Raw genomic sequence first — 230,686 nt, 5'->3', positions numbered from 1 at the left:
ACATTTTTAGTTAGTGTAAAAATACTGAATTTTCTGTATAAAAAAACCACCTCGTGTGAGGTGGTTTTTGAAAATTTAATTTCTAAATATTAGAAGTTGTATCTAACAGAGAAGTTCCAAGTTCTTCCAAAACCGAAGAACACTTTGTTATCAGTATTAACCCCTCTATAAGTATCATCTCCTGGTTCAGCCATATAGTTTGTAGCAGATTCAGCAATATACTCTTCATTCCATAAGTTATTAACATTGAACCTAAATTTTAAAGATTGATTAGATTCTTTTCCTAAGTTAAGCTTATAAGACAAACCTAAATCAGTTAATGAATAACCAGGTAATTGCAAAGACCCACTGTGATCAGCTGAATCAAAATCATCTGCATTAATTCTAGCATATAACCTATCAATAAAACGCTGACTGAAATCAATCTTAAAATTTTTCCATGGCTTAACCTCAATACCTATTCTTGCTGTAGTTTGAGCAGCATTCCCTACTTTTACGTCATCTAAATATAAAGTTGCTGTTTCTGGTTGTCCAGTAGTAGGGTTAAGAATAGCATCTCCACTATCATTACGATATCTAGCAGTTACATCAGAAGCATATCTCCAGTCACCATAAGAAACCATACCAATTAATCTCACATCTTCTATAATATCATATGTGAAATCTAATTCAGCCCCCATGTGAACTTGCTCAACTCCTTGTAAATCTGCTCTTCCTGGAACATCATCATTATCATTATTTGGTGTTTCATTAACGTCAAAAGAAGATGTTACAGAGATAAATCTATCCTTCCATTGAGTTCTATATAAATTAAGATTAGCTCTGAAACGCTCTGTTCTATAACCATATCCCAATTCGGCACCAATTACTTTTTCGTTTCTTGGATCTGGGTTAATATCATTTTTAAAGTTTAAGAAAACGGCATCAAAGAAAGGTTGCTTAGAATAGTAACCTCCATTAGCAAAAATGTTATGGTTTTCATTAATGTTCCAGTTAATACCTCCTTTTATGTTTCCTCCGAAAATATTTTGCCAATCAGTTTCTTGCTTTGGATCAGAGTCTAAATAGTTGAAGTAATCAATTCTCTTAAATCCTTGGTTAGATACAGAACCTTGTAAGAAAGCTGAAATATCATCATTCTTGTACTCTAATTGAGCAAACGCTCCTAACCAGCGTACTTTACCGTCATTATGGTAATCTATTTTTTCTTCATCATCAGTACTTCTGAAAACGTTCCACAAGCTACCGATATCTGAACTATATTCAGTAGTTAATACATTAAATGGCTTATTTACGTTATCATTATCTCTATATCCATCAGCTCCTAATAAGTTATCAATTCTTCTGTAGTGAATACCTGTATATGAACGTACATCAATACCTAAATCTAATGTTAAATTCTCATTTAACTCAGTATTAAAATTAGATAATAATCCATACCAATTATGAGAGTTAATAGAAGCTCTTCTAATAGCTCCATTTCTACGATTCACACCATCTAACCTATCAGCTGGGTTTTCCGAAGGAAAAGGCTCTCTATTTCCAAATAAACTATCATCATTTACAATAAAAGTTCCTGTTTGGAAATCAGGTGTATTTGTATAAGAATATCCGCTTGTAAAGTTTCCTCCTTGACCAGAATTAGCCGCAACGATTTGATCATATTCTACTAAACCGTTTCCAGGATTTCTAAATCTACTTGAATTAGCAAAATTCCCTCCTAAACGACCAATATCTCCAGTTCCACCTCCACGTCCGAAAGACACATAGGCAGAAGTAGATAAAGAAGAAACTTCATTAATATCCCAATTCCAGTTTAAAGAGATTACTGGCTTGTGATAAAAGTTCTTTGTCCAAAGAAATTCTTCACCATTTAAAGTACCATCATTAAAATTATACTTAGTACCATATTTTAAATAATCTGCTAAAGTAGCCCTGTTAAAGAAACTACCCGTTCTTTGGTTGTGAGTTTGAGGTGCACCCGTTAACATAAACTGGAAATCATGAGAGTCATTAGGCTCCCAACCTAATCCAACGAAATAGTTGTAACCTTCAAATTCAGTTCCGTTGGCATAACCGTCTCCTGCAGTTCTACTAAATAAGAAAGATGCAGCAAAACCATTTTCACTCTTACCAGTAGAGTAAGTCGCTAACGTTTTTAAATAGTTATCATTACCATAAGAAACTAAAGCAGAACCACCTTCTTTTTTATCAGTAGCTTTTGCTAAAATGTTAACAGTACCACCAACTGAAGATATTGCTAATTTAGAAGAACCTAAGCCTCTTTGTACTTGCATAGCTGTAGTCACATCAGACAAACCCGCCCAGTTAGACCAATAAACAGAGCCATTTTCCATATCATTAACAGGTACTCCATTAATTAGAACTGCTACATTTTCTTGAGAAAAACCACGAATATTAATTCTAGCATCTCCAAATCCTCCTCCAGATTTAGTAGCATATACAGATGGAGTATTGTTTAAAATTTCAGGAAATTCTTGTGACCCTAACTTTTCTTGAATTTCTGCAGCTTTAATAGTCGAAACTGCTACTGGAGTTTCTCTATCTTTAGCGATATCAATTAACCCTGTAATTACAACTTCACTTAAAACATTAGAAGGCTCTAAAGCAATTGTTCCTAAATCAGATACTCCTGAAAAAGATACTTCTTTGTTAGTATACCCAACAAACGATACTACTACTACCCCTGAATTAGAACTAGCGTTTAGCATAAATTTTCCATCAAAATCAGTAGCTGATCCGTTTGTAGTCCCTTTTACTACAACGTTAGCTCCTGGTAATGGTTCCCCCATTTCGTCAACTACTGTACCAGTAATTTTTGTTTGACCTAAAACTGTAGCCGTTACAAAGAACAAAGCTACAAGTAATACATTTTTAAATGTTTTCATTTTTTAATCTAATTGTTATTAAATGCAGGTGCAAATATCCTGCTTTTCATTAGTGCTAATATTAACTTAATGTTAAGTTTTAACAATACTTTAAGACGCTAATATACATACAAAACGATTTCAAACACTGAATTACAATATTTTACCTCCTAACAGCATTGTTAACAAAACCTATATATAAGTTAAAAAACATAAAAGAAATACGATTAACTAAAATTTAATCGTTAGTGAGTTTTTTTTGGCTAATTCTTTTCCTAATTCTACACCAAATTGGTCGTATGAAAATATGTTCCATATAACACCTTGAGTAAAAATTTTATGCTCAAATATTGCCAAGAGCATTCCTAAAGAAAAAGGAGTTAGTTTTTTAAAGAATATTAAATTACTGGGATGATTCCCTTTAAACACCTTATATGGTAAAAGCTTATTAATCTGATTTAACTGATTATTTGTTTTTAAGTCTAAATGTGCTTCTTCTTTAGTTTTACCATAAGCTAACGCATCTTGTTGAGCAAAGTAATTTGCAAGCAATTCTTCATGATGATTTTCTAAATCATGTAATGGCTCTTTAAAACCTATAAAATCGACAGGTATTAATTTAGTCCCGTGATGTAACAATTGCATAAAGGCATGTTGTGAATTAACACCTGTTCCTCCCCAAACAATAGTCCCTGTTTGATAATTAACTTCTTTTCCGTTTCTATCAACATCTTTACCATTACTTTCCATCACAGCTTGTTGTAAATATGCTGGAAGTTTTTCTAAGTATTCACTATAAGGAAGTATCATTTCAGTTTCGGCATCAAAGAAATTATTATACCAAATACTTAAAAGAGCTAAGATAACTGGTATATTTTTATCAAAATCTACAGCTTTAAAATGGTCATCAATTTTTTCAGCTCCTCTTAGTAATTCTTTAAAATTATCAAAACCTATGGAAAGAGAGATGGACAAACCTACAGTTGACCAAAGTGAAAAGCGACCACCAACCCAGTCCCACATTGGAAATATATTTTTCTTATCAATTCCAAAATTATCAACTGCTTTGTTATTACACGAGACTGCAACAAAATGTTTAGGTACATCAAAGACTGTTGCTGATTTCAAAAACCAATCTCGTATCGTGTTCGCATTATTAATTGTTTCTTGAGTTGTAAAGCTTTTGGAAACTACGATAAAAAGTGTTGTTTCTGGATTTATTTTTTTTAAAACTTCAGAAACATGGTCTCCATCAATGTTTGACACAAAATGTGTATTCAATTTATTTTTATAAAACTGTAATGCTTCTACAACCATTTTTGGTCCTAAATCTGACCCTCCTACACCTATGTTAACAATATCTGTTATTGATTTCCCTGTATAACCTTTCCATTTTCCTGAAATAACTTTATTACTAAAGGCTTTCATCTTTCGTAAAGCTGTATTTATTTTAGGCTTTATATCTTTTCCTTCAACAAAAATAGGCGTATCAGAACTACTTCTTAAAGCTGTATGTAATACTGCTCTATTTTCTGTAACATTAATTTTATCTCCTGAAAAGTATTTTTCTATAGCATCTTTTAATTTAACTTCTTCTGCTAAAGAGATTAATAAATCGATTGTTTCTTGAGTTATTCTATTTTTTGAATAATCAACACATAATTCGTCTAACAAAATAGAAAACTCATTTTCTCTATTTTTATTCTTAAGAAACAATTCTTTTAGCTCATAATCTTTCGCTTCATTAAAATGTTCTGTTAACTTTTCCCAAGCTGCAGTTTCTGTTGGGTTAATATTTTGTAAGGGCATAATTAATTTGTAGCTAAAATTTCTTTTTCTTTAAATGAAAGTGGTTCAGGTTGTGGCAATTTTATACTATCTAATTGTCTTTTTAATGGTTTTATATACTCTAAATACGTTGGTTTAATTTTGGGGTCTAAAGGTTCAGCCGAAGGTAGCTTTTCACGAAACGGATCTACTTGTCGTCCATTTTTCCAAAAACGATAGCAAACGTGCGGACCACTAGTATTACCTGTCATACCTACCCAGCCTATAACGTCTCCTTGTTTTACATACTCCCCAACTCTAACTTTTCTTCTTTTCATGTGTAAATACTGAGTCGTATAGGTACTATTGTGTTTTACTTTTACATAATTCCCATTACCACCTCTTCTTGCAGACTCTACAACTGTTCCACTTGCAGTTGTCATGATTGGAGTTCCGTATCGAGCTGCAAAATCAGTTCCTTTATGAGCTCTTACCCTATTACCATATAACTTAATCCTTCTTCTTAAATTATATCGTGAAGAAATTCGATACTGGAATTTAATTGGTGATTTTAAAAATGCTCTTCGTAGCATGTTCCCTTCTTGATCGTAATATTCAGGAATTTTTTTTATCGAATCGGCAACAAATCTATAAGCATACAAATCTTCCCCATTGTGCTTGAATATAGCTGCTTTAACCTTACCGTATCCAACAAAAGTAGTATCGTTGATAAACCTTTCTTCAAAAATCAACTTAAATGTATCTCCTTTTTGCAAACGATAAAAATCTAAGGTCCATGCATAAATATCTGCAACTGTATTCGTTAATGTTGGTTTTAATTGTAAGCTATCCATTGTTATGGATAAATTAGAATAAATCTCACCTGCTATTTCTTTTTCAACAGTTTTTATCTTTTTTCTATGTTTATATGCAGATATTATTGAGTCTTTAAAATCGATAACTGTAGCTTCTACTTTGTTATGCTTATAAATAAAAACCTTTGCTTGATCTAAACTATCTTTTGAAGCTAAGATTGTATACGCTTTTCCTGATCGTATTCTCCTTACATCGAAAGTGTCTTTAATTTTAGTTGCTATTTCATTAATCTTTGGATACATAACATGGTGTCTATCCATAATAACCCCAAAACTTTCTCCACTCTTAATAGTATCGTTAATAACCTTATAGTTATCTAAATTAAAACCATAAACTATAACAGGTTTCGGTTTTTCAACTTTAACTGGTTCTTGTACGACGACTTTCTTTTCTTCTTTACATGAAAAGAAAAGACATAAAATAATGAATGTAAGAATGAATTTTTTCAAAAAAAAGCTGCTTTAAATTTGAGTTTATGGGCAAAAGTACAAATAAATACTATTTTTTCTCCCACTTTAACAATTCTTAAACAGCTTATATCATTTTTTTAATCAACTATTACTTCAAAAGGATTTGCTAATCCTTTATAAGCATCTAATTCTGCACGTAGAGAACCTACTGCTAAGGAAGCTTTCATTTTTATTGGTACTTTATTATCATCAGCTGAAATCCAAAGGGTAACACTTTCTTTTGCTTTAAAAACTCTACCTGCTTGTACCAATGGTCTAAATTTTTGTGTCTTAACCTTTCCAAATTTTGTTTTTATTGTTTCATAACCTAAAAATCGTAATTTAAACGGGTAGCTTTTATTATCAAAAAACATATCAAGTTTAATTTCATCTCCTTTTCTTAAGTTTTTAGTATTCTGACTTCTTAAAAAATAGAAGGTAGAAATCATATCTTGAGGTGACCTAACAGAAATTAATGTATCTTTTTGCTTACGGAAGTCTTGAACGTACGCTGTGTTTTTTTTGTGATTGAAAGTTATATGACGGTTCTTTTTATGTCCACCTTCATCTATTTTTCTTTTGAATAAATAAGGTTCTACTTTATCAATTCCAAAGTAACTTTCATACCTGTCTTCAACCTTAAAGAACCAACTGATAACTCCTGTTGTTTTTCCTGTACCTACAGCATGCAGCACTTTTTTATTATTTAAACTCTTTTCTTTTAGTTGTAAAACAGCTGTTCCTGCTTTTAAAAACCCACTATAACTCATATCAAACCGAAGCCATTCTCCGCTTTTATAAGCTCTTGGATTACTTTGCGCAAAAAAACTTTGTGCAATAACTAAAAATGTAAAAAACAATATTCTTTTTCTCATAATGTTCAAACTTATGAAAATTGTTAGACAATTACCGTTCCAAAAATTAAAAAAAGCTGTTTAACAGAACATTAAACAGCTTTTATTTTATTGTTACTAGAGTTTAAAAAGTTCCCCAGTTTTTCAATTCTTCTTCACTCCATAAGTATGGAAAGAAAATTCTTCTTTGATATTTTGGGTGTAAATATTTTCGCCAATTACTACCTCCTGTAGCTTCCAAATCTCCATCACTTCCACCTAGATATTTTCCAGCTGCATTGTAATGAGCCATTACCCATTTTACATTAACTGTATAATCGTAATGACGCATTGCTTTGATTAATTCTTCGTTTTCTTGAACTTCTTTAGGTAATTGTTTGAATTTTTTTGAAAGGTTACAATCATTATAATCTTCCATAAAATCAATAAAATCCCCCATATATTTTTTCTCAAACAACGTTAATAAAGTTGTTTTTTGACCTGTGCTATAGTTTTTACCAGCTGCTTGCCAGTATAAATGATCGTAGGCATTTTTAAACGATGAATTCCTATCAATTGTATCTCGGTAACGAGCATCTATTAAATTGATAAGATCAGTAGACGCAAATTCAATTTTACGATATTGCGCACTTTGGAAACCGCTTGCTGGTGTTAGTGTATTTCGGAATTTTAAGTACTGCTCTACATCCATTCCGTCACCCATAACCGTAAATGAACTACATAGCATATCAAAATAACGACTAATACGCATTAAGTGCTTTGAAAATTTTTCTGGTGAAATTTCAGAGGATTTTGCTACTTGTTCAATTTCCCACAATATCATTTTAAATAGCAATTCATTTACTTGATGATACATGATAAAAACCATTTCATCTGGTAAAGTAGTTCTAGGAATTTGCAACCCTAAAAGTGCATCGGTTTGTATATAATCCCAATAAGTTATAGGTTCACTCCAAAGCAACCCTTCTAGCATTGCTTCAACAGGAACACCTAGCTTGTCATATTTTTCTTCTATTGCCTTTAATATTTCTTCTTTACTCATTTGTATATTCTTTTATAATTACTCTAAATCTTTACTCTTAACATAAAGTAAATTTTATGAGAAAGGAGATTTTATATTTAAATACCGATTCTGATTCATTATATAAATAATAAAAACCAAGAAACAAGCCACTTATACAGTCTTGAATCTCGGTTTTCAATTTGCTTTATCTTATAAAATAAGTTTTTACAGAGTTCCTCTTAACTGCTGCTCTCTTTCAATTGATTCGAACAATGCTTTGAAATTCCCAGCTCCAAATCCACGAGCCCCCATACGTTGAATAATTTCGAAAAATAAAGTTGGACGATCTTCTACTGGTTTTGTAAAAATTTGTAATAAATATCCTTCTTCATCAGCATCAATCATAATTCCTAAAGATTTTAGCTTTTCAATGTCTTCTCTCAATTCATGACTAAATTCTTCTAACCTTCCAGGAACTGCTTTATAATATGCTTCTGGTGGAGTTGATAAAAATTCTACTCCTTGAGATCTTAATTGACTTACTGTCTTTATAATATCATCAGTAGCCACAGCAATATGTTGTACTCCTGCACCTTCATAAAAATCTAAATACTCTTCAATTTGTGAGCGTTTTTTTCCTTTGGCCGGCTCGTTAATTGGGAATTTAATTCTTCCGTTTCCGTTAGACATTACTTTACTCATTAAAGCTGAGTATTCTGTATGAATTTGTTTATCATCAAACGATAAGAAGTTTTCAAACCCCATTACATCTTCGTACCATTTTACCCAAACATCCATCTGATTCCAACCAACATTACCAACCATATGATCGATGTATTTTAATCCTGCTACAGGTGGATTGTAGTCTGATTTCCACTCTTGGAAACCTGGTAAAAATGTTCCGTTATAATTTTTACGTTCAACAAACATATGAACTGTTTCTCCGTAAGTGTAAATCCCTGCTCTTACAACTTCTCCTTTCTCGTCTGTTTCAACAGTTGGTTCCATATATGATTTTGCTCCACGAGAAGTTGTTTCTTCATACGCTTTTCTTGCATCCTCAACCCAAAGTGCAACAACTTTAACTCCATCACCATGTTTTACAATATGGTCGTTAATTGGAGATTTACTGTTTAATGGTGTTGTTAAAACTAATTTAATTTTATCTTGCTTTAACACATAACTCACTTCTTCTTTCGATCCAGTTTCTAAACCTTTATATGCATATGATTGAAATCCGAATGCTGTTTTATAAAAGTGAGCAGCTTGTTTTGCATTACCTACATAAAACTCTACATAATCTGTTCCTAAAAGTGGCAAGAAGTCTTGTGCTCCTTCAAATATTTTTTCTAAACCGTAGTTTACTGATTTTATTTCTTTTGACATGTTTGTTCGTTTTTAGATATGAGAAAAGAGAAACGAGAATTTAGACTTTTAGAGTTTGTTTTGAAAACCCATCGTCATTTTTTGAAACTCTGCTATCTTTTCTTCAATCAATGTTAATTCTTGTTGTGTTATATAATTCCTTTTATAGGCTATAATCAGTTGTGTTTCTAATTCAAATGAAGAGCCTAAAGCTATATCAATAAAATGAGAAAAAGACTTATCTGTTCTTGATGAACCTTCTGCAATATTACTAGGTATCGAAACTGAACATCTATTTATTTGGGAAACTAACCCAAACTTTTCTTCCTTAGGAAACTTGTCCGTAAGCTTAAAAACATCTTCAACTATATCTATCCCAATATTCCAAATTTTAAGGTTTATATAGTTATGCCTTTTCATAGTTAGGAATTGTCTCTTCTCTTTACTCTTTTTTCTCTATTCTATTCCTCTAGCCAAGATTTATAATAATCTTCATCTGCTATTTTCATAGCCTCTTCGGTTACTTTTAAAGGCTTAAAAGTGTCTACCATCACCGCTAATTCTTCGGTTACTGTTTCTCCAATACTTCTTTCTACAGCCCCTGGGTGTGGTCCATGTGGAATTCCTGCTGGATGTAATGAAATATGACCTGCATCTATATCGTTTCTACTCATAAAGTCTCCATCAACATAATACAATACTTCATCAGAATCAATATTACTGTGATTATAAGGTGCTGGAATTGACTCTGGATGATAATCATATAACCTCGGAACAAAACTACAGATTACAAATGCATCCGTTTCAAATGTTTGGTGTACTGGTGGCGGTTGGTGAATACGTCCTGTTATTGGTTCAAAATCGTGAATTGAAAAAGCATATGGGTAGTTATACCCGTCATATCCAACAACATCAAAAGGATGTGTTGCATATACCATTTCAATAATTTCGTTTTGCTTTTTTACATTGATAACGAAATCTCCTTTTTCGTTATGTGTTTCCAACTCTTCTGGTCTTCGAATATCACGTTCACAAAATGGTGAATGCTCTAATAATTGACCAAACCAGTTACGGTATCTCTTTGGAGTGTACACTGGACGATACGACTCTACGATAAACAACCTGTTATCTTCCGTATCAAAATCCAATTTATAAATAACTCCGCGAGGGATTACTAAGTAGTCTCCATACTTGAAATCTAAGTTCCCAAGCATGGTACGTAATTTCCCTGTTCCTTTATGAATAAAAATTACCTCATCTGCATCCGTGTTTTTATAAAAATAATCTTTAGTAGATTCTTTTGGAGCCGATAAAATGATATTACAATCAGAATTTGTAAGTACTACTTTTCTACTTTGTAAATAATCATTTTCTGGTGGTACTTGAAATCCTCTAAAACGATATGATTGTATATTATTTTCTTTCGCTACTTTCGGAGCAATAGAGTATTGCTTACGAATTTCTTTAACCATCGTTGGTCTATATTCATGATAACTATTAGTTGACATTCCGTCAAAACCAATTGTACCAAATAATTGTTCGTAATATAAACTTCCGTCTTCTTTACGAAACTGAATATGTCGCTTGTGTGGAATTTTTCCTAATTTATGATAAAAAGGCATATTTAATTAATTTGATGATTCAACAATCTGTTAATTTTACAATTAACTCTTTTCTTCTTTAATCAATTCATTCTACTTTTTATTTAAGTAGTGACTAAATCTAAAAATCAATCAATAATAGTTACTCCGGATTCCGTTTTATCATGAATTTTAAATGCGCTAAAAGATCTTTCCAATGCATTTTAATAGGTTTTAGTTGTGTTTTACAAATATACCAAATTTAAAAAGATGTTGATATCTCATTAAATTTCAAAAAATTAGATTTTTTTATTTAAAATTAATCTAAATAAATTTTGATACTTAATCCTCCTAGAATACATTTGCGTCTCAAAAATAATTTTTATTCAATCTAAATAAATAAATAATGAAAAGAATAATTACAACTTTTCTAATTCTATTCACAATAAATTTAGTCGCTCAAAAAAAGCTGTTAACTGGTATTGTTCAAGACAACAATGGTGTTCCCTTAGTTGGAGTTACTGTTCTGTTTAAAGACTCAAATAGTGGAGCACAAACTAATATAGATGGTTACTTTGAGATTAACAAACCTTTAAATCCAGCTCAACAATCCTTAGTGTTTTCTTATGTTGGTTATAAAACCAAAACAATAACTGTTAATGAAACTTCAAACAATTTAAAAATTATCCTTTTTGAAGGGAATGAACTTCTTAGTGAAGTGATTATAGACACACATAGGAAAAATAAATTTTCTAGAAAAGAAAGTGCTTATGTTGCAAAGCTTCCTTTAAAAAACATTGAAAACTCACAAGTTTATAGTACTGTAACTAATCAGTTATTAGTTTCACAATCTGTTACAAATTTTGAAGAAGCATTAAAAAACACAACAGGTGTTGAAAAGCTATGGGCTTCTACAGGTAGAAGTGGTGATGGTGCAGGTTATTATTCTATTCGTGGTTTTTCTATTCAACCACAATTAGTAAATGGTGTTCCTGGTATTACTAATGGATTTATTAATCCAGATAATGTTGAAAGAATTGAAGTTGTAAAAGGACCATCAGCTACTTTATTTGGAAGCACCATAACATCTTATGGAGGTTTAATTAACATTGTTACTAAAAAGCCTTACAAAGGAACTGGAGGGAACATTACCGTTGGAGGAGGATCTTTTGGATTTAAAAAACTAACAGTAGATCTTAACACAAACCTTGAAGATAACGAAAACATATCATTACGATTAAACGCAGGGTATCAAACGCAAGATAGCTTTCAAGACGTAGGCTTTAGAAAAGCATTATTTTTAGCTCCATCCATTTCTTACAAAGTAAATAATAGGCTGACGTTAAACTTTAATTATGAGCTATCTTCAACAGATCAAACAAATCAGGCTTTTTTATTCTTAAATAGATCAGCTCCTCTTACATTTAAAAATTTAGCAGAATTAAATTATAATAGAAACAAATCGTTAACTAACAACGATATTTCTATTAAAAATCCAACGCAAAACTATAGAGGAGAAATTGCTTATAAAATTACTGATAACTGGTCTTCACAAACAATTATAGCTGGCGGTAATACTAAATCTAAAGGATACTATACCTATTTATATAATGTTCAAAATGATTTATTTGGAACCTATGCAATAAAATCAGATGCAGAAACAAATACACTTACATTACAACAAAATTTTACTGGGGATTTCAAACTAGGAGCTTTAAGAAACAGAATAGTTATTGGCGTTGATTATCTAGATTCTCAAATTTTAGATAATAGCACTAATCAAAGAGGGATTAATGTTGTGAACCCTCAAGGTCAATTAATCCCTGTGCCACCTGCTTTTGGTTTTCCTAATTTACCAACTACAAGAGCAAACCTTGATGCCGTTTTTGTTAGCTCTCCAAGAGCTGATTCTGATATCAATCAAAATATTCTTAGCGGTTATATTTCTGATGTGGTAAACATTTTACCAGAACTATCAGTAATGGCTGGTGTTCGTTATGATAAATTTAATTACAAAGGTGATGCAAACGACCCAAGTGACGACGAAAAAGAATATACTAAATCTACTTTTTCTCCTAAATTCGGAATAGTTTACCAACCAATTTTAGATCAATTATCAGTTTTTGCTAATTATCAAAATGGATTTTCTTATGTGAACCCAGAAAGAGTTCCTGTGGATATTTCAAACCCTGATGGAGAAACAAAGTTACAATCTTACGACTTAGAACAAGCCAATCAATTAGAGTTTGGTGTAAAAACAAACTTATTTAATAACAAAGTAGAAACCACTTTAAGTTATTACAATATAACAGTTAAAGACAAGGTTATGGGCTTTGGGGCTAAAAAACAACAAGATGCAACTGTTAAAAGTAAAGGCTTTGAACTAGAAGTAAACGCGAATCCTATTGACGGATTAAACTTACGTGGTGGTATTAGTTATAATGACGCTAAAGTAACACAATCAAAATCTAGACCTGATTTGGTTAATAAACGTTTAGCTGAATCTGGTCCTGAAACTTCTTATAATTTTTGGGCTGATTATAAATTTCAAGAAGGTATCATTAAAAACGTAGGTTTAGGTTTTGGATTAAATGGTGCTAGTAAATACAATACTATGGTAGGATATCCTATAGCAGGAGATTTTTACCTACCTGCCTATACTATTTTTAATGCTTCAATTTATTATGAAGTTGATAAGTTCAGAATTAGTGTAAAAGGAAATAACTTAACAGATAAAGAATACTATACAGGCTGGAGCACTGTAACACCCCAAGCTCCTAGAGCCTTTTTAGGAACTGTTAGTTATAAGTTTTAACAAATATGAATATCTATTTGAATTATTAAATGTTGCAAACACAAAACTCTGAACTTTTATGTTCAGGGTTTTGTTATTTCATTAAATCACTATGAAAACAGTTACTTTTCTTTTTATTTTCATCGGATGTTATGCTTTGTATAACACTTCTGAAAAAGCAATTTTAACTAAGAATACCTTCTTACAAAAATGGCTTCAGAATAATAAACGCGATGCCAACATAATTGGAGTAATCACCTTATTGGTAGGCTTACTCCTGTCAATAAACTTTTTTGGGCTTTCGGCTGGAATTATTACTTGGATTGTAACTGCCTCTGTATTTTTAAGTCTTATCATTCTCATTACCCCATTAAGAGTGATAAACTATGCCTTTTTATCTGCCTTATTTACGTTAACTTTTTTAATAGAACTCTTATTTTAATATGCCTGCTAACTCTAAATATTTAAACCAATCACCTTGGCAGCAGTTTGCAAAAATCTCTGCAGGTCTCATTGGTGGATATATCATAAGTGCCCTACTACATATGTGTTTAGTTTTATGGCTACCCAACCCGAAAGAAGTACTAATCACATCTATCTACACCATTTTTATTGCTTGGGGAGCTCTGTTAATTGTTCCTTTCTTGTTTAAAAATGGATGGAAAGCTTGGGTTTTATATTTCATAATTTCAATAATCCTATATGTAATTTATTACTTAGGAAACCAACAAAATCCGTTTGTATAATGAGTAACAGAAATTACAATGTATTTTTCAATACACATACAATTAGCGGTATTGTTATAAGTGTAGCCTTATATGTTATCTTTTTTACGGGTGCTTTTGCTCTTTTTAAAGATGAAATTGAAGCTTGGGAAGATGGTAAACATTCACAAAACATAGCCAGAGAGAATATTGATTATGATTTTTTATTAAAAAAACTCTCAGAAAATCATCATCTAACGAGTAGAGATATTCGTTTTTACTTGGGCCATGAAAGTGATAATATCTATGTGTTAACCTCAGCTGCAAAAGACACAGTAAACATTCCTGATGAGGCAAAATACCAAAACTATCAAGCTATAAATATACATACTGGCGAAACAGCAAGCTATGTAGAAAAATATGGTTTAGGAGAGTTCTTATACCGCTTACATTTCTTTACGCAAATACCTACTATCGGAATTTACCTCGCTGGTTTTGTATCCTTATTCTTTTTATTTGCCATTGTTACTGGAGTGATTGTTCATTGGAAAAAAATTATTTCAAACTTTTATCAGTTCAATCCTAAAATAGCTTTAAAAAGAGTGTGGACAGATGCACACACCGCATTAGGTATTATTGGACTTCCTTTTCAGTTTATGTACGCTGTTACTGCGGCTTATTTCTGTTTAAGCTTATTTGTTTTGCTTCCTGCAAACTTTTTATACGGTGGTGATCAAGATAAACTAATGGAAGATTTGCGCCCCGACCGCACATCGTATGAATGGATTGCTAAAACAGATAAAGAAATTCCTAGTGTCAACAAATTTGTAAAAGAAAATGCTAATCGCTGGTCTCATTTTAATTCAAACTATGTTTTAATTAAAAATTATGGCGGTACCAACATGAAATACTGCTTGATTGGTGAACTAGATTATAAAGAACGCTTTTTAAGTTCTGGAATGGTGTTTTATGATTTTGAAACTGATAAAACCTCTATTGTTAGAAACCCTAATGAAAGTAAGTATACTGATGACATTCAGCTTTCAGTAAGCCGCTTACATTATGGTAATTTTGGAGGTATTACTGTAAAAATTATCTACTTTATTCTTGCATTTATTACTTGCTTTGTAATTATAACTGGTGTATTAATTTGGATTGAAGCTCGTAACAAAAAAAGCATGAGTTTAAAACAACGCCTATACACTGCCAAGGTAGGGCATATTTATCTTGCTATCTGCTTGTCTTTGTTTCCTGTTACCGTCTTATTTTTCTTGGTAGTAAAACTCTTACCAGAAACTTATCAAACCCAAAAAATGAGTATTTTATATACTTGTTTTTTTGTTGTTTGGTTATTAGCAACCCTCTATTTTAGATTTAAAAGAAATAATTATTTCACAAACAAAGCTACTTTGTTAGCAGGAGCTGTTCTTGGCTTTTTAGTTCCAATTGCTAGTGGTATTGTTTCCAATAACTGGGTTTGGAACACGTATAAAGCTAAACAATTTGACATTCTTACAGTTGATTTACTATGGATATGTATTTCTGTTACTGCACTATTTATCTATCTAAAAATAAAACCAGAAGCAAAAGCTAAAAGTACCTTCACAAAACACCCTATAGATTATAAAAATCGTAAACGGTTATTAGCTGAAGAAGCACAAAAAACAACTAAAGATTTAACTAACGAAAATAAACAACTATTAAACGATAAAAACCACATACCTATGAGAACAAAAATTAGTATCCTTTGGATGTTTTTAGCAATCGGTTGGATAGTTCACCATATATACGGGCTATTTAATATATACTACAATGAAACTTTAGTAATGGAGGGTGCAACAGGTGAAGCTCCTTTTGCACATCACATATATCGTATTTTATTTGAAGGAATGTGCTTACTGTTTGGTTTGCTAACTATTGAACTTTCTAAAAAATGGTTTAAGATAGCTTCACTTGTTTGGTCAAGTATTGCCGGTTTATACAATGTATACCACTTCTTTGAAGCTATTCTTCATGAAGCTAATAATATATCTGAGATATTCATGCTTCTTTTGGTAGCTATAGCTAGTATATTTTTAATTATTAACATTTACAAGTGGATTAAAGACTAATAAAAAACCTAGTATAGGCTCATTCCCCATTTCCTATATCCCCCGTATTTATGGAAATAGTTACTGCCAACAACAAAAAGTCACAGTTAAAAAAAATTCTGTGCCTTAAAACAAAGAGTATGGACTGTGGTATAAAAACTTCAGTCTATACAATTAATTCTCTTTATGGTAAAGGAGTTATAACAAGTTATTACTTTGATGGCTTACTAATCAATTTAATTAACGCTAAATTCAAAGAAGGTTTTCTTTTTATCTCAAGCAATAATTTTAATGCTTTAGAACTTTCTGTTTTAATAGGTGGAGAAAAAATTATTCGTTTTTCTAGCCTAAAAAATGATCTTATTATTGAAAAAAATGAAAGTTATCTCTTACATGATAATGGTGATGATGATAAAGTTGTTTTTTACAGAAATAAACACATAAATGAAGTTAAAATTAAGATGCATGATTCTTTTATTGAAAAACATCAAATGCAAACTCTTTTTTCTAGTGATGAGGCTCTTGATTTAAACGCTACACAACAGTTAACTTCTAACATGGAAAAAATAGTTAATGAGATACTCACTAACTCACAAAAGGGCTTGCTAAAACGTCTTTTTTTAGAATCAAAAGCTTTAGAATTACTCCACCTAAAGTTAAATATTCATTCTAAAAAAGGAAATAATTCTAATGAAAATATTCTTAAAAAAGTATATAAAGTAGAAGCTATACTCCAAACCAATATTCATGAACAAATATCAATACAACAACTTGCTCGTAAAGTACTATTGAATCAAAATGTTTTAAAAAATGAGTTTAAAAAACTGTTTGGTGAAACTATTTTTAATTACACCAAACAATTGAGAATGAATAAGGCTAAAAGCTTATTAACCCATACTCAAAAACCTATTTATGAGATAGCTGATATAGTAGGATATAAAAACCCCACTCATTTTACTGCTGCTTTTAAAAAATTTGAAAAAACAACTCCAAAAGAGTTTAGAAAGAATTATTCTTATGAACCTTAAAACTAGAATCTCAATTTATACTCTTTTATTTCTCAAGTTTATTTAACCAAGCTTCATTTCTGTACTCTCTTGCTTTTTTTCCTCCATCAATATGATTCCAACCTGGAGGCATAAAAACATATTTTACTTTGTCTATTAATCTTGGTGCTTTTTTAACGTCTAACCATAATTCTTTCCATAGTAGAAACTGTACATCCCATAGGCTTTCACTATTCAATTTGTCATGCATAATTCCGTATTCAATTTTTTCATTATCTAATTCTTTTTGAAAAGTTTTAAATAAGCGATCCCAAAGACTAAAGGTTTCGCCATAATTTCTATCTAAATAAATATGATTTTTAGCATGATGTACCCTATGAACTGAAGGCGTAATTAATATCTTATCCAACTGTTTCTGCTTTCCAATAACTTTTTCGTTTATATGCGTTAACGTAGCATATAGTCTTGCTATCGGTTCAATTACAAAAATCATCAATGGATGAAATCCTACTATTGGAAGCCATATAAAATTAAACGGAGTAAAAAACACATCAAAGATTGATCCTCGTGCAACTACAGTTAAATTCATTTCTTCTGCTGTATGATGTACACCATGAATACACCATAAAACTCGAACTTTATGTCCTAATAAATGAATAAAAAACACTGTAAAATCGTACAATAAGTAAGCTGCAACCCAGACATACCATTGAAATCCTAAGGTAAACAATCTGTTTTCATACAACCAAAACATCGTACCTACAATTAGCACTTTTGATAATAGAAAATACGGAATACTTTGTACTAAATAAGACACAATACTAACGACTCCTTCTTTGTTTTTTTCTACATAACTCGTTACTATAAGAATTCCCCATTCAACTAGCATTAAAACAAGTACTATTATACTCATATGTTCTAATTGACCTACAAGTACTTTTATAGATGATAAATCCATTCTTTAATTATTCTTATAAAAATTATTCTTTAAAAAAGCACACACTTGTGCTACTGCTGCTTTTGAAGCTTCGGTTTCTCTAAGAGCATTTAGTACTATAAAATCGTGTATTGTTCCTCCATATCTTGTTGAAACAACTGGTACTTTAGCTTCTCTTAACTTTTTAGCGTACGCCTCACCTTCATCTCTTAATACATCATATTCCGCTGTTATTAAAAGTGTTGTAGGTAAATTTTGAAGTTCTTCTAAACTTGCTTTTAAAGGAGCTACAGTTGCTAATGATTGCGTGCTTTTATCAGGAGCGTATACTTCCCAAAACCATTTCATGGTAGCTCTAGTTAAATAATGCCCTTTAGAAAATTGTTCATATGATTTCGTGTTTAAATTAGTATCGGTTACAGGATACAACAATACTTGTCCAAGAATTTTAGGAGTTCCTTTTTCTTTTGCCTTCATTGCTACAACAGTTGCCATGTTTCCTCCTACACTGTCACCACCAACTATAATTCTGCTTGGATCTAATCCATAGTTTTTCCCATATTTTGACATAAATAAAGCTGCTGCATACCCTTCTTCATTTGCTACAGGATACTTTACTTCTGGTGCTCTTGAATATTCTACAAAAACAACCCCTACATTTGCTTTTAAAACAATATCTCGCATTAACCGTTTGTGTGTTTCAAAGCTATTAAACACCCATCCTCCTCCATGAAAATATATTAATATTGGAAGCAATTTTTCAGCCTTTTTAGGCTTTATGATTACTGAATTAACTTTCCTATCTCCTTCTTTAAAGGAAACTTTTGTAAAAGTTACTTTATCATAGGCTAAAGTTGACTCTTTTTGCATGTTTTCCATTGCTAGCCTTCCCACATCCAAAGGCAAATCCTGTAATGGTGGACCTTGATAAGAATGAATAGCTTCTAAAAATTCTTGAACAGTAGGGTCTAATCCATAACTCCCAGCTAATGTTGCTTGCGCTGCAGATTTAAGCTGTAATAAAACAACAATAATAACTAATAACTTCCTCATACCTATGCCATTTGTTGTGTTACCCTTGTTTTTTTACTTCTCTTAGCAACCTTGTATTTGTTAAACAGGTACAATAAGCTGAAAGTTCCTAAGTTTATAACTAACATAATGGCTAAGACCATTGGTTCACTATAAAATGAGAATTCTGTAAACGCTAACAACCAATAAATTAACACCCACTGTATCATGTAAAAAGGGGTAACATTCTTGCTACAGTAAAAAAACAATCTACTTACATAATTGTTCTTAGGCAGATTTCGTTCTATTAAATAATACATCCAGAAAAGAACTAAGATACACCCCATTAATCCCATACTTCCTCCTGGACCTAAATGATAATAATCTCCAAAATGGTATTCATAATTATAATCACACAGTAACTTTCCTATTACAAGAAAAACGACACCTATATACAACATTGGTCTGAATAAAGATTTATCAGCATTTTCAGGTGCTTCCTGGTATCTTAATCCTAAATACAGTCCCATCAGAATAAATGAAATCCACGGAAATAAAGGAAAATATACATCAAAGTTATTACCCCAAATAAGGTTTAAAACATAATCTACTCCAGGAATTCCTAGTTGAATACCACTTACAATTTTTGAAAGCCACATAACGACCAATGTTATAAGTATGAGTATGTTTTTATTCTTAATTAAGAACTTAAACGACAGCCCTATTAAAAATAATGATATACCTATCAATTGAAACATATCACCTTTTAAGAAGTAGTTTAACATACTATATCGATTACTTACCTGAAGGCTACTCACCTTTACAAAACTTTCTGGAAAACCTCCAAAAAACAAAAGCGGTACTATAAATCTTAAGAAGTTTAAAATATACCCTAAAGCAATAATGAATAAAGCTTTTTTAAGGATTCCTTTTTTATTTGAGTTTCTTGAAAATGCAAATGATATCCCCATTACAATAAGGAAAACCGGTGATCCTCTTTCTAATATCTGAGCCATATTTCCAGTTATCGAGTTTTCCCAAGTATCCATACTTGAAAAAATCATCATCACATGCACTGGAATCATAATAAGAACACTAAACCCTCTTACAAAATCTACAGCTCTTACTCTATTTTGTTTTTCCATTTAATTCTTTTTAAATTCTATATTTTTTGAGCTATTGTTTTTACTGCTGTCTCTTCTTTTTTAAATTTTGCTAGTGGATTCTCTAGAGTTCCTTCCAATTTTAAGCTTTCAATAGGATCGGCTAAACTCAACATTTGTTTTGTATTACTCAATTGTAATCTGTTTAAGCAGCAACGATCAAACTCATTAACAAACAAATCGTATCGCTCGTATTTCTCTGAAAACTCTGGATGCTCTTCCTGATACTCATACACACATTCTGCTACCAACTTCCAGAAGTTTTCTTCTGAAAAGTTTGCGTAACTGTCTAATTGTTGTGCCATAAAACGGAAAAAGCAATCGAAAACATCTGTAAAAATTGAAAGTACTTTCATTGTATCAGAGGTTTTAGTAAACAATCTTTTAGCGTGCTCAAGCAGGTGCATTGCTTCATTAAAAACAATCACTTCTTCAGTAATATCTTTCATTAACACATGCACTGGTGTGTTTTCTTCTAGCACTAGAATAAGGTTTTCTCCATGTGGCATAAATACAAACTCGTACTTATAAAAACAGTGTAACAATGGTGCTAAATAGGCTTTTAAATAACGCTGAACCCAAGTAGTAGTGTTGTAAAGTGATGCTTCTATTAATGCTGCCAACAATGATTTGTCTTGATAATCTACATGCAATAAAGCAGCCATCGTAAGCACGCGTTGATTGGAGCTTATTTTCACAAATGGGCTCTCACGCCACAAGGCTGATAACATCTTGTTATGCGGATTCGTTTTGCCTAATACTTCGTAATAATGATTATGATATCCTACCGTTGCCACTTCTCCTAACATGGTAAATCCATTGTTTAGTAAGTAGGTGTCGTCTACCAACAAATCTGTTATCCATTGGGTAATGTGCGGCGTACTTTGCATGTAATACGGAGAAAGTCCGCGCATAAAGCCCATATTTAAAATCGACAACGCTGTTTTCGTATATAACTTTTCTGGATGTGAAGCATTAAAAAGTGTTCTGATAGATTGTTGAGCTGAAAAGTCATCATCACTTTCACCTACCAAAATGATATTTTTTTGAGCAATATCTGCTCCAAAAACAGCTACAATTTTGTTTTTCCATTGCCATGGGTGTACAGGCATAAAAATGTAGTTCTCAACAGCTGCATTTTGCTTCTTTACAACTTCTTTAAATGACGTTAATTTTTCTTTTCCTAATTCATTTTCTAAAAGTTTTTCATACTCATAACCTTCAACAGCTGTGTAGGTCGCATATTCTTTATGAGCTGCAATCCATATGAGTTTAAACGGTTGATTACTTTCTGGTGCGTATATATGATAATCATCTATGTTGAATCCTATTCTCCCATTATTTGCCACAAAACAAGGATGCCCCTCAGTCATAGCATACTCAATTTCTTGAAAAGTTTTTTCGGCTAATTCACTTGCTGAAAATTTTTCATTCGTGTATTTATATGCTGCGCCAGAAAGCGTACTAGTTATTTCTTCTAAATAGGTTGCTAAAAATTCGTTGGGAATGCCTAATGTGTTTTGGAATTCCGTAATAAAATGCAGTGCATCTAGGTAAATTTCTTCTGATGAATTATTCTTTTTGACAATGCTCTTTGCATCCACCATCCAATGGTCTAGCAAATATTTTTTCGCTTTAAAACAATACTTAAATTCTTTATTATCAGAAGTAATTTGATACACATTTCCATCATTTTCTTCTGAAATAAATTCAGGAGTTAAAATAAGTTCATGTGAAAACTCGCTGATTGCTTTTTTTATTAATTGACGATTTACAAAACTCCATACTTCGGGTTGTAAATGTGCTATATTATTTGTCATGTTATTCTAATTTGGTTAAAGCTGATTGGTACATCTCTCTTGTACAAAAAGCTAAGGCCGCTTTTTTATGAGGTAACTCAACTTCTTTTTGGTATTCAAAACCTGCCTTTTTATTTAGCGTATGAATTTTTTCGTTATTCACATCGGGTTCTACAACAATTCTTTCCACTTGTGGTAAGCTGAAAAAATAATCGATAATGGTTAAAAACACATGCCATGTAAACTGTGGTATTCTTCTTTCTACTGGTGCTACCAAAACATGCATTCCGTAATCGTTTTCTTGTGTATCGTAATAGTTTGCTATGATGTCTTCTGATACTTTGTACAACTCCATTAAAAACACAGGAGTATCGTTTAACATTCCTATATAGCTATGATGATATGGATTGTTTTCTATTTCTTGATACTCGGCATGTACTTCTTCTAAAGACTTGTTTAACATCCCCCAATATTTTGCATAGGATTGTGTTACCCAACCATGCAACATTGGTGTATCTGCTTCCAATTGAAATGGTCGAATACTGATTACCCCCAACCCCCTAATTTCTTTACTGAATACTTTTTGATGCGTTTGAACCATAATTATACTTCTTGGGTTTTAAATACTGCTATCGGATTTTTTAACTTTCCTGCAAATTGGAGTAGGGCAACAGGGTCGTCTAAATCAATCATTTGTTTATGATTATTTAATTGCAACCTGTTTAAACATGAGAGCTTAAAGTCTTCAGCAAACAAATCATACTGTTTAAACTTGTTTGATAATTCAGGAAACTGCTCTTGATATTCTTGAATATTTTCTGCTACCAACTCCCAAAAACGGTATTCGCTGTAATTAGCATGTTCCTCTAAAATTGGTGCTAAAAAACGGAAGAAACCATCAAACATATCTGTAAAAATTGATAGTAGTTTTACGTCTTCTGGAACTGGAGCATACATTCTCTTCAAGTCTTCTGGTAAAGCAACTTCTGGATTTAAAATACAGGCTTCTTCAGTAATATCTTTTAGTAAAGCATATGCTGGAATATTGTTTTCTAATACCAAAATAATGTTTTCTCCATGTGGCATAAACACCAAATCGTACTTATAAAAACAGTGTAACATTGGGCTTAAATACGCCTTTAAATAGCTACGTAACCAGTTGTCTATTGAAATACCAGAGTCTTTAATAATTTCTGGTAATAATGCTTTTCCATGATGGTCTATATGTAATAATGCAGCCATCGTTAGTGGTTTTTGGTTTTGTTTAACTACTGAATATGGGCTTTCTCTCCATAACGACGCTAACATTTTATTGTAATCGTTGTGCGGCCCAAATTCTTCAAAATATGGATTCACATAGCTAACCGAACCTATTTCACTTAACATTCTAAATCCGTTTGCCTTTATATAAGCATCGTTATATAGCAAGTTTTCTAGCCAAACTGCCATTTTAGGAGCAGTTCCTAAATAATACAATGGTAACCCTCTCATAAACCCCATGTTTAGAATAGACAATGCCGATTTCGTATAAAATTTCTGTGGATTGGTTATGTTAAACAACGTTCTTATCGATTGTTGTGCTAAGTATTGATCTGGTCCGTAACCTAGGCAGATTAAATCTCCTTTGGCTACTTCTGAAGCAAAAATTGTAGCTAATTTGTTAAACCATTGCCATGGATGAACAGGAATAAATAAGTAATCCTTTGGACTAAAGCCTTTTTCTTCAATTATTTTATTGAATTGTGTTATGGTATCAGCATCTAACTCTTGATGTATTAAGGTTTCATAAGGCAATGCCTCTATCGCTGAATACACTGCTTTTGATGCATGTCCTGCCAACCATAATAACGAAAAAGAGTTTCCTGCTTCAGGTGCATACGAACGATAATCGCTACTATCAAAACCTATTCTACCATTATTTGCTACAAACCCTGGGTGCCCTTCAGTCATAGATTGTTCTATCGTTTGAAAATCAGCTGTTGCTAATTCTTCTGCTGTAGGGTTTCCTTTTGTAATCTTAAACGCACTCCCGTAGAGCGTACTTATGATTTCTTCTAAATACACTGGCATTTTTTCATCAGCAATTCCCAGCGCTTTTCTAAACTCTTTTATAAAAGTGATTGCATCAACCTCTTCTTCAACATCTTTTACATACCTTCTTATAGAACTTTCATCAATCATCAAATGATTCAAAGCCATTGGTTTTGCTTTAAACTCATACTGAATTTCTGTATTATCTGCATGAACTTTATACAATTTGTATCCGTTGTTTAGCTCTTGAATTATCACTGGTTGTATTAGTAGTTCATGTGAAAACTCACACAATGCTTTTTTTACTAATAATAGATTGGCTTTTTTCCACACTTTAGGTTGTATATGTTGTGTTGATTGTTGTGGAGAAACCACATTATCTAAGGTATTCATGGCGCTTCTTTTTGATGGTGAAAAGGATTGAATTTTTTGTTGGTAATTGGTTTTGGTTAAAAATGCTAATTGAGCTGTTTTGTTAGGAAGTTCTATTACATTTCCTAGTTGGAACCCTATGCGTTGGCACAGTGCAAACATTTTTTTGTTTCGTATATCTGGTTCTACAACAATTCTATTAATAGTTGGATTTGTAAAAACAAAATCCATGATTGATCGAAACATAAACCATGTAAAATTTGGTATTTTAGTGATTTTTGGAGGTGCTATAATGATGTGTACACCACAATCAGCCGTTTTCGCTTTGAAAAAACCATTAATAATGTCTAGTTGCGGATCGTAACGTTCTACTATAAATGCAGGTTTATTATTAAACATTCCTACAAAAACATTGTAATGTTCTGGTGCTATTAGTTGGCTATATTCTTCTTCTACTTCTTTTACCGTTGCATTTTGCATCCCCCAAAAAACAGCATACTCTTGAGTTACCCATTTTTGTAAAAAGGCACTATCTTTTTTTACTTGAAAAGGACGGATGGTAATCGTTCCAAAATCTTTGTATTCTTTTGAAAAAACTATGGTATCTGTTGTTATCATAATTTAGGCTTTAGCAAGTTGTTTATGTACTTTCCGTACCGATTTAAAAACTATAAAGTATAAGATCAGTGTGAGTGTAAAACCTCCTAATGCAATGATGAAAGGTACTCGTAAACCGAAACCATCAACTATAATCCCTACATTTAAAGACGCTAGTAGCACTCCTAAGTTTTGGAAGAAATGGATTTTACTATAATCTACTGAGTATGATTCTGGCGTGCTTAACTCGAATAATAAAATGTCGAATTTTACTACTCCTTGAAAAATTGCCCATCCGTAAATAATTCGCCCTAAAACAACTGCTGCTTCATTAGGTATTCCTTGTAGCATAAGTCCAATTAATCCTATACACAAAGCATTTATAATTCCTTCGTGTCCTTTTGATTTTCGCTTGTTATTAATCCACAATGCTACTAAGGCTACAAAACCTGGAATAGCATAAATAGTACCTGAAATAAGTTTGCTTTTATACATTGAAAAACTTTCCCAATACAATGAAAAGAAAGGTCTGATTAAAAAATCGCTGAAGTATAGTATTAATGTGATTAGACCTAGCTTTAAAATAAATCCTTTCGGAATAAGCTTTTTATCGGTAACAGCTGGTTCTTCTGAAATAATTAAATCGGTAGCGTATTTTTTACTTTTTAATAAATAACCGCTCATAGCCATTTGAATAAAGTCTCCTGCTGCCATAATTAAAAAAATACTACTCGGATTTATATAGTCCACCGTTATCCCTCCTAATACAGCTCCTAAAATTCCACCTAAATGCACCACTACAGAAAGTAACCCAATTGTACTTGGGTGTTCTTCTTTAGTAATAATCTTTAAAATGTAAGGGTAAACTAACAAGTAACTTCCTTTAAATAACACCATGACAAGTGATATTATCCAAAAATTAATGTATGATGTAGTGTAATAGCAATACAATGCTAATACACCTGCAATTGCTTGGGTGTATACTAAAATATTTAATTCTGATACTTTTTTAGAAACATATGCCCAAAATGGAAATGCAATCATTACCATAAAACAGATGGCTGCAAAGTAGTATCCTACATTTTTAGGATTCGTGATTCCGAAGCGAAGCTCAAAAAACTGCGGATAAAATGGATGCAGTAGGTAATCACTTACTACTGCAACCAACGTCATTACAATTAAAAATGTTTTTAGCTTCATATTCTTAAGCAAAAACATTGAGTTCTATTTCTTCCTCTTGCGTTACTTCAAACTGTTGAAACGCTATTTTTTGCTCAATAGGATAATGCTCTACTCCTGTTATCTCTTTAATGATATATGAGTTTTTATAAGCAGCCATACCTAAATCGGGTGTTACAAAACCGTGAGTGTGCAGCTCCACATTCTGAACAAAGATTTCGTTGTGATTTTTATCTATGCTGTAATTGCGTTGTACATCGAATCGATCTTGATAGTCCCATAAAATCCTGTTTGAAATTCCCTCTATAAAATCAGGTAATTGATATTCATAACCTGTAGCAAGAACTAATCCGTCAGTTTCATGTTCAAAATATTTATCTTGTTCTACTTGATGAAGTTCAAGCTTGATACCTTCATCTGACACCTTGGTGGTTTTCAATTCAGAATTAGTGCGTAGTGAGACTTTTAATGGCTCTTTTGACACTACTCGTTTTGCGTATAACGTGTCGTGAATAGATCCTATTAAATCTTGATTGATTCCTTTGTATAAATGCTTTTGATTTTTAATGAGCGTATCTCTTTTTGATGCTGGTAAGTTGAAAAAGTAGTCTACATACTCTGGAGAAGTCATTTCTAATGTTAGCTTAGCATACTCTAACGGAAAGAAACGAGGTGAGCGGGTTATCCAATTTAGCTCATATCCTTTGATATCTATTTCTTGTAATAAATCAGAAAATATTTCTGCAGCACTTTGCCCGCTTCCTAATACTGTTATCCTTTTTTTATTTTGTAGCTGTTCTTTATTAGGTAAGTATTGTGATGAATGAACGGCAGTGTCTTTCAACTTTTTACAACAAGCAGGAATGTGAGGTTGTGTTCCTGTTCCTAAAACCAGTTTTTTTGCTTTATAGATTTTAATTTCCTGTGTTTTTGTACATACGCTTGTAACCACATAAATTTCGTCTTTTTGATCATAGTCCACATTAGCAACTTCTGTATTAAAATATACATTAGAAAGCTTGCTAATTACCCATTGACAGTAATGGTTGTACTCATTTCTAAGTAACAAGAAGTTTTCTCGTATATAAAAAGAATAAATTCTTCCTTGTTCTTTTATATAGTTAAGAAAACTGAAAGGGCTTGTTGGATCAGCAAGTGTTACCAAATCTGCCATAAAAGGTACTTGTAAAGTAGTGTCCTCTAACAACATTCCTGGATGCCAATTAAATTTTTCTTTTTTATCAAGAAACACTCCATTCAAGCCTTCAATAGGTTCTGATAAACATGCCAACCCTAGGTTAAAAGGCCCTACACCTATGGCTATAAAATCTACTATATTATTCTTCATCTTTTTTAGTTTGTAGTTTTGTATTCTTCTCCTGTAGTTTTAATCATTTCTATAATATTTAGGAGGTTGTTAATTGTATTTTTAGGATTTAGCAGCGTAAATTTCAGGTAGATGTTACCTTGTAGTTTTGTACTCGCAATTGATGCTTTCCCTGCCTTGTACAAGGTGTTTTTGATATATAAATTAATCGAGTTATGAATTACATCTTCAGTTATACCTTTTGTCTTGTATCGAAATACTATGGTACTTAGTGCTGGTTCGTGAACGGTTTCAAAACACTCTTGATCTTTTATGCTATCATATACTGCTTTTGTTAAAGAGTGTACCTCTTCTAAGTAATTAGCAATTGTTTTTGTTCCTAATGTTTTTAAAGTCAGCCAAACTTTTAAAGCATCGAATCGGCGTGTTGTTTGAATTGATTTTTCTATAAGATTAGGTCGTTGTGGGTCTTTATCTTCAATAGGGTTTAAATAATCTGCGTAATAAGACACATACTGAAAATGTTGCTTATTATTAACTAAAAATGCGCTACAACTCACTGGCTGAAACAATGTTTTATGAAAATCTATAGTTATAGAATCAACTAACTCAATGCCCTTAAAGTAATCTTTATGAGTATTTGTAAGTGCGTAACACCCTCCATAAGCACCATCAGCATGCAACCACATATTGTGTTCTTTTGCTACTTTACCTATGGTTTGTATCGGATCGAAACTTCCATAATCGGTAGTTCCTAATGTTGCTACAACTGCTATTGGAATATTACCTTCTTGTTTTGTTTTTTCAATAGCTAACACAAGCTCATTTACATCCATTCGCATTTTTTTATCAGAATTTACAGGTATAACTGCATCATAACCCATCCCTAACAAAGCAGCACTTTTTTGGATACTGAAATGTGCCTTTTCTGAGCAAAAAATTCTAAACCTACTTATTTCATCTCTCCAACCATGTTGTTTAATATTGATTCCGAAATACTTGAAAGCATAATTGTCTCGAGCCATTAATAATGCCATAAAGTTAGACTGTGTACCACCGCTTGTAAAAACTCCATCTGATTTATTTGAAAGATTAAATACGCTGGTTATCCAATGAATAACTTCTTGTTCTATAAAAGTTGCAGATGTACTTTGATCCCATGTTTCAACTGCAGTATTGATTGTGGTTGTAATCATTTCTGCGATGATTGATGGTAGTGTAATTGGGCAGTTTAAATGTGCTACGTATGTCGGGTTATGAAACGCGATTGCATTTTTTATATACAAATCATTTAACTCTTCTAAAACATTATCAATAGTCTGTATTTCTTCAATGTTTACCAGTTTAGCTTGTTCTTTATTTGCTAGAATTTCTTCAAGGTTATCTCCTTGATAAAAAGTTCTGTTTGATAAAAATTGTTGAATATAGGAGGATGTTTTCTGAATATACTCTTCGTATAAATTCACCGATTCATCACTAAACAAATAGCTGTTTAATGACAATTCCTGTAAAGAAGGGTGGGGTTTGAGAATCATTTATTTTTATTTAGTCTTAATAATCGAAAGCAAAAATATATTCAGACCAAACAAACTAAATGACGCAAATGGAAATTAAAATGACGTAACTGGTATTTTTTATAAAAAAGAAAGCGCCGTATTTTAAGTTGAACTTAAAATACGGCACTTTGAAAAATCTAATTTTTTATTCTTTAACTCTCTGGAGCTAGCTCTACTTCTAAACCTTCTAAATCTGGTGTCATCTGTATTTGACAACCTAATCGGCTATTGTCTTCTACATAAAAAGCTTCCGCTAACATCGCTTCTTCATCATCACCCTTTTCAGGTAACTCATGATCTGATTTTACATAGCATTGACACGATGCACACATTGCCATTCCTCCACAGATACCAATAGTTCCTTCAGGAGCTAATTCGTACGAACGAACTACTTCCATTAGGTTCATAGCCATGTCGGTAGGGGCTTGTACTTCATGAAGTACTCCTTCACGATCTGTTATTTTAATAGTAATATCTTGTTCCATCTTACAAATTCATTTTTTTTCGAAGCGTTTTTGCTCTTTTGTCTTCCCCATCATGAGTCCAACCTGGTGAATTGAAAATATAATTGAGTTTATCACTCCATTTTCTTGCGCGTTTCACATCACTCCAAATAGCTGTATACTCATGTGTAGCTACTTTTACAGGATTAAACGTTTCAATGTTTACGGTTAACCCATACACAGGTTTATCTATCTCTTTTAATTCTTTAGAGAATGTACCAAACATGCGATCCCAAATAATTAAGATTCCTGCATGATTACAATCTAAGTAACGAATATTAGATGCGTGGTGAACTCTATGATGCGATGGTGTATTGAAAATCAATTCGATTGGTTTCGGTAGTTTATCAACCAATTCTGTGTGCACAAAGAACTGATAGATTAAACTGATTCCCATCATCGTAAACATCATTAATGGGTCAAATCCTAATAGAGGAATTAACATCCAAAAGAAAAATTTATGAATACGCTCTCCTACTCCTTGACGTAGTGCCGTTCCTAAATTCATATGCACCGATGAATGATGTGGTACATGGCCTGCCCAAAACAGTCGTACTTCATGATTTAAACGATGAAACCAATAGTAAGCAAAATCATCAGCAAGTAATAACAAAATCCACGCCCACCATTGGCGTTGTACAATACCTTTTAACGGGCTGATTTCATATAAATAGAAAAAAGCTACAAAAGCTACAATTTTTGGAATAAATTCAATAATAGCTGAAAAAACCATCATTAACAAAGATACTACAGTGTCTTTACTATGGTATTTTTCTTTTGCTATTAGGTACTCAATGAACATCAAAACAAAAAACACCGGCAAAGCTACGTAAAGTAGCTTGTCATCTGATAATTGTTGTATGTATTCCGCTAAACTCACGTTTAATTAATCGCTTTTACCACTGCTTTTGGTGCTTCTTTTCTAGTTCCATCAAATCCATCTACACCTCCAACAGTTGTATACTTCATTACGTATTTTTTATCTGGATGAATGCGTTGAAAAGCGCTTTGACACATTAAAGTTGCTTCATGAAAACCACATAAAATTAACTTTAATTTTCCTGGATAAGTATTAACATCACCTATGGCATAAATCCCAGGAATATTGGTTTGATAATCTAGTGCGTTATTAACTTTAATCGCGTTTTTCTCTATTTCTAATCCCCAGTTTGCTATTGGACCTAATTTTGGAGATAGTCCAAACAATGGAATAAAATGCTCACAAGGCAAAGTAAACGGGTCTTTATCTTTTTGTTCTACCAATACACCTTCTACTTTCCCTTCACCAACAATTCCTTTAACTTCTGCTGGTGTAATTAGCATTAGTTTTCCTTCATTCTTTAATTCTTGTACTTTATCAACAGAGTCTAAAGCTCCACGGAACTCATTTCTTCGGTGAATTAAAGTTACCGATTTTGCTACATCTGTTAAGAAGATAGACCAATCTAAAGCAGAGTCTCCACCTCCAGCAATTACTACATCTTTATCACGATACAGTTCAGGTTCTTTAATCATGTATTCCACCCCTTTATCTTCAAAGTTAGCAATATTCTGAATCGGTGGTTTACGTGGTTCAAAACTTCCTAAACCTCCCGCAATTGCTACTACTGGTGCTTGGTGTTTTGTTCCTTTATTAGTGGTTACAATAAACGTTCCGTCATCTTGCTTTTCAATAGTATCAGCACGTTCACCTAAGGTAAATCCTGGTTCAAATTGTTTAATTTGCTCTAGTAATTTATCGGTTAAATCACCCGCTAAAATCTCTGGGTAAGCAGGGATATCGTAAATTGGTTTTTTAGGATAAATTTCTGAACATTGCCCTCCTGGTTGTGGTAAGGCATCAATTAAATGACAACGTAATTTTAATAATCCTGCTTCAAAAACCGTAAATAATCCTGTAGGTCCTGCTCCAATAATTAATATGTCTGTTTGTATCATTTTGTAACAAAATTCTCTTATTTATACTGAGATTCCTGCCTTTTAAAGTAAGGCAGGAATATTTATGCGTTAGTGATTGAGTGGCTTGTTTGGGCTCTCCCGATATTTTTATCGGGAAGCGAGTAACGAAAGCGCGCTCGAACGCCCAAAATTAAAGCGTAAACTTTTCTTAAAAGCTATTTTTTGTCAGCTTATGCTACATTAATTACTTCTGTAATTTCTGGCGCGTATTTTTTTATAGTTGCTTCTACTCCGTTTTTCAATGTCATTTGATTGACAGAACAACCACTGCAAGCTCCTTCTAATTGTACTTTTACCGTACTGTCTTCTATAGATAATAATTTAATATTACCTCCATCACTTACTAAAAAAGGTCGGATTTCTTCCAACGCTTTTTCTACGTTATTTCTTATGTCTTCTATTGCCATAACTGCTTATTTTGAGCTACAACCACTCATGGTAGTAATTCGTACTACTTCTGTTGGTGGTAAGTTTGCATTTCTTTTTAATAGTTGCGAAACCATTTCTTTGGTTACTTCTGTAAAAGCTTCTGCTAGTGGTGTATTTTCTTGTAAAGCTACTGGATGTCCAGCATCTCCTGCCTCACGTATGCTTTGTACTAATGGTATTTCTCCTAAGAAACTTGTTTCAATATCTTCTGCTAAATTTTTAGCTCCTCCTTGTCCAAAAATATAATATTTATTGTTAGGAAGTTCTGCCGGTGTAAAATACGCCATATTTTCAACGATACCTAATACTGGCACGTTAATACTTTCTTGTTTAAACATTGCTACTCCTTTTTTAGCATCTGCTAAGGCAATGTTTTGTGGTGTACTTACTACTACTGCTCCGTTAATTGGTACTGCTTGTACTATTGATAAATGTACATCTCCTGTTCCTGGAGGTAAGTCGATTAGTAAGAAGTCTAACTCTCCCCAATCTGCATCAAAGATTAATTGATTTAATGCTTTTGAAGCCATTGGCCCACGCCAAATTACTGCCTGACTTGGATCGGTAAAGAAACCTAGTGATAATAATTTTACTCCGTAACTTTCAATAGGTTTCATTTTTGAACGGCCATTTACGTTTACTGCTAATGGTTTTTCTTTTTCCACATCAAACATTAAGTGTTGTGATGGTCCGTACACATCAGCATCTAACACACCTACTTTAAAGCCCATTTTTGCTAATGAAACTGCCATATTTGAGGTAATTGTAGATTTTCCTACTCCTCCTTTACCTGAGGCAATAGCAATAATGTTTTGAATATTAGGGATTTCTTTTCCTCTAATTTGATTCGGATTTTCTTTTTGTTGAACTTCCACCTTCACATTCACTTTTACATCAATCTTCTGATCAACATGTTGGTGAATTGCTTTCATTATCTCAACTTCAACTTTCTTTTTGGCCTGTAACGATGGGTTAGCAATAGTAACATCAACGATTACTTCATCTCCAAACGCAACTACGTTGGTTATGTTCTCGTTTTCAACCAAACTTTTACCTTCGCCTGGTGCAGTTATCGTTTCTAATGCTTTGTATATATCTTGTTTTTTAAAACTCATGTTTTATGCTATATGCTTTAAGCAGCAAGCGATAAGCTCGTTGCTTATTTTTATTTAATCTTAACCGCAAAGATACATTTTAGACCTCAGAAAATAAAGTCTTTAGATTGGTAATATTTATGGGTTGATAAGTTGGTTTTATAGATAAGTTTTAGATACAGTTCCCTTATAGAAAATCACTTATACCAACAATTGCAATTTGGTGTTTTCTGTGCATTCTTTAAAAGTTAAGAAATGTAACCTTTTTGAAGTCCGTAGCTTAACAATTCTTCATACGGGTTTCCTTCTAAATTTAAAAGCTTAGCAAAGGCAGGTTCTGTTTTAAGCCCTTGTTCTTTTAAGTCTATGATTTTTAGTCTAAACGCTTCTTTTTCTTTTAATAAAATCTGATGTTCAATAAGCATGTGCAAGTAAGAATCTTGTTCTTCTGGCAGTTTATTTTGTACAAAAATTTCTACTGGAAATGTTTTATACTTAAACGTAACAATTGTTGTTTTTAGGTTTTTGTATAACGGAATTATTTTTGCTTCAAACCCTGAAAGCTCTTCATACTTTTCACTTACAACTTTGATAAATTCTTCATGATTTTCACTCTGACATATGATATCTAAATCACTTGAATCTACATCGATATTAATCGGTATGGTACCTACTAAAATTGGGTTAAAGTTTTTTAATAGTTCAAAAATAGTAAGCTCTAATAGTACTTTATGGGCTTCTTTTTGTCGAGCAGTTCCGTCTTTTAAATACAATATGTTTTTAAAATTTATCACAATTCTTCACTCGGGTTCCAAAATACCTTTTCAAAATTTTGAATTTGATTATCAATGACTTCTATCCCTTCACTTTCTAACAATTGTTGCATAAGGTTTGTACCATCAAAATGATGTTTTCCTGTTAACAATCCTTTTCTGTTTACTACTCGATGTGCTGGCACTTCTTTTGTTGAAGAATTATTCATTGCCCAACCAACCATTCTTGCTGAACGTGCTGCCCCTAAATAGGTAGCTATAGCACCATAACTTGTAACTCTTCCGTGTGGTATTAAACGAGCTACTTCGTACACTTTTTCGAAGAAATTCTTACCTGTCATATAATGTAAATATAAGAATTTACCAACACTAAAAGAGGTTTAAGAGTGTGAGACTTCTCGTTTCACTCGAAGTGACAAATACGCGTTAGCAATTGCAGAAAGTGCAACCCGAAGGGAAATGCCCAAAACAAAAAACCCTGCTTATTTGCAGGATTAATAGTTTAGTTTGAATTTTATATAGGTAATAGGTTTTCCTACTTCTAAGTATTGTTTTTCGTAGAATGTTTGTGTACCCGTAACTTCTTTTGGACTATACACATTTTTATATACATCGTGATTTGCGTGTAAAATTTCGTGACCTTCTCCATGCAATAAACCTAAAGTGTAACCATGCATGAATTCGCTATCGGTTTTTAAGTTAACTGTTCCTTCTGAATTTAAAATACCATGGTATTTTTTTAAGAATTCGGTGTTAGTCATACGGTGCTTGGTACGCTTATATTTAATTTGCGGATCTGGAAAGGTTATCCAAATTTCAGAAACCTCATTTTCATCAAAAATATAATCTACTAATTCTATTTGAGTTCTGATAAATGCAACATTGTTCATGTTATTTTCTAGTGCTGTTTTAGCTCCTCGCCAAAATCGCGCACCTTTAATATCAATTCCAATAAAGTTTTTATCAGGATTTTTTTCTGCTAAAGCAATTGTATACTCACCCTTACCACATCCTAACTCTAAAACAATAGGTTTGTCGTTTTTAAAAAAAGTATTCCATTTTCCTTTGTAAGAAAAATTAGAAGTTACTTCTTCTCTAGTTGGTTGAATAACGTTAGCAAACGTTTCATTTTCTTTGAAACGTTTTAGTTTGTTTTTGCTTCCCAAAGTATATAGAAATTAAGCTCTATCTTCTGTTCCTTCTCTTTGAAAACGAGCAGCTTCTTTCATCCAATAAGCAAATAATACTAATAGGACTAATAAAAAGAACCAGTTTACAGCGTTTGAGGTCCACCAACCTGCATCTGATTTAGCTACTGTTAAACGTAACCAATTAAATGGTGCAAATAAAAAGTCGGTAAATAAACTACCAATCCATCTAAAAATATTGCCTGCTATCATATCTTAAGTATCTTTACAGCTGCAAAAATATAAAAAGAAACAATGTTAGCCAATTTTTTCGGTAAATCTAAACCTATAAATTTTATTGTACTGTTTGTACTATTCTTAGGGTATTTTGTTTTAAGTATTTTTTCTAAGGAATTATCTTTCAACCTTGCCAAAGAACTTGGTTGGTTTTTGGTTGTTTTTTCAGTGTACAATTTCATCATTGCAAAAAACCTACTGACTTATGATAATTCTTTTGCTTTTTTATTTTTTGTAATATTAATTGGTTTTTTTCCTGATACGATACAGGTAAATAAAACTTTTTATGCCAACTTAACTATACTTCTTTTCCTACGAAAAGTATACAGCTTACAATCTTCAAAAAACATTTTTCATAAGTTGTTTGACGGTGGTTTGTGGCTTGGAATTTCATTTTTAATAGAGCCTTATGCTCCTCTATTACTTGTATTACTTTACTTTTCTATATTTTTACACCAACGATTCACCTATCAAACACTTCTAACGCCTGTAATTGGTTTTTTAGCTCCTGTTTTTTTGTACTTTACATACTATTATTGGCATGATGAAATTGATAAATTCTGGTTACTTTTTGATTGGAATTTTTATCCTGATTTAAGCTTTTATTCTCATGAAAAGTATTTATTCCCTATTCTTTTTATAAGCTTTTTTTTGGTAGCTTCTATTCTTTTAAAAAGCCCCAAAGCACTCTCTGTTAAAAATAAGTTTAGAAAAAACTGGATATTGATTCTTACTCATCTCGTAATTACTACAGCTATTTTACTTTTAGTTGAAGATGGTTCTGGTAGCGAGTTTTTATATGTATTCTTTCCCCTTTCAGTTGTTCTAGCCAACGGAATCGAGTTTTTTCAAAAAAAATGGTATGCTGATGCTATTATTATTTTATTCTTAATAACTTCTTTTACTGTAAGTGCTATGATGTAAATTATAACTTTACACCATAAGCTAAATCTCCAGCATCTCCTAAACCTGGTACTATATAGCCTTTATCATTTAGTTTTTCATCAATGTCACCAATCCATAAAGTAGTACTTTCTGGCAAGTGTTTTGAGACGTATTCAACACCTTCAACTGAACCAATAACTGAAGCTATTATTATTTCTTTTGGTGTTCCATATTTTTTTATTCCTTCATAAACCTCAACCATTGAGCGACCAGTTGCTAACATCGGGTCTACTAACAATAATATTTTTCCATCAATAGAAGGTGATGCAAAATACTCTACTACTATTTCAAATTCTTCATCATTATTAGGATGATGACGATATGCTGAAATAAACGCATTTTCTACATCGTCAAAATAGTTTAACATTCCATTATGTAGCGGTAATCCTGCTCTAAGAATAGAACATAATACTATATCGTTTGCTGGTAACTCTACCTTTTTTGTTCCTAATGGTGTTGTTATTTCTTTGACATTATAGTTTAACTCTTTACTTAATTCGTAGCCTAAAACTTCACCTATTCGTTCAATATTTCTACGAAAACGCATTGAATCCTTTTGAATTGAGATATCTCTGAGTTCAGCTAAGAATTTATTAAGAATAGAGTTTTGTTTGGCTAAGTGATGAGTTTTCATGAAATATATTCTTTTTGTATCCTACAAAAGTAACAGATTTTTATCAAGCTCTTATAAAGTTGGTTAATGCTTTTAGTAGTTCTTCTTTAGCTTCTACATGACTCATGTGCCCGTTTGACGACGTAATTAGCGGTGTGTTTGTTCTTTTTGCTTCTTCAACAACTGTATTATAATTCAATATTGGATCTTGCTTTCCTGCAATTATTAACCGCTTCTCTATTGTTTGTAAAATAGCTTCTTTGTTTGTTCGTGAGCGCATTCCTTCTGTTCCTGCAATATACCCTCTAACTGGAGTTTTCAAAGCTTCGTCTCTTATTTTCTCTATCTCTTTAGATAATTGTAAGCGCATATTTTCTGCAAATAAATTACTTATTGACATTTTTACTAATGTTTCATAATTTTCTTTTGCCATTTCATTTGCTCTAATTCTTAGTTTTTTTCGCTCTTCACTATCTGCTTGAGCAGTAGAGTTCATCAAACATATTCCTTTTATATTTTTTAAATATTTTTCTCCAAATGCTAGTGCAACGTAACCTCCCATTGAATGTCCTACAAAAATAGCTCGACGGATTTTTAATTCTTTTAATACAGATTTGACCGCTTCAGCCATCTCTTCCATAGTATGAATATATCCAACACATCCTGTTTTCCCATGCCCCAATAGGTCTATGCAAACCACACGATTTTTTTTAGACAATTCTTCAACCACGGCATTCCACATCGTACTATTTTCTAGAAATCCATGTAATAAAACAACACAGTTTCCTTTACCGATATCTGTATAAAAAACAGTTGTTTCCTTAAATTTTGCAATCATTTTTTAATGTATATTCGTCGCTTACTAATTTGTTAGGCAATGCACAAAACTAAGGAGATATTTATAAACGGATTTGCTTTATTTTCAATGTTTTTTGGGGCTGGTAATTTAATCTTACCTCCTTTTTTAGGGAAAAATGCTGGGGGTTTATGGTTTTGGGTAACTATTGGTTTTTTTATCACTGCCGTTTTTATTCCTATGCTAGGTATTTTAGCACATGCTAAATTACAAGGTACTATGTACGATTTTGGCAAAAAAGTATCACCTACTTTTAGTTTTATTTATTGCTTTGTGGTATACACTATCTGTATTGCGTTACCTGCTCCTAGAACTGCTTCAGTTACCCATGAAATGGCTATTGCGCCTTACTTTGGTAACAGTAGTTCTTTAATTACTAGCACAATTTATTTCGGGCTTGTTTTTCTTTTTACCATGAACCGATCAAAAGTACTAAACATTTTAGGCAAGTTTTTAACCCCTCTTATTATATGTATTTTATTAGCTATTATTTTTGTTGGAGTTTTTACAGCCCCTGATACAATAACTCCAACTACCCTTAAAGCTCCTTTTGTTGATGGTTTATTAGAAGGATACCAAACCTTTGATGCAATTGCATCTATAGTTGTTGGTGGTGTTCTAGTTATTTCTATGAATTTTAATACTAACACAACTTTTGAAGAGAAAAAAGAGTTAATTACCAAAGCTGGTTTTATTGCTGGTTTAGGATTGTTAATTATTTATGCAGGCCTTATTTACAACGGTGTTTTATTTAGCTCTACCTTTTCTGAAAGTGCTAACAGAACAGAAATTTTAAACTCTCTGAGTAATCAAACTCTAGGAAATATAGGAAGTGTTTTTCTTAGTGTTTTAGTTGCTTTAGCATGCTTTACAACTGCTGTTGGAATTATTACTGGTACTGCCGATTATTTTAAAGGAATTAACAATAATTCTCAAAAAGTTTTTACAGCCACTGCTATTATTAGTTGTTTATTAGGAATTACTGTTGGTCAATTTGATGTGAAATATATCATCAATATTGCACTACCTGCTTTAATGTTTATTTACCCTATTACTATCATATTAATTATCTTAAATGTACTTCCAGAAAAGTATACCTCAACTTTAGTTTTTAAAATTGTAGTAGGGATAACCTTTTTATTTAGTGTTCCTGATTTTCTAGGTTATGTTATTAATCCAAGTTATTTAACTGAAATAAAAAACATTATTCCTTTTGCTAATCATAATTTAGGATGGGTGTTGCCTGCTATATTGAGCTTTATATTTGCTAATTTAATTAAAAGGGGAAAGCAAATTCTGACTGAATAAGTTACTTAATAAACTATATATTAGATATAAACTAAAAAAGCTCGCTATTGCGAGCTTTATATTTTTATTTGAGTGAATATCTTAAAAACGATACCCTAAATTTATCCCTACTCTAGGTACTATAGAACGAGCTTCAGAAGTAAATAGATTTCTTCCTAAACCTCCATATACATCAAGAACAAAACCACCTGAAGACACATATTTTGAACCAAAAGCTAAACCTAAAGCTCCGTCTGTATACTCCTTATATTGTTTTGTTGTACTTCCTTGAACTTCAATTTCTCTTTCTCCTGTATTAATCCCCATAAAAACTTCTCCAAAATAATTCCAATTGCTATTATTGGTAAAATAATGACGGAAAAACGGAGTAAACATTCGTTCTTCGTTGTATCTAAAATCTGCTGATTTTTTTTCAAAGTTGAATAACGCTGAAATACCGATTGAAGAACGATCAGTTGTATAGTATTCGTAAGATACTTCCAACGTTTTAAAAGCTAATGCATCTAGTAAATCTACTTTCACTTCTTGCTGTGCATACGTAAAAGAGCTAACAAAAACCACAGCTACTAATAATATTTTTTTCATTTTAATTTTTACTAATTATAAATTATCTGTTACCTACAAGTATAATACCGCAAACATACATTTTTTTGCAAAAAACAGTAGTAATATCTACTTTCTCTTTTACGAGCAGTTACAGCTTGTATCACAACCACTACTTTTTTTAGATTTGAAAAAGAATTTTTTCACTAAAAAAATAACGGCTCCACAAACAATTGTATATGTTATAATTTCTTGCATTATCTTAAGATTTGATAGGCTATAAATGCTGATAAATATGCCAAAGCTCCCATACTTACTAGTTGAACTATTGGCCACTTCCAACTTCTTGTTTCTCGTTTTACAATTGCCAATGTTGCCATACATTGCATTGCAAATGCATAAAATAGTAATAAAGAAATCCCTGTAGCAAAGTTAAATCTCTTCTCTCCTGTGCCAAGGTTTACCTCTGATGCCATTTTTTGTTTTATAGTAGTAGTATCTTCTCCATCATCTTCAACACTGTAAATAGTCGCTAACGTACCAATAAACACTTCTCTTGCTGCAAAAGAACTAATTAACCCAATACCTATTTTCCAATCATAACCCAATGGCTCAACAACTGGTTCTATTGTTTTTCCTGCAATACCTATGTATGAGTTTGCTAGCTTAGCAGAAGCTACTTTTTTAGCCAAATCTTCTTCTGATAATTCTTTATTTGCTATACTTTCTACCACATTTTTTTCGGCATTTTCATAAGATGATGGTCCATGAGATGCTAAAAACCATAATACTATTGAAATTGCTAAAATGATTTTTCCTGCTCCAAAAACAAATGCTTTTGTTTTATCCAACACATCAAAAAACACATTCTTTACTGATGGTATTTTGTAGTTAGGCATTTCAACTACAAAAAGTGAATTATTTTTAATCTTCAATGTTTTATGCAATACATATGCTGCAATAATTGCTGCTGCAAATCCTAAAATATATAAAGCTAATAAAGTAAATCCTCGTAAGCTTAAAAAACCAAACAACTTAGTATTAGGAATAATTAATGCTATTAAAATTGCATACACAGGTAATCGTGCCGAACAGGTTGTAAATGGTGTGACCAAAATGGTAATTAAACGTTCTTTCCAACTAGCAATGGTTCGAGTTGCCATAATTGCTGGAATAGCACAGGCTGTTCCTGAAATTAACGGAATTACACTTTTACCACTCATCCCAAAGCGACGCATAATTTTATCCATTAAAAACACTACTCGACTCATATAGCCTGTTTCTTCAAGAATGGATATAAATAGGAAAAGAATAGCTATTTGAGGTATAAAAATTACCACTCCACCAACCCCAGGGATAATTCCGTCGGTTAATAAATCGGTGAACATTCCTGCTGGTAATTGAGCCTTTGTAAATTCTGCTATGTTAGCAAATAAACCATCGATAAGATCCATTGGCGTAGATGCCCAATCGAAAATAGATTGAAATATCAATAATAACAATCCAAAGAAAATAACGTAACCAAATATTTTATGGGTAAAAACTTTATCTAATCTACTACGTACATCTGTCGCTTTAGAGGCATCTACTTTATATGTTTTATTTAAAACAGTATTTATTTGCTGGTATCTATATATAGTTTCTTTATGTTGATACTTTTTTTGCTTTGTAATTTCTCCTTCAAACTCTCTTATTGCTTCTTTTTCAGAAGAAGAAAGTAACGGAGTATGGTTTTTCGTTAGCATCATCCACATCTCATACGAAGTAAACTCTTTACTTATCATGGCTAACTTTTCAAAATAAGTAGTATCTATTTTTTTAGATAGTTCGTTAAAGTTTGAATGTACTTTTAACGATTCATAATTGGCTACTACTTCTTTTAAGTCGCCAACTCCTTCGTTTGTTCTTGCCGACATTAACACCACTTTAGTCTGTAACTCTTTTTCTAAAGCAGGTATATCTATAGAGATTCCTTTTCTCTGTAATTGATCCGCCATATTTAAAGCTAAAACCGTCGGAACTTCTAAATCTTGAATTTGCGAAAACAGTAATAAGTTTCGTTTTAAGTTTTCAATATCCGCAACAACAACAATTACATCAGACTTTTCCTCTTGATGAGTTGTCATCAAAGCTTTTAAAACAATACTTTCATCTATAGAAGTTGGATTGATACTATATGTACCCGGTAAATCGGTAATCGTTGCACTTTTACCATTAGGCAACTTGCAAACACCTTGCTTTTTATCAACAGTAACTCCTGGGTAATTTCCTACTTTTTGATTTAAACCTGTTAACTGATTAAACAGCGATGTTTTCCCTGTGTTCGGATTTCCAATTAACGCAACATTAATACGATTACTCATCAGCTATAGTTTAATGATTGAAATTTGACAAGCTGTTTCTTTTCGAATCGCTAGATGACTTCCATTTACGCATATATACATCGGGTCTTTTAACGGAGCTATTTGAAGTAATTCTACTTCACTTCCAGGTAAACACCCCATTTCTAATAACTTCAACGGAATCTTATCTAAACATTCCTCAGATATAATTCCTTTTTCCCCTAAATGTAACGATGCGATAGTACTCAAAAGATATATTTTAGCTTGCAAATATACTAAAATAGAATCATTCTAAACAGCATATCAACACAATATATGATTTATTTACAATAGGTTGTTCTCTTTGTTTGATGTCTTATATTTGTGGTATGACTTTCGACGATATTATTGGGCAAGAACATATAAAAAAACACTTACAGCAATCAGCTGAAAACAATAGAATTCCACATGCACAACTCTTTGTTGGCAAGGAAGGAAGTGGTACTTTACCTATGGCAATTGCTTATGCTCAATTCTTGTTATGTAATTTTTCTAATAACGTAGAAGCCTGCAATATAAAATGCAGCAAACTACAACACCCTGATTTACATTTTGCTTTTCCAGTAACTACGAATGATTCGGTAAAAAAACACCCTGTTAGTAATTTATTTTTGGACGACTGGCGCTCTTTTATTGAAGAACAACCTTATGGAAGTTTGTTTAATTGGTTACAGCATATTGGTGTTGAAAACAAACAAGGTCAAATTGGTGTTGATGAAGCCCAAGACATTGTAAAGAAACTACAATTAAAATCGTACGAAGGTGGTTTTAAAGTAACCGTTATTTGGATGGCTGAAAAAATGAATATTGCTGCCTCCAACAAATTATTAAAACTGATTGAAGAACCACCAAGTAAGACTATTTTTATTCTTATCACTGAAGATGAAGAGCAAATTATAAACACTATAAAATCTAGGTGTCAAGCTTTACATTTTCCTGTATTAGGTGAAACTGATATAGCCAACGCTCTTGTGCAAGAAAAAAATGTATCGGAAAACGAAGCCATTAAAATTGCCCATCAATCAGAAGGAAATTACAACAAAGCACTACATATTTTAAACAATAATTCGAATGATTTAGTTTTTGAACAATGGTTTATTACCTGGATTCGTGCTGCCTTTAGAGCTAAAGGAAACGCTGCTGTTATTCAAGATTTAATTGGTTGGTCAGAAGAAATTGCTAAATCTGGTCGAGAAACTCAAAAACAATTTTTACAATACTGTTTGCAGTTTTTCAGACAAGCTTTACTACTTAACTACGGAACTCCAGACTTGGTGTTTTTAGAAACTCAATCTGCAAACTTTGACCTTGCTAAATTTGCTCCGTTTGTTCATAGCGCCAACATCTTAATCATTGAAAAGGAAGTAAGTGACGCGCAATATCATATTGAAAGAAACGGAAACGCTAAAATTATTTTGTTAGATTTATCTATCAAACTAACACGCCTTCTTCATACAAAAGAAGAAAAAAATCAATCTTAACCATGAAAACAAAACATATAATTACCGCACTGATTTTCGGAATACTTTTTGTTGCTTGTAAACAAGAAAAAAAAGAATCATTGTTAAAAGAATATTTGATTGGAAGTTGGGAAACTACGTATTTAAAAATTGAATATTTAACCGCTAATGAAACTGATAGCACTTCTGTTTTTGAAGATGATTTTAGCAAGCCTAGTTCTGGAAAAGCTCAATCTACCTACAAAAACGACGGTACTTTCACTGCATGGTTTGTGCAAGCGGATGGAAAAAAAGTTAGTGAAACAGGAGGAAAGTGGAAAACTAGTGGTGATAGCTTATTTGTTGATTATTCGTATTTAGGAAAACAAGTACAAGCTTGGTATACTATTACACAAACCAACGGTGGTTTTAATGCTACTTCTACCTACGACTGGGATAATGATGGAGAAAATGATGATACTTTGCTTATGAAAACTAAAAAAATAGAATTATAAATTGCGTATTTTCAACAACATATCACTACGGATTAGAATTTTCTTGTCAATGATACTTTTGGTACTATTGGCATCTATTTTAATTGTATTAGTAACTATTTACCAGTACGATGAGCAAACAAAAGATTATAATATTTCACGTTTTGAACGTAAAGAATTCTCTACAAAACAAGATATTGAAATAGAATTAAAACGTAGAACCACCTATCCAGTAACTACTGAAAATTTAGCTAAAATTTTTCAAGATAGAATTTACGACATTGCGTACGTTCATAAACTTACTATTTCCTTATACGACATGGATGGGAAGTTATTAAAATCATCAATTCCATATAATTTTGACAAAAAAGAAGGTCAAGATCTAGCCAACGAAACCGTTAGAGATTTAGCCAACAATTCAAACCATAAAATTTTAAAAAGCAGAACTGAAAAAGGTATCACTTATCAGTCTTCATACACCTATTTAAACGATCCTCGTTTTAAGCGGATAGGGATTTTAGAGTTACAAATTGCACAAAACAATGAAGAACAAGAACATGAACTACGAGAGTTTATCTCACGTTTATCGTTAGTCTATTTACTAATGCTTATTATTGCAATTGTTTTAGCATACTTCTTATCAACTTATATTACTCGATCAATTCAAACTATCTCACAAAAAATAAACGAAACTCGTTTAAATAAACGTAATGAAAAAATCACATTAAACTCTGCAAGTTCAGAAATCAACTCACTTGTTGCCGCATATAACAATATGATTGATCAACTAGAAGAAAGTGCTGTAAAACTAGCTCAAAGCGAACGTGAACAAGCTTGGAGAGAAATGGCTAAGCAAGTAGCCCACGAGATTAAAAACCCGTTAACTCCTATGCGTCTGTCAGTACAAAGTTTTGATAGAAAATTCAACCCAGAAGATCCTAACATCAAAGAAAAGATGTCTGAATACAGCGAAACACTTATTCAACAAATTGATGTAATGAGCTCTATTGCATCTGCTTTTTCTGACTTTGCTAAAATGCCTACACAACGCCGTGAAAAATTAAATGTTGTTGATATAGTTAAACACTCTTTAGATATTTTTACTGAAGACTACATACATTATTTTCCTCAAGAACAAGAACTATACGCTAGTTTAGATAAAACTCAGTTGATACGAATTGTTACCAACTTAGTTAAAAACTCAATTCAAGCAATAAAAGACACTGATAAAAACCCTAAAATAGAGGTTAAAGTAGCTTCTGAAGGGAACAGCGTTAAAATTACAGTTTCAGACAACGGAAAAGGTATTAGTGATGAAAATAAAGAGTTAATTTTCGAACCTAAGTTTACCACTAAAACAAGTGGAATGGGCTTAGGTTTATCCATTATAAAAAATATAATTGAAGCATATGACGGTACAATTTCCTTTACTTCAACCAAAGGAGTTGGAACTGTTTTTACTGTAATATTACCTAAAACATAAACATAGTATGAATTTTGAAAATATTTTAGTTGAACAAGCTAACGCATTGGCAACTATTACAATTAACCGACCAAAAAAATTAAACGCTTTAAACAAAGCTACTATCGAGAAGCTACACGATGCTTTTAAAACTTTAGAAGAAGACACTGCTGTCAAAGTAATTATCATAACAGGAAGTGGAGAAAAAGCATTTGTTGCTGGCGCTGACATTTCAGAGTTTGCACATTTCTCTGTTGAAGAAGGAGGTAGATTAGCTAAAAAAGGACAAGAAATTTTATTTGATTTCGTTGAAAACCTATCTACTCCAGTCATTGCTGCTGTAAATGGTTTTGCTTTAGGTGGTGGATTAGAGTTGGCGATGGCTTGTCACTTTAGATTAGCTTCAGACAATGCTAAAATGGGTTTACCAGAGGTTTCCTTAGGAGTTATTCCTGGATATGGCGGTACGCAACGTTTACCTCAATTAGTTGGTAAAGGTAAAGCTATGGAGTTAATTATGACAGCGGGTATGATTTCTGCTGAAGAAGCCAAAGAAGCTGGATTAGTAAACCATGTTACCTCACAAGAAGAGCTGCTACCTTTAGCTCAAAAGATAGCTTCAAAAATTATGCGTAATTCTTCTGTAGCAATTAGCGCTGCAATTAAATCTGTAAACGATAATTTTAAAGATGGTGTAAATGGATTTGAAAGCGAAATTACAGAGTTTGGGAATTGCTTTGGTACTGAAGACTTTAAAGAGGGAACTACTGCCTTTTTAGAAAAGCGAAAACCTGAATTTCCAGGAAAGTAGTTTTTCACAAAATAATCTCTATAAAAAAATAGCATCTAAATAAAATTTAGATGCTATTTTTACAATAAGGGGATTACATTAATAAATTGGGGGTTATTAACTGAAGCAAATATATACTAAATTCAATAATATCCAAATTTTAAGGCAGAGTTTTTACTAAAACAATAATAAACTTACATTTTTAACAAAAAAAACACTAAATAACTCCATTCCATTCATTGTGAAATTGATTTAAAAATCCTTCCATATAAGCATGTCTTTGTTCTGCAATTGCTTTTCCTGTTATAGTATTCATTTTATCTTTTAACAACAGTAGTTTTTCATAGAAGTGATTAATTGTTGGTGCTGTGGACTTCTTATATTCTTCTTTAGTCATGTTTAAATTTGGAGCAATCTCTGGATTATACAATTCTCTATTTTTAAACCCTCCATAATTAAAGCAGCGTGCTATTCCGATAGCTCCAATGGCATCTAATCGATCAGCATCTTGAATTACGTCTAACTCAGCAGATTTAAAGTTTTGTTCAAAATTCCCTCCTTTAAAAGAAATATTGGTGATAATATTTTCAACATGAATAATAACCTCTTCGGAAACCTGTTGATTTTCAAGAAAAACCCTAGCTTTTTGAGGCCCTATGGTTTCATCGCCGTTGTGGAATTTACTATCGGCTATATCATGTAATAAAGCTCCTAACGAAACCACAAATTCATCAACATTTTCATTTTTTGTTATGAGTAAAGCATTCTTATATACTCTTTCAATATGAAAAAAATCGTGCCCTCCTTCAGCTCCTTGAAGGGTTTCTTTTACAAACTCTATTGTATCCTGTATTATCTGCTCTTTGTTCATATTTCAAAAATAAAAATCCTGCACTTACAAGCACAGGATTTTAAAAAGTATTATTATAATTTCTTTTATGCAGTAACCGATGGTTCAACCAAATTGTTAGCTACTAAATATTCTGCTATTTGAATAGTGTTGGTTGCTGCTCCTTTACGTAAGTTATCAGCAACAATCCACATATTTAATGTATTTGGTTGAGATTCATCTCGTCTAATTCTACCTACAAAAACTTCATCTTTATTATTTGCTAAAACAGGCATAGGGTATACATTATTTTGCACATCATCTTGCACAATAATTCCATCAGTTTTACCTAACAGTTCACGAACCTTTTCCAATTCAAAATCATTTTCAAATTGTACATTAACAGCTTCAGAATGCCCTCCAGCAGTAGGTATTCTAACCGCTGTTGCCGTTACTGAAAAAGAATCGTCTCGTAAAATCTTTTTAGGTTCTTTTACTAACTTCATTTCTTCTTTAGTGTATCCATTCTCTAAAAACACATCACAATGAGGTAATGCATTTCTTCCTATTGGATGTGGGTACGCCATTTCTCCTTCAATTCCTGCTTCTTCATTATCTAATTGTTGAACAGCTTTTACACCTGTTCCTGAAACTGACTGATATGTTGAAATTACCACTCGTTTCATTTTATATTCCTTGTGTAAAGGCGCTAAAGCCATTACTAATTGAATTGTAGAGCAGTTTGGATTTGCGATAATTTTATCTTCACTAGTTAACACATCTCCATTAATTTCTGGAACCACTAGTTTTTTTGTTGGATCCATTCTCCATGCTGACGAGTTATCAATTACCGTTGTACCAACTGCTGCAAATTTCGGTGCCCATTCTATCGAAGTAGTACCACCTGCCGAAAACAATGCAATATCTGGTTGCATTGCTACTGCAGTTTCTAAACCAACTACCGTATAATTTGTTCCTTTAAATTCTATTTGATTACCTACCGAACGTTCCGATGCAACAGGGATTAATTCTGTTATCGGAAAATTACGTTCTGCTAATACTTGTAACATTACATTACCTACCATACCGGTAGCGCCTACTACTGCTACTCTCATCTTTTTACTATTTGAGTATAAAATTATTATTAACGAGTTACAAAGGTTTAAAAAAAACGAATTGGTTGTATTTATTTTCTATGAAAAAATACGTTAAAGTTTAAAATATATCGTTTTCAGCTAAAAAGTATTGTTTTAAACAGTAAAACGCAAAAAATCAGTACATTTGCATCGATTTTTTGTTGAAATCACAACATATTTGTTTAACTTAAAAAAGTATAGCATGCAACTGTACAACAAGTTAAGCGCTGAAGAACGCGCTAAATTAATAGATGAAGCGGGAAAAGACCGCATTACTATCTCATTCTATCAATATCATAAGATAGAAAACCCAACCTTATTTAGAAATAAATTATTCCTAGAGTGGAATGAACTAGAAGTTTTAGGAAGAACCTATGTTTCTTCTGAAGGAATCAATGCTCAAATATCAGTTCCTTCCGAAAACTTTTTAGCTTTAAAAGATCAATTAGATAGCATCGCTTTTTTAAATGGAATTCGTTTAAACGTAGCTATTGAACATGATAATAAATCTTTTTTAAAACTAAAAGTGAAAGTTCGTAACAAAATTGTTGCTGACGGATTAAATGACGATACTTTTGACGTAACTGACAAAGGTGTTCATTTAAACGCTAAAGAGTTTAATGAGATGTTAGCCAATCCTGATACGGTTTGTGTAGACATGCGAAACCACTATGAAAGTGAAATAGGTCATTTCGATGGTGCAGTCACTCCAGATGTTGATACGTTTAGAGATTCTTTAGATATTATTGAAGAAGATTTAAAAAACCATAAAGAAGATAAAAACTTATTGATGTATTGTACGGGCGGTATTCGATGTGAAAAAGCATCTGCCTACTACAAACACAAAGGTTTTAAAAATGTTTTTCAATTAGAAGGAGGAATTATTGAATATACACGCCAAGTAAACGAAGAAGGCTTAGAAAACAAGTTTTTAGGTAAGAACTTCGTGTTCGATCACCGAAGAGCTGAAAAAATATCTGATGATGTAATTGCCAATTGCCACCAATGTGGAAACCCTTGTGACACACATACCAACTGTGCTAACGAAGGGTGTCACTTATTATTCATTCAATGTGATGAATGTGCTGAAAAGATGGAAAACACTTGTTCTCCTGAATGTCAAGAAATCATTCATTTACCATTCGAAGAACAAAAAGAATTACGCAAAGGGAAACACGCAAGTAATAAAATATTTAAAAAAGGACGTTCAGAAGCTTTAAAATTTAAAAAGTAATGCAACAAATTGAGTTAATGGCTCCTGCTGGTAATTTCGAATATCTAAAAAAGCATGTCCTGTTAAAATCATTGAAGTAAAACAAGTATAATTTTACACAAAATATTTAATACTAAAGCTCTCGTAAGGGAGCTTTAGTTGTTTTAAAAAAAGCTGTAATTTTATCTAAATTAGATATCATGTCTGGAGAAAAGAATTTATCAGTCCTCATTAGAGAAATGGAGCCCTTTGTTAATGAAGGAGAATATGTTTTTACCACCGTAAAAGACAGTGTCAATATTAATAGAGAAGATATAATTGGTGAGTTCAAAGAAGTAGAAGGCACTACATTAATCCTAGACAAAACAGTTGCTGACAACTTGGGGTTGACCTACAGCTTTATTGCATCGTGGATTACTTTAAAAATTCATTCTGCTTTAGATGCGGTAGGCTTAACCGCTGCTTTTTCTTCAGAATTAGCAAAACATAATATAAGTTGTAATGTTGTTGCTGGTTTTTATCATGATCATATTTTTGTGGATAAGAAAAATGAAGCAAAAACTATTGATGTTTTAACAAATCTATCTAAATCGATTTAGTTTTAGTTCATGGAATTACAACCTCCTTTTCGTAAAATTATTCATGTTGATATGGATGCTTTTTATGCATCTGTAGAGCAATTGGATAATCCTGAGTTACGAGGAAAACCCGTTGCTGTTGGAGGAAGTGAAATACGTGGTGTAGTTTCTGCAGCAAGCTATGAAGCTCGAAAATTTGGAGTACGCTCTGCAATGAGTGGTGTGTTAGCAAAACAAAAGTGTCCGCATTTAATCTTTGTTCCTCCTCGTTTTGATCGTTACAAAGAGATTTCTTCAAAAATCAGAAAAATATTTTACGATTATACCGATTTGGTAGAACCTTTGTCTTTAGATGAAGCCTATTTAGATGTTACTGAAAACAAAAAAGGAAACCCGTCAGCTAGCATGATTGCTCAAGAAATTCGTCAACGTATTTGGGACGAATTAGAATTACGAGCATCTGCAGGAATATCTATCAATAAATTCATTGCTAAAGTAGCTTCTGATATTAATAAGCCTAACGGACAGAAAACTATCAATCCTGAAGAAGTAATCTCGTTTTTAGAAAAACTTTCTGTAAATAAATTTTATGGTGTAGGAAGAGTTACCGCTGCTAAAATGCACAATTTAGGGATTTTTACAGGTTTAGATTTAAAACAAAAATCGTTAGAAGAACTCACAAAGCTATTTGGAAAATCAGGGGTACATTATTACAATATTGTTCGAGGTATCCATAATTCAGTAGTAAAACCCAATCGTATTCGAAAGTCAATTGCTGCCGAAACTACTTTTAGAGAAAACCTATCTTCAGAGATTTTTATGCTAGAACGTCTTGACAAAATTGCTGATGAGTTAGAGCGTCGTATGAAAAAATCAAATACTAAAGGAAAAACAGTAACATTAAAGATAAAATACAGCGATTTTACGCAACAAACTCGTAGTAAGACCACCAATCATTACCTACAGTTAAAAAAAGAGTTCTATCCTGTTGTAAAAGATCTATTATATCAAGATACACTTAATAATTCAGTTCGATTGTTGGGGATTTCTTTCAGTAATTTAAATACTGAGAAAAAAGAACCTGTTTGGGTACAATTACGGTTTGATTTTTAAAGTACCGGTATTTTTAACGATACTTTGGTTCCTTTTGGGTTTCCCTTCTCATCAATTATATCTGTATAAATTAATGAATAGTTATTTGCATACTCATTTGCAAAGTTTCGTAATCGTTCTTTGGTCAAGTCTATACCTATCGACTTACGGTTTAGTGATTTATTTTTTCTAATTTCCATAGCAGCACCTCTACCAATTCCATTATCTGTAATATCAATTTGTATAAATTCATCCGATATTTTTGTGACTGACAATGAAACTTCTTTTTTTCCTTTCTTACATGAAAGCCCATGCCAAATTGAGTTTTCTAAAAAAGGCTGAAGTATTAATGGCGGAACTTTTATCCTTTCTATGTTTACATTTGGCTCTACCTTTTCTACATAATTAACTTCATTAGATAATCGAATATTTTCGATACTCATGTATAAGTTCATTGTTTTTAGTTCTTCACACAACGTTACTTCTTTTACAGATGAAGACTCTAAAATACTTCGAATTAGTTTTGAAAATTTATTTAAGTAATATACCGCATTTTTCTGTTCATTGTTTATAACATAGAGTTTAATAGAGTTTAATGCGTTGAACACAAAGTGCGGATTCATTTGAATTCTCAAAGCTTCCTGTTCTAACATCAATATTTTTTTATCGTTGTTTAACAAACGTTGTCTATACATCGAATACAATAACACCCCTAACAATGCTATGGAAACTAACGCTATAATTAAAACATTCCTATTTCGTAATAGTTTTAATGTTGCTATTTCATTCTCTTTTGCTAAACTTTTTATTTTATTTCTACTAACCTCATTATCGTACTTATTAATAAGGTTATTTACGTATAATATATTTTTGTCATTAAACGTTTTACGTTCTCCTTCAATAGCCTTCTTATAAAAACCATATGCTTTTTCGTAATCCTTTTTTTTCTCATATAACTCAGATAAATACAAATTAGACTGGTTAACTCCTGAGGGAATTTTATGCTTACTAGCAATTGCTAAACCTTTTTCTAAATATATTTTTGCTTTATCTAAACTGTCTAGTTTTAGCTGTGCATTTCCTAAAGTAACGTATACATCAGAGGTGTAATATTGATTACCGATTTTTTCTGAAAGAGACACTACTTCACTTATATATTTATAAGCTTCTTCGTACTTTCCTTGCAACAATAAAACATTACTAATGCTATTGTGACAAATGACCTTTCCTATACTTGAGTTATTTTCAATATTGTATTGTAAAGATATATTGTAATGTTCTAATGCAGCATCAATATCTCCTAAGTTTTGAAAAGCCAGCCCCATGTTTTGATGATTGATTGCCAACCCTCTTTTATCATCCGTTTTCTCTTGAATTAAGATTGCTTTTTTAAACTTTTCTAACGCTAATTGATATTGTTTAAGAGCTAAGTATATGTTACCAATACTGTTGTTTGATATACTTATGCTTATTTTAGTATCAATATCTGGAATTTCAATTTTATCAGCTAACTCAAGTGCCATTTGATGGTAATTTAAAGCACTTCTAATTTTGTCTTGTCTCCTATATACTACTCCTATTTGATTTAGCGTGACTACTTCTGCATTAACATCCTCTATCTCTCTTGATAATTTCAGTGCTTTCAGATGGTTTTCTATTGAAGTATCAAAAAATGAGTTATTTCTGTGATGCCTTCCAAGTAAGTTATAAGCATACACTTCTCCCAATCTATACTCTTTTAGTTCACTCTCTTTTAAAAGAAAATCTATATCTTCTTTCTTAAATCGCTCACCTTTAAAAAAATGATATAAGTCATAATAATCATCTATTTTCTTTTCTATCGCTAGCTGTATTAAACTATCTATATTTTTCTTTTCTTCTTGCGAGAAACAAGAAAACACAACAGAAAACAAAAAAGTGGTTATTATTAGTTTCTTCATTTAAAATTTTTCTAAGAAATCCGACTTTCTTTGTCTAGAAACGGGGATTTTATGGTTGTTTTCTAATACGACATAACCATCTGATTTTAAAAACTCTTTTATTTTATTCAAGTTGATTATATATGAATTATGTATTCTAAAAAAATGATCTTCAGGAAGCAGCAAGTTAATTTCTTTTAGTTTTTTAGTCACTACTATTTTTTTATTAACTCCTGTGGTATATATTGTTGAGTAATTACCATCTGACTCTACAAACAATATCTCATCTTGAGATAAAAAAACTAGTTTTCCATCTGTATTAATAGTTATTTTTCTTCTATTAAACTTCTTATTAAAACTTGATAATATTTTTTCAACTTTTTCAGTATTGTTATTCTTCTTGTAATGCAACTTAACTCTTCCTATTGTTTCCTCTAAATCATCAGAATCTATAGGTTTGAGAAGATAGTCTATTGCTTGGTTTTTTAATGCTTTTATTGCATATTCATTGTATGCAGTTGTAATAATTATAGCAAAATCTTTATTGTCTAATTTCTCTAACAACTGAAAACCATCCATAGTAGGCATTTCAATATCTAAAAAAAGGCAATCAATACTATTATCGTTTATAAATTTAATTGCTTTTTCTGCTACCGTAAATGTTTCTATAATTTCTATATCATTTTCAAAGGTTGATAGCTCCCAAGAAAGTCCTTGTATTGCTTTAGGTTCGTCATCAACTATAACTGCTCTTAACATTTTATATACATTTATATCAAATGTAACAGATAATATTTTAAAAATAAAATGTAACCAATACGATTTTAGCAAAAAAACAGACTAAAACTATGTTATACATATAAGTTTATTACCATTTACACAAAAAAACAAACCATTTATACATCCCTTACTGTAAAAAATGTTTTTTCATCTGATATTTGCAGTGTAATACACAAGGGGAATCATATTGATAAATTGGGGGATTAATCAATAATGATATTAAGTTATAAAACACCACTCTAGAGTGGTGTTTTTTTTATATATAAATTTAAATGTTCGGTTTATATACACAAAAAAGCTCAACTAAAAATAGTTGAGCTTTTGTCTTATTCTAATCAGTTAGTTTCTTAAGCCTCGAATGGAGTTATAGAAACGTATGATTTGTTATCTCTTTTCTTTTGGAATTTTACAACACCATCAACTTTAGCATGTAAAGTATGATCTTTACCCATGTAAACATTTTCACCTGGATTGTGTTGAGTTCCTCTTTGACGAACAATAATGTTACCTGCAATTGCAGCTTGTCCTCCAAAAATCTTTACTCCTAATCGTTTCGATTCTGATTCACGACCATTCTTCGAACTACCGACACCTTTCTTATGAGCCATCTTTGTAAGTTTTTAAAGTTAATTATTTACTTAATGCTTCAATTAATTCTGCTTTCTTTAAAGAAGTGTATCCTGAAATACCTTGTTCTTTAGCTAAAGCTTTTAATTCTGCTACAGTCATTGAACTTAAATCCTTCGATTCTTCTTTTACTTCAGCTTTAGGAGCTTCTTTTTTAGCGGCTGCTTTTTTTACTCCTGACGCAGAAATTCCTTCGATTTGGATTTCAGTTAAATACTGTCTGTGTCCATTTTTCTTTTTGTAACCTTTTCTTCTTTTCTTCTTGAAAACGATTACTTTATCACCTTTTAAGTGACCTAAAATTTTTGCAGTTACTCCTGCACCTTCTATAGCTGGGGCGCCAATAGTTACGTTTCCTTTATCTTCAATAAGCATTACATTATCAAAAGTTACTTTTGATCCTTCTGCCTCTTGTAAACGGTGTACGTATACTTTTTGGTCTTTTGCTACTTTAAATTGCTGCCCTGCTATCTCTACGATTGCGTACATACTATTTGTTTTGCGTTTATACTTTAAATTCACACTTTCTCAATAAAAATGCGGGTGCAAATATACATTTTTTACTTCAAAAAAAAATGTATTCCTCAGAAAATTACTCTTTTAGCATAAAAAAGACTAGTTTTTATTATTCTAACTGTAACAATTAGTATAATTTCACGTCAAATACACGAAAATTATTAAAAATTAAATTTCAATCAATGAGAAAAAGAGTTATCACTCTAGCTTCAGCTTTGTTGTTAGGCTTATCCGCTAACGCACAAAAAGTTGAGTTTGAAGAGTACGATTTAAGCAACGGAATGCATGTTATCTTACATCAAGACAAATCTGCTCCTGTGGTTACCGTTGGAGTAATGTACCATGTAGGATCCAAAGATGAAGAGGATGGAAAAACAGGAATGGCACATTTTTATGAGCACTTGTTATTTACTGGAACTAAAAACATTGGTCGTGGTGAATGGAATAAAATTGAAGCTGCCAATGGTGGAACTGGGAATGCAAACACTAACTGGGATAGAACCTACTATTACGAAACATTTCCTTCGAACAACTTACAGCTAGGTTTATGGATGGAGTCAGAACGATTATTACACCCAATTATCGACCAGAAAGCTGTTGACACTCAAAATGAAGTAGTTAAAGAAGAGAAACGTCAACGTATGGATAATGCTCCTTATGGGAAAATTATATATGGAGACGTGTATAGTCATATTTTTGACAAGCACAATTATGGTAGACCTATGATTGGTTACATTAAAGATTTAGATGCCGCTAAACTGAGTGAATTTCAAGATTTTTACAACAAGTGGTATATGCCAAACAATGCTGTGTTAGTAGTAGCTGGTGATTTTGAAAAAGCTTCTACTAAAAAGTTAATTAAAGATTATTTTGAGCCAATTCCTGCAAGAACACTTCCAAAAAGAGACAAAGTGATTGAGCCTGAAAGAGCTAAAGAAAAGCGTGTAAAAGAATATGATTCAAACATTCAATTGCCAGCTATTTTATTAGCACACAAAACTCCTTCAATGAAAGAAAGAGACTCTAAAGTATTGGATGTAATTTCTACTATTTTAAGTAACGGAAAAAGCTCTAGATTGTATAAAAAACTAGTTGACGATAAGAAAAAAGCATTACAAGTATTTTCTTTTGCTCGTAACCTAGAAGATTACAGTGTTTACAACATTGGAGCTATTCCTTTAGGAAAAACTTCTTTAGATGATTTAATTAAAGAAATGGATGAAGAAATTGAAAAACTTCAAACAGAGTTAATTTCTGATAGAGATTTACAAAAGGTTCGTAATAAGTTTGAAAATCAGTTTGTTGCTTCAAATTCTAGTGTACAAGGTATCGCTAACTCTTTAGCAAGAAATTATATGTTAGTTGGAAACACTAACCAAATTAACAAGGAGTTAGAAGTTATCAACTCTATTACTAAAGAAGAAATTAGAGACGTAGCTAAAAAATACTTAGCTAAAGACCGTCGTGTTATTATCGAATATTTACCAAAAAAGAAATAATCATCTAAACTGAATTTTAATGAAAACGAAAATATTTTCAATTGTCACAATATTATTTCTATCATTAACTGTTTCAGCGCAGATTGATAGAACCCAACAACCAAAACCAGGTCCAGCTCCTAAAATTAACTTAGGAACTCCTAAAAAATTTGCTTTACCTAACGGATTGCAAGTTTTAGTGGTTGAAAACCATAAATTACCAAGAGTATCTGCTACATTAACCATTGATAATCCACCAATGTCTTATGGAAATAAAAAAGGAGTTGAGGGCTTATTAAGCGGAATGCTTGGAACAGGATCAACAAACACTCCAAAAGCAAAGTTTGATGAAGAAGTTGACTTTTTAGGAGCAAATATCTCTTTTTGGGATGAAGGAGCAAGAGCAAGTTCTTTATCAAAATACTTTCCAAAAGTATTAGGTTTAATGGCTGATGCTGCTTTTAACCCTGTATTTACCCAAGAAGAATTTGATAAACAAATGACGCAATCTCTTGACGGAATTAAAAACAGCGCTAAAAGTGTTAAAGCTATTGCTAGTAGAGTTGAAAATGCATTGACGTATGGTAAAAACCATCCTTTTGGAGAGTTTACCACTGAAGAAACATTAAAGAACGTTACGTTGCAAGATGTTAAAGATTTATACAACAAAACGTATAAACCAAACAATGCCTACTTAATTATAATTGGCGATGTAAACTTTGACCAAATTAAGTCACAAGTTAAAGACCAATTCGGAGCTTGGAAAAAAGGTGATTTAGTTACTCAAAAATTACCAAAAGTTGAAAATCCTTCAACTGCTGAGATCAACTTTATTGATATGCCAAATGCTGTTCAGTCTGAATTATCTATCATTAGCGCAGTAGATTTAAAGATGAACGACAAAGACTACTATGCTGCTTTATTAGCGAACCAAATTCTTGGCGGAGGTGGTACTGGTAGATTATACAAAAACCTTCGTGAAGATAAAGGGTACACTTATGGAGCTTATTCAGGAATCGGATCAAGTAGATATGCTTCTCGTTTTAAAACAACTGCATCTGTAAGAAATATGGTTACTGATAGCGCTATGGTTGAAGCGATGAAAGAGATCAACAAAATCCGTTACCAAAAAGCAACTCAAGAAGAGTTAAATATTGCAAAGGCTAAATACATTGGAAACTTTGTTCGTAACGTTGAGAAACCTCAAACAGTAGCTTCATATGCTTTAAATATTTTAACCAATGATTTACCTGCTGATTACTACAAAAACTACTTAAAAAACATTAATGCCGTAACATTAAATGATGTTCAAAATGCAGCGATTAAGTATTTTAAAGGAGATAAAGCTCGTATTGTAATAACTGGTAAAGGAATTGATGTTTTAAAGAACTTAGAAAAAACCGCTGATTATAAAATCAACTATTTTGATAAGAACGGGAAACCTACAGGGAAACCTGCAATGAGTTTACCTATCCCTAACGGTGTTACAGCATCTAGTGTAGTGGATGATTATTTTAAAGCAATTGGAGGAAAAGACAAAGTAGCAAACGTAAAATCTGTAATGATTTCTTCTGAGGCAAAAGTTCAAGGAATGCAATTAAATCTAGTTCAAAAAAATGCAACTCCTAACAAATCCTCTGTAATCGTTTCTATGATGGGTAATGTGATGCAAAAAGTAGTTTTTGATGGAACCAAAGGATATCAAGAAGTTCAAGGTCAGAAAAAAGAAATGACAGGAGAAGAGTTAGAAAAAGTAAAAAATGAATCAGCTCCTTTTACCGATAAAGCTTATAAAACTGGAACTTTAGATAGAGTTGAACCTATAGATGGAAACAGTGCTTATGTTATTAAACATGGTAAAAAAGAAATCTTTTATGATGTAAAATCTGGATTAAAGGTTAAAGAGGTCAAAACCGCTAAAGGACCACAAGGAGACATGAAAGTACCTGTTGTTTTTTCAGATTACAAAGAGGTAAATGGAATTAAATTCCCTCATAAAATGATCCAAAAAAATGGACCAATGAATTTAGAGTTTATTGTAAAAGAAATTAAAATCAACGAAGGTGTTTCTGACGCTGATTTTAAATAAGAATTAGATTTAAGTCTATAAAAACTCAAAGAGCCAAAATGCAATATTTTGGCTCTTTTTATTTTAAGTAATTTTAAAACTATCTAGCTTTATTTACCAACCAAACTCCAAACAAAATAATCCCTCCTGCCAGTAACTGTATTAAGCTTAGCTTTTCTCCATCAACAATTCCCCAAATTACAGCAACCGCTGGAATTAAATACGTAACTGAGGCTGCAAAAACAGGAGAAGATAAGTGTACCATTTTGTTAAACAACACTTTTGCTATTCCTGTTCCCACTACAGCTAAAACAGTAATATAACCTAACGCTGAAGTAGTTTCTGTTGTTACTTCAAAAGTTGAAAAGAATCCAGAAAATGCCAAAACTATGAATGCTGGTATTATCAATAACAAAAAGTTCCCTGTAGTGATAGCCAACGCATCTAAATCATTTAAATATTTCTTAATCATATTTACATTAAATGCATAACCTATTGAAGCTATTAATATTAAAATAGCATACCAATAATTTTGATTCGGATTCAACTCAGCTCCCTTTAAAATAAGCATCAAAGTTCCTACTAAACCTATTAAAATACCATAAAACTGCTTTCTTTTAAAAGTGAATCCAAACACCAGCGCTCCAAAAATAAATGTATTAAAAGGCGTTAACGAGTTTAAAATAGCGGGTATAGAACTATCTATTTTACTTACAGCGAAAGCGAATAAAAACGAAGGAAAAAAAGTACCTAAAGCAGCTGTATAAGCCACATACTTCCAGTGCCTTTTTTCAATTCTTTTCAAGCTATTAAATCCAACTAACAATAAAAAAACTGCTGTAATTAGCATTCGTAAAGCGCCTACTTGAATTGGACTTAACCCAATTAGTGCCTTTTTCATTAAAATAAAAGAGCTTCCCCAAACTAGTGAAAGCACTATTAAGAACAACCATTTTTGTTGTTGACTATTCATTTTCAATTAATTTAAGCACAAAAATCGCTTATTTCTGTTTTTAATTTTGATTTTATTGATAAATTTGCCGAATAACTCAATAAATAAAAATGATGAAAATTCAGAAAATACTATTTGCTTTAGCTATCGTAAGCTTTTTAGCTGTTGGATGTAAAAATGAGGCTAAAAAAGATGAAGCTAGTCAAGGGCAAAAAACTGAAGTTGCTGCTGATGCTAAAGACCTTTCGTTAAGTATTTCAGGAATGACTTGTGAAATAGGTTGTGCTAGAAAAATAGCTTCTGACTTAAGTAAGAAAGAAGGTGTTTTAGAAGCAAACGTTGTTTTTAACGATAGTATTGCAACTATAAAATATGATGCTAACAAAACAAACAAAGCTGATTTAATTGCTTTTGTAGAAGGAATTGGTAGCGGTGACATGTATAAAGCTTCTGAAACTACTAAAAAAGCTGATGAGAAATCTTGTGATGCTGATTGTAAAAAAGAATGCTGTACAAAAACTGAAGCTGAAAAAAAGGCATGCAAAGAAGATTGTACTATGGCATGTTGTGCTGAAGCAAAAAAAGCATAATTGTTAATTTAAACAATACCGAAAGCTCCTAATTTAGGAGCTTTTTTTATGCCTTTTAAGTATCTTTGCTAAAATTTTCTTCTGATGAAAAAACACTTTCCTCTCATTGTAAAAATCTCGTTAATTGCGGTATATGTTATATTTTTAGCTGGTTCTGTTGTTCGTATGACAGGTTCAGGAATGGGGTGTCCTGATTGGCCAAAGTGTTTTGGATATTACATTCCCCCGACCTCTGAAGAACAAATTACATGGCAACCTGATTCTGAATATAAAGAAGGGATGATTATCGTGAAAGATGAAGCTCTTTTTGTAGCTGGTCACGATATAAAAACTACTCAAGAATTTAACGCAAGTAACTGGGAAAAATACACAAAGCACGACTACGCAAAATTCAACAAATTTCACACCTGGACAGAATATATTAACCGGCTAAGTTCTGCTTTGGCAGGAATTCCTTTTTTGTTTTTAATTTTTGTTTCTGTTAAATTCTGGAAAGAAAACAAACAAATTACCCTTTTATCATTCGGAGCTTTCTTTTTAATGTTATTTGAAGCTTGGTTAGGAAAAACTGTGGTAGATTCTAACTTAAAACCAACAATAATCACCATTCATATGGTTGGTGGTTTAGTAATTGTAGCCTTACTTTTATGGTTACTATATATCGTTTCTGACCGTAAAAAAACATCCTACAAGTACAACTCAATATTTAGTAAGCTAGTAATTCTTTCTGCTATATTTTCATTAATTCAAATTGCTTTAGGAACACAGGTACGCCAATTTATTGATGAACAAGTGAAACTACATGGATTTGAAAACAAACATTATAGTTTAATGGATCCTAATATTAAGTTTTATGTTCACCGTTCATTTACCATAGCTATCGTATTGGTAAATCTTGGCTTATTTTACTTAAACCAAATAAAAAATTTAGGTTACAAGTTAGTAAACTGGATAGTATTCTTAATCTTTTTAGAAACCATAACTGGCATTTTAATGTACTATGCTGAATTCCCACTAGGAACACAAGCTGTACACTTATTATCAGGTGCTATTTTATTCGGGTTACAGTTTTATTTGTGGTTGCAGTCGAGAAAAAGTTAAATAATATTTATTCGGTAAAAAATATATTTAATGCTGACGTAACAACTATAAAAAAACAAAAAAAGAGTATATTCCTTTCCTTATTTTTTTCTGACATTTCATTAGATAATTCAGTTTTACATAGTTTTACAAAAAACCACAAAAGGAAACCTCCTATCCTTACCAAAAGCATATACCTACTACTACCTAACATAAAATTTAACCCATTAATCTTTCCATTCCAACGTTTCCATCATGTGAATCATATCATTTTTGATGTATTCAACTGCTGGTAAAATAGAATCGTAATTTGGTTTGGTATAAAAAAACAAAGAACCTTTTAAAAAGTGTTTAGAGCTATCTGTTGCATGAAACTGAACTTGTGAGGCTGCATTCCCTAGAATTTGATATAAACTTCCGTAAACCTTCTTATTTGGGTTTGCGTATTCCACCGGGGCAGTAATTTGATCTGCTTTTATTGCATGTTCAAATACTAATTTTTCAGACTCAATTAACAATTCTCTTAAATTCCCTTCAATAGGACGATACGTAATATCTACCGATGCTTTTAAACTTGGATATTCAACTTTCATCCATTTTTTTGGTAAGTCTGTAGCTTTAGTAATTTGAGTAACTTCAAACGAATATGGTTTGTTAAAATCTGTTTTTTTATAGATTTTATCAGGATATTCTAAACTTAAATATCCTTTAGGTTTGGGCAATGTTTCTTCACCACAACTTATTAAAAATATTGCTGATATCAGCAAAAATAGTTTACGCATTTCGGGTAACTTTTACTTGTTTTATACGTTTTTTAGCCAACGCTTCAATAGTAAACGTATAATTACTGAAGTTTATTTTTTCGCCTTTTTTAGGAAATTTTCCTGAGACTTCTAAAATAAAACCTGCTATGGTTTCACTTTCTCCTTTAGCCTCTTCAAACTTTTCTTCATCTTCGTCTTCTAAGACTCTGCAAAAATCTTTAATGGTTATTTTTCCTTCAAAAATATAATTATTTTCGTCAAGTTTTGAATAAGTTAGGTCTTCATCATCAAACTCATCATTAATATCTCCTACAATTTCTTCTATTACATCTTCTAATGTTACAATTCCACTAGTTCCGCCATATTCATCAACCACAATAGCTAAGTGCTTTTTCATTTCTTGAAATTCAACCAATAAATCATCTAACTTTTTATTTTCTGGAACAAAAAATGGTTCTCGTAACAACTTCTGCCATTTAAATGTTTTCTTATTTAAATGCTCTAACAAATCTTTAGCATATAAAACACCAATAATATTGTCTACATTTTCATGATATACTGGGTTTCGAGAATACCCATTCTTTAAAATAGTCTTTAACACCTCTTCGTAACTAGTGTCATCAGCAATAGCACATACATCTGTTCGAGGTTTCATAATTTGTACAGTTTCAGTATTTCCAAAACTTACAATTCCTTCTAAAATTTTTTGTTCTTCTTTCGTTGTTGCATCATCAGAAGTTAATTCTAATGCTTGTGACAAACGCTCTACAGAAAGATTGTTGTTCTTATTCCCTAGCTTATTTTCAACAACGCTTGTTATTTTGATTAATGGCAAACTTAATGGAGTTAATAACGTATTTAATACCTGAATAGGCTTAGCCATGAACTCAGCAAACTGTAATGATTTTCTACTAGCATATACTTTCGGCAACACTTCTCCAAACAATAAAATTAAAAAAGTAATAAGTACTATTTCAACCAAAAAAAGTACTGATACGTTAAAAAAGTAAAAGTTTAATTCATAATTTAATCCAGCAAACAACACTTTACCAATACTTGCAAAAAGCAACACGATAAGAATATTAATGAAGTTATTAGTTATTAAAATAGTACCTAATAATTTTTTAGGATCACCAAGTAATTTTACTACGGTATTTTCTTCTTTTGAATTTGTTGATAGCTCATCTAATTCGGTTTGAGAAATAGAAAAAAAAGCAACTTCAGTTCCTGAAACTAACGCTGAGCAAACCAATAATAAAAGTAATAATAAACAGTTGATAGTAGTCAACCAGTCAAAACTTGATAATAATAAAAGTAAAGGTTCGGGTTCTGGGTCCAATTTTTAAAATTTAATTAAACTAAAATGGTAAATCATCATCTTCTTCACTAGCTACACTTGGTGGTGTAGGATTAGGGTTCCCTTGAGTTGGTGCTGTGTTTGGTTGCGTATTATTTGGGTCTTTTTTTGTTGATAAGAACGTCATATCTTGTACATGAATTTCAGTTGTATACCTTTTTTGTCCATCAACTTCATACTGACGTGTTTTTATACGCCCTTCACAATACACACGATCTCCTTTTGTTAAATATTTTTCACAGATTTCTGCCAACTTATTACGCACTACTATATTATGCCATTCAACATTTGTTATTCTCTCTCCTGTTTGACGATTAGTGTAGGTTTCATTAGTTGCTAAAGGAAAGCGACCTATTGAGTTTCCTCCCTCAAAATAATGCATTTTTACCTCATCACCTAAATGTCCTATTAAAATAACTTTGTTTATTGTTCCTGCCATAGCATTATAGTTTTGTGTAAAATCAAATATACAAATTTTAAGATTCTTTGCTCAAATATTCCTCTAAAAACTTATCAATTAACACTGGTACTGGGCATTTTTTAACTGTAGTCCAATCCATCGTTTTTGTGTTTACATCCGTAGTTTTTACTACCCAAAACTTGGTGATTAAATGTTGGTGCGACAGTTTATGAATAATATCTTCATTATTAAAAAGAGAAATCGTTGTTTCTTTAGGAAAAAGCTTTGTAAACTGTTCATTCTCCATTAACTCTTCTTCGTTTGTTTTCTTTTGCGTTTCTACTAAAGGAAATTGATAAAGTCCTTGCCAAATCCCTTTCCCTTTTCTTTCTTCTAAAACAGTTTCGTTATTTCCTGTAACTGGCACTAAATAATTAAAGTATCGTTTTTTTACTTTTATTTTTTTCTCTTTTACTGGAAGCTCTTTTATTTGATTTTTTGCTAAAGCCACACAACTGTCAGCTAACGGACACTCATTACACAACGGATTTTGAGGTTTACAATGTAACGCTCCAAAATCCATTATAGCTTGATTATATACTCCTGGTTGTGTTTCGTCTATTAACGTTTGCGCTAACTCTTTAAATTCTTTAATTCCTTTTGTTGAATTAATTGGAGTATTTACACCAAAATAACGCGATAAAACCCTATAAACATTACCATCAACCACAGCTACTGGTTCATTATAACAAATAGAAGCTATTGCAGAAGCAGTATAATCTCCCACTCCTTTTAATTTGAGTAACTCTTTATATATTTTAGGAAACACACCGTTCAACTCTTCTGTTATAAACTTAGCTGTAAAATGTAAATTTCTAGCTCGCGAATAATATCCTAGTCCTTGCCATAACTTTAACACTTTACTTTCATCTGCTTTTGCTAAATCAAACACCGTTGGAAACGCTTCTGTAAACTTTAAAAAATAGGGTAAACCTTGTGCTACACGTGTTTGCTGTAACATAATTTCACTTAACCAAACACGATACGGATCCTTAGTTTTTCTCCAAGGAAGCTCTCTTTTGTTTTGTAAATACCAGTATACTAATTGCTTAGCTAAAATCATTTATGTAAATTGTGGCTGCAAAATTAGTATATTTAATTTAGATATTTTTATTCTTATTTTTTTCGGAATAGATTAATTATCATATATTTGCACCCTCAATTTTTTAAAGAAAACAAACAAAAATATATTTATAATGACAAAAGCAGATATCGTATCTAAGATTTCAGATAAGAGCGGAATTGAAAAAGCAGATGTTTTAGCCACTGTTGAAGCATTTATGGAAGAGGTAAAAGATGCATTAGAGAATGGTGATAATGTATATTTACGAGGTTTTGGTAGCTTCATTATTAAAACTAGAGCAGAAAAAACTGGTAGAAATATTTCTAAAAATACAACTATCAAAATTCCTGCACATAACATACCTGCTTTTAAGCCTTCAAAGGTGTTTACTGAAGGGGTAAAAACAAAAGTAGCTGTAAAGTAATTAAAAAAGTATTAATCCAAAACCTTTACTTTTAAGGTTTTACAAAACATTTTAACTATGCCTAGTGGTAAAAAAAGAAAGAGAGCTAAGATCTCTACACACAAAAGAAAGAAAAGAGCAAGAGCAAATCGTCATAAGAAAAAGTAAGCAGTAGCTTACTTTTTCGTTGCTTTTATAAGCTACGTTCATTGACATTGAGGTTTTAACACCTTAAAATGGTATAAACAATATACCTGTTTACAAATTTTAATCCGTCTTCGTAATATTTTACGTCGGCACAAAACCATATTCAGAATGAAAACAGAATTAATAATTCGTTCAAATTCTTCTGATATTGATTTCGCCTTACTAAGAGATGGTAAACTTATTGAGTTAAACAAAGAAACAAGCGACAATAATTTTTCAGTCGGTGATATTTTTCTTGCTAAAATAGGAAAAGTAATGACTGGTTTAAACGCCGCTTTTGTAAATGTTGGATATCCTAAAGATGGTTTTTTACACTATCACGATTTAGGGCCACAAGTACAATCTTTAAACAAATTCATTAAGAAAGTAAGCACGGGTAATTACAAAGAATTCACTTTAAAAAACTTTCGCTTTGAAGAAGACATCAACAAAGATGGAAGTATTAATGATGTACTAAAATCAGGTCAAAATTTATTAGTACAAATTGTAAAAGAACCTATATCTACCAAAGGTCCGCGTATTAGTTCGGAGCTTTCTATTGCAGGTAGGTTTTTAGTTTTAGTTCCTTTTTCTAACCGTATATCGGTATCACAGAAAATAGCAGATCCGAAAGAAAAGGAACGTTTAAAAAAATTAGCAAAAAGTATCAGACCAAAAGGGTTTGGACTTATTCTACGTACTGTTGCCGAAGGTAAAAAGGTAGCAGAACTTGACAAAGATTTACAGAACTCACTTGACCGTTGGAAAACTATGTGTAAACGCATAGCCAATAACAATACTCCAACAAAAATATTAAGTGAGTTAAACAGAGCATCTTCGATCTTAAGAGATGTTATGAACGATTCTTTTACAAGTATAGTAACCAACGATGAAACTCTTAAGGTTGAAATTAAAGAGTACTTACAAGAAATATATCCTGAAAAGGAAAACATCGTAAGACTCCATCGTTCTGATGTACCTATTTTTGAAAAATATGGTATTGAGCGACAAATAAAAACATCGTTTGGTAAAACAGTTTCAATGAGCAAAGGAGCTTATTTAGTTATTGAACATACCGAAGCTTTACATGTTATAGATGTAAATAGTGGTAACCGTTCTAACAAGTCCTTAAACCAAGAAGAAACTGCTTTAGAAGTCAATTTAATTGCAGCCAGTGAAATAGCTCGTCAGTTACAGTTACGAGATATGGGCGGAATTATTGTTGTTGACTTTATAGATATGAAATCTGCTGAAAATAGACAGAAATTATATCAGCATTTAAAAGATGCAATGTCTTTAGATCGTACTAAACATAAAATTTTACCTCCAAGTAAGTTTGGTTTAGTGCAAATTACAAGACAACGTGTACGACCTGAATTAGAGATAAAAACACGTGAACCAAACCCAAATAAAAATGGAGAAGTTGAAGCTCCTATTGTGTTGTTAGACAAAATAGAAGCTGAATTAGAACGCATACTTAATAGCGGTAAAAAATATAAAGAAATCACATTAAATGTGCATCCGTTTATAGCTGCTTATTTAACAAAAGGCGTTAATTCAATCCGTTTTAAATGGTTTGTTCAACACAAAAAGTGGATTAAAATATTACCTAGAGACGCTTACCAATACTTACAATATAAATTCTATTTAAAAAAGAATAAAAACAGTAAGTAAGGCAATCTTATTATGAAATAAAAATCCCGTATCAGACGATACGGGATTTTTTTATCTCTAAAACCAAAAACCAAGGTTAAACAACCAATAATGGTCTGAGTGATCTGGTGACCATGTATATTTTAACTCTATGGGGCCTAAAAATGTTTCTACACTATACCCTACTGCATATCCAGACTTCGTATTCTTAAATAAATCTCCATCTTCAAATATATCTTCCTCTACACGTGCATAATTAGCTATGAACATCGCATAATGCTTTTTATAAACTTCATAACGAAAGTTAAACTCTGATCTTAAATAAGACTGATTATTCAATCCTCCAGTATCATATCCATACATTGGAATAAAGTTATTGATGTAATTTTGATTATAACCTCCTAAGTGGTAATCAAATATTTCAAACGATTTTTTCCCTAGTGTGTATCCTCCTTGCGAAGTGTATTGAAATGTTAACTTATCATAAAAAGTTGTTGCAAACCCTAATGTTCCTCCTAATTGAGAAAATTGATGAAAGGGCTCACTATTTTCTATTAATTTATCTAACCGATTATCTCTATCTGACCATAAAAACCACTTAAATCCTACATCTGCATAAAACCCTTTTGTAGGAAACATTTCTTTGTTGTAAGTGTCTAATTTTAAAAATGCGAAGGTGTTTACATAGTTGCTTTTATCAAAAAAATCTTCTTTTCCTTCTGTTGAAATATTTTGTGTGCTTGCATTAATATTTTTATGCTCTGCTCCTATACCTATTGCAAATTTTTTATCAAATGTTGTTTGTAGGTATAATGAAGTAGAAAAATCTCTATACCTTCCATTTATAAGGCCTGTACCATATATAAAATCACTATTAAACACGTTATACCTTGTCCTGAAACCATAACTTGGCAACAAACCATTATCAACAAAATACTCAAGATTATATCTAATTTTATCTCCTACTCCGACATCTAACGAAAATTCGTCATTTTGAAAAAGCATTTTTTTATGATTATAATTTAGTAATACTGCTGATTTATAGAGTAAATCATAATGCAAACCTAGTCGTAAATACGATTGTATTTTTTCTTCTTTAACAGTTAGCTCTAGTTTTTTTCCTTGAAAAGACTTTTCAAAATGATAGTCAATTCTTTTAAAGTTTTTGGATGCTGTTAACGTATTAATTTTTTTAGAAATCTCTTTATATGAGACACTATCTCCTTCCCGTAATTGCAGCTTCCCTAAAATGTAATTATTCGTGTAGTTTTTGTTCCCTTTTATAATAATTCTATCAACCAAAAACCTTTTCTCTTCATGTGCTATTTTAGGAAACTGCTTTTTTTTAGGTTGCATTTTTGCTATGCTATCAAAAACGACTCTATACGACTTCGCTATTTTTTCTCCCTCTGCTAGAATTTCATTCTTTACATCAAATGAAATCACGCTGTAGTCTATTACATTTGGTCTAATATAAACGTCTAGTAACTCAACCTGATCATCAGATTTCTTATACATTTGAAAGTTAATAATCTGTAACAGTAGTGATGCTATTGACACTAATTCTTCTCTTTTTAACAGCTCTCCCTGTACGCTAACACCAATAACAATATCTACACCTTTATTTTTCATAACATCAACAGGAAAGTTGTTTACAACTCCTCCATCTACTAATAACTTCCCATCAATATCTACTGGATTTAATAACGAAGGAAATGCAGCACTTGCTCTTAAAGCAAGAGGTAGTGATCCATTTTCTAAAACTTCTTCTTTTCCTGTTTCAATATTTGTCCCTATACAATAAAAAGGTATTGGGAGTTTTGAAAAATCAGTAACTTCATCAACTGGAGCTAATAATTCTGTTAAAAAGTTAAGTACATTTTGTCCTTTAGATAGACCTAAAGGTAACCCTAAATTGCCTTTTTTAATTGGTAAAGAAATAGCGTATTTCTCACCATGTTCTTTACTGAAGAAAGGTTTTTCTCTTCTAGAAACTTTATCTTGTAATAAATCGATAAAGTCAGTTTTAAGAACAGCTTCTTCAATTTGATCCGCAGTATACCCAGAAGCATACAGTCCACCAACAATGGCTCCCATACTTGTACCTCCAATATAATCTACCTGAACTCCTGCTTTTTCGAGTTCTTTTAATATACCAATATGCGCAATTCCTTTTGCTCCCCCTCCACTAAGTACCAACCCTACCTTGGGTTGATCTTGTGCCAACATAAATGCTGGTAGTAATAATAAAATTAGCAACTTTTTCATTCCCCTTTTTTTTGATAGTGTTTGTATATTTTTTGAGCCCTCGCATTTCCAACCACTTCTTTCAATTCTTCAAAAGTAGCTGCTTTTACTCTTTTGGCTGATTTAAACTTACGTAATAAATTAGTAATAGTTTGTTTTCCTATGTCAGGAATTTGTTCTAATTCAGATTGTATCGCGCTTTTACTTCGTTTATTTCTATGGAAAGTAATTCCGAAACGGTGTGCTTCATTACGCAAATACTGAATTATTTTAAGTGTTTCTGATTTTTTATCCAAATACAACGGAACTGGGTCTCCAGGATAAAAAATCTCCTCCAATCTTTTTGCAATACCTATAATAGCTATTTTACCCCTTAACTCTAAAGCATCTAAACTTTTTAACGCTGATGATAACTGTCCTTTTCCACCATCAATAACTATTAACTGTGGTAACGACTGTTCTTCTTCTAATAACCTCTTATATCTTCTATATACCACTTCTTCCATCGAAGCAAAATCATCAGGACCTTCAACTGTTTTAATATTAAAATGGCGGTAGTCTTTTTTACTTGGTTTTCCGTCTTTAAAAACCACACACGCAGCAACTGGATTTGTTCCTTGAATATTTGAGTTATCGAAACATTCAATATGGCGTGGTTCTTTTCCTAATCGTAAATCTTTTTGCATTTGCGCCATAATTCTTTTTACATGACGGTCTGGATCTACAATTTTTATTTGTTTAAACTGTTCTTGACGGTAAAACTTTGCGTTACGTTCAGACAATTCAACAATACGTTTTTTGTCTCCTAATTTTGGTATAGTAACTTTAATATCTTTACCTACATTTACTTTAAACGGAACGAAAATTTCTCTTGATAATGAATTAAAACGTTGTCGAGTTTCAATAATAAACAACTCAAGAAGCTCCTTATCTGTTTCTTCTAGTTTTTTCTTAATCTCCGTGGTATACGATTGCACAATTGAGCCATTCATTATTTTGAAAAAGTTTGCATACCCATGAGATTCATCAGAAATGATAGAAAATACGTCTACATTATTTATAGACGGGTTCACAATCGTTGATTTCGCTTGGTAATTCTGTAAAGACGCTAATTTTTCTTTGATCTTTTGCGCTTCTTCAAATCGCATATCCGCAGCAAAGTCAAGCATTATTTTTTCAAACTGTTGTAAACTCTCTTTAAAGTTCCCTTTAATTATGTTTCTGATTGCTCTAATATCCTCTAAATAACTCTCCTCCGTTTGATATCCTTCACAAGGTCCTTTACAATTTCCTAAATGATACTCTAAACAAACTTTGTATTTATCAGTATCAATTTTTTCCTGACTTAAATCGTAATTACACGTTCGTAACGGATACAACTCTTTAATCAAATCCAACAACGCATGCACCGTTCGCATATTAGTGTAAGGCCCAAAATACTCCGATCCATCTTTTACAACTCGTCGCGTAGAAAATATACGTGGAAAGCGTTCTTTTTTAATACAAATCCACGGATATGACTTATCATCTTTCAATAGCACATTGTATCGTGGTTTATATTTTTTAATCAGATTATTTTCAAGCAGCAATGCATCTGTTTCTGTATCAACCACCACATGCTCTATTCTAACAATTTTTTTTACTAAAACTCGTGTTTTTCCATTCTCATGATTCTTAGTAAAATAAGACGAAACTCGCTTCTTTAAATTCTTTGCTTTTCCAACATAAATAATCACATCCTCTTTATCAAAATATTGATAAACTCCTGGTGAATTTGGTAGCGTTTTTATTTGAAGTTCGAGTGATGTTGGCATACAACGAAAATACGATTTTATTAAAAGATATTTGTTGTAATACTGTACATTTATCCTTTTCAATTAAAAATGCAACAACCACAAGATTTTTACAATAGAGAGCTGAAAGATTTAGCTGTTCAACTTTCAAAAATAAATAGTAAAATAACCTTTATAAGAATACTCAGACTATTTATTTTTTTAGGCTTTTCTTTTGGAGTTTATTTAACCTTCTATCAACCTTATATACCTTTTATAATCGGTTCAATTGGTGTTTTACTATTTGTTTTTTTAGTTATACAGCATCATCACGTAAAAGAGAAACGCACTATACTTCAGCTTAAAAAAGATAATAATCAACTAGAAATTGATGTTCTTAATGGTCATTTTGAATTACTTCCTGAAGGAACAGAATTTACAAGTTCCACGCACTATTATAGTAATGATATTGACTTATTCGGAAATGGTTCATTTTTTCAATATATCAATAGAACTGCAACAACCAATGGTAAAAAGTTACTAGCTTCCATATTAACAAGTAATTCAATTACTTTTATTGAAGAAAAACAAAAAGCACTTAAAGAACTATCTGAAAAGATTCATTGGCGACAACATTTTACTTCTTTAGCGCATTTGGTTTCGTCAACCACTCAAGAATCCTCAGTGATTACAAAATGGTTAACCAACTATGAATCAAAACTAGCTTCTTCTTTAAAATGGGTTTCTGTGTTTTTTTCAACTATTTCAATAATTTTAATAACCTTATTGGTTTTTAATACGATTCCTTTTTCAGTTGTTTTAACTTGGTTTTTTATAGGTTTAACAATCTCAGCATTCCATATCAAAAAAACACAACATATCTACATCTCGTCGAGTAAAGCTAAAAATACTTTTAAACAGTATTATTTGCTTCTGGAACAAATTGAAGAAGAAACTTTCAATTCTGTTCTTCTAAAAGAAAAACAACAAAAAATTGCTACCAAGACGAAAAAAGCTTCTGTCATTTTTAAAGAGTTTTCTAAAATCTTAGATACTTTCGATCAACGCAATAATATTGTTATTTCTATTATTGGAAATGGTTTGTTTTTATGGGATATTACCCTTGCAATAAGAGTAGAAAAATGGATTCATTCCTATAAAGAAACTACCGATGAGTGGTTTAACGTTGTAAATTTTTTCGATGCCTATAACTCTTTTGCTAACTTCGTTTTTAATCATCCTACTTTTACCTTTCCCTCTCTTCAAAAAAAAAACAACGGTATTTTTGCTCAAAATCTTGGGCATCCACTTTTGAAATCTTCAAAAAGAGTTGACAATGATTTTACGATTTCTAAAGGACAATTTTTTATTATAACTGGTGCTAATATGGCAGGAAAAAGTACATTTTTGCGTACCGTTTCCTTATCCATAGTTATGGCAAATTGTGGGCTACCTGTATGTGCTACTAATTATAAATACACACCTATAAAATTAATTACAAGTATGCGTACATCCGACTCATTAACCGAGGATGAGTCTTATTTTTATTCAGAACTAAAACGGTTAAAATTTATTGTTGACACTATTGAAACCGATCGCTATTTTATTATTCTTGATGAAATTTTAAAAGGGACTAACAGTAAAGATAAAGCATCGGGTTCTAGAAAATTTGTTGAAAAACTTACACGTTCAAAATCTACTGGAATTATAGCTACTCATGATGTAAGTTTATGCGAATTGGCTAAAGAGTATTCTCAAATACTTAATTATTATTTTGATGCTGAAATTGTAAATAATGAATTGTTTTTCGATTATACGATAAAATCTGGAACTTGTAAAAACATGAATGCTTCTTTTCTCCTTAAGAAAATGGAAATTGTGTAACCCTTAGTTTTGAGAACGTCTGTATTATCTTTCAACAAAACCATGACAAATGACAGGAAAAATTGATTGATTAATCCTTACCTTTACGCTATGAGTACACTCATCGATAATTTTGGTAGACAAATTAGTTACGTAAGGCTAGCAGTAACTGATCGTTGTAATTTACGTTGTCAGTATTGTATGCCAGCTCAAGGAATTGATATTGTCCCTAGAAAAGAACTACTCACCTATAAAGAAATGTACCGAATAATTCGAGTACTTACTGAGTTAGGTGTAAACAAAATTCGCTTAACGGGAGGAGAGCCTTTTGTAAGAAAAGGTTTTGTCTCTTTTTTAGAAATGTTGTCTTATAATGACTTGTTAGATGATATAAATATCACAACCAACGGAGCTCTTATTTCTAAACATATCAAAACAATAGAAAACCTTAAAAAGGTAAAAACCATTAATTTAAGCATTGATAGTTTACACCCTGAAAAGTTTGCTAAAATTACTCGTAGAGATGTTTTCCCAGAAGTATATAAAACGTTTGAGTTATTAGAAAAAAGTTCGTTGAATTTGAAGTTGAATGTAGTTGTACAATCTGGATTTAATACTGATGAAATTAACGATTTTGTTCGGCTTACTAAAAATAAAAACATTGCTGTTCGTTTTATTGAAGAAATGCCTTTTAATGGAAAAGGACAACGAAACACACAAGAGATTTGGAGCTACAATAAAATTTTAAACCAGATACAATCTGAGTTTACTCCTAGCGAGCTTCCTTCGAAAAAATCATCTACTTCTAGAAACTTTTCTATAGAAAACCATAAAGGAACGATAGGAATTATTCCTGCATTCACTCGTACTATATGCAACGATTGCAATCGAATTAGAATTACCTCAACTGGAACTTTTAAGAACTGTTTGTTTGATGATGGCGTTTTTAACCTACGTGACTTTATTAGAAATGGTGCAAGCAATGAAGACTTAAAAGCCTTATTTTTATCATTAATAAAAGAAAAACCTGAAAATGGTTTTGTGGCTGAAGCAAATAGAAAAGGCAACGTAACCGAAAGTATGAGTACAATTGGAGGGTAGGCTGATGAAACAGTGGTTTAATGAGTTAATCTAGTAATAGAAGTTTCGGTATTTAATTATTAAACTATAATGCAAACTAAAGACTAAGCATTAAAAATTTAAAACTAATTAATGATTACAGTAGCAAAAGCCAAACATATAATTTTAGAAAACACTCAAGATTTCGGAATTGAAGAAATTCCTTTTTTAGAAGCTGTCGGGAGAGTTTTAAAGGAAGATATTGTTGCCGATAGAGATTTCCCTCCCTTCAACCGAGTAGCCATGGACGGAATTGCAATTAACTATCGTTTTTTTGAACACGGTATTCGTGATTTTAAAATAGAAGGAATCCAAGCTGCTGGAAGTCCACAAAAAACACTGGATAATGCAGCCAACTGTTATGAAGTAATGACAGGTGCGGTATTACCTAACAATTGTGACACGGTAATTCGGTACGAAGATGTTGAAATTAACACTCAAGTAGCAACTATTACTGTTGATGAAATTAAAGAAGGACAAAACATCCACAGAGAAGGTTCTGATAAAAGTAAAGGTACAGTTCTAATAAAAAAGAACACTATAATTTCCGCTGCTGAAATTGGAGTGTTAGCTACTGTAGGTAAAGCAACCATAAAAGTTGCCAAACAACCTAAAGTGATGATTGTTTCAACAGGTGATGAGCTAGTTGATGTAAACGAAACTCCGTTAGACCACCAAATTCGTAGAAGTAATGTATATACGTTAGTTTCCTTATTGAACAATTTAAAAATTCCAGCAGAAACAGCCCATATTACTGATGAAAAATCAATTTTAAAAGAAAAAATTGAATCGTATTTAAAACAATACGATGTACTTCTATTTAGCGGTGCTGTAAGCAAAGGAAAGTTTGATTTTCTACCTGAAGTTTTAGATGAATTGGGCGTTCAAAAATTATTCCACAGAGTTTCGCAACGACCTGGTAAACCTTTTTGGTTTGGCACCACAGACAACTGCAATGTGTTTGCTTTTCCAGGAAACCCAGTTTCAACTTTTGTGAATTGTTTGGTCTATTTTTACCCGTGGTATTTAAAATCGACAGGATTACATTCTGAAGAAAAAACAGCTGTTTTAGCTAAAAACATTACTTTTAAACCTAACTTAAGCTGTTTTATGCAAGTAAAATTAACTTCTGAAAATGGACAAGTATACGCAACACCAATACAAGGAAATGGTTCAGGCGATTTAGCTAGTTTAGTAGAAGCAGATGGCTTTATCGAACTCTCAAAAACCGAAGAAATAGAATTTAAAAAAGGAAGTGTTTTTCCGATATTAACATATCGGAGTTTTTAATTATTAATGTTTAGTTTTGAGTTAAAAATTTAAAATGAAAGAAAGTATAGTTCAAGGCAAGAGTTTTCAATTCTCTTTAAAAATAATTTCTCTGTACAAAAAACTACAACAAGAAAAAGAGTTTATAATTTCAAAACAGCTTTTAAGAAGCGGAACTTCAATAGGGGCAAATATAGAAGAAGCTTTAGCTGGTCAAAGTAAGAGAGATTTTATTTCTAAAATGTCTATTTCTTCAAAAGAAGCTAGAGAAACTAAATATTGGTTACGTTTATTAAAAGAAAGTAATTTAACAAATATTGATGTTACAGATATACTTTCGGACATTCACGAGCTAATTAGGCTATTAACAGCAATTGTAAAAACATCACAACAGAGTTTAACTAAAAATTAAAAACTCAACATTTAAAACTTATATAAAGTGAGTAATTTTTCCCACATAAACGAACAAAACCAACCTAAAATGGTGAATGTTTCTGATAAAAAAATCACGAAACGAACCGCTATTTCCAAAGCTACCATGTTTTTAGGTTCAGAAATTGTGAGTCATTTTTCTAATGATGAACTCATCACTAAAAAAGGACCTGTTTTTCAAACCGCTATCATTGCTGGAATTCAAGCAGTGAAAAAAACTTCTGATATCATCCCAATGTGCCATCCTTTGTTAATCAATGGAGTGGATATTGACATCAATATTATAGACGATGAGCATGCGGAGGTTTTTTGTAAAGTAACCATCGAAGGTAAAACAGGAGTAGAAATGGAAGCTCTTACTGGAGCTTCAGCAACTTGTTTAACTATTTATGATATGTGTAAGGCTATCAGTCAAAAAATGGTGATTCAAGAAATAAAATTAGTAGAAAAAACAGGTGGAAAATCAGATATTAAAAATGGATAAGAAACACACCAAACATACAAACCTAGTTAAAAAACATAATGATAATTTTGCTCCTAACGAAGTAGCTATTTTAGGAACTAAGTGTGGGGTTATCGCTGATTTAGTTCATAATGTTTCAAAAAGATTGTCAAACTATAACTTAGGGTATTTTGATGCTTCACATGCCAAAGATGTTAAACAAGGTGCCGTGTCTGAATACACCTTTCATCATGAAGGAAGTTTACAAATAAATACTTCTTCACCTGTAAACAAGTACGAACAACGTTTACAGTTTTATAATCATGATTTTATCTTTATTAACGGAAATCATTACCAAGGAGCGAAACAAATCTTGATTTTAGATGATGAAAAAGAGGCCTCTGTAAAAAAACGACTAGATCAATTAACAAACATCCAGTTTATAATTAAGTTAAATGAAGACTCAAGGTATTTTGATTGTTTACTAGAGCGTTTACCACATATAAAAAACATCACCAGTTACACAATTGATGAGATTGATAAAATCACTAATCACATTCACAACCTCATTAAAGAAAATATTCCTCCTGTAAAAGGCCTAGTATTAACTGGTGGAAAAAGTACCCGAATGGGTCGCGACAAATCGGAATTAGTGTATTATAAAAAACCTCAAAAAGAACACGTAAAAGAATTACTAGAAAACAACAATTTAGAGACTTTTTATTCAGTAAGAGAAGCATCAGAAAGTTTATCAGAAATTCAGGATACCTTTTTAAACTTGGGGCCTTTTGGAGGTATTTGCTCTGCTTTTCAAAAAGATCCAAACTCAGCATGGTTAGTTATGGCTACAGACGTTCCGTTTGTAAATAATGACCTTATTCAATTATTATTACAAAAAAGAAATCCTTCTAAAGTAGCCACCACAGTAAAAGGAAAAAACAAAGACTTTCCTGAGCCTTTAATCACCATTTACGAACCAAAAGCTTATGGAAAATTATTAGCTTATTTAGCGCAAGGCTATTCTTGTCCTCGTAAAATGTTAATCAATTCCGAAGTTGAAGTTATTGAAGTTGATGATAACCTTATTAGAAACATCAATACTCCTGAAGAGTTTGAACAGGCAAAAAAGGAAATCAACTCATAACTAAAAAAGCACTTAAATTCAGTTTAAGTGCTTTTTGTACCAAAGGTGGGACTCGAACCCACACGCCCTTGCGAGCATCGGATTTTGAATCCGACGTGTCTACCAATTCCACCACTTTGGCTTTTGGAGAGTGCAAATCTATAAAATATTTCATTTAAAATATCTTTTAAACTCTTAAAATAGTTTTATTTTTGCCTCGACAACAACACTAACTAAAAATATCTTTTTGTAAATGGCTACAAATCAATTAAGCCCAAAAGTCTTTGCTTGTTCACAAAGTGTTGAACTTGCAGAAGAAATCGCTAACGCATATGGAACTGAGTTAGGAAATTTAACGACAACACATTTTAGCGATGGTGAATTTCAACCAGCTTTTGAAGAATCAGTTAGAGGACGCAGAGTTTTTCTTATAGGATCTACTTTTCCTTCAACAGATAATTTAATGGAAATGTTATTAATGTGTGATGCCGCTAAGCGTGCATCAGCAAGACATATTACAGCTGTAATGCCATATTTTGGATGGGCGCGTCAAGATAGAAAAGATAAACCTCGTGTAGCCATAGGGGCCAAATTAGTTGCAAAATTATTAGAAGCAGCTGGAGCAACTAGAATCATGACCATGGATTTACATGCTGATCAAATTCAAGGATTCTTTGAAAAACCAGTAGATCATTTATTCGCTTCTACTATCTTTTTACCATACGTAGAAAGCTTAGGCTTAGATAATTTAACAATCGCATCTCCAGATATGGGAGGTTCAAAAAGAGCCTATGCATATTCTAAGTATTTAGAGAGTGATGTAGTAATTTGTTATAAACAACGCCAAAAAGCCAATGTAATTTCTCATATGGAGCTTATTGGTGAGGTAACAGGGAAGAATGTTATTCTTGTAGACGACATGATTGATACTGGAGGAACTCTTACTAAAGCTGCTGATTTAATGATGGAAAGAGGAGCAAAAAGCGTGCGTGCCATTTGTACCCACCCTATTCTTTCTGGTAATGCTTACGAAAGAATTCAAAACTCTCAATTAACTGAGCTAATTGTTTCTGATACAATTCCTTTAAAGAAGAACGTATCTAAAATAAAAGTTGTATCTTGCGCCACTTTATTCGCTGATGTGATGCATAAAGTCCAAGACAATACATCTATTAGCGATCAATTTTTAATGTAAATAAATTTAATAAACAAAGTAATGAAATCAATTACAATCAAAGGATCTCAAAGAGAAAGCGTAGGCAAAAAGGCAACTAAAGCCTTACGTAATGCTGGGCAGGTTCCTTGCGTATTATACGGAGGAGACAAACCAGTGCACTTTTCAGCTGACGAAAAATCGTTCAAGCCATTAGTATATACTCCAGACGTATTTACTGCTACGATTGAATTAGATGGTGTATCATACAATGCTGTATTACAAGATATACAGTTCCACCCAGTACATGATAGCATTTTACACGTAGACTTCTACCAATTATTTGAAGATAAAGCTGTAACAATGGATATTCCTGTTCGTTTAGTAGGAGTTTCTAAAGGAGTTATGGTAGGTGGTGCTTTACGTCACAACTTACGTAAGTTAAAAGTAAAAGCTTTACCAGCTAATTTACCAGATTATATCGAAGCTGATATTACTGAATTAGAAATTGGTAATAAATTATATGTTACTGAATTAAAGAATGATGAATATACATTCTTACACCCAGACAACACAGTAGTTGCTCAAGTTCGTATGTCTCGTAATGCCGCTAAAGCAGCATCTGAAACTGAAGAAGCTTAGAAAGCTAAACTATTATCATACAAAAGCGTTACCATGTGTAGCGCTTTTTTTATTTTTGGTGTATGGTTTTTACAACTTTTTTGAAAAGATTATTTGGTTTTTCTACAAAACAATTAACAGAGAAAGAAGACAATTCAATGAAGAAATTTTTAATTGTAGGTTTAGGTAATATTGGTGAAAAATATGCCAACACACGCCATAATATTGGCTTTAAAATCGCAGATGCTTTCGTAAAAGAACACGAAGGTTCTTTTGAAACTGAAAAATTAGGAGATATTGCTAAACTTAAAATAAAAGGTAAGACTGTTATTGTATTAAAACCAAATACCTATATGAATTTAAGTGGTAAAGCGGTAAAGTATTGGATGCAGAAAGAAAATATTCAAGTTGAAAACTTATTAGTGATTACCGATGATTTAAACATCGATTTCGGAAAGCTACGTATTAAAGGCAAAGGAAGCTCTGGTGGTCATAACGGATTAAAAGACATTCAAGATAAATTTAACACTGGCGCATATCCTCGTTTTCGCTTTGGTGTTGGTTCTGAATACAGAAAGGGTCGTCAAGTAGACTATGTTTTAGGAGAATGGGATTCTGATGAAGAAAGTGCTATGATTGAGCGTATACCAACATCTGTAAACGCTGTTACCTCGTTTATTTCTGCCGGTTTAGCTAATACCATGAATGAATTTAACGGAAAGTAATTAACTAGCCTTAAAACTCCTTGAAAGCGGCAAAGTTTTCCTTTTAAACTATTGCATTGGCTCTTTTAGCTATTATCCGAAGCAAACCATTCTGCAAAACTTGTTTCGGTTTCTTGCAGTTTAATCGCGTGTAATTTGATATTTTCTGGCAAACGGCTTTTAATTTTTTTAGCAAAATCAATCACCATCATTTCACTTGTTGGTTGATAATCTACTAAAATCACATGGTGTCCTCGATCTTTAAGTTCTTTTGCCAACTCAATATGTGGGGTGTTTTTATTAAATACAGTAGCGTGGTCGAACACATCGACAATTTCTTCTTTTACGATCTTCTTTAAATCGCCAAAATCAATCACCATACCGTACTTTACATTTGATGCATCAGTAATTGGTTGTCCAATTACAGTAACAGAAAGCTTGTAACTATGTCCGTGAACATTTTTACACTTTCCGTCATAACCATACAGCGCATGGCCAGTTTCAAAAGTGAACTGTTTGGTAATTCGAATCTTACTCATAAATTTTCTATTTATAAAGAAGCGATAAAATAACCTTTATAAAGGTTATTTCTCTACGTTTGTTGTGGTGACTCTTATTTTCTTTTAAACCTTTTGTTTGCTCTATATTTATTAAAGAAATAAATAACTGCAACACCTGCTGCTAAAATAGCGAAGAAAGAATTTCCCATTTTAATGCTTGTTTTATTCGCCAAAAGTACGAATTTGATTTCAATTTATTGCTTTTTCATTAAACTCGTAATCACAATTATTATAAAAAGTACATTCTATAATTTAACATAATTTTTGTCTTAAACTAACAAACATTAAAATAAGATTATATTTAACTTTAATGTATGAAAAACACAACACAAGTAGAGCGATTTAATAAGTTGTTAGATTTTTTAGAAGAGCGTTTTAAAACATCAATTGATATACATGAAATAGAAGATATTTCCTTTTATTCCTATCGAAATATTAATAGAATATTTTTAGCGTTACAGCATGAAACTATTGGTCAGTTTCTTAAAAGAAGAAAACTAGAAAAAGCGGCAGAGTATTTAAAGTTTTCAGATAATGAAATTTCAGATATTGCCTTAGAAATTGGATATAGTGATGTAGCTGCTTTTAGTAAAGCTTTTAAAAAGTACTTTCACTGCACACCATCTAGATTTAGAAGCTCTTATACGCTGCAACAAAAAATCACAAATCAAATTTTAGAAAAATCTAATGAAAAAAATGAATCTTTATTAAAGTTTGAAATTGAAACTCTACCTACATTTCAAATGCTTTATTTACAATATCAAGGAACTTATGAAAATGTAAAAGGTATTGAGAAAACCTGGAAACAACTTTTAAAATATGCTGATAAACATAATTTATTAACTGATAAAACTATTGTTCTTGGTGAAGTTTTGGATGACGATGAAATAACGGAATCTATTAATTGTAGGTATAATGCAGGAATTATACTTACAGAAGCACAAAAAATTGAAGTTGAAGGTACGTTTAAAGTTAAAGAAGTTACTTCTCAAAAATATGCCAAATTTATTCATAAAGGAAGTCATAAAAGCTGTTTTGAAACATACAATACAATTTACGCACATTGGATATATGAAGTTCAATTAGAGTTTGCTGACGCACCAACCTTAGAATTTTATTTAAACGATGAGGAAAATACTTCTCAAGAAGAATTAATTACAGAAATCTACATTCCTGTAATTTAATCGAACACCTATAAACAGAAATTAATGTTCTTTCTTTGACCCTTATACTAAGGTCATTTTTGTCCTAAATAGACAAACACTCCTACATTACCCAGACTATTTTTGTGTTGTGAATTAAACAAATATGAACACATGAAAGATTACAAATTACACAAATATTGGTATTTAGGTTTTTTTGGTTTTGTCGGTATATATTACATTCCTTATATAATTGACTTTTTTCAAGGAAACAATTCTCCTTGGGTATTAACAAACCTATTGTGGTTTTTATGGTTCTCTTATTTTATTCCTGAATATATAACTAAAAAAGAAAGATAAAAATGAGTTTTGCCAAATTAATATCATTATTTGAAGAGTCTAATATTATGTTGTATATAGGTTATTTTTTCCTATTTAATACAAGCTTAATTATCATTGAATTGTTAGTCGATTTTATTATTAGAAAAAAAAGACATTGGAAAGACACCTTTGCAAATATTAGTATCTTTTTCTTGAATCAACTTATTGAAAAAACAATTATAGGATCTATTGGTGTAATCTTTTTAATGCCTTTTCATTGGATAACACCTTTATCAATACCTATGAATACTTTTACTTGGATATTCGCTTTTTTCGTTGCTGATTTTACCTATTATTGGATGCATCGTTTAGAGCATGAACATCGAATATTATGGGCTAGTCATAGTGTTCATCATTCATCTGAAGATTATAATCTTACCATTTCAATGCGTTTAAGTATTGTAGAGGGTTTATTTGAATGGATTTTCTTAATTCCAATGGTTTTAGTTGGTTTTTCTCCATTTCAAGCTGTTGTCGGATTGGTTCTAGTAGCTCAATTTCAAACATGGATTCATACAGAATATATTGGCAAATTAGGCTGGTTAGATGAAGTGTTTAATACTCCTTCAGTACATAGAGTTCATCATGGTTCTAACAACAAGTATTTAGATAAAAATTATGGTGGTTTTTTAATTATTTGGGATAAGATTTTCGGTACATTTCAAAGGGAGGAAGAAAAAGTAATTTATGGACTAACCAAAAACATTAAAACCAACAACCCTATTAAAATAAATTTTATTGAATATAAAAACATATGGCAAGATGTTAAAAAGTGTAAAACCTTAAAACATAAACTGAAAATTACTTTTGGTAATCTAATATGGAAGCCAGATTATTTTTATGAAAAAAAGAGTTAATTTCTTAGCTCTTGAATTTTTCTAATGCTTTTTTTGTAAAATCTGATAACACAAGCTTACCAGAAGTTTCAGCTCGTTCAATTAATAACTCTTCCCAATGTTCAGTACCTTTCCACAAAGCTTTTTTCATTTCAGCTAACGCTTCTGGATTATATGAAGCTAGTTTTTCTGATAAAATCTCAACTTCTTTATCTAATTCATTTTGCGTTTCAAAAACACGGGCGTACAAACCTTTTTCTTTTGCCCAGTATGCATTTTTCCAGCTGGTAGCATCTAAGGTTAATTCTGCTAATCCACTAACGCTTATTTTGCGTTCTACGGCAGGTGCAATTACAAACGGACCAATACCTATCGTAAATTCAGAAAGTTTAATAGAGGCATGTTCTGTAGCTAATACATAGTCGCAAGCAGCAGCTAATCCAACTCCGCCTCCAACTGTTTTTCCTTGTACACGACCTACAATTAGTTTCGAACAACGACGCATAGCGTTAATAACATTGGCAAATCCTGAGAAAAAAGCTTTTCCATCTTCTAAATTGTCAATCGCTACCAATTCATCAAAAGAAGCTCCGGCACAAAAAGCACGATCTCCTTCCGATTTTAATACAATTACTGAAACCTCATCATTTGCAGATAATTTATCAAACTCATTGGTTAAACGCTCTAATAATACGCTTGGAAAAGAATTACTTGCTGGATGCCCAAACTCAACCGTTGCTATATTATATTCAATGTTTGTATATAAACTTCCGCTTTCTCTAGTTGTTGTAGTCATTTGTTTTTCGTTTGTTCAAAATTACATTTTTTGAGCAAGCGGTAAAAACTTTCTTCTAAACTTTATAATTAAAGGAGTTCCTCTAGCTATCATCCATAAGAAAAAAGCAATCCAAATGGCATACAGTTTATAATCTAACGAATCAAAAAATAACAAGGTAGGTATAAACACAAATCCTGTTGCTAGTAATAAGACATTTCGCAGGTATTTCATTTCTCCCATTCCTTTAAACATTCCGTCATAAATAAAGGCAACAGAACATACGGGCTGCATCAATAAGATTATCCAAAACACATCATAAAACTGCTGTAAAACCTCAGGTTCTTTCGTGAATACTTTTCCTATAAATTGATACAAAACAAATCCGACAACGGCTAGCAATAACCCAAAAAGAAAACCATACGTAATTAATCTATTTCCCAACCTAACTAGCGTTTTATATGCTTTTGCTCCTAATAATTTTCCTGACAACATATTTCCTGCGGAAGAATAGCCGTCAATCATAAAAGCGCCCATAAGCCATAAATTGAATCCGATGGTATAAGCTGCAATGTAAGCATCTCCATAGTCAGTAGCATAAGAAGTTCCAAAGTACAATGCAACATTTAGTGCTATCGTTCTTACGAAAAGATTCAACACCATTACTATGAATTTTGGAATTTCAGTATTAAATGGCAAGCTGAATTTTAACGAAATATCCGTCTTTTTTAATAATAATATTGCAGAAATTATTGCCATCGTAACTTGTGCAACAACACTTGCATAGGCAGCCCCTTGAATATGCATAGCTGGAACAAAACCTTCTACTCCGTAAACCAAAACGACATCTAGTGCGATATTAATAAGCGTTCCGATGAGTGCAATTACCATCGGATAATAGGTGTTTTGTAAACCTCTAAATGTACCAAAAACAGCGATGGTAAAAAGCGTAAACGGAAACCCAAAAACACGGATTTTATAATACTCAACAGAATAGTCTAAAATGGTTCCTGAAGCATTATATAATTCAAAAATTTCTTTAGCAAAAGGATAACTGATTCCTAAAATAAGAGCACTTACGCCTAATACAATAACAATAGCTTGTGCGGGTAAGTTTTTAATTTCATCAAGTTTATTGGCACCTAAATATTGTGAAACGATAGAAGAAATTCCGCTACGTGTTTGTCCAAACACCCAAATTAGCATCGATAAAAAAGCCCCTACAATACCAATTGCTGCAATACTTTCAGTAGCGTTGTACTCTATATTGCCTACAATAGCTAAATCTGTAGTAGAAAGTAAAGGTTCTGCCACTCCTGCAATTAGTGCAGGCATTGCTAGTTTGTTTATATGTTTAAAACTAATATCATGATTCATCATACAAAGATCAAAAATAATACTATTCAGTATTGATTTTATAACTTTGATAATACTTATTTTTGATTAATGAATAGTATTTTATGATTGACCTAATTGGCTGTGTTTCTGAAATTATTTTAGACATTCAGGAATTTTTATTTCGAAAGAAAAAGAGAAAACAACGCGCTTATGAAAAAAAGCATAGTCTTCCTAAAAAGAGAATGATTTCTCCTTACCAAAGGCTAGGTATAGTTCTTTTAATAACCGTAGTTATAGCTTCAGGTTTACTTATTCTTTTTATAAATAGTTTTTCTTTAAAAAATAAAGACTTAGAAAAAATACAACAAATTTCCCTCCTACTCGAACAAGAAAAATCTACTTTAGGAACTTATCCTGACAAATTACAAGGAATCACAAGAAATAATCCTTTGTACCAAAACTTATTAGTTGACTTTTGGGATACTCCTTTTTATTATAAAAAAGTTGACGAAAACACTTTTATATTAATCTCTTTAGGAAAAGATAAAACACTACATACCAAAGACGATGTTAAGTAACCTTACTTCTTCGTCAACATTCGTTTAATTTCATTCAGCTTCATTAAGGCTTCAATAGGTGTTAACGTATCGATATTTGTGGTTAAAATTTCTTCTCGAATATCTTCTAGCAACGGATCATCTAACTGAAAAAAGCTCATTTGCATATCTTCATGCTGTGCTTCTTTCAAGGTTTCTTTAACCTCTTTGTGCGAATGTGAGTTCTCTAATTCTTTTAGAATTTTGTTTGCTCTATGTATCACCATACTTGGCATTCCTGCCAATTTTGCTACATGAATACCAAAACTATGATCACTTCCACCTTTTACCAATTTACGCAAGAAAATAATGCTATTATCTAACTCTTTAACCGATACATTAAAATTCTTAATACGCTCAAACGTCGAAGTCATTTCATTCAGCTCATGATAGTGTGTTGCAAACAACGTTTTTGCTTTCGAAGGATGTTCGTGTAAATACTCCGAAATCGCCCAAGCAATTGAAATTCCGTCATAGGTAGACGTTCCTCTTCCAATTTCATCTAACAATACCAAACTACGCTCAGAAATGTTATTTAAAATCGATGCCGTTTCGTTCATTTCTACCATAAACGTAGATTCCCCCATCGAAATATTATCGCTAGCTCCTACTCTGGTAAAAATCTTATCCACCATTCCAATACGAGCATTTTGAGCAGGAACATAACTTCCCATTTGTGCTAACAACACAATCAAGGCTGTTTGACGTAAAATTGCTGATTTACCAGACATATTCGGACCTGTAATCATAATAATTTGTTGCTGATTACGGTTCAAGACAACATCATTAGCTATGTATTCTTCACCTATAGGTAATTGCTTTTCAATAACAGAGTGGCGACCGTTTTTAATTTCAATTTCGGTGCTATCATCCATTAACGGACGTACATAATTATTCTCGGTAGCCAAGGTTGCAAAAGATTGTAAAACATCAATCTTCGCCACGTTCTGTGCATTTTGTTGTACAGGTTGTACAAACCCGATGATATACTGCACTAATTTGGCAAAAATCTCAGTTTCTAACTGCTGAATTTTCTCTTCTGCTCCTAAAATTTTTGCTTCGTATTCTTTTAATTCTTCAGTAATATAACGCTCTGCATTCACCAAGGTTTGCTTACGAATCCACTCTTCTGGGACTTTGTCTTTATGGGTATTTCTAACTTCAATATAGTATCCAAATACGTTATTAAAGGCTATTTTTAAACTCGGAATTCCAGTACGCTCTGTTTCTCTAGCTAACATGGTATCTAAATACTCCTTTCCAGAATTTGAAATACTACGTAATTCATCCAACTCTTCAGAAACTCCGCTGGCAATAGCATTTCCTTTGTTTATATTTACAGGAGCTTCTTCTAATACCGTTTCCGTAATTTTATCAATTAATTCATCACACTTATTAATTTTTTCTCCTAATAACCTAACGGCAGCGTTTTCGCTGCTTTCTGCGGAAATCTTTATCGGAAGAATTGCTTTTAACGAGTTTTTCAACAAAATCACTTCTCTAGGAGATACTTTACCTGTTGCAACCTTTGAAATGAGTCGTTCGATATCAGAAATTTGTTTTAGTTGATAGGTTACTATTTCAGAAAAGGCATCGTCATCAATTAAAAACTTTACTAATTCATGTCGCTGTTGAATTTGGACTAAATCTTTTAACGGAAGCGCTAACCAACGTTTTAATAAACGTCCTCCCATGGGAGAAATCGTTTTATCAATTACATCCAATAACGAGACAGAATTCACCGAGTTTCCTCCGTATAATTCTAAGTTTTTAACCGTAAAACGATCCATCCATACATACTTATCTTCCGCAATTCTGCTAATAGATTGTATGTGTTCTATTTTGTTATGTTGTGTTTCAGATAAATAGTACATCGCTGCACCTCCAGCTACAATTCCGTATTCTAACTCTTCAACACCAAATCCTTTTAACGTTTTTACCTTAAAGTGATTTCGTAATAGTTCATCACCATAATCTTTTTGAAACACCCAATCATCTAAATAAAAAGCATGGAACCGATTGGTAAATACTTCTAAAAATCGTTGTTTGTATTTCTTTTCAACCAAAACTTCACTCGGTGTAAAGTTTTGTAAGAGCTTATCTATATATTCTTCATTTCCTTGTGCGATAAGAAACTCTCCTGTTGATACATCTAAAAATGAAACTCCCAATAGTTTTTTCCCAAAATGAACTGCCGCTAAAAAGTTGTTTGATTTTGATTGTAGCACTTCATCATTCAACGCAACACCAGGAGTTACCAACTCCGTAACCCCACGTTTCACAATCTTTTTGGTCATTTTTGGATCTTCTAACTGATCACAAATAGCAACACGCAGCCCTGATTTTACTAACTTGGGCAAATAAGTATTTAAAGAATGGTGCGGAAAACCTGCCAATGCGGTTTCACTCTCACTACCACTTCCTCTTTTGGTTAAAATAATTCCTAAAACTTTGGATGCTTTTATAGCATCTTCTCCAAAGGTTTCATAAAAATCGCCTACTCTAAATAACAACATAGCGTCCGGATATTTTGCTTTAATTCCGTTATACTGTTGCATTAATGGAGTTACCTTTTTTGCCTTTGTTTTTGCCAAGTTTCTAGATTTTTTGGGTTAGTTTTGCGAAGATAGAAAAAAGTCTTTAGTCATTAGCAAAGTACCAAAATCTACAAGGTAAAAATGAGAAAATTAAAAAACAGCGAACTAGGCAGGAAAACAGTTGAGGAATTTAAGCAAACGAATAAAACCCCCATTATTGTAGTCTTGGATAATATTCGTAGTTTAAACAATGTTGGTTCGGTATTTAGAACTTCAGATGCTTTTTTAATTGAAAAAATTTACCTGTGTGGTATTACCGCTACACCTCCTAATAAAGAAATTCATAAAACCGCTTTAGGAGCCACCGAGTCGGTAGATTGGGAGTATGTAGAAAATACTATTGATTTAGTTAAAAAACTGCAAGCAGAAAACATAAAAGTATTATCCATTGAACAAGCAGAAAATAGTACGATGTTAAATACTTTTACTCCTAAAACCAGTCAGAAATACGCAGTAGTATTTGGTAATGAAGTAAAAGGTGTACAACAAGAAGTGGTGTCTGCTTCTGATATTTGTATTGAAATTCCGCAATTAGGAACCAAACATTCGTTGAATATTTCTGTAAGCTGTGGTGTGGTTTTATGGGATTTGTTTACTAAGATAAGAAACTAATAACTTGTTATTAGGAATGAAGCACGAACGAAATAATCTTAACGTTTAGAACTCAAAAGTAAATTTCTTACCGGCTAACTAACAGATTGCTTCACTTTAGCCTGTCTTGAACGACAGCCGAAAGGTTTGTAATGGCACTTATACAGTGTTATCTCTTTTCAAAAACAAACAAAAAATATTAGAAAATCTATTACTTTCTTGTTCCTTCTCAAAAAACCTGTTATTTTAGGGACTTGATTACCCCCACCCCCAAGTATTATTTTTTTAATTAAAAACCCTATTTAACATGGAAAACAAGTACTTAAAAGAAACAGCAATGAGTTTAAACCCTGGTGGAGATACAGGCGGAGAAAATGACTTAACTGAAGGAGGCAATGACACTGGTGGAGCAACAGGAAGTGACGGAGGTGATTAGAGCCAAAAAATTACATTTGGTACACAACATAAGTCTAAAAACCATTACTTTTGAAAAAGTAATGGTTTTATCTTATAACTATATTATCAAAAACTTCTTTTACATTATTCTATTTTGTTCTTCCTTTGTGTTTTCTCAGGAAAATAAGGGTTATTTTTCTAGAAGAGATACATTAATAGAATCAGGAAGGAAGGCATTTTTTGATAAAAACCTTACATTATTAAATACAATCACCTTACAAGTTGATTCTTTGTACAAAGAATCAAATGATTCTATTTTATTAGCAAAGTTTTATCATTTTAAGGCCTTACAAAGTAAACTTACTTATACTAACGATAGTGCCTTTTACTATTACCATCTTTCTAAAGATGTTTCAAAACAATTAAATGATTCTTTAGCTGTCGGAAGGCGTTTATTAAGTTTAGCTATTTTACAAAAAGAAGCTAAAGATTTTTTAGGAAGTGAAATAAGTTTAATTGAAGCTTTACAATACTTAGAACCTATCAATTCTGTTATTTATTTAGAAAGTGTTTATAATAATTTAGGAATTGTTTCAGAAGAATTAAAACAACAAAATGAAGCTTTATCATATTATAACAAAGCATTAACTTATAATAAAATAAACAGAAAAAACACTGGTTATTTATACATTATTAATAATTTGGGTTTTTTTTATCAAAGTAAAGGACAGTATAAAAAAGCTATTTCTCTTTTTAAAAAAGGATTATCAAAAGATAGTATTAAAGAAAAGTATCCAATACAATACGCTTTGTTATTAGAAAATTTAGCTGCTAGTAATTTTTTATTAGGTAAAAAAGAAAATGTACTGAAGCAATATAATGAAGTTCTGAGCATACGGGAAGGAGAAAAAGATTTTTCGCAATTAAGCACAACCCATATAAACTTGGCAGATTATTACAAAAACATTAACCAAACTAATAAAGCTCTATTTCATGCTAATGAAGCTTTAAAATATGCCAAACAAACTCAGAATAATAAACGTTGGTTAGAGTCTTTAGTAAAACTTTCAGGCTTAACAACAGGTGAACAATCAAAACAATATTTAGATGAATATATAGCCCTTAGTGACAGCTTGTTTCAAAACGAACGTACATTAAAAAATCAATTTGCTAAAATCAGATACGAAACTGGTAAAAAAGAGAAAGAAAACACCGTTTTAAAAACCGAAAACGAAAAAAAACAAGCTGAAATAGTATATCATAAACAACAAAAAACTATTGGTTGGTTATTGTTTGTACTTAGCTTTTTATTATTTGGGGTAAGTATCTTGTTTTATTTTAACAGAAAAAGAAAGTTGTTATATCAAGCCCAGTTAGAAAGAATACAGGCAAGAGAACATGAACGTAAACAAATAGCCAAATCCTTGCATGATGAAGTTGCAGGTGACTTGCGTTTACTACATCGTAAATTAGAAAAATCTAATTTAGTTGACGAAGCCAAAAGACTAGATGCAGTTAAGGAAAATGTTCGCAACCTATCACACCAATTAAGTAGTATCAGCTTTAAAAAAGTTTCGTTTAGGGATCAAATTATCAATTTAGTAAGCGATTATTATGATCTTAATTTTAAAATTAAGGTCAACGGATTACAAAATCACGATTGGTTAGCGGTTGATAATTCCATAAAGCGTTTATTATACCTAAGTGCTAGGGAAAGTATACAAAACTGCAAAAAACACGCAAAAGCAAGTAAGGTTACTATCAATTTTTCTGTACATAAAAAATACGTACATTTGGGTATTATTGATGATGGTATTGGTTTTGATACCACCACTAGTAAAAAAGGAATTGGTTTACAAAACCTACAAGAACGCATTGAAGAGTTAAACGGAATGTTAACTATTAATAGCGAAGTAGGTAAAGGAACCCAAACCAGTATTCAAATACCCTTAAATGGCTGGACAAACAAAAATACTTTTAGTTGATGACCATCAGTTGATTCTTGAAGGAATTCTTTCGTATTTGAAAGGTATAGATGGTTTAGAAATTGAAACGGCAAATTCGTGTGACGAAGCATTTTCTTTAATAAAATCAAGTTTAAGCAAAAACCCTTTTCATATTGTTTTTACCGATTTGAGTTTTGACAATCAAAACCAAAACGTTGTTTTAGATGGAGGCGAGTCTTTTATAAAGTCTATCCTTAAAGAAAAAATTCCTATTAAAGTAGGGGTAATTACAGGACACTCTGAAACAAACAGAATTTTTAATGTAATACACAATTTAAATCCTTCTGCTTATATTTTAAAAGGAAAGTGTAGCACCGACGAATTAACCTTTGCTATTCAAAAAATGTTAAAAGGAGAGGTATACTACACGCATGAAATTCATCAAAAACTCTTAAAAAGAGCCTTAGTTGAAATACAAATGGATGACATTGCTATTCAAATTTTAAAAGAGCTTCCTAGACATGCTAAAATTTCTAATTTAGAAGGCTTAATTAAAAAAGGCGATGGTTCGTTAATAAAAGTCCGTTCCATAGAAAGCAAACTATCTAAGCTAAGAACTGACTTACAAGCCAATAACAATACAGATCTGGTATTAAAAGCAAAAGAATTAGGAATTATAGATTAGTTTCTTTTGCGGAAATACGCATTTATTTTTACGGTTATCCCTTTTCACACATTAGAGGTAAAGAATACTTTTGCAAAAGAATTCAAAACCATTGTTGGGAAGAATCTTGAAAAGAGAGAGAAATATAAAAAAGCCTTTAGATATCTAAAGGCTTTTTTGTTGGAAAACAATTTCTTTTTGGGTGGTTTGCGGAAAACCACACTTTTTTTTGCGGAAATACCCTTTTTTAACCTTTAATCTCTCCATACATTTGTAACATCTTCTTTTCAAGATTAATTGAAAAAAGACATTTAAGGGGAATAATAAACCTTCTAGAAATTCTAGAAGGTTTTTTTATGCTCTTTCGGAAAATTACACTTTTAACTTCGGAAATCCCATTTTACACCTCTGATTATCAGCGTATATTTGAAATGTTCATTCTTTAATGACAATTAATTTAAGGGGAATTAAATTATTTTAAAATGGGAAAATTACTATTACGCAAGACGAGCAAAGGCTTAAACACTTTACTTTCAGTTTTAGCTGAATTTGGTAAAGGAGCTGGATATGCTTTGAGACACTAAAAGTTAACTAACCAAACTTAAACGTGTAAACCTTCTAGAATTTCTAGAAGGTTTTTTTTATTACCATAACTAAAATTGTAAATTAGGCGTCCAATCATTTTATACCTAAATGACTCAAAAATATATTATTGCTTTAGACCAAGGAACAACTAGTTGTCGTACAGTAATTCTGAATAAAGAAGAAGAAATAATTGCAAAAACTCAAGAAGAGTTTCAACAAATATTCCCTCAATCTGGTTGGGTAGAACACGATGCCAATGAAATTTTACAAACTCAGTTAAATACCTTGCAACAAGCCATTAAAAAAGCTAAAATTTCATCTTCAGAAATTGCAGGAATAGGCATTACCAATCAACGTGAAACCACCGTTGTTTGGAATAAAAATACCGGAACCCCCATATATAATGCTATTGTTTGGCAAGACAAAAGAACAGCTGATACTTGTGAGTTACTCAAAGAAACAGGACTTGAAAACTATGTTCGTAAAACTACCGGATTGGTAATTGATAGTTATTTTTCTGCTACCAAAATTCATTGGATATTAAATAATGTAGAAGGAGCTCAAGATGAAGCTGAAAAAGGAAACTTGTTGTTTGGTACAATTGATACATGGCTCTTATGGAACTTAACTAACGGTAAAGTTCACGCTACCGATTACAGCAATGCATCACGTACTATGTTGTACGATATAAAAAACTTGTGTTGGGATAAAACTTTAGCAAAAGAGTTAAACATTCCAACCTCAATGTTACCTGAAGTAAAACCTTCTTCTTATCATTTTGGGAATTATGAATTAAACGGGGTTCAAATTCCAATTGCAGGTATTGCAGGAGATCAACAATCTGCCTTATTTGGACAAGCTTGCTTTAAAAAAGGGGAAGCTAAAAACACTTATGGAACAGGATGCTTTATGTTGATGAACACAGGTGAAAACTTAGAATACTCTGAAAACGGTTTAATTTCTACTATTGCTTGGGGAATTAACAACAAAGTGTATTATGCTCTCGAAGGAAGTGTTTTCGTTGCTGGTTCTGCAATTCAATGGTTACGTGATGGACTACAAATTATCAATAACGCAGAAGAAAGTGAGCTTTTTGCTGAAAAAGTTACTGAAGAAAACCCTGTGTATGTAGTTCCTGCCTTTGCTGGCTTAGGCGCTCCATATTGGGACATGTATGCCAGAGGTGCTGTTTTTGGTTTGACACGTGATACTGGAAAAAACCACTTAATAAAAGCTACTTTGCAATCATTAGCTTATCAAACCAAAGATATTTTAGATGTGATGCAAAAAGACAGCATGTTACAGCTCTCATCTTTAAAAGTAGATGGTGGAGCCTGTGTTAATAATTTACTCATGCAGTTTCAAGCAGATATCTTAAATGTGAATGTAGAACGTCCTGAAGAAATTGAAACTACCGTAATGGGAGCAGCTTACTTAGCTGGGTTTTGTGTTGGGTTTTGGCAACAAAATGAAATTATAAACAAAAGAAAAATAGATAAAACGTTTACACCTTCCTTCTCTAAAGAAAAAAGAGAAAAACTATACCGTACTTGGCAAAAAGCTGTTGAACGTACTAAAGATTGGATTGACTAAAAATAAAGAATTATGGCAAAATTTTACGACAAAATAACAACTCGAATTCAAAAATTTATTGAAGCCCAAAAAATGTTTTTTGTTGCTACAGCAGCAAAAGAAGGAAGAATTAATCTTTCACCAAAAGGAATGGATAGTTTTAGGGTACTTAATGAAAATACAGTTGCTTGGTTAAGCGTAACAGGTAGTGGAAACGAAACCTCAGCGCATTTATTAGCTAACAACCGAATAACCATTATGTTTTGTGCTTTTGAAGGTGCCCCAAACATACTTCGATTATACGGTAAAGCCGAAGAAGTTCTTCCAAATCATGATAAATGGAATAATTATGCTGATTTGTTCCCTAAACTTCCTGGTACTCGTCAAATATTTATTGTTTCTATAGAAAGTGTACAAACCTCTTGCGGAATGTCAATTCCTTTTTATGAATACCAAGGAGAACGAAATCAATTAAACGATTGGGCTACTGAAAAAGGTGAAGAAGGCATTGAACAATATTGGAACGACAGAAATCAAACCAATATTGATGGATTGGATACTTTATTAAAAGAATAAATAATTTGATCGTTTTAAAACTAATACATTAATTATATACACTACAAAACAATTATTACACTATGAAAAAAAAAAGCCACTTATATTCCGTAATTTTCCTTACTCTATTTTTCATGTCTTGTACAAAAGAGAGTCCAAAAATAGTTGAAGAACCTTCAGGGGATATATTATTTTTTGATGATTTTGAAAAAGGTGACTTATCTCAAACGGAAAACAATGTTAGCTATGGTAGTAGTACCTATTCATCTGTTTCTAATGAAGTAAAAAAGGATGGAGAGTACTCTCTTGAGTTTTACTATAAAGGCGGATTACCAGGAGAAGACGCTTTTTCTGAGCAAAGAATATCCTATCCAAATACTGGAGAGTTATGGATAAAGTATGACCTTTACATCCCTAATAATTATACTCATCGTAAAGAAAACTCAGCTAGCAACAATAAATTTTTAGCTGTTTATAAAAATGATTATCGATCTCCAGGTTTTCAGGTGAATTGGTCATTATCTCCAAATAATACAGGAGGTTCCAATCTAACCCTACATAGATATAGAAATGGAACCGAGCAACCGAGCATATCACCTTCAGGAGACTTAGGAACTAATTTTATTACCGAAAACGATCATGGAAAGTGGATTCATATTATGGCTAGGGTTAAAGCTCCTAGCAGTGAAAAAGCTACTGATGGAGTGATGCAACTATGGAAAAATAATGTTCTGGTTTGTGATGAAACAGCACTTAACATGTATGGTGGTATTGATGAAAACTTTATGAACGAAATGTATTTAATGGGCTGGTCAAACTCTGGATACTTAGAGGATACTGTTTTTTATATTGATAATCTATCTTTAAATTACTCTGCATTTTAATATTAGGATACTTATAACATTCGCAAATTGAATAATACTAGAGTGATAGAGTAGAAACCAAACTAGTATTGACGGTTTCGACACTGCATTAAAAGAGGTAACATCTTCCTAATCTATTTTATAAAATCTCATCATTTTTTCAAAACCCTGATAAAAATCATGTTTTAACTTAAACTATGCTTGTATTTTTGAGACAATAAAGTATAAGAAGAAATGGTACAATTAATGAACATCCCAATGGTATCTTGGACAAACGGAACCATTATGATGGTTATTTTCGGTTTGGTTTGTATAGGTTTAGTAGCCGCTCTCTTGATTCTTGTTAATGGTGGCAAGAAGAAAGAGTAGTTAAATTTTAGTTTTAATAGTTGATGGAAGAAGTACTCTTTAATAATGTGTTAGTGGTTTAACGTTTGAGTGCTTCTTCTTCTTTTTATTTGAATGCGTTTAATCCTGTGATATCTAATCCTGTGATTAATAAATGAACATCGTGTGTTCCTTCATAGGTTATTACACTTTCTAAGTTCATTGCATGCCTCATAATTGAGTATTCTCCAGAAATTCCCATTGCCCCTAGTACCTGTCTTGCTTCACGTGCTATTTTTAATGCCATGTCCACATTATTTCGCTTCGCCATAGATATTTGAGCAGATGTTGCGCGTCCTTCATTTTTTAAAACACCTAAACGCCATGTTAATAACTGAGCTTTAGTAATTTCAGTAATCATTTCAGCTAACTTTTTTTGTTGTAACTGAAATTGCCCTATTGGTTTACCAAACTGTGTACGTTCTTTTGCATAGCGTAGTGCCGTATCGTAACAATCCATCGCAGCGCCAATAGCGCCCCAAGCAATACCGTATCGAGCAGCATCAAGGCACAGTAACGGTGCTCCTAATCCTGATTTGTTTGGTAATATATTTTCTTTAGGAACTTTTACATTGTCAAAAATTAATTCACCTGTAATTGATGCTCTTAACGACCATTTGTTGTGAGTTTCTGGAGTAGAAAAACCTTCCATACCACGCTCAACTAGTAAACCATGAATACGCCCCTCTTCATTCTTTGCCCACACAACTGCTACATCACAAATTGGCGCATTTGAAATCCACATTTTAGCTCCATTCAACAAATAATGGTCTCCCATATCTTTAAACTTCGTTTCCATTCCACTAGGATTACTACCGTGATTTGGTTCTGTTAATCCGAAACTTCCCATCCATTCACCAGAAGCTAATTTTGGTAAATATTTTTGTCGTTGTACTTCGGTTCCGTAGTTATAAATAGGCCCCATAACAAGAGAGGATTGTACTGAAGCAGTAGATCGAATTCCACTATCACCTCGCTCTAATTCTTGCATTATTAATCCATAAGAGATTTGATCTAATCCAGCACCTCCATACTCTTGAGGAATGTAACATCCAAAAGCTCCTACTTCTGCCAATCCATTAATTAATTCCTTCGGAAATTCAGCTCGTTGTGCATATTCTTCAATAATTGGAGATAAATTCTTCTTAACCCATTCACGGGTAGTGTTGCGAACAAGCTTATGCTCCTCGGTTAATAAATCATCTACTTGATAATAATCTGGGGCTTGAAATAAATCAGACTTCATAAATATGTTTTAAAATTAATTTTACTAATTGTATAAGAGAAACGTAAAATTAATCGCGATTTGTTTTATGTGGTTTCTTAAAAGAATTGATTCAAAAATACTTAAAAAAATGGTTATTCGTGCAGGTTTGCGTATGTTTGTACTAATGAGATTTACATTAGGAAAAGAAGAGCGTTTAAAAAGCAAAAAGCTTATAGGAAGACTATATGAAGAGGGAAAGGTGATAAAAGTTTTTCCGCTAAGAATGGTGTATATACAAACCGAACACACCTCTAAATACCCAGCACAAGTTGGAGTTTCTGTACCTAAACGGAATTTTAAAAAAGCAGTAGATAGAAACCGTATAAAACGGTTACTTCGCGAAACCTACCGTAAAGAAAAGCATACTATTTATGAGACTGTAGATAAACCGTATGTGTTTATGATTTCTTATCTTGCAAGAGATGAATGGAAATATGCCGACATAGAGCATAAAATGAAGAAATTATTAACACAGTTTATTACAGAAGTTACTCAAGATGAAAAATAGAAAATTCCTTTTTTTTGGTTCCCTCATTATCATCTCTCTTTTCTTTTCTTTTCAATCTCGTTTTTTTGAGATTGCTAAACAAATTGAAATTTACAATAACCTTTTTAAAGAGTTGAACATTAATTATATTGATGAAATCAACCCTGGCGATTTAACTGACGAGGCAATAAAAAACACCCTTAAGAATTTAGACCCTTATACCAACTTTTATAACGAACAAGATGTTGAAGATGCTCGTATTCGTCGTGAAGGTGAATATGGAGGTATTGGTATTTCTACTTTTTACACTAAAAAAGGAATTGTAGTTGCTGAAATTTACAAAGGTTTTTCCGCCGATAAAGCTGGTTTAAAAACTGGTGATATTATCACCAATGTAAACGGACAAGAATTAGTAACCTTAGAAAGAAGTCAATTTTCGCAGATGCTAAAAGGGGTTCCAGGAAAAGAGCTTTCTTTAAAAATTGAAAGAAACGGTCAAACAAAAAACATCTCTGTAAAGCTTGATAGAGTTATTTTAAACCCAGTGCCTTTTTACGATATGATTGATACTGAAACAGGGTATATTGTTTTAACACGATTTATCAGTCAAAAAGCTACCGAAAGCGTTGTAAATGCGTTTAGTGATCTAAAGAAAAGAGGAATGAAAAAATTGGTTTTTGATTTGAGATACAATCCTGGTGGTTCTTTATTTGATGCTATAAACATCACCAATTTATTTATTCCTAAAGGATTAAAAGTTGTTGATACTCGTGGAAAAACTAAAAAAAATAGTAGAACTTATAAAACAAGTAGAGAACCTTTAGACGCTGAAATCCCTATCGTAGTTTTAATAAATGGTCGATCGGCTTCTGCCTCTGAAATTGTCTCTGGTGCCTTACAAGATTATGACCGAGCTGTTATTATGGGAGAACGTTCTTTTGGAAAAGGGCTAGTACAACGTTACTTTGATTTGAATTATGGAACTCAAATGAAAATTACGATTTCTAAATATTATACTCCCAGCGGACGATGCATTCAGGAATTAGACTATGCCAACAGAGATTCTAAAACAGGAAAAGTACCTAAGTTTTCTGATACTACTCTTAATGAATTCACAACTCAAAATGGACGAAAAGTATACGATGGCGGAGGTGTCTCTCCAGATGTAACAAGTGAGTTTTCTAAAAAAACAGCGGAAACTGATGAGTTATTAAAATCAAGAGCAATTTTTAATTTTGTAACTGATTTTACACTCCAAAACCCTAATTTACCTACTGAAAACTACACCTTTTCTTCTTCAGGTTTCAATCAATTTAAAGATTATTTACTTCGTAAAGACACTGCTTTTGTGTCTAAAGAAGAAAAAATGTTTCAAGAAGCATATGAATCAGTAGAAAACAACAAAAATATTACCTCAGAATATAACGCAATTATTCAACAACTAAAGGCTACTAAAATTTCTAAAATTTCAATAAACAAAGATCTTTTATCAAAAGAAATTGAAAATGAAATTGTTGAACGTTATGCATACAAAGAAGGAATGTATAAGCATTTATTTAAAAATGATGTCGTTATAAAAAATGCTGTTAACTTGTTAAATGACCCTAAAAAATATAACGGTATTTTAAAAAATTAGCTTCTTTAACATAATTTGTATATTTGTACTTTAAAAACATATGTCAAAACCTATCCTAAAAGAACGTACAAGAGCCCAAGAATCTACAAATGCTATTGAGCGTTTATACATTTCAATGCGACACTTATTTAGTCGCGGTTTTTACAAACCAATGGGTGTTTCTGGTGAAACTTTACGTACATCACTCTTGTCTTTACGTCCAGAAATTTATGGTTCAATTGCAGAAAACAAAACGGAATTAAACGGATTGGTATACGTTATTGAACGTTTACCTGAAGGAATTGAAGAATGTCAGTTTATTTATTTGACTGCCGATGAAGGCTATCGAAATTCAAAATTCAAAGCAATTATTCCTCCTAAAAGAAGAAGAAACTGCTATCGTATTGACAAGAACCAAATGAATATTGAAATTACCAGAGGACGATCTGAGATTTACGATATTCTTACACACTTGACATTTTTATTTATTGAATCTCATAAAATTAAAGACCGTGTTGTTTTTAATAATGGAGAAAGTTTTATTCGTGAATGGTTACAACTGGAAGATATTGTAATACATAACAAAACACTTACCGATGAAGAAAAAGATGTAATTGTTGTACACCTTGGTAATATTTTAGGAAGAACTTATGATGAAGTGTACGACGCTTACAATACGTTTGCTTCAGAAGAGAACCCGAACAGGTTTTTCCATCTAATTTATTGGTTAGGTAAATTAGCAATTAATGAAGCTTTATACGACCAAAAACGCTCTATTAAGTTCAGTTCTGTTTTAATTGAGGAAATTGGACATCATATTTACGGTGAAATTTGGGCAAACAATATTAAAAAGGTTTTATTAGAAAACGACCTATTAGAACGTCCCATTCATATCATCAGTGCAAATATGCACAGTGTAATGAATAGTATTTATGCCCAAAATGCTTTACCAAAAGAAGCTAAAAAACACAAAGATTTTCAACTTTTTGAAGTATTGAGTAATGTTAATAGCAGTACTTTACAATCTGCTGTTAAAAATTATGCTTCTGAAAATGGACTGATATACATCAAAGATACTTCAGGAACCAATATCAATGTTCAGGTAATTGATACAGGGAAAATTGATTTTGAAACGAATTCTTTTAACAAAGTTAATTCTGTTGGAAAAGATCCTGTTATTATTGTAATGGATTATGCTTTTGGTGAGCAGGCTTTTGAAACCATGGACGAGCTTTTAAAACCCTATAAAACAAAAGGAGAAAAAATCCATTTAGATGTTCAATCTGTTTCAATTATGGGGAAAGCTGGTATTTTAGAAGGTGGTAAAGGAGATATTATGATTCCTTCTTCACATATCTTTGAAGGAACTGCTGATAACTACCCATTTAAAAACGAACTATCAAAAGAAGATTTAGAAGGTTTTGGGGTTGAAGTTTTTGACGGAGCAATGATTTCTGTATTAGGAACTTCGTTACAAAACAAAGATTTACTACGATTCTTCCACGATTCAACTTGGAATGTAATCGGACTAGAAATGGAAGGTGCACACTACCAAAAAGCCATTCAATCTGCCTCTAAAATTAGAGGAAATATTTCAGAAAACGTGCAAGTACGTTATGCATATTACGCCTCAGATAACCCGCTAGAAACAGGTGCTACGCTTGCCTCTGGAGGACTTGGAATGAGCGGGGTAACACCAACTTATGCTATTACGCAAAAAATACTAGAACAAATATTTTAGTCGCAAGGTGACTGAAATAGCAAATCATAAAAAAGGCTTCTTTTAAGTTTAAAAGAAGCCTTTTTAGCTTTTTATACAATTTTAAAGACTGGTTTTGCTCATAGCTTTTTTTCTTATTTTATATTTGCACTCACAATACAACAACACACAACAATGAATATTCTAATTTTAGGGTCGGGCGGTAGAGAGCATGCCTTTGCTAAAAAACTTTCTGAAAGTACCAAAATCAACAATTTATTTGTTGCACCAGGTAATGCAGGTACTCACACTATTGCAACGAATATTGCCATCAATCCAACCGATTTTTCGCAGGTAAAAAAAACCGTTTTGAAACACAATATCAACATGGTGGTAGTAGGTCCTGAAGCTCCTTTAGTAGAAGGTGTTCACGACTTTTTTCTTGCCGATAGCGACTTGAAAAACATTCCTGTAATTGGCCCTAAGAAAGATGGAGCTTTGCTAGAAGGAAGTAAAGATTTTTCGAAGCAGTTTATGGAAAAACACAATATTCCAACAGCTCGCTACCAATCTTTTACTACTGATACTTTAGCTGAAGGGAAAAAATTCTTAGAAACATTAGATGCTCCTTATGTATTGAAAGCTGACGGATTAGCTGCTGGAAAAGGAGTTTTAATTTTAAATGACTTAGAGGAGGCAAAAGCTGAGTTAGAAGAAATGCTTTCTAATCAAAAGTTTGGAAGTGCTTCATCAACTGTAGTTATTGAAGAATTTTTAAAAGGAATAGAATTATCTGTTTTTGTATTAACAGATGGAAAGAATTATAAAATTTTACCTTCTGCTAAAGATTACAAACGTATTGGAGAAGGTGATACAGGGTTAAATACAGGCGGTATGGGAGCTATTTCTCCTGTTCCTTTTGCAACGGATGATTTTTTAACGAAAGTGGAAGAATTGGTCGTTAAACCAACAATAGACGGTTTACAAAAAGACGGAATAGATTATAGAGGGTTTATTTTTATCGGATTGATGAACGATAACGGAAATCCATCAGTAGTTGAATATAATGTTCGTATGGGAGACCCTGAAACAGAAGTGGTGTTACCACGTATTCAATCAGACTTACTAGATTTATTTGAAGGTGTTGCTACGCAAACTTTAGATAAAAAATCATACGAAGTTACTCATCAAACAGCAACTACAGTAATGTTAGTTTCTGGCGGATACCCTGAAGCTTATGAGAAAGGAAAAGAGATTACAGGTTTTGATTCTGTAAAAGATTCAATTGTTTTTCATGCAGGAACCACTTTAAAAGACGGTAAAGTAGCTACAAACGGTGGACGTGTTATGGCGATTACTTCTTTTGGAAATTCAATTGAAGAAGCCTTAGAAAAATCTTATAATAGCATCGATAAAATAGCTTTTGATAAAATGAATTATCGAAAAGATATCGGTTTCGATTTAAAATAATTATAACAAAAAAGGAGTTGAAAATTCAACTCCTTTTTTATTTCATTGCCTTTTCTAGCGTAAACGAAAACTCGGAACCTTCTCCGTGCACACTCTTTAAAAGAATGGTTTCATTATGCGCTTCAATAATATGTTTCACAATAGAAAGCCCTAAACCTGAACCTCCTTGTTCACGTGAACGACTTTGATCTACACGATAAAAACGTTCAAATAAACGAGAAATATGTTCTTGCTTTATTCCTTCACCATTATCATTTATTTTAATAATAAGCTTATTCTGATTGTACGGTTCAACACTCACTGTAGTTATACCTCCAACTCTACCATATTTAATAGAGTTTACAACAAGATTAATAAGTACCTGTTCAATTCTTTCAACATCTCCTTTTACCAAATGAGGAAAATCATACACACGATCAAACCGAAGTGTAATATTTCGTTTTTTCGCCTTCATTTCAAACAAGTCGAACACGTTTTGAATAAGCTCTATGATATTAAAGGTTTGCATGTTCATTTTCATTCCCTCAGTTTCTAACTTAGCAATCATATCTAAGTCTTTTACAATTGAGGTTAATCGTTCTACTCCTTTATTAGCTCTTTCTAAGTATTTTTCAAGAATTTCTTTGTCATCTGCAGCTCCTTCAATAAGCGTTAATATATATCCTTGTACTGTAAAAAGTGGTGTTTTTAGCTCATGAGCTACGTTTCCTAAGAAATCACGACGAAATGAATCTCGTTGCGTTAAATGAGCTATCTCTTCACTCTTTCCTTCAACATATTCTTGTACACTTTTAGTTAATGATTCTACATCAGTCGTTACTTTGTTTCTTTTTAAGTCATTCACATCTAAAATAGAAATGTCTTCATACATCTTTTTTACTCGTTGGTAAATAAAGTGTTCTGCTCTGTATTGAATTACAAAAAAGGAGATAATAAACATTACAAGACCAAAAATTACAATGGTTACAACCCCTAAGCTATTTAATAAAAACAAATACGATAATACTGCTATAACAATAGATAATAGTGTTGAGTATAATGCCGACCAAAGCGCGTAGTTATACGTTTTTTTTATTTTTTTCATCTGTTTTTTTCTATTATTTTTAAATGTCAGATGTAATTCGCTAATAATTATCCCAAAAAGTATCAAAATTATTATAGCTCATTTCATGATAAAAAAATAGATTGCTAGCTAGCAATCTACTTATTAATTTTTGAGTTTAAAAATTATTTGTCTGTTTCGTCTAATACAAATTTGTACCCAACTCCTTTTACTGTTTTAAAATAGTGATCTCCTATTTTTTCACGAAGTTTACGTATGTGTACGTCTATCGTTCTTCCGCCCACAACTACTTCATTTCCCCAAACGCTATCTAAAATAACTTCTCTTTTAAATACTTTTCCTGGTTTTGATGTTAGTAAAGAGAATAGTTCAAACTCTTTTCTTGGTAAAGATATTTTTTCTTCTCCTTTAAAAACTACATACTCGTCTCTGTTGATTACGATATCTCCAATTTTTGTGGTGGTATCCGCTTTTTCTTCAGTTTTTAAACGACGTAATAAAGATTTTACCTTACTTATTAGCACTTTTGGTTTTACTGGTTTAGTTATATAGTCATCTGCTCCAGCGTCAAAACCTGCTACTTGTGAGTAATCTTCTCCTCTAGCGGTTAAAAAAGAAATTATCACATCTTCAAGAGATTTAACATTTCTAATTTTTTCACATGCTTCGATACCATCCATTTCAGGCATCATAATGTCTAATAAAATTAAATGTGGAGTTACTTTTTTTGCTGTTTTTACAGCTTCTGCTCCATTGTTTGCAGTGAAAACCTGATACCCTTCTGATTTTAAATTGTAACCTACAATTTCTAAAATATCTGGCTCATCGTCAACTAGTAAAATTTTAATATCGCTAGTGTTCATTATTCATTTATATTGTGTTACCCAAAAGTAATCATAAAATAATAAACCCTTTATATACATGCTTAACTTAACGTTCATTTAATATTTACCAAACTTTTGCTTAAAGGAAACGAAGAGAAATCTTTTGTTTTTGATTTTTTTGTAGTTTTTGTACCTTTATACAAATTGTTTCCTATGAAAATTATTTCTTCCCTTGGAGAAATTACTTCCAATGCTAAAGATGCTTTTAAACGATTTCCTATAACTCTTTGTTGGGCAATCACTGGTACATTGTTTACTTTATTTACAATTGAGACTGATACTTTTGATAATGCTTTTTACGGTAGGGTTATTTTAACCTTTACTTTAGGAATTAGCTGGTTAATTGCTACTCATTTTTTTGAAGAACAGTTTAAAAGAGATAAAACATGGGTATTCTTGCTAACTCTTGGCTTTTTACTCTTATTTTATTTTTGTGTTGAAGTTAATGGTTCAAAGATTCATCAAAATTCTATTATTCGATTTATACTTTACTTTGTGTCAGGTCATTTACTAGTAATGGTAACCCCTTTTATATTTAAATGGAATAAATCTGCTTATTTTAATTACTTAAAATCTGTTTTTATAGCGATTGTTAGAAGTTTATTTTTCTCACTAATTTTATATTTGGGAATTGTTTTGGCTCTCTTAGCCATTAAATATTTATTTAATATAGATGTTAAAGGGGAACGTTTTTTTCAGGTTTTTGTACTCTGTATAGGGATTGTAAATACTTGGATTTATCTTTCTGATTTCCCTAAAGATGTTCATAATCAACTTGCTATTAACTACACAAAAGCTTTAGAGGTATTAGTTAAATACATCTTAATTCCGTTAGTAATTTTATATCTCATCATTTTATATGCTTATAGTTTAAAAATTGTAATAAGTTGGAGCTTACCTAAAGGATGGGTTTCTTATTTGGTTATTGCACTTTCATTTTTAGGTTTTATTGTGCAAATACTTATCAACCCTATTCAAAAAACTATTAACTCTCGTACAATTAGAAAGTTTTATCCATGGTTTTATTATCTTTTATTACCGTTAATAGCTTTACTTTTTGTTGCCATTTTTAGGCGTATTAACGAATATGGGATTACCGAAAACCGTTATTTCGTCCTTCTTTTAGCTTGTTGGGTTTTAGCTATGATCTTGTACATACTTTTTAGTAAACGTAAAAAAATTAAAGTTTTTCCGTTCAGTTTAGCTGTTGTTGCGTTACTAGTTTCTTTTGGTTTTTGGGGTGTTTTTTCGGTATCCACTAAAAGTCAAGTAAAACAATTTGAAAAGGTGTATACCGATATTAAAACCGACAATTTTACAACCACTTTTGAAAAGAAAAATCAGCTACGTTCTATAGTTAGGTATTTAAACAACAAACATGAATTACATAAAATAGAAAATGTTTTAGGATATAATCCAAAAATAGCTTTTAAAACCAACAGTCATTGGCAATTACAAAACAGGTTAATGGATAGTTTGAATATAAAAGTAATTGATAATACCAATAATGTTTACAGAAACAATTATTATAGTATCGACGATTCTAAAATGATTATCAATACTAAAAATTATGATGTCTTAAAAATACTATATTTTAATTCTTATGAAAATCGCAACTCCATTAACAACTATCGTTTTTCTTTAAATGAAAAAACCAACATTATCAAAGTTTCGAAAGGAGATACTCATATTGGAGATATAGACTGCTCAGAAATGATTCAAAAACTTAAAAAGCAGGAAAAAAATTATGCTATAGCACCTAATTTAATGACTATTGAACATAGTTTTAAAACTCTAAATATAAAGTTCGTTTTTCAAAATATAAATCTATCAAAAATTGATGATGCTGCCGAAAAACACTTATCTAATGCTAGTGCTTACGTGTTAATTAAAGAAAATGTTGAATAAAACTAACTTACAAAACATCTTATTTTTAGATATTGAAACAGTTCCTGAAGTGGAATTATTTGCTGATTTATCACCTGAAATGCAAGAATTATATGCTCTAAAAACTCAATATCAACGTAAAGATGAATTTACTCCTGAAGAGTTTTATCATCGAGCAGGTATTTGGGCTGAATTTGGAAAAATCATCTGTATTTCAGTAGGCTACTTTGTAGAGCGCGATGGTAAAAATCAACTGCGAGTTACCTCTTTTTATGGAGATGATGAAGCTAAATTGTTAACCGATTTCAAAAACTTATTAGATACACATTTTAACCAAAACAAACATTTATTGTGTGCTCATAACGGTAAAGAATTTGACTTTCCGTACATTGCGCGAAGAATGATTATCAATCGAATTGACTTACCTAACAAACTAAATTTATTTGGTAAAAAGCCTTGGGAAGTTCCGCATTTGGACACCTTGGATTTATGGAAGTTTGGAGATTACAAACACTACACCTCTTTAAAACTACTCACTGCTATTTTAGGAATACCTTCACCCAAACAAGATATTGATGGAAGTGAAGTTGCAAACGTGTACTATCAAGAAAAAAACCTTCCTCGTATTGTTGAGTATTGCGAACGCGATACCGTTGCTGTTGCACAATTATTATTACGCTTTTTGAACAAGCCTTTAGTTGAAGAAGATAATATTGTTAGCGTTTAACTATTCGCCCTCTAATTTCATAGAAAGCTCAAACCAACGTTCTTCTTTTTCTTCCAAACTATCAATAATTTGCTGTAGTTCTAACGATTTTTTATTAATTTCTTCAGGTGAAACTTCATTATTAGCAAACTGAGCTTCAATTACTCCTTTTTTCTTTTGAAGTTTTTCAATATCTTTTTCAAGTAATCCGTATTCTCTGTTTTCGTTATAACTTAATTTTCCTTTTTGAGGTGTTTTTTCTTGCTTTTCAGTTACTTTCTTTTCTTCTTTAGGTTCTGATGGCTGCGAGCTTTCATACGCTCTGTAATCAGAGTAATTTCCAGGGAAATTCTCCACTACTCCATTTCCTCTAAACACAAATAAACCATCCACAATTTTATCCATAAAATAACGATCATGCGATACTACCATTAAATTCCCTGGATAATCGAGTAAAAAACTTTCTAACACGTTTAAAGTTACCACATCTAAATCGTTCGTGGGCTCATCTAAAATTAAGAAGTTAGGGTTTTGAATTAAAACAGCACATAAGTACAAACGCTTCTGCTCTCCTCCACTTAATTTTTCAACAAAATCGTATTGCTTTTTTCTATCAAATAAAAAGCGTTCTAATAACTGTGCTGCAGAAATTCTTCTTCCTTTAGTTAACGGAATTTCTTCTCCAAATTCTTTAATGACTTCTATTACTTTCTGTCCTTCTTTTATTTGGATTCCCTTTTGGGTATAGTAGCCAAATTTTACGGTTTCTCCAACAATTACTTTACCTCCATCAACAGGTAATTTACCCGTTAGTATATTTAAAAAAGAGGATTTTCCTGTTCCGTTTTTTCCAATGATTCCTATACGTTCACCTCGCTTAAAAACGTAGTCAAATCCATCTAAAATAACTTTATCACCAAAGTCCTTTTTTAGCTTATGAAGCTCTACAATTTTGCTTCCTAAACGCTCCATATTTATTTCTAACTGAACTTCATGCTCTTTTCTTCGTTGATGTGCTTTTTCTTTAATTTGAAAAAAGTCATCAATACGTGATTTTGATTTGGTTGTACGTGCTTTAGGTTGACGACGCATCCAATCTAATTCTTTTTTAAATAAACTTTTCGCTTTGCTTAAGTTAGTAGCTTCTAAAGCCATTCGTTCTTCTTTGTTTTGAAGATAATACGAATAGTTTCCTTTGTATTTGTATAATTTTCCGTTATCTAACTCAATAATCTCATTACACACTCGCTCTAAAAAGTAACGATCGTGTGTAACCATAAATAAGGTAATTTTTTCCTTAGTAAAAAAAGCTTCTAACCACTCAATCATTTCCAAATCTAAATGGTTGGTTGGCTCATCAAGTATTAATAAGTCAGGTTTATTAATTAGAATAATAGCCAATGATAATCGCTTTTTTTGCCCTCCAGAAAGCTTTCCTACTGTTTGCGATAAATCATCAAGTTTTAATTTAAATAAAATTTGTTTGTATTGTGTTTCAAAATCCCATGCATTGTGCTGCTCCATCTGCTCAAATGCTTTTTGATACGCTTCTGTATCATCAGGATTTTGTAAGGCTTTTTCGTATTGTTGAATAATTGGAAGAATGGTACTTTCAGCAGAAAAAATAGTTTCTTCAATAGTTAAATCGGGATTCAAACTATCATCTTGTGCCAAATAAGCAATATTGATTCCTTTTCTACTAATAACTTGACCTTCATCTGGTGTGTCTTTTCCAGCAATAATATTTAAAATAGAGGTTTTTCCGCTACCATTTTTAGCAACAAAGGCTATCTTTTGGTCTTTGTTTATTCCAAAAGAAATATCTTCAAATAAGACCTTTTCGCCATACGATTTTGCTATATTTTCTACTGATAGGTAATTCATTCTCTAAAATTTTATGCAAAGAAACAAAAAACCCGAGCAATAGCTCGGGTTTTGTTATAATTAAAAGAAATGCTTTTATTTCTTCATTAATTTAATGGTTTGTGATTTTTTACCATCGTTTGCTTCTAATAAATAAATTCCTGTTTTTAAATTAGAAACATTTACAGCACCATTAACTGTTTTACCTGTTAACACAACTCTACCAATTGTATTTGTTATTTTATAACTTACGTTTTCGTTGCTTCCAAATTTTACAGTAATATTACTTATTGCTGGGTTTGGAAATGCTATTAAGCTTGATTTTGCTTCTTTATCTAAAGGTTCAGCAAACTCATCGCTTGTACCTGATACTGCTACTGAAGATGATGAGTTAACAATATTAACTGTATAATCTTCTACTTCTCCATCTGCAAAAGTTTCACAAGCTGTTGATGCTCCGTTGTACTTCATAGATACACGCATTCTTGTTTGTCCTAATAACGCGCTTGATGGAATAGATATGTTTGCTGATCTATTTGCTGCTGTACTAGAAGAACCTAAAGATGTTTGTTCACTACTTTCAAATGTTCCGTTATGGTTATAGTCAATCCAAACTGTAAAATATTCTGTATATGAAGATCCACTAAATCCTGCACTCACAATAATTTGGTTTGTTGTTCCTTGGGTAACCGTTGCTATTTTACTTGTAAAATCACCATACCCTCCATTTGCAGAAGTCGTATTAGTCATTCCTCCAAAAGACACATAATCTATCCATTCATAACTAACTCTATTTCCTTTTGAATCACAATAGGTAACAACGTTATTTAATGTAGTTACGTTTACAACATTACTAGCTGCAGAAATATTTCCTGCTTCATCTTTTGCTTTTACTGAAAATGTATAGGCTGTATTTGCAGTTAACCCAGTTACATTGTATGAAGTAGTTGTTACAGTTGCTATTTTAGTAGCTCCTTGATATACATCATATCCTGTTACTCCTACATTATCTGTTGACGCTGTCCATCCTAAAGATAAACTAGTTTGAGCTACACTTGATGTTGCTAAACTACTAGGTGCTGTTGGAGCTTGTGTATCAGCTACCGCTGCTGTAATATTTACTGTATAATCCTCAACTTCTCCATATTGAAAAGACGCTTCACAAGCTGTTGGTGTAGCATTGTATTTCATTACAATTCTCATTCTTGTTGCTCCGTCTGTAGCTGAACTTGGTACAGTGAATGATGTACTTACAGGCGTATCTTTTGATTTAGCCTTGGTCCAAACAGTTTCTCCTGCATCAGAAAAATCTCCATCTTGGTTGTAATCAATCCAAACACCATATCCTTCATCATAACTACTTCCTGTCCATTTCGGAGTAATCATAATTGTATTTGACACACCTTTTTCTAAATTTGTTGAAATTGCTGTATGGTCAGAATATCCATTTCCTCCTGTAGAAGTATTATCTATACTTGCTAACTGTACTCTTTGAATGTACTCATCAGAAACACTGTTTCCTTTAGATGTACAATATGTTATTGTCACTTCAGTAGTAGTTGCATTTACGGTATTACTAGCTGCTGAAACATTGCCTGCTGCATCTTTTGCTTTTACAGTAAAAATATACGCTGTACTTGCTGTTAATCCAGTTACATTATATGAAGTAGTTGTTGAACTTCCTATTTTAGTAGCTCCTTGATATATGTCATACCCTGTTACTGCAACATTATCTGTTGAAGCTGTCCAATTTAAAGTTAAACTAGTTGCTGTTATAGAGCTTGCTGCTAAACTTGTTGGAGCAGTTGGTGCTTCATTATCGGCAGCAGCATTGCTTGTAAACGAACCTGTAAACACTCCTCTACCATAGGTAGAAGCGATTACTTTGTTCGTTACATGATCTCCACTTACATTCCAATAATCTAATGAAGTAACACTCACATCACTCATTCCGTTATATGCTTGATTCCAGTTAGGATTTGCATCATTAAAGTTAGATGTAGACCAAACTCCTAATTGAGTTGCTAAAACAGCTTCTGTTCTATCTAATGGGTTTTGTAAGATATCTCTCACAGGAATATTTGGTAAGTTTCCTTCTTTATTTACCCAGTTTGTTCCTCCATCTGAAGTAGCCCAAACACTTGTTACTCCGTAGTTATGTATCGTTACAAAAATATCATTTTCTGTAGCTCCGAATCTTACTGAAGATACTGAACCAACAAAAGGTGTGTTTATGTTTGACCAAGTTGCACTTGAATTTGTAACACTTGTTAACTTTAATAATTTACCATTCGCTAACCCTACATACCAAGCATTGTTAGTAAACGGAGAGGCTTGAAAAGCTGTTGGGCTTGCATCTAATAATGCGTTTGTTATATTTCCTTTTGAATTTGATGCTACATTAATACTCAAAATTGAGTTAGCGGAACTTGTTGATGCATTCGATAATAAACGATTTGCATCATTATCATATCCCATAGGGTTTACGAAATCTCCCGTACCTTGGTCATTTGATAATGTTGTTGCGCCTCCTTGTTGTCTACCTAATCCATTCCAAGGTAAGTTAAACCTATATATTACGTTATTTACGTAGGTAGCAATCATATAGTCTCCGTCTTTATCAACAAAAGTATAGAACCCATCACCATCACTTAAGTCAGTTGAACTATTAATTCCAGCCACTGCATTTCTAAATGCTTGTGTACCGTTATCTTGAGCACCAGCACTGAATATTCCGTTAACATCTCCTGCTCCGTCAGGTCCTATCCCTGCTTTTACAAACTGTGTTACATTGTATCCTTTGTTTCTTGCGCCAATTGTACTTCCAGAGTTTCCTGAATAATAGATTCCTCCATCGTTACCGAATAATATTTTTGATGAGTCATTATTTCCAAAAGCCATCGAGTGCTGATCTGCATGAACATTTTGATGACCAAAGCCTCCATACCAATGCGATAATTGTGACCAAGAAGAACCTCCGTTTGTGGTTTTAAATAAATCGATACCTCCAACATATACTATATTATCATTAGTTGGATCTGCTTCAATTACTAAATCATAAAATGCTTGCCCACGACAAAAATCGTTTGCTGAAATATTTGTATCTGCATCATTTGGTAATGATATTGCACTTGCCGTTGAAAAAGCATTTGTTGTTTTATAGATATGAACAGGTGCTGTACTTGTTGTTCCTTGCGTTAATGCATAAATCTTATTTGCATCGGTAGCAGAAGTTTCAATTTCAACTCTATTAGATTCAGTTAATGGAGATGCAGCTGCTTCTGTCCAAGTACCTCCATTTGTAGAGCTAAATACTCTACCTCCACCTTCTCCTAAGGCAGAAGCAATAGTACCCATCCATAAAGTATTGTTAGCACTTACCTCTAAATCATTAGCTATATAATAATAGTCTTTTCCTCCAAAAGCATACTTCATATTAGCAGATTCTATTCTGTTCCATGTAACCCCATTATCTGTAGAACGGTACAACCCTGCAGACTGTAGTCCTAACCAGTTTCTAGGACTAGAAGAATCTCCATATACGTGAGCTCCAACAGCAACAAATAATTCTGTTGATGCTCCATTATCCCATGCCAATACATCATTTACGAAATGAACTCCTGATAAAAAAATGTTACTTGCATTGTAATTAATAATTGCGTCTCCAGCAGCTGGTATATTGACTGCGTTCCATGTGGTACCTCCATCGGTAGTTACATATACTCCATTTCCTACTACATCACCTGCTGTATATTGTTCACCTGTACCTACGTACCATCTGTTAGAGTTTCTTGGATCTACTGTAATAGAAGTTACAGATAGGTTTCCTGGTACATTTTGTATTCTTGTCCATTGAGAGTTGGCGTTACTAATGTCAGTGTTTTTCCATAAACCTCCACTTACTCCACCAGCATATACGGTATTATTTGTTCCGTCATTTGGATCAAATAAAACAACTCTTGTACGTCCTCCTACATTATTAGGACCTCTTTCTATCCAAGAGTTTCCATTGTCTCCAGGACTTTTTTGTTGTGCTCTTTTTTTCAACAGATCTTCTCTCAATCCTGCTAAACTCCCATCTTCCATTTTTCCTGTAGCTGGATTCATGGTAAGTAACTGCATTTGATCAAAATACCTGTTAGGTGGTAACCCTTTAAGTTTTCTTTCTTTTTTCCCCCATTTTAACGATTCATTTAAAGGACTTTCCTTTAAAAAAGTACTGTGTACTTTACGTTGTTCAGCCAGTTTATCAGCAACATTTTGCTTTTTAAGATAATCTGAACCAATAATTGAAACCGCTGCAACAGACAGCCCTCCAATTAGAAATTTAAACTTTTTGTTCATTTGAATTAATTTAATTAAATAATTAAGTTTTTATTCCTAGCTCTTTTTGTTACTCTACCTTTTCTTTGCCTTTTACACCCTTTTGAAAAGACTCTTAATTTAACCCTTTGTAAACCACGTTTTAATAGTTCAGCCGCCCCAAGCTAAGTCAAGGATATTATTTCATTGAGGTATTTTACAATTTAAAACAAGCAAAAGCCTGAGTAAAAAAACTCAGACTCTTGTTTGTTATATTTTTATAATTTTTATTTTTTAAATAGCTTAGTTGTAAGTAGTTTTTGTCCATCGTTTACCTCTAAAATGTACATTCCAGTATTCAACTTTGAAACGTCTAGATTAGAAGATTTTAAATGACCTTCTTTTACTACTTTACCAACAGTATTTATAAGTTTATAACTTATCTTTTCTGCTTTTGAAGCAAGTTTTACTTGTATAAAGTCTGCTGCTGGATTAGGGTATGCTAATAAATCTAAGCTTTCTTCATTTCCTATTGCTTCTCCACTTATATTCGCTGAAAAACCTGTTATTGCAGCCACTGAAGAACCAGAAGAAATATTAACTGTATAATCTTCTACCTCACCATAAGTAAATGTTTCACATGCTGTTTGAGCACTATTATACTTCATAGAAACTCTAAGTCTTGTCGTTCCTGAAACATTTGATGGAATTGTAAAATCTTCATAAAGCTCTCCTGCGCTTGAAGATGAACCACTTAACACTACTTCAGTGTCTTCAAAAACACCATCTTTATCATAATCAATCCAAGCTTTCCAGTACTCAGTATAAGAAGAGCTACTAAATCCAGCACTTACATATAGTCTATTAGCACCTTGAGTTACATTCATTGTAAGGTTCGTATAATCTTTATAACCACCATCATTTCCTGTATTATTGTCAACTCCTCCCATAGAAACTCTATCAATCCATTCGTAAGAAGAATTATTTCCTTGAGAAGTACAATACTCTACTGCTGATACTTCTTTTGTTGTAAATGTTGCTGTATTACTCGATGCCGAAACATTTCCTGCAGCGTCTTTAGCTTTTACTGTAAAACTATACGTTGTATTTGCAGTTAACCCAGTTAAGTTCATTGATGTAACACTAACAGTTCCTGCACTTGTAGCTCCATTAAATACCTCGTAACTAGTTACTCCAACATTATCTGTAGACGCTGTCCAACTTAATGTTGCTGTAGTTTCTTCAACATTAGATGCAGTTACTGAAGAAGGCGCCGTTGGTGCTTCTGTATCTGGTGTAGCATTTGTAATATTAACTGTATAATCTTCTACTTCACCATAAGAGAATGTTGCTTCACAAGCTGTTGGTGTAGCATTATATTTTAATACAATTCTCATTCTAGTAGTTCCTTGAGTTGCTGAAGCTGGTACTGTAAATGATGTACTTACAGGAGTATCTTTCGATGCTGCTTTCGTCCAAACTGTTTCTCCAGAATCAGAAAAATCTCCATCTTGATTATAATCAATCCATACTCCATAACCTTCACTGTAAACAGTACCTGTCCATTTAGGAGTAATAGTTATTGTATTAGAATCACCAATAGATAAATCAGTTGAAATTGTAGTGAAATCAGAATATCCTCCACCTCCATCAGAAGTATTATCTATACTTCCTAATTGGACTCTTTCAATATATTCATCAGCAACGCTATTTCCTTTTGAATCACAATAGTTAAGCGGTGGCGTACCTGTTGTTGTTACATTTAATGTCGCTGGTGTTCCTGTTCCACCTTCTGTACATTTCGCAGCTACAGATACCGTATATTCTGTTCCACTTAATAGTCCTGTAGCATTAAATGATGTTCCTGCTACGTTTGTTGTGTTTGCTCCAATGGTTACATCGTAAGAAGCTGCTCCTGAAACTGCTGTCCAAGTTACTGTAAATCCGTTATCTCCAATGTTTGATGAATTTAAGTTTGTTGGTGCTGCTAAAGCACAGTTTTGTACAAATTCTTCTCCTACATTAACTGCATAAAAAGCATTTGTTGTAGAAATTACTTCTTGAGAGTTTGCTCCGTATAAGTCTGTTGCAGCTTGTATTGCCGCTGTTCTAGCGTCGGCATATGTTGAACTGGCTGATAAGTAATTTGCTTCGGTACGATACGCTATTTTTGCGGCTTTTGTCATTCCAATTCCGGTAACGTTGTATGTATCAGATGCATCATTTGTTCCTGACCCTCCAACAGTTAGTAAATAGAACCATTTATTTAAAACTCCTGAATTTGTATGAACTCCACAGTAGTCATTAAATCTCGTCGGTACTCCACAATTTGGGTTTTTCCAATTAGTTCCTCCATAAGTATCTGGTTGACCTTGTGATTTTGGGTCATTCATTGAGCGTAAAGCAGCAGAACCACTACGCCTATCTATTTCATCTCCTATTAACCATACTGAAAGGTCTGGGTTTAAATCATTTCCGTTTCCTTTAGCAAAATGTTCAACTGCCGCTCCCCAAATATCTGAAAAAGCTTCATTTAAAGCTCCTGATTCTCTTTGGTAAGCTAAGTTCGCTGTATGAGTACAAACTGCATGTCCTATTTCATGTGCTGCAACATCAATAGAGGTTAATGCATCAAAACTACCGTTTCCTTCTTGTCCGTTAGAAGAACCGTCTCCATAAGACATTACAGAACCATTCCAAAAGGCATTATCGTAATTCGTATCTACATGTACATAACTTCTAATTTGAGCACCATTATCATCATAACTATTTCTATTATGTTTTTGCAAGAAATACTCATATGTTTGTATTGCACCCCAATGAGCATCTAATGCTGCATCATCTTTGTTTGCACTATGTTCAGCTGTAGTCCAATTATTATCACTATCAGTAAACTGGTCATAATTTGTAACATATGGGTATGTGGAACCTGGAGCTTGGTTTTTTGCATCTCTTGTGTGGATTTTTCTTCCAGTATCACTCAAAATATAGTTTCCTCCACTTAGTGATGTTTCTATTGTTCTAGTTCCACTATAACGTGTTTGTGCAGTTCCTGCTGCAAATGCAGCCGAAATAGCGTTCGCCGCTTTTTTACTTTTTTTTGCGTGAGTAGTTAACTCTCCTACATGACCAAACTTATCTGCATGTTTTATAATTGCATTGTAAAATAATGCTTCTCCTGTATGAGCATCTATGTATAAATACCCTCTGCTTAGCGGTTTTGTAGCAAAAATATCGAACTTATAAGCTAGTCTTGCTTCTTTTTTTCCTATAACTTCTCTAGGAAGAATTAATAACTCTCCATCAGGCTTTTTATAATTATCCATTTCATTGGCTGCCTCAGGATATTCCCATAAATACTTCTCTGCTCCTGTATGCGATAAAGCTTTTCGAAATGCTTGAGCTTTGGATAGCTTTGGGCTTATATTAACCTTTCCAACATCATAAAACTCACCATTCATACTCATTAAAGCACCATTTTTTGCGTGTGCTGTATAAGTGGCAAATTCTACTTTTACTCCTTTAAATTTTTGTTGAAATTTTTCATGTGTAAAACCTAGATCATCTCTATTGGATTTAACTTTTTGCAAGCCATCATGTTTAAATAGCTTTAATTTTTGTCTAATTAAATCTGGTGCTTTTTGTAAAGACACCTTTGAAGATTTGTTGAACTTAACGTGTTTTAACTCTCTATTTTCTTGGGCGTTTATCGTATAAACTCCTGCGAATAAAAAAGCAGATAAAAACACAGTTCTTGCATAATTGTGTTTCATTTTTGAAGGGTTTAGTTAATTGATTTTAATTAAAAAGCCTGAGTTATTCCTCAGGCCTTTTTGTAAGAATTATTTTTTAAATACTTTAGTTGTCAATAGTTTTTGACCATCATTAACTTCTAAAATATACATACCTGTATTTAGTTTTGAAACATCAATATTTGAAGTATTTAAGCGACCTGCTTTCATTACTCTACCAATTGTGTTTACAATTTTATAAGTCATATTATCAGCTCTAGAGGCTAATTTTACTTGTATAAAGTCTACTGCTGGATTAGGGTATGCTAATAAGTCTAAACTACTTTCATTACCTAACCTTTCTGCATTTACACTAGCAAAAGGTTCTTGTCTTGTACTAGAAACAATATTTACAGTATAATCTTCTACTTCTCCGTAAGTAAATGTTTCACAAGCAGTTTGAGCAGAATTATATTTCATAGAAACACGCATTCTTGTTGTTCCTAAAGTTGCTCCTGCAGGAACATCAACTGTATCTGTTAAGTTATTAGCACTTGATGAAGATCCTGTTACAACCTTTTCACTACTCTCAAATGTTCCGTTTTGATTAAAATCAATCCAAACAGCCCAGTACTCTGTATATGAAGAACTACTAAACCCTGCACTAATAGTCATTTGATTTGAGCTTCCTAACGCTAAGGTTGCTGTTTTTGAAGTAAAATCAGCATATCCTCCATTATCTCCAGTTGCATTAGTCATTCCACCTAACTCTACATTATCAATCCATTCATAAGAAGAATTGTTTCCTTTTGAGTCACAGTATGAAACTGAGTTTGATAAAGTTGTTACGTTTATTGTACTACTAGAGGCAGAAACATTTCCTGCAGCATCTTTTGCTCTTACAGAAAAAGTATAAGTAGTTGCTGCTGTTAATCCTGTTACATTCATTGTAGTTCCTGTTACAGATCCAATATTTGTAGTTCCTTGGTAAACATCATAACCAGTTACCCCAACGTTATCAGTAGATGCTGACCAGTTTAACGTTAACGAAGTTTGTGTTACGCTAGATGCAGCTAAACTTGTTGGCGCTGTTGGCGCTGTTGTATCTGCTGTTCCTGCTCCTATTACTACTGTATAATCTTCTACTTCTCCATAAGAAAATGAAGCTTCACATGCTGTTGGTGTTGCATTGTATTTTAAAACTACACGCATTCTTGTTGCTCCATCTATTGCAGAAGCTGGTACTGTGAAAGATGTACTAACCGGTGTATCTTTAGATGCCGCCTTTGTCCAAACTGTTTCACCAGCATCTGAAAAGTCTCCATCTTGATTATAATCTATCCACACACCATAACCTTCACTATATACAGTTCCTGTCCAAGTTGGTGTAATAGTAATCGTATGAGAAGTTCCTTTTGCTAAATTTGTTGAAATTCCTGTATGGTCAGAATAACCATTTCCTCCTCCTGAACTGTTGTCAATCGTTCCTAGCTGTACTCTTCCAATATACTCATCAGAAACACTATTTCCTTTTGATGAACAATAAGAAATTGTTACTTCAGGTGTGGTAAAAGTTGAAGAAGCACTATATGCTGAATTTGAACCATCAGAACACTTACTACGTACTTGTACTTCATACTGAGTTAAAGCTGATAATCCGCTTAAAGATGTTGAAATTCCAGAAACCGCATTAGTTGTCCATGAAGATGTTCCTGTTTGACGATATCTTACATCATAGGTAGCTCCTGAAACTGCCGACCAAGATACTGAAGCACCAGAAGCTGTAATTCCTGAAACTGAAACTCCAGTTGGCACTGTTGCTGTACATGAAGTAGAACCTCCTGTTTTATCAGATAATGCTAAGCTTCTACGCACTCCACCAGCTTCTAAAACAGCACGCATTCTATTTTTTTGTCCTAAAGTAAATAGGTTCATACAAGTATCATCTGAGTAATCCATGTAGTTTTCAACCATATCTGCTGATCCACAAGAAGAATGGCTTGAAGCACACCCATAGTTTGCAGCATCTGACTCTGGAGTATCAGAAACAAAATCGTCAACACCACAACCACCATCACCCCAGATGTGTCTAAGGTTTAAAAAGTGACCTATTTCGTGTGTTGTTGTTCTTCCTTTATCGAATGGAGATGATAAATAGAAACCTGAACCTTTGTCTGAGCTTCCAAAATATTGAGGCCCCATCACTACTCCGTCAGTAGCAGCACTACCTCCAGGAAACTGAGCGTATCCTAAGATTCCACCACCAATATTACATACCCACATGTTAAGGTACTCAGAAGTATCCCAAGGGTCTACTCCTCCTTGAGATGACTTTTTCATTGCGTCATTAGTTCCCCATGAAGTTTTGGATGATGATTTTCTTGTAATTCCGTTTGTTGGATTACCATTTGGATCAACTTGAGCTAAATAAAACTCTATCTGTGTATCTGCTGCTTGTGACCATTTGTTAGTTGCATCAGAATTTGTTCTACGGTAATCTTCATTCAAAACATCAAGTTGAGACTGGATTTGTGCCACACTGATATTTTCTTGTGAACTACTATAAATAACGTGTACAACAACTGGAATTTGGATAATGTCTCCAACTATTTTTCCTTGATAGTTCTTTTTTTCTGCAAGCCTTTTTTGAGTAAAGGACTCAATTTCTTGCATTTTACTTTTTAAAGAAGGATTGAGGGATTGTCTGTACTCAAGATTTTCCATTGAGTGACAGTTTCTTTTTTCTTGGGCATACAAAGCACCAACAAAAAATAAGCACATAAGTGCTAGGGTAATTTTGTTTTTCATTTTTGAAGGGTTTTTTAAGTTAATTAAAAACTCTTTTTTTCACTGAAAAAAAAGCGTTCTTAATTTTTTGTTAAAACATTAGCAAATATATATTTTTTTTACTAAAAACCTATAGAAACGAAAAATAAATTCATTATAACATACTAATAACCAGCAAAAAGCCTTAGAGGAATCTCTAAGGCTTTTACTTTTTTTATTCTTTTTTTTAAACTTATTTCTTCAAGATTTTAGTTTTTAATAGCTTTTGACCATCATTAACTTCAATAATATACAATCCTGTTTTTAATTTTGAAACATTAATGTTAGTAGCTCCTAAAACTCCTGATTTAACTACTCTTCCTCTTAAATCTACAATTTTGTATGTTGTATCTTCTGCCAAAGATCTTAATTTAATATTTACAAAATCAACAGTAGGATTTGGATACGCCACTAAGTTTTGAGTTACTTCGTTTCCTAACCTTTCTGCACTTACAACGTTATCTTGTCTTGCGCTTGAAACAATATTTACCCTATAATCTTCTACTTCACCATAACTAAATGTTTCACAAACTGTTTGAGCAGCATCATACTTCATTGAAACACGCATTCTTGTTGACCCTAACATAGCTCCTGAAGGTACATCAATCGTTGATGTTAAGTTATTTGCACTTGATGAAGATCCTGTTACAACTTTTTCACTGTTTTCAAATGTTCCATTTTGATTAAAATCAATCCATACTGCCCAATGTTCTGTATATGCTGTACTCTTAAACCCAGCGCTAACAATCATTTGGTTTGAACTTCCTCTTGCCAATGTAGCTACTTTTGAAGTGAAATCAGCATATCCTCCATTATCACCAGTTGCATTCTTCATTCCTCCTAATTCAACATTGTCTATCCACTCATAAGACGAGTCGTTTCCTTTAGAAGCACAGTACGATACTGAATTAGACAATGTAGTTACATTTACTGTATTACTTGATGCTGAAACATTTCCTGCTGCATCCTTAGCTTTTACTGAAAATGCATACGCTGTTCCTGCTGTTAACCCTGTTACATTTACTGTAGCACCTGTTACTGAACTTATTTTAGAAGCTCCTTGATATACATCATAACCTGTAACACCAACATTATCAGTTGATGCTGACCAATTTAAGGTTAACGAAGTTTGTGCTATACCAGATGCAGTTAAGTTTGTTGGCACAGTTGGTGCTTGAGTATCTGCTTGTGCTGTACCAACTACTACTGTATAATCTTCTACCTCTCCGTCAAAACTTGTTGCACAAGAAGTAGGGTCCGAATTATATTTTCCTGAAATTCTTATTCTTGTGCTTCCTGATTTTGCACTTGCAGGAACAGCAATCGCTTTTGTAGGTAAAGCTCCGTTAGAAACATTACTAATATTACCTAAATCATATGCTTCTCCACTATCAGTAAAGTCTCCATCTTGATTCCAATCAATCCAAGCAAAAACATCAATTCTATAGTTTCCATCAGTATTCACTGATACTGTAAGGTTTGTTGATGAAGATTGAGAAACTGTTGTTCTCAAGTTTGTAAAGTTTTCATATCCCTTATCTTTTGTAGTACCGTCTGCATTATTTATACTACCAAACACCACTTTTGTTATTCCTGTTTCATAAGTAGTGTTTCCACTTGAAGCACAATATGAAATAGTTACTGCTGGTGTTGTAAAGTTTACTGAAGTGCTATAGTTTGAGTTTGTTGAAGAACATTTACTACGCACTTGAACTTCGTATTGAGTAGAAGCTGATAATCCGCTTAACACTATAGAATTTGATGAAGATGCAACTGTTGTCCATGAAGAACTAGTTGTTGCTTTATATCTTACATCGTATGTTGCTCCTGAAACTGTTGCCCAAGAAACTGTTGCTCCTGTAGCAGTAACTGAAGAAGTAACTGCTCCTGTTGGCACTGTAGCGTTACAAACTGCTGGTGCGTCTGCCTTATTAGACAGCGCCAATGAACGTCTTGATCCTCCTGCTTCTAAAACAGCACGCATCCTGTTTTTTTGACCTAATGTAAATACGTTCATACATGCATCATCTGAGTAATCCATGTAGTTTTGAACCATATCTTCTGTACCACAAGAAACATGTCCTGTTTTACAGCCATAATTGGCTGCATCCGATTCTGGGGTATCAGCTACAAAGTCATCAACACCACAACCGCCATCACCCCAAATGTGACGCAAATTAAAAAAATGTCCTATTTCATGGGTTGTAGTTCTACCAAGATTAAACGAAGGGTCAAGCGTTCCTACAGAACCAAAAGCATTGTGAATCATTACTAAACCATCAGTAGAAGCAGATCCTCCAGGAAACTGTGCAAACCCTAAAATATTTCTATCTCCAGCTGGACTAGTATTAGTCATTTTTGGAACGATCCACATATTCAAGTATTCATCAGTATCCCATGCATCAACACCACCAGATGCAGAACTTTTCATTGCATTGTATGCTTTATACTTTGTTCCCCAATCTGAACTACCTACTTGTTTTCTAGTAATTGCTGTAGTTGAGTTACCATTAGGGTCTATTTTAGCCATAGCAAACTCTATTTGAGTATCGGCTGCTTGTGCCCATTTATTTGTTTTATCCGTATTTTGTCTACGAAAATCTTTATTTAGTACATCAATTTGTGAAAGAATTTGAGCATCACTAATGTTGTTTGTAGAGTTTGTGTATAAAACGTGTACTACTACCGGTATGGTAATAATATCAACTTCTATTTTTCCTTGACGGCTTTGTATTTCTTTAATTTTACTCTGAGTAAATTTTTCGATTTGATCCATACGATTTTGAAGATCTGGATCTTGAGATTTTCTATACTCTAAATCTTCCATTACTCCACAAGTTCTTTTTACTTGCGGCGAATTTTGTTGAGAAAAGGTAGTAACTACCATAAACAAGCACATAAGTGCTAGGGTAATTTTTTGTTTCATTTTGAAGGGTTTTTAATTATTATTTTTTGCTTTTTTTAATTAAAAGCGACGGCAAATATATGTTTTTATTAAGAAATTCATAAAAAAAATAAAAAAACAATACATTATTACCAACAATAACCATTTTTCTGTAACAAAAAACACGCTTTTAAACCGAGTTTTTCTATTGTTTTTTATTTCACTTACCGACTGTTTTATTATCATACATTTATATTCTAAATCAATTTTTAAGTATGAAATGGAAATATTAATTGTATTTTTATTAAAATTTATGATTGATGCTTGAAGTTAAAAATTTAGAAATAAGTTTTAAAAATTCTCCACCTGTTGTTCATAACATTTCTTTTGACTTAAAAAAAAATAAAATTTTAGGTATAGTAGGGGAAAGTGGTAGTGGGAAATCGGTAAGTTCTTTAGCTATTTTAGGATTGCTACCTAAAACAGCCTCTATAAAAGGAGAGCTTTTTTTCAACCAACAAAATTTATTAAATTTTAATGAAAATGATTTTCGAAAAATACGAGGAAGTCAAATAGCCATGATTTTTCAAGAACCTATGAGTTCTTTAAATCCCACGTTAACATGTGGTGTTCAAGTTGCTGAAATTTTACAGCAGCATACACTGTTATCTGACAAAGAAATTAAAGAAGAAGTTATTTCCTTATTTACAAAAGTAAAGCTACCACGGCCAGAAAACATATATAACTCATATCCTCACCAAATAAGTGGCGGACAAAAACAACGGGTAATGATTGCCATGGCAATTGCCTGTAAACCTCTACTTTTAATTGCTGACGAACCCACCACAGCACTAGACGTGACTGTTCAAAAAGAAATTATACTATTACTAAAAGAATTACAACAAGAATATGAAATGGGAATTATTTTCATTTCTCATGATTTGGCCTTGGTTTCTGAAATTGCAGACACCGTAGTAGTAATGCATAAAGGTAATATTGTTGAAAAAGGAACAGCAAATCAGGTTTTTCTCAATCCGAAAGAAAGTTATACCAAAGCGCTAATCAATTCAAAACCAAATACTAAAAAACGACTCAAAACTTTACCTACTGTTAACGATTTTATTAATAACACTATTGACTCTACAGTTTATACAGATGAAGAGCGTACTGCTTTTCATCAAAAAATATATAGCCAACCTCCGCTGTTAGAAATCGTTAATTTACATAAAGATTTTATTAGTAATTCTTCATGGTTTTCAAAACCAGCTGTTGTGAAAGCAGTTAACGATGTGTCTTTTAAAATTCACGAAGGTGAAACTTTAGGGTTAGTAGGAGAGAGTGGCTGTGGAAAAACTACTTTAAGTAGAACAATTTTAGGCTTAGAAAAAGTAACTGCTGGAAGTATTTTATACAAAGGAACAGACCTTACTAAACTACCAAAAGCCGCTTTTAAAAAATTACGAAAAGAAATTCAAATTATATTTCAAGACCCTTTTTCTTCCTTAAATCCAAGAATTTCTGTTGGAGACGCCATTTTAGAACCCATGAAAATTCATAAAGTGTTAAGTTCTAACAAAGAAAGAAGAGAATATGTATACAGTTTGTTAAAAAAAGTTGGACTACAACCCGAACATTTTAATCGCTATCCACATGAGTTTTCTGGTGGACAACGCCAACGAATCGGAATTGCCCGTGCTATTGCGTTGCGACCAAAACTAATTATTTGTGATGAATCAGTTTCAGCTCTTGATGTATCGGTACAAGCGCAAGTTTTAAATTTATTAAACGAATTAAAAACAGAATTTAATTTCACCTATATTTTTATTTCGCATGATTTATCTGTAGTAAAATACATGGCTGATCAACTCGTGGTAATGAACAAAGGTCGGGTAGAAGAAATAGCTGATGCTGACGAAATTTACCAACTCCCAAAGACAAAATATACACAAACTTTGATAGAAGCTATCCCAAAAGGGCTGTAACTTTTTTCACTGCGTTATTAATGGTATATTGCACCGTTAAAACGAAAAGAAAGAATATGAAGATTATAGTACCAATGGCAGGAATTGGGTCTCGTTTAAGACCTCATACATTAACAACTCCTAAGCCATTAACAGTTATTGCTGGCAAGTCAATTGTACAGCGATTAGTGGAAGATATTACTTCGGTTGTAGACCAACCTATAGAAGAAATTGCTTTTATAATTGGGCCTGCAGCAAAAGGGTTTCCTGCAGATACAAAAGATAAACTGCTAAAAATAGCAGAAAGTTTAGGAGCCAAAGGTTCTGTATATGTTCAAGAAGAAGCTTTAGGAACAGCACACGCTATTTATTGTGCTAAAGAATCGTTAGGCGGTTCGTGCGTAGTAGCTTTTGCTGACACGTTATTTAAAGCTGATTTTACGTTAGATGCAAATGCAGATGGAGCTATTTGGGTAAAACAAGTTGAAGATCCTAGTGCTTTTGGTGTTGTAAAACTTAACGATGGAGTTATTACTGACTTTGTTGAAAAACCAAAAGAATTTGTCTCAGATTTGGCTATTATCGGTATTTACTATTTTAAAGATGCTGACAAATTACTCGAAGAAATAAAGTATTTAATAGATAATGATATTAGACCTTCTGGTGAGTATCAATTAACTGAAGCTTTAGAAGCTTTAAAAGTAAAAGGAGCTAAGTTTATTCCTGGAAAAGTAAATACTTGGATGGATTGTGGTAAAAAAGATCCAACTGTAGATACTAACAAGCAAGTTTTAGGTTTTGAACAAGCTGATGGCAACAATTTAGTGTCTGAAGACGTTGTATTAGAGAACGCTGAAATTATTCAGCCGTGTTATGTTGGAAAAAATGTAGTGTTGAAAAACACTAAAATAGGTCCTTTTGTTTCAATTGGTGAAAATAGTATCATTGAAAACTCTACTATTACAAACTCTTTAATTCAAACAAATGTTCGTATTTCAAATGCCAATTTAGGTAATGCTATGATTGGTAATCATGCAAAATACAATGCTAATTATACATCGGTAAGTATAGGTGATTATACAGAGCTTACATAAAATCTCAATAGAAAAGAGAAGAGAAAAAAGAGAGAAAATTATTTTTTCTAAAGTGATACTGTCTTTTTTCTTTCTTCTTTTTTCTTTCTTTCTAAACGCTCAAGATAGCATTCCTGCCGCGGTTAACATTGCTGAAAAAAATAATATTGAGTTTCAACAGTATTTTTTTAAAGCACTTTCTGACAAAGCTATTTTTAACTATCAAAAGGCTATACAAAGTCTAGAAAAGTGTAACAGAATACTTCCAAATAACAAAGCTGTTTTATTTGAACTTTCTAAAAACTATGAAAAATTAGGCAGAAACCCTGAAGCTTTAACCTATATTGATTTAGCATTAAAAGAAGAGCCTAATAATGTATGGCTGCTTGAACATAAAGTTTTTATCTTAAGAAAGTTAGCAAATTTTAATGATGCTATTATTGCACAACAAAAAATAGCTGCAGCATATCCAAAGAAAAAACAGTTACTTGTTTTTTTACATCTTCAAAACAAAGATGTTACATCTGCAAAAAAAGTATTAGCTGAATTAAAAGAAGCTAAATTATTAAATGCCAGACTTCGTTCTATCGAAAGAAAAATAAATATTCAAAAAACAACCGAAACACAACCCAAAAAAGTTATAGAAAGCCTTGATGCTAAGTCACTTTTTGAAAAAGAAAAGTCTTTTATCAACTTAAAAACTCTACTAGATAAGTTAGCTGATGATAATGATAGTGATTTATTAAAATACAGTGAACAAGGTTTAACTCTTTTTCCTGCACAACCTTTTGTATATTTAATGAGTGGAAGGGCATTTAACAACAACAAAGATTATAAAAAAGCATTAGAAACCTTACAAAACGGCATTGATTTTGTTATTGATAATAATAAAATAGAAGCCAAATTTTACTTAGAAATGTCAAAAGCTTATCAAGGATTGAATAATGTTAAAAAAGCCAATTCTTACAAAAACAAAGCTGAAAAGATTTTAAAATAAGTTTCGTTAGTACAAATTTTATGAAATATACCACTTTATTACTTATATTATTTTTAGGTTTAACGTCATGTAAATCTACCAAAAACGTTACTGGTGATGCCGCCATTAAAGAATTGTCGGCACGTAAAGTAGCTAAAAAACATATTGCCACTAATTTTGATAAAAAAACGGTAGACGCTCGTTTAAAAGTTAATTATAAGAACAATAAAGAAAGTTTAGGGTTTTCGGTACGAATGAAAATTAAAAAAGATGAAGTTATTTGGCTAAAGGGAACTAAAATTATTTCTCTTTTTAAAGCCAAAATTACTCCAACAAAAGTGCAATTTTATTCTCCGTATGAAAAGAGTTATTTTGATGGAGACTTTTTAATGCTAAAAAAATTATTAGGAACTGATATTAATTTTCAACAGTTACAAAGCATGTTGTTAGGTGAAGCCTTAATGGACGTAAAATCTGAACGACAAGAAGTTCAAATTCAAGAAAAGTCGTATCAATTATCACCTAAAAAACAGCCCATTTTATTCGACTTGTTTTTTTATGTAAATCCTCTGCATTTTAAACTAAACAAGCAATTAATTGTTAACTCATTAAAAAACCAGCGTTTAGATATTAGTTATCCTAAATATCATAAAAAGAACGCTACTTTTTTTCCTGAAAAAATTAACATAAAAGCCAAAGAAAAAAATAAGTTTACTATTATTGATATTACTACTCGCTCAGTAGAATATGACACTAAACTTAATGTAAATTTTAATATCCCTAGCGGATACAAAAAAATTCAATTATAATTATGAAGTACCCTGTTTTTTACATCTCTTTTTTATGCCTGTTTTTTGTAGGAATTTCTTCTTTCGGTCAAAGTAGGAAAGAGCTTGAAAATAGGCGAAAAAAACTTAAAAATGAAATAGAACAGGTTAACAACCTTTTGTTTAAAGCAAAGAAAAAAAAGAGTAGTGCTTTAGATGATTTAAAAGATTTAAATCAAAAAATAGATGTTAGGGAACGTTTAATTGAAACTATTGAGTTAGAAACTAAATTACTTTCAAAAGAAATCAATTCAAACGAGCGACAATTAAAAAAATATAATGACGAGTTAGAGAACTTGAAAAATGACTACCGAGACATGGTAGTAAAGTCATACAAAAGCAAATCGCAGCAAAGCAAAACCATGTTTTTGTTATCTTCAGAAAGCTTTTACCAAGCCTACAAGCGACTAAAGTATATGCAACAGTATAAAGACTTTAGAAAAAAGCAAGGAGAAGAAATCATGGTAAAAGCTAAAGACGTAAAACAGTTAAACGACTCGCTAACTGCTCAAAAAAAATCAAAAGAAACCTTACTATCTGACGAAAAAAATCAGAAAAAAGAAATTGAAGGAGATAAGAAAAGTCAGGAGCAGCTAATTTCAAAAATCAAAAAAGAAGAGAAAAAATATAAAAGCGATTTACAGAAAAAACAACGAGAAGAAAAAAGAATTGCCGCCAGAATTGATAAGTTAATTAGAGATGCTATTGCTAAAGCAAACAAGGGTAAAAAAACAACGAAAGGCAAAACCAAAAGTTCTGGTTTTATTTTAAATGCCGAAGAAAAAGCTTTACTTGCTAACTTTGAACAAAATAGAGGTAATTTACCTTGGCCAGTTAAAGGTGTAATTACACGAAAATATGGAGTACAACCACATCCAACATTTCCTGGAATTAGTATCAATAGTCACGGATTATACATTGCTACTAAGTCCAACACTGAGGTAAAAAGTATTTTTAACGGAAAGGTATTAGTTATTCAGTTGCATTCTGATGGTAGAAAGTCAGTTTTAGTACAACACGGTAATTATATTTCTGCATACAACAAGTTAAAAGAAGTATATGTTAAAAAAGGTGATGCTGTTAAAACTGGTGATAAGCTAGGTAAAGTGTTTACTAACAAAGTAACTGGTAAAACACAACTTAGTTTTATGTTATATAAAAACAAAAATCGACTGAATCCTGCAAAGTGGATTCGTTCATAACTAACCATGAAAAACGCATCCAACTTTATTATTGTAACCGTAGCTATTATTGCAACGTTGGTTATTGGAAAAGGAATTTTAATTCCATTTGTTTTTGCACTAATTTTCTGGTTTTTAACTCGTGAAATCCGCAAAACCATATACAAAATCCCCTTTGCCAAACGCTTTATTCCTTTTTGGTTAAGTAATGTATTTGTTTTTACATTCATTATTTTAGGGTTTGGTTTTGTCTCAGAAATAATTACCAATAGTATTTCTAACTTAACCACTTCGTACTCAAAATATGAACCGAATGTTGATGCTATTATAAAACGTTTAGACGCCTATTTTCACATCGATATTATCAAGTCGTTACAATCTGTTGTTGGAGACTTTGATTATGGCTCTGTTTTGGGCGATATAGCAAACGGTATTAGTAGTTTGCTTGGTAACACCTTTATGATTATTATTTATGCCTTATTTATCTTCTTAGAGGAAAGTAATTTTAAAAAGAAATTACAAAAGGTATTTATGAGTTCTCAAAACAACTCTAAAAGCTTTCAGTCAATCTTAAAAAAGATTGAAGATTCTATTTCAAACTATTTACGACTAAAAACCTACGTAAGTTTATTAACAGGTATACTTAGTTATTTTGTGCTGTTGTTAGTTGGAGTAGATGGGGCTCCGTTTTGGGCCTTTCTTATCTTTTTACTGAATTACATCCCTACTATCGGTTCACTTGTAGCAACTGCATTTCCTGCCATATTCTGTTTAATTCAGTTTGGAGAGTTTCCTCCATTTTTAATTGTATTGTTTGCAGTAGGTAGTATTCAAGTTGTTGTAGGTAATATTGTGGAACCTAAAGTTTTTGGAAAGTCACTAAACTTAAGTCCGTTAGTTACCATATTATCATTAGCTCTTTGGGGAGAAATTTGGGGAATTACAGGAATGATACTTTCTGTACCTATTACAGTAATTATGATTATTATCTTTTCTCAGTTTGAAAAAACAAAAGACATTGCCATTTTCTTGTCTGAAAGCGGCAATGTAGATGAAATATAAGCTGTTTTAATCCATAAAAATAGATTTCAACTCTATTGCTTCCTTAGGATCCATTTTACCTGCTAAAACCAAGCTTAATTGCTTTCTACGTAAAGCTGCTTCATAACGTTGCTTTTCTAATTCAGTTTCTGGTTCAATTTGAGGAATTGGTACTGGTTTTCCTGTTTCGTCAACAGCTACAAACGTGTAAATTCCTTCATTTACCTTGGTTTTTTCACCTGATTGACGGTCTTCAATCCAAACATCTACATAAATCTCCATTGATGATTTAAAAGCACGTGAAACCTTTGCTTCTAAAGTTACCACACTTCCTACAGGTACCGACTTGGTAAATGCTACGTGATTTACAGAGGCTGTTACTACAATTCTTCTCGAATGACGGCGCGCAGCAATACTACAAGCTCTATCCATACGAGCTAATAATTCTCCTCCAAAAAGGTTATCTAAATAATTTGTTTCTCCTGGTAAAACTAAATCGGTAAGTACAGTTAACGATTCTTTTGGTGATTTTGCTCTCATCAATTAAATTTTGCTGCAAAGATACAGCAACAAAAAAATCTACCTAAAATAAATGCAGATTATTTAGCCAATAACCAAGCGTCTTCGCTTACTGATTCTTTAATAATTTCTAAGGCTTTTCTAGCTTCAGCCCTTGTTGCATAACTCGCAAAAGCTACTTGAGTTAAGCCTAATCCATTCTTTCCAACTATAGAAGCATCATAACCTTTATCTTGTAGATCAGCTAATTTATTTTCAGCATTATGTGCTTCTTGAAAAGCACCAGCAATGATATGAAAGCTTCTATCTTCTTTACTAACGTTTAAGTTAATAGTTGGTAACGGGTTATCGATTACAAAAGTTGCTGATTGAATTTTCTTCTCAACAGCTTTTTCTTGGTTTGCTAGTACCTTCTGTTGTTCCTGACTTTGAACACCATTCCAACCCACATAAGCAATTCCTACAAAAACAGCCGCTACTGCAGCTCTTCTTACATATAACGGAATTGTTTTTTTGTTTTCTTCAGTGGTAGTAGGTAATGATTTAACTGTTACTTCTTTCACTCTTTCTACGGAAGGTGTTGAAACCTCTGCCAATCCAAAAGATTCAGTTAAAAAATTACTAGACGGGTTTGGTTCAAAAACAACTTGTTTCGCTTCGTTTAAAGACAAACTTCCTACAGAAGCAACAGCAACAGTTGTTGTTGCTAACTTCTCATTCCATTGTGCAACTTCCTCAGTAATAAAAATAATTGCTTCTTCAAAAGAAATGTTTTTACTTGAAGCTATATAATTAGCCAATAAACCATCATTATGCTGTAAATACGCATTAAATGTAAGTTGTTTTTTGGGTGGGTAAAAAGTGTGCGTAGTAGTATTTACTCTAGCACCAATTTTATTGGTTACAAACCCTCCAAAATTAGGAACAATTACGCAATCGTATCTATATAATAAATCGTTAATGTAGTTGGCTAATGTCATAAGAACAAATATAGCTTTTTAGTACATTACTTTCAAGTAATCTCTTAATTTTTATTAACAGTTTTTTGTATATTGATACTCAAATTATTGCTATATGAACTCAGAAAAATTGCTAGCTATTCTACGGTTACAAGCAACCAAAAATGTAGGTGATATTTTAGCAAAAAAGCTAATTACAGCAACAGGAAGTGTTGAACAAGTATTTTTAGAAAAGAAAAATACTCTACATAAAATTAACGGAATTGGAACTCATGTAACCCAACATCTTTTTGATGAAAACAACCTAAAAAGAGCAGAAGAGGAGCTAGTCTATATTCAACAAAACAACATTGCTTTTTCTTATTTTTTAGAATCTGATTATCCGCAGTACTTGAAACATTGTATAGATGCTCCTATCTTAATTTTTAAGGATGGAAACCTCAACCTCAACAACAATAAAATTATTTCGATTGTAGGCACTCGAAAAATGAGTTCGTACGGACGTGATTTCTGCAATCAACTAGTTGAGGGTTTAAAGGAACATAATCCGATAATTGTAAGTGGTTTTGCCTACGGAGTAGATATTTGTGCGCACAAAGCTGCTATAAAAAACAATTTGCAAACTATTGCAGTGTTGGCACATGGATTGGATGAAATTTACCCGAAAACTCATAAAAAATATATTCACCAGGTAAATGAAAATGGCGGTTTCATTACCGAGTTTTGGCACGATGAGCAACCTATGAGAGAAAACTTTTTAAAACGAAATCGTATTGTAGCAGGGCTTTCAAAAGCAACTATCATTATAGAATCTGCTGAAAAAGGTGGCTCGTTAGTTACTGCCGATATTGCCAATTCTTATAATCGTGATGTATTTGCGCTATCAGGTAGAGCTACTGATGTATATAGCAAAGGATGTAACAACCTCATTAAAAATAATCAGGCACATTTATTGACTTCTGCTGAAGATATTGTAAAAATGCTCAACTGGGATCTACCGAGAACCGAGGCTCCCATCCAAAACAAACTTTTTATTGATTTAAATGAAATCGAACAAAAAATCTATGATTACTTACAGCAAAATGGTAAACAGTTATTGGATGTTATTGCGTTAGATTGCAATCTTCCTACCTATCAAATATCATCTATTTTAGTTCAAATGGAACTGAAAGGTGCAATAAAACCTTTACCTGGAAAAATGTTTGAAGTTTAGTACCTTTGAAGCATGTCAGAATATAAACTCATATCACAAAAAAAACCTGCTTTTCCAGTAAACAAAAAACTAGGAAACTACTTGAAAAGGCATAACAGAACTATAAAGATTCCTATTTTTTATGATGATTTGTTACGTTTTCAAGGAGCGATTGCTGTGTACGATAAGCACGATAATGATACGTTGTGGATACGTGTTTTTTACAATGAGTTTGAACGAGCAGAAATAGATTTATACCTAAAAAAAGTATATAATATTTTACACTCTAATGGTTCTGATGCTGGTATAAGGCACTTAAATGTTGATGCTATAGACTTTTGTACGTTTGGTAATTCTAAACCTTTTCGTATAAAAATTCGAAATATTTTAAATGATAACTATACCTACTTTTACGTTAAAAAAACCGATTCATCTCGTATTTACGGACTAGAGCTAGAAGATATCTTATCGCCTTATAACCTTAACTTTTTGGTATATGAAGACACGTTGATAGAAGAGCATATATCAGGGATTCCAGGAGATGTTTTTATCAACGACTATTTAGAAGATTGTTTAGATATTGAAAAAGCACAACTAGCTAAAGAATTTGTAAAGTTTAACGAACGTTGTATGATTCGTTTGTTAGGTGACATGCGTTCGTACAACTACGTGGTAGTGCCAACCCACGATTTTGAGAATGTAGTGTATAAAATCCGTCCGATAGATTTTGACCAACAGTGTTACGAAGGAAAGTTTAAAGTATATTATCCGCAGTTTTTTAAAGAAAATATAAAACTCGTTCAGCTAGTAGGAGATAAGCTTACTTCTGAATCTATTGAGCAATATCAAATAGAAGAACGATCAATTGTTGCTAAAAGAATTTTAGGTTCACGTTCTCGATTAAACCGCTTACTTGCTGCTATGAAATCAGATAATATTTCTACTCCTAAAAATATCGAACAATTAAAATCGGAAATTTTTGAATTTACAGGTGATATTAATTTTAGAGATAGTGATGGCATGGGAGAAGTTCTAGACAGTGCACTCACTTTTGTTCGTAGAAATTACGAAGATGTTAGTATGAAAACTATTATTCAACAGCAACAAAAACTACACTAATTTTTTCTGCTTCGAATACTTTCAATAATTACGGTTGTTAAAATCAAACTTCCTCCAATATAAGTGTTCCATGTGGGGATTTCGTTTAAAAAAACAAACGCTAACAAAATTCCAAAAATCGGCTGAATACTACTAATAATGCTTGCGGTTGATGCCGAAAAAAACTGTAGTGAATGTACCATTAAACTATGTCCGATAGCCGTAGTTAACAACCCTAATAATAACAAATAGGGGAGTTGCTCTCGAAAGCCAGAAATATCCATAAAAAACAATACAGGAACCAATAAAACAGTAATAATTATCGTTTGATAAAACATTAACATTACTCCGTTATATTGCTGTACATATTGCTTTAAAATGAGAATTCTTATTGAATAGCATAGGGCAGAGAACAAACCAAATAAAACTCCTTGAACTTGAGTGTTTTTGATATCAAATTCTGGCGCTAAAATGTATAATCCTAGTAACACTAACAAGCCTAAAACGATGTGTATGGGGTTGAATTTTATCTTTAAAAACAGTGGTTCTAAAAAAGCAATCATTACCGGAAAGGTGTACAACGACAACATCCCGATTGCTACGTTAGATAGTTTTAAGGCGTAAAAATAGGTAATCCAATGGGCTGCCATAAAAACACCACCTATAATAAACGGAAGCACATGCTTCTTCGATTGTATTTTTAAATCAATCTTTCTAAATCGGCAAAAAGCATATAAAATGACCATGGCAAACGCTGAACGAAACCAAATAATGACTTCAGAAGGCATGGCAATGTACTTGCCCAATACTCCTGAAGTACTGATGAAAAAAGTGGCTAAAAGTAAGCCAGAAACATGTTTTATATGATTGTTTTGCATGAGGGTAAATGTATGTCATTTCGAAGGAGGTTACGACTGAGAAACCTCTTTGTTCTGGTTTAGTGACTTTTAAGAGTTTTTCACAACTAACCTTAGTGAGATTTCTCGCTATCGCTCGAAATGACACTTTGTTTGTTGTCGTCATTGCGACCCCGAAGCATCGAGACTAGCAATCTCTAAGTTGTGAGTTTACATTGTCACATCGAGTAAATTTCTTTTCCGATAGAAAAAAGAAATTTGTATCGAGATGTATATGGACTATAGTTCTCGATACAGTTTTCACTCATTCTAATCGTAAAAACCAATCGAACAGACAAAGCTTAATTATTAAACTTCTTTTTTGCTAAATTAGGTAGTTTTTCAAACTCATTATTTATAAGAACTTCTTTTTTTGCTCTTGACCATTTTTTAATTTGTTTTTCTTTTTCAATAGCCATTTCTATGTTGGTAAACTCACAATAAAAGACTAATTCTACAGGTCTTCTTTTTGAAGTATAACTATCTTTAAAAGTTCCTTTTTGGTGTTGAAATATTCGTTGAGATAGATTTGAAGTTACTCCTATATAATAGCTTTTATCTGAACATTGTAATATGTAAACAAAATATTTTTTAATTTAAAAATTTATCAACGAATTAGTTGCTTTTTACAAGAATAACAATTCTTTATTCCGTCATTGCTAAGGTAAGGGAGCGTGCCCATATTTTGGTTATGAGTTTACATTGTCACATCGAGTGAATTTCTTTTCCAATAGAAAAAAGAAATTTGTATCGAGATGCATATAAGCTAGTTCTCGATACAGTTTTCACTCATTCTAATCGTAAAAACCACTCGAACAGACAACTTCTTCGCTCGTTCCTCACTCGCAATGACATTGATTTAAACTTTCTGTAACGTCTCTAACGCTTTGTGAACAGTATCAATTTTTATAAACGTAATGAGTAAACGCAAGCCGTTTTTGGTTTTCTTTTCTTTCATTACACAACTCTTCGGATTTTGCTGTACGTACTTCAACATCTTCGTAAACGCTTCGGTTTGATAAAAACCACTTTGTTGATCGGACACAAAATACCCAATCAATCGTTTTTGCTTTAAAACCACCTTTTCTAAGCCCAAGTCTTTCGCTAACCATTTAATGCGAACACTGTCTAACAAATCAGCTACTTGCGTTGGATATTCTCCAAAGCGGTCGATAATTTCAGACTCAAACGTTTGCAATTCTTCTTCTATATTCAGAGTGCCTAACTTGTTATACAAACTCAAACGTTCGGTTACTGAGTTCACATAATCATCGGGGAATAGAATTTCAAAATCAGTATCAATTTGTACCTCTTTTACATATTCCTTCGGAGCGTTTTCGTCTGTTGGATATAAGTCTTTAAACTCGTTTTCTTTAAGCTCTTCAATCGCTTCTTTTAATATTTTTTGATAGGTATCAAATCCAATATCGTTGATAAATCCACTTTGTTCACCTCCTAATAAATCCCCAGCACCACGAATTTCTAGATCTTTCATGGCAATATTCAATCCGCTACCCAACTCAGAAAACATTTCTAATGCTTGAATTCGTTTACGCGCATCGTCGGTCATCATATGATATGGCGGCGTAATAAAATAACAGAAGGCTTTTTTGTTCGAACGTCCTACACGACCTCGCATTTGGTGTAAATCCGACAATCCAAAATTGTTCGCATTGTTGATGAATATTGTATTCGCATTCGGTACATCCAATCCACTTTCAATAATCGTAGTCGATACCAGTACATCAAACTCATTGTTCATAAAACCAAGCATGAGTTCTTCTAACTTTTTTCCTTCCATTTGCCCATGTCCAATCCCTATTTTCGCATTAGGCACCAAACGTTGTAACAATCCTGCGACTTCTTTGATGTTTTCAATACGGTTGTGGATGAAAAATATTTGTCCTCCACGAGAAATCTCGTACGAAATAGCATCTCTGATCGTTTCTTCACTAAAACGAATCACATTGGTTTCTATGGGGTGACGGTTGGGTGGAGGTGTTTTAATCACCGATAAATCACGCGCCGCCATTAAACTGAACTGTAAGGTACGCGGAATTGGTGTTGCGGTTAAGGTTAGTGTATCTACATTTTCTTTAATGGTTTTTAGCTTGTCTTTTGCCGCTACTCCAAATTTTTGTTCCTCATCAATAACCAATAATCCCAAATCTTTAAACTGAATGCTTTTATTTGTTAATTGATGCGTACCAATTACAATATCCACACCGCCGTTAGTTATTCCCTCTAAAACGCCTTTGCGTTGTTTTGCGGTTCTAAATCGGTTTAAATAATCAATTGTAACAGGAAAGTCTTTTAATCGCTTAGAAAAGGTTTTAAAGTGCTGAAATGCCAAAATGGTTGTGGGCACTAACACCGCTACCTGTTTTCCGTTGTCTACCGCTTTGAACGCTGCTCGTATAGCAATTTCTGTTTTTCCAAAACCAACATCACCACACACCAAACGATCCATAGGTTGCTCTTTTTCCATATCGGTTTTTACCTCTTGGGTAGAAGAAAACTGATCGGGCGTATCTTCATATAAAAAACTTGCTTCTAACTCATGTTGCATGTGCGTATCGGGTCCGAAAGCAAATCCTTTTTGGAGTCTACGTTTGGCATATAACTGAATTAAGTTAAACGCAATATGCTTAACGCGGGCTTTGGTTTTTTGCTTGACTTTTTTCCAAGCTCCTGACCCTAATTTATATACTTTAGGCGGTTTTCCGTCTTTTCCGTTGAACTTTGATATTTTGTGTAGCGAGTGAATGCTCACATATAAAATATCGCGATCGCCATATACTAGTTTAATGGCTTCTTGCTTTTTGCCTTCTACATCAATTTTTTGCAGTCCGCCAAACTTTCCAATTCCGTGGTCAATATGCGTTACATAATCGCCTACGTCTAATTTGGTGAGTTCTTGTAAGGTGATGGATTGCTTTTTCGCGTATCCGTTTTTGAGTCGGAATTTATAATAACGTTCAAAGATTTGATGATCGGTATAACAAACAATTTTATTATCTAAATCAACAAAGCCTTGGTACAACGGAAATACAATGGTTTCATAGGAAACTTCTTGTTCACCATCGTCAAAAATATCGTGGAAACGTTGTGCTTGTTGGTCGTTAGAACAAAAGATATAGTTGGTAAATCCTTTGGCTGAAAATTCATTAAAATTCTGAATTAACAACTCGAATTTTTTATTGAAAGACGGCTGTGGATGGGTGTCGAAACTAATTTCGGTGAGATCTCTCACCTCTGCTCGAGATGACAAGTGTGCCAAAGTAAACTCTTGTAATTGGTTTTTAATCAGCTCGCCGTTGCAAAACAATTCTTCTGGTTTTGCGTGTTTTATTTCGGTAGATAGTTCGTTAAAAGAGAGTTCTGCTTTTCGGTAGAATTTATCTAACGAATCGCTTAGCAAGTCTACATTCTTAACAAAAACAGCGGTTTTAGACCAGATATATTTTAAAAAGCTCTCTCTGCTTTCTTGCAAAGCTTTGTTTTCTACATTGGGCATAATGCTCACTTTCTTTAGTTTTTCTTTAGAAAGTTGCGTTTCTACATCAAAGGTTCGGATGCTGTCTACCTCATCGCCAAAAAACTCAATACGATAGGGTTCATCGTGAGAAAAAGAAAACACATCGATAATTCCACCACGTACCGAAAACTCACCAGGTTCGGTAACAAAATCTACACGATTAAACTGGTATTCAAACAGTACTTCGTTGACAAAATCGAGCGATACTTGCTCGCCCACCGATACTTTTAACGTGTTTTTTTCCAGTTCTTTCTTCGTCACTACTTTTTCGAATAGGGCAGTAGGGTAGGTAACAATAATCGCAGGTTTTTTGCGAGAATTGATACGGTTTAACACCTCTGAACGCAGCAGTACATTGGCATTGTCGGTTTCTTCTATCTGGTAGGGTCTGCGATACGAACCCGGATAAAACAACACGTTTTTATCGCCTAATAACTGCTCTAAATCGTTTAGGTGATAGGCGGCTTCTTCCTTGTCGTTACAAATTAACAAGTAAGGTTTATCGGCTTGTTTAAAAGTTTCGGAAATGACAAAAGACAACGAAGAACCGACCAAATTCGTAATTTGAAAATGGTGTTGTTCTTGTTGAAGCTGATTTACAATCTGTTTTACATTATCAGATTGTTGGTATTGGTTTACAATCGATTGTTTGCTCAACGTACAAAAATTTTGAGCAAATGTACGAGGTTTATTTTTTGTGTGAGCGGGTTTTGTTTTTTTACGGTCTCTTATATGGTGTATTTTCTTCTCGAAGGGAGAAATGCTTTATTTATTATGCATAAGTTTATTCTATGTGAGTTAAATTATATTCTACTTTTTCTTTATCAGTTAGAGGATTATATATAGTAGTTTTTGTAATTATGCCTCTACAATAATCTCTAATATGAAATTCTTTCATTTTTTCTAAGAGGTCAATTGAAAATGTGCCAAATAATCTTTTCTTATCTATTGTTTCAATTTCAAATTTACCTTTTGCACTTATAGTTATTAACTCTCCTTCAAACTCAATTTCCTGAGGTTCAGAAATCTCTATCTTATTAATCGTGTTATAAAGAGAAAGTATTTTTTCTTTTTTTCCGTTCCAGAAATATTCTTTGTTGTCTGGGCTATCCCATTTCAAATCACATTCAAGATTATCGTCAGTTAGTTCCTTTAAGAATTTGGAAATATACTTTAGACTTTTCCCTCCTACATTAACTATATTATCAGTTACTTGATCTGGTGTAGTGGAATTAAAAAAGTTGAATGTATTTTCTAAACTATTTTGGAGAATGCTTTCTCCAAATAAGTCAGGAGATGTTTTTCCTGATACATAAAATATTGTTGAGCCTCTACCTATGTTTTCTAATCTTAAATCAATTGTTTCTTTAATTATTTGATTTCTTTTTTTTCCTCCTTTTTTTCCAAATTGTATATACTTAGAAGTGTTATGAATTGAAAGAGAAAAATTAGTTGTAATTCCTCCTACTATATTTAAAGGTAAAGTTCCATAACTCGCAGAGTTACCAATCAAACGAATTTTTATTATTTCTTTTTCTCTCTTTAAGTTTTCTTGGTAAAGTTGTTGTTGAAGGTCTTCTAATTGATTTTTATAAGAACTCATTTTTAAACTTAAAGAAAAGTCATTAGGACTTTCTTTAACCTCTATTTCCAAAGATTCAATCAACTTAAATAGTTCATCAATGTTATTTTTTATTCTCTGAAAATTACTCATATTGAAATTCGTATTATTCCTTTTGGTTTTTCGTTTCTTGAGAATCCAAACCACCCGCGCCAGTAACTACGCATATTTAAATCATGATTTGGAACAATAAAAACATCACAATTATAACGAATTGAAGATGTATTTCTATCATTAAGTTCTTCTAAAATACGTTTTTTTTCTTCAGGTAAATTATTTGCTTCTTGACCATCAACAAAAAAGATCATGTCAATGTCTCCAGGTTCTGGTTTTTTTGTTGAAAAAGAACCGTCTACCCATACTTCAGAAGAAATGCCTGTTTCTTTGAATCTATCTAATAAAGCTTCAAAACGAGTAACTAAATATTCTCTTCTTTCTGATTCATCAAATGGTTCGACAAATACTTTTCTTAGCTCAGTTTCCTGAATATCCTTAAATCCTGCCTGAAAAAGTGGTTCGTATTCCATTTTATAATTATGCACAACTTGTTTATATTTCTTTTTTTGTATACCTAAATTAGGTGTACACAACCAAAATTCTTTACGGCAATCCATAAAGAAGTGTTTGTTTTTATTTTTTTTATAAAAAATAGTTGAGATAAGGGGTAGTACTACTTTTTACTTTTTTAGCGTGTTAAACATAGTAAAAAAAGAGGAGGGAGGCAAACCTTTTTGTCTTTACAAGGGAAGTTATAACCGAAGTAAGCTGTTCATTTAGAACTCGTAACGGAAAGATTGCTTTGTTTTAGCCTGTCTTGAGCGACAGTCGATAGGCTCACAATTACGGATAAGAAGCAATGGCGAGGTAACTGTTGTTTTGTACAAAAAAATAGTTGAGATAAAGGATAACACTACTTTTTTAGTTTACTACAAAGTCGCTACTCCTAAAATAGCCAAGCCCGAAAAAGAAATGCCACCCAAATGAAACTAAATAAGGAAATAACTAAACCAGCTATTGCAAGTCCTCTTGGCTTTTTAAATATTCCAACTAAAGACAGAATAAATCCTAAAGCCCATATCAACCACCCTAAAACAGGAAACCATCCAAAAAATAAACCTATTACTGCTAAAATAAATCCTGCTATTCCAACGCCATTTATTTTAGCAGTAATACGTTCTTTCTCTTTTTGGGTTACAATAACTGTTTGACCTTGATTTTCATTATTTTGATCTTTCAAATTTGCAATTTCACTCATTAAATCTAGTTTTATATTTTCTTCCGTTTCTTTTCATATGTATACAACCACTATCTTTTACAGCAACCCATAAAGAAGTGTTTGCCTTTTGTGAATAAAAAAATAGTTGAGATAAGGGGTACTACTACTCTTTACTTTTTTAGCGCGTTAAACGTAGTAAAAAAAGAGGAGGGAGCCAAGTATATTTATGTATGAGTTTGTAAGGGTGTTTTTTGACTTTAGAGAGTATTTGTAACTCCCGTGTGAGATTTCTCCCTACGCTCGAAATGACAGGATGCTAAGAATGAAAAACAACAACTCCAACGTCATTTCGAAGGAGGACACGACTGAGAAATCTTACAGTCGCGTGTTAGGTACTTTAAAGTGTACTTATAACTCCCATGAATGAGATTTCTCACTAGCGCTCGAAATAACAATACACTTATTTTTTATTAATCGTAATAGCTCCAACTCGTGCTAACTGACTTACAAAATCAAATACATCCATTAATTCCCAAGTAGGAGTGAGGTGGTTTTGTAATTCTTCAAAGTTTATGGTTTTTCCTGTGTTTAGCTTTTCTATAATTGTGCTTAGTTGTGAGTTATTGCTAACAACAACTTCATTTCCTCTTGCCATGATACAGGTTTTCTCTGTGTTTTCTGTATGTAATAACAACGGAAAAATGGTTTTTCCCATAATTTGAAATGGCGGATTGAGTACTCCTTCGTTGTTTTGAAATATTGATGGATTTAATACTCCAGCGTTACTTTTTAGTTTCGTTATGTATTTTGTAAGTGTGCTTTTGCATTTATTTTCCCACGTTTTTGGGTTTAATAAGCCATTCCAATTCAATTCTTCGGTTGTAATATCTACGGGTGATAAGTACCCTACTTTTGGATTTTTAGTTAACTCACTTGCGGCTATTTGTGTAGCAATTGTTTTTTCTAAATAGTCTCTGGACGGATTGATATAATCCATTACCACACTCAGCGAAAACTCATCGGTTTTTGCAATATGATATACATGATGCGGAATAAACATGGCCGATTTTGCTTTTAACGGATATTTTGTGGAGCTTGGTAGCATTATATCTACCTCGTGGAACACTTTGGTATGGTGTTCTATTTGGTTGTATTCTTCAATATCCCAAGTGTAAAAACCTTTATCATTTGGGCCTAAGTGAAACAAAAAACCATCTTCTCCTTTGGCATCTTTATGAATTCCGAAAGGGGTAAAACCATAATTTCCCATAAAAAACAAAAAAGAAAGTCCGCCCAAGGGCATTCCTGCTTTTTGGAGTAGTGGAGCAACTATATGGCACATTCTCTCAGTAAACTCATTACTAAAGGTTTCTAAACTATTGAAAACAACTCCGAATTTTTGATATCAGAATAACTTCATACACCATTGCTCAATAGTTTCATTTTCTTCGGGTCTATTAGCAGCCATTTCTTCTGCAATTCCGTTTTGAAGCTCATGATTTATGTATACTTTGATGCCTTTATGTAATTCTCCTTTGTCTAAAAACCGATTGATGATGTTTTTTAATTCTTGTTTTAAAAAGGTTACATCGTCATCAGAAAGTATATTGTCTATTGATGTTGGTTTGGTGAGTTCTTGTGAGTTTTGGTAGAGTTTTTTCCAAGTTTTAGAATTCTTCTCGTTGTTCATAGGCTGGTTTTAAAACTTCTGTCCATAAAAATAAGGTATTTTGAAAATTATTTTTATGCTTTTATTCCCTTATTTTAATCAGTTATACCAGCTCAACGTTATTTCGAAAGAGTAGGTGACCTAAGTAATCTGTTAGTTGGAAACACACGATTTAAAGATTGCTTCGCTATCGCTCGCAAAGACGAGATAACTGTTATTTTGTGTCTAAACACTTACCTGTTTCAAAATCTTCTTTAGCGATTGGCTTTCCATTAATTGTATCAGTATCCCAATCTTGTGCAATTAACCATATACCATTCTTTTTATTAAGTGCCACGTGGAACCTTCCGTATACAATACGAGGTTCTTTACTTTTTTCGGTATATATAACTCGGTAATAACCTACTTCGTAACCCATACTTTCTTTGTAAGTTCTTTGGTTAAAGCAAAAATCTATTTGTCTTTTCTTTGTTGTTGGTTTTTGATAAGATGTTTGTACTGATGTTTTGTATTCTGCTCCTATACGAATACCATATTTATTAACTCTTAATACATCATTGGTATGTAAACTATTAAATGTATTCCAATCTCTAGCTTCAAAAGATTTTTTAAATGGTTGCCATATTTGTTGGTTGACTTCTTTTTCTATTACTTCTTTATTTTGTGAAAAACTAAACGTAATTGAAATTAGAAAAATTAAAATAGTATATACAGTTTTCATTTTTGATAATATTGAAAATTCACTTGTTAACAAGTTAGTAATTTTTCAAGAGTAAAACTAAATTAAGATTTATTGATTCTTTTTTATGTTTCTATAAGAATGATCTATTAAAATTTAATTTCTCGTGTTTTTTTACGAAAACCTACATAAGCGTTGTTTTAAAGAACGTATAACAATTACAACAAGTGTTTGTATTGGTTAAAAATTAAAATTCTTTAAAACGCGTAAAAAAACGCTGTTTTTTATTACTAGTTCTTATATTGTTTGTATTTACAATAAGAAAAAATAATACTTCGTTTTTGGTTAGAATTGTTAACTTTCGGCGGTAGTTATGTGACTTTTTTTTTAAACTTTGCTTCCTATATAAGTATCGTTTATTTTCAATTATAAAAACAAAAAAAATTATGGCAATATCAGATTTATATTCAACCGGAAAACACAAACAAGAAATAGGGCACTTTGCTAGCGTAATAAAAATTGCTAAGACTGATGAAATTATTTCAGAAGGAGAACTATTATTATTAAATAGAGCAGCTAAAAAATTAAATATTAGTGATGAAGAATACGAACTAATTTTAAAAAACCCTGAAAAGTACCCTATAAATGCACCTGTAAGTTACGAAGAGCGTATTGAACGTTTATTTCTTTTAACAAGAATGATCTTTGCTGATGAAGATGTAGCTAAAGAAGAAGTTGGTATACTACGTAAAATTGCAGTAGCTTTGCATTTCTCTACTGAGAAAGCAGAAAAAATTTGTGATGAAGCCATCCATTTAGTTTTAAACGATAACGATTTAGAAGACTTTACCACAGCTATTAAAAAAGTAAATGCAGATTAAATTAATTATACTAAAAACTTATTAAACCAGTTATTACTCTAAACACTTATCTCCCGATGAAAAATAAAATTTTATTCATAGCAATCTTTACCTGTTTAACAACATCCGTTTTTTCTCAAAATTTAAACGACTCTTGGCAAATAGGTGTAGGTTTTGGAATAACAAAATTTAGTGAAAATGATGCCGCTTTTATTGGTGATCAATATTTATTTCAAGTACCCACTGTAAGTTTAACCATGCCTATTGGTGATCGTTTTTCTTTAGATGGTGCTATGTCTTTTAATACTATTGATGATGTTGGTTTTATTAAAAACTCGGTGAAATATTTTTCTATGGATGCTTCGTTTCGTTATAACTTGAATGCTATGTTTAACAAATTTGCTCCGTATGTTTTTATAGGAGGAAGTGTAGTTGACTCTGAACGTAAAATGACACCTACACTTAATGTTGGTGGTGGTGGAATTTACTGGGTTAGCGATAACATCGGTATCAATCCACAGTTATACTATAAGCATTCTTTTGAGGGTTACGAAAGCATGCGTTCTCACATTCAAGGAACTTTAGGTGTTGTATTTAAGTTAAACTGGAACAATGGTGGTGGTGACAATGGTCGTAATGCTGCTAAACATTTAGGAGGTTGTATGTTTTAAACCTCTGATTTAATAAAATAAAAAAGCCGCTTTAAAAGCGGCTTTTTTATTTTTATGATAATTCGTTTATCGCGTTTTGTATTCTTGTTATGGTAGTTTCTTTACCTATCATTGTCATAATTTCAAACAAATCAGGTCCTGCTAATTTACCTACCAAACTTAAACGAAGTGGTTGCATCACTTTACCAAACCCTATTTCTTTTGAGGTAATCCATCCCTTAATTTCAGTTTGAGCATTTTCAATTGAAAAGTCTTCTATTTTTGAAATTACTTCTACTAATTCTTGCATTAACTCACTTGTAGTGTCTTTCCATTGCTTTTTAACCGCTTTTGCATCGTATTCTGAGGGGTTTAGATAGAAAAAGCTAGATAACTCCCAAAAATCAGCTACAAACGCAGCACGTTCTTTAATTAATGAAACTACTTTTTCTGTACGATCTTTATCTGTAGTTATATCTTTTTCTTCAAAAATAGGCAAGAATAACGCTGTAAGTTCTTTGTTAGACTTTTGCTGTAAATACTGCTGGTTAAACCATTTTGCTTTGTCTGGACTAAACTTAGCTCCTGATTTACTTACACGAGCTAAATCGAACGCTTTTGTTAATTCTTCTAAACTAAAAATTTCTTGTTCTGTTCCTGGATTCCATCCTAAGAATGCTAACATATTTATAAAAGCATCAGCAAAATAACCGTCTTCTTTATATCCACGTGAAACATCTCCTGTTTGCTCATTCCTATATTCTAGTGGAAATACTGGGAAACCTAATTTATCTCCATCACGCTTACTTAATTTTCCTTTTCCTACTGGTTTTAAGATTAATGGTAAGTGTGCAAATTTTGGTGCTTTCCAATCAAATGCTCTATATAATAACTCATGAAGTGGGAGAGAAGGTAACCATTCTTCACCACGAATTACATGTGAAATTTCCATTAAATGGTCATCTACAATATTTGCTAAATGATATGTTGGCATTCCATCAGACTTAAATAACACTTTATCATCTAACGTATTTGTTTCCACTTTAATCGTACCACGTATTTCATCTTGTAAAATCAAGGTTTCATCTTGTGGAGTTTTAAAACGGATTACATACTTTTCTCCAGCATTAATTTTTTCAGCAACTTCATCTGTAGATAAAGCCAACGAATTATTTAATTTTTGACGATTGTGCCAATTGTAAATAAAGGTTTTTCCTTGCTCTTCGTGATTTTTACGATGTGCGTCTAACTCTTCAGCTGTATCAAATGCATAATACGCCCAACCACTTTCAATTAGTTGATCAGCGTATTTTTTATACAAATCTTTACGTTCTGACTGACGATACGGTCCGAATTTTTCGTTTTTACCTGGTCCTTCATCAAATGGAATGTTACACCATTCTAAAGAATCGATGATATATTTTTCTGCATTTGCTACATAACGAGTTTGATCAGTATCTTCAATACGTAAAACAAAGGTTCCGTTATGTTTTTTAGCAAATAAATAATTGAATAAAGCAGTTCTTACACCACCTATGTGTAAAGGTCCTGTTGGACTCGGAGCAAAGCGTACTCTTACGTTCTCAGTCATTTTTTTATTGATTTGAAAGCGCAAAGATAGTTGTATGTTAATAGAAAAGAAAAAGGAGGAAAGAGAAAAAAGAAAAAAAGCGAGTTAAACTCGCTTTGTGTTATCTTATTTATACTGGCAGTAACCATGAAAACAATACATATCCCTTCTCGGACAGTCTTGATCATATCTACATCTGGTAAGCCCAAAACCTCCATTAATATTTTTCTGTTCAGTCTTTTTTAAGGTAGTACCTAAATTTGAAATGTTCTTTAGCATAATATATTTTTAAGATATTTGACAATAACCCCAGTAACAAAAGAAAACTTCATTTTCCATCCCTGGTAAAGAATTAAGAATATTACAATCGCTATTTGAAGAGCATTGCATACGTCCTCCTCCAAAACCGCCATTAATAAATTTTTGTTCTTTTTTGTTTAGGGTAGTACCTAAATTTGAAATGTTTTTTAACATCTTTAAAGTTTTAAAATTAGTACTAGCAATTTAATTAAACTTTAAATACTCAATACTTTTTTTTCCTTACAAAAGGTAAGGCAAAACCTTACTTTTTTATTGATCAATAAAAAAGCGAGCATTAGCTCGCTTTGTGTTATCTTATTTATACTGGCAGTAACCATTAAGACAAAAAGAATCCCAAGGTGGACAATCTTTATCGGTATGGCATCTAATGTTTCTCCATCCTCCATTAATATTTTTTTGTTCTGTTTTGTTTAGGGTAGTACCTAAACTTGAAATGCTTTTTAACATCTTTAAAGTTTTTAAAATTAGTACTAGCAATTTAATTCAACTTTAAACACTCGTCGTCTATTTTACCTTACAAAAAGTAAGGAAAATCCTTACTTTTTAAAACTTATGATACAATCCAAAACTCAACGCTGGAGCTTTGGCAACATTTCTTCCTGCAAAGGCACCGCCTAAACCTATATTAGCACCAAAAGATTTATTGAACTCTCCTATAAGTTTTAATCCAAAGGCAGCATAGCTTTGATCGTTTACATACAAACCTGTAGCTAAATTTTCCTGAGGTAATACTATATCTCCATTTTTTAAAGAAGCAACACCATCTAAAAACCCTGCTACCCATAACCAATTTGTTGCTTTATATCCTATTTCTCCTCCTAATTTATAGTTAGAGCTATAATCATTCGTTCTAATATCAAACCCCGTAAAAGCTTGTATATACCATGATTCAAAGCCTCTTCCTGTTAAAAATAACGGTGTAAATGTCCACGCATCATAACCGCTTCGTAATCCTGAATTTTCTTTATAGGTACTTGTATTTGCTTCTATAGAAAGTTGTCCTGAAAGCAGCCATTTATTATTAGAAAAGTTATGTTTTATTCCTAATTGAATATTTCCTAATAAGGTTTCTGAAGCCTCATCAATTGTGAAAGAAGGGAAAATTACAGACATATCTTCTGTAAAATCACCTGTTTTTACCATTTTTAAAGGAATGTTAGCAAATAGTGTTGTTTTATCAGTTACACCATATTCTCCGTATAGTTGTAATGTATTGTCGGTTATTTCTCGTTGTGGTTTATAGTCTGGTTTTCCATAGATTTTATCATAGCTTCCAATGGTAGTATATGATACTTGAATATATCCTTCGTTTTTATTTTTTGTCCATGGACTTTGAGAAAAAGCATTAAGTGTAATTAAAAATAATGCTGGTAAAACTAGTTGTTTCATGCTAAAAAGATTTTATAATTAGTTTACAAAAGCTTTCGTTCCTTACAAAAGACTTATTTTTTAAATATCATTTTATTATTATTAATTATACTTCACAAAAAAGCAGTATTAAATTTAATACTGCTTTGATGCTTTTTTCTGTAAGTTTTTAACTTATACAACACAATCCATCTTGGATAATTCCTGAACAACTTATACCATGTGGTGTATCAAACGCACACGGGTTTCCTTCTCCGCGACCAACATACCCACTTCCACCAGGGTATCTTTCATAACATCCTGTAATATCACATCCATTATTTCCAGAAAATCCTCCATTAATGTTTTTTTGATCTACTTTATTCAATAGAATACCTAAGTTTGAAATGTTTTTTAACATCTTTAAAGTTTTTAAAATTAGTACAGGCAATTTAATTCAACTTTAAATACTCATCGCCTATTTTACCTTATAAAAGGTATGGAAAGTCCTTATTTTTTCTTTAAATACTATTTTAAAGTAATTTATTAAGGGGATATGGGTGTTTAAATAAATCTTTAACTAAGATTTCCTCATAAAACACGTATTTTTATACTTAGATATGGAAGATTTTAATAAAATACAACAAAAACTACAGCAGTTTAGCAAGAAGTTTTACACTAATGAACTGATAAAAGGAAGCATTTTATTTGTTTCGTTAGGATTAATATATTTACTTTTTACACTATTTATTGAATACTTTTTATGGTTAAAACCTACAGCTAGAACTATTTTGTTTTGGTTATTTATTGTGGTGGAAGTATTCTTACTATTCCGTTTTATTTGTTTTCCTATTTTTAAAATAGTAGGCTTACAAAAAGGAATTTCTTTTGAAGAGGCTTCTAAAATTATCGGAAATCACTTTCCGGAGGTAAAAGATAAATTATTAAATGTTTTACAATTACAGCAAAACAATCAGCAGTCTGATTTATTAGCTGCTAGTATTGAGCAAAAGTCGAAAGAATTACAGCCTGTTTCTTTTAATAAAGCCATTGACTTTAATAGAAACAAAAAGTATATAAAATATGCTTTAATTCCTTTTCTTATTTGGGGTGTTTCTTTACTTACAGGAACTTCTGTTAAGCTTTCACAAAGTTTTAATCGTGTGGTAAATCATTCCGTAGCTTATAATCCTCCAGCTCCTTTTTATTTTAATTTAACTGCAAAAGATTTACGTGTTATTAAAGGAAAAGATGTAACCGTGTATTTACAAACAGAAGGGGAGGTAATACCTGAGGAAACTAAAATTCATTTTAATAATCAACAATACTTTATGGAGAATGAAGGAAATGGTTTGTTTTCGTATACGTTTTCTGAAGTCCAAAATCCAATTACTTTTTACGCAAGCGCCAACGGAATTGAATCTAATGAGTATAGTATAACAATTATTAAAACTCCTTCCATTCAAAATATATCATTGAACTTAACATATCCATCATACATACGAAAAGCTTCTGAAACTATAAACAATACCGGAAACTTAAATGTTCCACAAGGAACAATTATAAAATGGGATATTAAAACTTCTGAAACCGATACAGTTACCTTCATTGAAGAAGAAAAAAGAATATTTTTTAAACAAAAAGAAAGCAATGAATTCGAGTTTACAAAACGAGTACTAAATAATACAAACTATCAAATAACTACATCTAACAAAAACCTAACAGATTACGAACAGCTACAATTTTCAATAAATGTAACCAAAGATGAATACCCAACAATTACTATAAATTCAAATATTGATAGTATTTCTCGTGGTAACGCACAGTTTATAGGTCAAATTGCTGATGATTACGGTTTTAAGAAGTTACAATTAGTTTATTACGATAAAAATAACATTCAAAAAACTGATAATCAATTAATTAATATTAACAAAGAGAATATTCAGACCTTTTATTTTGAGTTTCCTGGAAACTTAGATTTAAAGAAAGGAATAGACTACGAAATGTACTTTCAGGTATACGATAATGATATTGTAAATGGCAGTAAAAAGGCCATGAGTAGAAAGTTTAGTTATCGACAAAAGACTGAAGAGGAAATAGAAGAGGAGCTATTACAAGAACAAAAAAACTACATTCAAAACATAACTAATTCGTTAGATCAACAACAAAAAAGTAAGAAAGATTTAGAAAAGATTCAGTTTGATTTACAAAACAAAAAGAATATCAACTGGAATGATCAGAAAAAAATTCAGAATTTAATAAAGCGTCAAGAGCAATACAAGCAAATGATGCAACGTCAAACACAAAAATTACAAGAAAATTTTTCTGAAAAGAAAGAGGAGAATGAAACACTTCAAGAGAAAAAAGAGAACCTTAAAAAGCGTATTGAAGAACTTAAGAAGTTAGAAAAGCAGCAAAAATTACTAGATGAATTACATAAGCTAGCAGATAAACTGAAGAAAGAAGATTTAATTAAAAAAACTAAAGAACTTGCTGAACAAAACAAACAACAGGAACGTAGTTTGGAACGTATTTTAGAAATGACTAAACGTTTTTATGTTGAACAAAAAATGAATCAGTTAGCTGATAAACTAGATGATTTATCTAAAAAACAAGAAGAGCTAAGTAATAAAGAAGCTAGTAAAGAAGAACAGCAAGAAATTAATGAAGAGTTTACAAAAGCAAAGAAAGAATTGGACGACTTGGAAAAAGACAATAAAGAGTTAAAACAACCCATGGAAATGCCTTCTATGGAAAATTTAGAAAAACAAACTCAAGAAGAACTGAATAAAGCTGAAGAAAACTTAGATAAAAATAATGCTTCTGAAACTAAAAAAAATCAGAAAAAAGCTGCTAAAAAGATGCAGGAAATGAGTCAGAAAATGCAACAATCTATGCAATCGATGAGTGCTGAAATGGAGGAAGAGAACATGGAAGGGTTACGTCAAATTTTAGAAAATCTAATTACATTTTCTTTTGATCAAGAAGCACTAATGGATGAGTTTTCTTCATCGAATTCATCGCATCCTAATTTTGGTAAAAACCTACAAAAACAACATCAGCTGAAAACTTATTTTGAACATATTGACGATAGTTTATTTGTGCTTTCTATGAGAGTTCCTAGCATATCTTCTAAAATTCAAGATCACCTAGCACAGGCACATTATAATTTAGATCAGTCTTTAGATAACTTTGCAGACAATTATTTTCAGAACGGTATATCTAATCAGCAGTATGTAATGACTTCTGCTAATACTTTGGCAGATATGTTAAGTAATACTTTAGATGCCATGCAAAACCCTAAACCTGGTAGCGGAAAAGGAAAGGGAAAAGGAAAATCGTTTAGCTTGCCAGACATCATTCAAAAACAAAACGAATTGATGGAAAAGATGAAACAAGGTATGCAAAAGAAAAATCAAGGAAAACCAAAAGACGGAAAAAATGGTAAAAAGAAAGGCGAAAAAGAAGGACAAAATGGAGAACAAAGTAATGATTTAGATGGCGAATTATATCAAATTTATAAAGAACAATCACAGTTAAGAGAGCAATTAGAAAATGCTATTAGGGAAGGAAAAAGAGGAAATGGTGATGCTAAAAAAGCATTAAAGGAAATGGAACAATTAGAAAATGAGATTTTAGAAAAAGGGTTTACGCAAGAAAGTATAAATAGAATGCAACAGTTAAACTATGAGTTACTAAAATTAGACAAAGCAACTTTTGAACAAAATAAAGATAAGCAACGTAAATCGAATACCAATTTACAAGAGTTTAATAACAATACTTCTAAAGAATTGGAGTTTAAAAAGTTGTTTTATAACCAAACAGAGATATTAAACAGACAATCACTACCTTTGCGCCAAAATTACAAAAAGAGGGTACAAGAGTATTTTAGCCATCCAAAGGATAAAAAATAACACATTAAAAAGCCTTTAGATTATACAAATACTATCGCTTTTTAATTGATTTTTTTAAAGACATTAACAATAGTATTTGATATAAAGAAATGATTGCATTTAATTACGAAACCGAGTTTCAATTAAACAATGAAGAAAACACTTCTAAATGGATACAAGAATGTATCGAAAAAGAAGGTTTTGAATTAGGAGAAATCAACTATATTTTTTGTGATGATGCCTATTTACATAAAATAAATATTGAGTTTTTACAACACGATACCTTAACTGATATTATCAGTTTTGATTATACTTTAGGTAAGCTAGTTGGAGGTGATATTTTTATTTCTGTAGAAAGAGTAGAGGACAATGCAAAGGAGTTTAATACTTCTTTTGAAAACGAATTACACCGAGTAATAGTTCATGGTATTTTACATTACATGAAATACAAAGATAAGACTGAAGAAGAGAAGCAGATTATGCGCTCTAAGGAAAATGAATATTTAGAAATTTTAGATAAAACATAAAAGAGTTCCACGTGGAACTGACTATAAAAAATGAGTTTAGTTAATACAACATACGATGTAATTGTAGTAGGAGGTGGACATGCGGGTAGCGAAGCAGCTGCAGCAAGTGCAAATATGGGAGCACACACTTTGTTAATTACAATGAACTTACAAAACATTGCTCAAATGAGTTGTAATCCTGCTATGGGTGGAATTGCAAAAGGGCAAATAGTACGAGAAATTGATGCTTTAGGTGGTTATAGCGCTATTGTAACTGACAAGACAGCTATTCAGTTTAAGATGCTAAATAAATCGAAAGGACCTGCTATGTGGAGTCCAAGAGCGCAATCAGACAGAATGCAATTTGCAGAGTGCTGGAGAACGATGTTAGAGCAAACTGAAAACTTAGATTTTTATCAAGATTCTGTTAATGGATTATTGTTTGATGGAGATACTATTAGAGGTGTTAAAACTGCTTTAGGTTTAGAAATAAAAGCTAAAACAGTAATCGTAACAGCAGGTACTTTTTTAAATGGTTTAATTCATATTGGTGATAAAACTTTTGGTGGAGGTAGAGCAGGTGAAGGAGCTTCAACAGGTATTACTGAAGGTTTAGTTGAAAAAGGTTTTGAAGCTGGTAGGATGAAAACAGGAACTCCTCCTCGTGTTGATGGACGCTCTTTAGATTATTCTAAAATGACTGAACAACCTGGTGATGATGCTCCAGAAAAATTCTCGTATTTACCTATTACAAAAACATTAACTAAGCAACGTTCTTGTTACCTTACTTACACCAACCCTAAAGTACATGATATACTTCGTGAAGGGTTTGAACGTTCACCTATGTTTAATGGTAGAATTAAATCTACAGGACCTCGTTATTGTCCTTCTGTAGAAGATAAAATTAATCGTTTTGCAGAGAAAGAACGTCATCAAATTTTCGTAGAACCAGAAGGTTGGAATACTGTTGAAATTTATGTAAACGGATTCTCTACATCTCTTCCTGAAGATATTCAAGACAAAGCTATTCGTTCTATCGCAGGTTTTGAAAATGTAAAGTTTTTTAGATATGGCTATGCCATCGAATATGATTATTTTCCACCAACACAATTAAAACATAATTTAGAAACTAAGTTAATTAATAACTTATTTTTCGCTGGACAAATAAACGGTACAACGGGTTATGAAGAAGCAGCTGCACAAGGTTTAATGGCAGGTGTAAATGCAGCCTTAAAAACTCAAAATAAAGAACCATTTATTTTAAAAAGGAGTGAAGCTTATATAGGTGTTTTAATTGATGATTTAATTACAAAAGGAACAGAAGAACCTTATCGTATGTTTACTTCTCGTGCAGAGTACAGAACATTATTACGACAAGATAACGCAGATTTACGTCTTACTGAAAGATCTTATAAGTTAGGATTAGCTTCACAAGAAAGAATGAATAGAGTAGAAGAGAAGCAAAACAAAACTCAAAGTTTAATAAATTTCATTACTAAATTAAGTATAACAAAAGAAGAGGTAAACCCTATTTTAGAAAGTAAAAATTTAGCAACAATAAATCAATCTATGAAATTATATAAGATTGCTGCTAGACCACAATTATCTTTTTCAGATTTTAGATCTATAGAGAAACTTGAGAGTTATATTCAAGAAAACACTATTGATGAAGAAGTAATAGAGCAAGTTGAAATACATTTAAAATATTCTGGCTACATCGAAAAAGAAAAGAATAATGCCGATAAATTAAATAGATTAGAAAATGTACCTATTCCTTCTACGTTTGATTATAATAAAGTAAAATCTTTATCATATGAAGCTAGAGAGAAGTTAAGTAAAATTCAACCTACCTCTATTTCACAAGCAAGTAGAATAAGTGGAGTTTCACCAAGTGACATATCTGTACTACTTGTTTACATGGGAAGATAAGTTCTAAATAATTTTTCTAAAAATAGAATGTTCCACATGGAACGTTGTGTTTTGTTTATGTATAATTGTTCAACCAAAAACCAATGTTCCACAAGGAACACTCAACACATTTTATTAGTTTGATTACAGAAAAAGAGTTCTACAAAAACTTAAAACCTTTTTTAAACTGTATTGATCATACAGTGTCAAAAGAGAGTTATGAGGTAATGAGAAATGAAGATTACGATATGTTAGTAACTTCACCTGTACCTAACAACTTAGAAAAATATTATGCTAGTGAAGATTATATTTCACATACAGATAGTAAAACTTCTCTTTTTGATAAAACATATCAGTTTGTAAAAAATTACACTTTAAATAAGAAACTAAAATTGATTAACTCTTTTAATACAGAAGAAAAATCAATTTTAGATATTGGAGCAGGTACTGGTGATTTTTTAAAAGTATGTGAAAAAGGTGGATGGAAAATTAACGGAGTAGAGCCTTCTGAAAAAGCTAGAGATTTTGCTAAAAATAAAAACATAAATCTTATAAAAGATGTCTCTGCAATAAAAAACAAACAATTTGATGTTATTACACTTTGGCATGTATTAGAACATATTCCTAATTTAACAGAATATATACAACAACTTAAATCTCTTTTAAAACCAAATGGATTTTTAATCATTGCTGTTCCTAATCATAAAAGTTTTGATTCAAAACACTACAAAGAATTTTGGGCTGCTTATGATGTTCCAAGACATTTATGGCATTTTTCAAAAACAGCTATTTCAAAAATATTTTTATTATTTGAAATGAGAGTTGAAAAAACACTCCCAATGAAGTTTGATTCATATTATGTTTCTTTATTATCAGAAAAATATAAAACTAAGAAATCGAGACCTATTCATGCTTTTTTAACAGGTTTGAAGTCAAATATAAAAGCAAAACGTTCTGGTGAGTATTCTTCTTTAATTTACATCTTAAAAAGTAAGTAAAACTAAATTTAAAGCTATTTTAAGTAGTTTTAAACACTAAAACATATAAATACCTTATTAAAATTTAAAAACCTCTTAAAATTAGATTTTTAAGAGGTTTTTTGATAGTAAATATTGATTACTAATTATATTTTTAATAGTTTTTATTTATTTAATAAATATACGCCTAAAACTGCAATTATAAAGTAAACTGCTAAGGTCATCGCCCCTGCATAATCTTTTGCTAATCGTTGACCAATTAATAAAAAGATTAATGTTATTGCAGATAATTCTGCACCTATTAAAGCGATGTTGTGATTTCCTGTTGTTGATAAGTGAAAAATTCCAACAAACATTAATGCTCCTGCTAATAATTCCATTACTAAAATAACGGCTAATAAAATTGGTACTGAATTTTTTAAAGGTGAATCTTTAAAGTGTCCTCTGATAAAAGACAAATTTCCTTTCCAGTCACTTACTTTATCAATTCCTGATTGTAAAAAAGTAACGATTAAAAAAAGTAAGATTAGAATTTCTGTTATGCTTTGTTGTATAAGTTCCATGTAATTGATTTTTTACAAATATAATTTTAAAAAAAGAATTGTAACAATTATGGAAAGATTCGTCTTATAAATATCTACTATTAAGTAGTATCTTTATCAAAAAAATTACTAACATTTAAATATTAAAAACTATGTCAATTTACATGTATCCGGTTATTGCTATCGGGGTTATCGTTTTATTATCTTCATTTTTTATTGTTAAGCAACAAACCGCAGCTATTATTGAACGTTTTGGTCGTTTTCAAAGCATCCGCCAATCTGGTTTACAATTAAAAGTGCCTATTGTAGATAGAATTGCAGGAAAGTTAAGTTTAAAAATTCAACAATTGGATGTAATTGTAGAAACAAAAACCTTAGATGATGTATTTGTGAAATTAAAAGTTTCAGTACAATACAAAGTAATTCGTGAAAAGGTGTATGATGCATTTTATAAGCTAGATTATCCACACGATCAAATTACATCTTATGTATTTGATGTTGTACGTGCAGAGGTACCTAAAATGAAGTTAGATGATGTGTTTGTTAAAAAAGATGATATCGCAATTGCTGTAAAAACAGAATTAAACGACGCTATGATGGATTATGGTTACGATATTATTAAAACCTTAGTTACTGATATAGATCCTGATGCTCAAGTAAAAGCTGCAATGAATAGAATTAATGCAGCAGATAGAGAAAAAACAGCAGCTCAGTACGAAGGAGATGCACAACGTATTTTAATTGTTGAAAAAGCAAAAGCTGAAGCTGAAAGTAAACGTTTACAAGGACAAGGTATTGCTGATCAACGTCGTGAAATTGCTCGTGGTTTGGAAGAGTCTGTTGAAGTATTAAACCGTGTAGGTATTAATAGTCAAGAAGCATCTGCTTTAATTGTAGTAACACAACATTATGATACGTTACAATCATTAGGAGAAGAAACCAATAGTAATTTAATATTGTTACCTAATTCTCCACAAGTAGGAAGTAATATGTTAAATGATATGGTTGCAAGCTTTACAGCAAGTAACCAAATAGGAGAAGCAATGAAAAAGGCTCAAGATAAAAAAGATAAAGAATAATATGATATTATCAACTACACCTTCTTTAGAAAATAAACCTGCTAAAGAATATTTAGGTATTGTTACTGGTGAAACAATTATTGGTGCGAATATTTTTAAGGACTTTTTTGCTGGTATTAGAGATATAGTGGGAGGTAGGTCTGGTTCGTACGAAAAAGTACTAAGAGAAGCTAAATAAATAGCTTTAAAAGAAATGACTGAAAGAGCTCGTAGTTTAGGAGCGGATGCAGTAGTAGGAATTGACTTAGATTATGAAACCGTAGGTGCCAATAGTGGTATGTTAATGGTTACAGCCTCAGGTACTGCTATAAAAATATAACTAAAAATAAAAAACCGAAACATTAAATGTTTCGGTTTTCTTTTTATAATAAGTATTAATCTTATTTTTTATCTTCTGCTTTATCAGTAGTCTCTTCATCTTCATTTTTAGTAGCATCTTTAAATTCTTTGATACCTGTTCCTAAACCTCTCATTAATTCAGGAATTTTTCTACCTCCAAATAATAATAATACTAATGCAACGACTATAGCTATTTGCCACGGTCCAATCATTCCTAAAAATATAGTAAGTAAATTCATTTTTATTAAATTTTGCGCTACAAAGATACGAAATTAACTTCTGTGTTCAATTACTCCTCCAATTACTTTTTTATCTATAAGAACTTCTGGTTTTCCTTTGTAAAAAATAGAACCTCCAAACGATACTTTAGCATCTAAAGTTTCACCAGATTGTACTTCAACTTTAGATCCAGATCCTGCTTTTACAATAGTCATTTCTTCTACTGATAATTTGTATCCGTGATACATTCCTCCTAAATCTGCATTTACATTTTGATTCTTGGTTGTACCAGAAAGCTTAATAACAGCACCTGAAGAGCTTTTTACGTTTAAATGCTTAACATTCACCACAAGATTGATAAAAGCTCCTTCTTGAGCTCTAATTTCAACTTTTTGTTGATTAATGTCTTTACCTGTAATTGTAGCTCCTTCATTTGCATCAATTATTGATAAAGTTTTATTGTAATATAACGTTGCTTTAACTTTACCATCGGCAGTAGTTTCTGGGAATCTCAATAATACTTTTAGGGTAGTTCCATCTAACTTAATTTTAACCTTATCTGTTTTTTCACCTGTAACTATAATTTTAGAAACATCTGATTTAACAAGTTTTAAATCTATACCATTATAGACTTTTACAATTGAAAAGTCTCCTAAATTTTTAGTTATGGTTGTTTGAGCTGATGCTAAAACGGTCATCAAAAACAAACTTAATATTGCTAATTTCTTCATAATAAATTCCATTAGTTAATTGAGTATAACCAATAATTATACCAATACTATAAAGGTAAATGCTTAAAAATATTGTTTTAACTGAATATTAATTCAGGGGTATTCTTAATTTTTATAATTTTTCCTTCTTTTGGTTTCTTAATTGTACTAACAAGCCCTATTATGAAAATAACTATAAAAATTCCTCCAATTACTAATACTCCAGTTGGTCCTAAAAAATCTGCTATTCCTACAAATATCTTTTTTATAAGCCCTCTTCTACCACTTGTATTTAATGTATCTCCATTTTGTAAACTTAAAGCAGTGTTGTATAAAATCCATGTACCAACTCCAAACAATAATAAACCAAATATGTACGGTTTAATTTGTTTAAAAAGTGAGTAGTTTTTAACTACAATACCTTTAAGGTTTGTTAATAAATATGTTTTAATTTCTGAATAAGTGCCTGAAGTAACTACTATTTCAATATCATCTTCCTTACTATTTTTAAAATTGATTGTCATCATCTGATCAGTATCATTTAATAAAATCTCTTTTATCTCTTCAAATCTTATAATAGTTAAATTTGTTAACTTCTGTTCTGTAATTAGCTTACTAATATCATTTTCAATAGGTTGTTCAGTAATCCATAAAGATTTTTCATTAGCAATTAGATAAATATTACTTGTTTCTTTTTCGTTAGTAATCCAAAATTTCATAGTTTTATTTAAGTATATTTTAGTGTGAAATGAGGTTGAAATCAAGATGTTTTCGTTCCAAATCGGTGTGTTTAACTTTTACTACTACTTCATCACCTAATTGAATCATATTCTTTGTTGATTGTCCAATCACAGCATATTGTTTTTCGTCAAATATATAATAATCATCCTTTATGTCTTTAATACGAACCATACCTTCACATTTGTTAGATTTTATTTCAACATAAATTCCCCATTCAGTAACCCCAGAAATTACACCTTCAAACTCTTGATCTTTATGATCTTGCATATATTTTACCTGCATATACTTTATAGAATCTCTTTCAGCTTTAGAAGCTAATTCTTCCATTTTTGAAGAATGCTTACACTTTTCTTCATAAATTTCTGTTTTTGGTGAATTTCCTCCATCTAAATAGTGTTGTAATAAACGATGAGTCATTACATCAGGATAACGACGAATAGGTGAGGTAAAATGGCTATAATAATCAAATGCTAATCCGTAGTGACCAATATTTTGTGTAGTATATTCAGCTTTACTCATAGAGCGTATTGCTAAAGTTTCTACCATATTAGCTTCCCCTTTACCATGAACGTCTGATAATAATTTGTTTAAACTGTCTGATGTTTTTTGACGTGTTTCCGTATCAATTTTATATCCGAACTTACTAACAATATTTTGTAATGATGCTAACTTTTCAATATCTGGTTCATCGTGTACTCGATACACAAATGTTTTCTGACTTGGTTTTCCACCAGAAAAACCTATGAACTCAGCCACTTTTTTATTTGCTAGTAGCATGAATTCTTCAATTAATTTATTAGCATCTTTTGCTTCTTTGAAGAAAACTCCAGTAGGATTTGCATTTTCATCTAAATCAAACTTAACTTCGACTCTATCAAAAGAAATAGCTCCAGATTTCATGCGCTTTTTACGCATTTTTTTGGCTAACTCATCTAGTTTTAATGTAGCTTCTACTATTTGTTCATCAACTTCATAGGCTTCACCTGTTAAAGAAACATCAGCAGGTATAATATTATTTTTGTTTTCAATTATGGCTTGTGCTTCTTCATATGCAAAGCGCTTATCTGAATAAGTAACTGTTCTTCCAAACCATTGGTTGATAACTTGTGCTTTGTCATTCATTTCAAATACGGCAGAAAAAGTCAATTTTTCTTCATTTGGTCGTAATGAACAAACTCCATTACTTAACATTTCTGGTAGCATTGGTACCACTCTGTCAACTAAATATACTGAAGTAGCACGATCGTAGGCTTCATCATCTAAAATTGTCTTTGGTTGTAGATAATGAGAAACATCTGCAATATGAATTCCTATTTCATAATTTCCATTTTCAAGTTTAGTAAATGACAAAGCATCATCAAAATCTTTTGCATCTTTTGGGTCAATAGTAAAGGTTAAATCACCACGCATATCTCTACGTTTAGCAATTTCTTCTTTAGTTATTTCAATGGGTAATTCTGATGCTTCTTTTTCTACTTCTGTTGGAAATTCATACGGTAAACCATACTCTAATAATATAGAATGAATTTCGGTATCATGATCTCCAGGTCTTCCTAAAACTTGTGTAATTTTTCCAAATGGATTTTTAGAATTCTCTGGCCAATCAGTCATTTTAGCAACAACTTTATCACCATCTTCTGCACCATTAAGTTTACTTTGTGAAATAAAAATATCGGCATACATTTTATTGCTATCAGGTATCACAAATCCGAAGTTTTTATTCATTTGTAAAACACCAACAAATTCTGTTTTAGCTCTATCTATAATTTCAACAACATCTGCTTCTAATTTATTACTTCTTCTCTTTTTATAAACATAAGCTTTAACAGTATCGTTATGCAAGCCTTTTCCTAAGTTTACTGAAGGAACAAAAATATCATGTTCGAAGTCATCACAAATAAAATAAGCATTACCGTTAGAAGTAGCATCTAATGTACCAATATGATACTTACGATCTTCGTTTATTTGATATTTACCTCTGTCAACTTCTTTAATTTTCTTATTTGCTGTTAATTCAGCTAGTTTCTTAATAATCTGATTTTTACCATCAGTATCAAAAACCTTCAATTTAGCAGCAATCTGCTTATAGTTATAATTTTTACTACTGTCTTCGTTAAGTATTTTGAAAATGTTTCGGGTAAGATCTTTGATAACTTTGCCCTTTTTTTTGTAGATTTTTTTCTTTCTAGTCATTAATCTTTCGTCTTATTAAATTTTCAACCAAAGTACAAATAAAATTAATGCTAGTAATTTAAATAACTGTTATAAATTCATTTTGTACTTTTCCATTCTTTATTTAAAGTATTTGTATGAATAATTCTTGGTTTGTTATTGTTAATCCTGTAGCTGGTAATGGTAATTTTAATAAATATTGGTCAGAAATTAAACAGGGATTAGAAGCGAATGATATTACTTATGAATATGTTAAAACACAGTATTCAAATCATGAAAAAAAAATTGTTCAACAAGCTATTAACAAAGGTTATAAAAAAATAATTTCAGTAGGTGGTGATGGTACTTTGCATCATATTATTAATGGAATTATGACACAAAATACTATTAATTCAAAAGAAATAACTGTTGCTGTAATACCTTTAGGTACTGGTAATGATTGGATTAAAACCTATAATATATCTAAAAATATAAAAGCTCCTATTAATTTAATTAAACATGAAAAAACCATTTTTCAAGACATTGGTTACTTGGAATTATCAAATACTACATCTTACTTTAATAATGTTGCAGGTATTGGTTATGACGGGTATGTTGTTAATAAGTTAAATAAATTGAAAAGGTTTGGACCTATAGCGTACTTACTTAGTGGAATAGCAGGTTTATTACTCTATAAAAAAACTACTTTTAAAATAGATATAGATAATAAATCAATTGAAACGAAATGTTTAATGACTTTGTTTGGTATTTGTAAATATTCTGCTGGTGGTATGCAATTAACTGATTATAAAGACTCTAATAATGGATTATTTGATGTAACCATAGCTAAAAATCTATCTTTTTGGGATTTATTGTTTTCTATAAAAAAATTATACAACGGAAAAATTCTTCAGCATAAAAAAGTAGAAACATATACTTCAAAATCATTGTTAATAACTCCTAAAAATAGAAAGGATCTACCTTATATTCAAGCAGATGGAGAGTTAATAGGTAAAGGAAAAGTAAGAGTAAGTATTATTAAAAGTGCTATTCGAATAGTAATTCCTTAAAAAGTTAAAAAAATCTTAATGAAATTGTAACGTTTCTTAAACTTATACGTCTTTATAATAAGAAAGTCGTTATAAATGAAAAACTTACGCAAAATAATAGCTCTATTCATTTTTATATTTATTACAGGAATTATCGTAACTGTAGTAAGTATCAATACGACTTTGAATAAAAAAACTCCTTCTGAAGTAGTTAATACTAAAGACACTCTTAACCTTATCAAAGCTTATAAAAAAGCCGTTTAAAGCAGTTCTTTACATTTATTACCACTTATCAACAAACATAGCATTAATGCCTTAATTTTTGCAATTTGCCTACTAGAAACACAGAAAGGATCCTAATTTATTTAATCTCTCATCTTACAGGTAAATTAATATAAGTTAGGAAATTCTTTAAAGTTTGAAGTTAAAAAACTGTTGTTAACATATTATATTATTAATATAAAAGATTTTTAAAATTTAAAAAAAGAAATGATTGTTATAATAGTGTGTTAATATGTAGCATAAAAAGTAGATTTTATTTTTGGTAAAGTGACTTATTAAAATAAATAAACAAGTTATTAGTTGAATAATATCTTAAAAATCAACTATAAAATGGAGTTATTAACAAAAGTTATAAACAGCAATTCACTAAAAATTATGAATAGTTAATTTCATTTTAAATGTAAAGAAAGGGTTAATTTTATGTTGATAAATGTTCATTAAAATCTCAAAAAAAAAGTTGCATAATTAATTCTTGTTCTTGTATGGTAAAAAATATTTAGAAAATCAAATTTTCTTTTCAGAATCTACTACTAGTTCTTAACAATTTGGTAATATAGTTTAAACCCCTAATTTTAAAGAGGTTATTAAGAATGCTAAAAAAAGCATTGTTAATTACTGTTGATAACCGTGAATAACTGTATTTTTGTAGTTCACAACTGAATTAAAATCAACAAATTATGACAATCGCTGTAGGAAATGACCATGCAGGTACCGAATACAAATTTGAAATAGTTAACCTATTAGAAGAATTAGGACATAAGGTAATTAACTTTGGTACAAATGAAACCGATAGTATGGATTACCCAGATACCATTCACCCAACTGCTGAAGCAGTTGAAACTGGTCAAGCTGAAATGGGTATTATTTTGTGTGGAAGTGGCAACGGAGCGCAAATGACAGCTAATAAACATCAGGGTGTAAGAGCTGCTTTATGTTGGAATAATGAATTAGTTGAATTAACACGTCAACATAACGATGCTAATATTTTAACGATTCCTGCTCGTTTTGTATCGTTACAACAAGCATTAGGTTTTGTAAATATTTTCTTATCTACAGAATTTGAAGGTGGTCGTCATGCTAACAGAGTAGAAAAAATAGCTTGTAGTTAATGAATTTTAGAGTAAAAAAATTTCAAGAATTAACAACTTCAGAACTGTATGAATTACTTCAATTACGTTCTGAAGTTTTTGTTGTTGAACAATATTGTGTTTATCAAGATATTGATGGTAAAGATCAAAAGGCATTACATGTTATAGGTGTAAAAAAAGGAAAAATAATAGCCTATACACGATTATTTAACAGTGGTGAATATTTTGATACTCCTAGTATTGGTAGGGTAGTAATAAAGGAAACCGAACGTAAATATGGTTATGGACATAATTTAATTAAAGATTCTATTAAAGCTATTGTTGATAACTATAATGAAACAACTATTACCATTTCTGCACAAACGTATTTACAGAAATTCTACGAATCTCACGGTTTTAAACAAGTAGGTGAAGGATATTTGGAAGATGGAATTCCGCATATAAGAATGATAAGAGGTTAATTACTTTCTAATTAAAGCAAAAGCTCCATTTTTAGTTTCTCCATTAGTAAAAATTATTTGATACCAGTATGTATTACTAGGTAATGGTAATCCATTATATAAACCATCCCAACCAATATTATTTGCTTTAATCTTACTTACTATTTTACCAAATCTATCAGTAATATAAATATCTTTAATAAGATTGTTATTAGCGTTTACAACCCAAGTATCATTATTTCCATCGTTATTAGGTGTAAAGAAATTTGGTATAGTAATATCTTTTTGCTCAATCGTGATAGTAAAACTACTTTCATTATCACAATTTAAATTGGCTGGATTAGCATTATAAATAAAAATTGTTTGTGATGAAGTTATAATATCTCCAGAGATTAATTGATTTCCATTACCTCCAGATTCAGTATAATAATTTCCGTTTGTTAGATTAGGTAAAGTAAATTCATTAAAAGCAAAAGCATCATTTAAAATATCAACATCAGGTGAATTATTAATAGTAATCTGAAAAGAGGATTCAATTGAACAAGATGGATTACTTGAATCTTCGTTATAAATAAAAATAGTTTGAGAAGTAGTAATAATATCTTTAGAATTTAATTGATTTCCATTACCTCCACTTTGGGTATAATATTTACCATTAGATAAATTAGGTAAAGAGTAATTATCACAGGTAGTAACATCATTAAAAGTATCTACTGTAATAGTACATGTAGTTTGATTACATTCTGATTCATTATTAATAAAAGTAGATGTAGCATCGATAGAAATCCAATTTACTTCACTAAAATTTTTATCATCAACAAGAATACAATCCAAATTATTATTTGTTGTATTAAAACTGTTTCCTGGTATATTTTGATTAGCACCATTTCTTAAATCTAAAAAAGTGAGTTTATTGTTAGATACAACGAAGTAATTGATTTTTGGATTATTAGATAAATTCAATGACTCTAAATTTCCATCAGGAGCATAAAATTCTTCTAATATATTATTATTTGATACATCTATACTAGTAAATAAATTACCTCCACAACTTAATCTTTTTAAATCTTTATTTAATGATAAATTTAATTGATTTAGTAGATTATGTTCACACCATAAAAGATATAGATCTAAGTTCCTAGATATGTCTAAATCTTTTATTTTATTTAGAGAACACACCAATCTTTCTAACTTGATATTATCACTAACATCTATTTCATTAAGTATGTTATCACTACAAAATAGATCAACTAATTTTAAATTATTACTAATATCTAGTGTTGTAAGATTATTCTCTGATATATTTAAATGTGTCAAATTTTTAAGGTTATTGAGATTTATAGAGCTAATAGAGTTAGTATAACATATAAGTTTTGTTAAACTCTTAAAATCTTGTATACCTGTTAAGTCAGCAATATTTTTTTCTTGAATTTCTAATTCTAGTATGTTTTCAATATTACTAGTTAACACATAGTCATCTAAAGGACCAGAATCATATCCAAGGTTTATTAACTCTTGTTCAAAATTATCATCGGGTACATAGGTTAATAGAGGAGCAGCACAATTAGTACTAAACACAGAGTTGTCATCAATATCTATCCAATTAGTTTTACTATAATTTTCATTATCTACCTGAAAACAGGTTAAATTAGGATTATCAATGCAATAAAATTGAGTAATAGATGAATTATTACCGTTTTTAAAATTTACTTTTTCTAAAATTCCATGACTTAAATTAAGTTGTTCAATTTTAATATTTTTTGATAAATCTAATTCTGTAATACTAGAATTTCCTATTACTAAGTCTCTTATATTTATGTTATTGGATAAATCGATTGAATTTACACTAGTGTTAATACAGTGAAAATTTTCTAGTTTACTATTATTTAAAATATTCAAATTTTGAAGCATTGAATCACTATAAATATGTAAATCTATCAAATTGGTATTACTAGAAAGATCAATAGTCACAACTTCATTTAATTCAATAGTTAATTTTTCTAAAGCAATAAAGTCTTCAATACCCTGTAAGGATTTTATTTCCCATATATAAGTAGCATTTCCTGATATTGATAGGTCGGTTACAGTACTGATATTATTAGTAGGAACATAGTTATCCAAAGGACCAGAATCATAGCCTAAATCAATTAAATGTTGTTCAAAACCATCATCAGGAACATAAGTATTTTGAGAATAGGAAAATAGAGAGAAAGTAGAAAATAAAGTAAGTAATAATTTTTTCATTAGCTTTTTTATAAAGCTGTAAAAATAATAAACTAAATCAATTCCTCAACCTCTCTTACTTCACCAGATTCCATTTTACCTAATAAAATATCACCAACACGAACTCGTACCAAGCGTAGTGTAGGAAAACCAACAGCAGAAGTCATTTTACGTACTTGTCTAAATTTTCCTTCAGTTAAAGTAATTGATATCCAAGGGGTAGGTCCATGACGAGCATCACGAATTTTTTTTGAGCGTTCAGGAAAATTAGGAATGTCAATCATTTTAACCTTGCAAGGTTTAGTCATGTATTTTTTTCCGTCAAAACCAATTTCAACACCATTTTTTAACTGTTCAACAGCTTCAGATGTAATTGCTCCATCAACTTGCACATAATACTCTTTTTCAACCTTGCCTCTTGTGGTAATAAAATCACTTACTTTTCCATCGGTAGTTAATAATAATAATCCTTCTGATTTTACATCTAACCTACCAACAGCCATAGTTCCTAAAGGAAAATTAAATAACTCTCCTAACAATTTATGTTTACCACCTTTTTTTTGATTAGTAATAAATTGTGATAAAAAACCATAAGGTTTGTAAATCATGAAGTGACGATGGGTTGACATCTTTTCTTTTTTTTAAGAAGCACAATATTACAAAATGTAACATAAAAAGATAGGATATTAAAGCTAGTTTTTCATAACTTAGCCGTTCTTATTACTTAAAATAATTAGCACGATTTATGGCAGCAGATAAAGAAAAAGAAGCGAAATTAAAAGCGCTTCAACTTACATTAGATAAGTTAGATAAAACTTACGGTAAAGGAACCGTAATGAAGTTAGGAGATAGCCAAGTAGAAGATGTAGATGCAATATCGTCGGGTTCTTTAGGATTAGATTTAGCCTTAGGAGTAGGAGGATACCCTCGTGGAAGAATTATAGAAATTTACGGACCAGAATCATCAGGTAAAACAACATTAACCATACATGCAATTGCAGAAGCTCAAAAAGCAGGAGGAATTGCTGCTTTTATTGATGCTGAACATGCTTTTGATCGTTTTTATGCAGAAAGTTTAGGTGTGGATGTTGATAATTTAATTATTTCTCAACCAGATCACGGTGAACAAGCTTTAGAAATTGCTGATAATTTAATTCGTTCGGGTGCTATTGATATTGTTGTTATTGACTCGGTTGCAGCCTTAACACCAAAATCTGAGATTGAAGGTGAAATGGGAGATTCTAAAATGGGACTTCATGCACGTTTAATGTCACAAGCCTTACGTAAATTAACAGGAACAATTAGTAAAACTAACTGTACAGTATTTTTTATTAACCAGTTACGTGAAAAAATTGGAGTTATGTTTGGTAACCCTGAAACAACTACTGGTGGTAACGCTTTAAAGTTTTATGCATCGGTTCGTTTAGATATTCGTCGTAGAACACAAATTAAAGATGGTGATAAAGTTATAGGTAACAGTACTAAAGTTAAGATTGTAAAAAATAAAGTAGCTCCTCCATTCCAAATGGCTGAATTTGATATTATGTATGGTGCAGGAATATCAAAAGTAGGAGAAGTTTTAGATATTGGTGTAGATTACGGAATTATAAAGAAAAGTGGTTCATGGTTTAGCTATGGAGACACTAAATTAGGTCAGGGTAGAGATGCTGTTAAAGGTGTTATTAAAGACAATCCTGAATTAATGGAAGAGCTTGAAAACAAAATAAAAGAAGCTATTGAAAATCAAGAATAAGTAATTTAAATTTAAAGTTCAAACTATTACTATTTTTAAAAAGCTGTTGAAATATTTCAACAGCTTTTTTTTGTATATTTTATATTGTCAATTTATGACAAAAACTAATAAAAGTACCTCCTTTACATTTGTATTATGGAAACAAAAGAATTCTACATAAACCGGTTACAACAAGTCGTTTCCTATTTAAGAACCAAATACAATCAAAAGATTTTAATAGAAGATTTAGAAGAGCTATCTAACTTTTCATACAGAAATCTACAACGTATTTTTAAGGCACAATATCAAGAAACTATAGGTGCCTATGTTACAAGAGTAAAGGTAGAAAATAGCGCAAAAATGCTAGTGTTTACATCAGATAAAATTAAAGATATTGCCGAAAAAGTAGGATATGCAGATGTGCAAACGTACAGCAAATCTTTTAAAAAACACTACGGAATTACCCCTGCCGTTTACAGAAATAAAAGAGAAGAATTTTTTAAAAAAGAAATAAAAGAGAATATAGAAATGCCTTTTTTTGAAAATAAAATTACAGTTCTAAAACCTAAAAAAGTAATTTATAAAACGGTAAAAGCAAATTATTATAACAGTGAAATAGATGAAGTTTGGAACAAATTATTAAAAGAAGCTGAAAACTTACATATTAATATTAATAAAGCAGAATCATTCGGAATTATTTGGGATGAACCTATTATTTCAGAAAGCATCACATACAACTACGATGCCTGTTTGGTTATTGATGACTCCTTTCAAATACCAGATAAAAAATTTACAATTAAAACAATCCCAAGTCAAAAGTATGTGGTTTTTACACACGTTGGTACTTATCAATCAATAAGTAAAACGTATGATAAAATTTTTAGAAACTGGTTATTTACAACAGATAAAGAAATTTCTGAACACCCTTTTTTAGAGTTTTATACAAAACATGAAGCGCACACAGATAATGAAAATGAATACAAAACCGAAATTTATGTCCCTTTAAAAGGTTAATTTCACAATACAAACAAAATATGAAGAAAATGAAATTAATAACCATTTTATTCAGTGTAGTTTTTGCTATAAAATCTTGCTCAAGCGACCCTAAAATTCCCACAAAATTCTCTGAAACTAGCACAGAAAAATTGTATTATAATGCTAAAATTTTTACGGTTGATGATACAAATCCATGGGCAGAAGCAATTTTAATAGACGGAAATAAAATACTTTTTGTAGGCTCAAACACCGAAGCTGAAAAAAAAGCAAATAAAAATGCTACAAAAATAGATTTGAAAGGTAAATTAATACTACCTGGTTTTCACGATGTTCATATGCATCCCATGGAAGTAGGATCGACCACCACAGCTTTTGTTTTAAACGAAGAAGAAATCGATGCAGAGAATTATATTTCAACCATTCAAAAAGCTTCAAAAGACAACCCAAATGTAGAGTGGTTAATTGGTTTTGGGCATTCAATAAATACACTTTTTAACGCAAAAAGAAATCCGTTACAAATTATAGATGAAGCAGTTTCAGACAGACCTGTAATTATTATGGAACAAACATCTCACTCAATGTGGATAAATTCTAAAGGACTAGAATTAGCAGGAATGACCAAAGATTCTCCAAATCCTCAAGGCGGAATTATAATGAAAGAGAAAGGAGAATTATTGGGTATTTTAATAGATAATGCAGGAGATGTTGTTTTTCAACAAGCCGTTGCTTCGCTAAATGATGCAGATGGGGAGTATGACGGAATGGTTAGTTATGTGTTACCAGAGTTAGCTAAACACGGTATAACATCAGTTTCTGATGCGAGAACTTATTGGAAAAGAGAACAACATAAAATATGGCAAGATTTAGCTGCCGATAATAAGTTAACAGCACGTTTTAATTTAGGATTATGGGCATATCCTACTGAAGATGATGCAACGCAAATTGCGAGTTTAAAAAAACTTTTTTTTAATAATGAAAATAGCCTATTAAAGATTAATCAGATAAAACTATATTCTGATGGAATTACACACAATACAACTGCTGCACTACATCAAAATTATAAAGAAGATATTTTTGGATTACCAACAAATAATGGATTAAATTATTTTACACAAGAGAGAATATCAAAATATATAAAAGAACTTGAAATGGTAGGTTTCGATTTTCATATTCATGCTATTGGAAATAGAGGAGTAACCGAAGCTTTGAATGCTATTGAACAAAGTGGAACTTCAGAAGGAAGACACCGTTTAACACATGTAGAAATGGTTGATGTCGCCGATATGAATAGGTTTAAACAATTAAATGTAACAGCAGATGTTCAAGTAGCAGGAGATTTTACACAGCCCGCGTATTGGCATGATAATGATCATTTATTAGGTGCTGAGTTGGCAGATAATCAAGTTCCAATAAAATCTTTAAAAAATGCTAGTGCAAGAATAACCTTGAGTAGCGATTGGAATGTGAGCTCTTTAAATCCATTTGTAGGAATACAAAATGCAGTTACTAGAATACCACAAAATATTTCGTTAGAAGAAGCCATTAAAGCTTATACGATTAACGGAGCCTATGTAATGAGACAAGAAACAAAAGTAGGTTCTTTAAAGGCCGGAAAATTAGCAGATTTTATAGTTGTTGATCAAAATATTTTTACAACACCAGCAAATCAAATAAATAAAACAAAAGTAGTTTTAACTATTTTTGATGGAAAAGAAGTTTATAAAAAGTAATAAATGATTCACGTATCAAAAAACATTCAATTAAAAGAGATTTCGAATTCAGATTCGGAATCTCTTTTAACCTTAATGAAAGAAGTATATCCTGCTGCGTATAAACATTTTTGGAAAGATGAAGGTAGTTGGTATGTACAAACTCAATTCTCTAAAAGTAATTTAGAAGAAGAATTATTAGAAGATAAAACAAGCTACTATTTTATTGTTTATAAAGAAGAAATAGTAGGAGTTTTAAGAATTTTATGGGATAAGAAATTACCAGGGTTTGAGAATAAAAAATCATTAAAACTCCATCGAATTTATTTACATAAAAACACCCAAGGTAAAGGTGTTGGTAAGCAATTATTAGCTTGGTTAGAAGAAGAAGCGATAAAAAAACAATATGAAATGATATGGTTAGACACTATGGATGAGCAACCGCAAGCTTTTAAATTCTATAAAAAACTAGGGTATCAATACCATTCACATTGTTTTTTAGACTTTGAATTATTGTTTGATAAAGTTCGAAAAATGAGCCAAGTGTATAAAATAATCCAATAAATTACTTCATATTTATTACACCAGGTATTTCTATTGCTACTGTATCAAGATAAAATAAAGTTTTTATTTTAAATGACTTATCTTCATTTGATTTAGGTATAAAATCATAATAAAAGTCAGATTTTTTATAATCTTTAAGCAACAGTTTTTTTTCCCCTTTGTTATCTATCTCAAAAATATCATATGCAGGTAATTTTTGTTCTTGATAAAAGAAAAATTTAAATTTATTTTTTTGATTAATTTTTAAATTATTTTCTTCAGGTATTCCAATAAGCTGAGAAGATATTAACATATTATATGTTAATTTTTTCAAAGAATCTTTAAGCTTAATATTTTCTTTTTCAAGTCTTGAAACTCTAGTTTCCAATCCTTTTACCTTTTCATTATTACATGAAAAAGATAAAATACAAAAAATTAATAGAAAATTTATTTTTTTCACAATAATAAGTTATATCAAACACCTGTACTTCCAAAACCACCAGCACCACGTTCTGTTTCATCTAAAACAGCTACTTCTTGCCAGTTAACACGTTCATGCTTTGCAATGACTAGTTGAGCAATACGCTCACTATCATTTACAATAAACTCTTCATTAGATAAGTTCACTAAAATAACTCCAATTTCACCACGGTAATCCGCATCAACAGTACCCGGTGAATTTAAAACTGTGATTCCTTTTTTAGCAGCTAATCCACTACGCGGACGTACTTGAGCTTCATATCCAACGGGAAGAGCAATAAATAACCCTGTTTTTATAATAGCTCTTTCTAAAGGTTTTAAGGTAATAGCTGCATCTATATTTGCACGCAAATCCATACCTGCAGAACCTTCGGTTTCATAGGTTGGAGTTTGGTGTTTTGATTTGTTTATGATTTGTACATTCATAATTTTTGATTTTCAATTTTCAAATATAATAACCTTTAAGTTTAGAGAGTCGTTTATAGATTTCTTAATTTTGTAATACAAATAAATATTACTTATGAGCAATCAAACTAGAATAGCCGTTTTAGGAGGAGGAAGTTGGGCAACAGCTATTGTTAAAATGTTATCTGAAAACTTAGAAACTATTGGTTGGTATATGCGTAGCATATATGCTATTGAACATATTAAACGTAACAAGCATAATCCTAGTTATTTAAGTTCTGCAGAATTACACCCAGAGCAATTAGATTTGTCTGAGGATATAAACTATATCATTGAAAATTACGATGTGTTAATTTTTGCTATCCCATCTGCTTTTTTAAACACCGAGCTAGAAAAACTAACAGCTTCTTTAGAGGGGAAAATTATTTTTTCAGCTATCAAAGGAATAGTTCCTGAATCAGGATTAATTGTTGGTGAACATTTTCATACATCATATAATATTCCATATGAAAATATTGGGGTAATATCTGGACCCTGTCATGCAGAAGAAGTGGCAATGGAGCGCCTATCGTATTTAACATTGGCATGTCAAGATGAAGAAAAAGCAAAAAACCTTAGCAAAGCTATAGCAGGACGCTATATTAAAACTAAAATATCTGATGATATTATTGGTACCGAATACGCAGCGATGTTAAAAAATATCTATGCCATAGCAGCTGGAATTGCTCATGGTTTAGGATATGGAGATAATTTTCAAGCAGTATTAATGAGTAACGGTATTCGTGAAATGAAACGCTTTATTAAAAAGATACATAAAATGAAGCGTAATATTAATAACTCTGCATACTTAGGTGATTTATTAGTTACAGGTTATTCAACATTTAGTAGAAATAGAATGTTTGGAAACATGATAGGAAAAGGCTATACTGTGAAATCTGCAATGCTAGAAATGAGTATGGTTGCTGAAGGATACTATGCTACAAAAAGTGCATATAAAATTAATCAAAATAACAAAGCTAAAACTCCAATAATCGACGCTGTTTATAACGTTTTGTACGACAAAAAAGAAGCGAAAGATGAGTTTTTAAAGTTAACAAATAGATTAGATTAGTTGTTTGCATTTGTACAAATAATCCTTCTTAATATATAATTAAGAAGCCCCATCAATCGCTTCTATATTTGAGTTGTGTATAGGTCTTGTAACAAGATACAATAATGACAAATTTAGTTTAAAAATCTGATTAACAAAGATTTTAATTAAATATATTACAAATTAAAAAAATAGTATAAATTCACTTTTAATTGTATTTTTGTTACTTTTAGTTTAAAACTAAACAAATATGAAAACAATTCAAGAAGCTGTTGAAATTACCATCAGAAAAACTCCTTTCATAGAAGAGGCTCTAAATGAGAAATTAATCAATGTATCATCGTTAGCGAGAGAAATTTTACCAGAAGTTTCTAAATTATTAAAAAAGGAAGTAAAAGTAGGTGCAGTTATGATGGCTATTAACAGGCTATCTCCAGCAAATGAATTGAGAGTTCGTAAAAATATCAAACGACTTGCATTGAATTTGGGAGACGTAATTGTACGTTCAGACTTGTGCGATTTCACTTTTAAGAACACTACATCATTACTCAAAGAAATTGCTAAAATTTTAAGTAAATCTGCTGATAGTAAAGATTATTTTTTAACGGTTTCTCAAGGTATTTTTGAAACAAATATTGTTACAAGTAAAAACTTAAAACCTTTTGTTGAAGAAATTTTTAAGAAAGAAGCGTTAATTAATAATGTAAACGATTTAGCTTCCATAACTATAAAACTTCCAAAAGGAAATCTAGACCAATCAGGTATTTATTACTTCATTTTAAAGCAATTTGCTTGGGCAAATATTGCAGTACAAGAAGTAATTTCTACTACACATGAAATGACTATAGTGGTAAAAGAAAGAGATGTTAATGAAACATTTGCCATTTTAATGGATTTGAAACTAAATTAATTTATGGAGAAAAAAGACCCCTACGCATCCCTAAGAATTAAAGAGTTTAATATTTTTCTTTTAGTACGATTTGCCTTAGTATTTGCATGGTCTATGCAATTTATTATTATCGAATGGCAAGTATATAGTATCACTAAAAACCCATTGTCGTTAGGAATTATAGGTTTAATGGAAGTAATTCCAGCAGTATCCATGGCATTGTTTGCAGGTCATATTGTAGATCAAAAAGAAAAAAGGAATTTATTAGCGTTGTGTATCGGGTTATTTTCACTCATTAGTTTAGGACTATTTTTTTTAACGCTACCTAGTTTTATTGAAGGGTGGAATAAGAATACAGTACTATACGCTATTTATGCTTTGGTGTTTTTTGGTGGATTGTTACGTTCATTTTTCGGACCAACCATATTTTCATTGATTGCTTTAATAGTTCCTAAAAAACTATATCCAAATGCAGCAACTTGGAGTAGTTCAACATGGCAAATAGCTTCTGTATTAGGACCAGCTTTTGCAGGATTAACCATTTCATGGATTGGAGTACACTGGTCTTTATGTATTGTATTTGGTTTAGTATCTGTGTCATTCTTTACAGTATTTTTTATTAAGAAGAAACCAATTTTAAATCCTAAGATTGGTGAACCAGTAATGAAAAGTTTAAAAGAAGGAGTACGTTTTGTTTATAAAACGAAAGCTATTTTAGGAGCACTTACATTAGATATGATTTCGGTATTATTTGGAGGGGCAGTAGCATTACTTCCAATATATGCACAAGATATTTTAAAAGTAGGGCCTGAAGGATTCGGAGCTTTGCGTGCTGCACCAGCCATAGGAGCTTTTTTAACGATGTTAATAACTGCTTACATACCTATCAGTAGAAATGCAGGAATGAAGCTCTTAGCAGCTATATTTGGTTTCGGAATTTGTATTATTGTATTTGGATTGTCTTCTGTTTTCTGGATTTCAATTGTAGCGCTATTCTTTAGTGGTGTAACTGATGGAGTTTCGATGGTGATTCGTCAAACAATATTACAATTAAAAACACCAGATCATATGCGTGGTAGAGTGGCTTCAGTAAACTCTATGTTTGTAGGTTCTTCTAACGAATTAGGTGCCTTTGAAAGTGGGGTAACAGCAAAATTAATGGGAACGATAACAGCAGTTGTCTTTGGTGGAACAATGACATTAATTACAGTTATTACTACAGGAGTTTTAAATCCAACGTTACGAAAGTTAGATTTAACTAAAGATTTAGAAGAGCATGAGAAGGAAGAATAACAAGTTAACTATTTGATAAATAAAAATGCCCAGAAATATAGCTTCTGGGCATTTTTATTTTTAATAAGTAAATCAATTATGACATATCAAAATAATTGATTTTTGTAATTTTTTTAGTTGCTTGATCAAAATCTATGTTAATAAAGACATCACAACTATCACACTCGGCATATAAAATACTTTTAGAACCATTTCTACCAGTGCTTAAGGTAACATCACCTAATTTACTAATAGAATCTCCTACAGTAACTGTAATTCCTTTAATTGTAAAAGTAGCTTCGGTACCTAAAACATCTAAAGATTCGATGTAAGGCTTTCTTCCAGATGTAGAAAAATCAAGTTTTAATCCATTAAATCTAAAATAGTAGTAAAAACCGTTATCTTCATAAGAAGTAGTTGTGCCTAATAAAGATTCTACTTTTGCTTGTTTTCCAAAGGTCTCTTTTATATCAGTTAAAGCAACATTATTTATTTTAATATTATCAAAATCTGAATTAGAAATAATATTAGTTTGACTTTTTGCTATAAGAGTGGTTAATAGAAAAAATACTAGTACTAGTTGTTTCATATTACTTAAAAAATTAATTGTACAAACCTTTTTTGTAGCTAAATTTTGCAGTCGCCAAAGATATAATACTCGATTAATTTTCTAGATAAAAACTAGTTAAAATTTAAGGTCAAAGCTATTTTTTTATCCAACTCTTGTTGGTGTTTTAAAGTTGTGTTTTTATCCCAATTAAAACGTTTGGTAAACTCTTGAATAACAAAGTTTTTGTAAAGATCTACACTCGGCTTATCAAAAAACAAACGACCTGTTCTTCGCATAAAAAAGTCGGTAGGAGTACAGGTCATTTCATGTTTTATAGTAAACCATACCTCAGCTTTTAATAAACGTTCTTGTATATTTTCTTCATCTAGCTCATCAAACTTATCTAAAATAAGTTCAGTTTGTTTACCATAGTTGTGCACTAAATAGCTAGCATCTTTTTCTGAAAAACCAAATGATTTTATACGTTTATAAACTTGATTACTATATAATTTTACTGATTTATAGTTTTGAAAAGGACCCCCTGCTAAAACAATTTCTTCAGTTTGAATTGGGTCAAATTCTATCTCAAAGCGGCGTTTCATTTTTTTAGCGACAATATCTACGATACGTTCTGCCATTTTTCTGTAACCTGTTAGTTTACCTCCTGCAATAGAAATTAACTTGGTATCAGACACAAAAATTTCATCTTTACGAGATAATTCCGAAGCCGACTTTCCTTCTTCATGAATTAACGGGCGTAATCCTGCCCAAGATGATTGAATATCATCCATAGTTAATTGAATGTCAGGAAACATATTATTTACTGCTTCAATTAAATACAAAGCATCTACCATTGAAGTTTCAACAGCGTCTTTATCTTGTTGATAATTGGTATCTGTAGTTCCGAAATAGGTTACTTTTCCACGAGGAATAGCAAACATCATACGACCATCAGGAATATCAAAATACACCGATTGTTTTACAGGTAATTTTTCATGCGGTACAACCAAGTGAACTCCTTTGGTTAAGTGCAAACGTTTTCCAATTTTAGAATTATTTATTTGACGTAATTCATCTACCCAAGGGCCTGCTGCATTTACTACATATTTAGCTTTGATATCGTAACTTTCATCAGTAAAAGTATCTGTTACTTTAGCACCTACGACACGTTTATTTTCGTAAATAAATTCGTCTGCGTGTGTATAGTTAAGTATTTGTGCATCGTATTGGCTAGCTGTTTTTAAAACTTCAATAGTTAAACGAGCATCATCCGTACGATATTCAGCATAAAAACCAGCACCATTTAAAATACTTTCAGGTAACAAAGGTTCTTTTTCTAATGCTTCCTTCTTATCAAGCATTTTACGTTTATCATCTCCTTCAACAGAAGCTAGTACATCATATACTTTTAATCCGATAGATGTTAACCATGAACCGTAAGTTCCGCCGTCAATTAATGGTAAAATCATTTTTTCAGGAATTACCAAGTGCGGAGCTAGTTTATGAACAATAGCACGTTCAGTACCTACTTCTTTCACCAACCAAAAATCAAACTGTTTTAAGTAGCGTAAACCTCCATGAATTAGCTTGGTAGATTTACTTGAAGTACCTGAAGCAAAGTCGTTTTTTTCTATTAAGGCAACTTTCATTCCACGTGATGCCGCATCTAAAGCAATACCTGCACCAGTAATACCACCGCCAATTACTAGAATATCAAATTCTGTTGTTTGTAATTCTTGTTGAATGTTTTTTCTATTGAAAGAAGAGAAATTATTCATAGAGCTGTTTTTATCAACCAAAAATAAGAATAAAAAGAAACGATAGGTATAAAAAAAGAGCTGAAATTATCAGCCCTTTCAGAAGTCGCCCCCGCAACTATTAAATCTAAACTAACGATCTAATTTTTTCCAATTTATATCTGCTTGTTTTTTGAGTTCTTCAGGATTTTCTTTTAACCACATTTTTAATGTATTGGTTCCCCAAGAGTTATAAAATAAATACAATTTACCATCTCGTATTTCAAAAGTTTTCGGATTAATATCTACTTCCTCTCCAGTTTTTCCAATAGCATAGGCGCAATATCCACCATATTGTGGATTGTATTTTTTAGGATTTTTAAGGAAAGTAGCTAAATTTTCTTTTGATGAAAAACGAAAAGAAACACCGTTGTATTTAGTGGTAAATTTTTTGTTTCCTTTTTCGGCTATATTATTAAAATAACTCACTACATCATAGCCTTTAGCGACTACTCCGTTTTTAGTATTGTATTTTTGTGAGAAGACAATACTTGAAAAAAGTAGAAAAATTATGAATAAATGTTTCATGTTAATCCTTTTTATGTTTTAGTTCTTCCCAGTTTATATCTCCTTGAGCTTGTAATTTTTTAGTATCACCATTTTTCCAATCGTCAAGTTTACTAGAAATCCACGAACTATAAAAAAGATATAATTTACCATCTCTAATTTCATAAGCTTCAGCATCTATATACATTTTTGTTTTCTTGGCAGCTACAGCATAAGCACAATATCCTCCATATTGAGGAATGTATTTTGTTGGATTTTCTTTAAAAAGCGTTAAGTTTTTTTCTGAGGAAAACTTGAATTTTGCTCCGTCATATGTTGTTTGAAACTTCTTTTTTCCTTCTACTGGTTCATCATTTATAAAGTAAGAAACAACATCATAACCTTCGGCTACGTAGCCTTTTTTGATATTATAATCAGTCTTTTGAGCGTATAATGCAGTAGAAACTACTATTAAAAGTAGTGTAAAAAAGTTTTTCATTGTTTGTAGATTTTGAAGGTAGTCGACAAAAAACAATGAACATTACAAATACAATCATAAATTATTTAATAATTGCCAAGATTGTTGAATTTTACCGTTTCTAATAGGTAAAACTTCTCCGAATTGTAAAAAAACAAATTCACTTTGGTGAGGTCTTAAGAACACAAAATCATCTATTTGTAAAGATTCATTTTTAGGAATATTAATCATGGTTTGATTGGTAGATGATCCAAACAACTTATTCTGTTTTATTCCCTTAGGATAGTAATAGTTAGCTTTCCAAAAGCCACCATAAATAAAAGCTGACTTTTTAGTAAAAAATTGTTTTAGCTTTTCTAAACCTGGCAGCGTTGTATTTGAAAAAGTCTTTAAAACAGGAGTAGCTATAAATGTTGCTGGCTTATAGTTTTTTAAGGAAGGAATATCAAACGCTGTAGGTTTTACAAAACATGAACCAATAGCAATATCGTTTATTGGAGAATTTTGTTTTTTATGCAATTTTAAGGTAGGACTTCCAGCTCCGTTAAAGGTTAAGTTATTATTCCATAGTTCTGGAAAATCATTTTTAATTAATTTTTTGCATTGCTCGTAAAATTGATTTGCTAAATGTGATGCTTTTTTTTGAGAACGAATAATCTTTGGAAGTTTTACCACATGAGGATCGTATCCCATAAACCCTGAAAACTTCACAAAGTCTTGATTGTTTTCAATGAGTGATAATCCTTTTTTTAAGGTTTCTACGGAAGAAAAACCTCCACGATGTAACCCAACATCAATTTCAATACTCAATCGCAATTTTTGATTGAGTTTTTTAGCTAAATTAACGTATTCTTCAATTCTTTTAGTAGTATCTACTAACCATTGAATTTGTGTGTACGGATTTAATCCGTTGTGTTTTTGAGGTAAGTTGTTATAAAAATATTCTACGGTTTTTATAGGCATAGGTTTACCCAATAAAATATCAACTTTGTTATTTAATCGAGAAGTTAAATCGGTTAAAAAAGGTTGATGAAATACCATCAACTTATTAGAGTTTGTTTTTTGTAAAATGTATTCAATCAATTGAACTGAGGGCAATGATTTTACTACAACTCTTATTGAAGCATTATTTCTAAAATTAGAAAGAGTTTCAGTTATATTTTTATCTAAAATATCTAAATCGATTAACAAACAAGGAATGGCTCGTTGGTAGTTTTTTAGTTCTTTATTTAGGTTTTTAAAATAAGCATCCATAGTATTAAATACCTAATAGTTTTTGAATATACGGGTTCACAAAGATATTTTCTGGATCATGTTCTTTTCTGAAAGTCATAAACTCCGTAAATTTTGGATATGCTTTTGCAACTTCTTCTGTATTAAACGTATTCATTTTACCCCAGTGAGGTCTTCCGTCATAGGCTTTAAATACTTCTTCTAAAGCAGCAAAATAAGCACTGCTATCTTTTTTATTATATACATGGCATGCGATATAAGCAGAGTCTCTATTGTAAGCAGGACTCATGTATACATCATCACCTTTAACCCAGCGATTTTCAATAGGAAAATGAATATTAAATTTCTTTGAATTGACAATTTTTTGTACATCTTTAAATACCTCTTGATAAGTTTCTGCTGGAATATTGTATTCCATTTCATGAAATTTTACCATTCGTTGTGTTGCATATACTTTATGACTGTGATATACTTTTTTTACATTGCTAATACTGGCCGCAGTAATGTTAGCTACTGTTTTATTCTGTGATGGAAAAATGGTAGCATATTCACACATGAGTTTGAAAACATGGTTTTCAAGTATGTATTCAGTCCAATAATTAAAAAAGTTTACTTTATCAGGTTCAGAATCTTCTACAATGTTTGAAGTTTTGGTCCAGGCAGTATTTGTATAAGGAATCCAATAAAACTCAAAATTTCTATTTTGAGAATTTCGTTCATTTAAAGTTGTTAAAACATCACTTAATTTCTCTTTTTTGTTTTGAAGTTTTAGTTTGTAAGTTGGTACACACTGTAAAGTAACTTCTGTAATAATTCCTAAGCATCCTAAAGATACTTGAGCAGCTTTAAATAGTTCTATATTTTTTGTGGTGGAGCACTCAATAATTTCTCCTTTCCCATTCACAAATTTCAACCCAATAACTTGGTTACTAATAGATTTAAGTCCAATACCCGTTCCATGTGTTCCAGTACTTATGGCACCTGCAATTGATTGAACGTTGATATCGCCCATATTTTCCATGGCTAATCCTTCTTTAAAAAGAAGTTCTCCTAATAAAGAAAGTTTCGTTCCTGCTTTTATAGTAGCTTGATTTTTTTCTTTATTAATTGAAATGAGTCCTTGAAAATTATCGAGAGTCACCAATATTTCATCAGTACTACATAAAGAAGTAAAAGAATGTCCAGAACCAATAACTCGAATTTTTTGGTTAAACCGAATAGCTTTTAAAATAAGTTGTTGAATTTCATTTTCCGAATGAGGAAATGCAACTGCAGATGGATTCCACTGTACATTTTCTGCCCAGTTTTTCATAATACCTTGAACTAATAGAGGTTAATAGCAAGGTAAGATAGCAAAAAATAAAAAAGGATTACAAAACCATTAAATTACAACCACGAATATCAGAGTTATCAAAACGACCTATAATTTCAAAACTGTTGTCTTGGTATACTTTACCTAAATCTTGTGTAGCGATAAAAGAACAAGAGTTATAGTTAGCTAAATCAATCACATTAATTCCACCAGATCTTCCTTTAGGTAAAATAGTTAAGGCATCTTCTGTATCACGAGTTAATATTTGCATCCAAGGAGGACAGTTAAAAATACCATTACCTTTTGAATATCCTTGACTCAAAAGCTCAGTCATTCCATATTCAGAATGAATTGTATCTACACCAAAACCATCACTTAAAATAGTATGCAATTCGTTACGAATAAGTTCTTTTCTTCTTCCTTTCATTCCACCAGTTTCCATAATAATGGTATTGGATAGATTGAATTCATACTGCTCAATTAAATCTAATAAAGCAAAAGAAACACCAAATAATAATACTTTCTTGTTTTGTTTATCTAATTGTATGAGTTTTTTAGCAAGTTCGTCAAGATTATTAAGATAAAAACCGCTTTCAGAATGGTTAGAACGCTTAATTAAATCATCTACCATATAAATTAAAGAAGACCCTTTACGTTCTAAATAATTAGGTAACAAGGCTAGTACCACATAATCTTCTATATTTCCGTAAAAGTGCTTAAAACCTTTTAAGTAACTGGTTTCATACCAAGATAAATCAGTTACTAAATGCTTACTGGTTGTACTTCCCGTAGTTCCAGAGCTTGTAAAAGTTTCTTGAATTTCATTGGTAGAAGAAAGTACCTCACGAGTTTTAAAAAACTGAATAGGTAAAAACGGAATTTGTTCAATAGTGTTTACATCAGATGGATGAACATATATTAAATCGCAAAAAGAACGATATACTCTGTTATTTTTAAACTGATGTTTAAAAACTTGCAATGCAGTTTTATTGAAATCTTCTGTAGACTGTATGTTAAAAATGGTGTTTTTCATAAACTTTTACAAAAGTAAGAGTATTCGACGCAACCTTTTTATTTTTTTTTCATCTAGTATATAAACCATAGAAAATTAAAAAAATAATAACCCCAATTATATATGTCATGAAAAAATTTTTAATCCTTTTTTTAAGTGTATTTACGTTTTATTCTTGTTTAGATGATGACGGCCCTAATGTTAGGTATGAGTTTTTAAAGGTTGATAGTGCTACAACTCCTGAAAGTTTTACATTCGGAGAAGTTGATACAATTAAGATAAAGTATACGTTGCCTAATAGTTGTTATTCTTTTGATGGATTATACTATCAAAAAGTAGATACAACTAGAATTGTAGCTGGTACAGCAATAGTAGCTCTTGATGTTGCTTGTACTGAAGAAGAGAGACAAGAAGAATATGCTTTTCCTGTTGAGGCAACTCAGGAAGAAGATTATGTTTTTAAGTTTTGGAAAGGTAAAAATGATGAAGGAGAAGATGTATACGAAGAAGTGGTAATTCCAGTAAATTTGTAACATCAATTTAGAAAAACTCATACAAGGATGCTGTCATCAAAATATCACAGCGCAAGCTCAAGTTTACCAGCTATTTTCTGGTAAACTTTTTGCGCTTTGTTTAAAGTACTCTCGTAATTATCAAGATGCAGAAGATACTTTACAAGATAGCTTTTTAACTATTTTTAAAAAGATGCCTCAATATCAACACAAAGGTTCTTTTGAAGGATGGATGAAGAGAATAACCATAAATACAGCATTACAAAAGTATAGAGAAAAGTCACCTTTGCAGTTAGTTTCAGAAGCTTCTGATGAGGAAATAGTAGAAGAAGTGGAGCTTGAAACCGAAAATGTGAATATTGATGCTTTATTAGAGTTAATTCAAAATTTACCAGATAGGTATCGTTTAGTTTTTAACCTTTATGTATTAGATAATTACTCACATAAAGAAATAGCAGAGTTGTTAAAAATTTCTGTAGGAACATCAAAATCAAATTTATCAAGGGCAAGACAGATATTGAAAAAAGAAATGGAACTATATCAAGCAAAAGAGGAAAACGCATAATAGATGGAAGAAAAAAACATCGATAGACTATTTCAAGAAAAACTTAAAGATTTGGAGGTAACTCCTAATGAAAGAGTATGGAATGCTATTGAAGAAAAACTACAAAAAAAGAAAAACCATCGTGTTTTTCCTTTTTGGTGGTTTTCTGGTGGGGTTGCAGCCATACTTGTTTTAGGTCTTTTGCTTTATCCTTATGCTAACGAACAAGAAAATATAGAGGATACAGATGCAATTATTGTTGAATCGCCAAAACTTGCACCAAAAGAGAAAAAAAATAAAAAAGAAGAGTTAAAAGATGATTTATTAATAAAATCAACAAAAGAAAATATAAGAGAAACACCTATCGTAAAAGAAGAAACGAAAAAGAAAAAAGTATTTAAAGAAAAGCTTTATGAAAATGAAGTTTTAACCGCTAATCATGTTGTGAAGGTTAGCAAAAAAGAGTTGCAAGAAAAAGATAGCAATAACGTGTCAAGTAGAGTAGTTGAAGGGGCTTTACTGGCTAAAAACGATGTTGTGAAAGAAGAAAACTCTACTGGCAAGCTTGAAAATAGCTTGCCAGTTATTAAAAAAGAAGAAAACCCTTTTTTGAAAAAAGAAAAAGATACAATTTATAAGGTTGTAAAACCAAAAAAAGACTTTTTAGCAGTTGTAAATGGTGAAGAAAATGAAAAAGAGAAGAAAGAAAAAAAGAAACTGTGGACTGTTTCACCAACTGTAGCTGTATTAAACTCTAATTCATTTTCTGAATCATCTCCTATAGATGTAAATTTATCTAACTCTACAAAAGGAAATATGAGTTATTCCTACGGAATACAAGTAGCATATCAATTAAATAAAAAATGGACACTTCAATCAGGAGTGCATCTACAAGAAATGGGATATTCCAATACTAACGTAGCTGTAAACCCTATAAAATCAAGTAATTCAAATGTAGCCTTTAGTTCCGGAGAAAGTTATGAGTTAAATGATACCTCTCAAACAAATTTTAGCACAAGTTCAGTATCTATAAGTTCAGGAAGTCTTGATGGTGAATTGAATCAAAGTTATGGGTATATTGAAGTTCCAGTAGAAGTCAAATATAGCATATTAGAAGGGAAAAAGTTAAAAACACAATTAGTAGTTGGTTTTAGTTCCTTGTTTTTAAATAAGAATGAAGTAGATTTAAAAACTACTGCTTTTTCAACCTCAGGAGAAGCTAGTAATTTAAATAGTATTAATTTTAGTGGAAATTTTGGGGTAGACCTTAACTATAAATTCAGCAAAAAATGGTCTTTAAATATTAATCCAATGCTAAAAACCCAATTAAATACATTTAAAAATGATTCAAATGGGTTTCAGCCATATTTTATAGGTGTTTATACAGGTTTAAATTATCAGTTTTAATCGTTGTAAATCTTAATGATTAAATCACCTTTATCATTCATTGAAGCTCTGTACATTCCAGCAGTATTAAATTCAAAAGACATATTACCATTTTTATCAAGTGCAACTACACCTCCTGTTCCTCCAAGTTTGGTTAATTTGTTTTGAATAACATCTTTAGTAGCTTCTTTTAACGATTTTTGTTGATATTCCATTTGAGCAGAAATATCGTAAGCAACTTGTGCACGTATAAAATATTCACCCCAACCAGTAGAAGAAACACCACAAGTTTTATTATTTGCATAGGTACCTGAACCAATAATAGGAGAATCTCCAATACGTCCCCAACGTTTGTTAGTCATTCCTCCTGTAGAAGTTCCCGCAGTAATATTCCCATCTTTATCTAGAGCAACGCAACCTACGGTACCGAACTTACTATTTTTAATATCAGCATCATAAAAAGAAGTCTCTTTATCATCATGATCTAATGCTGTTTTTTCTTTGTCTTTAATTCGTTGTAAAGATTTAAAGCGATTTTCAGTGTAAAAATAACTTGGATCAACAATTTCCAATCCTTGCTCTTTAGCAAATTGAGAAGCTCCGTTTCCCGATAACATCACATGATCAGAATTTGTCATTACCATTCTTGCAGCTTCAATAGGGCTTTTAATGTCTTTTACTCCAGCTACGGCACCTGCATTTAATGTTTTTCCATCCATAAAAGAAGCATCTAATTCATTAGTTTCTTTATGTGTGAACACAGCCCCTTTCCCTGCATTAAATAAAGGAGATTCTTCCATTATTTGAATGGTTTTTACAACAGCATCACCACTAGAACCACCATTTTTTAAAATTTCATACCCTGTTTTTATAGCTTCTTCTAGTTTAGTTTTGTAAGCAGTTTCTTTTTCTGGAGTCATATTCTTTTTTAGAATAGTTCCAGCCCCTCCATGAATAATAATGGCGAACTCATTTTCTGGTGTATCATTTTGTTTATTTGATGTTGTTTTGGGCGAATTACAAGCTGTTAATATCAAGAGTAAAGAAAGAAAGTAATAAATGTTTTTCATGATTATTTGTTAATTTTTAAACAAAAACAACACTGTTTGTTTAATTTATTAATTGTAAAATTATTCGTAGTTTTGAGCTTTAAATTTAAACAACTAAAATTACAATATAAAATATGGCAGATTTTGGTATCAAAGAAGCATTAGCTACTTTAGGCTTAAAAGAGATAAATGAAGGAACTTCAACAGGTTCAGTAAACTTTTCAAACGGTGAAGTTGTTGAATCGTATTCACCAGTAGACGGAAAGTTAATAGGAAAAGTAAAAGCTTCTACCAAAGAAGATTACGAAAAAGTAATGGATGCTGCTACTTCAGCATTTAAAACTTGGAGAACAATGCCTGCACCTCAACGTGGAGAGATTGTACGTCAATTTGGAAATAAATTAAGAGAGTTAAAAGAGCCGTTAGGTAAGTTAGTTTCTTACGAAATGGGAAAATCTTACCAAGAAGGTTTAGGTGAGGTTCAAGAAATGATTGACATCTGTGATTTTGCTGTAGGTTTATCTCGTCAGTTAAACGGACAAGTAATTCCATCAGAAAGACCAGAACACGTAATGAGAGAGCAATGGCACCCAATAGGAGTTGTTGGTATTATATCAGCATTTAACTTTCCTGTGGCTGTTTGGGCTTGGAATACAGCTTTAGCTTGGATTTGTGGTAACGTATGCGTATGGAAAGGTTCAGAAAAAGCACCTTTATGTTCTGTTGCTTGCCAAAACATTATTGCTGATATCTTAAAAGAAAACAACTTGCCAGAAGGTATTTCTTGTATCGTAAATGGTGACTATAAAGTTGGTGAATATATTACTACTGATGCGCGTATACCATTAGTATCTGCTACAGGTTCTACAAGAATGGGACGTATAGTTGGTGCAACTGTTGCTGAGCGTTTTGGTAAATCTTTGTTAGAGTTAGGTGGTAACAACGCTATCATTATCACTCCAACTGCTGATTTAAAGGTAGTGGTTCCTGGAGCTGTATTTGGTGCTGTTGGTACTTGTGGTCAACGTTGTACTTCTACACGCCGTTTAATCATCCATGAATCTGTTTACGATAGAGTAAGAGATGCGATTGTTGGAGCGTACGGTCAAATTAAAATTGGAAATCCATTAGATGAAAATAACCATGTTGGGCCATTAATTGATAAAGATTCTGTAGATACCTATTTAGCTGCTATTGAAAAAGCGAAAGCTGAAGGAGGAAACGTATTAGTAGAAGGAGGAGTTTTAGAAGGAGAAGGATATGAAAGTGGTTGTTATGTGAAGCCAGCGATTATTGAAGCTGAAAACCATTTTGAAATCGTTCAACACGAAACATTTGCTCCAATTTTATATTTAATGAAGTATTCAGGAGGTGTTGAAAACGCTATTGAATTACAAAACGGAGTTGCGCAAGGGTTATCTTCTTCAATCATGACAAATGAAATGAAAGAAGCTGAAAAATTCTTATCGTTTGCAGGATCTGATTGTGGTATTGCTAACGTAAATATTGGTACTTCTGGTGCTGAAATTGGAGGAGCTTTTGGTGGTGAAAAAGAAACAGGTGGTGGACGTGAGTCTGGATCTGATGCTTGGAAAGTATACATGCGTCGTCAGACAAATACCGTAAACTATTCTGATGAATTACCTTTAGCACAAGGAATTAAGTTCGATTTATAAGAAAACATAGTTTTCAAAATATAAAAAAGTCACATCTTTCGATGTGACTTTTTGTTTTTAACTAAGTTGTTGGTTATACTACTTTTCTAAAGCAGCAGCAATAACTTTATAAGATTCGTGTGCTTTCGACATTTTAGCATATTCTAAGGCAGTATAACCTCTTTCAGACTTTGCTTTTAATTTGGCTCCTTTTTCAATTAAAAGTTTAACGATATCTGCTTTGTTATATCTAGCAGCAAACATTAAAGGAGTTAATCCAGTAGATTTTCTGTTAATATCCGTTCCGTTTTCAACCATAGCCTTTACAGCTTCAAAGTTTCCAGCTCTAATTAATTTACAAAAAGTACTTACGTTAGGGTATTCTAGGTTAGTTTTCACAGGTGCTTCATATGAAGTTGAAGCAGCAGTAATAGTTCCGAAAGATAAAGCGATTGCTAAAGCAGTTAATACAAATTTTTTCATGATGTTAAGTTTTTATTTTAAGATTAGGTTACAGCTAAAAGACGCCTATAAAAACAAAACGTTTCAACAAATACACACACTTAACAATTATTTAAGATAAGCTCTTAAAAATATCTTAATAGATTAAATGTTTTTTAATAAATTAAAAATCAGTATTTTAACTAACTATTAACCGAATAATAAAATCATGAATTGGTGTATATTAATTTCATTAGCAGTAGCAGTAATTGCCGCTATTTTAGGCTATTTATTAGGAAAACTATCGAGTAAAAATATTAAGAAAGATGAAATAGTTCTTTTAAAAAATAAAATAGCAAAGTTAGAATCTAGTTTAAGGAACTGTAAGGAAAGTAAATTAGTACTAGAAACTGATTTAAAATTAGCAAAACCTAGTACAGCGTCATTTATATCTGAAAAACAAGATACGTTATTCAATATAGATGAAGTACAAAAAGTTTTTGGAAAAAAAATAAAAGAGAATGACTTAAAAATAGTTGATGGAATAGGGCCTAAAATAGAAGAGCTTTTTCATAATTTTAGTATAAATACTTGGAAGTTGTTGGCAGAAACGCCTGTAGAAAAATGCCAAGAAGTATTAAAAAGTGGAGGAGATCGTTATAGAGCTCACAAACCAAACACATGGCCTAAACAAGCACAACTTGCATACGAAGGTAAGTGGCAGGAGCTAAAAGATTGGCAAGACAATTTAGATAAAGGAAAATCTTGATAAGTACATAAACCTCCCTCTATTAGCGAGGTATTTTCTTTTATCTTTGTTTGGAACAACTAACGGTACTATGAAAATTATAGATCTATCCAAACCTATTCAATACAATAAAAAGGACCCTTGGTTTATGAAAGTTAAAATAAAACATAAACCACACCATAAAGTAAAATGGTTAATTAGAATATTAGGATTACCATTCAAACTTTTTCCTAAAAACTTTACAGGTTGGGCAGACGATACGATTCAAAAAATGGGTGTGCATTCTACAACTCATATTGATGCTCCTTGGCACTATTCACCAACGGTAAATGGAGAAAAGGCAAAAACGATAGATGAAGTTCCGTTAGACTGGTGTTTTGGAGAAGGTATTGTGATTGATATGAAACATAAAGTAGATTTTGATCCCATTACAGTAGAAGATATTCAACAATTTTTAAAAAACAATCAGTTAGAAATTCAACCGAACATGATTGTATTAATTAAAACAGGGCGCGATAAATTTAACGGAACAAAAGATTTTCATAAAAAAGGTACAGGAGTAAGTGCAAAAGCTACGGAATGGTTAATTAACCAAGGAATTAAAGTGATGGGAATTGATGCTTGGGGTTGGGATTTACCACTTCCGTATATGATTCAAAAAGCGAAAGAAACTAATAATTCTGAATTGTTTTGGGAAGGGCACTTGGTAGGACAAAACAAGGAATATTGCCATATGGAACAGTTGGTAAATCTAGATGCGTTGCCTTTAACAGGGTTTAAAGTAGCGGTATTTCCGTTAAAAATTGTAGGAGCTTCTGCAGCACCTGCAAGAGTGGTTGCGATGTTAGCATAAAAAGGGATGAAAGACATAAACTTCATATTTTTAGTACTAGCTTTAATTGCTGAAATTATTGGAACAGTAGGAGGTTTTGGTTCGTCTGTTTTTTTTGTTCCAATAGGAAATTTTTATTTCGATTTTTACTCTGTGTTAGGTCTTACAGCTATTTTTCATTTGTCTAGTAATGTGAGTAAAATCTTCTTATTTAAAAAAGGCTTAGATAAAAAATTGTTGATAAACATCGGAATTCCTTCAGTGGTTTTTGTGATTTTAGGAGGTGTATTATCAAAATATGTGAACAGTGACTATTTAGAAATATTTTTAGGAGTCTTTTTAGTGGGGTTTAGTGCTTTTTTCCTGATTAAAAATAAATTCGTTGTTTCTCCAAATAAAAAAAATGCCATTATAGGAGGTTCTTTCTCAGGATTTTCAGCGGGATTGTTAGGTACAGGAGGAGCTATTAGAGGTCTAACCATGGCAGCTTTTAACTTAGAAAAGAGTGTGTTTATAGCAACTTCAGCCTTTATAGATTTTATGATAGACTTCTCAAGAACATTTGTCTATTACAACAATGGTTACATTCACAATCACGACCTAAAATACGTTCCGTTTTTGTTTGTAATTGGATTAGTGGGGTCATATATAGGAAAGAAAGTATTAGCTTATATACCACAATCTAAATTTAGAAAGCTGTCGTTGTCTTTTATTCTATTAATTGGGATAGTAACGATTGTTCAGTTAGTGTTGAGGTAGCGTAGTAAGATTTTAAAAGAGGTTAAAAGATTCTAACTATACTTCACCTTGCGTATTACTCGCATTGCTTCTTTGTATTTGATATACGTAGTTTTATCTTCTAAGTTTTTAATATAATTTTTTGCTTTTTTAAGTTGTAGAGGAGCACTTTCAAATCCGTTTAAATAACAGATTAAATAGGAAGTTGGTAATCGATACACATCTTCGTGTTCAATAACCGAAAGAGGCTTTTTTCTCATAATCTTAGCAACGATACTGTTATTGTTTTTATAAATAAGCTGTAAAATATCGTTATGATACTGAGGAGCTTCAAAGAGAAATTCCGTTACAATATCATGCTTTCCGTTATCTTTAAAATTTATAATTGTTTTTTCTAGTGGATAACGTTTTTCACTCTTATCAATTCCTAAAACGATATATTCGGTAATAATAAATGATTGTTCGTTATGACTAATTTGCACATCATCTAATGCAGAAAAAAATAAACGAACTTGCTCGTTTACTAATTCAATATCAACTCGCGTAAAAAACTCTTCGTTATTTATAATCTTCTTTTTTCCAGCCCAACAAAGCACAAATTGTTCGTTAAATACTTTGTACTGCGGATTGTATTCTGGTTTGTGTCTTTCAATAAAATCAAAAACACCATCAAGAGTGAGCCGTATATTATTACTAGCATTTTTTTCAATAGCCTCAACAATCGCTTTGTTGTTGTTTTTAAGAATAAAACTTTCTTCGGTAGGCATAGAGTTACTGCCTCTGCGATAAAAAATAGTGCCTCTACGGTACTTCCATGCATTTTTAGCTAAAGAAGTAATTAATTTAGTCGGGTAAATAGTTACTAAACCAATTACTTTATGACGTTGTAAACGCGGAAAAGGAACATTTTCATATTCTATTTTTGGAGGATTTTTAAGGTAAGCATTTACTAGGTTCTGGATTTTACTATCATCGTAAAAATCCACCCCCATAATTTTATTTTCTTCATCTTCAATACCAATAACGATATATGAATTGTTGTTAGGGTTTGAATTAGAAAGTGCACAAACGTGTTTTATAAACTTAGCTTTACCTTCTTTAGAACTTAAAGACAACCTTTGTTTTTTATCATAAAAACTATTCTCGTCGTTATGAGATAGCAAGTTTTTAATTAAAAGACGTTTGTTAATCACAACTTAAGCGTTTTTATTCACAATAGTTGCACTGGCTTGCGCCGTAGGATATACAATTAAATCTTCAATATTTACATGGTATGGGCGTGTAACCACAAAATGAATAATGTCTGCAATATCTTCAGGTTGAAGCGCTTTATAGCCTTGATATACGGTCTTAGCTCTTTCAGAATCTCCTTTAAAGCGAACATCAGAAAATTCAGTTTCTACCAATCCAGGATGAATAGCGCATACACGAATGCTATGTTGGTTCAAATCAATACGCATTCCCTTATTTAAAGCGTTTACAGCGAACTTTGATGCACAATACACATTTCCGTTAGGGTATACATCTTTTCCTGCAATAGAGCCTATATTTAAGATGAATCCATTGTTGCGTTCTACCATTTGAGGAATAATTGCTTTTGAAACGTATAAGAGTCCTTTAACATTTCCATCTATCATCGCATCCCAATCATCAATGTTTCCGTTTTGAATGCTATTTAATCCATGGGCATTTCCAGCATTATTAATAAGAATGTCAATATGTTTAAAGTCGTCAGGTAAGCTATTAATTGCTTTCTGTACTTCTTCATTATAACGAACATCAAACTGAAGTATATGTATTTTGGTGAATTGTGATAGTTCTTGTTGTAATTTTTGCAGTTTTTCAATACGCCTACCACAAATAATTAAGTTGATGTTGTTCTTAGCAAAAAGTTGAGCGGTTGCCTTACCAATACCTGAGGTTGCTCCAGTAATTAAAGCAGTTTGTTGCATGGTTTTTTGTTTTGTATAAAGGTAAACTTTTTTATGTTAAGCTACTATTATAAAATGAAAAACCGCCCCTTGCGGAGCGGTTCCTTTTAGTTGGCTACTACACCAACCAAAAATCAACTAACCAAACTTTATTTTTATTTCCTTTTCGGAACTGTTTCTCTTTCTATTTTAGTACGTTTTCTACCGCTATTTCTTACAGTTGTTTTTGTACTTGTTTTTTCTCCTTTTAAATACTGTATAAATCCTCTTCCAGAAAAAACATAGGTTGTTTGAGAGCTTACATGGTATAACTGTATCTTTTCGTCATTTATAACGGTTAAATCAAACTCTTCAGTATCTCCGTTATCATAATTAAGTGTTAAATATTTTAAATTTTCTTCACCCTGAACATCACGAACTATATAGCTTCCCTCAAAGTCCCAACTTATATAATCAATATTTGTGCCAAAAGGGTCATGAGATGAATTGAAAGTTACGTTATTTTCTGGTGTAAACCTAAGGTAATGCTCTTCATCAAATGGATTTGCTACACCCCCAGATTCTCCGGTTCTTTCCCAAGCTTTAAACTCTTGTAAAAAATACTCAATATTGTCATAGAACAACATGTCATAATCAAAAGTGTTTACTTGATATCCTACTAAATAATAGCTGACATTTTGTGATAAATCATCAATTCTAATTTCGTTACTAGAAAGTTGTACTACATCAAATTCGTAATATCCATCTATATCATGATGAGTTTCTAAAACGGTTCCATAGGTACCATAGTTACCTACAGCTATTCCAAAACCATTTCCTGTTTTACCAATATCAACAATATTGTTATTTGCATACATGGTTCCGTTTAAAAAAGAAATGGTAAAAGCTCTTGATAAAAAAGGAACTTCGCCACTACCTGTTGTTCTGTGATAATCTACATACCATAAATCATAACTTGAAATATATTCGTTTAATGAAAAACTATCATCCACAATTTCATTCTTTACAACACAAGACGTAAGTGTTACACCACTAATAAGTAGTACTAAAAGTAATTTTATACGTTTCATAAGCATTCATTTTATGGTTATGCTAATAAGTTTTCAAATTACGTGCCAAAAATAAAAAACACCTCTTTTTGAGGTGTTTTAAACTACTTTAAAATGCAGTTTTACTGCATAAAGACGTTATCTTTTTTTATAATATTTTTTACTTTCACATAGTGTATTTTCTCTCCTATAACATAAGAAACCATTGCTTCATTCTCTTTTAGTTCAAATGGAAATTCTTCTGTAGGAGTATTAGGGGTATTTCCAAACTCTTTTTTAGGATCTGCATGTAAAATGATATCTTTTCTATCATTAGATGAGGTTTTATAACGTGCAGCGATATATTGTTTATCGTTATGTTGCTCAATAACAGCTTTGGTAATTTTATTTTGAAAATATACTTTTTGAAAATCAACAGGTTTCTCAGCAGTGAAATTGATAATCAAGTTAGTAGAGCTGTAACTACCTTTTACACCTCCTGTTACATGAGAATAACTTGCTGATTCTATTTTGAAAGGATGATTATTTTCCATTTTTACACTTGCGCATTTCGTAAAACTTAAAGCTAAAATTAAGATTCCAATTAATTTCATAGAGTTGTTTTTTAATGTTTAAATTTAGACATTCAAGGAATGTGCCAAGTCACAAATATAATCAGATTTGTATGAAGTTGAATTTCAGCTATTGGGAATTAAAAGAATGGTTTAAGGATGTCGATTTTACAGTAGTAGGTAGCGGTATTGTTGGGTTAAATTGTGCATTACAACTGAGTAAAAATTACCCGAAAGCTAAAATTCTTATTCTTGAAAAAGGAATATTACCTCAAGGAGCAAGTACTAAAAATGCAGGATTTGCTTGTTTTGGGAGTTTATCAGAATTAATTGATGATTTAGAAACACATACTGAAGATGAAGTTTTTAATTTGGTAAAAAAACGTTGGGAAGGCTTACAGCTTTTAAGAACTAATCTAGGTGATAAAAACATCGATTTTCAACAAAATAAAGGATATGAACTTTTTTTAACAACCGAACTATATGAATCGTGTTTGGATAAAAAGGAGGTTATAAACAAACTTTTACAACCGTTATTTTCTTCAGATGTTTTTACAGTCGATGACAATAAGTTTCATTTTAAAAATATTCATCAAAACTATATTACCAATCAATTTGAAGGACAGATTGATACTGGTAAAATGGCTGCAAAGTTGTTAGAAAAAGTGTTGTCTTCAGGAGTAAAAATTATCAATAATATTCAAGTTAAAGAATTTTCTGAAGGTAACGAACAAGTGGTTGTGCAAACGAATCAAATAATGTTTAAAACGAAAAAATTATTTGTTACTACCAACGGATTTGCAAATCAGCTATTAAACGAAAAAGTGCAACCAGCAAGAGCACAAGTGTTAATTACTAAACCAATTGAAAACTTACATATCAAAGGAACCTTTCATTTAGATAAAGGTTATTATTATTTTAGAAATATTGATGATAGAATTTTGTTTGGAGGAGGGAGAAATCTTGATTTCAAAGGTGAAGAAACTACTGATTTTGGGCAGACAGCACTTATTCAAAATAAATTGGAGGAAATTTTAAAAACTACAATCTTACCAAATACTAAAGTTGAAGTTGAACATCGTTGGAGTGGAATTATGGGAGTTGGAAATCAGAAAAAAACTATTGTAAAAAAGCTTTCAAATAATGTGTTTTGCGGAGTTCGTTTAGGTGGAATGGGTGTTGCCATTGGAAGCTTAGTAGGGAAGGAGTTAGCTGAACTTGTGGATTAATGATAATGATGTTTACATGGGGAAAATAAATATTAAAGGAGAATTATATAAACAATGTGAGCTGTATGTAAACAAACGTTTACAAACAGTGGAAGAAACAATTACCTCTCATCAAAAAGCTTTGCAATCTGAAACAAAAAGTTCAGCAGGAGATAAGCATGAAACTGGTAGAGCAATGCTACAGTTAGAAATGGAAAAAGCGAGTCAGCAACTCAGCGGAATTTCTCAAATGAAAGAAACACTAGCTAAAATTAATACAGAAACTATTTCAAAAATAACTCATTTAGGCAGCGTGGTTATAACAACCTCATCCATAAATTATTTTATAAGTATAAGTGTAGGTTTGTTAATTGTTGAAAACAAAAAATACTTTGCGGTATCTCCATCTTCACCTATAGGAAAGTTGGTCTTAGGAAAAAAAGAGGGTGAATCTTTTGAGTTTAATGGAGCAAAAAATACTATTAAAGAAATTTTTTAGAGTAAAAGGTAGGGTAAAATAAAAGTTACTTGTTTTAAGTCTGGAAAGGTTGTTATAACCAGAACAGAAAAAGAAGCTATAATACACTTTTATCTTTTGGTGTTTAGACGGTAAGAGTGTATTTTTTTAGAAAATAATTTATTTTAAGATAGTTGAGTAATAATTATTGAGATAGTTATTATTGGTTTAAACAGTCTCTTTTAAGTTAAAAGAGACTGTTTTTTTATGCTCAATATTTTCAAAGTGATTTATAAAAACTGATTGGTTATTATAAGCAATTTCTATTAACCAATAACCTCCTTTAAAGTAAGATTTTAACACAGTTCCTTCTAGTTTTGATGGTTCTTGAGTAATCTTAAGTAAACTAGGGTAAAGTAGTAATGTTTGTTTGTTAATAGTAAGCTCATTTACATCATCAAATAAAGATGCAATATATTTTTCCTTAGGATGTTTGTATAGGTTTGATGGACTGTTGTATGCAATGATTTGATGGTTGCGGATTACCATCATAGTATCAGCAAAAGAAAGTGCATCGTTTCCGTCATGTGTAGCTACAATACAAGTAATGTTTTTCTTTTTTAAATATGCAAACAATCGTCTTCTTAAAGAGTTCTTTTTAAAATTGTCTATTTGACTAAAAGGTTCATCTAACAATAATAACTCAGGTTCTTTTGCAAGAGCCCTTGCTATGGCTACTCGTTGTTGCTGTCCGCCACTTAAGTTTTTAACTTTTTCGTTAGCAAACTCAGCCATTTCAATAACTTCAAGTAATTCTTGAGTTCTATTTTCTGCTTCTTCCGGATAAAACCGTGAGAGAAATTTCTTAATATTTTCGCTTACCGAAGTAAAAGGCATTAAGTCGAAATCTTGTGCTACATATTTAAAAAACTCCATTCCTGGAACTAAATGGTGTTCGGGGCCTAAAATTTGTGTGTCGTTCCAGTGTAAATTTCCATGATCAACATCGAGTAATCCATATACAATTTTTAAAAGTGTAGATTTTCCGCAGCCACTTTCTCCCATAACGCACAAGTGCTCGCCTTTTTGAAGTGTAAACTGGATGTTTTCTAAGGTTTTTTCTTTTGAAGAATAAGTGAATGAAATATTGTTTACTTGTAGCATAGGAGCAAAAATACGTAAAGGACTAAGATAAATTATAAACATGATTTTTCATTTCAAGTTTCTCTCTAAATAATCTTCTTTTTTTTTAGAATTAGACCTAAGTATATTTGTTATAAACAGTATGAAAAGTTTTTTTTAAAAAATGCAATAGAAAATAAAAAGTACGTCTTTATAATTGAGGAGCTACAAAGAAAGCCTGTAAATGAACCAAGAAACGGAAAATAAAAAGAAATTAAAAGCCTTTTTTGATAAAGAATATGGTGCTCTTAAGTCTTATGTTGGAACTAAAATTAAACAAAGTATTCATCAAGATGCAGAAGATATTATTCAAGAAGTTGCTTTAAAATTGTTTTCTGGAGTTAATGGAAATTCACCCATAAACAATGTAGCTAGCTTTGTTTATAGATCCTTAAAAAATAAAATCATTGATAATTTAAGAAAAAAGAAGTACGAAGCTTCGGCTTCAGATATTGATGAAATGAAACTGATTGAATTTACAGAGATTTTGTATGGAACTCCTGATAATGCGTATTCTGAAGTAATGAAGAAGGAGCTAGAATTAAAAATAATGAATCTTAAACCAGTATATAAGGAAATAATTATAGCTATTGATTTTGAAGGGTACACATATAATGAACTATCAGAGGAACTTGAAATACCTGTTGGAACATTAATGTCAAGAAGACATCGAGCGTTTGGAATATTACTGAGAAAAATTGAAAATAAAAAATAAAAATAAAAGATGGAAAATTTGTTTAAAGAGCGAAGAGATGGAGAGTCTCCAGGAATATTTGCAGGAAGAATAATATTCGGAATAATTGCAGTTTTAGTGTTAGCAGTACTTTTTGGGTATGCAATTATGTGGCTTTGGAATAACCTTATGCCAGAGATTTTAGGATTACCAGTTATTAACTACTGGCAAGCAGTGGGGCTATTTATTTTAGCTAAAATTTTATTTTCATCTAGTGAATGTGGAGGAAAACATAAATCGAAGAAATACTCAAACAAAAGAAGAAGGCACAAATTCAAATCACATTATGAAAAGAACTGTAAAGGAAAGTTTTCAGAGTGGGAACACTATGATAGGTTTTGGGAAGAAGAAGGGAGTGAAGCTTATCAAAAATATGTAGACAAATTAAATAAAGAAACGGAACAAGAATAAAAAACCTGTGAGTTATGAAACTATTTATCTATGGAACCGATATTGACACAAAGAAAAAAGAAGAGTCTATACGTCAGTTATTTAATCAAGATAATAATATAATTAATTTATCAATTGATCTTGAAGATGTTGATAATGTTTTAAGAATAGAAGCAACAGATATTACAAAAGAAGCTGACATTATAAATAAGGTAAAAGAAAAAGGGTTTAACTGTATGGAATTAGCAGATTAAACATAAAAAAACCGACATTAAAAATGTCGGTTTTTTTTAAGCGCTTCTTTCTACGTAACGAATAATACTTTTTGCTACATCTTTTCCTGTGGCTTTTTCTATGCCTTCTAAACCAGGAGAAGAATTAACTTCTAAAATCAACGGGCCTCTATCTGACTGTAACATATCTACACCAGCGATACCTAACTTCATTGCTTTAACAGCTTTTAAAGCTGCATTTTCTTCTTCATCTGTTAGTTCTATAATTTCTGAAGTTCCTCCTCTATGTAGGTTTGATCTAAATTCTCCTTCCTTTCCTTGACGCTTCATGGCTCCAACAACAACACCATCTACTACAAAAACACGAATATCTGCTCCTTTAGCTTCTTTGATGTACTCTTGAACAATTACGCGAGCTTGTAAGCCATTAAAAGCTTCTATAACAGATTCAGCTGCTTTTTTGGTTTCCGCTAAAACAACACCTAAGCCTTGTGTTCCTTCTAAAAGCTTAACAATTAAAGGAGCTCCTCCTACTTTTTTGATGATTTCAGAAGTATCTTTAGAGTAATTGGTAAAAACGGTTTTTGGTAGCCCTAAATTTGCTCTTGAAAGTACCTGTAAACTACTCAGTTTATCTCTAGATCGTACCAAAGCTTGAGATTCTACAGCAGAAAACACCTTCATCATTTCGAATTGACGTACTACAGCAGTACCATAAAAAGTAACTGAAGCACCAATACGTGGTATAATAGCATCAACATCGGTTATAAGTTCATGATTGTATACTATAGCAGGCTTCTTTTTTTCAATAATAAGATCACATTTGGTATGATCTAATACGACCATTTCATGACCTCTTTTTTCGCCTGCTTCTACTAAGCGTTTTGTTGAATATAATTTAGGGTTTCTAGAAAGAACAACAATTTTCATTTTTTATATTTCTTTTGAAGTGATGTTTTTTTGTGAAACATCTACAATAAATTTTTTATTTAAAAATTTTCTACCAATTAATACTGGATAACTCATTTTACCTCTATCTGATAACGATAGCTTTATTTTATATTTTTTACCGTAGAAAATAGCGGATGTGGAAACAACATATCTTTTTTGTTTTTTTCCGTTTGAGCTTCTTATGCTTTTAACTTTATACTTTGTAGTTTGGAGCAATTTATTATTATATTTTTCTGTTTTAGGACATAATAGTATAAACTCTAACACACCGTCTTTTTCTTCAATATGTTTACAATGTATTGCAGAAGTATAAGCTCCTGTATCAATCTTTACGGGTAAATCTTCTATTTCCCAGTTTAAAAAGGATATTTTTTCAATCCTTCCAATTAGTTTCATTTTTTTAAATTAAGGTGAGCGAATTACTTACTATTTTTTGAAATATACAATACTTACTATTAATTTTTTAAAATAAAAAAAACCAGTGCTTATACACTGGTTTAAAGGTACTTATTTTTTAATTGAATTTACCAAATTCTTACACGATCTTCTGGTTTTAAATACATTTCATCTCCTTCTTTAACATCAAATGCTTCATAAAAAGCATCTACGTTTTTAAGAGGCATATAGGCTCTGTATTGCCCTGGAGCATGTGTATTTGTCATAATCAAGTTTTTAAGAGCTTCATCACGCATTTTTGTTCTCCAAATAGTTCCCCAAGAAAGGAAGAAACGTTGTTCTGGTGTATATCCATCAATTTTTTCTGGACGACCATTTTTTCCTAAGAAAACCTGTAATCCTTCATAGGCAGCTTGTACGCCCCCTAAATCACCAATATTTTCTCCTAAAGTATATTCTCCATTTAAATGCATGCTATCAATAGCAATAATATCACTGTATTGTTTTATTAATTTAGCACCTGCTTTTTTAAACTTTTCAGAATCCTCTTCTGTCCACCAGTTTTTAAGGTTTCCATCACCATCAAAACGAGCACCAGAATCATCAAAACTATGAGAGATTTCGTGACCAATAACAGCTCCAATTCCTCCATAATTTACAGCTTCATCAGCTTTGTAGTTATAGAAAGGAGGTTGTAAAATTGCTGCTGGGAATACGATTTCATTGTTTACAGGGTTAAAGTAAGCGTTTACTGTTTGAGGAGACATTCCCCATTCAGTTCTATCCACTTCTTTACCTAACTTAGCCATATCTTTTTCAAAGTTCCACTTACGAACGTTTACAGCATTGTCAAAATATGTACCACCTTCATCTAATCCTTTAACAAGTAAAGCAGAGTAGTCTTTCCATTTATCAGGGTATGCAATCTTAACAGTTAATTTGTGTAATTTATCTAATGCTTTTTCTTTTGTTTCTTCACTCATCCATGGTAATTGCGCAATACGTTTTTCAAAACCTAACATTACGTTATCAATCATTTCCTTAGCTTTTTGCTTCGCTTCAGGTGGAAACTTTTCATCTACATATAATTTACCTAAAGCCTCACCAATAGCTCCATTTAAGTTTGCTAAAGCACGCTCGTTTCTTGGGCGTTGTTGTTTAGCTCCACGCATTTCTTTGCTGTAAAATTCCCAATTAGCTTTTTCTAAATCAGTAGATAATAAACCTAATGAGTTGTTAATTGCATTCCAACGTAATGATAATTTAACCGTTTCAATAGGACTATTCTTAAGAACATCATTCATTGCTTTGAAGTAACCTGGATCTGTAACAATAATCTTTTCAAGACCTTTAGCACCATCTAACCCTTCAAGATCAACACCAATTCCTTTTAAATGAGCTTCCCAATCGATTACTGGAGCTAACTCAGTTAATTCAGCAATGGTCATTGGGTTGTAAATTTTACGAGTATCTCTACGTTCTTCTTTGGTCATTCTAGGTTCAGCTAAACTCTTTTCAAAAGCAACAATAGTTGCTGCATTCTTTTTAGCTGTAGCCTCGTCATCACCAAACTCTTGTAACATTTTAGCTACAAACACTTGATATTTTTCAAGTTTGTCTTTTACCTTTTCATCTACATAGTAATCTCTTGATAAACCAAGTCCACCAGCTCCCATGTAACCAGCATTCATACTACTGTTCTTAAGGTCGTTAAATACGCCAAAACCATAAAAACCAGCACCTCCATAAGGAGCCATGTTGGTAATGAATGTTTGTACGTCGTTTAAGTCTTTAATTTCTTCAATTTTTTCAAGAAAAGGTTGTACTGGAGCTTTACCAGCATTGTTTCTAGCTACGGTATCCATGATGGTTTCGTAGTAGTTTACCGCTTTTTCTTGGTCAGAATCGATCTCTTTTCCTTCAGCATCTTTTACTTTTGGGAAGTTACCTTCTTCAATAGCTTTGTTTAAGATAGCTAATACATCTTTGGTAGTAGTTTTTCTTAATTGATTAAACCCTCCCCAAGAAGTTTCATCTGCAGGAATTTCGGTATTGTCAATCCAAGAACCGTTAACATATCTAAAGAAATCATCGGTTGGTTTAACCGAGGTATCCATGTTTTCTAAAACAATTGCCTGTACTTTCTCTTCAGGCTTTTTGTCTGTTTTACACGCAATAACCCCTAAAGAAGCAACTGCAGTAGTAAACAGCATTTTGTGAATGGTTTTCATTTTTAATGTTTTTTGAATGAATCTTAATTTTAACAAACTACCTCGAGGATTTTGCCTCGAGGTAGTAAATTTACTCTAAATAAGAGTGTATTTTTATAAAAATGTTACAGTTTTTAACTTTTTATTTTTGATTTTGGTGCATTAGGTAATGTTTCAAACCCCATATTAAACAACGTGAAACCAAAAATATCAGAGTATTGTTCAATAGTTTTTGCTACAGGAGTTCCTGCTCCATGACCTGCATTTGTTTCAATTCTAATTAAAACAGGGTTGTTTCCTTGTTGTTTATCTTGCAGTTCAGCAGCAAACTTAAAACTGTGAGCCGGCACTACACGATCATCATGATCTCCTGTTGTTACCATGGTTGCAGGATAGTGAGTACCTTCTTTTACGTTATGTACAGGTGAGTACTCTTTTAAGTATTCAAACATTTCTTTATTTTGCTCTGAAGTTCCGTAGTCGTATGCCCAACCAGCACCTGCTGTAAAGGTGTGGTAACGTAACATATCTAATACTCCAACAGCTGGTAAAGCTACTTTCATTAAATCTGGACGTTGAGTCATTGTAGCACCTACTAATAAACCACCGTTAGAACCTCCTCTAATAGCTAAATAATCAGACGAAGTATAGTTTTCTTTGATTAAATATTCAGCAGCAGCAATAAAATCGTCAAAAACATTTTGTTTTTTTAATTGTGTACCTGCATTGTGCCATTTTTTACCATATTCACCACCACCACGTAGGTTAGGTACAGCATACACACCACCTTGTTCCATCCAAACTGCATTGGCAATACTAAAGCTAGGTGTTAAACTTACATTGAATCCACCGTAACCATATAAAATAGTTGGATTTTTACCGTTTAATTCTAAACCTTTTTTATAAGTGATAATCATAGGAACTTTAGTTCCGTCTTTTGAAGTGTAAAATACTTGCTTGCTTTCATAATCATCTGAGTTGAATGAAATAGCAGGTTTCCAGTATAATTCATAGGTTCCATCTTCTGGATTGAACTTGTATGAAGAACCTGGGGTGTTGTAGTTGGTAAAAGAGAAATATAATTCTTTAGCGTCAGTTTTTCCACCGAAACCACCAGCAGTTCCTACTCCTGGTAACTTTACTTCACGGATTAATTTTCCGTCGAAATCATATTGTACTACTTTTGAAACAGCATCTACCATATACTTTGCAAAGAAATATCCAGCTCCTGTTGATGGAGATAGTACATTTTCTGTTTCAGGAATAAAATCTACCCAGTTTTCTGGTGTTGGGTTTGCAGCGTCTACGGTAACAATTCTTTTGTTAGGCGCGTTTAAGTTGGTTACTAAGTATAATTTACTATCTCTGCTATCAATTACACCAGTATCGCTATCAAAATTGTCAATGATAGGTGTTAATTTGCTATTTGGGTTGGTTAAATCTTTAATGAATAACTTGTTTCCAGAAGTTGAGGTAGAAGCAGATACTAATAAGTATTTATTATCTTCAGTTAAATATCCACCAACATAACGGTGTTTTTCTTCTGGAGTAGCCCCAAAAATAACCTCATCAGAACTTTGTGGGGTTCCTAATTTATGAAAGTATAGTTTGTGTTGATCTGTTTTTGCAGATAATTCACTTCCTTTAGGTTTATCATAACTAGAGTAGTAAAAACCTTCGTTTCCTTTCCAAGCAATTCCAGAAAACTTTACATCTACTAAAGTATCTTCTTTGATTTGTTTAGTCTCTGCGTCCATAACAATAACCTTTCTCCAATCACTACCTCCTTCAGAAATTGCGTAGGCTACAGTTTTTCCATCTTTGGTAAAACTTACAGAACCTAATGATGTTGTTCCATCTTCAGCAAAAGTATTAGGGTCTAAGAAAACCTCTTCTTTACCATCTTTATCTTTTCTATATAAAACATATTGGTTTTGTAGTCCGTTGTTTTTATAAAAATAAGTATAATCACCTTCTTTAAATGGAGTCCCTACTTTTTCGTAGTTCCATAACTCAGATAAACGGGTTTTTAATTGCTCGCGATATGGAATTTTGTCTAAGTAATCGAAAGTAACTTCATTTTCTGCTTTTACCCAAGCTTCAGTTTCGTCACTTCTATCGTCTTCTAACCAACGATAGTTATCGGTTACTTTAGTATCAAAATATTCATCTACAACAGGTTTTTTAGCTGTTTCTGGATAGTTCACACTAATATTGTTTTTAGGTTGCTTTTCTTCTTTACAAGAAACTAAAATTGTTCCTGCACAAATAATGGGAAGAAGGATTTTTCTCATGATTAAAAAATTGGTTAATTTGATCAAAGTTAGAAGAAAAACAATCATAGCTGTTGATTTTAAGACGATTTTAACAAAAACAGCCTTGTAAACCTATTGAAATAAAAACGACTACCTTTACCTAATTACAATATTTAAATAAACATGACTGAAAATTTAAACAAAGAAGCTTTTTTAAAAAAGGTTTTTAACTATGAAGAAAACAAAGAATGGAAATTTGAAGGAGAACTACCTGCTGTAATTGATTTTTATGCTGATTGGTGCGGACCATGTAAAGCACTTGCCCCTGTTTTGGAAGATTTAAGCGCAGAGTACGAAGGAAAAATTAATATTTATAAAATTGATACAGAAGCAGAACAAGAATTATCTGCTGCTTTTGGAATAAGAAGCATTCCTTCTATGTTATTTTGTCCTGCTAACGAGGATCCTCAAATGGCTCATGGTGCGTTACCAAAAAAACAAATTGAACAAATAATTGAAGATGTTTTAAAGGTTAATAAATAACCTTAAAAAAGAAGAATATAAGAGTTTAAAAAGTGACACATTTTGTGTCACTTTTTTTGTGTAAAAACACAAAATAAGAAACTCAGTGAGTATCACTTATCAAGCGTTTTTTTAAATTTTAAAGTATTGATTTTTAAGTTTTTGTAAAAACATAAAAATGTTGTAAATTGAAGAAGGAAAAGTAATTTGTTAAAAACTTCAAGGGATTTGTGAATAAGTATAGCTTTCAGAATTTAGCAATTTTTCCAATCTTTGTTTCTATCTCAGGGAATAAAAAATAACACACTAAAAAGAGCTTAAAAAGCATGGCATCGATTGAACCAATTTTACAAGAAAATAAAGACAGATTTGTAATTTTTCCAATTCAACATAACGACTTATGGGAATGGTATAAAAAGCAACAAGCTTGTTTTTGGACTGCAGAAGAAATTGATTTACATTCAGACTTAATAGACTGGAATTCTAAATTAACAGACGATGAGCGTTACTTTATTAAGCATGTTTTAGCATTTTTTGCAGCGTCTGACGGAATTGTAAACGAAAACTTAGCAGAAAACTTTGTAAATGAAGTTCAATATTCAGAAGCAAAGTTCTTTTATGGTTTTCAAATCATGATGGAGAATATTCATTCTGAAACCTATTCATTATTAATTGATACATATATTAAGGATGAAGAAGAGAAAGACAAGTTGTTTAAAGCAATTGATGTTTTTCCTGCCATAAAAAAGAAAGCAGACTGGGCATTAAAATGGATTGAATCTGATTCATTTGCTGAGCGTTTAATTGCTTTTGCAGCAGTTGAAGGAATTTTCTTTTCAGGATCATTTTGTTCAATTTTCTGGTTAAAGAAGCGTGGGTTATTACCTGGGTTAACATTCTCAAACGAGTTAATTTCTCGTGATGAGGGTATGCACTGTGATTTTGCTGTACACTTACACAACAATCACTTAGTAAATAAAGTGCCAAAAGAAAGAATTAAAGAAATTATTATTTCTGCTTTAAATATTGAAAGAGAGTTTATTACAGAGTCTTTACCTGTGAGTTTAATAGGTATGAATGCTACGCTAATGACACAATATTTAGAGTATGTTACCGATAGACTACTTTTAGAATTCGGATGTGAAAAAGAGTATGAGTCTACCAATCCATTTGATTTCATGGAAATGATTTCATTGGAAGGAAAAACTAACTTTTTTGAAAAAAGAGTATCAGAGTACCAAAAAGCCGGAGTAAAATCTGGTGGTACAGGAAGCATCAGCTTTGATGCAGATTTTTAGGAACCAATAAGCTGCTATTTCCCCTACATGCAGTATTACTCAGCTAGAGCACTTTTTCCAGTGCTTTAGCGTTATAATCGTTTCAAAAAGAAACAAACTAGTATTAACATTTTACATGTTGTCTAAACAACTATGTTTTGACGACGCTATTAACCAAAAAACCAATATCAATATGTATGTAGTAAAAAGAGACGGCAGAAAAGAGCCTGTGATGTTCGATAAAATCACAGCAAGGGTTAGAAAAATGTGTTATGGATTAAACAAGATTGTTGATCCAGTAAAAGTAGCAATGCGTGTTATTGAAGGGCTGTATGATGGGGTAACTACTTCTGAATTAGATAATTTAGCGGCAGAAATTGCTGCTACAATGACAACTGCACATCCTGATTATGCGAAATTAGCAGCGAGAATTGCCGTATCTAACTTACATAAGAACACCAAAAAATCGTTTTCGGATACTATGACCGATTTATACGAATACATCAATCCACGTACAGGAAACAAAGCTCCTTTATTATCAGATGATGTGTATAAAATTATTATGGATAATGCCGATAAATTAGACTCGACAATTATCTACAGTCGTGATTTTAACTACGATTATTTTGGTTTTAAAACATTAGAACGCTCTTATTTATTAAAGCTAAACGGAAACATTGTTGAACGTCCACAACAAATGTTAATGCGTGTTGCTATAGGGATTCATAAAGAAGATATCGACGAAGCAATTGCTACATACGAATTAATGAGTAAAAAATACTTTACTCATGCAACACCAACGTTATTCAACTCAGGTACACCAAAACCACAAATGTCATCTTGTTTCTTACTACAAATGCAGGATGATAGTATTGATGGGATTTATGATACGTTAAAACAAACAGCAAAAATATCACAATCAGCAGGAGGTATAGGTTTATCTATTCACAATATCCGTGCTACAGGAAGTTATATTGCAGGTACTAATGGAACTTCAAACGGAATTGTACCTATGCTACGTGTATTTAACGATACAGCACGTTATGTAGATCAAGGAGGAGGAAAACGTAAAGGTTCTTTCGCAATGTATTTAGAACCTTGGCATGCTGATATTTATGATTTCTTGGACTTAAAGAAAAACCATGGTAAAGAAGAAATGCGTGCACGTGATTTATTCTATGCTATGTGGATTTCAGACTTATTTATGAAACGTGTACAAGAAGATGCTGACTGGACGTTAATGTGTCCACACGAGTGCCCTCATTTATATGACACGTATGGTGAAGAATTTGAACGTTTGTATACAAGTTACGAAGCAGCTGGTAAAGGAAGAAAAACCATTAAAGCACGTGATTTATGGGAAAAAATCTTAGAATCACAAATAGAAACAGGTACTCCGTACATGTTATATAAAGATGCAGCAAACCGTAAGTCAAATCAAAAGAACTTAGGAACAATCCGTTCTTCAAACTTGTGTACAGAGATTATGGAGTATACTGCTGATGATGAAGTAGCAGTATGTAACTTAGCCTCTATAGCAATACCAATGTTTGTTGCTGAAGATGAAAATGGAAATAAGTTTTTTGACCATAAAAAGTTATTTAAAGTAACTAAAAAGGTTATTAGAAACTTAGATACAGTAATTGATCGTAACTATTACCCTGTAAAAGAAGCAGAAAACTCTAACTATCGTCACCGTCCAGTAGGATTAGGGATTCAAGGATTAGCAGATGCTTTTATTATGTTGCGTTTACCATTCACTTCAGAAGAAGCGAAGAAGTTAAATCAAGAAATTTTTGAAACCTTATATTTTGCATCAGTAACCTCATCGATGGAAGTAGCAAAAGACAAGGGAGCATATTCAACCTACGAAGGATCACCAATGTCACAAGGAGAGTTCCAACACAATATGTGGGGAATTAAAGATGAAGAATTAAGTGGTCGTTGGGATTGGTCGAAGTTACGTAAAGAGGTGAAAAAACACGGAGTTCGTAATTCATTGTTAGTAGCACCAATGCCTACAGCATCTACATCTCAAATCTTAGGAAACAATGAAGCTTTTGAACCATATACTTCTAATATTTACACACGTAGAGTATTATCAGGAGAGTTTATCGTTGTGAATAAGCACTTATTAGAAGATTTAGTTGAGTTAGATTTATGGGATAACAATATGAAAGAAGATATCATGCGTGCAAATGGATCTATCCAACATATTGAAGCTATTCCACAAGAATTAAAAGATTTATACAAAACAGTTTGGGAAATGAGTATGAAAGATATTATCGACATGGCGCGCCATAGAGGATATTTTATCGATCAATCTCAATCGTTGAACTTATTCATGCAAGATCCTGATTATGCGAAGTTAACTTCTATGCATTTCTATGCTTGGAAGTCTGGATTAAAAACAGGAATGTACTACTTACGTACAAAATCTGCAGTAAATGCGAAGCAATTCACATTAAATATAGAAAAGAAAGAAGAGGAAAAACCAATGAGCCCAGAAGAATTTAAGGCTATGGTAGAAGCTTCTAAAAATGCTGAAGGACCAGACGATTGTTTAATGTGTGGATCTTAAGCCAAAAGTAAATTAAAAGTGATAAAGAGAAGTTGAAAGGCTTCTCTTTTTTAGTATTTTCGAAAAAACTTTACTCTAATGATGAATTGGGAACAACTCCTTTCTTTAAAACGTTTTGGTGATACCCAAAAACGTGAGCGTGCAAAACAAGACGAAACTCGTTTAGGTTTTGAGGTAGATTTTGATAGAATTATATTTTCGTCGGCTTTTCGTAGCTTACAAGATAAAACACAGGTAATTCCATTATCAAAAACTGATTTTGTTCATACACGTTTAACGCATAGTTTAGAAGTGTCGGTTGTAGGACGTACGTTGGGACGTAGAGTAGGTAAGGAGCTGTTGGAGCGTCATTCAGACTTAAAAGAATTAGGGTATACCTTCAATGATTTTGGTGCCATTGTTGCAGGGGCATCTGTAATGCATGATATAGGAAATCCCCCATTCGGACATTCAGGAGAAAAAGCCATTGGAGAATACTTTAAAACAGGAAAAGGACTTCAGTATAAAAATCAATTAACTGATTCAGAATACCAAGATTTAATAGATTTTGAAGGAAACGCCAACGGATTTAAAATCCTTACAGAAAATAGAGATGGAATTCAGGGAGGTTTACGTTTGTCGTATGCAACCCTAGGAGCTTTTTTAAAGTATCCTAAAGAGAGTTTGCCAAAGAAACCAACCAACCACATAGTAGATAAAAAATACGGCTTTTTTCAATCAGAAAAAGAAGCTTTTTTAGATGTAGTGCAAGATTTAGGGTTATTGAAAAAAGAATCTGAAGGAGTTTCTTACTATCGCCATCCGTTAGCTTACTTAGTTGAAGCAGCTGACGATATTTGTTATACTATCATTGATTTTGAAGATGGTATTAATCTAGGGTTAATTGAAGAAGATTATGCTTTAGAGTATATGATTAAGTTAGTAAAAGATACCATTGATAGTAAAAAATATCATTCATTACAGCATACAAAAGACCGTGTAAGTTATCTACGAGCTTTAGCAATAGGAGTGTTAATTAACGAAGCAGTAGCTATCTTTTTAGATAATGAAGAAGCTATTTTAAACGGCACATTTGATAAAGGATTATTAGACAAGTGTAAATATGAAGCACAGATTAATGACATTATTAAAATAAGTGTTGATAAGATTTACAGAAGTAAAGAAGTTGTTGAGAAAGAGGTTGCAGGATATAAAATTATAGCTGATTTACTGGATGTGTTTGTAACGGCTTTAAATAATAAGTTTGACAGTAAACAATCTAACTATGATAAATTAGTACTGAATTTAATTCCACAAGAATATCAACAGAATAAAGAAAGTTTATATGATAGAATCATGCAGGTTTCTAGTTATGTTGCTGGCTTATCTGATGGGTATGCTATTCGTTTGCATAGAAAAATAATGGGAAATATTAGTTAGAAAGTGTTAAATAGTTAGTTTTTTGTTTAAAAAATAGGTGTTTGGTGTATTATTGATAAAATAATTAGGGTAAAATAGAAATTATCTGTTATAATATTCATCAACTACTTTATTATGAATAAAAAAATACTTTTTTTTAGCTTTTTAATTTTAGCTATATGTAGTGTTGTTTTTAAAGTTTCAGTTAATAATGAAACAGAGATTGACAAACTAAGAAAACAGCATGCAAAAAATTTACAAGAACATCCTTTTCAAAAAACGGGAAACCTACCTAAGAAGAAAAGAAAAGCACAAGGGCTACCTCCTAATGCTTATTTTGAACAGAAATATTTGGGTGAAATTAACCCTAGTACAGGAAGAACACACAAAGAAAATGTTTACAGACTTCAAGAGGAGTTAAGTAAACGAAGAATTGGACGAAAAGTACCTGGTGATACCGATAATGCTTGGGTAGAAAGAGGACCAGATAATGTTGGAGGAAGAACACGTGCACTTTTATTCGATCCAAATGATGCTACGAATGAAACTGTTTTTACAGGAGGAGTTAGTGGTGGATTATGGAAGAACACGAATATTTCAAACCCCGATACTAAATGGGTTCGTGTAGGAATCCCTGAAAATTTAGCAGTGTCATGTATTGCTGTTGATCCTAATAATTCTAAAATTTTTTATGTAGGAACTGGAGAATCATATGTAAATGGAGACGTAAATGGAGATGGTTTATGGAAATCTACTGATGGAGGAAACACGTGGAACAAAGTATTAGGAGGGGTTACAGGAGAAACCTTTCTAGATACAAATTCTAAATTAACAGTTAATTCACCTGCCGAAATAGGAGGAGATTATATCTCAGTATTAACAACTGCTTTTGGAGGTGATATTACAACACCTATTACAAAAGATTTAGTTTTAGTAGTAGATAGTACAGTTCCAACAGAAGATGGTTGTGATGCTATTACAAATGCAGCTGAATTAAATGGAAAAATAGCAGTTATTAGAAGAGGAACTTGTAATTTCTCAGTAAAAGCCAAAAATGCTCAAGATGCAGGAGCAGTTGCTGTAATTATAGTAAATAATGAAAACACAGCTCCTTTTAACATGGCAGCAGGTGATGGGTCGGAATCAGTAACTATTCCGGCAGTAATGATAAACCAAGAAATAGGTGATGCTATAATAACGAAGTTATCTACAGGTTCTGTAAATGGGACGTTAACAAAATTAAAAGAAGATGCTACGAATTCTACTATAGTTCCAGGAATACAGCACATAAACGATATTGTAATAAGAAATAACTCTGGAGTTTCAGAAGTTTACGTTGCGGCAGGAGAAGCAGGATATACAGGGGGTATTTCATTAGGAGGAGATAGCATTGGTGTTTATAAATCAATTAATGGTACGGATTTTACTAAAATAAACCTTCCAAAGACATCAGGAGGAAACCCTTATGAACCAAATAACTTAGAAATTGCCTCTGATAACTCTATTTATCTAAGTACCACAAGAAGCTTTACTTTTGGAGATGGAGGCGGAGCTATTTTAAAATCGACTGATGGAGAGAATTTTAACTTAGTTCACTCCATTGAAAATGGACTTAGAACGGAAATTGCAGCATCACCTTCCAATGCAGGAACGTTATATGTGTTAGCAGAAGTTAATGATTCTGAAGCACCAGTAAAAATTTTAAAAACGAAAGATAGCTTTACTACAGTTAATGAAACAGCATTACCAAATGATGCGGATACTGATATAGAAGCGAATGATTTTACCAGAGGACAAGCTTTTTATGACTTGTTAATAAAGGTAGATCCAAATGATGAAAATACACTATATGTTGGAGGAATAGATTTATTTAAGTCTACTAATGGAGGAGATAATTGGCAACAAATTTCAAAGTGGTCAAATAACAATTTATTATCCTCACTAGGAGTTTCTTTGGTACATGCTGATCATCATGGTTTGGCATTTGCTTCTTCTAGTAGAATGGTGTTTGGTAATGATGGGGGTGTGTACTATTCTAATAACTCAGGTTCTACAATAGATGCTAGAAACAACAATTACAATACATTACAGTTTTATACCCTAGGAGTAGCACCAACAACAGCATTTGATGGAAAAGAATATTTCTTAGCAGGAGCACAAGATAATGGAACCCAGTTAGTTCAAGAAGCTTTGGAAGGAATTAATAGTTCAATAAGAGCATCTGGAGGTGATGGTGCTGCTAGTTTTTTTGACACAGATGGAACTGATAAGTATTTCATAGCGAACTATGTTTACAACCAAAGTATAATACTATATAACTACAAAACTGATAAAGTAATAACGATTAATGATGAAGATGCTCGTAATGGAGATTTCATTAATCAAGAAGAGTTAGATTCAAACCTAAACATTCTATATTCAAATTACTCATCAGGAACAAACTACGTTGTTAAGAGGTATTCAAATATTTTATCTTCAACAGTAGAAAAACAAGCTTTATCTCATTCTTTAATGAATGCAGAACCATCGGCATTAAAAGTTTCTCCACACACTAAAGCATCAAGTAAGTTATTTATCGGTTTAAAAAACGGGAAACTATTAAAGGTAGAAGAAGCAAATACAGATAGTGCAACATGGACTGAAATTACAGGATCAGAGTTTATAGGATCTGTTTCTGATATTGAATTTGGAGAAAACGAAAATCAAATTTTGGTAACCATGCATAATTATGGAGTTAAAAACATTTGGTATTCAAATGATGGAGGTACTACTTGGACTAGTAAAGAGGGAGATTTACCAGATATTCCTGTAAAAGCAATATTACAAAACCCATTAAGCACTAATGAAGTTATTATTGGAACCGATTTAGGGGTTTGGAAAACTAAAAACTTTAATGAAGTTTCACCCAATTGGTCGCAGTCTTATAATGGGATGAGCAATGTACCTGTTTTAGATTTAGATTTACGAAATGATAATACGGTTTTTGCTGCAACCTATGGTAGAGGTATTTTCTCAGGAAAATTCACTTTTGATCCTAATGGAGATGCTGACGGAGATGGTGTGTTGAACGGAGTTGACAACTGTCCTAATACAGCAAATCCAGATCAAGCAGATACTGATAATAATGGAATAGGAGATGTTTGTCAAGATACCGATGGAGATGGTATTTTAGATATTAACGATAATTGCCCAACAACAGCCAACCCAGATCAGGCAGACGCAGATGGAAATAAAATAGGAGATGCTTGTCAAGATACTGATGGAGATGGGGTTATGGATAACGTAGATAACTGTTTGACTACTAAAAACCCAGATCAAAAAGATGGAAATAATGATGGAGTAGGTGATGTGTGTGATACGAGCTATAAAAATCCAGATAATATTTCTGTAGAAACAATATCAGAAACTTGTGCAGATGAAAATGACGGAAAAATAATAGTAAAAGTTAAACAAACTTTTGTGAGTTATACTGTAACTGTAAAAGGAACTTCAACAGATTTAACAGAGCAGTTAACAGCATCATCAGTAACGTTTTCTAACTTATCACCAGAGAAGTATGAAGTATGTGTGAAAGTAAATGATAGAGATGATTATATTCAGTGTTTTGAAGTAAATATTCAAGCATCTAATCCAGTATCATTAAAGTTAGCTAAAAATGAAGAATCTAAGGATTATACAGTTAATGTAACATCTGGTACAGCTCCATACTCAGTGTATTTAAATGGAAGTTTAGTTGATACTTTTAATACATCAACGTTTAATATTGATGTTCAAAAAAGTGGGGTTTTAGAAGTGAAAACAGCAAAAGCATGTGAAGGAAAATTCGAAACAATAATTGATAATATTTTCTTAAAGAAAAACCCTGTTTCTGATACTATTGATTTGTTATTACCTAGCAATGCAGCATCAAAAATCAATGTTAAGGTATACGATATAACAGGTAAACTTATATTAAAAGAGAATATAGAAAAACAAGGTAACGAGTTGTCAATTCCATTTAATAACTTCAAGTCAGGAATTTATATACTTAAAGTTGGAATTGATAACACAAATACATTTAAAGTTCTAAAACAATGAGAAAAGTAGTAAAAAAGATAGCATTATTTTCAGTTCCGTTGCTCGTTGCTTGTGGAGGTGGAAGTAAAGAACCTGTAAATGAAGCTCCCACTACGGTAAATCTAGTATATCCTACACAAAACTTATTGTGTGTTGATAATAGCATTGATTTTGATTGGAGTGATGCTACAGACCCTAATAAAGACAACATTAGCTATAAAGTAGTTATAGCTAAAAATAGAGAGCTAACAAATGAACCAAAAACGAAAACAGTAGGCACATCTCAAGTTTCAATTACTCTAGAAAAAGGGGTGGCTTATTATTGGAAGGTTACTGCAGTTGATAATAAAGGAAAAGAAGGAGAACCTTCACCTATATTTGCTTTTTATACAAAAAGTGAAGGAGAAACGAATACAGCTCCATTTACAGCAGAGTTAGTAAAACCTACAGATGAAGGAACTGTTTCTGGAACAACTATAAAGTTACAATGGAAAGGAGCAGACTCTAACACAGAAGATACTTTAAAGTACGATTTATATTTTGGAGAAGATACCGATCTTGTTGAAAAAGCAACTAATTTAGAAGTTGAAAGCCAAGAGGTATCTGTAGAAACAGGAAAAACGTATTATTGGAAAGTGAATACAATCGATAGCGCTGGCGCAAAGTCTATCGGACAAGTTTGGAGTTTTACTGTAAACTAAGAAATAAGTTAATTATAACTAAACAAAAAAGGCAGCTTTTAAAGCTGCCTTTTTTGTTTGTTCTATATCTATATAACATTTAATTATTAAATAAAGATTACTTTTTTAAATGCTTTTCAGCAACCTTTTCAAGCTCATCATACCAATTTTGCCCAAATTTTCTTATTAAAGCTTGTTTTACGAATTTATAAACTGGTACCTGTAATTCTTTCCCTAAAGAACAAGCATCATCACAAATTTCCCATTTGTGGTAGTTTACAGCCGCAAACTCACTATAATCTTTTACACGAACAGGGTACAAATGACAAGAAACAGGCTTTTTCCAATCAACAATACCTTGGTTATATGCTTCTTCAATGGCACATAAGGCAGTGCCTTTATCATCAAAAATAACATAGGCACAATCAGCATCATTAATTAATGGTGTTTCTAGTTCACCAAAATCACTAGTAACCCAAGTACCTTGTTTTTCAATTGCTTCAATTCCTTCTTTTCGTAAAAACGGTTTTATCTTAGGGTAAATTTCCTCTAAAATTGTTGTTTCCTCTTTTTCAAGGGGTGCACCTGCATCACCATCTATACAACAAGCTCCTTTGCATGCAGATAAGTTACAGACAAACTCTTTTTCTATAAGGTCTTCTGAAACTATTGTTTTTCCTAATTGAAACATAATTTGTGTTTAAAATTGGAAGTTTGTATTAACTTCTCGTAAATTTAAATGCAAAAATACTAGATTGTAACATTACTTATATAATTTTGCACGCGAAAATATATCAACTATGGACTTTAACTTCAAAGAAATCTTTACAGCCTTTATGGTATTGTTTGCGGTAATTGATATTGTTGGAAACATTCCTATCATTATTGATTTACGTAAAAAAGTAGGACACATTCAATCAGAAAAAGCCTCAGTAATAGCAGGTTTTATTATGATTCTGTTTTTGTTTTTAGGACAGCGACTATTAAACTTAATAGGTATAGATGTACACTCATTTGCGGTAGCAGGTGCTTTTATTTTATTTTTTCTAGCATTAGAAATGATACTAGGAATTACTCTGTATAGAGACGATGAAGAAGAGGCAATTAGTGCAACTGTTTTTCCGTTAGCATTCCCATTAATAGCAGGTCCAGGTAGTTTAACAACATTACTTTCATTACGTGCTGAATTTAACCTTGAGAATATTATTGTAGCTGTTTTATTAAATGTAATTGTAATTTATGTCGTGTTAAAAACTTCTACAAAAATTGAAAAAGTGATTGGACCGAACGGAATTAAAATTATTAGAAAAATATTTGGTGTAATTTTATTAGCTATTGCAGTTAAGTTATTTGCAGCTAATTTTAAAATGTTAATAGCTTAATATGATTTTTGATGTACTTATTGTTGGAGGAGGAGTGTCTGGAATGCAATGTGCTTTGGTTTTAGGGTCTGCACATACAAAAGAGTATGCTAAAGGCAAAAAAGTAGGAATTATAATGCATCAACGTTCTTCACATTTACAAGATGCATTGTTTAATAATGTTTTAGGGCTAGTCCCTGGAACATTAGGAAAAGATATTTTAGAAGAGGGTAGAAATCAGCTAAAGAAGCAATACCCTGAGGTTTCTCAAATAGATAATGAAAAAGTAATGGCTGTTTTAGAAGAAGAAAACGGATATAAGGTTGTTACTAATAAAAACGAATATCATAGCAAGAATGTAGTTATAGCTCTCAATTATTCAAAACCATTTGAAATAGCAGGTTTAGAACAGTATATTGAACGTCATATACGTGCGAATGCTATGAAAGATAGAATACAGTTACGTAATTTTAATCACTTAATTAGAGAAGGTTTATATGTTTGTGGAACCTTAGCAGGTTGGAGAAGTCAGTTTGCTATAGCAGCAGGAAGTGGCGCAAGTGTAGCTACAGATATTTTAACTGTGTGGAATGAGAATGTACCAACAAAGGTGCATGATAAACATAAAAAAGACTAATTATTTTATAGGAATCATGAAGAAAATAATAGGAGTAATAACAATATTAGTATTGTTTATTAATTGTGGAGGTAGTGATAATGAAGTTATACCAGCAGAAGATAAAGTGGTTGCAGTTGATGACTCTTTTGAAGTAGAAGAGAATAAAGAAATAGAACTGCCTAGTTTTTTAGTAAATGACACATATACTTCAGGAAAAATTATAGTGACGTTTGAGGCCTCTTCAGCAAGAAATGGAAGTATTACAAAGAGCAACAACACATTTACGTATACTCCACCACAAGATTTTGTAGGTACAGATTCTTTTAAGTATACCATTTGCAGTACAATTACACCTAATAGCTGTTCTACTGCTACAGTAATAATTACTGTAAAAGATATACCAGAAGGGAATACAGGAAGTTTCAATATTCCTTCTGAGCTATCAGAGTACTATAAAGACGTGGATTTTACTTTAACAGGAACTTCTTTAAAAGATGCTTTAGCGACTGAAATCATAGACAGTCATACAGTTTTTTTAGACTATACACCGGATGTTTGGAATGTATTAAAACAATCAGATTTAGACCTTAATGATAACAGTAAAGTGGTTTTAATTTATGGTTATGATGATACCGATGGAAATTACGTAACAGATAGAACTCGTGATAAAGATGTGAATGGAGGAAACACAGGAGATTGGAATAGAGAGCATGTATACCCTAAGGCTTTAGGAAATCCAAATTTAGGAACATCAGGAGCAGGAGCAGATGCACATCATTTAAGACCTTCAGATGTAACTTTTAATAACCAAAGATCTAGCAAAAAGTTTGCAGATGGCTCTGGAAATGCAGGAGATGTCTCAGGGAACTGGTATCCAGGAGATGAATGGAAAGGAGATGTAGCGCGTATGATTATGTATATGTATTTGCGTTATGGTAGTCAATGTTTACCAAAAAATGTGGCTGTGGGATCTGTTGTAGCGTCTGATAGCAACATGATTAATTTATTGTTAGAATGGAATGTTGAAGATCCAGTATCAGGTTTAGAAAAGCAACGAAACAATGTTGTTGCTAATGAGCAAGGAAATAGAAACCCATTTATTGATAACCCTTATCTAGCCACGGTAATTTGGAGTGGTAACGAAGCTGAAAACACTTGGAAATAGAACACAAACAAAATTAAGATATTAAAAGCCTGAGTTTAAAAACTCAGGCTTTCTTATCTCATTTGAGATATGATTGATTTAGTAAATAGATAGTCCCCCACAGATTATCATATTGTAATCATCGGCGACAAATGTATATTCTTTTTATTTCTTTAAACTAAAAAAAGGCATGAGTGTGTAAATATTGAGCATAAAAAAACCGAAGCATCTGCTTCGGTTTTTTTATGTTATATAAAGTCTATTCTATCCTTTAAAACTCGCTTTTAAGAACTCTGAGTTCATACGAGCAATGTTTTCTAAAGAAATTCCTTTAGGACATTCAATTTCACAAGCTCCTGTATTTGTACAGTTACCAAAACCTTCTAAATCCATTTGAGCAACCATGTTTTTAACACGCTCAGTAGCTTCAACCTGTCCTTGTGGTAACAAAGCATATTGAGATACTTTAGCACCCACAAATAACATTGCAGAAGAGTTTTTACAGGTAGCAACACAAGCACCGCAACCAATACATGTTGCTGCGTCCATTGCTGTATCTGCGTCTTCTTTAGGTACTAAAATAGCATTTGCATCAGTGGTATTACCAGAGGTGTTTACTGAAATATAACCTCCTGATTGTTGAATTCTTTCAAAAGAACTTCTATCAACAACTAAATCTTTAATTACAGGGAAAGCAGCAGCTCTAAATGGCTCAATTGTAATCGTATCACCATCTTTAAACATACGCATGTGTAACTGACAAGTCGTTACACCACGATCTGGTCCGTGAGCTTCACCATTTATGTACATTGAACACATACCGCAAATTCCTTCACGACAGTCATGGTCAAATGCTACTGGTTCTTCTCCAGAATTTACCAATTGTTCGTTTAATACGTCCATCATTTCTAAGAAAGACATATGCTCAGAAATATCGGTCACCTTATAATCAACCATTTTTCCTTTATCACTTGCGTTTTTCTGACGCCAAATTTTAAGTGTTAAATTCATAATTCTCTCTTATTTGTATGAACGTTGTTTTAATTCAATATCGTTAAACTCTAATTCTTCTTTGTGTAAAACAGCATCAGCTGGTTCACCTTTATATTCCCAAGCAGAAACGTAAGCAAAATTAGCATCGTCACGTTTTGCTTCACCTTTTTGTTGTCCGTCTAATTCAACAGATTCTTCTCTAAAGTGACCTCCACAAGATTCAGTTCTGTCTAATGCATCTTTAGCAAATAATTCTCCTAGCTCTAAGAAATCAGCAACTCTTCCTGCTTTTTCTAATTCTGGATTCATTTCATTTGCATCACCAGGAACTGTTACATTTTTCCAGAAATCTTCACGTAATTCTTTAATTTCAGCCATAGCTTCTTTTAAACCTCGTTCATTACGTGCCATTCCACATTTTTCCCACATGATTTTTCCTAATTTCTTGTGGTAGTAATCTACAGAATGCTCTCCTTTATTATTGATGAAGAAATCAATACGGTCTTTAACCGATTTTTCTGCTTCTTCAAATTCTTTAGTATCTGTTGAGATTTTTCCTGTACGGATATCGTTTGATAAATAATTACCAATTGTATAAGGTAATACGAAGTATCCGTCAGCTAAACCTTGCATTAAAGCAGATGCTCCTAAACGGTTTGCACCGTGATCGGAGAAGTTAGCTTCACCAATAGCGTAACAACCATCAATGGTAGTCATTAAGTTATAATCTACCCAAACTCCTCCCATAGTATAGTGAGTTGCAGGGTAAATCATCATTGGAGTTTCATATGGATTGTCATCTACAATCTTCTCGTACATTTGGAATAAGTTTCCGTATTTAGCCTCAACAATCGCTTTCCCTAAGTCGTATACTTCTTTCGCCGTAGGGTTAGTAATATGCTTTAATTTTGCTTGCTCTCTACCGTAACGCTCAATAGCCGATTTAAAGTCTAAATACACTGCTTCTCCAGTAGCATTTACACCATAACCAGCATCACAACGCTCTTTTGCAGCACGAGAAGCCACATCACGAGGAACTAAGTTACCAAAGGCAGGATATCTTCTTTCTAAATAATAATCTCTATCTTCTTCAGCAATTTGAGTAGGTTTTAATTTTCCTTCTCTAATAGCTAATACATCTTCCATTTTCTTCGGAACCCAAATACGACCATCGTTACGTAACGATTCAGACATTAAGGTTAACTTAGACTGATAGTCTCCCGAACGTGGAATACATGTTGGGTGAATTTGTGTATAACAAGGGTTTGCAAAGAATGCTCCTTTTTTATGAACTTTCCAAGCTGCTGTTGCATTAGAACCCATTGCGTTGGTTGATAAGAAATATACATTTCCGTAACCTCCAGAAGCAATTACTACTGCGTGTGCAGAGTGACGCTCTATTTCACCAGTAACTAAGTTACGAGCAATAATACCACGAGCCTTTCCATCAACAATTACCAAATCTAACATTTCGTGACGATTGAACATTTCAATCTTACCACGAGCAATTTGACGGTTCATTGCTGAATAAGCTCCTAATAATAACTGTTGACCTGTTTGACCTTTCGCATAGAATGTACGAGATACTAATACCCCACCAAACGAACGGTTATCTAATTGTCCACCATAATCACGTGCAAAAGGTACACCTTGAGCAACACATTGGTCGATAATATTTGCAGAAACCTCAGCTAAACGGTAAACGTTTGCTTCACGAGAACGGTAATCTCCACCCTTTACAGTATCATAAAATAAACGGTAAAAAGAATCACCATCACCTTGATAGTTTTTTGCTGCGTTAATACCTCCTTGTGCAGCAATAGAGTGTGCACGACGAGGAGAATCTTGATAAGCAAAAGCTTTAACGTTGTATCCTAACTCTGCTAACGTTGCAGAAGCAGAACCACCCGCTAAACCAGTTCCTACTACAATTACGTCGATTAAACGCTTGTTAGCAGGATTTACCAAGTCAATTTTATCTTTATAAGTTGTCCACTTATCTTTTAATGGACCTTTTGGAATTTTTGAATCTAAAGTTGCCATACTTGTTGCGTATTAATGATTGAAATGATGAAATAATGCAATAACTACGAATCCTAATGGAATTAAGATAGCGTAAAGCTTACCAAAAGTTTTCAATCCTTTAGTGTATTTGTTGTTTGCTCCAACTGATTGGAAAGCAGAATTAAATCCGTGTAATAAGTGTAATGCTAAGAACACAAAAGCAATCACATAAGCACCAACTCTAATTGGGCTTACAAACTTATGTTGTAATTCGTGGAAGTATCTAAACTCACCATCGTGTAAACCACTCCAATCACCTTGAATAAATTTGGTGTTGATTTCTGGAAACCAAAAATCGATAAAGTGTAATACAATAAAAGCTAAAATAGCTGCTCCACTGTAAATCATGTTTCTACTCATCCAAGTAGAGTTTGCAGCTCCATTATTTTTAGCATAGCTAACTTTTCGAGCACTTTTGTTTTTAATTTCTAAGATGAATCCCATTACAAAATGAAATACTACACCAATAATTAAAACTGGTTGCATTACATATTGAATTAACGGATTTGTCCCCATAAAGTGCGACATTTTGTTAAATGTGGCTCCGTTATCTGGAAAAATCGAAGTAATGTTAATTGCAAAATGTTGTAATAAGAAAAACATCAGGAAGAATGCCGAAAGTGCCATGGCAAACTTTCTTCCGATAGAAGATTTTAGTAATCCGCTCATTATTTTGTTTGTTGATTAAATAATAGCACAAATTTAAGAGGATGACAGTACTTGAACAAACTTTACGAATTGTTTTCTTAAATATTTAGAATGGGTTTAAATAGTGGTTGGTGAAAACTGTTTTCTTACTGTTTAAGGGCGAAAACGTAATAATCTTATAGTTTTCTATGTTGAGTTGCTTTTAAAAACCATATTTTCTAAAAGTTAAATTAACTCTTGGTTTTAAATATCTAGGGTTTTCGGGTAGACTATGTTCATAGTGTTCTTGACAACCATCTTTCATTACTAATAAACTTCCGTGTTTTAGAAGCATTTTGTTTTCTACCATCGTTTTGTTTTCTCGAAGACAAAATAAACGCTCTTCACCTAAACTAATTGAAGGAATAATGTTAGTGTTTCCAAAAGCCATTTTATCTGAATGATAATCAATACCAGAGCTTTCATCGGGGTAAAAAATACACACACAAGTTTTAAAATCTTGATTGGTGTACTCTTCAACTTGTTTTTTTACCGGAAGCATATATTCAGGCCATTCTATAACGTTTCCCCAAGCTGATTTTGGAAAAACATCTTTCTTGATCAAATCAGAGTCAACAAACATCATTTTACCAAAGTTATATTTAATTACCTCATCGGATGGAAGTTTCATTTCCATCATATTTGTGAGTTCAGAGAGGCTTGTTAATTGTTGAAATAGATTTGCAGCATCTTTTTCAGTTAAAAAATTAGGGCTGTAACTGATAACATTGTTAAGACGAGTTGACATTTTATATTGTTAGTTGATGGTTAAGTTTAGTATTGATGCCAATTCTTCAGGTTTTTCAAGAGGAATCATATGACCACAGTTTTTAATCATTATATATTTTCCTTTTTGAGCTTTATTGGCAAGTTCTTTTAGTTTTTTTGGATTGATGAGTGCATCATTTTCCGCAGCAATAAAAAAGAGAGGAGTGTTTAAGTTTAAAACCTTTTGTGAAATATCTAATCTAGTTGAAGTTGCCTTTAACTGACGAAGCAATACTTCTTTTCCTAAATCAGTATCCATTTTTTTAATAACAGAAATAATTTCGGAATTACTGTGATTATCAGGATGTAGAAACTGTTGAATTCTCGCTTGTGAAATTCCTTTGTACGTATGTTTTTCTAAAAAATCAATCGTACTTTTTCGTAATTGAATTTCTGAATCACTCAATCCATAAGTGTTGGCAGCTATAATAATTAGGTTTTTTACTTTTTCAGGATAATGAACACTAAAGTTCATAGCAGAAAATCCACCTAAAGAAAAACCAATAATGGTGGCAGGTTCTTCAATGTGATTCAGTATAATTTGATTAATTTCCTCAAAAGAATTAGCAGGAGTAATATCGATATGAATTGGTAGTATGTTTTTCAGTTTAGGAAAAACATATTGCCACAAATCTACCGTACACATGGTACCTGAAATTACATATACTTTTTGCATTTACCTCTTGTAATTAGAATTAACTAAACACTTATTATTTTCCCATCTACCAAAAAGTCTTTTTTTAGGGATAACCTCATCATTACAAGTTAAAAAGGCACCTTTTTTATCTTTCTTTATAATTTTTAACTTTCCTTGGTGTATAGTGTTGATTACTCTGTAAATCAATCCATTTTTAGGAAGGTTGTTGCCTTTTTTGGATAAAGTTAAGCCAACCTCGTTGTTAAATAAATCCATTTCAGAAGAAATTTTATCAGGAATAACACCATCTTCTAACTTTCGCTCTTTGTAGGTTTTGTAGTTGTCTTTTTCGTGAGCTTTACCAAGTGAACGAGCTGCATTTTCTCCAATTTGTTGCCGTAACAAAGCCATCCAAAAAGCATGACGAAAAGCATCTATTTGTCCACCTGCGTGATCACCGTCTAGTAGGGGAGAAGCTCTTAGAGAGTCACTTACTTTTGATGCTTCACGTGAAACAATAAAAGCTTTTTTAGCTTTAAAAGGGTGGAGTAGTACCCATGTTTTTTGAGCTCCTTGTAGTTTTTTAAATTGTTGCCAGTTGGATTGAGCATTGGTGTAAAAAGGGAATAAAAGAACTAAAAAAAGCAGCTTTGTAAGCATAAAATTAGTTTTTACTGCCAATTTGTTCTTCAAGTTCCACAATTTTGCTTTCTAAATCGTGCAATCTGTCGTAAACATCAACAGGTTCAGGCATTTGTTTAGAGGCGAACATAGTAACATACCAAACTTCCATAATTTCCTCAGCATTTATAGTATAGGTAGGGTAGTTTCCGTCTTTGTTGTCGCTTTTTAAAATAAGTTTTCCTCTTTCTTCTATTCTATTAATTACACGTTTTAAAACAATACCATCATTCTTACTAACAATTACATAGATACGACCATCTTTAATATCACGTAAATTTTCAACATACTTTCCAAAAACTAGATCTCCATCAAAAAAAGTACGCACCATAGAATTTCCTTGTACTTCAAAACAACGAAAAGTCCCATTATTAAGATGTGGCATGTTAAAAGAAGGTAATTGCTCTATGTAGTTTGAATCACCATAACCATTTAAATAACCAGCTCTTGCTTGTATAGGAACATAAACCACGTTTTCATTTCCTGAAGAATTCACAGAAACAACCTGAGGTACTCCAGAATATGTTTGAATATTAGTAGGTTCAGTTTTTAACATGATGTCACTTTTTCCAAAGAGGTAGTCAGGATTAATGTTAAATTCATTAATAATAGAAGTAAGTACATCATAGCCAGGTTTCGTTTTTTTTCTACTGCCGTCAGATTGAGGCCTCCCATTAATAATGCTATCTATAGTGGTTCCAGTAACACCTATTTTTTTTGAAAAAGAAAAGTTATTTAAGTTAAAAGCATCTCTAATTGCTGCTATTTTTTCGGAAATTCCCATAACATTTTATGTTTTTACATATTGCAAAAATAATTAAACTTTTGTTTGTTTAAATGTGTAATATGTTTTATATTTGCATCGTTAATGAATTGCTAATATACAAAAAAATTGTAATAATCAAACATTTGTGTGGTTTTAGCGATTGTGTTTTTAAGATTTCAATTTGATTTTCTTCACTTTTTTGAAATCTATACTCGTTTATTCAAACATTTTTTTGAATAAAACTAAAAATCAAGAAAAAAGAACTGTTAGAAAAGCAACTAAACAGGGCTCTTTTTGAGCTTGATTAAGAATTAATTAAATTTTATAAAAATGAGTAAAAAACCAATCAAATCAAACCTATTTAGGTTTGTAACATTACGTAGTCCACAATTAATTGAAGACAAAGAAATCGGGTTTGTTTCGTTTCCAGAAGAAAAAGAATCAGAAAGTTTAGCTTTTCAAGCAGTACAAGGAACTACCACAGACGAAGAAAGAAAAACAGCCTTAAAAGGGGCTTATAGTACAAGTTTTACTCCGATAAAAAGTAGGCTTGAAATTAAAAATTTACACCCAGAGTTATATCAGTTTTCTGGGTGGTTAATACGCAATAAAAATGTGCTATCGTATGCTAGTATTGAAGCTAATTTGAATGCAGCACAAGAACTTACTATAAATGAAGAGTTTGTGTTATGGGAAAATTTATTTCATCAAACAATTGACAAAGACTCAGTTGCTGTAAGAGAAGCTTTGATACAAGTATTAGTAGCAAATAAGTTTTTAAAAGCATTTAATGCTTTTACGAATAGTTTTACAGAAGGTATAGAGGGGGAAATTGTTTTTACCGAAGAAAATGAAAAAGAATTTGTACGCTTAGCAAATGCAAGTGTTATTGTGCCTAAAGAGGTGATTATTGCAGCAAAGAATGAGTTTTCGTATACGAATTCAGGTTTATCAAGTACTTCTGAGGAGTATATGCAGGCTCAATTGGAATCAGCGTTAGCTAAAGATAGAATTCACTTGCATGAAACTACTTTAAAAGAGATTGAGGAGGTAGAAGTTGCCTACAAAAAAGCAGAAAGTTTGCGATATGATACTGAATTAAAAGCGTATGAAACTTCTATTGAGCAAATACAGAAGGAAGCTATTCCAGATATTCAATCTGTATTTGAAGAAAAAACAGGACTATTAAAAAAACATAAAATTTATCCTGATTTAGAATTGCCAAAATTTGAGTTTGAAAATGTCCCAGAAATTGATAGAAACGAATCTACAACTACATTTTCTGCTAAGACATTAGAACTTTTGAACTCTAAGGAGTTGAGTGTGTATGACACTTTCAGAGAAATTAAAAGTATTTTAAGAGAAAGAATTAAAAAAGATTATCAACAGGTATACAATATAACACCACAAGATACTCAAAAAGTTCGTTTAGGTGGTACTACACTAACCCTTAATGCAATGAAGGGAGTGCCATTATATTCGTACTCAGGTAGTGTAAAGCCATCCATTTATGTAGATAAGAATGTTATTTCTATGAGTATTAATGTAGGGTATGTAAATGCTTATGTAAAAAATGCAACCTACGAGTTAAAAGATGGTAGTGGAAATACAATAATAGGGAATACTGTAAAAAAGCTATCGAGTACTGATAATCTTTTAAATATTCAGTTTTTCCCTAGTGGTGAGTCTTTAACTTTAGGAGAGCATACATTTTCAGGTGAATTAACATTAAGTAATGGTAAGAAAGTACAATTTAGCTCGTTGTTAGGTATTACAGGAAAGGTTCCTTCTTTTGAAGATATGTATCTTACTGCGAGAAGGTTAAGAAGAATTGAGCTTGTAGGTAATTATTCGGGAATAGCGACGAATATTGTAGAAAATGGAGATCCTATTGCAGAGGAGGAGGCAGCAGTAGATATTGACAATACAGTATTGTATGGAATATCTCAATTAGGAATTGCTGATTTCAGACGTGTAGAGCAAGAGGTATGTTGTTATGTGCCTGGAGAAGTCTCACATATTGAAAATATCATGGCACGAGAATATAAAGAGCGTTCTACTAGAGATTTACGAGTATCTGAAACTACGATAGAGAAAACAACAGAAAAAGAAGTAGAAAACTTAACGGATACTACTACGACAGAGCGTAATGAGTTGCAAAATGAAACTACCTCTATTGTTAATAATGATAGTTCAACAAGTTTTGGGGCTAATGCAAGTGTATCGGGTGATTTATGGGGTGTACAATTTTCAACAGGAGCTAATTATAATTCTTCATCTTCTAATTCGGCTTCTAAATCAAATTTACAAGCACAAAATTATGCACAAGAGGTTACTGAAAGAGCCTTAGAACGTGTAGTGCAAAAAGTTAGCACAAAACGTACGTCTCGTATGTTGCGTGAGTTTGAGGAAAATAACACACATGGATTTGATAACCGTAAAGGAGATAAGCATGTGACGGGGGTATATCGTTGGGTAGATAAGATTTATAAGAATAAACTGATAAACTACGGAAAACGCTTAATGTATGAGTTTGCGCTACCAGAACCAGCTAAGTTTTATATTAATTCATATCTTAAAGCAAATGAAGATAAAACCCCGAAAGGGTTAATAATGCCAAAAGAACCTCTGCATCCAAGTAAGTTAATAGGTGGGATTTTGAATGCAAGAGACTTAAATGAAAATAATTATCAAAGGATTGCTTCAGAGTATGATGTAGAAATAAAAGCTCCAATAGAAGAATATATAAAAATAGGTAGGTCATTTAAGAAAGATGATAAAAATTACGTTTCTACAGGTTTTGCATCAAATGATATTAAAATACCTAAAGATTATATGGCGTATGAAGGAACAGTTTATTGGTCTGTTACTACTAAAAAAAATGGAAATACCACACTAGCTATTAGTTTAGGAGATTCATTAAAAAAAGTTATAGGAAAGAGCTCAATTAATACAGCGAGCTATGATTTTTCGGATGCATATACAGATTCAGTACCTTTTTCATATCACGCTTGGGAAATTCATTCAGGAAATTTTAGTGTAACAGTTTATTGTAAAAGAACCGATGAGGTTTATGAAAAATGGCAAAATGAAATTTACAAGGTGATCATGGATGGATATAATAAGCGTTTATTAGAGTATAATGATTTTATACGAAATCAAGAGGTAGACGAGGAGGTTTATGAAAAGAAAAAAGAGCTAAGTTCACAAATGAATCGTAGTATAGAAAAACGTGAGTTAAAGCGTATTGCTATTGATTTAATGGCTAAACCTCATGAGGTTGAAACGACAGGAGATCATTATAAAGCAAATTCTTCTAAAGAATTGAAAGAAAGAATAGAAGATAAAGAAAAGTTCCAGAAACACGCCGAAACGGTAAAATTTTTCGAGCAAGCTTTCGATTGGGAAATTATGGCATATACTTTTTATCCGTATTACTATGGAGCTAAAGCTAACTGGGATGCTAATTTTGAATATAACGAAGGTAGCGATCCTATTTTCCAAGCCTTTTTACAAAGTGGTATGGCAAGATCAGTAGTACCTGTACGTCCAGGTTTTGAAGAAATGGTAAACTGGTATATGAAAACAGGAGAAGTTTGGTTTGGTCAAGGAATGGTTACCGATATGGACGACGATTTATATGTTTCTGTTGCGGAAGAAATGCAAACCATTGAAGGTGAAGTGGAAGGTACTTGGGAAACTCGTGTGCCAACAGCGTTAACCGTGTTACAAGCAGATTCTGTAGTATTAAATGAAGGAGGTTTGCCGTGTAATCCAGACTGTGAAGGTCAAGGCTTATTTGATGTAAGTACCTATAAGATAGGAGATGGACCAGATGGTGTAGATTACGATATTGTAGGCGATACCAACAATGTAGCATAAGTGCAGTAAAAATGTTTGTTTAACAAACATTTTTATATACACACAGTCACAAACCTCACCTGTAAAAAATCAATAAAACGTATTGTATTTGTTAGTTCCTTCCTCTTTTTGAGAAGAGGAGGGCTGGGTGAGGTTTGTTTTTTACTAATCATAAAAAACAAAAAAATATGCATGCTCATGAATATGGAAGCAAACATTTTAAACACAAAACCAATTTTAAAGATTTGGTGGTGTTTTCAGATGTTCAGCAACAAAAAATAAAAGAAACAGCAGTTCCAAGCCCCAATATATATGTAGAAATAGAAAAGGGGGTACAAAATCCCAATAAGTGGTTTTTACATATCAATAGTACATTATCTGGAGAATATGGAGATTTTTTTTTGCAAGAAAATTCACAACCAGTAGGTGAAATTTTAAATAATTTTGATTACGATATAAGCCCAGAAAACACAGCTTTTATAGAGTCGTATTATGACTTTAGTCTTGGGGAAATTTCCTATTATAAAATAAACGAAAAGTTTTATATAAAGCTTTGGGGAGACATACTTAAAGATGATGCTTTTTTTGAGATTCAAAACAGCTCAAAATCAAAACAGAAAGAAGAAATCAGCATTGAATACGATGCATTCATTACGGTATTTGTGTCGGATAACGGAGCAAAACTAGAAAGAGCGTACCAAAATATTACCAAAGTAAATACACATCAAATAGTTGTGTTTATAGAATCTGGTGGAGGTACAAATGCTTTTGGTACGGTATTCAGAATCCATAAAGGAAAAAATGTAAAAACTTTACCAGAGGTAGATAGATTAACCCTTTCTAAAGTAGCGAAAGCTTTTGGAGTTCAGGTACAAACCAATGACCTTTCTGAAATGATCAAAGAAGAATTAGCAGAGGAAGATAGTTTGTTTTATTTGCTGGTTACTAAAAAGCTACTGAAAGGAGGAAGAATCATACGATGGTCTACCAAAGATGTTTTTACAGATATCTCAGGTGGGTTAAAAAACGCAAGTAAAGAAGTAGACAAATTAAAGTTAGGAGAAGAACGGTGGAATACGGCTTTTAAAGATGAATCTGGGTCTAAATACAACCCGTTATTACCTAAATTACGAGGAGAAGATAATTTGTTTGATGTAGAAAAATTTAGCAATGACGTTTATAAAACCTATATACAACCAGCAGCTACACAAGCCACTTCAATAGCAAAATTACTGCTTAAAAAAAGACGATTTGCTAAACTGATACCATTTGATATTAGTAAGGCAATAGAGGTATTGGATGCTATTCCTACACAGCTACAGGATTTTTTTGATAGTGTATCAAACCATTTGTTGGATTTATACGAATATATCAATGGATTGTTAGTAGGATTAATTAACAGTATTATAGAGTTTGTTAAATCGTTTATTGATATTTTAGCAATGCTCTTTGATGTGCTAAACGCAGCTATACAAAGCACTGAGTTCTTTGAAAATCCTGCTAGTTACCTAAGTTTGTTTGCAGAGAGTTTTGAAAACCTTATTGATGGTTTTGTAGCGCTGTTTACGCTAGAGAACTTAAAAGCTGTTTTTGGCTTTATAGCTAGTATGCCGGCGTATGCTGTAAAAATTGTATTTAGGTTTTTAACCTCAGATATAAAAGTAAAAATAGACCCAGGAGCCTTAGGGTATTATATTGGTTTCTTTGTTGGTTTTGTAGCTTCAGAGGTTGCTACCTTCTTTTTAACAGGAGGAACAGGAACGATTGCTAAAGCATTAAAAGAAACGTTACGATCGTATAAAGCGTTAGCAGAAATACCAAAAAAAGCAGCAAAAGCGTTAGGGAATACTGTACAGTTTGGTATCGATACATTTGTAAAGCTAGGTACTATTATTGCAGACTTTATAAAAAACATTCCAAAACACCTTAAAACACTAAGAAAATGGTTAGATGAGTTTTTTGAAGGGTTGTCTAAGGCAACCAGAACTTTTAGGGATGATATTTATGCACTTTTTGAAAAGTTTGATGTAGCTATTAAAAAAGTACCTCAGCAACCTGTATTGGCGAGTGGTGTTCCAGTGCCTGTTGGAGAAAATCTATATGCTTTAGTAAAAGATGGTAAAGAAGTTTTTCGAGGCTCTAAAAGAGAAGTAGAAGAACTTGCTGACAAACTAAAAAAACTTGGTGAGGCTGATGCCAAAAAGTATTTAGATGAATTAGAGGAAAGTTTAATAGCTATTAAAGCTAAAAGACTTCCAAATAAAACAAACTTAAGATTACAAAAATATGCTGACGAAGTGGTTGAAGCCATTCAGAAAACTAGAGATAAAAAAGGAGCGGTTTGTGCTATTCAATATAAAGGAGAGTCTTTTTATGGTAAAAGTTTTAAAGGTTTTGAGAGAGGGAAATTTCCTAAATTACATCCAATATTGGATGATTGGGTTCAAAAAAGATGGGCTAAAATGGATGAAGGTTTTGTAGAGAGGTTATGGCAACATGGGAAATGCGCAGAGGTTGACGCATTAAATCAGTTATTGCATAGTTTAGAGAAGAGATATGGTAAATTATCATTAGAAAAAGTGAGAGGTTTATTAGATCAAAATTCCATTTCGAAAGCCTTAGAAATCCATAAGAAGCCAGAAATCCATGGAAATTTTAAAGAAGCTTGTAAAAGCTGTAATCCAATGTTAAAATATTTTGGAATAATTGAAGATTTAACTGAATTAATAAAATAAAGAAAAATGAGTTTTACACAAGAAATGCAAAGTCACTTAAAAGAATTTGGTTGGTACCCAAACAGAAAAATTCACACCTATGATGACTTTATGGAAAAATATGATTATCCAGAATTTATTAGAGAATTTATTAGAGAATATGGAGGTTTAAAAATTTTAGAACTTCTTGAAAAGAACGACACAAGTGTTATAAATAAAACTTATTTAAACCCATTAGATTCAGATGGTATGGGGGCCGATTCTGTAGCAGAAGATTATGCTTCAGATTTAGGGAGAAAATTATATGTAGTTGGACTGTATAGACCAGAAAATTTTGACATTGCAGTTGATGAAAATGGTGCTGTCTATTTTTTGGGTGAATATTGTCAATGTTTGAGTAATAATCTTTATAAAGGGATAGAGGCCATTGTTAGAATAGATGTTGGTGGTGGAATAGAGCTGGACCCTAAAGATACCACTTCTGGAAAATGGTATGATTGGAGTGGTAACTTGGTTGATTTTGATTCCCATGATTTTACATATCGAAAGTTTTAGAAGTAATAGTTGTATTATTAGGAAAGACTAATTTTTAAGAATCTTTAAAGTCGTTATGAATCAAGAATTAAAAAGACCAGAAAAAATAAGGGTATTTCACGAAAATTTGGATGATAATGGCTCAGGGAAGTATACAGGTTTGGAATATTGGTATAAAGGAAAACCAGCAACTATTTTTCCAGATAATGCTATGCAACCAAGAAAGAGTGTACAAGAATTAGAAATTAA

Annotated in this window: 204 protein-coding genes, 1 tRNA gene and 1 pseudogene (1 of these 206 running past the window's edge); 98 read left to right on the top strand and 108 right to left on the bottom strand. The window is 31.9% G+C overall.

Annotation, left to right across the window (positions count from 1 at the left end; all coding sequences use genetic code 11):
* Positions 1 to 89 precede the first annotated feature (89 nt).
* The 8 genes from ACQYZ7_RS03470 to ACQYZ7_RS03435 form a co-directional block, all read right to left on the bottom strand.
* Positions 90 to 2,909 (bottom strand): TonB-dependent receptor, encoded by a 2,820-nt coding sequence (locus ACQYZ7_RS03470; protein WP_430728392.1) that lies wholly within the window; start codon positions 2,907 to 2,909, stop codon positions 90 to 92.
* Between the two features lie 210 nt (positions 2,910 to 3,119).
* Positions 3,120 to 4,697 carry a glucose-6-phosphate isomerase gene (gene pgi / locus ACQYZ7_RS03465; protein WP_430728391.1) on the bottom strand — a complete coding sequence of 526 codons (1,578 nt, stop codon included), beginning with the start codon at positions 4,695 to 4,697 and terminating at the stop codon, positions 3,120 to 3,122.
* 2 nt (positions 4,698 to 4,699) lie between these two features.
* Positions 4,700 to 5,980 carry a peptidoglycan DD-metalloendopeptidase family protein gene (locus ACQYZ7_RS03460; RefSeq protein WP_430728390.1) on the bottom strand — a complete coding sequence of 427 codons (1,281 nt, stop codon included), beginning with the start codon at positions 5,978 to 5,980 and terminating at the stop codon, positions 4,700 to 4,702.
* A 98-nt stretch (positions 5,981 to 6,078) separates the two neighbouring features.
* Positions 6,079 to 6,855 (bottom strand): DUF3108 domain-containing protein, encoded by a 777-nt coding sequence (locus tag ACQYZ7_RS03455; RefSeq protein ID WP_430728389.1) that lies wholly within the window; start codon positions 6,853 to 6,855, stop codon positions 6,079 to 6,081.
* 103 nt (positions 6,856 to 6,958) lie between these two features.
* The gene (locus tag ACQYZ7_RS03450; protein ID WP_430728388.1) at positions 6,959 to 7,876 is read right to left on the bottom strand and encodes a tryptophan 2,3-dioxygenase family protein; all 918 of its coding nucleotides are present in this window, start codon (positions 7,874 to 7,876) and stop codon (positions 6,959 to 6,961) included.
* Positions 7,877 to 8,062: 186 nt separating this feature from the next.
* Positions 8,063 to 9,223: a 4-hydroxyphenylpyruvate dioxygenase gene (hppD, locus tag ACQYZ7_RS03445; RefSeq protein ID WP_430728387.1), complete on the bottom strand. Its 1,161-nt coding sequence runs from the start codon at positions 9,221 to 9,223 to the stop codon at positions 8,063 to 8,065.
* Positions 9,224 to 9,271: 48 nt separating this feature from the next.
* Positions 9,272 to 9,622, bottom strand: coding sequence for a four helix bundle protein (locus ACQYZ7_RS03440; protein ID WP_430728386.1), 351 nt, complete (start codon positions 9,620 to 9,622; stop codon positions 9,272 to 9,274).
* A gap of 41 nt (positions 9,623 to 9,663) precedes the next feature.
* Positions 9,664 to 10,824, bottom strand: coding sequence for a homogentisate 1,2-dioxygenase (locus tag ACQYZ7_RS03435; protein ID WP_430728385.1), 1,161 nt, complete (start codon positions 10,822 to 10,824; stop codon positions 9,664 to 9,666).
* 364 nt (positions 10,825 to 11,188) lie between these two features.
* Here ACQYZ7_RS03435 and ACQYZ7_RS03430 point away from each other — a divergent pair, with 364 nt between their 5' ends.
* From ACQYZ7_RS03430 to ACQYZ7_RS03410, 5 genes are all read left to right on the top strand, one after another.
* A complete protein-coding gene (locus ACQYZ7_RS03430; RefSeq protein WP_430728384.1) occupies positions 11,189 to 13,597 on the top strand; it encodes a TonB-dependent siderophore receptor in 2,409 nt (802 codons plus the stop codon).
* Between the two features lie 91 nt (positions 13,598 to 13,688).
* Entirely contained in the window at positions 13,689 to 14,018 is a 330-nt protein-coding gene (locus tag ACQYZ7_RS03425; RefSeq protein ID WP_430728383.1) for a hypothetical protein, read from the top strand.
* A gap of 1 nt (position 14,019) precedes the next feature.
* Positions 14,020 to 14,322, top strand: a complete 303-nt coding sequence (locus ACQYZ7_RS03420; RefSeq protein ID WP_430728382.1) for a hypothetical protein — start codon at positions 14,020 to 14,022, stop codon at positions 14,320 to 14,322.
* Positions 14,322 to 16,391 (top strand): PepSY-associated TM helix domain-containing protein, encoded by a 2,070-nt coding sequence (locus tag ACQYZ7_RS03415; protein WP_430728381.1) that lies wholly within the window; start codon positions 14,322 to 14,324, stop codon positions 16,389 to 16,391. The genes ACQYZ7_RS03420 and ACQYZ7_RS03415 overlap by 1 nt, the downstream gene beginning before the upstream one ends.
* 119 nt (positions 16,392 to 16,510) lie before the next feature.
* Positions 16,511 to 17,398, top strand: a complete 888-nt coding sequence (locus ACQYZ7_RS03410; RefSeq protein ID WP_430728380.1) for a helix-turn-helix domain-containing protein — start codon at positions 16,511 to 16,513, stop codon at positions 17,396 to 17,398.
* A gap of 25 nt (positions 17,399 to 17,423) precedes the next feature.
* Here ACQYZ7_RS03410 and ACQYZ7_RS03405 read toward each other — a convergent pair whose 3' ends face one another.
* From ACQYZ7_RS03405 to ACQYZ7_RS03320, 18 genes are all read right to left on the bottom strand, one after another.
* Positions 17,424 to 18,335 (bottom strand): sterol desaturase family protein, encoded by a 912-nt coding sequence (locus tag ACQYZ7_RS03405; RefSeq protein ID WP_430728379.1) that lies wholly within the window; start codon positions 18,333 to 18,335, stop codon positions 17,424 to 17,426.
* A gap of 3 nt (positions 18,336 to 18,338) precedes the next feature.
* Positions 18,339 to 19,367, bottom strand: a complete 1,029-nt coding sequence (locus ACQYZ7_RS03400; protein WP_430728378.1) for an alpha/beta hydrolase — start codon at positions 19,365 to 19,367, stop codon at positions 18,339 to 18,341.
* Between the two features lie 2 nt (positions 19,368 to 19,369).
* Positions 19,370 to 20,470, bottom strand: coding sequence for a heparan-alpha-glucosaminide N-acetyltransferase domain-containing protein (locus ACQYZ7_RS03395; protein ID WP_430728377.1), 1,101 nt, complete (start codon positions 20,468 to 20,470; stop codon positions 19,370 to 19,372).
* A 17-nt stretch (positions 20,471 to 20,487) separates the two neighbouring features.
* Positions 20,488 to 22,308, bottom strand: a complete 1,821-nt coding sequence (locus ACQYZ7_RS03390) for an IucA/IucC family protein (RefSeq protein ID WP_430728376.1) — start codon at positions 22,306 to 22,308, stop codon at positions 20,488 to 20,490.
* A gap of 1 nt (position 22,309) precedes the next feature.
* Positions 22,310 to 22,888, bottom strand: coding sequence for a GNAT family N-acetyltransferase (locus ACQYZ7_RS03385; RefSeq protein WP_430728375.1), 579 nt, complete (start codon positions 22,886 to 22,888; stop codon positions 22,310 to 22,312).
* A 2-nt stretch (positions 22,889 to 22,890) separates the two neighbouring features.
* On the bottom strand, positions 22,891 to 25,308 hold the full coding sequence (locus ACQYZ7_RS03380; RefSeq protein ID WP_430728374.1) for a GNAT family N-acetyltransferase: 2,418 nt from the start codon (positions 25,306 to 25,308) through the stop codon (positions 22,891 to 22,893).
* 3 nt (positions 25,309 to 25,311) lie between these two features.
* Positions 25,312 to 26,487: an MFS transporter gene (locus tag ACQYZ7_RS03375; RefSeq protein ID WP_430728373.1), complete on the bottom strand. Its 1,176-nt coding sequence runs from the start codon at positions 26,485 to 26,487 to the stop codon at positions 25,312 to 25,314.
* A 4-nt stretch (positions 26,488 to 26,491) separates the two neighbouring features.
* Positions 26,492 to 27,814: a lysine N(6)-hydroxylase/L-ornithine N(5)-oxygenase family protein gene (locus ACQYZ7_RS03370; RefSeq protein ID WP_430728372.1), complete on the bottom strand. Its 1,323-nt coding sequence runs from the start codon at positions 27,812 to 27,814 to the stop codon at positions 26,492 to 26,494.
* Between the two features lie 5 nt (positions 27,815 to 27,819).
* The gene (locus ACQYZ7_RS03365) at positions 27,820 to 29,328 is read right to left on the bottom strand and encodes a pyridoxal phosphate-dependent decarboxylase family protein (RefSeq protein ID WP_430728371.1); all 1,509 of its coding nucleotides are present in this window, start codon (positions 29,326 to 29,328) and stop codon (positions 27,820 to 27,822) included.
* Positions 29,329 to 29,501: 173 nt separating this feature from the next.
* On the bottom strand, positions 29,502 to 29,834 hold the full coding sequence (locus ACQYZ7_RS03360; RefSeq protein WP_430728370.1) for a ferredoxin: 333 nt from the start codon (positions 29,832 to 29,834) through the stop codon (positions 29,502 to 29,504).
* Between the two features lies 1 nt (position 29,835).
* Entirely contained in the window at positions 29,836 to 30,732 is an 897-nt protein-coding gene (locus tag ACQYZ7_RS03355) for a sterol desaturase family protein (protein WP_430728369.1), read from the bottom strand.
* 2 nt (positions 30,733 to 30,734) lie between these two features.
* Positions 30,735 to 31,790 (bottom strand): NAD(P)/FAD-dependent oxidoreductase, encoded by a 1,056-nt coding sequence (locus ACQYZ7_RS03350; RefSeq protein WP_430728368.1) that lies wholly within the window; start codon positions 31,788 to 31,790, stop codon positions 30,735 to 30,737.
* A gap of 191 nt (positions 31,791 to 31,981) precedes the next feature.
* Positions 31,982 to 32,218 (bottom strand): NifU family protein, encoded by a 237-nt coding sequence (locus tag ACQYZ7_RS03345; protein ID WP_303505170.1) that lies wholly within the window; start codon positions 32,216 to 32,218, stop codon positions 31,982 to 31,984.
* Positions 32,219 to 32,224: 6 nt separating this feature from the next.
* Positions 32,225 to 33,355 (bottom strand): P-loop NTPase, encoded by a 1,131-nt coding sequence (locus tag ACQYZ7_RS03340; RefSeq protein WP_430728367.1) that lies wholly within the window; start codon positions 33,353 to 33,355, stop codon positions 32,225 to 32,227.
* A 227-nt stretch (positions 33,356 to 33,582) separates the two neighbouring features.
* On the bottom strand, positions 33,583 to 34,128 hold the full coding sequence (locus ACQYZ7_RS03335; RefSeq protein ID WP_430728366.1) for a DUF4269 domain-containing protein: 546 nt from the start codon (positions 34,126 to 34,128) through the stop codon (positions 33,583 to 33,585).
* On the bottom strand, positions 34,125 to 34,448 hold the full coding sequence (locus ACQYZ7_RS03330) for an MGMT family protein (protein WP_430728365.1): 324 nt from the start codon (positions 34,446 to 34,448) through the stop codon (positions 34,125 to 34,127). Before ACQYZ7_RS03330 ends, ACQYZ7_RS03335 begins: the two co-directional genes overlap by 4 nt.
* Before the next feature lie 153 nt (positions 34,449 to 34,601).
* A complete protein-coding gene (trmB, locus tag ACQYZ7_RS03325) occupies positions 34,602 to 35,273 on the bottom strand; it encodes a tRNA (guanosine(46)-N7)-methyltransferase TrmB (RefSeq protein ID WP_430728364.1) in 672 nt (223 codons plus the stop codon).
* A 12-nt stretch (positions 35,274 to 35,285) separates the two neighbouring features.
* Positions 35,286 to 35,507 (bottom strand): DUF6341 family protein, encoded by a 222-nt coding sequence (locus tag ACQYZ7_RS03320; protein WP_430728363.1) that lies wholly within the window; start codon positions 35,505 to 35,507, stop codon positions 35,286 to 35,288.
* A gap of 42 nt (positions 35,508 to 35,549) precedes the next feature.
* Between ACQYZ7_RS03320 and ACQYZ7_RS03315 the strand changes: the two genes are divergently transcribed.
* On the top strand, positions 35,550 to 36,455 hold the full coding sequence (locus ACQYZ7_RS03315) for a DUF6427 family protein (protein WP_430728362.1): 906 nt from the start codon (positions 35,550 to 35,552) through the stop codon (positions 36,453 to 36,455).
* Position 36,456: 1 nt separating this feature from the next.
* Here the strand turns inward: ACQYZ7_RS03315 and upp are convergent, their stop codons facing one another.
* Together upp and ACQYZ7_RS03305 are read right to left on the bottom strand one after the other, a co-directional pair.
* Positions 36,457 to 37,110, bottom strand: coding sequence for a uracil phosphoribosyltransferase (upp, locus tag ACQYZ7_RS03310; protein ID WP_430728361.1), 654 nt, complete (start codon positions 37,108 to 37,110; stop codon positions 36,457 to 36,459).
* A gap of 43 nt (positions 37,111 to 37,153) precedes the next feature.
* Positions 37,154 to 37,927 carry an alpha/beta fold hydrolase gene (locus tag ACQYZ7_RS03305; RefSeq protein ID WP_430728360.1) on the bottom strand — a complete coding sequence of 258 codons (774 nt, stop codon included), beginning with the start codon at positions 37,925 to 37,927 and terminating at the stop codon, positions 37,154 to 37,156.
* Between the two features lie 39 nt (positions 37,928 to 37,966).
* Here ACQYZ7_RS03305 and brnQ point away from each other — a divergent pair, with 39 nt between their 5' ends.
* The gene (brnQ, locus tag ACQYZ7_RS03300) at positions 37,967 to 39,253 is read left to right on the top strand and encodes a branched-chain amino acid transport system II carrier protein (protein ID WP_430728359.1); all 1,287 of its coding nucleotides are present in this window, start codon (positions 37,967 to 37,969) and stop codon (positions 39,251 to 39,253) included.
* Between the two features lie 81 nt (positions 39,254 to 39,334).
* Here brnQ and ACQYZ7_RS03295 read toward each other — a convergent pair whose 3' ends face one another.
* The 3 genes from ACQYZ7_RS03295 to ACQYZ7_RS03285 form a co-directional block, all read right to left on the bottom strand.
* A complete protein-coding gene (locus tag ACQYZ7_RS03295) occupies positions 39,335 to 39,838 on the bottom strand; it encodes a DUF3575 domain-containing protein (RefSeq protein ID WP_430728358.1) in 504 nt (167 codons plus the stop codon).
* Between the two features lie 215 nt (positions 39,839 to 40,053).
* Entirely contained in the window at positions 40,054 to 42,159 is a 2,106-nt protein-coding gene (feoB, locus tag ACQYZ7_RS03290) for a ferrous iron transport protein B (protein WP_430728357.1), read from the bottom strand.
* Positions 42,160 to 42,162: 3 nt separating this feature from the next.
* The gene (locus ACQYZ7_RS03285) at positions 42,163 to 42,387 is read right to left on the bottom strand and encodes a FeoA family protein (protein WP_047787963.1); all 225 of its coding nucleotides are present in this window, start codon (positions 42,385 to 42,387) and stop codon (positions 42,163 to 42,165) included.
* Positions 42,388 to 42,506: 119 nt separating this feature from the next.
* Here ACQYZ7_RS03285 and ACQYZ7_RS03280 point away from each other — a divergent pair, with 119 nt between their 5' ends.
* From ACQYZ7_RS03280 to ACQYZ7_RS03265, 4 genes are read left to right on the top strand one after another with little or no spacing between them, the layout of a single operon-like run.
* A complete protein-coding gene (locus tag ACQYZ7_RS03280) occupies positions 42,507 to 43,658 on the top strand; it encodes an ATP-binding protein (RefSeq protein WP_430728356.1) in 1,152 nt (383 codons plus the stop codon).
* Positions 43,659 to 43,660: 2 nt separating this feature from the next.
* Positions 43,661 to 44,131 carry a hypothetical protein gene (locus ACQYZ7_RS03275; RefSeq protein ID WP_430728355.1) on the top strand — a complete coding sequence of 157 codons (471 nt, stop codon included), beginning with the start codon at positions 43,661 to 43,663 and terminating at the stop codon, positions 44,129 to 44,131.
* Between the two features lie 49 nt (positions 44,132 to 44,180).
* Positions 44,181 to 45,593 (top strand): ATP-binding protein, encoded by a 1,413-nt coding sequence (locus ACQYZ7_RS03270; protein WP_430728354.1) that lies wholly within the window; start codon positions 44,181 to 44,183, stop codon positions 45,591 to 45,593.
* Positions 45,594 to 45,600: 7 nt separating this feature from the next.
* On the top strand, positions 45,601 to 46,383 hold the full coding sequence (locus ACQYZ7_RS03265; RefSeq protein ID WP_430728353.1) for an enoyl-CoA hydratase/isomerase family protein: 783 nt from the start codon (positions 45,601 to 45,603) through the stop codon (positions 46,381 to 46,383).
* Positions 46,384 to 46,579: 196 nt separating this feature from the next.
* Here ACQYZ7_RS03265 and ACQYZ7_RS03260 read toward each other — a convergent pair whose 3' ends face one another.
* Positions 46,580 to 47,233 (bottom strand): HD domain-containing protein, encoded by a 654-nt coding sequence (locus tag ACQYZ7_RS03260; protein ID WP_430728352.1) that lies wholly within the window; start codon positions 47,231 to 47,233, stop codon positions 46,580 to 46,582.
* A gap of 65 nt (positions 47,234 to 47,298) precedes the next feature.
* Positions 47,299 to 48,306: an aspartate-semialdehyde dehydrogenase gene (locus tag ACQYZ7_RS03255; protein ID WP_430728351.1), complete on the bottom strand. Its 1,008-nt coding sequence runs from the start codon at positions 48,304 to 48,306 to the stop codon at positions 47,299 to 47,301.
* Positions 48,307 to 48,529: 223 nt separating this feature from the next.
* Here ACQYZ7_RS03255 and ACQYZ7_RS03250 point away from each other — a divergent pair, with 223 nt between their 5' ends.
* From ACQYZ7_RS03250 to dinB, 3 genes are all read left to right on the top strand, one after another.
* Complete coding sequence (locus ACQYZ7_RS03250; RefSeq protein WP_430728350.1) at positions 48,530 to 49,561, top strand: rhodanese-related sulfurtransferase; 1,032 nt, start codon at positions 48,530 to 48,532, stop codon at positions 49,559 to 49,561.
* A 179-nt stretch (positions 49,562 to 49,740) separates the two neighbouring features.
* Entirely contained in the window at positions 49,741 to 50,139 is a 399-nt protein-coding gene (locus ACQYZ7_RS03245) for an ACT domain-containing protein (RefSeq protein ID WP_430728349.1), read from the top strand.
* Positions 50,140 to 50,148: 9 nt separating this feature from the next.
* Positions 50,149 to 51,231 carry a DNA polymerase IV gene (gene dinB / locus ACQYZ7_RS03240; protein ID WP_430728348.1) on the top strand — a complete coding sequence of 361 codons (1,083 nt, stop codon included), beginning with the start codon at positions 50,149 to 50,151 and terminating at the stop codon, positions 51,229 to 51,231.
* Here the strand turns inward: dinB and ACQYZ7_RS03235 are convergent.
* The 4 genes from ACQYZ7_RS03235 to rplU form a co-directional block, all read right to left on the bottom strand.
* Positions 51,228 to 53,150: a tetratricopeptide repeat protein gene (locus tag ACQYZ7_RS03235; RefSeq protein WP_430728347.1), complete on the bottom strand. Its 1,923-nt coding sequence runs from the start codon at positions 53,148 to 53,150 to the stop codon at positions 51,228 to 51,230. The two genes, dinB and ACQYZ7_RS03235, sit on opposite strands and share 4 nt — an antisense overlap.
* The gene (locus ACQYZ7_RS03230) at positions 53,151 to 53,888 is read right to left on the bottom strand and encodes a LytR/AlgR family response regulator transcription factor (RefSeq protein WP_430728346.1); all 738 of its coding nucleotides are present in this window, start codon (positions 53,886 to 53,888) and stop codon (positions 53,151 to 53,153) included.
* 368 nt (positions 53,889 to 54,256) lie between these two features.
* Positions 54,257 to 54,517 (bottom strand): 50S ribosomal protein L27, encoded by a 261-nt coding sequence (gene rpmA / locus ACQYZ7_RS03225; protein ID WP_408025862.1) that lies wholly within the window; start codon positions 54,515 to 54,517, stop codon positions 54,257 to 54,259.
* A gap of 22 nt (positions 54,518 to 54,539) precedes the next feature.
* Positions 54,540 to 55,025, bottom strand: a complete 486-nt coding sequence (rplU, locus tag ACQYZ7_RS03220; protein WP_430728345.1) for a 50S ribosomal protein L21 — start codon at positions 55,023 to 55,025, stop codon at positions 54,540 to 54,542.
* A gap of 209 nt (positions 55,026 to 55,234) precedes the next feature.
* Between rplU and ACQYZ7_RS03215 the strand changes: the two genes are divergently transcribed.
* Positions 55,235 to 56,551: a M16 family metallopeptidase gene (locus ACQYZ7_RS03215; protein WP_430728344.1), complete on the top strand. Its 1,317-nt coding sequence runs from the start codon at positions 55,235 to 55,237 to the stop codon at positions 56,549 to 56,551.
* Between the two features lie 19 nt (positions 56,552 to 56,570).
* Positions 56,571 to 58,619 carry a M16 family metallopeptidase gene (locus ACQYZ7_RS03210; RefSeq protein WP_430728343.1) on the top strand — a complete coding sequence of 683 codons (2,049 nt, stop codon included), beginning with the start codon at positions 56,571 to 56,573 and terminating at the stop codon, positions 58,617 to 58,619.
* Between the two features lie 79 nt (positions 58,620 to 58,698).
* Here ACQYZ7_RS03210 and ACQYZ7_RS03205 read toward each other — a convergent pair whose 3' ends face one another.
* Positions 58,699 to 59,571, bottom strand: coding sequence for a DMT family transporter (locus ACQYZ7_RS03205; protein ID WP_430728342.1), 873 nt, complete (start codon positions 59,569 to 59,571; stop codon positions 58,699 to 58,701).
* Between the two features lie 89 nt (positions 59,572 to 59,660).
* Between ACQYZ7_RS03205 and ACQYZ7_RS03200 the strand changes: the two genes are divergently transcribed.
* Together ACQYZ7_RS03200 and ACQYZ7_RS03195 are read left to right on the top strand one after the other, a co-directional pair.
* Positions 59,661 to 60,140, top strand: a complete 480-nt coding sequence (locus ACQYZ7_RS03200) for a cation transporter (protein ID WP_430728341.1) — start codon at positions 59,661 to 59,663, stop codon at positions 60,138 to 60,140.
* An 84-nt stretch (positions 60,141 to 60,224) separates the two neighbouring features.
* Positions 60,225 to 61,241 carry a COX15/CtaA family protein gene (locus tag ACQYZ7_RS03195; protein WP_430728340.1) on the top strand — a complete coding sequence of 339 codons (1,017 nt, stop codon included), beginning with the start codon at positions 60,225 to 60,227 and terminating at the stop codon, positions 61,239 to 61,241.
* 206 nt (positions 61,242 to 61,447) lie between these two features.
* Here the strand turns inward: ACQYZ7_RS03195 and gldD are convergent, their stop codons facing one another.
* The 4 genes from gldD to mutY are packed head-to-tail and all read right to left on the bottom strand — an operon-like array spanning position 61,448 to position 64,864.
* A complete protein-coding gene (gldD, locus tag ACQYZ7_RS03190; RefSeq protein WP_430728339.1) occupies positions 61,448 to 62,002 on the bottom strand; it encodes a gliding motility lipoprotein GldD in 555 nt (184 codons plus the stop codon).
* Entirely contained in the window at positions 61,995 to 63,323 is a 1,329-nt protein-coding gene (gldE, locus tag ACQYZ7_RS03185; RefSeq protein WP_430728338.1) for a gliding motility-associated protein GldE, read from the bottom strand. The genes gldD and gldE overlap by 8 nt, the downstream gene beginning before the upstream one ends.
* A 19-nt stretch (positions 63,324 to 63,342) precedes the next feature.
* Positions 63,343 to 63,780 carry a single-stranded DNA-binding protein gene (locus ACQYZ7_RS03180; RefSeq protein ID WP_115899705.1) on the bottom strand — a complete coding sequence of 146 codons (438 nt, stop codon included), beginning with the start codon at positions 63,778 to 63,780 and terminating at the stop codon, positions 63,343 to 63,345.
* A gap of 37 nt (positions 63,781 to 63,817) precedes the next feature.
* Positions 63,818 to 64,864 carry an A/G-specific adenine glycosylase gene (gene mutY, locus ACQYZ7_RS03175; protein ID WP_430728337.1) on the bottom strand — a complete coding sequence of 349 codons (1,047 nt, stop codon included), beginning with the start codon at positions 64,862 to 64,864 and terminating at the stop codon, positions 63,818 to 63,820.
* A 133-nt stretch (positions 64,865 to 64,997) separates the two neighbouring features.
* Here mutY and ACQYZ7_RS03170 point away from each other — a divergent pair, with 133 nt between their 5' ends.
* Entirely contained in the window at positions 64,998 to 65,288 is a 291-nt protein-coding gene (locus ACQYZ7_RS03170) for an HU family DNA-binding protein (RefSeq protein WP_047787990.1), read from the top strand.
* A gap of 294 nt (positions 65,289 to 65,582) precedes the next feature.
* Positions 65,583 to 67,127, top strand: a complete 1,545-nt coding sequence (locus tag ACQYZ7_RS03165; RefSeq protein ID WP_430728336.1) for an Rne/Rng family ribonuclease — start codon at positions 65,583 to 65,585, stop codon at positions 67,125 to 67,127.
* A gap of 57 nt (positions 67,128 to 67,184) precedes the next feature.
* On the opposite strand, the gene ACQYZ7_RS03160 is transcribed toward ACQYZ7_RS03165, so the two are convergent.
* On the bottom strand, positions 67,185 to 69,374 hold the full coding sequence (locus ACQYZ7_RS03160; RefSeq protein ID WP_430728335.1) for a patatin-like phospholipase family protein: 2,190 nt from the start codon (positions 69,372 to 69,374) through the stop codon (positions 67,185 to 67,187).
* Complete coding sequence (uvrC, locus tag ACQYZ7_RS03155; protein ID WP_430728334.1) at positions 69,371 to 71,167, bottom strand: excinuclease ABC subunit UvrC; 1,797 nt, start codon at positions 71,165 to 71,167, stop codon at positions 69,371 to 69,373. The genes ACQYZ7_RS03160 and uvrC overlap by 4 nt, the downstream gene beginning before the upstream one ends.
* Positions 71,168 to 71,236: 69 nt before the next feature.
* Here uvrC and ACQYZ7_RS03150 point away from each other — a divergent pair, with 69 nt between their 5' ends.
* The 6 genes from ACQYZ7_RS03150 to ACQYZ7_RS03125 all read left to right on the top strand — a co-directional run bounded on the left by ACQYZ7_RS03150 (position 71,237) and on the right by ACQYZ7_RS03125 (position 77,394).
* The gene (locus ACQYZ7_RS03150) at positions 71,237 to 73,009 is read left to right on the top strand and encodes a MutS-related protein (RefSeq protein ID WP_430728333.1); all 1,773 of its coding nucleotides are present in this window, start codon (positions 71,237 to 71,239) and stop codon (positions 73,007 to 73,009) included.
* Positions 73,010 to 73,099: 90 nt separating this feature from the next.
* Positions 73,100 to 74,089: a GTP 3',8-cyclase MoaA gene (moaA, locus tag ACQYZ7_RS03145; RefSeq protein WP_430728332.1), complete on the top strand. Its 990-nt coding sequence runs from the start codon at positions 73,100 to 73,102 to the stop codon at positions 74,087 to 74,089.
* Positions 74,090 to 74,200: 111 nt separating this feature from the next.
* A complete protein-coding gene (locus tag ACQYZ7_RS03140) occupies positions 74,201 to 75,397 on the top strand; it encodes a molybdopterin molybdotransferase MoeA (protein ID WP_430728331.1) in 1,197 nt (398 codons plus the stop codon).
* Between the two features lie 34 nt (positions 75,398 to 75,431).
* On the top strand, positions 75,432 to 75,788 hold the full coding sequence (locus ACQYZ7_RS03135; protein WP_299000950.1) for a four helix bundle protein: 357 nt from the start codon (positions 75,432 to 75,434) through the stop codon (positions 75,786 to 75,788).
* 27 nt (positions 75,789 to 75,815) lie between these two features.
* Positions 75,816 to 76,292 carry a cyclic pyranopterin monophosphate synthase MoaC gene (gene moaC / locus ACQYZ7_RS03130; protein ID WP_430728330.1) on the top strand — a complete coding sequence of 159 codons (477 nt, stop codon included), beginning with the start codon at positions 75,816 to 75,818 and terminating at the stop codon, positions 76,290 to 76,292.
* On the top strand, positions 76,285 to 77,394 hold the full coding sequence (locus ACQYZ7_RS03125) for an NTP transferase domain-containing protein (RefSeq protein WP_430728329.1): 1,110 nt from the start codon (positions 76,285 to 76,287) through the stop codon (positions 77,392 to 77,394). The genes moaC and ACQYZ7_RS03125 overlap by 8 nt, the downstream gene beginning before the upstream one ends.
* Positions 77,395 to 77,431: 37 nt before the next feature.
* On the opposite strand, the gene ACQYZ7_RS03120 is transcribed toward ACQYZ7_RS03125, so the two are convergent.
* Positions 77,432 to 77,515 (bottom strand) — tRNA-Leu (locus ACQYZ7_RS03120).
* 111 nt (positions 77,516 to 77,626) lie between these two features.
* On the opposite strand from ACQYZ7_RS03120, the gene ACQYZ7_RS03115 reads away from it, so the two are divergent.
* The 3 genes from ACQYZ7_RS03115 to pth all read left to right on the top strand — a co-directional run bounded on the left by ACQYZ7_RS03115 (position 77,627) and on the right by pth (position 79,872).
* Entirely contained in the window at positions 77,627 to 78,568 is a 942-nt protein-coding gene (locus ACQYZ7_RS03115; protein ID WP_430728328.1) for a ribose-phosphate pyrophosphokinase, read from the top strand.
* Positions 78,569 to 78,589: 21 nt separating this feature from the next.
* A complete protein-coding gene (locus ACQYZ7_RS03110) occupies positions 78,590 to 79,168 on the top strand; it encodes a 50S ribosomal protein L25/general stress protein Ctc (RefSeq protein ID WP_430728327.1) in 579 nt (192 codons plus the stop codon).
* 137 nt (positions 79,169 to 79,305) lie between these two features.
* The gene (gene pth / locus ACQYZ7_RS03105; protein WP_430728326.1) at positions 79,306 to 79,872 is read left to right on the top strand and encodes an aminoacyl-tRNA hydrolase; all 567 of its coding nucleotides are present in this window, start codon (positions 79,306 to 79,308) and stop codon (positions 79,870 to 79,872) included.
* 65 nt (positions 79,873 to 79,937) lie between these two features.
* Here pth and ACQYZ7_RS03100 read toward each other — a convergent pair whose 3' ends face one another.
* A complete protein-coding gene (locus tag ACQYZ7_RS03100) occupies positions 79,938 to 80,390 on the bottom strand; it encodes a 6-pyruvoyl trahydropterin synthase family protein (protein WP_430728325.1) in 453 nt (150 codons plus the stop codon).
* Between the two features lie 335 nt (positions 80,391 to 80,725).
* On the opposite strand from ACQYZ7_RS03100, the gene ACQYZ7_RS03095 reads away from it, so the two are divergent.
* The 3 genes from ACQYZ7_RS03095 to ACQYZ7_RS03085 all read left to right on the top strand — a co-directional run bounded on the left by ACQYZ7_RS03095 (position 80,726) and on the right by ACQYZ7_RS03085 (position 82,791).
* Positions 80,726 to 81,595 (top strand): AraC family transcriptional regulator, encoded by an 870-nt coding sequence (locus ACQYZ7_RS03095; RefSeq protein WP_430728324.1) that lies wholly within the window; start codon positions 80,726 to 80,728, stop codon positions 81,593 to 81,595.
* A gap of 132 nt (positions 81,596 to 81,727) precedes the next feature.
* Positions 81,728 to 81,913, top strand: a complete 186-nt coding sequence (locus ACQYZ7_RS03090; RefSeq protein WP_430728323.1) for a hypothetical protein — start codon at positions 81,728 to 81,730, stop codon at positions 81,911 to 81,913.
* A gap of 2 nt (positions 81,914 to 81,915) precedes the next feature.
* On the top strand, positions 81,916 to 82,791 hold the full coding sequence (locus tag ACQYZ7_RS03085; protein WP_430728322.1) for a sterol desaturase family protein: 876 nt from the start codon (positions 81,916 to 81,918) through the stop codon (positions 82,789 to 82,791).
* Positions 82,792 to 82,795: 4 nt separating this feature from the next.
* Here ACQYZ7_RS03085 and ACQYZ7_RS03080 read toward each other — a convergent pair whose 3' ends face one another.
* Complete coding sequence (locus tag ACQYZ7_RS03080; protein ID WP_430728321.1) at positions 82,796 to 83,566, bottom strand: enoyl-CoA hydratase/isomerase family protein; 771 nt, start codon at positions 83,564 to 83,566, stop codon at positions 82,796 to 82,798.
* Positions 83,567 to 83,587: 21 nt separating this feature from the next.
* A complete protein-coding gene (locus ACQYZ7_RS03075; RefSeq protein ID WP_430728320.1) occupies positions 83,588 to 84,922 on the bottom strand; it encodes an MATE family efflux transporter in 1,335 nt (444 codons plus the stop codon).
* A gap of 83 nt (positions 84,923 to 85,005) precedes the next feature.
* Between ACQYZ7_RS03075 and ACQYZ7_RS03070 the strand changes: the two genes are divergently transcribed.
* Positions 85,006 to 85,461 (top strand): hypothetical protein, encoded by a 456-nt coding sequence (locus ACQYZ7_RS03070; RefSeq protein WP_430728319.1) that lies wholly within the window; start codon positions 85,006 to 85,008, stop codon positions 85,459 to 85,461.
* A 2-nt stretch (positions 85,462 to 85,463) separates the two neighbouring features.
* Here the strand turns inward: ACQYZ7_RS03070 and mutS are convergent, their stop codons facing one another.
* Entirely contained in the window at positions 85,464 to 88,073 is a 2,610-nt protein-coding gene (gene mutS, locus ACQYZ7_RS03065) for a DNA mismatch repair protein MutS (protein WP_430728318.1), read from the bottom strand.
* An 84-nt stretch (positions 88,074 to 88,157) separates the two neighbouring features.
* Between mutS and ACQYZ7_RS03060 the strand changes: the two genes are divergently transcribed.
* The 7 genes from ACQYZ7_RS03060 (at position 88,158) to ACQYZ7_RS03030 (ending at position 95,269) form a co-directional block, all read left to right on the top strand.
* Positions 88,158 to 88,688: an RNA methyltransferase gene (locus ACQYZ7_RS03060; protein ID WP_430728317.1), complete on the top strand. Its 531-nt coding sequence runs from the start codon at positions 88,158 to 88,160 to the stop codon at positions 88,686 to 88,688.
* A 286-nt stretch (positions 88,689 to 88,974) separates the two neighbouring features.
* Positions 88,975 to 89,103, top strand: coding sequence for a hypothetical protein (locus tag ACQYZ7_RS03055; RefSeq protein WP_430728316.1), 129 nt, complete (start codon positions 88,975 to 88,977; stop codon positions 89,101 to 89,103).
* A 16-nt stretch (positions 89,104 to 89,119) separates the two neighbouring features.
* A complete protein-coding gene (locus tag ACQYZ7_RS03050) occupies positions 89,120 to 91,048 on the top strand; it encodes a tetratricopeptide repeat-containing sensor histidine kinase (protein WP_430728315.1) in 1,929 nt (642 codons plus the stop codon).
* Positions 91,017 to 91,694, top strand: a complete 678-nt coding sequence (locus tag ACQYZ7_RS03045) for a response regulator (protein ID WP_430728314.1) — start codon at positions 91,017 to 91,019, stop codon at positions 91,692 to 91,694. Before ACQYZ7_RS03050 ends, ACQYZ7_RS03045 begins: the two co-directional genes overlap by 32 nt.
* Positions 91,695 to 92,366: 672 nt before the next feature.
* Positions 92,367 to 93,851, top strand: coding sequence for a glycerol kinase GlpK (gene glpK / locus ACQYZ7_RS03040; RefSeq protein ID WP_430728313.1), 1,485 nt, complete (start codon positions 92,367 to 92,369; stop codon positions 93,849 to 93,851).
* A gap of 12 nt (positions 93,852 to 93,863) precedes the next feature.
* Positions 93,864 to 94,406: a pyridoxamine 5'-phosphate oxidase family protein gene (locus tag ACQYZ7_RS03035; protein WP_430728312.1), complete on the top strand. Its 543-nt coding sequence runs from the start codon at positions 93,864 to 93,866 to the stop codon at positions 94,404 to 94,406.
* A 113-nt stretch (positions 94,407 to 94,519) separates the two neighbouring features.
* Positions 94,520 to 95,269, top strand: a complete 750-nt coding sequence (locus ACQYZ7_RS03030; RefSeq protein WP_430728311.1) for a heparin lyase I family protein — start codon at positions 94,520 to 94,522, stop codon at positions 95,267 to 95,269.
* Positions 95,270 to 95,702: 433 nt separating this feature from the next.
* Here ACQYZ7_RS03030 and ACQYZ7_RS03025 read toward each other — a convergent pair whose 3' ends face one another.
* Positions 95,703 to 96,881 (bottom strand): acyl-CoA dehydrogenase family protein, encoded by a 1,179-nt coding sequence (locus ACQYZ7_RS03025; protein WP_430728310.1) that lies wholly within the window; start codon positions 96,879 to 96,881, stop codon positions 95,703 to 95,705.
* A 67-nt stretch (positions 96,882 to 96,948) separates the two neighbouring features.
* Here ACQYZ7_RS03025 and rnpA point away from each other — a divergent pair, with 67 nt between their 5' ends.
* The 4 genes from rnpA to purD all read left to right on the top strand — a co-directional run bounded on the left by rnpA (position 96,949) and on the right by purD (position 102,173).
* On the top strand, positions 96,949 to 97,410 hold the full coding sequence (gene rnpA / locus ACQYZ7_RS03020) for a ribonuclease P protein component (RefSeq protein ID WP_430728309.1): 462 nt from the start codon (positions 96,949 to 96,951) through the stop codon (positions 97,408 to 97,410).
* Positions 97,400 to 99,025, top strand: a complete 1,626-nt coding sequence (locus ACQYZ7_RS03015; RefSeq protein ID WP_430728308.1) for a S41 family peptidase — start codon at positions 97,400 to 97,402, stop codon at positions 99,023 to 99,025. The genes rnpA and ACQYZ7_RS03015 overlap by 11 nt, the downstream gene beginning before the upstream one ends.
* 40 nt (positions 99,026 to 99,065) lie before the next feature.
* Positions 99,066 to 100,745 carry a DUF6909 family protein gene (locus ACQYZ7_RS03010; protein WP_430728307.1) on the top strand — a complete coding sequence of 560 codons (1,680 nt, stop codon included), beginning with the start codon at positions 99,066 to 99,068 and terminating at the stop codon, positions 100,743 to 100,745.
* Positions 100,746 to 100,898: 153 nt separating this feature from the next.
* Positions 100,899 to 102,173: a phosphoribosylamine--glycine ligase gene (gene purD / locus ACQYZ7_RS03005; RefSeq protein ID WP_430728306.1), complete on the top strand. Its 1,275-nt coding sequence runs from the start codon at positions 100,899 to 100,901 to the stop codon at positions 102,171 to 102,173.
* Between the two features lie 37 nt (positions 102,174 to 102,210).
* Here the strand turns inward: purD and ACQYZ7_RS03000 are convergent, their stop codons facing one another.
* A complete protein-coding gene (locus ACQYZ7_RS03000) occupies positions 102,211 to 103,257 on the bottom strand; it encodes a sensor histidine kinase (protein WP_430728305.1) in 1,047 nt (348 codons plus the stop codon).
* A gap of 143 nt (positions 103,258 to 103,400) precedes the next feature.
* Positions 103,401 to 104,099, bottom strand: a complete 699-nt coding sequence (locus tag ACQYZ7_RS02995; protein WP_047788022.1) for a response regulator transcription factor — start codon at positions 104,097 to 104,099, stop codon at positions 103,401 to 103,403.
* Positions 104,100 to 104,273: 174 nt separating this feature from the next.
* Here ACQYZ7_RS02995 and ACQYZ7_RS02990 point away from each other — a divergent pair, with 174 nt between their 5' ends.
* Complete coding sequence (locus ACQYZ7_RS02990; RefSeq protein ID WP_430728304.1) at positions 104,274 to 106,028, top strand: DUF4153 domain-containing protein; 1,755 nt, start codon at positions 104,274 to 104,276, stop codon at positions 106,026 to 106,028.
* On the top strand, positions 106,018 to 106,734 hold the full coding sequence (locus ACQYZ7_RS02985) for a 3'-5' exonuclease (protein WP_430728303.1): 717 nt from the start codon (positions 106,018 to 106,020) through the stop codon (positions 106,732 to 106,734). The genes ACQYZ7_RS02990 and ACQYZ7_RS02985 overlap by 11 nt, the downstream gene beginning before the upstream one ends.
* Here ACQYZ7_RS02985 and ACQYZ7_RS02980 read toward each other — a convergent pair whose 3' ends face one another.
* The 5 genes from ACQYZ7_RS02980 to ACQYZ7_RS02960 all read right to left on the bottom strand — a co-directional run bounded on the left by ACQYZ7_RS02980 (position 106,735) and on the right by ACQYZ7_RS02960 (position 122,361).
* Positions 106,735 to 108,597, bottom strand: a complete 1,863-nt coding sequence (locus ACQYZ7_RS02980; RefSeq protein ID WP_430728302.1) for an ABC-F family ATP-binding cassette domain-containing protein — start codon at positions 108,595 to 108,597, stop codon at positions 106,735 to 106,737. It abuts the gene before it with no gap.
* Positions 108,598 to 108,672: 75 nt separating this feature from the next.
* Positions 108,673 to 112,920 (bottom strand): GEVED domain-containing protein, encoded by a 4,248-nt coding sequence (locus ACQYZ7_RS02975; RefSeq protein ID WP_430728301.1) that lies wholly within the window; start codon positions 112,918 to 112,920, stop codon positions 108,673 to 108,675.
* 245 nt (positions 112,921 to 113,165) lie between these two features.
* The gene (locus ACQYZ7_RS02970; protein WP_430728300.1) at positions 113,166 to 116,651 is read right to left on the bottom strand and encodes a M4 family metallopeptidase; all 3,486 of its coding nucleotides are present in this window, start codon (positions 116,649 to 116,651) and stop codon (positions 113,166 to 113,168) included.
* 69 nt (positions 116,652 to 116,720) lie between these two features.
* On the bottom strand, positions 116,721 to 119,417 hold the full coding sequence (locus tag ACQYZ7_RS02965; RefSeq protein WP_430728299.1) for a GEVED domain-containing protein: 2,697 nt from the start codon (positions 119,415 to 119,417) through the stop codon (positions 116,721 to 116,723).
* 211 nt (positions 119,418 to 119,628) lie between these two features.
* Complete coding sequence (locus tag ACQYZ7_RS02960; protein ID WP_430728298.1) at positions 119,629 to 122,361, bottom strand: GEVED domain-containing protein; 2,733 nt, start codon at positions 122,359 to 122,361, stop codon at positions 119,629 to 119,631.
* Positions 122,362 to 122,639: 278 nt separating this feature from the next.
* Here ACQYZ7_RS02960 and ACQYZ7_RS02955 point away from each other — a divergent pair, with 278 nt between their 5' ends.
* Genes ACQYZ7_RS02955 through ACQYZ7_RS02930 form a run of 6 tightly spaced genes read left to right on the top strand, consistent with a single transcriptional unit; the run spans position 122,640 to position 129,399 of the window.
* Positions 122,640 to 124,301, top strand: coding sequence for an ABC transporter ATP-binding protein (locus ACQYZ7_RS02955; protein ID WP_430728297.1), 1,662 nt, complete (start codon positions 122,640 to 122,642; stop codon positions 124,299 to 124,301).
* 56 nt (positions 124,302 to 124,357) lie between these two features.
* Positions 124,358 to 125,374 carry a sugar phosphate nucleotidyltransferase gene (locus ACQYZ7_RS02950; RefSeq protein ID WP_430728296.1) on the top strand — a complete coding sequence of 339 codons (1,017 nt, stop codon included), beginning with the start codon at positions 124,358 to 124,360 and terminating at the stop codon, positions 125,372 to 125,374.
* A gap of 52 nt (positions 125,375 to 125,426) precedes the next feature.
* Complete coding sequence (locus ACQYZ7_RS02945; RefSeq protein ID WP_430728295.1) at positions 125,427 to 126,350, top strand: tetratricopeptide repeat protein; 924 nt, start codon at positions 125,427 to 125,429, stop codon at positions 126,348 to 126,350.
* A 20-nt stretch (positions 126,351 to 126,370) separates the two neighbouring features.
* Positions 126,371 to 127,138, top strand: coding sequence for a DUF4292 domain-containing protein (locus tag ACQYZ7_RS02940; protein ID WP_430728294.1), 768 nt, complete (start codon positions 126,371 to 126,373; stop codon positions 127,136 to 127,138).
* A 2-nt stretch (positions 127,139 to 127,140) separates the two neighbouring features.
* Positions 127,141 to 128,358: a murein hydrolase activator EnvC family protein gene (locus ACQYZ7_RS02935; protein WP_430728293.1), complete on the top strand. Its 1,218-nt coding sequence runs from the start codon at positions 127,141 to 127,143 to the stop codon at positions 128,356 to 128,358.
* 6 nt (positions 128,359 to 128,364) lie between these two features.
* Positions 128,365 to 129,399 carry an AI-2E family transporter gene (locus tag ACQYZ7_RS02930; RefSeq protein WP_430728292.1) on the top strand — a complete coding sequence of 345 codons (1,035 nt, stop codon included), beginning with the start codon at positions 128,365 to 128,367 and terminating at the stop codon, positions 129,397 to 129,399.
* 6 nt (positions 129,400 to 129,405) lie between these two features.
* Here the strand turns inward: ACQYZ7_RS02930 and ACQYZ7_RS02925 are convergent, their stop codons facing one another.
* Positions 129,406 to 129,918, bottom strand: coding sequence for an acyl-CoA thioesterase (locus tag ACQYZ7_RS02925; RefSeq protein WP_099214905.1), 513 nt, complete (start codon positions 129,916 to 129,918; stop codon positions 129,406 to 129,408).
* 59 nt (positions 129,919 to 129,977) lie between these two features.
* Complete coding sequence (locus tag ACQYZ7_RS02920) at positions 129,978 to 130,877, bottom strand: SPOR domain-containing protein (protein ID WP_430728291.1); 900 nt, start codon at positions 130,875 to 130,877, stop codon at positions 129,978 to 129,980.
* Positions 130,878 to 130,971: 94 nt separating this feature from the next.
* Here ACQYZ7_RS02920 and dprA point away from each other — a divergent pair, with 94 nt between their 5' ends.
* Positions 130,972 to 132,069 (top strand): DNA-processing protein DprA, encoded by a 1,098-nt coding sequence (gene dprA, locus ACQYZ7_RS02915; protein ID WP_430728290.1) that lies wholly within the window; start codon positions 130,972 to 130,974, stop codon positions 132,067 to 132,069.
* A 12-nt stretch (positions 132,070 to 132,081) separates the two neighbouring features.
* A complete protein-coding gene (locus tag ACQYZ7_RS02910; RefSeq protein ID WP_430728289.1) occupies positions 132,082 to 133,167 on the top strand; it encodes a hypothetical protein in 1,086 nt (361 codons plus the stop codon).
* Here the strand turns inward: ACQYZ7_RS02910 and ACQYZ7_RS02905 are convergent.
* The 9 genes from ACQYZ7_RS02905 to ACQYZ7_RS02865 all read right to left on the bottom strand — a co-directional run bounded on the left by ACQYZ7_RS02905 (position 133,164) and on the right by ACQYZ7_RS02865 (position 142,807).
* Positions 133,164 to 134,024, bottom strand: a complete 861-nt coding sequence (locus ACQYZ7_RS02905; RefSeq protein ID WP_430728288.1) for a DMT family transporter — start codon at positions 134,022 to 134,024, stop codon at positions 133,164 to 133,166. The two genes, ACQYZ7_RS02910 and ACQYZ7_RS02905, sit on opposite strands and share 4 nt — an antisense overlap.
* Positions 134,025 to 134,344: 320 nt before the next feature.
* Positions 134,345 to 134,638 (bottom strand): GIY-YIG nuclease family protein, encoded by a 294-nt coding sequence (locus ACQYZ7_RS02900; RefSeq protein ID WP_430728869.1) that lies wholly within the window; start codon positions 134,636 to 134,638, stop codon positions 134,345 to 134,347.
* A gap of 263 nt (positions 134,639 to 134,901) precedes the next feature.
* Positions 134,902 to 138,237, bottom strand: a complete 3,336-nt coding sequence (gene mfd / locus ACQYZ7_RS02895) for a transcription-repair coupling factor (protein ID WP_430728287.1) — start codon at positions 138,235 to 138,237, stop codon at positions 134,902 to 134,904.
* Between the two features lie 127 nt (positions 138,238 to 138,364).
* The gene (locus ACQYZ7_RS02890) at positions 138,365 to 139,294 is read right to left on the bottom strand and encodes a hypothetical protein (protein WP_430728286.1); all 930 of its coding nucleotides are present in this window, start codon (positions 139,292 to 139,294) and stop codon (positions 138,365 to 138,367) included.
* Positions 139,291 to 139,815 carry a DUF6932 family protein gene (locus ACQYZ7_RS02885; RefSeq protein WP_430728285.1) on the bottom strand — a complete coding sequence of 175 codons (525 nt, stop codon included), beginning with the start codon at positions 139,813 to 139,815 and terminating at the stop codon, positions 139,291 to 139,293. Before ACQYZ7_RS02885 ends, ACQYZ7_RS02890 begins: the two co-directional genes overlap by 4 nt.
* A gap of 329 nt (positions 139,816 to 140,144) precedes the next feature.
* On the bottom strand, positions 140,145 to 140,456 hold the full coding sequence (locus tag ACQYZ7_RS02880; protein WP_430728284.1) for a hypothetical protein: 312 nt from the start codon (positions 140,454 to 140,456) through the stop codon (positions 140,145 to 140,147).
* Positions 140,457 to 140,877: 421 nt separating this feature from the next.
* A complete protein-coding gene (locus tag ACQYZ7_RS02875) occupies positions 140,878 to 141,759 on the bottom strand; it encodes an RNA methylase (RefSeq protein ID WP_430728283.1) in 882 nt (293 codons plus the stop codon).
* A gap of 63 nt (positions 141,760 to 141,822) precedes the next feature.
* Entirely contained in the window at positions 141,823 to 142,107 is a 285-nt protein-coding gene (locus tag ACQYZ7_RS02870; protein ID WP_430728282.1) for a hypothetical protein, read from the bottom strand.
* Between the two features lie 193 nt (positions 142,108 to 142,300).
* Positions 142,301 to 142,807, bottom strand: coding sequence for a hypothetical protein (locus tag ACQYZ7_RS02865; RefSeq protein WP_430728281.1), 507 nt, complete (start codon positions 142,805 to 142,807; stop codon positions 142,301 to 142,303).
* Between the two features lie 404 nt (positions 142,808 to 143,211).
* On the opposite strand from ACQYZ7_RS02865, the gene ACQYZ7_RS02860 reads away from it, so the two are divergent.
* Positions 143,212 to 143,646 carry a TerB family tellurite resistance protein gene (locus tag ACQYZ7_RS02860; RefSeq protein ID WP_430728280.1) on the top strand — a complete coding sequence of 145 codons (435 nt, stop codon included), beginning with the start codon at positions 143,212 to 143,214 and terminating at the stop codon, positions 143,644 to 143,646.
* Between the two features lie 56 nt (positions 143,647 to 143,702).
* Positions 143,703 to 144,296, top strand: coding sequence for a hypothetical protein (locus ACQYZ7_RS02855; protein WP_430728279.1), 594 nt, complete (start codon positions 143,703 to 143,705; stop codon positions 144,294 to 144,296).
* Positions 144,297 to 144,348: 52 nt separating this feature from the next.
* On the opposite strand, the gene gltX is transcribed toward ACQYZ7_RS02855, so the two are convergent.
* The 5 genes from gltX to ACQYZ7_RS02830 form a co-directional block, all read right to left on the bottom strand.
* Positions 144,349 to 145,866, bottom strand: a complete 1,518-nt coding sequence (gene gltX, locus ACQYZ7_RS02850) for a glutamate--tRNA ligase (protein ID WP_430728278.1) — start codon at positions 145,864 to 145,866, stop codon at positions 144,349 to 144,351.
* Between the two features lie 267 nt (positions 145,867 to 146,133).
* Positions 146,134 to 146,319: a hypothetical protein gene (locus tag ACQYZ7_RS02845; protein WP_115899649.1), complete on the bottom strand. Its 186-nt coding sequence runs from the start codon at positions 146,317 to 146,319 to the stop codon at positions 146,134 to 146,136.
* Between the two features lie 141 nt (positions 146,320 to 146,460).
* A complete protein-coding gene (locus ACQYZ7_RS02840) occupies positions 146,461 to 146,613 on the bottom strand; it encodes a hypothetical protein (RefSeq protein ID WP_430728277.1) in 153 nt (50 codons plus the stop codon).
* 96 nt (positions 146,614 to 146,709) lie between these two features.
* Entirely contained in the window at positions 146,710 to 147,555 is an 846-nt protein-coding gene (locus ACQYZ7_RS02835) for a hypothetical protein (RefSeq protein WP_430728276.1), read from the bottom strand.
* A gap of 148 nt (positions 147,556 to 147,703) precedes the next feature.
* Positions 147,704 to 147,934, bottom strand: coding sequence for a hypothetical protein (locus tag ACQYZ7_RS02830; RefSeq protein WP_430728275.1), 231 nt, complete (start codon positions 147,932 to 147,934; stop codon positions 147,704 to 147,706).
* A 199-nt stretch (positions 147,935 to 148,133) separates the two neighbouring features.
* Here ACQYZ7_RS02830 and ACQYZ7_RS02825 point away from each other — a divergent pair, with 199 nt between their 5' ends.
* The 4 genes from ACQYZ7_RS02825 (at position 148,134) to ACQYZ7_RS02810 (ending at position 154,818) form a co-directional block, all read left to right on the top strand.
* Positions 148,134 to 151,427, top strand: coding sequence for a DUF4175 family protein (locus tag ACQYZ7_RS02825; RefSeq protein ID WP_430728274.1), 3,294 nt, complete (start codon positions 148,134 to 148,136; stop codon positions 151,425 to 151,427).
* 89 nt (positions 151,428 to 151,516) lie between these two features.
* On the top strand, positions 151,517 to 151,933 hold the full coding sequence (ybeY, locus tag ACQYZ7_RS02820) for an rRNA maturation RNase YbeY (protein WP_430728273.1): 417 nt from the start codon (positions 151,517 to 151,519) through the stop codon (positions 151,931 to 151,933).
* A gap of 30 nt (positions 151,934 to 151,963) precedes the next feature.
* On the top strand, positions 151,964 to 153,841 hold the full coding sequence (gene mnmG, locus ACQYZ7_RS02815; protein WP_430728272.1) for a tRNA uridine-5-carboxymethylaminomethyl(34) synthesis enzyme MnmG: 1,878 nt from the start codon (positions 151,964 to 151,966) through the stop codon (positions 153,839 to 153,841).
* Positions 153,842 to 153,924: 83 nt separating this feature from the next.
* Positions 153,925 to 154,818, top strand: coding sequence for a class I SAM-dependent methyltransferase (locus ACQYZ7_RS02810; protein ID WP_430728271.1), 894 nt, complete (start codon positions 153,925 to 153,927; stop codon positions 154,816 to 154,818).
* A gap of 143 nt (positions 154,819 to 154,961) precedes the next feature.
* Here the strand turns inward: ACQYZ7_RS02810 and ACQYZ7_RS02805 are convergent, their stop codons facing one another.
* On the bottom strand, positions 154,962 to 155,360 hold the full coding sequence (locus ACQYZ7_RS02805; RefSeq protein WP_430728270.1) for a DoxX family protein: 399 nt from the start codon (positions 155,358 to 155,360) through the stop codon (positions 154,962 to 154,964).
* Positions 155,361 to 155,491: 131 nt separating this feature from the next.
* Between ACQYZ7_RS02805 and ACQYZ7_RS02800 the strand changes: the two genes are divergently transcribed.
* On the top strand, positions 155,492 to 156,418 hold the full coding sequence (locus tag ACQYZ7_RS02800; RefSeq protein ID WP_430728269.1) for an SPFH domain-containing protein: 927 nt from the start codon (positions 155,492 to 155,494) through the stop codon (positions 156,416 to 156,418).
* A gap of 1 nt (position 156,419) precedes the next feature.
* Positions 156,420 to 156,737: pseudogene (locus ACQYZ7_RS02795) on the top strand (heavy metal-binding domain-containing protein).
* 61 nt (positions 156,738 to 156,798) lie between these two features.
* Here the strand turns inward: ACQYZ7_RS02795 and ACQYZ7_RS02790 are convergent.
* The 4 genes from ACQYZ7_RS02790 to rnr form a co-directional block, all read right to left on the bottom strand.
* Positions 156,799 to 156,996, bottom strand: a complete 198-nt coding sequence (locus tag ACQYZ7_RS02790; RefSeq protein WP_430728268.1) for a Sec-independent protein translocase subunit TatA/TatB — start codon at positions 156,994 to 156,996, stop codon at positions 156,799 to 156,801.
* A gap of 33 nt (positions 156,997 to 157,029) precedes the next feature.
* Positions 157,030 to 157,707, bottom strand: coding sequence for a head GIN domain-containing protein (locus tag ACQYZ7_RS02785; protein WP_430728267.1), 678 nt, complete (start codon positions 157,705 to 157,707; stop codon positions 157,030 to 157,032).
* A gap of 77 nt (positions 157,708 to 157,784) precedes the next feature.
* Positions 157,785 to 158,405: a hypothetical protein gene (locus ACQYZ7_RS02780; protein ID WP_430728266.1), complete on the bottom strand. Its 621-nt coding sequence runs from the start codon at positions 158,403 to 158,405 to the stop codon at positions 157,785 to 157,787.
* Between the two features lie 19 nt (positions 158,406 to 158,424).
* Positions 158,425 to 160,620, bottom strand: coding sequence for a ribonuclease R (rnr, locus tag ACQYZ7_RS02775; protein ID WP_430728265.1), 2,196 nt, complete (start codon positions 160,618 to 160,620; stop codon positions 158,425 to 158,427).
* Positions 160,621 to 160,736: 116 nt separating this feature from the next.
* On the opposite strand from rnr, the gene ACQYZ7_RS02770 reads away from it, so the two are divergent.
* The 4 genes from ACQYZ7_RS02770 to ACQYZ7_RS02755 all read left to right on the top strand — a co-directional run bounded on the left by ACQYZ7_RS02770 (position 160,737) and on the right by ACQYZ7_RS02755 (position 163,458).
* Entirely contained in the window at positions 160,737 to 161,648 is a 912-nt protein-coding gene (locus ACQYZ7_RS02770) for a diacylglycerol/lipid kinase family protein (RefSeq protein WP_430728264.1), read from the top strand.
* 75 nt (positions 161,649 to 161,723) lie between these two features.
* A complete protein-coding gene (locus ACQYZ7_RS02765; protein WP_430728263.1) occupies positions 161,724 to 161,891 on the top strand; it encodes a hypothetical protein in 168 nt (55 codons plus the stop codon).
* A gap of 695 nt (positions 161,892 to 162,586) precedes the next feature.
* Positions 162,587 to 163,018 carry a ribose 5-phosphate isomerase B gene (gene rpiB / locus ACQYZ7_RS02760; protein WP_430728262.1) on the top strand — a complete coding sequence of 144 codons (432 nt, stop codon included), beginning with the start codon at positions 162,587 to 162,589 and terminating at the stop codon, positions 163,016 to 163,018.
* Positions 163,018 to 163,458, top strand: a complete 441-nt coding sequence (locus ACQYZ7_RS02755) for a GNAT family N-acetyltransferase (protein WP_430728261.1) — start codon at positions 163,018 to 163,020, stop codon at positions 163,456 to 163,458. The genes rpiB and ACQYZ7_RS02755 overlap by 1 nt, the downstream gene beginning before the upstream one ends.
* Here the strand turns inward: ACQYZ7_RS02755 and ACQYZ7_RS02750 are convergent, their stop codons facing one another.
* Both ACQYZ7_RS02750 and ACQYZ7_RS02745 read right to left on the bottom strand, forming a co-directional pair.
* On the bottom strand, positions 163,459 to 165,681 hold the full coding sequence (locus tag ACQYZ7_RS02750; protein ID WP_430728260.1) for a T9SS type B sorting domain-containing protein: 2,223 nt from the start codon (positions 165,679 to 165,681) through the stop codon (positions 163,459 to 163,461).
* Positions 165,682 to 165,713: 32 nt separating this feature from the next.
* Positions 165,714 to 166,289: a pseudouridine synthase gene (locus ACQYZ7_RS02745; RefSeq protein ID WP_430728259.1), complete on the bottom strand. Its 576-nt coding sequence runs from the start codon at positions 166,287 to 166,289 to the stop codon at positions 165,714 to 165,716.
* A gap of 116 nt (positions 166,290 to 166,405) precedes the next feature.
* Here ACQYZ7_RS02745 and recA point away from each other — a divergent pair, with 116 nt between their 5' ends.
* The 4 genes from recA to ACQYZ7_RS02725 all read left to right on the top strand — a co-directional run bounded on the left by recA (position 166,406) and on the right by ACQYZ7_RS02725 (position 170,661).
* On the top strand, positions 166,406 to 167,413 hold the full coding sequence (recA, locus tag ACQYZ7_RS02740) for a recombinase RecA (protein ID WP_099214939.1): 1,008 nt from the start codon (positions 166,406 to 166,408) through the stop codon (positions 167,411 to 167,413).
* A gap of 135 nt (positions 167,414 to 167,548) precedes the next feature.
* Positions 167,549 to 168,406, top strand: coding sequence for an AraC family transcriptional regulator (locus ACQYZ7_RS02735; protein ID WP_430728258.1), 858 nt, complete (start codon positions 167,549 to 167,551; stop codon positions 168,404 to 168,406).
* Positions 168,407 to 168,435: 29 nt separating this feature from the next.
* Positions 168,436 to 170,118, top strand: coding sequence for an amidohydrolase (locus ACQYZ7_RS02730; RefSeq protein ID WP_430728257.1), 1,683 nt, complete (start codon positions 168,436 to 168,438; stop codon positions 170,116 to 170,118).
* Between the two features lie 3 nt (positions 170,119 to 170,121).
* Positions 170,122 to 170,661 carry a GNAT family N-acetyltransferase gene (locus ACQYZ7_RS02725; RefSeq protein ID WP_430728256.1) on the top strand — a complete coding sequence of 180 codons (540 nt, stop codon included), beginning with the start codon at positions 170,122 to 170,124 and terminating at the stop codon, positions 170,659 to 170,661.
* A 1-nt stretch (position 170,662) separates the two neighbouring features.
* On the opposite strand, the gene ACQYZ7_RS02720 is transcribed toward ACQYZ7_RS02725, so the two are convergent.
* Entirely contained in the window at positions 170,663 to 171,100 is a 438-nt protein-coding gene (locus ACQYZ7_RS02720) for a hypothetical protein (RefSeq protein ID WP_430728255.1), read from the bottom strand.
* 14 nt (positions 171,101 to 171,114) lie between these two features.
* Entirely contained in the window at positions 171,115 to 171,546 is a 432-nt protein-coding gene (dut, locus tag ACQYZ7_RS02715) for a dUTP diphosphatase (protein WP_430728254.1), read from the bottom strand.
* A gap of 94 nt (positions 171,547 to 171,640) precedes the next feature.
* On the opposite strand from dut, the gene ACQYZ7_RS02710 reads away from it, so the two are divergent.
* From ACQYZ7_RS02710 to ACQYZ7_RS02700, 3 genes are all read left to right on the top strand, one after another.
* Positions 171,641 to 172,636, top strand: a complete 996-nt coding sequence (locus ACQYZ7_RS02710) for an NAD(P)H-dependent glycerol-3-phosphate dehydrogenase (protein WP_430728253.1) — start codon at positions 171,641 to 171,643, stop codon at positions 172,634 to 172,636.
* 229 nt (positions 172,637 to 172,865) lie between these two features.
* A complete protein-coding gene (locus ACQYZ7_RS02705; RefSeq protein WP_099214943.1) occupies positions 172,866 to 173,525 on the top strand; it encodes a hypothetical protein in 660 nt (219 codons plus the stop codon).
* A 3-nt stretch (positions 173,526 to 173,528) separates the two neighbouring features.
* A complete protein-coding gene (locus ACQYZ7_RS02700; protein ID WP_430728252.1) occupies positions 173,529 to 174,797 on the top strand; it encodes an MFS transporter in 1,269 nt (422 codons plus the stop codon).
* A 76-nt stretch (positions 174,798 to 174,873) separates the two neighbouring features.
* Here ACQYZ7_RS02700 and ACQYZ7_RS02695 read toward each other — a convergent pair whose 3' ends face one another.
* The 7 genes from ACQYZ7_RS02695 to ACQYZ7_RS02665 form a co-directional block, all read right to left on the bottom strand.
* Positions 174,874 to 175,365, bottom strand: a complete 492-nt coding sequence (locus tag ACQYZ7_RS02695) for a hypothetical protein (RefSeq protein ID WP_430728251.1) — start codon at positions 175,363 to 175,365, stop codon at positions 174,874 to 174,876.
* Positions 175,366 to 175,457: 92 nt separating this feature from the next.
* On the bottom strand, positions 175,458 to 177,104 hold the full coding sequence (locus ACQYZ7_RS02690; protein ID WP_430728250.1) for a glycerol-3-phosphate dehydrogenase/oxidase: 1,647 nt from the start codon (positions 177,102 to 177,104) through the stop codon (positions 175,458 to 175,460).
* A 111-nt stretch (positions 177,105 to 177,215) separates the two neighbouring features.
* Entirely contained in the window at positions 177,216 to 177,650 is a 435-nt protein-coding gene (locus ACQYZ7_RS02685; RefSeq protein ID WP_430728249.1) for a YHS domain-containing (seleno)protein, read from the bottom strand.
* A 1-nt stretch (position 177,651) separates the two neighbouring features.
* Positions 177,652 to 178,107, bottom strand: a complete 456-nt coding sequence (locus tag ACQYZ7_RS02680) for a YHS domain-containing (seleno)protein (protein ID WP_430728248.1) — start codon at positions 178,105 to 178,107, stop codon at positions 177,652 to 177,654.
* Between the two features lie 54 nt (positions 178,108 to 178,161).
* Entirely contained in the window at positions 178,162 to 179,340 is a 1,179-nt protein-coding gene (locus tag ACQYZ7_RS02675) for an alanine racemase (RefSeq protein ID WP_430728247.1), read from the bottom strand.
* Between the two features lie 4 nt (positions 179,341 to 179,344).
* Complete coding sequence (locus ACQYZ7_RS02670; protein WP_430728246.1) at positions 179,345 to 180,631, bottom strand: D-arabinono-1,4-lactone oxidase; 1,287 nt, start codon at positions 180,629 to 180,631, stop codon at positions 179,345 to 179,347.
* Between the two features lie 58 nt (positions 180,632 to 180,689).
* On the bottom strand, positions 180,690 to 181,664 hold the full coding sequence (locus ACQYZ7_RS02665) for an acyl transferase (protein WP_430728245.1): 975 nt from the start codon (positions 181,662 to 181,664) through the stop codon (positions 180,690 to 180,692).
* A gap of 107 nt (positions 181,665 to 181,771) precedes the next feature.
* On the opposite strand from ACQYZ7_RS02665, the gene ACQYZ7_RS02660 reads away from it, so the two are divergent.
* The 3 genes from ACQYZ7_RS02660 to ACQYZ7_RS02650 are packed head-to-tail and all read left to right on the top strand — an operon-like array spanning position 181,772 to position 184,106.
* Complete coding sequence (locus tag ACQYZ7_RS02660; RefSeq protein ID WP_430728244.1) at positions 181,772 to 182,176, top strand: hypothetical protein; 405 nt, start codon at positions 181,772 to 181,774, stop codon at positions 182,174 to 182,176.
* On the top strand, positions 182,169 to 182,720 hold the full coding sequence (locus tag ACQYZ7_RS02655) for an RNA polymerase sigma factor (protein ID WP_430728868.1): 552 nt from the start codon (positions 182,169 to 182,171) through the stop codon (positions 182,718 to 182,720). The genes ACQYZ7_RS02660 and ACQYZ7_RS02655 overlap by 8 nt, the downstream gene beginning before the upstream one ends.
* 3 nt (positions 182,721 to 182,723) lie before the next feature.
* Positions 182,724 to 184,106, top strand: coding sequence for an outer membrane beta-barrel protein (locus ACQYZ7_RS02650; RefSeq protein WP_430728243.1), 1,383 nt, complete (start codon positions 182,724 to 182,726; stop codon positions 184,104 to 184,106).
* Here the strand turns inward: ACQYZ7_RS02650 and ACQYZ7_RS02645 are convergent.
* On the bottom strand, positions 184,103 to 185,155 hold the full coding sequence (locus ACQYZ7_RS02645; protein ID WP_430728242.1) for an isoaspartyl peptidase/L-asparaginase family protein: 1,053 nt from the start codon (positions 185,153 to 185,155) through the stop codon (positions 184,103 to 184,105). The genes ACQYZ7_RS02650 and ACQYZ7_RS02645 overlap by 4 nt on opposite strands.
* Before the next feature lie 113 nt (positions 185,156 to 185,268).
* Between ACQYZ7_RS02645 and amaB the strand changes: the two genes are divergently transcribed.
* On the top strand, positions 185,269 to 186,810 hold the full coding sequence (gene amaB / locus ACQYZ7_RS02640) for an L-piperidine-6-carboxylate dehydrogenase (protein ID WP_430728241.1): 1,542 nt from the start codon (positions 185,269 to 185,271) through the stop codon (positions 186,808 to 186,810).
* A gap of 78 nt (positions 186,811 to 186,888) precedes the next feature.
* Here the strand turns inward: amaB and ACQYZ7_RS02635 are convergent, their stop codons facing one another.
* A complete protein-coding gene (locus ACQYZ7_RS02635) occupies positions 186,889 to 187,272 on the bottom strand; it encodes an ankyrin repeat domain-containing protein (protein ID WP_430728240.1) in 384 nt (127 codons plus the stop codon).
* A 187-nt stretch (positions 187,273 to 187,459) separates the two neighbouring features.
* Here ACQYZ7_RS02635 and ACQYZ7_RS02630 point away from each other — a divergent pair, with 187 nt between their 5' ends.
* The 3 genes from ACQYZ7_RS02630 (at position 187,460) to ACQYZ7_RS02620 (ending at position 189,569) form a co-directional block, all read left to right on the top strand.
* A complete protein-coding gene (locus ACQYZ7_RS02630; protein WP_430728239.1) occupies positions 187,460 to 187,999 on the top strand; it encodes a hypothetical protein in 540 nt (179 codons plus the stop codon).
* 70 nt (positions 188,000 to 188,069) lie between these two features.
* Positions 188,070 to 188,831, top strand: a complete 762-nt coding sequence (locus ACQYZ7_RS02625) for a cyclase family protein (protein ID WP_430728238.1) — start codon at positions 188,070 to 188,072, stop codon at positions 188,829 to 188,831.
* A gap of 6 nt (positions 188,832 to 188,837) precedes the next feature.
* Positions 188,838 to 189,569, top strand: coding sequence for a sulfite exporter TauE/SafE family protein (locus ACQYZ7_RS02620; RefSeq protein ID WP_430728237.1), 732 nt, complete (start codon positions 188,838 to 188,840; stop codon positions 189,567 to 189,569).
* Between the two features lie 32 nt (positions 189,570 to 189,601).
* On the opposite strand, the gene ACQYZ7_RS02615 is transcribed toward ACQYZ7_RS02620, so the two are convergent.
* The 4 genes from ACQYZ7_RS02615 to ACQYZ7_RS02600 all read right to left on the bottom strand — a co-directional run bounded on the left by ACQYZ7_RS02615 (position 189,602) and on the right by ACQYZ7_RS02600 (position 193,121).
* Positions 189,602 to 190,741 (bottom strand): ATP-binding protein, encoded by a 1,140-nt coding sequence (locus ACQYZ7_RS02615; RefSeq protein WP_430728236.1) that lies wholly within the window; start codon positions 190,739 to 190,741, stop codon positions 189,602 to 189,604.
* Positions 190,742 to 190,744: 3 nt separating this feature from the next.
* Positions 190,745 to 191,500, bottom strand: a complete 756-nt coding sequence (locus ACQYZ7_RS02610; RefSeq protein WP_430728235.1) for an SDR family NAD(P)-dependent oxidoreductase — start codon at positions 191,498 to 191,500, stop codon at positions 190,745 to 190,747.
* A gap of 134 nt (positions 191,501 to 191,634) precedes the next feature.
* The gene (locus tag ACQYZ7_RS02605; protein ID WP_430728234.1) at positions 191,635 to 192,549 is read right to left on the bottom strand and encodes a hypothetical protein; all 915 of its coding nucleotides are present in this window, start codon (positions 192,547 to 192,549) and stop codon (positions 191,635 to 191,637) included.
* A 101-nt stretch (positions 192,550 to 192,650) separates the two neighbouring features.
* Complete coding sequence (locus ACQYZ7_RS02600) at positions 192,651 to 193,121, bottom strand: hypothetical protein (RefSeq protein ID WP_430728233.1); 471 nt, start codon at positions 193,119 to 193,121, stop codon at positions 192,651 to 192,653.
* A gap of 77 nt (positions 193,122 to 193,198) precedes the next feature.
* Here ACQYZ7_RS02600 and ACQYZ7_RS02595 point away from each other — a divergent pair, with 77 nt between their 5' ends.
* Both ACQYZ7_RS02595 and ACQYZ7_RS02590 read left to right on the top strand, forming a co-directional pair.
* Entirely contained in the window at positions 193,199 to 194,308 is a 1,110-nt protein-coding gene (locus ACQYZ7_RS02595) for an NAD(P)/FAD-dependent oxidoreductase (protein WP_430728867.1), read from the top strand.
* Positions 194,309 to 194,324: 16 nt separating this feature from the next.
* Positions 194,325 to 194,786 carry a 3-oxoacyl-ACP synthase gene (locus ACQYZ7_RS02590; protein WP_430728232.1) on the top strand — a complete coding sequence of 154 codons (462 nt, stop codon included), beginning with the start codon at positions 194,325 to 194,327 and terminating at the stop codon, positions 194,784 to 194,786.
* Positions 194,787 to 194,972: 186 nt separating this feature from the next.
* Here the strand turns inward: ACQYZ7_RS02590 and ACQYZ7_RS02585 are convergent, their stop codons facing one another.
* Positions 194,973 to 195,908 (bottom strand): ABC transporter ATP-binding protein, encoded by a 936-nt coding sequence (locus ACQYZ7_RS02585; protein ID WP_430728866.1) that lies wholly within the window; start codon positions 195,906 to 195,908, stop codon positions 194,973 to 194,975.
* Positions 195,909 to 196,110: 202 nt separating this feature from the next.
* Here ACQYZ7_RS02585 and ACQYZ7_RS02580 point away from each other — a divergent pair, with 202 nt between their 5' ends.
* From ACQYZ7_RS02580 to ACQYZ7_RS02570, 3 genes are read left to right on the top strand one after another with little or no spacing between them, the layout of a single operon-like run.
* Entirely contained in the window at positions 196,111 to 196,641 is a 531-nt protein-coding gene (locus ACQYZ7_RS02580) for an RNA polymerase sigma factor (protein ID WP_430728231.1), read from the top strand.
* Between the two features lie 9 nt (positions 196,642 to 196,650).
* Positions 196,651 to 197,070 carry a hypothetical protein gene (locus ACQYZ7_RS02575; RefSeq protein ID WP_430728230.1) on the top strand — a complete coding sequence of 140 codons (420 nt, stop codon included), beginning with the start codon at positions 196,651 to 196,653 and terminating at the stop codon, positions 197,068 to 197,070.
* A 14-nt stretch (positions 197,071 to 197,084) separates the two neighbouring features.
* The gene (locus ACQYZ7_RS02570; RefSeq protein ID WP_430728229.1) at positions 197,085 to 197,303 is read left to right on the top strand and encodes a hypothetical protein; all 219 of its coding nucleotides are present in this window, start codon (positions 197,085 to 197,087) and stop codon (positions 197,301 to 197,303) included.
* A gap of 36 nt (positions 197,304 to 197,339) precedes the next feature.
* On the opposite strand, the gene rimK is transcribed toward ACQYZ7_RS02570, so the two are convergent.
* The 4 genes from rimK to ACQYZ7_RS02550 form a co-directional block, all read right to left on the bottom strand.
* Positions 197,340 to 198,212, bottom strand: coding sequence for a 30S ribosomal protein S6--L-glutamate ligase (rimK, locus tag ACQYZ7_RS02565; RefSeq protein WP_303504843.1), 873 nt, complete (start codon positions 198,210 to 198,212; stop codon positions 197,340 to 197,342).
* A gap of 3 nt (positions 198,213 to 198,215) precedes the next feature.
* Positions 198,216 to 198,629 (bottom strand): ATP-dependent zinc protease family protein, encoded by a 414-nt coding sequence (locus ACQYZ7_RS02560; RefSeq protein WP_430728228.1) that lies wholly within the window; start codon positions 198,627 to 198,629, stop codon positions 198,216 to 198,218.
* 128 nt (positions 198,630 to 198,757) lie between these two features.
* Positions 198,758 to 200,860 (bottom strand): M13 family metallopeptidase, encoded by a 2,103-nt coding sequence (locus ACQYZ7_RS02555; protein ID WP_430728227.1) that lies wholly within the window; start codon positions 200,858 to 200,860, stop codon positions 198,758 to 198,760.
* A gap of 113 nt (positions 200,861 to 200,973) precedes the next feature.
* Complete coding sequence (locus tag ACQYZ7_RS02550; RefSeq protein WP_430728226.1) at positions 200,974 to 203,133, bottom strand: prolyl oligopeptidase family serine peptidase; 2,160 nt, start codon at positions 203,131 to 203,133, stop codon at positions 200,974 to 200,976.
* 144 nt (positions 203,134 to 203,277) lie between these two features.
* Here ACQYZ7_RS02550 and trxA point away from each other — a divergent pair, with 144 nt between their 5' ends.
* The 6 genes from trxA (at position 203,278) to ACQYZ7_RS02520 (ending at position 213,629) form a co-directional block, all read left to right on the top strand.
* Positions 203,278 to 203,637 carry a thioredoxin gene (gene trxA, locus ACQYZ7_RS02545; protein ID WP_430728225.1) on the top strand — a complete coding sequence of 120 codons (360 nt, stop codon included), beginning with the start codon at positions 203,278 to 203,280 and terminating at the stop codon, positions 203,635 to 203,637.
* Positions 203,638 to 203,942: 305 nt separating this feature from the next.
* Positions 203,943 to 204,914, top strand: a complete 972-nt coding sequence (locus tag ACQYZ7_RS02540; RefSeq protein ID WP_430728224.1) for a ribonucleotide-diphosphate reductase subunit beta — start codon at positions 203,943 to 203,945, stop codon at positions 204,912 to 204,914.
* A gap of 172 nt (positions 204,915 to 205,086) precedes the next feature.
* Positions 205,087 to 207,474: a ribonucleoside-diphosphate reductase subunit alpha gene (locus ACQYZ7_RS02535; protein ID WP_430728865.1), complete on the top strand. Its 2,388-nt coding sequence runs from the start codon at positions 205,087 to 205,089 to the stop codon at positions 207,472 to 207,474.
* A gap of 81 nt (positions 207,475 to 207,555) precedes the next feature.
* Positions 207,556 to 208,893 (top strand): deoxyguanosinetriphosphate triphosphohydrolase, encoded by a 1,338-nt coding sequence (locus ACQYZ7_RS02530; RefSeq protein ID WP_430728864.1) that lies wholly within the window; start codon positions 207,556 to 207,558, stop codon positions 208,891 to 208,893.
* A 114-nt stretch (positions 208,894 to 209,007) separates the two neighbouring features.
* Positions 209,008 to 212,949 carry a thrombospondin type 3 repeat-containing protein gene (locus tag ACQYZ7_RS02525; protein ID WP_430728223.1) on the top strand — a complete coding sequence of 1,314 codons (3,942 nt, stop codon included), beginning with the start codon at positions 209,008 to 209,010 and terminating at the stop codon, positions 212,947 to 212,949.
* A complete protein-coding gene (locus ACQYZ7_RS02520) occupies positions 212,946 to 213,629 on the top strand; it encodes a hypothetical protein (RefSeq protein WP_430728222.1) in 684 nt (227 codons plus the stop codon). The genes ACQYZ7_RS02525 and ACQYZ7_RS02520 overlap by 4 nt, the downstream gene beginning before the upstream one ends.
* A gap of 97 nt (positions 213,630 to 213,726) precedes the next feature.
* On the opposite strand, the gene ACQYZ7_RS02515 is transcribed toward ACQYZ7_RS02520, so the two are convergent.
* The gene (locus ACQYZ7_RS02515; protein ID WP_430728221.1) at positions 213,727 to 214,299 is read right to left on the bottom strand and encodes a DUF3109 family protein; all 573 of its coding nucleotides are present in this window, start codon (positions 214,297 to 214,299) and stop codon (positions 213,727 to 213,729) included.
* Between the two features lie 109 nt (positions 214,300 to 214,408).
* On the opposite strand from ACQYZ7_RS02515, the gene ACQYZ7_RS02510 reads away from it, so the two are divergent.
* Genes ACQYZ7_RS02510 through ACQYZ7_RS02500 form a run of 3 tightly spaced genes read left to right on the top strand, consistent with a single transcriptional unit; the run spans position 214,409 to position 216,753 of the window.
* Entirely contained in the window at positions 214,409 to 214,990 is a 582-nt protein-coding gene (locus tag ACQYZ7_RS02510; protein WP_430728220.1) for a MarC family protein, read from the top strand.
* Position 214,991: 1 nt separating this feature from the next.
* Positions 214,992 to 215,606 carry an FAD-dependent oxidoreductase gene (locus ACQYZ7_RS02505; protein ID WP_430728219.1) on the top strand — a complete coding sequence of 205 codons (615 nt, stop codon included), beginning with the start codon at positions 214,992 to 214,994 and terminating at the stop codon, positions 215,604 to 215,606.
* A 16-nt stretch (positions 215,607 to 215,622) separates the two neighbouring features.
* Positions 215,623 to 216,753, top strand: coding sequence for an endonuclease (locus tag ACQYZ7_RS02500; protein ID WP_430728218.1), 1,131 nt, complete (start codon positions 215,623 to 215,625; stop codon positions 216,751 to 216,753).
* Between the two features lie 243 nt (positions 216,754 to 216,996).
* On the opposite strand, the gene ACQYZ7_RS02495 is transcribed toward ACQYZ7_RS02500, so the two are convergent.
* From ACQYZ7_RS02495 to ACQYZ7_RS02465, 7 genes are all read right to left on the bottom strand, one after another.
* Positions 216,997 to 217,743, bottom strand: coding sequence for a succinate dehydrogenase/fumarate reductase iron-sulfur subunit (locus tag ACQYZ7_RS02495; RefSeq protein WP_430728217.1), 747 nt, complete (start codon positions 217,741 to 217,743; stop codon positions 216,997 to 216,999).
* A 9-nt stretch (positions 217,744 to 217,752) separates the two neighbouring features.
* The gene (locus tag ACQYZ7_RS02490) at positions 217,753 to 219,768 is read right to left on the bottom strand and encodes a fumarate reductase/succinate dehydrogenase flavoprotein subunit (protein WP_430728216.1); all 2,016 of its coding nucleotides are present in this window, start codon (positions 219,766 to 219,768) and stop codon (positions 217,753 to 217,755) included.
* Between the two features lie 12 nt (positions 219,769 to 219,780).
* Entirely contained in the window at positions 219,781 to 220,458 is a 678-nt protein-coding gene (locus tag ACQYZ7_RS02485) for a succinate dehydrogenase cytochrome b subunit (RefSeq protein WP_115899587.1), read from the bottom strand.
* A 181-nt stretch (positions 220,459 to 220,639) separates the two neighbouring features.
* Positions 220,640 to 221,224 carry an alpha-ketoglutarate-dependent dioxygenase AlkB gene (locus ACQYZ7_RS02480; protein ID WP_430728215.1) on the bottom strand — a complete coding sequence of 195 codons (585 nt, stop codon included), beginning with the start codon at positions 221,222 to 221,224 and terminating at the stop codon, positions 220,640 to 220,642.
* Positions 221,225 to 221,233: 9 nt separating this feature from the next.
* Positions 221,234 to 221,920, bottom strand: coding sequence for an alpha/beta fold hydrolase (locus ACQYZ7_RS02475; RefSeq protein WP_430728214.1), 687 nt, complete (start codon positions 221,918 to 221,920; stop codon positions 221,234 to 221,236).
* Positions 221,921 to 222,541 (bottom strand): DUF6973 domain-containing protein, encoded by a 621-nt coding sequence (locus ACQYZ7_RS02470; protein WP_430728213.1) that lies wholly within the window; start codon positions 222,539 to 222,541, stop codon positions 221,921 to 221,923.
* 4 nt (positions 222,542 to 222,545) lie between these two features.
* Entirely contained in the window at positions 222,546 to 223,346 is an 801-nt protein-coding gene (locus ACQYZ7_RS02465; RefSeq protein WP_430728212.1) for a S24 family peptidase, read from the bottom strand.
* 312 nt (positions 223,347 to 223,658) lie between these two features.
* Between ACQYZ7_RS02465 and ACQYZ7_RS02460 the strand changes: the two genes are divergently transcribed.
* The 4 genes from ACQYZ7_RS02460 to ACQYZ7_RS02445 all read left to right on the top strand — a co-directional run.
* On the top strand, positions 223,659 to 227,210 hold the full coding sequence (locus ACQYZ7_RS02460) for a hypothetical protein (RefSeq protein ID WP_430728211.1): 3,552 nt from the start codon (positions 223,659 to 223,661) through the stop codon (positions 227,208 to 227,210).
* Positions 227,211 to 227,377: 167 nt separating this feature from the next.
* Positions 227,378 to 229,924: a YwqJ-related putative deaminase gene (locus tag ACQYZ7_RS02455; RefSeq protein ID WP_430728210.1), complete on the top strand. Its 2,547-nt coding sequence runs from the start codon at positions 227,378 to 227,380 to the stop codon at positions 229,922 to 229,924.
* Positions 229,925 to 229,930: 6 nt separating this feature from the next.
* The gene (locus ACQYZ7_RS02450; protein ID WP_430728209.1) at positions 229,931 to 230,458 is read left to right on the top strand and encodes an SUKH-3 domain-containing protein; all 528 of its coding nucleotides are present in this window, start codon (positions 229,931 to 229,933) and stop codon (positions 230,456 to 230,458) included.
* A 55-nt stretch (positions 230,459 to 230,513) separates the two neighbouring features.
* Positions 230,514 to 230,686, top strand: partial view of a hypothetical protein gene (locus ACQYZ7_RS02445; RefSeq protein WP_430728208.1) — the 5' portion only. It continues 10 nt past the right edge of the window; 173 of the gene's 183 nt are visible here — the first part of the coding sequence; its start codon is at positions 230,514 to 230,516; the stop codon falls past the right edge of the window.

The sequence above is a fragment of the Tenacibaculum sp. SDUM215027 genome (assembly GCF_050566205.1).
Classification (GTDB): Bacteria; Bacteroidota; Bacteroidia; order Flavobacteriales; family Flavobacteriaceae; genus Polaribacter.
The sequence above is the reverse complement of the archived record's forward strand: the minus strand, read 5'-3'. Positions and strand labels throughout refer to the sequence as shown.

Bases quoted from the DNA above. Each gene is read 5' to 3' on its own strand.
- ACQYZ7_RS03345 (WP_303505170.1), bottom strand. From the start codon at position 32,218: ATGGCAATAGAAGACATAAGAAATAACGTAGAAAAAGCGTTGGAAGAA.
- upp (WP_430728361.1), bottom strand. From the start codon at position 37,110: ATGAAAACTCATCACTTAGCCAAACAAAACTCTATTCTTAATAAATTC.
- ACQYZ7_RS03380 (WP_430728374.1), bottom strand. From the start codon at position 25,308: ATGATAACAACAGATACCATAGTTTTTTCAAAAGAATACAAAGATTTT.
- ACQYZ7_RS03430 (WP_430728384.1), top strand. From the start codon at position 11,189: ATGAAAAGAATAATTACAACTTTTCTAATTCTATTCACAATAAATTTA.
- ACQYZ7_RS02550 (WP_430728226.1), bottom strand. From the start codon at position 203,133: ATGAGAAAAATCCTTCTTCCCATTATTTGTGCAGGAACAATTTTAGTT.
- ACQYZ7_RS02505 (WP_430728219.1), top strand. From the start codon at position 214,992: ATGATTTTTGATGTACTTATTGTTGGAGGAGGAGTGTCTGGAATGCAA.
- ACQYZ7_RS02995 (WP_047788022.1), bottom strand. From the start codon at position 104,099: ATGAACACTAGCGATATTAAAATTTTACTAGTTGACGATGAGCCAGAT.
- ACQYZ7_RS03085 (WP_430728322.1), top strand. From the start codon at position 81,916: ATGAGTTTTGCCAAATTAATATCATTATTTGAAGAGTCTAATATTATG.
- ACQYZ7_RS02685 (WP_430728249.1), bottom strand. From the start codon at position 177,650: ATGAAACATTTATTCATAATTTTTCTACTTTTTTCAAGTATTGTCTTC.
- ACQYZ7_RS02455 (WP_430728210.1), top strand. From the start codon at position 227,378: ATGCATGCTCATGAATATGGAAGCAAACATTTTAAACACAAAACCAAT.
- ACQYZ7_RS02555 (WP_430728227.1), bottom strand. From the start codon at position 200,860: ATGAAAACCATTCACAAAATGCTGTTTACTACTGCAGTTGCTTCTTTA.
- ACQYZ7_RS03140 (WP_430728331.1), top strand. From the start codon at position 74,201: ATGATTACAGTAGCAAAAGCCAAACATATAATTTTAGAAAACACTCAA.
- dprA (WP_430728290.1), top strand. From the start codon at position 130,972: ATGAACTCAGAAAAATTGCTAGCTATTCTACGGTTACAAGCAACCAAA.
- ACQYZ7_RS03210 (WP_430728343.1), top strand. From the start codon at position 56,571: ATGAAAACGAAAATATTTTCAATTGTCACAATATTATTTCTATCATTA.
- trxA (WP_430728225.1), top strand. From the start codon at position 203,278: ATGACTGAAAATTTAAACAAAGAAGCTTTTTTAAAAAAGGTTTTTAAC.
- ACQYZ7_RS02590 (WP_430728232.1), top strand. From the start codon at position 194,325: ATGGGGAAAATAAATATTAAAGGAGAATTATATAAACAATGTGAGCTG.
- ACQYZ7_RS03410 (WP_430728380.1), top strand. From the start codon at position 16,511: ATGGACTGTGGTATAAAAACTTCAGTCTATACAATTAATTCTCTTTAT.
- ACQYZ7_RS03470 (WP_430728392.1), bottom strand. From the start codon at position 2,909: ATGAAAACATTTAAAAATGTATTACTTGTAGCTTTGTTCTTTGTAACG.
- ACQYZ7_RS03100 (WP_430728325.1), bottom strand. From the start codon at position 80,390: ATGAGTAAGATTCGAATTACCAAACAGTTCACTTTTGAAACTGGCCAT.
- ACQYZ7_RS02680 (WP_430728248.1), bottom strand. From the start codon at position 178,107: ATGAAAAACTTTTTTACACTACTTTTAATAGTAGTTTCTACTGCATTA.
- mnmG (WP_430728272.1), top strand. From the start codon at position 151,964: ATGAGTTTAGTTAATACAACATACGATGTAATTGTAGTAGGAGGTGGA.
- ACQYZ7_RS03150 (WP_430728333.1), top strand. From the start codon at position 71,237: ATGCAACAACCACAAGATTTTTACAATAGAGAGCTGAAAGATTTAGCT.
- ACQYZ7_RS03170 (WP_047787990.1), top strand. From the start codon at position 64,998: ATGACAAAAGCAGATATCGTATCTAAGATTTCAGATAAGAGCGGAATT.
- ACQYZ7_RS03420 (WP_430728382.1), top strand. From the start codon at position 14,020: ATGCCTGCTAACTCTAAATATTTAAACCAATCACCTTGGCAGCAGTTT.
- ACQYZ7_RS02470 (WP_430728213.1), bottom strand. From the start codon at position 222,541: ATGCTTACAAAGCTGCTTTTTTTAGTTCTTTTATTCCCTTTTTACACC.
- hppD (WP_430728387.1), bottom strand. From the start codon at position 9,223: ATGTCAAAAGAAATAAAATCAGTAAACTACGGTTTAGAAAAAATATTT.
- ACQYZ7_RS03450 (WP_430728388.1), bottom strand. From the start codon at position 7,876: ATGAGTAAAGAAGAAATATTAAAGGCAATAGAAGAAAAATATGACAAG.
- ACQYZ7_RS03260 (WP_430728352.1), bottom strand. From the start codon at position 47,233: ATGAACAAAGAGCAGATAATACAGGATACAATAGAGTTTGTAAAAGAA.
- ACQYZ7_RS03030 (WP_430728311.1), top strand. From the start codon at position 94,520: ATGTCTTGTACAAAAGAGAGTCCAAAAATAGTTGAAGAACCTTCAGGG.
- ACQYZ7_RS02865 (WP_430728281.1), bottom strand. From the start codon at position 142,807: ATGAAAACTGTATATACTATTTTAATTTTTCTAATTTCAATTACGTTT.
- ACQYZ7_RS02745 (WP_430728259.1), bottom strand. From the start codon at position 166,289: ATGTCAACCCATCGTCACTTCATGATTTACAAACCTTATGGTTTTTTA.
- ACQYZ7_RS02990 (WP_430728304.1), top strand. From the start codon at position 104,274: ATGAAAATTATTTCTTCCCTTGGAGAAATTACTTCCAATGCTAAAGAT.
- ACQYZ7_RS02780 (WP_430728266.1), bottom strand. From the start codon at position 158,405: ATGAAATTTTGGATTACTAACGAAAAAGAAACAAGTAATATTTATCTA.
- gldD (WP_430728339.1), bottom strand. From the start codon at position 62,002: ATGCGTAAACTATTTTTGCTGATATCAGCAATATTTTTAATAAGTTGT.
- ACQYZ7_RS03010 (WP_430728307.1), top strand. From the start codon at position 99,066: ATGTCAAAACCTATCCTAAAAGAACGTACAAGAGCCCAAGAATCTACA.
- ACQYZ7_RS02790 (WP_430728268.1), bottom strand. From the start codon at position 156,996: ATGAATTTACTTACTATATTTTTAGGAATGATTGGACCGTGGCAAATA.
- ACQYZ7_RS03165 (WP_430728336.1), top strand. From the start codon at position 65,583: ATGAAAACAGAATTAATAATTCGTTCAAATTCTTCTGATATTGATTTC.
- ACQYZ7_RS02475 (WP_430728214.1), bottom strand. From the start codon at position 221,920: ATGCAAAAAGTATATGTAATTTCAGGTACCATGTGTACGGTAGATTTG.
- ACQYZ7_RS02510 (WP_430728220.1), top strand. From the start codon at position 214,409: ATGGACTTTAACTTCAAAGAAATCTTTACAGCCTTTATGGTATTGTTT.
- ACQYZ7_RS02540 (WP_430728224.1), top strand. From the start codon at position 203,943: ATGGCATCGATTGAACCAATTTTACAAGAAAATAAAGACAGATTTGTA.
- mutY (WP_430728337.1), bottom strand. From the start codon at position 64,864: ATGATTTTAGCTAAGCAATTAGTATACTGGTATTTACAAAACAAAAGA.
- ACQYZ7_RS03415 (WP_430728381.1), top strand. From the start codon at position 14,322: ATGAGTAACAGAAATTACAATGTATTTTTCAATACACATACAATTAGC.
- rpmA (WP_408025862.1), bottom strand. From the start codon at position 54,517: ATGGCTCATAAGAAAGGTGTCGGTAGTTCGAAGAATGGTCGTGAATCA.
- ACQYZ7_RS02500 (WP_430728218.1), top strand. From the start codon at position 215,623: ATGAAGAAAATAATAGGAGTAATAACAATATTAGTATTGTTTATTAAT.
- uvrC (WP_430728334.1), bottom strand. From the start codon at position 71,167: ATGCCAACATCACTCGAACTTCAAATAAAAACGCTACCAAATTCACCA.
- ACQYZ7_RS02975 (WP_430728301.1), bottom strand. From the start codon at position 112,920: ATGAACAAAAAGTTTAAATTTCTAATTGGAGGGCTGTCTGTTGCAGCG.
- rplU (WP_430728345.1), bottom strand. From the start codon at position 55,025: ATGTACGCAATCGTAGAGATAGCAGGGCAGCAATTTAAAGTAGCAAAA.
- ACQYZ7_RS02830 (WP_430728275.1), bottom strand. From the start codon at position 147,934: ATGTTAAAAAACATTTCAAACTTAGGTATTCTATTGAATAAAGTAGAT.
- ACQYZ7_RS02530 (WP_430728864.1), top strand. From the start codon at position 207,556: ATGAATTGGGAACAACTCCTTTCTTTAAAACGTTTTGGTGATACCCAA.
- rimK (WP_303504843.1), bottom strand. From the start codon at position 198,212: ATGAAAATTGTTGTTCTTTCTAGAAACCCTAAATTATATTCAACAAAA.
- ACQYZ7_RS03340 (WP_430728367.1), bottom strand. From the start codon at position 33,355: ATGAGTTTTAAAAAACAAGATATATACAAAGCATTAGAAACGATAACT.
- ACQYZ7_RS02570 (WP_430728229.1), top strand. From the start codon at position 197,085: ATGAAACTATTTATCTATGGAACCGATATTGACACAAAGAAAAAAGAA.
- glpK (WP_430728313.1), top strand. From the start codon at position 92,367: ATGACTCAAAAATATATTATTGCTTTAGACCAAGGAACAACTAGTTGT.
- ACQYZ7_RS02845 (WP_115899649.1), bottom strand. From the start codon at position 146,319: ATGTTAAAAAACATTTCAAATTTAGGTACTACCCTAAACAAAAAAGAA.
- pth (WP_430728326.1), top strand. From the start codon at position 79,306: ATGAAGAAATTTTTAATTGTAGGTTTAGGTAATATTGGTGAAAAATAT.
- ACQYZ7_RS03230 (WP_430728346.1), bottom strand. From the start codon at position 53,888: ATGTTAAGAGCAGTTATAGTTGATGACGAACCTAAAGCAATACAAGGA.
- ACQYZ7_RS03090 (WP_430728323.1), top strand. From the start codon at position 81,728: ATGAAAGATTACAAATTACACAAATATTGGTATTTAGGTTTTTTTGGT.
- ACQYZ7_RS02885 (WP_430728285.1), bottom strand. From the start codon at position 139,815: ATGGATTGCCGTAAAGAATTTTGGTTGTGTACACCTAATTTAGGTATA.
- ACQYZ7_RS02870 (WP_430728282.1), bottom strand. From the start codon at position 142,107: ATGAACAACGAGAAGAATTCTAAAACTTGGAAAAAACTCTACCAAAAC.
- ACQYZ7_RS03425 (WP_430728383.1), top strand. From the start codon at position 13,689: ATGAAAACAGTTACTTTTCTTTTTATTTTCATCGGATGTTATGCTTTG.
- ACQYZ7_RS02940 (WP_430728294.1), top strand. From the start codon at position 126,371: ATGAAATATACCACTTTATTACTTATATTATTTTTAGGTTTAACGTCA.
- ACQYZ7_RS02860 (WP_430728280.1), top strand. From the start codon at position 143,212: ATGGCAATATCAGATTTATATTCAACCGGAAAACACAAACAAGAAATA.
- ACQYZ7_RS03235 (WP_430728347.1), bottom strand. From the start codon at position 53,150: ATGAAGAAACTAATAATAACCACTTTTTTGTTTTCTGTTGTGTTTTCT.
- ACQYZ7_RS02840 (WP_430728277.1), bottom strand. From the start codon at position 146,613: ATGTTAAAAAGCATTTCAAGTTTAGGTACTACCCTAAACAAAACAGAA.
- ACQYZ7_RS03180 (WP_115899705.1), bottom strand. From the start codon at position 63,780: ATGGCAGGAACAATAAACAAAGTTATTTTAATAGGACATTTAGGTGAT.
- purD (WP_430728306.1), top strand. From the start codon at position 100,899: ATGAATATTCTAATTTTAGGGTCGGGCGGTAGAGAGCATGCCTTTGCT.
- ACQYZ7_RS02875 (WP_430728283.1), bottom strand. From the start codon at position 141,759: ATGTGCCATATAGTTGCTCCACTACTCCAAAAAGCAGGAATGCCCTTG.
- ACQYZ7_RS03375 (WP_430728373.1), bottom strand. From the start codon at position 26,487: ATGAAGCTAAAAACATTTTTAATTGTAATGACGTTGGTTGCAGTAGTA.
- ACQYZ7_RS02925 (WP_099214905.1), bottom strand. From the start codon at position 129,918: ATGAGAGCAAAATCACCAAAAGAATCGTTAACTGTACTTACCGATTTA.
- ACQYZ7_RS02485 (WP_115899587.1), bottom strand. From the start codon at position 220,458: ATGAGCGGATTACTAAAATCTTCTATCGGAAGAAAGTTTGCCATGGCA.
- ACQYZ7_RS03305 (WP_430728360.1), bottom strand. From the start codon at position 37,927: ATGATTGCAAAATTTAAGGAAACAACTGTTTTTTATACAGATATCGGT.
- ACQYZ7_RS02495 (WP_430728217.1), bottom strand. From the start codon at position 217,743: ATGAATTTAACACTTAAAATTTGGCGTCAGAAAAACGCAAGTGATAAA.
- ACQYZ7_RS03035 (WP_430728312.1), top strand. From the start codon at position 93,864: ATGGCAAAATTTTACGACAAAATAACAACTCGAATTCAAAAATTTATT.
- ACQYZ7_RS02690 (WP_430728250.1), bottom strand. From the start codon at position 177,104: ATGAATAATTTCTCTTCTTTCAATAGAAAAAACATTCAACAAGAATTA.
- ACQYZ7_RS03370 (WP_430728372.1), bottom strand. From the start codon at position 27,814: ATGAAGAATAATATAGTAGATTTTATAGCCATAGGTGTAGGGCCTTTT.
- ACQYZ7_RS03000 (WP_430728305.1), bottom strand. From the start codon at position 103,257: ATGAAAAAAATAAAAAAAACGTATAACTACGCGCTTTGGTCGGCATTA.
- ACQYZ7_RS02675 (WP_430728247.1), bottom strand. From the start codon at position 179,340: ATGGATGCTTATTTTAAAAACCTAAATAAAGAACTAAAAAACTACCAA.
- ACQYZ7_RS03395 (WP_430728377.1), bottom strand. From the start codon at position 20,470: ATGGAAAAACAAAATAGAGTAAGAGCTGTAGATTTTGTAAGAGGGTTT.
- ACQYZ7_RS02710 (WP_430728253.1), top strand. From the start codon at position 171,641: ATGAGCAATCAAACTAGAATAGCCGTTTTAGGAGGAGGAAGTTGGGCA.
- ACQYZ7_RS02535 (WP_430728865.1), top strand. From the start codon at position 205,087: ATGTATGTAGTAAAAAGAGACGGCAGAAAAGAGCCTGTGATGTTCGAT.
- ACQYZ7_RS03315 (WP_430728362.1), top strand. From the start codon at position 35,550: ATGTTAGCCAATTTTTTCGGTAAATCTAAACCTATAAATTTTATTGTA.
- ACQYZ7_RS02935 (WP_430728293.1), top strand. From the start codon at position 127,141: ATGAAGTACCCTGTTTTTTACATCTCTTTTTTATGCCTGTTTTTTGTA.
- ACQYZ7_RS02645 (WP_430728242.1), bottom strand. From the start codon at position 185,155: ATGAAAAACATTTATTACTTTCTTTCTTTACTCTTGATATTAACAGCT.
- ACQYZ7_RS02910 (WP_430728289.1), top strand. From the start codon at position 132,082: ATGTCAGAATATAAACTCATATCACAAAAAAAACCTGCTTTTCCAGTA.
- rnpA (WP_430728309.1), top strand. From the start codon at position 96,949: ATGTGGTTTCTTAAAAGAATTGATTCAAAAATACTTAAAAAAATGGTT.
- gltX (WP_430728278.1), bottom strand. From the start codon at position 145,866: ATGACTGAGAACGTAAGAGTACGCTTTGCTCCGAGTCCAACAGGACCT.
- ACQYZ7_RS03275 (WP_430728355.1), top strand. From the start codon at position 43,661: ATGAAAACAAAACATATAATTACCGCACTGATTTTCGGAATACTTTTT.
- ACQYZ7_RS02730 (WP_430728257.1), top strand. From the start codon at position 168,436: ATGAAATTAATAACCATTTTATTCAGTGTAGTTTTTGCTATAAAATCT.
- ACQYZ7_RS03015 (WP_430728308.1), top strand. From the start codon at position 97,400: ATGAAAAATAGAAAATTCCTTTTTTTTGGTTCCCTCATTATCATCTCT.
- ACQYZ7_RS03110 (WP_430728327.1), top strand. From the start codon at position 78,590: ATGAAATCAATTACAATCAAAGGATCTCAAAGAGAAAGCGTAGGCAAA.
- ACQYZ7_RS02930 (WP_430728292.1), top strand. From the start codon at position 128,365: ATGAAAAACGCATCCAACTTTATTATTGTAACCGTAGCTATTATTGCA.
- ACQYZ7_RS03075 (WP_430728320.1), bottom strand. From the start codon at position 84,922: ATGAATCATGATATTAGTTTTAAACATATAAACAAACTAGCAATGCCT.
- recA (WP_099214939.1), top strand. From the start codon at position 166,406: ATGGCAGCAGATAAAGAAAAAGAAGCGAAATTAAAAGCGCTTCAACTT.
- ACQYZ7_RS02725 (WP_430728256.1), top strand. From the start codon at position 170,122: ATGATTCACGTATCAAAAAACATTCAATTAAAAGAGATTTCGAATTCA.
- ACQYZ7_RS02665 (WP_430728245.1), bottom strand. From the start codon at position 181,664: ATGAAAAACACCATTTTTAACATACAGTCTACAGAAGATTTCAATAAA.
- ACQYZ7_RS02890 (WP_430728286.1), bottom strand. From the start codon at position 139,294: ATGAGTAATTTTCAGAGAATAAAAAATAACATTGATGAACTATTTAAG.
- ACQYZ7_RS02960 (WP_430728298.1), bottom strand. From the start codon at position 122,361: ATGAAACAAAAAATTACCCTAGCACTTATGTGCTTGTTTATGGTAGTT.
- ACQYZ7_RS02450 (WP_430728209.1), top strand. From the start codon at position 229,931: ATGAGTTTTACACAAGAAATGCAAAGTCACTTAAAAGAATTTGGTTGG.
- ACQYZ7_RS03255 (WP_430728351.1), bottom strand. From the start codon at position 48,306: ATGAGAGTAGCAGTAGTAGGCGCTACCGGTATGGTAGGTAATGTAATG.
- ACQYZ7_RS03320 (WP_430728363.1), bottom strand. From the start codon at position 35,507: ATGATAGCAGGCAATATTTTTAGATGGATTGGTAGTTTATTTACCGAC.
- dinB (WP_430728348.1), top strand. From the start codon at position 50,149: ATGGAATTACAACCTCCTTTTCGTAAAATTATTCATGTTGATATGGAT.
- ACQYZ7_RS03205 (WP_430728342.1), bottom strand. From the start codon at position 59,571: ATGAATAGTCAACAACAAAAATGGTTGTTCTTAATAGTGCTTTCACTA.
- ACQYZ7_RS02585 (WP_430728866.1), bottom strand. From the start codon at position 195,908: ATGCTACAAGTAAACAATATTTCATTCACTTATTCTTCAAAAGAAAAA.
- ACQYZ7_RS02905 (WP_430728288.1), bottom strand. From the start codon at position 134,024: ATGCAAAACAATCATATAAAACATGTTTCTGGCTTACTTTTAGCCACT.
- ACQYZ7_RS03055 (WP_430728316.1), top strand. From the start codon at position 88,975: ATGGAAAACAAGTACTTAAAAGAAACAGCAATGAGTTTAAACCCTGGT.
- ACQYZ7_RS03455 (WP_430728389.1), bottom strand. From the start codon at position 6,855: ATGAGAAAAAGAATATTGTTTTTTACATTTTTAGTTATTGCACAAAGT.
- ACQYZ7_RS03360 (WP_430728370.1), bottom strand. From the start codon at position 29,834: ATGGAACAAGATATTACTATTAAAATAACAGATCGTGAAGGAGTACTT.
- ACQYZ7_RS03440 (WP_430728386.1), bottom strand. From the start codon at position 9,622: ATGAAAAGGCATAACTATATAAACCTTAAAATTTGGAATATTGGGATA.
- ACQYZ7_RS02825 (WP_430728274.1), top strand. From the start codon at position 148,134: ATGGAAGATTTTAATAAAATACAACAAAAACTACAGCAGTTTAGCAAG.
- ACQYZ7_RS03435 (WP_430728385.1), bottom strand. From the start codon at position 10,824: ATGCCTTTTTATCATAAATTAGGAAAAATTCCACACAAGCGACATATT.
- ACQYZ7_RS03250 (WP_430728350.1), top strand. From the start codon at position 48,530: ATGCAACTGTACAACAAGTTAAGCGCTGAAGAACGCGCTAAATTAATA.
- ACQYZ7_RS02735 (WP_430728258.1), top strand. From the start codon at position 167,549: ATGGAAACAAAAGAATTCTACATAAACCGGTTACAACAAGTCGTTTCC.
- ACQYZ7_RS02635 (WP_430728240.1), bottom strand. From the start codon at position 187,272: ATGAAAAAATTTGTATTAACTGCTTTAGCAATCGCTTTATCTTTCGGA.
- ACQYZ7_RS03245 (WP_430728349.1), top strand. From the start codon at position 49,741: ATGTCTGGAGAAAAGAATTTATCAGTCCTCATTAGAGAAATGGAGCCC.
- ACQYZ7_RS02965 (WP_430728299.1), bottom strand. From the start codon at position 119,417: ATGAAAAACAAAATTACCCTAGCACTTATGTGCTTATTTTTTGTTGGT.
- ACQYZ7_RS02525 (WP_430728223.1), top strand. From the start codon at position 209,008: ATGAATAAAAAAATACTTTTTTTTAGCTTTTTAATTTTAGCTATATGT.
- ACQYZ7_RS03215 (WP_430728344.1), top strand. From the start codon at position 55,235: ATGAGAAAAAGAGTTATCACTCTAGCTTCAGCTTTGTTGTTAGGCTTA.
- ACQYZ7_RS02985 (WP_430728303.1), top strand. From the start codon at position 106,018: ATGTTGAATAAAACTAACTTACAAAACATCTTATTTTTAGATATTGAA.
- ACQYZ7_RS02810 (WP_430728271.1), top strand. From the start codon at position 153,925: ATGTTCCACAAGGAACACTCAACACATTTTATTAGTTTGATTACAGAA.
- ACQYZ7_RS02515 (WP_430728221.1), bottom strand. From the start codon at position 214,299: ATGTTTCAATTAGGAAAAACAATAGTTTCAGAAGACCTTATAGAAAAA.
- ACQYZ7_RS02650 (WP_430728243.1), top strand. From the start codon at position 182,724: ATGGAAGAAAAAAACATCGATAGACTATTTCAAGAAAAACTTAAAGAT.
- ACQYZ7_RS02750 (WP_430728260.1), bottom strand. From the start codon at position 165,681: ATGAAAAAATTATTACTTACTTTATTTTCTACTTTCTCTCTATTTTCC.
- pgi (WP_430728391.1), bottom strand. From the start codon at position 4,697: ATGCCCTTACAAAATATTAACCCAACAGAAACTGCAGCTTGGGAAAAG.
- ACQYZ7_RS02980 (WP_430728302.1), bottom strand. From the start codon at position 108,597: ATGAATTACCTATCAGTAGAAAATATAGCAAAATCGTATGGCGAAAAG.
- ACQYZ7_RS02610 (WP_430728235.1), bottom strand. From the start codon at position 191,500: ATGCAACAAACTGCTTTAATTACTGGAGCAACCTCAGGTATTGGTAAG.
- ACQYZ7_RS02805 (WP_430728270.1), bottom strand. From the start codon at position 155,360: ATGGAACTTATACAACAAAGCATAACAGAAATTCTAATCTTACTTTTT.
- ACQYZ7_RS02855 (WP_430728279.1), top strand. From the start codon at position 143,703: ATGAAAAATAAAATTTTATTCATAGCAATCTTTACCTGTTTAACAACA.
- ACQYZ7_RS02880 (WP_430728284.1), bottom strand. From the start codon at position 140,456: ATGAGTGAAATTGCAAATTTGAAAGATCAAAATAATGAAAATCAAGGT.
- ACQYZ7_RS02460 (WP_430728211.1), top strand. From the start codon at position 223,659: ATGAGTAAAAAACCAATCAAATCAAACCTATTTAGGTTTGTAACATTA.
- ACQYZ7_RS02835 (WP_430728276.1), bottom strand. From the start codon at position 147,555: ATGAAACAACTAGTTTTACCAGCATTATTTTTAATTACACTTAATGCT.
- ACQYZ7_RS03195 (WP_430728340.1), top strand. From the start codon at position 60,225: ATGAAAAAACACTTTCCTCTCATTGTAAAAATCTCGTTAATTGCGGTA.
- ACQYZ7_RS02580 (WP_430728231.1), top strand. From the start codon at position 196,111: ATGAACCAAGAAACGGAAAATAAAAAGAAATTAAAAGCCTTTTTTGAT.
- rpiB (WP_430728262.1), top strand. From the start codon at position 162,587: ATGACAATCGCTGTAGGAAATGACCATGCAGGTACCGAATACAAATTT.
- ACQYZ7_RS03330 (WP_430728365.1), bottom strand. From the start codon at position 34,448: ATGACAGGTAAGAATTTCTTCGAAAAAGTGTACGAAGTAGCTCGTTTA.
- moaA (WP_430728332.1), top strand. From the start codon at position 73,100: ATGAGTACACTCATCGATAATTTTGGTAGACAAATTAGTTACGTAAGG.
- ACQYZ7_RS02670 (WP_430728246.1), bottom strand. From the start codon at position 180,631: ATGAAAAACTGGGCAGAAAATGTACAGTGGAATCCATCTGCAGTTGCA.
- ACQYZ7_RS02605 (WP_430728234.1), bottom strand. From the start codon at position 192,549: ATGAAACGTATAAAATTACTTTTAGTACTACTTATTAGTGGTGTAACA.
- ACQYZ7_RS02630 (WP_430728239.1), top strand. From the start codon at position 187,460: ATGAATTGGTGTATATTAATTTCATTAGCAGTAGCAGTAATTGCCGCT.
- ACQYZ7_RS02770 (WP_430728264.1), top strand. From the start codon at position 160,737: ATGAATAATTCTTGGTTTGTTATTGTTAATCCTGTAGCTGGTAATGGT.
- ACQYZ7_RS03080 (WP_430728321.1), bottom strand. From the start codon at position 83,566: ATGACTACAACAACTAGAGAAAGCGGAAGTTTATATACAAACATTGAA.
- amaB (WP_430728241.1), top strand. From the start codon at position 185,269: ATGGCAGATTTTGGTATCAAAGAAGCATTAGCTACTTTAGGCTTAAAA.
- ACQYZ7_RS02755 (WP_430728261.1), top strand. From the start codon at position 163,018: ATGAATTTTAGAGTAAAAAAATTTCAAGAATTAACAACTTCAGAACTG.
- dut (WP_430728254.1), bottom strand. From the start codon at position 171,546: ATGAATGTACAAATCATAAACAAATCAAAACACCAAACTCCAACCTAT.
- ACQYZ7_RS03365 (WP_430728371.1), bottom strand. From the start codon at position 29,328: ATGATTCTCAAACCCCACCCTTCTTTACAGGAATTGTCATTAAACAGC.
- rnr (WP_430728265.1), bottom strand. From the start codon at position 160,620: ATGACTAGAAAGAAAAAAATCTACAAAAAAAAGGGCAAAGTTATCAAA.
- ACQYZ7_RS03025 (WP_430728310.1), bottom strand. From the start codon at position 96,881: ATGAAGTCTGATTTATTTCAAGCCCCAGATTATTATCAAGTAGATGAT.
- ACQYZ7_RS02950 (WP_430728296.1), top strand. From the start codon at position 124,358: ATGAAGATTATAGTACCAATGGCAGGAATTGGGTCTCGTTTAAGACCT.
- ACQYZ7_RS03295 (WP_430728358.1), bottom strand. From the start codon at position 39,838: ATGAAAAAAATATTATTAGTAGCTGTGGTTTTTGTTAGCTCTTTTACG.
- ACQYZ7_RS02480 (WP_430728215.1), bottom strand. From the start codon at position 221,224: ATGTCAACTCGTCTTAACAATGTTATCAGTTACAGCCCTAATTTTTTA.
- ACQYZ7_RS03280 (WP_430728356.1), top strand. From the start codon at position 42,507: ATGACTTTCGACGATATTATTGGGCAAGAACATATAAAAAAACACTTA.
- ACQYZ7_RS03115 (WP_430728328.1), top strand. From the start codon at position 77,627: ATGGCTACAAATCAATTAAGCCCAAAAGTCTTTGCTTGTTCACAAAGT.
- ACQYZ7_RS03405 (WP_430728379.1), bottom strand. From the start codon at position 18,335: ATGGATTTATCATCTATAAAAGTACTTGTAGGTCAATTAGAACATATG.
- ACQYZ7_RS02920 (WP_430728291.1), bottom strand. From the start codon at position 130,877: ATGACATTAGCCAACTACATTAACGATTTATTATATAGATACGATTGC.
- ACQYZ7_RS03390 (WP_430728376.1), bottom strand. From the start codon at position 22,308: ATGACAAATAATATAGCACATTTACAACCCGAAGTATGGAGTTTTGTA.
- ACQYZ7_RS03270 (WP_430728354.1), top strand. From the start codon at position 44,181: ATGATACTTTTGGTACTATTGGCATCTATTTTAATTGTATTAGTAACT.
- ACQYZ7_RS02700 (WP_430728252.1), top strand. From the start codon at position 173,529: ATGGAGAAAAAAGACCCCTACGCATCCCTAAGAATTAAAGAGTTTAAT.
- ACQYZ7_RS02800 (WP_430728269.1), top strand. From the start codon at position 155,492: ATGTCAATTTACATGTATCCGGTTATTGCTATCGGGGTTATCGTTTTA.
- ybeY (WP_430728273.1), top strand. From the start codon at position 151,517: ATGATTGCATTTAATTACGAAACCGAGTTTCAATTAAACAATGAAGAA.
- ACQYZ7_RS02620 (WP_430728237.1), top strand. From the start codon at position 188,838: ATGAAAGACATAAACTTCATATTTTTAGTACTAGCTTTAATTGCTGAA.
- ACQYZ7_RS02970 (WP_430728300.1), bottom strand. From the start codon at position 116,651: ATGAAACACAATTATGCAAGAACTGTGTTTTTATCTGCTTTTTTATTC.
- ACQYZ7_RS02660 (WP_430728244.1), top strand. From the start codon at position 181,772: ATGAAAAAATTTTTAATCCTTTTTTTAAGTGTATTTACGTTTTATTCT.
- ACQYZ7_RS03385 (WP_430728375.1), bottom strand. From the start codon at position 22,888: ATGGTTCAAACGCATCAAAAAGTATTCAGTAAAGAAATTAGGGGGTTG.
- ACQYZ7_RS02600 (WP_430728233.1), bottom strand. From the start codon at position 193,121: ATGAAATTAATTGGAATCTTAATTTTAGCTTTAAGTTTTACGAAATGC.
- ACQYZ7_RS03070 (WP_430728319.1), top strand. From the start codon at position 85,006: ATGATTGACCTAATTGGCTGTGTTTCTGAAATTATTTTAGACATTCAG.
- ACQYZ7_RS02765 (WP_430728263.1), top strand. From the start codon at position 161,724: ATGAAAAACTTACGCAAAATAATAGCTCTATTCATTTTTATATTTATT.
- ACQYZ7_RS03400 (WP_430728378.1), bottom strand. From the start codon at position 19,367: ATGAGGAAGTTATTAGTTATTATTGTTGTTTTATTACAGCTTAAATCT.
- ACQYZ7_RS02560 (WP_430728228.1), bottom strand. From the start codon at position 198,629: ATGAAACTAATTGGAAGGATTGAAAAAATATCCTTTTTAAACTGGGAA.
- ACQYZ7_RS03095 (WP_430728324.1), top strand. From the start codon at position 80,726: ATGAAAAACACAACACAAGTAGAGCGATTTAATAAGTTGTTAGATTTT.
- ACQYZ7_RS02955 (WP_430728297.1), top strand. From the start codon at position 122,640: ATGCTTGAAGTTAAAAATTTAGAAATAAGTTTTAAAAATTCTCCACCT.
- ACQYZ7_RS02520 (WP_430728222.1), top strand. From the start codon at position 212,946: ATGAGAAAAGTAGTAAAAAAGATAGCATTATTTTCAGTTCCGTTGCTC.
- brnQ (WP_430728359.1), top strand. From the start codon at position 37,967: ATGCACAAAACTAAGGAGATATTTATAAACGGATTTGCTTTATTTTCA.
- ACQYZ7_RS02465 (WP_430728212.1), bottom strand. From the start codon at position 223,346: ATGGGAATTTCCGAAAAAATAGCAGCAATTAGAGATGCTTTTAACTTA.
- feoB (WP_430728357.1), bottom strand. From the start codon at position 42,159: ATGAGTAATCGTATTAATGTTGCGTTAATTGGAAATCCGAACACAGGG.
- ACQYZ7_RS03135 (WP_299000950.1), top strand. From the start codon at position 75,432: ATGAAAGAAAGTATAGTTCAAGGCAAGAGTTTTCAATTCTCTTTAAAA.
- ACQYZ7_RS03350 (WP_430728368.1), bottom strand. From the start codon at position 31,790: ATGATACAAACAGACATATTAATTATTGGAGCAGGACCTACAGGATTA.
- ACQYZ7_RS02490 (WP_430728216.1), bottom strand. From the start codon at position 219,768: ATGGCAACTTTAGATTCAAAAATTCCAAAAGGTCCATTAAAAGATAAG.
- ACQYZ7_RS03200 (WP_430728341.1), top strand. From the start codon at position 59,661: ATGATGAAAATTCAGAAAATACTATTTGCTTTAGCTATCGTAAGCTTT.
- ACQYZ7_RS02705 (WP_099214943.1), top strand. From the start codon at position 172,866: ATGAAAACAATTCAAGAAGCTGTTGAAATTACCATCAGAAAAACTCCT.
- ACQYZ7_RS02575 (WP_430728230.1), top strand. From the start codon at position 196,651: ATGGAAAATTTGTTTAAAGAGCGAAGAGATGGAGAGTCTCCAGGAATA.
- ACQYZ7_RS03060 (WP_430728317.1), top strand. From the start codon at position 88,158: ATGAGAAAATTAAAAAACAGCGAACTAGGCAGGAAAACAGTTGAGGAA.
- ACQYZ7_RS02695 (WP_430728251.1), bottom strand. From the start codon at position 175,365: ATGAAACAACTAGTACTAGTATTTTTTCTATTAACCACTCTTATAGCA.
- ACQYZ7_RS02785 (WP_430728267.1), bottom strand. From the start codon at position 157,707: ATGAAGAAATTAGCAATATTAAGTTTGTTTTTGATGACCGTTTTAGCA.
- ACQYZ7_RS03045 (WP_430728314.1), top strand. From the start codon at position 91,017: ATGGCTGGACAAACAAAAATACTTTTAGTTGATGACCATCAGTTGATT.
- ACQYZ7_RS03265 (WP_430728353.1), top strand. From the start codon at position 45,601: ATGAATTTTGAAAATATTTTAGTTGAACAAGCTAACGCATTGGCAACT.
- ACQYZ7_RS03125 (WP_430728329.1), top strand. From the start codon at position 76,285: ATGGATAAGAAACACACCAAACATACAAACCTAGTTAAAAAACATAAT.
- ACQYZ7_RS02625 (WP_430728238.1), top strand. From the start codon at position 188,070: ATGAAAATTATAGATCTATCCAAACCTATTCAATACAATAAAAAGGAC.
- ACQYZ7_RS03160 (WP_430728335.1), bottom strand. From the start codon at position 69,374: ATGAAAAAGTTGCTAATTTTATTATTACTACCAGCATTTATGTTGGCA.